The 230,686-nt window shown below is 43.9% G+C and carries 190 protein-coding genes, 2 tRNA genes, 1 pseudogene and 1 other annotated feature (2 of these 194 cut by a window edge); of the genes and pseudogenes, 58 read left to right on the top strand and 135 right to left on the bottom strand.

From position 1 onward, the window contains the following. The 9 genes from ACZ449_RS23600 to ACZ449_RS23560 form a co-directional block, all read right to left on the bottom strand. Positions 1–1,112, bottom strand: partial view of a type II and III secretion system protein family protein gene (locus ACZ449_RS23600; protein WP_464258486.1) — the 5' portion only. Its footprint begins 118 nt before the window's first position; the window shows 1,112 of its 1,230 coding nt (coding positions 1–1,112); the start codon lies at positions 1,110–1,112; the stop codon falls past the left edge of the window. Between the two features lie 53 nt (positions 1,113–1,165). Further along, complete coding sequence (gene cpaB, locus ACZ449_RS23595; RefSeq protein ID WP_464258485.1) at positions 1,166–2,023, bottom strand: Flp pilus assembly protein CpaB; 858 nt, start codon at positions 2,021–2,023, stop codon at positions 1,166–1,168. 163 nt (positions 2,024–2,186) lie between these two features. After that, on the bottom strand, positions 2,187–3,257 hold the full coding sequence (corA, locus tag ACZ449_RS23590) for a magnesium/cobalt transporter CorA (RefSeq protein WP_464258484.1): 1,071 nt from the start codon (positions 3,255–3,257) through the stop codon (positions 2,187–2,189). Between the two features lie 90 nt (positions 3,258–3,347). Beyond that, positions 3,348–3,578, bottom strand: coding sequence for a GNAT family N-acetyltransferase (locus ACZ449_RS23585; RefSeq protein ID WP_464258483.1), 231 nt, complete (start codon positions 3,576–3,578; stop codon positions 3,348–3,350). 485 nt (positions 3,579–4,063) lie between these two features. Beyond that, positions 4,064–5,785: a dihydroxy-acid dehydratase gene (gene ilvD, locus ACZ449_RS23580; RefSeq protein ID WP_464258482.1), complete on the bottom strand. Its 1,722-nt coding sequence runs from the start codon at positions 5,783–5,785 to the stop codon at positions 4,064–4,066. Between the two features lie 120 nt (positions 5,786–5,905). Next, positions 5,906–7,201, bottom strand: coding sequence for an MFS transporter (locus ACZ449_RS23575; protein WP_464258481.1), 1,296 nt, complete (start codon positions 7,199–7,201; stop codon positions 5,906–5,908). A gap of 58 nt (positions 7,202–7,259) precedes the next feature. Further along, on the bottom strand, positions 7,260–8,405 hold the full coding sequence (locus ACZ449_RS23570; RefSeq protein WP_464258480.1) for an iron-containing alcohol dehydrogenase: 1,146 nt from the start codon (positions 8,403–8,405) through the stop codon (positions 7,260–7,262). Positions 8,406–8,439: 34 nt separating this feature from the next. Next, positions 8,440–9,336 carry a dihydrodipicolinate synthase family protein gene (locus ACZ449_RS23565; RefSeq protein ID WP_464258479.1) on the bottom strand — a complete coding sequence of 299 codons (897 nt, stop codon included), beginning with the start codon at positions 9,334–9,336 and terminating at the stop codon, positions 8,440–8,442. A gap of 53 nt (positions 9,337–9,389) precedes the next feature. After that, the gene (locus ACZ449_RS23560; protein ID WP_464258478.1) at positions 9,390–9,515 is read right to left on the bottom strand and encodes a hypothetical protein; all 126 of its coding nucleotides are present in this window, start codon (positions 9,513–9,515) and stop codon (positions 9,390–9,392) included. Between the two features lie 300 nt (positions 9,516–9,815). Here ACZ449_RS23560 and ACZ449_RS23555 point away from each other — a divergent pair, with 300 nt between their 5' ends. Continuing rightward, a complete protein-coding gene (locus ACZ449_RS23555) occupies positions 9,816–10,598 on the top strand; it encodes an IclR family transcriptional regulator (RefSeq protein ID WP_464258477.1) in 783 nt (260 codons plus the stop codon). A 232-nt stretch (positions 10,599–10,830) separates the two neighbouring features. Here the strand turns inward: ACZ449_RS23555 and ACZ449_RS23550 are convergent, their stop codons facing one another. From ACZ449_RS23550 to ACZ449_RS23485, 14 genes and pseudogenes are all read right to left on the bottom strand, one after another. Further along, a complete protein-coding gene (locus ACZ449_RS23550; protein ID WP_464258476.1) occupies positions 10,831–11,292 on the bottom strand; it encodes an N-acetyltransferase family protein in 462 nt (153 codons plus the stop codon). 18 nt (positions 11,293–11,310) lie between these two features. Then, the gene (locus tag ACZ449_RS23545; RefSeq protein WP_464258475.1) at positions 11,311–12,249 is read right to left on the bottom strand and encodes a CobW family GTP-binding protein; all 939 of its coding nucleotides are present in this window, start codon (positions 12,247–12,249) and stop codon (positions 11,311–11,313) included. Positions 12,250–12,329: 80 nt separating this feature from the next. Continuing rightward, entirely contained in the window at positions 12,330–13,682 is a 1,353-nt protein-coding gene (locus ACZ449_RS23540) for a uroporphyrinogen decarboxylase family protein (protein WP_464258474.1), read from the bottom strand. A 51-nt stretch (positions 13,683–13,733) separates the two neighbouring features. Continuing rightward, on the bottom strand, positions 13,734–14,093 hold the full coding sequence (gene pylSn, locus ACZ449_RS23535) for a pyrrolysine--tRNA(Pyl) ligase small subunit (protein WP_464258473.1): 360 nt from the start codon (positions 14,091–14,093) through the stop codon (positions 13,734–13,736). Positions 14,094–14,114: 21 nt separating this feature from the next. Next, positions 14,115–14,933: a 3-methylornithyl-N6-L-lysine dehydrogenase PylD gene (gene pylD / locus ACZ449_RS23530; protein ID WP_464258472.1), complete on the bottom strand. Its 819-nt coding sequence runs from the start codon at positions 14,931–14,933 to the stop codon at positions 14,115–14,117. A gap of 24 nt (positions 14,934–14,957) precedes the next feature. Continuing rightward, positions 14,958–16,145, bottom strand: coding sequence for a 3-methylornithine--L-lysine ligase PylC (gene pylC / locus ACZ449_RS23525; protein WP_464258471.1), 1,188 nt, complete (start codon positions 16,143–16,145; stop codon positions 14,958–14,960). Next, entirely contained in the window at positions 16,136–17,224 is a 1,089-nt protein-coding gene (pylB, locus tag ACZ449_RS23520; protein WP_464258470.1) for a methylornithine synthase PylB, read from the bottom strand. Before pylB ends, pylC begins: the two co-directional genes overlap by 10 nt. A 42-nt stretch (positions 17,225–17,266) precedes the next feature. Then, entirely contained in the window at positions 17,267–18,100 is an 834-nt protein-coding gene (gene pylSc, locus ACZ449_RS23515; RefSeq protein ID WP_464258469.1) for a pyrrolysine--tRNA(Pyl) ligase large subunit, read from the bottom strand. A gap of 29 nt (positions 18,101–18,129) precedes the next feature. Continuing rightward, complete coding sequence (locus ACZ449_RS23510) at positions 18,130–19,005, bottom strand: uroporphyrinogen decarboxylase family protein (RefSeq protein WP_464258468.1); 876 nt, start codon at positions 19,003–19,005, stop codon at positions 18,130–18,132. A 41-nt stretch (positions 19,006–19,046) separates the two neighbouring features. Continuing rightward, positions 19,047–20,960, bottom strand: a complete 1,914-nt coding sequence (locus ACZ449_RS23505) for an ASKHA domain-containing protein (protein ID WP_464258467.1) — start codon at positions 20,958–20,960, stop codon at positions 19,047–19,049. Between the two features lie 166 nt (positions 20,961–21,126). After that, positions 21,127–22,518: pseudogene (locus ACZ449_RS23500) on the bottom strand (monomethylamine:corrinoid methyltransferase). Between the two features lie 5 nt (positions 22,519–22,523). Further along, complete coding sequence (locus ACZ449_RS23495) at positions 22,524–23,183, bottom strand: corrinoid protein (RefSeq protein WP_464258466.1); 660 nt, start codon at positions 23,181–23,183, stop codon at positions 22,524–22,526. 410 nt (positions 23,184–23,593) lie between these two features. Next, positions 23,594–24,088 (bottom strand): helix-turn-helix domain-containing protein, encoded by a 495-nt coding sequence (locus ACZ449_RS23490; RefSeq protein ID WP_464258465.1) that lies wholly within the window; start codon positions 24,086–24,088, stop codon positions 23,594–23,596. A gap of 4 nt (positions 24,089–24,092) precedes the next feature. After that, positions 24,093–24,887, bottom strand: a complete 795-nt coding sequence (locus tag ACZ449_RS23485; protein WP_464258464.1) for a corrinoid protein — start codon at positions 24,885–24,887, stop codon at positions 24,093–24,095. 605 nt (positions 24,888–25,492) lie between these two features. Between ACZ449_RS23485 and ACZ449_RS23480 the strand changes: the two genes are divergently transcribed. Together ACZ449_RS23480 and ACZ449_RS23475 are read left to right on the top strand one after the other, a co-directional pair. After that, complete coding sequence (locus ACZ449_RS23480; RefSeq protein WP_464258463.1) at positions 25,493–26,914, top strand: ammonium transporter; 1,422 nt, start codon at positions 25,493–25,495, stop codon at positions 26,912–26,914. 34 nt (positions 26,915–26,948) lie between these two features. After that, positions 26,949–27,314: a P-II family nitrogen regulator gene (locus ACZ449_RS23475; RefSeq protein WP_464258462.1), complete on the top strand. Its 366-nt coding sequence runs from the start codon at positions 26,949–26,951 to the stop codon at positions 27,312–27,314. 119 nt (positions 27,315–27,433) lie between these two features. Here ACZ449_RS23475 and ACZ449_RS23470 read toward each other — a convergent pair whose 3' ends face one another. Next, positions 27,434–28,597 (bottom strand): type III PLP-dependent enzyme, encoded by a 1,164-nt coding sequence (locus ACZ449_RS23470; RefSeq protein WP_464258461.1) that lies wholly within the window; start codon positions 28,595–28,597, stop codon positions 27,434–27,436. Between the two features lie 331 nt (positions 28,598–28,928). Here ACZ449_RS23470 and larA point away from each other — a divergent pair, with 331 nt between their 5' ends. Together larA and ACZ449_RS23460 are read left to right on the top strand one after the other, a co-directional pair. Further along, positions 28,929–30,188 carry a nickel-dependent lactate racemase gene (gene larA, locus ACZ449_RS23465; RefSeq protein ID WP_464258460.1) on the top strand — a complete coding sequence of 420 codons (1,260 nt, stop codon included), beginning with the start codon at positions 28,929–28,931 and terminating at the stop codon, positions 30,186–30,188. A gap of 46 nt (positions 30,189–30,234) precedes the next feature. After that, positions 30,235–30,738 (top strand): flavin reductase family protein, encoded by a 504-nt coding sequence (locus tag ACZ449_RS23460; RefSeq protein ID WP_464258459.1) that lies wholly within the window; start codon positions 30,235–30,237, stop codon positions 30,736–30,738. Between the two features lie 67 nt (positions 30,739–30,805). On the opposite strand, the gene ACZ449_RS23455 is transcribed toward ACZ449_RS23460, so the two are convergent. From ACZ449_RS23455 to ACZ449_RS23425, 7 genes are all read right to left on the bottom strand, one after another. Then, a complete protein-coding gene (locus ACZ449_RS23455; protein WP_464258458.1) occupies positions 30,806–31,501 on the bottom strand; it encodes a DUF2225 domain-containing protein in 696 nt (231 codons plus the stop codon). A 43-nt stretch (positions 31,502–31,544) separates the two neighbouring features. Beyond that, entirely contained in the window at positions 31,545–33,269 is a 1,725-nt protein-coding gene (cydC, locus tag ACZ449_RS23450) for a thiol reductant ABC exporter subunit CydC (protein ID WP_464258457.1), read from the bottom strand. Further along, complete coding sequence (gene cydD, locus ACZ449_RS23445) at positions 33,266–35,002, bottom strand: thiol reductant ABC exporter subunit CydD (protein ID WP_464258456.1); 1,737 nt, start codon at positions 35,000–35,002, stop codon at positions 33,266–33,268. Before cydD ends, cydC begins: the two co-directional genes overlap by 4 nt. 193 nt (positions 35,003–35,195) lie before the next feature. Then, complete coding sequence (locus tag ACZ449_RS23440) at positions 35,196–35,393, bottom strand: H-type small acid-soluble spore protein (protein WP_464258455.1); 198 nt, start codon at positions 35,391–35,393, stop codon at positions 35,196–35,198. 73 nt (positions 35,394–35,466) lie between these two features. Then, a complete protein-coding gene (locus ACZ449_RS23435) occupies positions 35,467–36,006 on the bottom strand; it encodes a GNAT family N-acetyltransferase (RefSeq protein WP_464258454.1) in 540 nt (179 codons plus the stop codon). Positions 36,007–36,096: 90 nt separating this feature from the next. Beyond that, positions 36,097–37,650: a DUF4127 family protein gene (locus ACZ449_RS23430; RefSeq protein WP_464258453.1), complete on the bottom strand. Its 1,554-nt coding sequence runs from the start codon at positions 37,648–37,650 to the stop codon at positions 36,097–36,099. Between the two features lie 101 nt (positions 37,651–37,751). Further along, a complete protein-coding gene (locus tag ACZ449_RS23425) occupies positions 37,752–38,930 on the bottom strand; it encodes a pyridoxal phosphate-dependent aminotransferase (RefSeq protein ID WP_464258452.1) in 1,179 nt (392 codons plus the stop codon). Between the two features lie 447 nt (positions 38,931–39,377). On the opposite strand from ACZ449_RS23425, the gene ACZ449_RS23420 reads away from it, so the two are divergent. From ACZ449_RS23420 to ACZ449_RS23405, 4 genes are all read left to right on the top strand, one after another. Further along, a complete protein-coding gene (locus ACZ449_RS23420; RefSeq protein ID WP_464258451.1) occupies positions 39,378–39,800 on the top strand; it encodes a bacteriohemerythrin in 423 nt (140 codons plus the stop codon). After that, positions 39,797–40,255 (top strand): chemotaxis protein CheX, encoded by a 459-nt coding sequence (locus tag ACZ449_RS23415; RefSeq protein WP_464258450.1) that lies wholly within the window; start codon positions 39,797–39,799, stop codon positions 40,253–40,255. The genes ACZ449_RS23420 and ACZ449_RS23415 overlap by 4 nt, the downstream gene beginning before the upstream one ends. Positions 40,256–40,455: 200 nt before the next feature. Further along, positions 40,456–41,262 (top strand): pyridoxamine kinase, encoded by an 807-nt coding sequence (locus ACZ449_RS23410; protein ID WP_464261930.1) that lies wholly within the window; start codon positions 40,456–40,458, stop codon positions 41,260–41,262. 22 nt (positions 41,263–41,284) lie between these two features. Then, on the top strand, positions 41,285–41,932 hold the full coding sequence (locus ACZ449_RS23405) for a TatD family nuclease-associated radical SAM protein (RefSeq protein WP_464258449.1): 648 nt from the start codon (positions 41,285–41,287) through the stop codon (positions 41,930–41,932). Between the two features lie 126 nt (positions 41,933–42,058). Here ACZ449_RS23405 and ACZ449_RS23400 read toward each other — a convergent pair whose 3' ends face one another. Next, a complete protein-coding gene (locus ACZ449_RS23400; protein ID WP_464258448.1) occupies positions 42,059–43,405 on the bottom strand; it encodes an MATE family efflux transporter in 1,347 nt (448 codons plus the stop codon). Between the two features lie 336 nt (positions 43,406–43,741). On the opposite strand from ACZ449_RS23400, the gene ACZ449_RS23395 reads away from it, so the two are divergent. From ACZ449_RS23395 to ACZ449_RS23385, 3 genes are all read left to right on the top strand, one after another. Next, positions 43,742–44,401 (top strand): helix-turn-helix transcriptional regulator, encoded by a 660-nt coding sequence (locus ACZ449_RS23395; RefSeq protein ID WP_464258447.1) that lies wholly within the window; start codon positions 43,742–43,744, stop codon positions 44,399–44,401. Positions 44,402–44,654: 253 nt separating this feature from the next. After that, on the top strand, positions 44,655–48,164 hold the full coding sequence (nifJ, locus tag ACZ449_RS23390) for a pyruvate:ferredoxin (flavodoxin) oxidoreductase (RefSeq protein ID WP_464258446.1): 3,510 nt from the start codon (positions 44,655–44,657) through the stop codon (positions 48,162–48,164). 16 nt (positions 48,165–48,180) lie between these two features. Continuing rightward, a complete protein-coding gene (locus ACZ449_RS23385; protein ID WP_464258445.1) occupies positions 48,181–48,558 on the top strand; it encodes a RidA family protein in 378 nt (125 codons plus the stop codon). 265 nt (positions 48,559–48,823) lie between these two features. On the opposite strand, the gene ACZ449_RS23380 is transcribed toward ACZ449_RS23385, so the two are convergent. From ACZ449_RS23380 to ACZ449_RS23320, 13 genes are all read right to left on the bottom strand, one after another. Then, a complete protein-coding gene (locus ACZ449_RS23380) occupies positions 48,824–49,219 on the bottom strand; it encodes a response regulator (protein WP_464258444.1) in 396 nt (131 codons plus the stop codon). A 2-nt stretch (positions 49,220–49,221) separates the two neighbouring features. Next, positions 49,222–52,380, bottom strand: a complete 3,159-nt coding sequence (locus tag ACZ449_RS23375; RefSeq protein WP_464258443.1) for a PAS domain-containing hybrid sensor histidine kinase/response regulator — start codon at positions 52,378–52,380, stop codon at positions 49,222–49,224. Then, positions 52,337–53,365 carry a protein-glutamate methylesterase/protein-glutamine glutaminase gene (locus ACZ449_RS23370; RefSeq protein ID WP_464258442.1) on the bottom strand — a complete coding sequence of 343 codons (1,029 nt, stop codon included), beginning with the start codon at positions 53,363–53,365 and terminating at the stop codon, positions 52,337–52,339. The genes ACZ449_RS23375 and ACZ449_RS23370 overlap by 44 nt, the downstream gene beginning before the upstream one ends. 1 nt (position 53,366) lies before the next feature. Then, positions 53,367–54,185: a CheR family methyltransferase gene (locus ACZ449_RS23365; RefSeq protein ID WP_464258441.1), complete on the bottom strand. Its 819-nt coding sequence runs from the start codon at positions 54,183–54,185 to the stop codon at positions 53,367–53,369. 57 nt (positions 54,186–54,242) lie between these two features. Continuing rightward, positions 54,243–55,958, bottom strand: a complete 1,716-nt coding sequence (locus tag ACZ449_RS23360) for a methyl-accepting chemotaxis protein (RefSeq protein WP_464258440.1) — start codon at positions 55,956–55,958, stop codon at positions 54,243–54,245. 20 nt (positions 55,959–55,978) lie between these two features. Then, positions 55,979–56,470 carry a chemotaxis protein CheW gene (locus tag ACZ449_RS23355; RefSeq protein ID WP_464258439.1) on the bottom strand — a complete coding sequence of 164 codons (492 nt, stop codon included), beginning with the start codon at positions 56,468–56,470 and terminating at the stop codon, positions 55,979–55,981. 16 nt (positions 56,471–56,486) lie between these two features. Next, on the bottom strand, positions 56,487–58,529 hold the full coding sequence (locus ACZ449_RS23350) for a chemotaxis protein CheW (RefSeq protein WP_464258438.1): 2,043 nt from the start codon (positions 58,527–58,529) through the stop codon (positions 56,487–56,489). Between the two features lie 15 nt (positions 58,530–58,544). Continuing rightward, positions 58,545–58,907, bottom strand: coding sequence for a response regulator (locus tag ACZ449_RS23345; protein WP_464258437.1), 363 nt, complete (start codon positions 58,905–58,907; stop codon positions 58,545–58,547). 24 nt (positions 58,908–58,931) lie between these two features. Next, positions 58,932–59,531, bottom strand: coding sequence for a TetR/AcrR family transcriptional regulator (locus ACZ449_RS23340; protein ID WP_464258436.1), 600 nt, complete (start codon positions 59,529–59,531; stop codon positions 58,932–58,934). Between the two features lie 291 nt (positions 59,532–59,822). Then, a complete protein-coding gene (locus ACZ449_RS23335) occupies positions 59,823–60,557 on the bottom strand; it encodes an amino acid ABC transporter ATP-binding protein (RefSeq protein ID WP_464261929.1) in 735 nt (244 codons plus the stop codon). A gap of 40 nt (positions 60,558–60,597) precedes the next feature. Continuing rightward, a complete protein-coding gene (locus ACZ449_RS23330) occupies positions 60,598–61,392 on the bottom strand; it encodes an amino acid ABC transporter permease (RefSeq protein ID WP_464258435.1) in 795 nt (264 codons plus the stop codon). Between the two features lie 64 nt (positions 61,393–61,456). After that, positions 61,457–62,308 (bottom strand): transporter substrate-binding domain-containing protein, encoded by an 852-nt coding sequence (locus ACZ449_RS23325; RefSeq protein WP_464258434.1) that lies wholly within the window; start codon positions 62,306–62,308, stop codon positions 61,457–61,459. A 198-nt stretch (positions 62,309–62,506) separates the two neighbouring features. Beyond that, complete coding sequence (locus ACZ449_RS23320) at positions 62,507–63,673, bottom strand: iron-containing alcohol dehydrogenase (protein ID WP_464258433.1); 1,167 nt, start codon at positions 63,671–63,673, stop codon at positions 62,507–62,509. Positions 63,674–63,916: 243 nt separating this feature from the next. Between ACZ449_RS23320 and ACZ449_RS23315 the strand changes: the two genes are divergently transcribed. Continuing rightward, the gene (locus ACZ449_RS23315; RefSeq protein WP_464258432.1) at positions 63,917–65,623 is read left to right on the top strand and encodes a sigma-54-dependent Fis family transcriptional regulator; all 1,707 of its coding nucleotides are present in this window, start codon (positions 63,917–63,919) and stop codon (positions 65,621–65,623) included. Positions 65,624–65,688: 65 nt separating this feature from the next. Here the strand turns inward: ACZ449_RS23315 and rocF are convergent, their stop codons facing one another. After that, positions 65,689–66,585: an arginase gene (gene rocF / locus ACZ449_RS23310; RefSeq protein WP_464258431.1), complete on the bottom strand. Its 897-nt coding sequence runs from the start codon at positions 66,583–66,585 to the stop codon at positions 65,689–65,691. Positions 66,586–67,010: 425 nt separating this feature from the next. On the opposite strand from rocF, the gene ACZ449_RS23305 reads away from it, so the two are divergent. Together ACZ449_RS23305 and ACZ449_RS23300 are read left to right on the top strand one after the other, a co-directional pair. Then, positions 67,011–69,362: an excinuclease ABC subunit UvrA gene (locus ACZ449_RS23305; protein ID WP_464258430.1), complete on the top strand. Its 2,352-nt coding sequence runs from the start codon at positions 67,011–67,013 to the stop codon at positions 69,360–69,362. Next, positions 69,359–70,270 carry a serine hydrolase domain-containing protein gene (locus tag ACZ449_RS23300; protein ID WP_464258429.1) on the top strand — a complete coding sequence of 304 codons (912 nt, stop codon included), beginning with the start codon at positions 69,359–69,361 and terminating at the stop codon, positions 70,268–70,270. Before ACZ449_RS23305 ends, ACZ449_RS23300 begins: the two co-directional genes overlap by 4 nt. 33 nt (positions 70,271–70,303) lie before the next feature. Here ACZ449_RS23300 and splB read toward each other — a convergent pair whose 3' ends face one another. Next, entirely contained in the window at positions 70,304–71,326 is a 1,023-nt protein-coding gene (gene splB, locus ACZ449_RS23295) for a spore photoproduct lyase (protein WP_464258428.1), read from the bottom strand. Positions 71,327–71,613: 287 nt separating this feature from the next. On the opposite strand from splB, the gene ACZ449_RS23290 reads away from it, so the two are divergent. Further along, positions 71,614–73,077, top strand: a complete 1,464-nt coding sequence (locus ACZ449_RS23290) for an IS1182 family transposase (protein ID WP_464258427.1) — start codon at positions 71,614–71,616, stop codon at positions 73,075–73,077. Between the two features lie 150 nt (positions 73,078–73,227). Here the strand turns inward: ACZ449_RS23290 and ACZ449_RS23285 are convergent, their stop codons facing one another. Further along, positions 73,228–74,493 (bottom strand): IS4 family transposase, encoded by a 1,266-nt coding sequence (locus ACZ449_RS23285; protein ID WP_464258426.1) that lies wholly within the window; start codon positions 74,491–74,493, stop codon positions 73,228–73,230. Between the two features lie 266 nt (positions 74,494–74,759). Next, on the bottom strand, positions 74,760–75,065 hold the full coding sequence (locus ACZ449_RS23280; protein ID WP_464258425.1) for a hypothetical protein: 306 nt from the start codon (positions 75,063–75,065) through the stop codon (positions 74,760–74,762). Positions 75,066–75,375: 310 nt separating this feature from the next. Between ACZ449_RS23280 and ACZ449_RS23275 the strand changes: the two genes are divergently transcribed. The 3 genes from ACZ449_RS23275 to ACZ449_RS23265 all read left to right on the top strand — a co-directional run bounded on the left by ACZ449_RS23275 (position 75,376) and on the right by ACZ449_RS23265 (position 78,291). Next, positions 75,376–76,038, top strand: a complete 663-nt coding sequence (locus ACZ449_RS23275; RefSeq protein ID WP_464258424.1) for a hypothetical protein — start codon at positions 75,376–75,378, stop codon at positions 76,036–76,038. Positions 76,039–76,426: 388 nt separating this feature from the next. Further along, positions 76,427–77,611 carry a sensor histidine kinase gene (locus ACZ449_RS23270; protein WP_464258423.1) on the top strand — a complete coding sequence of 395 codons (1,185 nt, stop codon included), beginning with the start codon at positions 76,427–76,429 and terminating at the stop codon, positions 77,609–77,611. Beyond that, a complete protein-coding gene (locus ACZ449_RS23265; protein ID WP_464258422.1) occupies positions 77,608–78,291 on the top strand; it encodes a response regulator transcription factor in 684 nt (227 codons plus the stop codon). Before ACZ449_RS23270 ends, ACZ449_RS23265 begins: the two co-directional genes overlap by 4 nt. 371 nt (positions 78,292–78,662) lie before the next feature. Here ACZ449_RS23265 and ACZ449_RS23260 read toward each other — a convergent pair whose 3' ends face one another. Beyond that, positions 78,663–78,986, bottom strand: a complete 324-nt coding sequence (locus ACZ449_RS23260) for a winged helix-turn-helix transcriptional regulator (RefSeq protein ID WP_464258421.1) — start codon at positions 78,984–78,986, stop codon at positions 78,663–78,665. A 161-nt stretch (positions 78,987–79,147) separates the two neighbouring features. Between ACZ449_RS23260 and ACZ449_RS23255 the strand changes: the two genes are divergently transcribed. Beyond that, positions 79,148–80,371: an MFS transporter gene (locus tag ACZ449_RS23255; protein ID WP_464258420.1), complete on the top strand. Its 1,224-nt coding sequence runs from the start codon at positions 79,148–79,150 to the stop codon at positions 80,369–80,371. Between the two features lie 307 nt (positions 80,372–80,678). Here the strand turns inward: ACZ449_RS23255 and ACZ449_RS23250 are convergent, their stop codons facing one another. The 27 genes from ACZ449_RS23250 to ACZ449_RS23120 form a co-directional block, all read right to left on the bottom strand. Beyond that, the gene (locus ACZ449_RS23250) at positions 80,679–81,791 is read right to left on the bottom strand and encodes a M48 family metallopeptidase (RefSeq protein ID WP_464258419.1); all 1,113 of its coding nucleotides are present in this window, start codon (positions 81,789–81,791) and stop codon (positions 80,679–80,681) included. Between the two features lie 956 nt (positions 81,792–82,747). Further along, positions 82,748–83,341, bottom strand: a complete 594-nt coding sequence (locus ACZ449_RS23245) for a 4Fe-4S single cluster domain-containing protein (protein ID WP_464258418.1) — start codon at positions 83,339–83,341, stop codon at positions 82,748–82,750. Next, positions 83,338–83,538 carry a DUF2997 domain-containing protein gene (locus tag ACZ449_RS23240; RefSeq protein WP_464258417.1) on the bottom strand — a complete coding sequence of 67 codons (201 nt, stop codon included), beginning with the start codon at positions 83,536–83,538 and terminating at the stop codon, positions 83,338–83,340. Before ACZ449_RS23240 ends, ACZ449_RS23245 begins: the two co-directional genes overlap by 4 nt. A 19-nt stretch (positions 83,539–83,557) precedes the next feature. Beyond that, entirely contained in the window at positions 83,558–85,105 is a 1,548-nt protein-coding gene (locus ACZ449_RS23235; protein WP_464258416.1) for an AAA family ATPase, read from the bottom strand. Between the two features lie 13 nt (positions 85,106–85,118). Then, positions 85,119–85,499: a DUF1257 domain-containing protein gene (locus ACZ449_RS23230; protein WP_464258415.1), complete on the bottom strand. Its 381-nt coding sequence runs from the start codon at positions 85,497–85,499 to the stop codon at positions 85,119–85,121. Positions 85,500–85,515: 16 nt separating this feature from the next. Next, positions 85,516–86,814, bottom strand: a complete 1,299-nt coding sequence (locus ACZ449_RS23225; protein ID WP_464258414.1) for an Hsp70 family protein — start codon at positions 86,812–86,814, stop codon at positions 85,516–85,518. Between the two features lie 17 nt (positions 86,815–86,831). Next, the gene (locus ACZ449_RS23220; protein WP_464258413.1) at positions 86,832–88,937 is read right to left on the bottom strand and encodes a WD40 repeat domain-containing protein; all 2,106 of its coding nucleotides are present in this window, start codon (positions 88,935–88,937) and stop codon (positions 86,832–86,834) included. Positions 88,938–89,009: 72 nt separating this feature from the next. Beyond that, a complete protein-coding gene (gene cydB, locus ACZ449_RS23215) occupies positions 89,010–90,014 on the bottom strand; it encodes a cytochrome d ubiquinol oxidase subunit II (RefSeq protein ID WP_464258412.1) in 1,005 nt (334 codons plus the stop codon). Continuing rightward, the gene (locus tag ACZ449_RS23210; protein ID WP_464258411.1) at positions 90,005–91,390 is read right to left on the bottom strand and encodes a cytochrome ubiquinol oxidase subunit I; all 1,386 of its coding nucleotides are present in this window, start codon (positions 91,388–91,390) and stop codon (positions 90,005–90,007) included. Before ACZ449_RS23210 ends, cydB begins: the two co-directional genes overlap by 10 nt. A 4-nt stretch (positions 91,391–91,394) precedes the next feature. Beyond that, positions 91,395–91,823, bottom strand: a complete 429-nt coding sequence (locus ACZ449_RS23205; RefSeq protein WP_464258410.1) for an RrF2 family transcriptional regulator — start codon at positions 91,821–91,823, stop codon at positions 91,395–91,397. A gap of 233 nt (positions 91,824–92,056) precedes the next feature. Further along, positions 92,057–93,481: an HD-GYP domain-containing protein gene (locus ACZ449_RS23200; protein WP_464258409.1), complete on the bottom strand. Its 1,425-nt coding sequence runs from the start codon at positions 93,479–93,481 to the stop codon at positions 92,057–92,059. A 286-nt stretch (positions 93,482–93,767) separates the two neighbouring features. Beyond that, positions 93,768–95,255, bottom strand: a complete 1,488-nt coding sequence (locus ACZ449_RS23195; protein ID WP_464258408.1) for a sigma-54-dependent transcriptional regulator — start codon at positions 95,253–95,255, stop codon at positions 93,768–93,770. A gap of 11 nt (positions 95,256–95,266) precedes the next feature. Beyond that, a complete protein-coding gene (locus ACZ449_RS23190) occupies positions 95,267–98,173 on the bottom strand; it encodes an ATP-binding protein (protein ID WP_464258407.1) in 2,907 nt (968 codons plus the stop codon). Positions 98,174–98,930: 757 nt separating this feature from the next. Beyond that, positions 98,931–100,910 (bottom strand): methyl-accepting chemotaxis protein, encoded by a 1,980-nt coding sequence (locus ACZ449_RS23185; protein ID WP_464258406.1) that lies wholly within the window; start codon positions 100,908–100,910, stop codon positions 98,931–98,933. Positions 100,911–100,999: 89 nt separating this feature from the next. Further along, positions 101,000–101,362, bottom strand: coding sequence for a response regulator (locus tag ACZ449_RS23180; protein WP_464258405.1), 363 nt, complete (start codon positions 101,360–101,362; stop codon positions 101,000–101,002). 180 nt (positions 101,363–101,542) lie between these two features. Continuing rightward, positions 101,543–105,046, bottom strand: coding sequence for a bifunctional glycogen debranching protein GlgX/4-alpha-glucanotransferase (locus ACZ449_RS23175; protein ID WP_464258404.1), 3,504 nt, complete (start codon positions 105,044–105,046; stop codon positions 101,543–101,545). Between the two features lie 19 nt (positions 105,047–105,065). After that, positions 105,066–107,507: a glycogen/starch/alpha-glucan phosphorylase gene (locus ACZ449_RS23170; RefSeq protein ID WP_464258403.1), complete on the bottom strand. Its 2,442-nt coding sequence runs from the start codon at positions 107,505–107,507 to the stop codon at positions 105,066–105,068. A gap of 68 nt (positions 107,508–107,575) precedes the next feature. Continuing rightward, positions 107,576–109,015: a glycogen synthase GlgA gene (gene glgA, locus ACZ449_RS23165; protein ID WP_464258402.1), complete on the bottom strand. Its 1,440-nt coding sequence runs from the start codon at positions 109,013–109,015 to the stop codon at positions 107,576–107,578. After that, positions 109,015–110,139 (bottom strand): glucose-1-phosphate adenylyltransferase subunit GlgD, encoded by a 1,125-nt coding sequence (gene glgD / locus ACZ449_RS23160; RefSeq protein ID WP_464258401.1) that lies wholly within the window; start codon positions 110,137–110,139, stop codon positions 109,015–109,017. Before glgD ends, glgA begins: the two co-directional genes overlap by 1 nt. 35 nt (positions 110,140–110,174) lie before the next feature. Next, the gene (locus ACZ449_RS23155) at positions 110,175–111,377 is read right to left on the bottom strand and encodes a glucose-1-phosphate adenylyltransferase (protein WP_464258400.1); all 1,203 of its coding nucleotides are present in this window, start codon (positions 111,375–111,377) and stop codon (positions 110,175–110,177) included. A gap of 52 nt (positions 111,378–111,429) precedes the next feature. Beyond that, positions 111,430–113,328, bottom strand: a complete 1,899-nt coding sequence (glgB, locus tag ACZ449_RS23150; protein WP_464258399.1) for a 1,4-alpha-glucan branching protein GlgB — start codon at positions 113,326–113,328, stop codon at positions 111,430–111,432. Positions 113,329–113,440: 112 nt separating this feature from the next. Next, positions 113,441–114,598 (bottom strand): glucose-1-phosphate adenylyltransferase, encoded by a 1,158-nt coding sequence (locus tag ACZ449_RS23145; protein WP_464258398.1) that lies wholly within the window; start codon positions 114,596–114,598, stop codon positions 113,441–113,443. A gap of 166 nt (positions 114,599–114,764) precedes the next feature. Then, on the bottom strand, positions 114,765–115,889 hold the full coding sequence (locus ACZ449_RS23140; protein ID WP_464258397.1) for a YibE/F family protein: 1,125 nt from the start codon (positions 115,887–115,889) through the stop codon (positions 114,765–114,767). Between the two features lie 78 nt (positions 115,890–115,967). Next, positions 115,968–117,452 carry an alkaline phosphatase gene (locus ACZ449_RS23135; RefSeq protein ID WP_464258396.1) on the bottom strand — a complete coding sequence of 495 codons (1,485 nt, stop codon included), beginning with the start codon at positions 117,450–117,452 and terminating at the stop codon, positions 115,968–115,970. A 162-nt stretch (positions 117,453–117,614) separates the two neighbouring features. Further along, complete coding sequence (locus ACZ449_RS23130; RefSeq protein WP_464258395.1) at positions 117,615–119,273, bottom strand: alkaline phosphatase; 1,659 nt, start codon at positions 119,271–119,273, stop codon at positions 117,615–117,617. An 85-nt stretch (positions 119,274–119,358) separates the two neighbouring features. Continuing rightward, complete coding sequence (locus tag ACZ449_RS23125; RefSeq protein WP_464258394.1) at positions 119,359–120,141, bottom strand: CXXX repeat peptide modification system protein; 783 nt, start codon at positions 120,139–120,141, stop codon at positions 119,359–119,361. Positions 120,142–120,161: 20 nt separating this feature from the next. Further along, complete coding sequence (locus tag ACZ449_RS23120; protein WP_464258393.1) at positions 120,162–122,384, bottom strand: ATP-binding protein; 2,223 nt, start codon at positions 122,382–122,384, stop codon at positions 120,162–120,164. 157 nt (positions 122,385–122,541) lie between these two features. On the opposite strand from ACZ449_RS23120, the gene ACZ449_RS23115 reads away from it, so the two are divergent. Continuing rightward, positions 122,542–122,931 carry a hypothetical protein gene (locus tag ACZ449_RS23115; RefSeq protein ID WP_464258392.1) on the top strand — a complete coding sequence of 130 codons (390 nt, stop codon included), beginning with the start codon at positions 122,542–122,544 and terminating at the stop codon, positions 122,929–122,931. 2 nt (positions 122,932–122,933) lie between these two features. Here ACZ449_RS23115 and ACZ449_RS23110 read toward each other — a convergent pair whose 3' ends face one another. Further along, the gene (locus ACZ449_RS23110; protein ID WP_464261928.1) at positions 122,934–123,578 is read right to left on the bottom strand and encodes a polysaccharide deacetylase family protein; all 645 of its coding nucleotides are present in this window, start codon (positions 123,576–123,578) and stop codon (positions 122,934–122,936) included. 170 nt (positions 123,579–123,748) lie between these two features. Here ACZ449_RS23110 and ACZ449_RS23105 point away from each other — a divergent pair, with 170 nt between their 5' ends. Then, positions 123,749–124,903, top strand: coding sequence for a D-alanyl-D-alanine carboxypeptidase family protein (locus ACZ449_RS23105; RefSeq protein ID WP_464258391.1), 1,155 nt, complete (start codon positions 123,749–123,751; stop codon positions 124,901–124,903). Here ACZ449_RS23105 and ACZ449_RS23100 read toward each other — a convergent pair. The 8 genes from ACZ449_RS23100 to ACZ449_RS23065 form a co-directional block, all read right to left on the bottom strand. Beyond that, a complete protein-coding gene (locus ACZ449_RS23100) occupies positions 124,898–125,677 on the bottom strand; it encodes a CheR family methyltransferase (protein ID WP_464258390.1) in 780 nt (259 codons plus the stop codon). The two genes, ACZ449_RS23105 and ACZ449_RS23100, sit on opposite strands and share 6 nt — an antisense overlap. A 161-nt stretch (positions 125,678–125,838) precedes the next feature. Beyond that, the gene (ald, locus tag ACZ449_RS23095) at positions 125,839–126,954 is read right to left on the bottom strand and encodes an alanine dehydrogenase (RefSeq protein WP_464258389.1); all 1,116 of its coding nucleotides are present in this window, start codon (positions 126,952–126,954) and stop codon (positions 125,839–125,841) included. 99 nt (positions 126,955–127,053) lie between these two features. After that, on the bottom strand, positions 127,054–128,445 hold the full coding sequence (locus ACZ449_RS23090) for an alanine/glycine:cation symporter family protein (protein WP_464258388.1): 1,392 nt from the start codon (positions 128,443–128,445) through the stop codon (positions 127,054–127,056). Positions 128,446–128,558: 113 nt separating this feature from the next. Further along, complete coding sequence (alr, locus tag ACZ449_RS23085) at positions 128,559–129,677, bottom strand: alanine racemase (RefSeq protein WP_464258387.1); 1,119 nt, start codon at positions 129,675–129,677, stop codon at positions 128,559–128,561. A gap of 31 nt (positions 129,678–129,708) precedes the next feature. After that, positions 129,709–131,070 carry an amino acid permease gene (locus tag ACZ449_RS23080; protein WP_464258386.1) on the bottom strand — a complete coding sequence of 454 codons (1,362 nt, stop codon included), beginning with the start codon at positions 131,068–131,070 and terminating at the stop codon, positions 129,709–129,711. A 95-nt stretch (positions 131,071–131,165) separates the two neighbouring features. Next, positions 131,166–131,360: an aspartyl-phosphate phosphatase Spo0E family protein gene (locus ACZ449_RS23075; RefSeq protein WP_464258385.1), complete on the bottom strand. Its 195-nt coding sequence runs from the start codon at positions 131,358–131,360 to the stop codon at positions 131,166–131,168. A gap of 23 nt (positions 131,361–131,383) precedes the next feature. After that, positions 131,384–132,040 (bottom strand): hydrogenase nickel incorporation protein HypB, encoded by a 657-nt coding sequence (gene hypB / locus ACZ449_RS23070; protein WP_464258384.1) that lies wholly within the window; start codon positions 132,038–132,040, stop codon positions 131,384–131,386. A 3-nt stretch (positions 132,041–132,043) separates the two neighbouring features. Then, on the bottom strand, positions 132,044–132,385 hold the full coding sequence (locus ACZ449_RS23065; RefSeq protein ID WP_464258383.1) for a hydrogenase maturation nickel metallochaperone HypA/HybF: 342 nt from the start codon (positions 132,383–132,385) through the stop codon (positions 132,044–132,046). A 284-nt stretch (positions 132,386–132,669) separates the two neighbouring features. Between ACZ449_RS23065 and ACZ449_RS23060 the strand changes: the two genes are divergently transcribed. Then, positions 132,670–132,951, top strand: coding sequence for a small, acid-soluble spore protein, alpha/beta type (locus ACZ449_RS23060; protein ID WP_464258382.1), 282 nt, complete (start codon positions 132,670–132,672; stop codon positions 132,949–132,951). A 140-nt stretch (positions 132,952–133,091) separates the two neighbouring features. On the opposite strand, the gene ACZ449_RS23055 is transcribed toward ACZ449_RS23060, so the two are convergent. The 6 genes from ACZ449_RS23055 to ACZ449_RS23030 all read right to left on the bottom strand — a co-directional run bounded on the left by ACZ449_RS23055 (position 133,092) and on the right by ACZ449_RS23030 (position 137,960). Beyond that, positions 133,092–135,062 (bottom strand): penicillin-binding protein, encoded by a 1,971-nt coding sequence (locus tag ACZ449_RS23055; protein WP_464258381.1) that lies wholly within the window; start codon positions 135,060–135,062, stop codon positions 133,092–133,094. Positions 135,063–135,200: 138 nt separating this feature from the next. Beyond that, entirely contained in the window at positions 135,201–135,893 is a 693-nt protein-coding gene (locus ACZ449_RS23050) for a TerC family protein (RefSeq protein WP_464258380.1), read from the bottom strand. Between the two features lie 436 nt (positions 135,894–136,329). Beyond that, positions 136,330–137,268 (bottom strand): dipeptidase, encoded by a 939-nt coding sequence (locus ACZ449_RS23045; protein WP_464258379.1) that lies wholly within the window; start codon positions 137,266–137,268, stop codon positions 136,330–136,332. A gap of 124 nt (positions 137,269–137,392) precedes the next feature. Continuing rightward, the gene (locus tag ACZ449_RS23040; RefSeq protein WP_464258378.1) at positions 137,393–137,590 is read right to left on the bottom strand and encodes a hypothetical protein; all 198 of its coding nucleotides are present in this window, start codon (positions 137,588–137,590) and stop codon (positions 137,393–137,395) included. 132 nt (positions 137,591–137,722) lie between these two features. Then, positions 137,723–137,813: transfer RNA gene (locus ACZ449_RS23035), tRNA-Ser, on the bottom strand. 58 nt (positions 137,814–137,871) lie between these two features. Next, positions 137,872–137,960, bottom strand: a tRNA-Ser gene (locus ACZ449_RS23030). 500 nt (positions 137,961–138,460) lie between these two features. Here ACZ449_RS23030 and ACZ449_RS23025 point away from each other — a divergent pair. Beyond that, positions 138,461–139,408, top strand: a complete 948-nt coding sequence (locus ACZ449_RS23025) for a magnesium transporter CorA family protein (RefSeq protein WP_464258377.1) — start codon at positions 138,461–138,463, stop codon at positions 139,406–139,408. 240 nt (positions 139,409–139,648) lie between these two features. After that, positions 139,649–140,539: an LPP20 family lipoprotein gene (locus tag ACZ449_RS23020; protein WP_464258376.1), complete on the top strand. Its 891-nt coding sequence runs from the start codon at positions 139,649–139,651 to the stop codon at positions 140,537–140,539. Positions 140,540–140,592: 53 nt separating this feature from the next. Here the strand turns inward: ACZ449_RS23020 and addA are convergent, their stop codons facing one another. From addA to ACZ449_RS22990, 6 genes are all read right to left on the bottom strand, one after another. After that, positions 140,593–144,348 (bottom strand): helicase-exonuclease AddAB subunit AddA, encoded by a 3,756-nt coding sequence (gene addA, locus ACZ449_RS23015; RefSeq protein WP_464258375.1) that lies wholly within the window; start codon positions 144,346–144,348, stop codon positions 140,593–140,595. Continuing rightward, entirely contained in the window at positions 144,348–147,827 is a 3,480-nt protein-coding gene (gene addB / locus ACZ449_RS23010) for a helicase-exonuclease AddAB subunit AddB (protein WP_464258374.1), read from the bottom strand. The genes addA and addB overlap by 1 nt, the downstream gene beginning before the upstream one ends. 156 nt (positions 147,828–147,983) lie before the next feature. Beyond that, on the bottom strand, positions 147,984–149,117 hold the full coding sequence (locus tag ACZ449_RS23005; protein WP_464258373.1) for an iron-containing alcohol dehydrogenase: 1,134 nt from the start codon (positions 149,115–149,117) through the stop codon (positions 147,984–147,986). Positions 149,118–149,317: 200 nt separating this feature from the next. Next, a complete protein-coding gene (locus tag ACZ449_RS23000) occupies positions 149,318–150,070 on the bottom strand; it encodes a basic amino acid ABC transporter substrate-binding protein (protein WP_464261927.1) in 753 nt (250 codons plus the stop codon). Positions 150,071–150,155: 85 nt separating this feature from the next. Further along, positions 150,156–150,659: a mismatch-specific DNA-glycosylase gene (locus ACZ449_RS22995; protein WP_464258372.1), complete on the bottom strand. Its 504-nt coding sequence runs from the start codon at positions 150,657–150,659 to the stop codon at positions 150,156–150,158. Then, positions 150,656–151,870 carry a metallophosphoesterase gene (locus tag ACZ449_RS22990; protein WP_464258371.1) on the bottom strand — a complete coding sequence of 405 codons (1,215 nt, stop codon included), beginning with the start codon at positions 151,868–151,870 and terminating at the stop codon, positions 150,656–150,658. The genes ACZ449_RS22995 and ACZ449_RS22990 overlap by 4 nt, the downstream gene beginning before the upstream one ends. Before the next feature lie 155 nt (positions 151,871–152,025). On the opposite strand from ACZ449_RS22990, the gene ACZ449_RS22985 reads away from it, so the two are divergent. After that, positions 152,026–152,628, top strand: a complete 603-nt coding sequence (locus tag ACZ449_RS22985; protein ID WP_464258370.1) for a hypothetical protein — start codon at positions 152,026–152,028, stop codon at positions 152,626–152,628. Positions 152,629–152,685: 57 nt separating this feature from the next. Here the strand turns inward: ACZ449_RS22985 and thiD are convergent, their stop codons facing one another. Together thiD and ACZ449_RS22975 are read right to left on the bottom strand one after the other, a co-directional pair. Further along, positions 152,686–153,492: a bifunctional hydroxymethylpyrimidine kinase/phosphomethylpyrimidine kinase gene (thiD, locus tag ACZ449_RS22980; protein ID WP_464258369.1), complete on the bottom strand. Its 807-nt coding sequence runs from the start codon at positions 153,490–153,492 to the stop codon at positions 152,686–152,688. A 5-nt stretch (positions 153,493–153,497) separates the two neighbouring features. Beyond that, positions 153,498–155,417 (bottom strand): putative bifunctional diguanylate cyclase/phosphodiesterase, encoded by a 1,920-nt coding sequence (locus ACZ449_RS22975; protein ID WP_464258368.1) that lies wholly within the window; start codon positions 155,415–155,417, stop codon positions 153,498–153,500. A gap of 360 nt (positions 155,418–155,777) precedes the next feature. On the opposite strand from ACZ449_RS22975, the gene clpB reads away from it, so the two are divergent. Next, positions 155,778–158,375 (top strand): ATP-dependent chaperone ClpB, encoded by a 2,598-nt coding sequence (gene clpB, locus ACZ449_RS22970; protein ID WP_464258367.1) that lies wholly within the window; start codon positions 155,778–155,780, stop codon positions 158,373–158,375. A gap of 72 nt (positions 158,376–158,447) precedes the next feature. On the opposite strand, the gene ACZ449_RS22965 is transcribed toward clpB, so the two are convergent. From ACZ449_RS22965 to ACZ449_RS22955, 3 genes are all read right to left on the bottom strand, one after another. Further along, positions 158,448–159,815, bottom strand: coding sequence for an S-layer homology domain-containing protein (locus ACZ449_RS22965; protein ID WP_464258366.1), 1,368 nt, complete (start codon positions 159,813–159,815; stop codon positions 158,448–158,450). Positions 159,816–159,878: 63 nt separating this feature from the next. Beyond that, on the bottom strand, positions 159,879–160,985 hold the full coding sequence (locus tag ACZ449_RS22960; protein ID WP_464258365.1) for a uroporphyrinogen decarboxylase family protein: 1,107 nt from the start codon (positions 160,983–160,985) through the stop codon (positions 159,879–159,881). Positions 160,986–161,022: 37 nt separating this feature from the next. Next, the gene (locus ACZ449_RS22955) at positions 161,023–162,198 is read right to left on the bottom strand and encodes an MFS transporter (protein WP_464258364.1); all 1,176 of its coding nucleotides are present in this window, start codon (positions 162,196–162,198) and stop codon (positions 161,023–161,025) included. 606 nt (positions 162,199–162,804) lie between these two features. On the opposite strand from ACZ449_RS22955, the gene ACZ449_RS22950 reads away from it, so the two are divergent. The 6 genes from ACZ449_RS22950 (at position 162,805) to ACZ449_RS22925 (ending at position 167,279) form a co-directional block, all read left to right on the top strand. Continuing rightward, complete coding sequence (locus tag ACZ449_RS22950; RefSeq protein WP_464258363.1) at positions 162,805–163,032, top strand: helix-turn-helix domain-containing protein; 228 nt, start codon at positions 162,805–162,807, stop codon at positions 163,030–163,032. 386 nt (positions 163,033–163,418) lie between these two features. Continuing rightward, positions 163,419–163,814, top strand: a complete 396-nt coding sequence (locus tag ACZ449_RS22945; RefSeq protein WP_464258362.1) for a helix-turn-helix domain-containing protein — start codon at positions 163,419–163,421, stop codon at positions 163,812–163,814. A 569-nt stretch (positions 163,815–164,383) separates the two neighbouring features. Beyond that, positions 164,384–165,160 (top strand): hypothetical protein, encoded by a 777-nt coding sequence (locus tag ACZ449_RS22940; protein ID WP_464258361.1) that lies wholly within the window; start codon positions 164,384–164,386, stop codon positions 165,158–165,160. A gap of 15 nt (positions 165,161–165,175) precedes the next feature. Next, entirely contained in the window at positions 165,176–165,625 is a 450-nt protein-coding gene (locus ACZ449_RS22935; RefSeq protein WP_464258360.1) for a hypothetical protein, read from the top strand. A gap of 42 nt (positions 165,626–165,667) precedes the next feature. After that, positions 165,668–166,231, top strand: coding sequence for a CBO0543 family protein (locus tag ACZ449_RS22930; protein ID WP_464258359.1), 564 nt, complete (start codon positions 165,668–165,670; stop codon positions 166,229–166,231). An 850-nt stretch (positions 166,232–167,081) separates the two neighbouring features. Next, on the top strand, positions 167,082–167,279 hold the full coding sequence (locus ACZ449_RS22925) for a hypothetical protein (protein ID WP_464258358.1): 198 nt from the start codon (positions 167,082–167,084) through the stop codon (positions 167,277–167,279). Between the two features lie 308 nt (positions 167,280–167,587). Here the strand turns inward: ACZ449_RS22925 and ACZ449_RS22920 are convergent, their stop codons facing one another. Beyond that, the gene (locus tag ACZ449_RS22920) at positions 167,588–168,496 is read right to left on the bottom strand and encodes a hypothetical protein (RefSeq protein WP_464258357.1); all 909 of its coding nucleotides are present in this window, start codon (positions 168,494–168,496) and stop codon (positions 167,588–167,590) included. A gap of 189 nt (positions 168,497–168,685) precedes the next feature. Between ACZ449_RS22920 and ACZ449_RS22915 the strand changes: the two genes are divergently transcribed. The 3 genes from ACZ449_RS22915 (at position 168,686) to ACZ449_RS22905 (ending at position 170,067) form a co-directional block, all read left to right on the top strand. Beyond that, a complete protein-coding gene (locus tag ACZ449_RS22915; RefSeq protein ID WP_464258356.1) occupies positions 168,686–168,940 on the top strand; it encodes a hypothetical protein in 255 nt (84 codons plus the stop codon). Between the two features lie 23 nt (positions 168,941–168,963). Continuing rightward, positions 168,964–169,143 (top strand): hypothetical protein, encoded by a 180-nt coding sequence (locus tag ACZ449_RS22910; protein ID WP_464258355.1) that lies wholly within the window; start codon positions 168,964–168,966, stop codon positions 169,141–169,143. 393 nt (positions 169,144–169,536) lie between these two features. Continuing rightward, entirely contained in the window at positions 169,537–170,067 is a 531-nt protein-coding gene (locus ACZ449_RS22905; RefSeq protein WP_464258354.1) for a GNAT family N-acetyltransferase, read from the top strand. Between the two features lie 166 nt (positions 170,068–170,233). On the opposite strand, the gene ACZ449_RS22900 is transcribed toward ACZ449_RS22905, so the two are convergent. Together ACZ449_RS22900 and ACZ449_RS22895 are read right to left on the bottom strand one after the other, a co-directional pair. Beyond that, positions 170,234–171,160, bottom strand: a complete 927-nt coding sequence (locus tag ACZ449_RS22900) for a PhzF family phenazine biosynthesis protein (RefSeq protein ID WP_464258353.1) — start codon at positions 171,158–171,160, stop codon at positions 170,234–170,236. 174 nt (positions 171,161–171,334) lie between these two features. Beyond that, complete coding sequence (locus ACZ449_RS22895; protein ID WP_464258352.1) at positions 171,335–172,738, bottom strand: pyridoxal phosphate-dependent decarboxylase family protein; 1,404 nt, start codon at positions 172,736–172,738, stop codon at positions 171,335–171,337. A gap of 113 nt (positions 172,739–172,851) precedes the next feature. Between ACZ449_RS22895 and ACZ449_RS22890 the strand changes: the two genes are divergently transcribed. The 8 genes from ACZ449_RS22890 to ACZ449_RS22855 all read left to right on the top strand — a co-directional run bounded on the left by ACZ449_RS22890 (position 172,852) and on the right by ACZ449_RS22855 (position 181,618). Next, the gene (locus tag ACZ449_RS22890) at positions 172,852–174,231 is read left to right on the top strand and encodes an aminotransferase-like domain-containing protein (protein WP_464258351.1); all 1,380 of its coding nucleotides are present in this window, start codon (positions 172,852–172,854) and stop codon (positions 174,229–174,231) included. Between the two features lie 253 nt (positions 174,232–174,484). Continuing rightward, positions 174,485–175,096 (top strand): GAF domain-containing protein, encoded by a 612-nt coding sequence (locus ACZ449_RS22885; RefSeq protein WP_464258350.1) that lies wholly within the window; start codon positions 174,485–174,487, stop codon positions 175,094–175,096. Positions 175,097–175,308: 212 nt separating this feature from the next. After that, positions 175,309–176,529 (top strand): diaminopropionate ammonia-lyase, encoded by a 1,221-nt coding sequence (gene dpaL, locus ACZ449_RS22880; protein ID WP_464258349.1) that lies wholly within the window; start codon positions 175,309–175,311, stop codon positions 176,527–176,529. Between the two features lie 16 nt (positions 176,530–176,545). Next, positions 176,546–177,736 carry a YgeY family selenium metabolism-linked hydrolase gene (locus ACZ449_RS22875; protein WP_464258348.1) on the top strand — a complete coding sequence of 397 codons (1,191 nt, stop codon included), beginning with the start codon at positions 176,546–176,548 and terminating at the stop codon, positions 177,734–177,736. Between the two features lie 5 nt (positions 177,737–177,741). Further along, entirely contained in the window at positions 177,742–179,334 is a 1,593-nt protein-coding gene (locus ACZ449_RS22870) for an N-acyl-D-amino-acid deacylase family protein (RefSeq protein WP_464258347.1), read from the top strand. Positions 179,335–179,393: 59 nt separating this feature from the next. Then, positions 179,394–180,209, top strand: coding sequence for a basic amino acid ABC transporter substrate-binding protein (locus ACZ449_RS22865; RefSeq protein ID WP_464258346.1), 816 nt, complete (start codon positions 179,394–179,396; stop codon positions 180,207–180,209). 27 nt (positions 180,210–180,236) lie between these two features. Beyond that, complete coding sequence (locus tag ACZ449_RS22860; protein WP_464258345.1) at positions 180,237–180,890, top strand: amino acid ABC transporter permease; 654 nt, start codon at positions 180,237–180,239, stop codon at positions 180,888–180,890. 5 nt (positions 180,891–180,895) lie between these two features. Next, positions 180,896–181,618 (top strand): amino acid ABC transporter ATP-binding protein, encoded by a 723-nt coding sequence (locus ACZ449_RS22855; protein WP_464261926.1) that lies wholly within the window; start codon positions 180,896–180,898, stop codon positions 181,616–181,618. Positions 181,619–181,953: 335 nt separating this feature from the next. On the opposite strand, the gene ACZ449_RS22850 is transcribed toward ACZ449_RS22855, so the two are convergent. Beyond that, the gene (locus ACZ449_RS22850; RefSeq protein WP_464258344.1) at positions 181,954–183,237 is read right to left on the bottom strand and encodes an MFS transporter; all 1,284 of its coding nucleotides are present in this window, start codon (positions 183,235–183,237) and stop codon (positions 181,954–181,956) included. A 43-nt stretch (positions 183,238–183,280) separates the two neighbouring features. Further along, complete coding sequence (locus ACZ449_RS22845; protein ID WP_464258343.1) at positions 183,281–185,761, bottom strand: glycoside hydrolase family 31 protein; 2,481 nt, start codon at positions 185,759–185,761, stop codon at positions 183,281–183,283. A 602-nt stretch (positions 185,762–186,363) separates the two neighbouring features. On the opposite strand from ACZ449_RS22845, the gene ACZ449_RS22840 reads away from it, so the two are divergent. Further along, positions 186,364–187,248: an AraC family transcriptional regulator gene (locus ACZ449_RS22840; RefSeq protein WP_464258342.1), complete on the top strand. Its 885-nt coding sequence runs from the start codon at positions 186,364–186,366 to the stop codon at positions 187,246–187,248. Between the two features lie 300 nt (positions 187,249–187,548). Beyond that, a complete protein-coding gene (cynS, locus tag ACZ449_RS22835; RefSeq protein ID WP_464258341.1) occupies positions 187,549–188,034 on the top strand; it encodes a cyanase in 486 nt (161 codons plus the stop codon). A 147-nt stretch (positions 188,035–188,181) separates the two neighbouring features. Here cynS and ACZ449_RS22830 read toward each other — a convergent pair whose 3' ends face one another. The 6 genes from ACZ449_RS22830 to ggt all read right to left on the bottom strand — a co-directional run bounded on the left by ACZ449_RS22830 (position 188,182) and on the right by ggt (position 193,515). Beyond that, positions 188,182–188,949, bottom strand: a complete 768-nt coding sequence (locus ACZ449_RS22830; RefSeq protein WP_464258340.1) for a hypothetical protein — start codon at positions 188,947–188,949, stop codon at positions 188,182–188,184. Between the two features lie 505 nt (positions 188,950–189,454). Then, positions 189,455–189,817, bottom strand: coding sequence for a hypothetical protein (locus ACZ449_RS22825; RefSeq protein WP_464258339.1), 363 nt, complete (start codon positions 189,815–189,817; stop codon positions 189,455–189,457). 214 nt (positions 189,818–190,031) lie between these two features. Beyond that, entirely contained in the window at positions 190,032–190,520 is a 489-nt protein-coding gene (locus tag ACZ449_RS22820) for a hypothetical protein (RefSeq protein WP_464258338.1), read from the bottom strand. 242 nt (positions 190,521–190,762) lie between these two features. After that, positions 190,763–191,086, bottom strand: a complete 324-nt coding sequence (locus ACZ449_RS22815; protein ID WP_464258337.1) for a hypothetical protein — start codon at positions 191,084–191,086, stop codon at positions 190,763–190,765. 135 nt (positions 191,087–191,221) lie between these two features. Then, a complete protein-coding gene (gene rpoZ / locus ACZ449_RS22810; RefSeq protein ID WP_464258336.1) occupies positions 191,222–191,428 on the bottom strand; it encodes a DNA-directed RNA polymerase subunit omega in 207 nt (68 codons plus the stop codon). Positions 191,429–191,844: 416 nt separating this feature from the next. Continuing rightward, a complete protein-coding gene (gene ggt / locus ACZ449_RS22805) occupies positions 191,845–193,515 on the bottom strand; it encodes a gamma-glutamyltransferase (RefSeq protein WP_464258335.1) in 1,671 nt (556 codons plus the stop codon). A 484-nt stretch (positions 193,516–193,999) separates the two neighbouring features. On the opposite strand from ggt, the gene ACZ449_RS22800 reads away from it, so the two are divergent. The 3 genes from ACZ449_RS22800 to ACZ449_RS22790 all read left to right on the top strand — a co-directional run bounded on the left by ACZ449_RS22800 (position 194,000) and on the right by ACZ449_RS22790 (position 195,456). Next, positions 194,000–194,188, top strand: coding sequence for a hypothetical protein (locus ACZ449_RS22800; protein WP_464258334.1), 189 nt, complete (start codon positions 194,000–194,002; stop codon positions 194,186–194,188). 66 nt (positions 194,189–194,254) lie between these two features. After that, a complete protein-coding gene (locus tag ACZ449_RS22795; protein WP_464258333.1) occupies positions 194,255–194,401 on the top strand; it encodes a hypothetical protein in 147 nt (48 codons plus the stop codon). Positions 194,402–194,775: 374 nt separating this feature from the next. Next, the gene (locus ACZ449_RS22790; protein WP_464258332.1) at positions 194,776–195,456 is read left to right on the top strand and encodes a CAP domain-containing protein; all 681 of its coding nucleotides are present in this window, start codon (positions 194,776–194,778) and stop codon (positions 195,454–195,456) included. 296 nt (positions 195,457–195,752) lie between these two features. Here ACZ449_RS22790 and ACZ449_RS22785 read toward each other — a convergent pair whose 3' ends face one another. Beyond that, on the bottom strand, positions 195,753–196,901 hold the full coding sequence (locus ACZ449_RS22785) for an amidohydrolase (RefSeq protein ID WP_464258331.1): 1,149 nt from the start codon (positions 196,899–196,901) through the stop codon (positions 195,753–195,755). 546 nt (positions 196,902–197,447) lie between these two features. Here ACZ449_RS22785 and ACZ449_RS22780 point away from each other — a divergent pair. From ACZ449_RS22780 to ACZ449_RS22760, 5 genes are all read left to right on the top strand, one after another. Further along, entirely contained in the window at positions 197,448–198,092 is a 645-nt protein-coding gene (locus ACZ449_RS22780) for a TetR/AcrR family transcriptional regulator (RefSeq protein WP_464258330.1), read from the top strand. Between the two features lie 22 nt (positions 198,093–198,114). Beyond that, positions 198,115–198,858 carry a type I methionyl aminopeptidase gene (gene map, locus ACZ449_RS22775; RefSeq protein ID WP_464258329.1) on the top strand — a complete coding sequence of 248 codons (744 nt, stop codon included), beginning with the start codon at positions 198,115–198,117 and terminating at the stop codon, positions 198,856–198,858. A gap of 671 nt (positions 198,859–199,529) precedes the next feature. Continuing rightward, entirely contained in the window at positions 199,530–201,077 is a 1,548-nt protein-coding gene (locus tag ACZ449_RS22770) for an AbgT family transporter (protein ID WP_464261925.1), read from the top strand. A 62-nt stretch (positions 201,078–201,139) separates the two neighbouring features. Then, a complete protein-coding gene (gene pepT, locus ACZ449_RS22765) occupies positions 201,140–202,402 on the top strand; it encodes a peptidase T (protein WP_464258328.1) in 1,263 nt (420 codons plus the stop codon). A gap of 199 nt (positions 202,403–202,601) precedes the next feature. Beyond that, on the top strand, positions 202,602–203,675 hold the full coding sequence (locus ACZ449_RS22760) for an HD-GYP domain-containing protein (protein ID WP_464258327.1): 1,074 nt from the start codon (positions 202,602–202,604) through the stop codon (positions 203,673–203,675). A gap of 62 nt (positions 203,676–203,737) precedes the next feature. On the opposite strand, the gene ACZ449_RS22755 is transcribed toward ACZ449_RS22760, so the two are convergent. Further along, positions 203,738–204,319, bottom strand: a complete 582-nt coding sequence (locus ACZ449_RS22755; protein ID WP_464258326.1) for a tryptophan transporter — start codon at positions 204,317–204,319, stop codon at positions 203,738–203,740. A 221-nt stretch (positions 204,320–204,540) separates the two neighbouring features. Further along, positions 204,541–204,804 (bottom strand) — a binding site (T-box leader). A 144-nt stretch (positions 204,805–204,948) separates the two neighbouring features. Here ACZ449_RS22755 and ACZ449_RS22750 point away from each other — a divergent pair. Next, positions 204,949–206,892 carry a DUF5050 domain-containing protein gene (locus ACZ449_RS22750; protein ID WP_464258325.1) on the top strand — a complete coding sequence of 648 codons (1,944 nt, stop codon included), beginning with the start codon at positions 204,949–204,951 and terminating at the stop codon, positions 206,890–206,892. 67 nt (positions 206,893–206,959) lie between these two features. Continuing rightward, positions 206,960–208,606: a serine hydrolase gene (locus ACZ449_RS22745; RefSeq protein WP_464258324.1), complete on the top strand. Its 1,647-nt coding sequence runs from the start codon at positions 206,960–206,962 to the stop codon at positions 208,604–208,606. Positions 208,607–208,788: 182 nt separating this feature from the next. On the opposite strand, the gene ACZ449_RS22740 is transcribed toward ACZ449_RS22745, so the two are convergent. The 17 genes from ACZ449_RS22740 to ACZ449_RS22660 form a co-directional block, all read right to left on the bottom strand. Then, positions 208,789–209,739, bottom strand: a complete 951-nt coding sequence (locus ACZ449_RS22740) for a hypothetical protein (protein WP_464258323.1) — start codon at positions 209,737–209,739, stop codon at positions 208,789–208,791. A 28-nt stretch (positions 209,740–209,767) separates the two neighbouring features. Continuing rightward, positions 209,768–210,397, bottom strand: coding sequence for an HD-GYP domain-containing protein (locus ACZ449_RS22735; RefSeq protein WP_464258322.1), 630 nt, complete (start codon positions 210,395–210,397; stop codon positions 209,768–209,770). A 126-nt stretch (positions 210,398–210,523) separates the two neighbouring features. Then, on the bottom strand, positions 210,524–210,955 hold the full coding sequence (locus ACZ449_RS22730) for a flavodoxin (RefSeq protein ID WP_464258321.1): 432 nt from the start codon (positions 210,953–210,955) through the stop codon (positions 210,524–210,526). Between the two features lie 46 nt (positions 210,956–211,001). After that, complete coding sequence (locus tag ACZ449_RS22725; RefSeq protein ID WP_464258320.1) at positions 211,002–211,265, bottom strand: hypothetical protein; 264 nt, start codon at positions 211,263–211,265, stop codon at positions 211,002–211,004. Positions 211,266–211,296: 31 nt separating this feature from the next. Then, a complete protein-coding gene (locus ACZ449_RS22720) occupies positions 211,297–211,584 on the bottom strand; it encodes a DUF2325 domain-containing protein (protein ID WP_464258319.1) in 288 nt (95 codons plus the stop codon). 23 nt (positions 211,585–211,607) lie between these two features. Beyond that, positions 211,608–212,678 (bottom strand): GGDEF domain-containing protein, encoded by a 1,071-nt coding sequence (locus ACZ449_RS22715; protein ID WP_464258318.1) that lies wholly within the window; start codon positions 212,676–212,678, stop codon positions 211,608–211,610. 67 nt (positions 212,679–212,745) lie between these two features. Next, positions 212,746–213,348, bottom strand: coding sequence for a DUF3793 family protein (locus tag ACZ449_RS22710; protein ID WP_464258317.1), 603 nt, complete (start codon positions 213,346–213,348; stop codon positions 212,746–212,748). A gap of 297 nt (positions 213,349–213,645) precedes the next feature. After that, positions 213,646–215,361 (bottom strand): methyl-accepting chemotaxis protein, encoded by a 1,716-nt coding sequence (locus ACZ449_RS22705; RefSeq protein WP_464258316.1) that lies wholly within the window; start codon positions 215,359–215,361, stop codon positions 213,646–213,648. 448 nt (positions 215,362–215,809) lie between these two features. After that, positions 215,810–217,042 (bottom strand): LL-diaminopimelate aminotransferase, encoded by a 1,233-nt coding sequence (locus tag ACZ449_RS22700; protein ID WP_464258315.1) that lies wholly within the window; start codon positions 217,040–217,042, stop codon positions 215,810–215,812. A gap of 187 nt (positions 217,043–217,229) precedes the next feature. Continuing rightward, complete coding sequence (locus ACZ449_RS22695) at positions 217,230–217,898, bottom strand: energy-coupling factor transporter transmembrane component T (RefSeq protein ID WP_464258314.1); 669 nt, start codon at positions 217,896–217,898, stop codon at positions 217,230–217,232. Further along, positions 217,891–218,724 (bottom strand): energy-coupling factor ABC transporter ATP-binding protein, encoded by an 834-nt coding sequence (locus tag ACZ449_RS22690; protein WP_464258313.1) that lies wholly within the window; start codon positions 218,722–218,724, stop codon positions 217,891–217,893. The genes ACZ449_RS22695 and ACZ449_RS22690 overlap by 8 nt, the downstream gene beginning before the upstream one ends. Further along, positions 218,717–219,586: an energy-coupling factor ABC transporter ATP-binding protein gene (locus tag ACZ449_RS22685; RefSeq protein WP_464258312.1), complete on the bottom strand. Its 870-nt coding sequence runs from the start codon at positions 219,584–219,586 to the stop codon at positions 218,717–218,719. The genes ACZ449_RS22690 and ACZ449_RS22685 overlap by 8 nt, the downstream gene beginning before the upstream one ends. Before the next feature lie 548 nt (positions 219,587–220,134). After that, complete coding sequence (locus ACZ449_RS22680) at positions 220,135–220,608, bottom strand: 8-oxo-dGTP diphosphatase (protein ID WP_464258311.1); 474 nt, start codon at positions 220,606–220,608, stop codon at positions 220,135–220,137. Between the two features lie 36 nt (positions 220,609–220,644). Then, positions 220,645–221,472: a polysaccharide deacetylase family protein gene (locus ACZ449_RS22675; protein ID WP_464258310.1), complete on the bottom strand. Its 828-nt coding sequence runs from the start codon at positions 221,470–221,472 to the stop codon at positions 220,645–220,647. Positions 221,473–221,533: 61 nt separating this feature from the next. Next, positions 221,534–222,418 (bottom strand): diacylglycerol/lipid kinase family protein, encoded by an 885-nt coding sequence (locus tag ACZ449_RS22670; RefSeq protein WP_464258309.1) that lies wholly within the window; start codon positions 222,416–222,418, stop codon positions 221,534–221,536. A 12-nt stretch (positions 222,419–222,430) separates the two neighbouring features. Next, positions 222,431–225,640: an AAA family ATPase gene (locus ACZ449_RS22665; protein ID WP_464258308.1), complete on the bottom strand. Its 3,210-nt coding sequence runs from the start codon at positions 225,638–225,640 to the stop codon at positions 222,431–222,433. Beyond that, a complete protein-coding gene (locus ACZ449_RS22660) occupies positions 225,637–226,908 on the bottom strand; it encodes an exonuclease SbcCD subunit D (RefSeq protein WP_464258307.1) in 1,272 nt (423 codons plus the stop codon). The genes ACZ449_RS22665 and ACZ449_RS22660 overlap by 4 nt, the downstream gene beginning before the upstream one ends. Positions 226,909–227,185: 277 nt before the next feature. On the opposite strand from ACZ449_RS22660, the gene ACZ449_RS22655 reads away from it, so the two are divergent. Both ACZ449_RS22655 and ACZ449_RS22650 read left to right on the top strand, forming a co-directional pair. Beyond that, the gene (locus ACZ449_RS22655; protein WP_464258306.1) at positions 227,186–227,617 is read left to right on the top strand and encodes a response regulator; all 432 of its coding nucleotides are present in this window, start codon (positions 227,186–227,188) and stop codon (positions 227,615–227,617) included. Between the two features lie 3 nt (positions 227,618–227,620). Further along, positions 227,621–229,066, top strand: coding sequence for an HD domain-containing protein (locus ACZ449_RS22650; RefSeq protein WP_464258305.1), 1,446 nt, complete (start codon positions 227,621–227,623; stop codon positions 229,064–229,066). A gap of 38 nt (positions 229,067–229,104) precedes the next feature. Here ACZ449_RS22650 and ACZ449_RS22645 read toward each other — a convergent pair whose 3' ends face one another. Next, on the bottom strand, positions 229,105–229,926 hold the full coding sequence (locus ACZ449_RS22645) for a MetQ/NlpA family ABC transporter substrate-binding protein (RefSeq protein ID WP_464258304.1): 822 nt from the start codon (positions 229,924–229,926) through the stop codon (positions 229,105–229,107). A 20-nt stretch (positions 229,927–229,946) separates the two neighbouring features. Then, positions 229,947–230,686 carry the 3' portion of a pyridoxal phosphate-dependent aminotransferase gene (locus ACZ449_RS22640; RefSeq protein ID WP_464258303.1) on the bottom strand. The gene runs 457 nt beyond the window's last position, so the window shows 740 of its 1,197 coding nt (coding positions 458–1,197); the start codon falls outside the window, past its right edge; the stop codon is at positions 229,947–229,949.

The raw sequence follows: 230,686 nt of genomic DNA, 5'->3' as shown, positions 1-230,686 counted from the left end.
CGACTAAATGAGGTACTTTTAAATAAGTTACCAAGGATGGGGATGTCACCCAAAAGCGGCAATTTATACACATCTTTGGTAACCTCACTGGAAATCAGACCGCCAATAGCCATAGTTTGTCCGGAGGACATGGTAATGGCAGTTTCCGCCTTACGCAGTTTTATTGGTGGAATCTTCATTCCTAAACCAAGTTCAATCTTATGTTCATCTGTCCAGTCAAGAGTACTGACTTCTGCCTTTATCTTACTTTGTATAAGTTTATTAGCATTTACTTCAGGCTCAATGTCCAGTTTAATACCATAATCCTTCCACTCTATTGAAATTCGTCCATCATTGAGACCAATAGGTATCGGGATTTGACCGCCAACCATAATATTGGCCTTATCACCACTCAAGGTGATCAGATTAGGCTGAGACAGTATTTTAGCCAAACCATTTTTGACGAGGGCGTCAAGCTGAGCATTGATAGGGTTGTATGTACCTAAGTTACCAAAAACCTTGGGCGCGAGCGAATTTACGGAAGACTGTCCAAAAGAAAAACCACCTGTTGTTGCCATATTATTTCCTGACCATTTTATGCCTACGCTTTTAGCCATTTCCCGGTTAATCTCCACCACCCTGGCCTCAATCCGAACCTGAATCGGATTGGTTATCTCCAAGAGGTTGACTACTTTTTCTGCATACGCTGATGCCACTTTTTCCGCCCGGTTTTTCTGGTACTGATCATTGACTGTACCCTCAAGAATAACCGTCTTATTCACTTTGCTCACAGTAATATCAGACAGCCCCAAAATACTCTTAATGTCATTGGCAATCGTAATATCTGCTGCCCCGACTTCGACCAGATAGCTATAACGGCCCCCCCTGGACCAGACATGAAGGGTTGTTAAGCCGGGAGCTTTGCCAACAAGTAATATTTCAAGCCCTGACACAACCACTACATCAGCAATTTCAGGGTTAGCAACAGCTACCTTTTCAACGGCATCAAAACTCAAGATCCGGGACTGATTAACCGCCACCGTCATGTTCTCCGCGGCGGCTGCCATCATGCCATTACTCAAGATACTAGCAATTATTATAAGAATAGCGACAAATAACTTCAACTTGTTCATCTAAAACTCCTGCCTTTCTGCTAGCTCTACATTATGGGCGCCCTGACGACTAATTAATAGCTGACAACCTCAGTTTTCGTGCCTCGAATCATTTGAATACCGCCGGATTGCTTAACCGCTGCCGGTGGCGGCGCTTGTTCTGCCTGTTCTTGATGGGAAACAGACGATTTATTCTGTATACCAACAATGTCTTGCGGCGTAATCGGACCGGCAATACTGACACCAGCATTCTGCATGAACGGCCTAAGCACCAAACGCACTTTGCCCTTATCTTCTGACAGAGTTAGTTTAGCTACTTCGTCAGGCGTTACCGCCAGCGTAACAGAAGCTGTTTTGATGGCCTCTTTTTTCTCCTTGGAACTAGTATTGCTTGTCTCAATGACTCCACCCTCAGTTTCTCGATTAGCAGCCAATACCAACACATTCTGCAGTACCAGGTGGCTGACATTGTCGCCAGCCGTACTTTTCTCAAAGGTGACAACCACATCCACATAATCGCCGGCTTTAACAAAGCCAGCCACACCAGTTACTTCATTAACGCCCATTGTTATGGCTCGTTTATTTTCGGGAATCAATCCGGCAAACCCAGCTGCCTGACCTTCGCCTAGTAGTCGCCGCATAGTGATCTGTTCACCAGCTATAATTGATTCTTTGGACAACATACCGATGACCTCTGTCGCCTCTTGTACACCACCTGGCTGCAGATAGGGCGCAGGAACCTTGGTCACTTGTACCATCTCCGGAGTAATCCTGGTCTTAGCACCAATATCCGCCTTAGCTACCACCACAGCTACGGTATTGACGGGAAGATTACCACTTGTTTTCTTCAGAAAGCTATACACAAGCCCGGTGGTTAACAAACTTAAAACTACGGCAATCATCAAAAGCCCTTTATTAGAAAACCTGAGCATATTGTTCCTCCTGCCATGTCTACCGTTTTAAAATTAAAGTACATAGGTTCACTCTATACTTAAATTTTAAACCCAAACCAGTGTAAAAACTAGCGAGGAGATTCTCCTATCTTTTTTTAGGACTTAGGTCAAAAAGCAGCTGCCCGCTAGGACCTTTCTCCCATTACAGCCACTGCTTTTTACGAAAATAGCGTACCATTAGCAGGCCTATAATCAGCATAATGGATATAATCAAGGGATAGCCATACTCCCACTCCAGTTCCGGCATATGCGCAAAGTTCATACCATAGACTCCAGCAATAAAGGTAAGCGGAATAAAAATCGTTGAGATAATTGTCAGCATTTTCATGACCTCACTCATACGGTTGCTGATACTGGATAGGTAAATATCAAGCATACCTGACAGCATATCCCGATAAATCTCAACCGTTTCAATGACCTGAATCACATGGTCGTATATATCGCGCAGATAAACAACCGTCGAATCCTTGATATGCGACGTTTCTCCCCGCTCTAGCACACTAACTAACTCTCTAACAGGCCATATCGATTTTCGCAAAAATAGCATATCATGCTTAAGCTCATGTAGATCCTGCAAAAGCTCAGGGCGCGGCTGGCTAGCAATCTGGTTTTCCAGCAGCTCAATTCTCTCCCCCAAATGTTCTAACACCAAGAAATAATGGTCCACAATACTGTCAAGTAAGGCGTAAAATAAATAATCGGCTCCCAACCGACAAATCTTACCCCGGCCGCCCTTGACTCGTTCATAAACACTATCTAACACATCTCTGTCATCTGGCAGACTTTCCACAAAAGAAATTACATAGTTTGTCCCCAAAATGAGACTGATCTGCTCAGCCTCATAGTCTGTTTCTTCTGTCGTTACTGTTAATGACTTTACGATTACACACAAATAGTCGGTATAGTCTACCAGTTTAGGCCGCTGATTGGTATGCAGTATATCTTCCAATGCAAGCGGATGTATGGCAAACTGTTGGCCAATTCTCTCGACGGCCTGTGCATTAAGTCCCTGCACCCGTATCCAGGTAACACCCGGCCTAGCTGCAATTTTTCCCAAATCATCCACCGGGACATCGTTTGTCTCGGTAAATACCTCTCCATCATAACTCACCACACTAATATAAGCCTTGTCGGCACGCATATTCCCTACATGCAGCAAAGTACCTGGCGGCAAACCAACTTTGGATGATAAATTTCTCGTAAATTTCGGCATAACGTCACCTCGCAAAAAAAATATGTAAAAAAAGACATTCTCTCTCCTTACATATTTTTCCTACGCAAATTATCCGCATCGTATGGTTATCTATAACTTTTTTTGCAAACAGACCAGTTCTGTTTTTTGCCATCCTAACTGTTGGTAAAAATCCAGCGCCAGCTTATTACGTCGATCGGCCAGCAAATCTAATCGTTTGGCCTTCTGGCGGGCGGCCCACTGCTTAATTGCCATTAGCAGTTGTGTTCCCACTCCCTGCCTCCGGCAGCTTTCAGCAAGTAAGTCTGAACAAAGCACATTCGACTCCTTCTTCTCAGCCATTCATCCAATGCTTTAGCTATGACCGCCCGCTTCAGATAGTTTGGGCCTTCGGTTTGTGTTGCAAACTCGCCCAGCGGACGTATGCCTTGTATGTAGTTCGTGTTCCTCAGATCGGAGTTTTGCCGCTGACTTCCTTCAGATTACACCTCGCGTTGGACACCCTTGTCTTAAGCTAAAGGTTGGCACTATCAACCCCGTATTGGACTTTCACCAACTAGTAAGTGCCCCTGCTGGGCGCACAACCAAAAGGCATAATTCATCAATACATGAATTATGCCTTAAATTCTTCTTATTTAGCAAATTTTCCTGCCAATTCAGCTGAAATGGCAGCAAGCTTATTTAGTGGATAAACCGCTTAGTCTCCGGTTTTTCTGTAAATACATCAGTTCTGTTTCGAACCAGCCTACCCGTTGATAAAAACCAGCGCCGGCTGGTTACTCCTAGCGGCCCTCCGGACGCAGAAACCAGAGGAGAGAGTGATAACTTTACTTGATGTAAGCACCAGCCATTAGAGACGCGGCCTTGTCTGTAAATTTTTTCAATACGCCATTACGGAATTTACGTTCAGGCGCTTTCCACGTTTCCTTACGGGCAGCCAAAATATTACTGATTTCCGCTGCCTCTTTTCTTTGACCGTCTACACCTATAATGTTCAACTTACGCCCGGGAATGTCAATTTCAATTAAATCATCATTCTCAACTAAGCCGATTGGACCGCCATCAATCGCTTCCGGCGAAACATGTCCAACGCAAGGACCGCGGCTAGCCCCAGAGAAACGCCCGTCAGTTACCAACGCAACAGTCCCATTTAAGCTTTCATCAAAAACAATTGCATCGGTAGTCATAAACATTTCCGGTGCCCCTGAACCGCGGGGCCCTTCATACCGAATAATGACAACATTCCCTTGCTTAATCTTGCCAGCAATAATAGCCTTTTGCGCATCTTCCTCGCTGTTAAATACCGCGGCGGGACCTACATGATGGTGCATTGCGGGAATTACCGCCGAATATTTGATGACCGCCCCTTCTGGAGCAATGTTGCCTTTAAGAATGGCAATTGAACCAAAATGTTTCGATTTTTTTACAGGCCGAATAATTTCCTCTACCGGAATATTATAAGTTTTCAAATGTTCATGGCAACGATCAAAGAATCCTTGCTCTTCCAAGTCAGTTAGGTTTTCACCCAATGTCTTACCGGTAACGGTCATTACATCTAAATTGAGGTGATCCTTAATTTTCCATTGTATCATGGGGATGCCACCTGCAAACCAGAATAATTCAGTAACATACTTGCCACTTGGTTGAATATTGGTTAGGTAAGGTATTTCACGGCTGGCTTTATCGAACAGTTCGGGTTTTAATGCAATTCCCAGCTCATGAGCAATTGCAGGAAGATGAATTAGCGCGTTGGTGCTACCACCTATAGCTGCATGAACTTTAATCGCGTTTTCGAATGCATCCTGTGTCAGTATTTTTCTTGCTGTAAGGCTCTGCTGCGACAAATTCATGATTTGCTGCCCCGCAGCCCGGGATATCCGACGAATTTCCGCAAAGGTAGACGGCATTAACGCGTTACCAGGCAAAGCAAGTCCTAGCGACTCCGACATACACTGCATAGTGCTTGCAGTACCCATAAACTGACAAGCGCCACAAGAAGGACACCCTGTTAATTTATAATTTCGCATTTCTTTCTGGACTTGCTGTCCCTTTTTATATTTAGCCGATAGAGGACCAGCTAAACCGGAAGTACTAATATTAGGCCCAATCCGCATTGAACCGCCAGGAATATGTATTGTGGGAATGTCTAGTCTGGCAGCGGCAATAAGATGTGCCGGAACAGATTTATCACAACTTGAAATTAAAATCATCCCATCCCAGGGTATTACCGACGCTTGCAACTCAACCATGTCTGCAATCGTTTCTCGAGATGCCAGTATATAATTCATACCATCATGGCCTTGTCCCCAGCCATCACAAATATCTGTCACGTGATTTTTAGCCGGTCTGCCACCAGTTTCGTAAATTCCTACTGAAGCTTCATCACTGAGTACATTTAGGTGAAAGCTGCCGGGATGACTTTCTCCAAAGACATCACTTATTAAAATATGCGGTTTTTCAATATCTTCCTCAGACCAATTCATTCCCATCCGCAAAGCATCAACCTGTGACCACAGGTTTCTTGCATTTCTACATTTCTGATTCATCATGCTTCCTCCATAAAATTATTTTTTATAGACAAATAGAACGACCAAAGACCTTGAACTAACTACTACCGCTATCTCGAAGTAAGAATTTTTGCTATAGCAAATCAATAACAGTTTAATTGGTTAGTTAGCCGTTGAGCAACCCTGAACTCTCGCTTCCCCCTCCGTGCTGCGGGGTAATGAAAACGTAACCACTGAAGCAAGAATCAAAAAACCTACCAGTGTGTATATTGCGGAGTTTTGGCCAACGTTGGTTGTAATAAAACCGACTAGGTACGGTCCTATAAATCCGCCCAAATTGCCGAGAGCATTAATAATTCCCCTTGCACCTCCGGCTACCTCAGCCGAAAACATTGCAGGTGGCAATGTCCAGAAGGGACCGGTGGCAGCCTGTAAAAAGATACCGCACCCAACCATAAAAGCATACGATACCCACATATCTTCTTTAAAAACGATAGCCAGCGACAGACAAATTGCAAATCCGAGTGGCGGCAATGCCGTATATAATTTACGGTTCATAGTGCGGTCACAATATTTAGCGAAGAAGTACTGACCGGCAATTGTCATCACGTAAGGCAATATGGTCAAAATTCCGACCATTCCCAATCCAGTTTTGGTAATTTGCTTAATTAGCGCCGGCATCCAAAGCGAGAATCCATAAAAACCGACTTGTAATGAAAAATAGATGATAATTAACTTCCACATATTTAAGCTGGAAAAAACTCCTCTGTAGCTATTTTTGACTCCAGTATCAGAACTGCTCAATTCTCTTTGTTCAGCAGCAAGACTAGATTCGATCCACTCTAGTTCTTCTTTTGTAATCCATTTCGCCTGACGAGGATAATCATTAATTAATGGCATCCACACAAAGAGTAAGACTAGCGATAAAACTCCCTCAATGATAAACATTTGCCGCCAGCCCCATATTTGAATGATGTAGCCAGATAAAGGACCCGCTATAATAGATGCAATAGCAATATTCATTTGAAAGTAGGCATTAGCCCGTGCCCGTTCATGACTTGGAAACCAGTGGCTAATTAGGACCAATATTGCCGGGTATACACCACCCTCTGCAACACCAAGGATAAACCGAATCGCAATTAACTCCCAAACTTCCTTTACAAATCCAGTGAGAATGGCAAAACCACCCCAAAATACAATTGTCCAAGCAATAAATTTTTTGGCACTACCATGCTCGGCAATATGACCTCCCGGTACTTGTAGAAAGAGGTACCCCACGAAAAAAATTCCAGCAACCAAGCCGGCAAGTGTGGCTGACATGCCTAAATCTTGATCCATTCCTCCTGCAATTCCGAAACTAATATTTGTGCGGTCAATAAATGCAACAATATAGACAATAATTGTCGCAGGAATGATATGATGCCATCGTCCATTGGGAATACCTTCGTTTTGAATCATAAATTTCCCTCCTCTTTAGTTGGTTGACTGACTCATGTTATCGACAATGTATTGGCAGTTAGGCAATTTTCTTAAACAACTCAATTAACTTTTCTTTGTTAAAATATACCGGGTTAGCACCTGCACAGGCATCCTTCATAGCGAACTCAGCTAGTTTATTAAAATCAGGATTAGTTACGCCAACCTCTTTTAACGATTTGGGAATTCCGACTTCTTCGGAAAGATTCCTTATTTTTTCGATTACAAAATCAACACATTCTTGATCTGATTTACCTACTGTATCCATGCCAATGGCAGCTGCAATCAGGCGGAATTTAGCTGGCGCCTGCCTTGCATTTTCTTCTTCTACATGGGGGAGCAGCATAGCATTACAGACGCCGTGGGGCAAATCATATAAACCGCCTAACTGATGGGCCATTGCATGTACATTTCCAAGTCCAGCATTACTAAACGCAATACCATTTAAGAAACAGGCATAACACATTTGCTCTCTGGCTTCAATGTCATTTCCATCTTTCACGGCTTTTGGCAAGTAGTCAAACACCTGCTTAATAGAATAAAGAGCAGTAGCATCGGTAATATCGTAAGCCCCTTTTGCCACCACCGCTTCAACAGCATGCGTCAGGGCGTCCATACCGGTGGCAGCGGTTAAACCGGCCGGCTTGCCAATCATTAATTCGGGATCATTTACAGTGATAGCCGCAAGGGAATTGGTATCCACCATAATCATTTTTACATAACGCTCTTCATCCGTAATAACATAATTAATTGTTACTTCCGCCGAAGTCCCGGCCGTAGTAGTGACGGCAACAATAGGCAGTGATTTCCTGGATGTTTTATTGACGCCCTCATAGTCCTTGGTAACACCGCCATTGGTTGCAAGAATGGCAATCGCTTTACCGCAGTCCTGTGGAGAGCCACCGCCTATGGTAATAACCAAATCGCAGCCTTCTCTTTTCAGAATTTCAAGGCCTGCATTTACATTTCCAACTGTCGGATTGGGTTTCACATCATTAAAAAGAACATAGGCAAGACCGACTTCATCCAGTAGGTCGGTTACCTTTTTCACGGTTCCACTGGAAGTTAGAAACTTATCACTTACAACAAATGCCTTTTGGGCTCCCAGGGATTGAATAGGTTGTATTGCTTCTGCCAGGCACCCTTTGCCTATAAGGTTAACCGATGGAACATAATAAACGCTCATAATCAGATTCCTCCTTATGTACTGTAGATATCTATTAAAGCAAATTTGCCTGCAGCATGAGTGCCTTGAGTTGCTCATACTGTCGACCATCTGCCTGAATAAATGGAATAGTGCAGTAGTCTTGCATTTCAATTCCTCGCAGCATCATGGCTCTTTTTATAATGGGAATAAAGGGCGTGCCAATGTCATACAGCCTCATTAAAAAGTCAACCTGATGCTGAATCTCCTCCACTCGGATAAAATCATGTGCATTGATTGCCTTAACCCAAGAAGCAAATAAATCTGGTGCGAGGTTGGACAAACCACCTATGCACCCACTGCCTCCACACAGAATATTGTGGGCAAAATTTTCATCGTAACCAGAAAGTACCACAAAGTCAGGAAATTCTGGATGCAGTGCATTAATAATCGCCCGTGTATGGCTCATTTCCGTTACCGTATCTTTGCATCCCACAATATTTTTATGTCTTCGCGCAAGGTTAAGCATGATTTCCGGTGTCAAATCATGAATTGTCCGGTCGGGGAAATTATATAAATAAATACTCGCTTGCGTTTTGGAAGCTACCTCATCGTAAAACAATTCGATGCTGGCTGGTGTCAAGTTAAAATAATAAGGGCTGACAATCATAACGGCATCCGCTCCAGCTGCATGAGCATAATTGGATAACTCAACTGTATCGGCAACCGACATACAACCTGTTCCAATATATAATTGAGTCCGTTTGTTTACATGGTTTACGGCGATATCAATCAGTTCTTTTTTTTGTTCCATTGACATGGAAAAAAACTCGCCGGTACTTCCCATCACTACGATGCCGTCGATTCCGCCGGCAATCAAAAAATCATAAATGTTTCTGTTAGCCTGATAATCTAGGTTGCCATGTTTATCAAATGCAGTAACCACCGGTGTAAGAAATTGTGCCTTTTTCATTCCTTCGTCCATCCTTATAGTCCATAAATTTATTCGTTGGTTTTCGTCAACCCTCAAGTGCAGCCAGAGTATGTACCACCCCATTGCCCTCCGGCTGGCAGACTGTGAAATTCCAGGCAACTAGTTCGGCAAACCACGACCGCATTGACCTTTTGGTTCACCAATATGGTGTTAACCATTTTCCCGCCTCCCATTCTGTTAAAATAAGTCTAATTCGCCTTAATAGTTTTAGGTTTATATATTTTTGTTTGTATATACGAATTGATTCATATATACAAACCTCTTGTTTTCAATAATAGCATCGACCAATTTTTGTGTCAATGCTTTCTATTGACGTTTTGTGGCAATTTCGCTAAAGTTTAAGCTTATAAATCTGTTTCGATACTTTCAATTCTTTAAAAAGGGCGCTTGCATTCTTGCTATCTTTCTGTTTCCGTGCTATTCTAAAATCAATTTTATTTTGGAAAGGATGTTACTTCTTGTCTTTTGATGAACATCGCCCCACATCCCGTGTGCTTGACATACTGGAACTGCTTGCCTCCTCCAACGAAGGCCATACATTGACTGAAATAGCGGTAGCCATAGATGCTCCCAAAAGTACGATCCTACCAATTATACGGACCCTTTGCCACAGAAAATTCATCTCTTTAAATAAAATGACGTCCCGCTATTCCATAAGTATTAATGCCTTTGTTATCGGTTCTTCCTACTTGGAAGATTTAAATGTACTCACTATCATAAAAGATGAAATGCAACTCATTGTGAACAAGTGTTTGGAAACCTGCCAAATGGGTATTCTCGTCAAGGGAGATGTTTTGTATATTGCCAAAATTGATTCTCCAGAACCTATTCGGCTGGTCTCCTTCGCCGGCAAAAAAATACCCGCTTACTGTACCGCTTTGGGCAAAGCCTTGCTAAGCCGGCATTCTCCCCAGCAATTGCACCAGCTCTACCCACAAGGATTGCAAGCTTTCACGCCCCAAACCATCACTGATTTTTCTATCCTATACACAAATCTTTGTCAGATTTGTGTATCAAATATTGCAACAGAATCAGAGGAAATTACTAATAACGTGCAGTGTCTGGCCGTGCCACTCTGCAAAGACAATCAGGTCATTGCCGCAATCAGCGTCAGCGTACCCAAATTTCGGGCAACCCCCGAAAAAATGTCTCTAATCCGGGATTTACTTTTAGCCTCTCAAAAAAAGATAGAACAAATTTTTATCAACGTTAATGTAGACTTATTAACTTTTCCGTCGTAAGTTCACCCTGTCCTTGGTATTAATGATAATGAAATCCAACACACCGGAATAATAAACAAAGGATTACAAAAGACTGCTACTATAGTAGCAGTCTTTTGTAATCCTTTGTTTTCAGCCGACAACGGCATTTTCAATAAAGCATCCTTCAGGAAATCTTCGAATAGTCTTCTTATTCGGCAGTTTTCCTGCCAACTCAGCTGAAATAACAACAAGCTAATACTGGCCAAAATGCTTAGATTCCGGTCTTCTTCTGTAAACACATCAGTTCTGTTTCAAACCAGCCTAGTTGTTGATAAAAGCTGAGTGCCGGCTGGTTACGCCGGTCAGCCAACAGGTCTAAACGTCTTGCCCCCTTATCAACCGCCCATTGTTTGATTGCCGTCAACAGTTTGGCGCCCATACCCTGTCGCCGGCAGCCTTCACTGACCACTACATCTTCAATCACTGCTTTTATCCCACCTTCAGCCGTAGACATAAGCAGCTGCGCCGTGCACATACCAACAACTTGCCCGGCGTATTCCGCCACCAGAACACAGCAGGCATCATCCGGTTTCAACAAGAAAGTTAATCCGGCCCGCTGCCTGTCATTATCAAACACAAAGTCAGTCTCAATCGCGAATAGTAGTCTGAGTAATTCAATCATGGCGTCCATGTCGGTAGATACCGCTTTTCTAATTACTACCTCTGAAGTCATTATCCTATTCCTCTTCCTTTAATTTAAAGACATCTCTACCGCAAAGCTCTTATCCCAATTCATGTAAATTTCTTGTAAGGCTGGCAACCCTTGGGCTGAAATAATAACTAACTCTGATACAGCCCGGGTTATGTCTGTTGGTTTAACATCTATTTGACTACCTACCATATCAACCTGCATCCAACCCTCTTTTAGCTGAAAAAAGCCTTTTATTCGCAGCGTCCAGGGCACTAAAGACTGTAAAAAAACCATAAATTTTTCTCTGTCAAAGCTGCCTGCAACACTGAGAATATGCGCAACAGGTCTGTTCGTGGGAGTATTGCAGCACGTCTCACTGGCAATGCCTGATACATTCTTTAATGTCCGCTGTAAAAAATCCAAGCCACCCTCACAATGTTTGGTTTTCAAGAGTTCGGCCTCAGAGTTAATACTACGTATTTTTTGTTCTACCTCTGATATAGCTTGGTTATCTATCAAGTCCACTTTGTTGAGCATAATAAAACTACTTGCGGCAATTTGTCTTTCAATCGGCAACAAGACATCAACCTGATCTAAAAAATTTAGAGCATCTACCACGCAGATGGCCCCCTGATAATCATACTTTTGCCCCTTTACTTTACCAATAATGGAATTGAGTATGTGCTCAATACTTGACGGATCAGCCATACCTGAGGCCTCCACAAATAAATACTCAATTGGCAATTCTGAATAGGTAATTAACGCGTCAATAAAGGCCCCTTTCAAACAACTGCAAAACACGGAACCGTTATTAAGCTCCACAATATCAACCCCATTTTGTTGGAGCAAAACACCATCAACACTGATTTTGCCAAATTCATTCATCAAAATGCCAATTTTATTGTTGGCAAGACTGTCAATAATTTGTTTTAAAAAAGTGGTCTTACCTGCCCCCAAAAAGCCAGTAAGCAAATAAAGTTTTATGGGTTTCCTGCTCATAACTGCACCTCCTAATATATTGCGGTTTTAACACAATGGCCTAGAGCAAGCTCTAGGCCATTGTAGAAACTATCCAATAACTAGCCAATCCGTTTTTCAATAGCTTCAATCAATTCATTATCTGATGGAATAATATTATCAAACACTACTTCATTATTAATCAGCATAGCAGGTAAATTCTTAACCCCCAATGTAGCCATGCGTTTGATACCGGCCCGGGTTTTCACAAGCGATTCGCGCCAAGTCAGTCGACCTTCATAACGAGGCAGTACCTTTTTCACCGATTCGCACATGTACTGACACGGCGGACAGCCTTCCGAATCCAGGGTTACAATCTCGATAAACACCTGGCCTGGCTTGATTTCAACATCTTCAAATACGGCTTCATCTTCTTCATGGAACTGTTGCTCTGATTCCAGCAATTCCAATGAAGAGGGCTTGCCATTTACAAAGTTGGAGATAGCCACCAGGTTGTTTATCGGCGTATCAAACGGGATGTCACAACCTGGGGAGAGAATATAGCCCACACCCTGGCCAAGCTCTATTTCCTTGCGCGCCTCGTCTACGTTTTCCAGTGGCGAGCCAAACATCATTACTGTCGTTAAGGGTAGATTACCGCCATACGATACTTTATACTTAGTGGCAATTTCTTTCGCGTAAGTCATACTGACGTTTTCGTCAAAAGCAATGCCATCTGTCTCGGTTTGGCACATAAGTTCAATATTCTTGGTAGCATTACCACAGCAGAAGCTTGTTACCTTAAGTCCCAGCGATTTTACATAGCGATTTAATTCGATAGTAGAAGGCTTGACGAAACGCTCGAATTGCTTGGGCGCAATCTGCGAAGTCATGGGATCAACAACGGCAATGATATCAACGCCAGTTGCAGCATACATCCGAGACAGGTCTTTACATACAGTAGTACAAAACTGCATTACCTCATCGACCTTTTCATGCCGCTTGATCATATCAGAAAAAAGGTCGGTTCCCTTTAAATGCAGTGCCAGCGTAAATGGTCCGCAAATAAGTGCATAGAGTGCAACCTTATCACCAAGTTCAGCTACCAAGCGGCGCGAGGCCTCTAGCGCGATCGGATAACGGCCGTCTTGCTCGGTAGGCAATGTAAGTTCAGACAATTCCTTATGTTCCAACACATGGACATCTACGGCTGGCGGATTATCTTTTGACCATTTCAGTTTACACCCTAAGGCTTCAGCCTCCATTTGCACATCAAATACAATCGGTAACCCATCTGGCTGGTACAATTCATAGGCCTTCATGATACCTTTCACAATATTATCGGCATCTTTTAAGTAAGTCTCGGCATCAACGCCAATCAAATTAGCGGTCTGGACACCCGCATAGGGAACCCACGGTGTTCTATCCACAGGCTCAAAACTCAGGGTTTTTAATACTCGCTCTTTACCATTCATTATCTCATCCTCCAAAAATTAATATTGATCCTATAACATCATGACCTTTGTTTATAGATTAGAGCCCCATTTTTGCGTCATCATAGTGCTTGTGTACTTTTCAATCTTCCAAGTCGGTATCTTGCATTTTTTACAGGCACAGGCACACCATTTATTGCGCAGCCACCTGGCCGCCCTGCTGGTACGCGAATTCCAAACAATAAATTTTTCGTCACAATGGGTAATAATTTCCGCAATCTCCCCAGTAACCTTAATGGATTTAATGCCATGGAGCATACCTGTTCGCGATGGCCATAGCTTGATCTTCTCAATAAGCTTGAAAAATTCGACATTCTTCCGATAGTATTTTTTCTTTTTATTGGCCGTTTCCGATGAATCATTTTTAACAAGCGCAACCCCACTCTTGGCCATGGCTACTCCCTCCTTTTGGCATTACTCTACTAACGCTGTAAACAGCATAGTCGCTACTCCGATTTCTAAAACATCGTGAACTAAATGTTCAGCCAGCAGCTCGCGGCACGTTGGGTTTAACCCCAGCGGTATCCCCGGCGCGGCAACACGGGTAGCACCAGTAATGTATTGTGGAATAATAGTATCTTCAGACGGTGTAGCCTCAAGCACTAAGTTACACTCAGCTAACGCGGCGTCCAGTTTAGAGGCTACATGAATACCTGGTATAAGCTGCTTTAGCTGGCTTATCTTTTCAGAATCCGGATCATGGACTATTACCTGAGCCCCCTGCTTTGCCAGATAGAGCGCCGCCCCGCTACCCACCGGTCCTGCACCGATAACAAGTACCTTGTTACCTTGCACACTACCGGCCATCAATGCCAGTGCCGCCGCATATCCCCGCCCGGTGGCCTCACCATTGTCACTAACCTTGCCACTGGCTATATTGAGCGCAACAAATTTATCATCATCTGCCAGAAAAATAACGTTAGCCCCACTGGTTACGGCTTCGGCTAAACCGCCAATATTCGGCAGCTTGGTGACAAAAGCAGAAAACCCTAGAAATTCAATAATATCTTGGACTGTTTCAGAAAATCCATTGATTATGCCTTGTCCATACGCAATCGGAACAATCCCTATCGAAATATCCTGCCGTGCCGCGGCAAAATCTTCAGGAATTTTGCCTAAGGAATGGGCGGCAATGCCTGCCAGACTCTGCCCTGTACGTTGCAATAACTGCAAATCATAATTCTCTAAACTCTCACCAACATAACAAATATCTTCTTCCTGCAGCCTTGTCAAAACCTCACCTCCTGTGGTTACTCCTTATACAGCCTTGTTGATACACAGCGCCTGCCTGCCAGGCACTGGCGGTTCGGCGTCATGATACCGATCTACCCGGCTATGGTTCATAATGGTAGTAATGACCTGACAACGCTGCGCCCAGGCCTGCTGCTGATCCTCAGCCGTAATAATCAAGGTAGCCACCCATTCCTGTTTATCAGGACTATAGTTAGATAATGCCTCTGTAGCGCCAAAAAAGTCCTGGTATAACGTTAGCTGACCAGCGGAAGCCATAATATGTTCACCACAGACTTCCAGCCACTCCGGGGTTACCTTGATATGTTCGTAGATCACACCCTGCGCCGCACTTTCCAAATTCGTTTGGTTACTCGGATTTAACCCACTCCACAACGCTTCCAATACATTTATCCCTGTCGAATTGTACACTGCTGTCAACGTCTGGCTAGGCAGTCTGGCGTCAATCTCCAGTACTTTAAACAGACCGTCATGGTAGATGGCTTCCACATCCATAATTCCATTTAGTTGCAGCTGCCTGGCAAGTGTCAATGCTATCTCACAAAACTCCTGCTCCTTAGCGGCAGACAGTACCGTTGGTGCCAGAACTCGTTTGCAATCATACACTTCGTCCATGGCTAACTCGGTGACTTGAAAGGTGCGATACTCTCCATTACAGCCGACAACCTCAATGGAGTAAGAAGGCCCCTCTAAAAATTCCTGCACTACCCAGCCTGCAAAACCACCTAACTGTTGCTGTAGCGTTGCCAATTCCTGGGGATTTCTGATCAAATACACATCTTCACTGCCACTGGCACCTGACGGTTTTACCGTAACCGGAAACTCACACAAAGGCCAGGGCTTGGGTGCAGGCACGTCTAATTCAGCAAATAATTTGTCTGATGCAAGCTTAGAAGCAGAAAGCGCATAAGCCTGTTGATCATAGACTACCTTTACACCCACCTGTCTGGCACATTGGTAGATATTATCAAGCACAGCCTTGTCTTCCAGAGCTGGTACTACAAACTGCACTTCTCTAAGTAAATCAAGCAACTTATCGTTATTCATAAGATCAAAACAATAAAACTCATGACCTAGTTTAGTTGCCGGCGCTGCCGGATTTTTATCGACAATCGCTACCTCCCAGCCAGCCTTGTGGGCAAGATAGCAGGCCTCGACTCCTTGCAGTTTTCCACCTAATACAGCTACTCGCACACAATTCCCTCCTTAAGGCCATATCCCAGCCGCCGGTTAAGCCACTGCGCATATTCTTGCTGTGTGGCTGGCTCTAAACCACATTCCCGCAAAATAGGCGTTACTCCCATGACAGTCCGGTAGCCTTCCGAAATATCCAGTGTACTCTGCGATACCCCAGCCAAACCAGAATCTGGCGGAATAATTGAAGTAATTACATTGGCGCCAGCCTCCAGACGCTGCTTCAATCCTTGAATACCTTCTACATCGAGTGATGCCGGTATTAACCGCTCAGGAAATAGCAAACGCATAACTGCAATAACATTGAGTTCATATATCGAATTTACGGCAGTTGTATTATACAAAGGCGTTCCCGGCTGCGGCACAAAGCTCATAGTCCGAACCTGATCGGCACCAAGCTTATTCATTTCCCGCAAAGAATGAGCTGCATCCTGGACGTTATCGCCCACACCAACAAGCAGTCCCTCTTCAACCAACATACCAAGTGTTTTGGCAAAGACCTTGATACCCCACCGTTCCTCGTATTCTTGATTGAGCCGCAATCTACCGTACAGCTCACGGTTATGGGTCTCCTGATAGCAGGCATACCACTCAGCTCCAGCCTGCTGCAGCTGCCGCAATACTTCGCGGGGAACGACACCAGGTGAAATCATAATCGGCAGCATGGTCGCTTGTTTGACCATTTTTACTACTTCAATCAACTGTTGGTAGCCAACCTGACTGTTTGACAAATACTGCGGGTCTTCACCCATTGTCAAATCAATCAAATGCACGCCCGATTCCCCCAGCGCATCGGCAATATCCACAATCTCGCGGGATGTTTTGCGGTAACGCTGACAGTGACTGTTCGATTTACGATAATAACAAAAAGTGCAGTCATTACGACAATAAGTGGAAAAATAAACAAAGCCGTAAAGAAATACTTTATTATCAAAAATACTCTGACGACGTTGTCTGGCGGCCAGGTACAGCTTTGCCCGGTCTGCAGGCTGGGTAAGCTGCAATAAATACACCATGTCTTGCGTTGTAATTGCGCCGTGCTGAACAGCTTTATCAAGAATAGTATCTAGTTGTTTCATAGCAATGCATCCTCCCTAGCCGGCAACACTAAAGCGCCGCCCTCAAATATTTAGCCGTACCCCATCTAGGTAGGACAGGCTTTTCCCCATACTGCGCACATTTTGGCCGCCTTCTTTAACCATCGCCAAACGCTCTAAGCCAAAACCAAGTCCTACCCAGGTACTGGCGATACCCCATTTACCGTCAAGGAAATGCGGCCCCATAGCACCGGAAGCCAATTCAATATCGTTATGCATAACATCCAACGTATCACCATATACCACCGAAGTCGTTGGCTCTAGCTGGTAATTAGCAATACCGGCTGCCTGCATCACAATAGTAGTCAGCTCGGCCAGACGTTGATGACGGGTTTCCTCCGGCAGGCCCCACTCAACTAAATTGAGCATAGTAAATTCATTCAAATGATTATTTCCCTGAGATTCCTTACGAAAACAAGAACCTATCTCAAAAATGCGCACAGGCTTTTCCCATAAGCGCATTAAGTCTTTAGAAATGTAGTACAGATTAGGGGCAAGCATTGGGCGCAGACATTTTTTATCGTCAAGCCAAAACACCTGAGAAAATAGTTCATGTTCCTCGTCAATAGTCATTTTAGCAAGCAGACTCTTGGCAAGAATAATAGGCGTCGTCACCTGCACAAACCCGTTATCAGTTAGCGCTGTAACTAGCTTGGTCTCCAACAGACTAAGCGTTGACCGCTTTTTTTCGGTGCGCAGTTGCTCCAAGCGGAGTTTAGCAACACTTATTAAGATAGACTCTAGTTTCTTAAAGCTTTCGTTCCTATCTTTTACGGTAACAAAAGACATTTGCCGTTGTACCTCAGTGGCATTCAATTCCGTTAAACGTTTTCTTTGAATATCTGTCCAAGTTACCATTACCTTCTGCACCTCCACTTACAGCCAGCCTACCTTAATTCAATCTGCCACACTACCGGATTTTTCTGAACAACAGGCGTACTTTTCATACAATTATGCCCTACCAACTTGACATCCTTATGCTCGGCTACTATATGGCATAAGCTGTTACCATAGGTACAGGCCTCCGGCACCGATACCGGCCTGGATGAGCAGAAACCAGCGCGTTCCAGACTAAGAGAGCTTATGCCACACAAGTGAATCAGCGCTCCGTCCAGCTTGCTATCTACTCGTTTGAGAATATTGTAGGAACTTTTACCGCTGAATTCCTGATATAGCTTGGGTCCTACCAATTCTAGTGCCCCGGTGGGATCTGCGTAAGATATAATTATTGCGCCTTGGGCTACGCAGGCTTCTATATATTTCACAATACTATTTTCCAGAACGCACAAGGTTCGTTCCAACAACTTGCGCTGCCGATAAATACCTTTAAATAACTCAGCCGAATCAATAAGCAGTCCTAGTATGGTGAATGGCCCTTCCACATTAACGGCAATTGCATTGCCTCTATCTCGCAAAATAGCAATACAGCTTAGCACCTCGTTGATTCTGCCGCAAGTCAAGTCAATCTCATCCAGTTCAGCTATTTGCTCCATTGAGGAAAAGCGGTACTCCCTTATGGTTGGCCCAGTATCATCTTCTGGTATCACTACCTTGGCACCAAAGGCCTCTGCCTCTACTGTCACACAAAAAGGAATCCTGCAAATTGAGTCACGCTCTACTATACGCTTTCCCTCTGCAACCAGCGCCATCGCCTGCCGCTCGGTATGGGCCTGATAATAACTAATACCAGCCGAACGCAGTATTGTGTCAGGCAGCACCTCGGCAGTATCCCATTTACATTGAAATTGAATCGGCTTTCCCATGGATCACTGCCTCCTCTAAGTCTTTCGTCAGTTACTTATGGCTACGAACGCGGAATCTTGTCAAGTATTTCAGCAATATGCAAAAATTGGTCTTTGCCATGCGGAAGATACATCGCCTGAAGAAATTCCTCCTGGAAACCGGGTTCTGCTGCTGTCTCCACAAACTGTACAGATTTGGCTATTTCCTGGGCCTCAGCCCGTTTATCTTGATCACATAAGGCTAATTTTGCACCTTCACCGGCAGCATTCCCCACTGCTACTATTTTGGCGGGATCACAATCGGGAATCATGCCGATAACTAACGCATTCACTTTGTCAATATAGCTGCCAAAGGCGCCTGCTAAGGTTATACATTCAACCTGGGCTACACCCTTTTTCTGCATGAGAATCTTTGCTCCCGCATAGAGGGCCGCCTTAGCAAGTTGAACCGCGCGTATATCCTTTTGGGTAATGGTAATATCCTGCTCAATGGCCGTTTCTGCCGCCCACGCCAGTACATATTCGAATTTTCCTGTATCCCCTTTGCGCAAGCGGGAACACTGAATATTTTTATTGAAACTGCCATCGTTTCTGATAATTCCTGCTTTAAATAATTCGGCCACAGCGTCAATTATTCCTGAACCACATATTCCTCTGGCACGAGGCAGGCAAGGTTTGCTATCTGTGGCTGACTCAATTACTTCAATCTCAGGTTCCTTGGTTTCAGGGTCGATGCTGATTTTAGCAATAGCTCCCGGTGCCGCCCGCATACCAAATTTGATTTGAGCACCCTCGAGCGCCGGACCGGTGGCACAGGAGGCAGATAACACACCCGCTTTATTACCGAAGTTAATCTCGCCATTTGTCCCAATGTCTACAATTAGACTCATCTTACTTTGACGATGTGGCTGCTCAGCGATAAGTACCGCCACATTGTCAGCACCAACAAAACCTGCTTCCAGCGGCAAACAATGAACATAACCGCTTGCAGCAATTTTTATTCCTAATTCGCGGGCCTTAACATTCATGGCCTCCTTAATAACAGCGGTAAAAGGGGCACTGCCAATATATTGAGGATTGATATGTAATGCAATGTGGTGCATAACCGTATTAAAAACAAGTACAATTTCCAAAACATCTTCAGCCTTAATCATTGCCTGTTCACTTAAATTCCTGACAAGGGTGTTAATATCAGCGATAATTAATTGCTGTAGTTTAGCAAGACCATCCTCATTAGTTACGCAATAGGAAATTCGCGACAGTACGTCATCACCATAGCCAACCTGACTATTCATGCTTGATGCCTGGGCTATCGTCATCCCGGTGGTAAGCTCACACAGATACGCGGCTATGGTTGTTGTACCAACATCAATAGCAATGCCATAAGCCTTAGTAACCCTTCCTGGCTCAACAGCAACAATCTCGCTGTCCTGCCATAACACAACCGTGACCTTCCAGTCACTTTGCCGTAAGATATCAGGTAATCTGCAGAGCAATGTGTAATCAATCGTTATTTGTTTGTCAATCTGAATAAACCGACTTTCTATGGCCGCTTTCAAACGAAAAAAATCATCCCGGCAATCAGCTAAAGTAGGCTTATTCAGTTCCACATAATACTTTTTCACTGCTGCATTAACCGAAAAGTACCGTGCTGTTCCATCTTCCAGCACCACTTGATCCAGCGCCATACTCTCAGGCGGTACAATCACCACAACGTCGTTACATATTTCAGCGCAACACGCTAGTCGATAGTTATTTGCTACTTCTTCCGCGCTGAGCGCTTTTTTCTCTTTCTCACTTATTGGCGACACGCTCGCCATAGTATCAATTATTACCTTGCATTTACCGCAGACCGCACCACCACCGCAAGGCGCTTCGATAGCTACACCTAATTCTCTAGCGGCTGTAAGCACGCTTTTTCCACGAGAAATCATTCCCCGGCAGCCTGCCGGTTGAAAAATAACTGTACATTTCATAATTTTACTCCATAAATGGCGGAGAGTCCGGGAGTCGCACCCGGCTGCATGAATTTAGAGTCCATGCGATCTCTACGATCCACCCTCCATAATATAAGGGGATTTCCCCCTGAAAGAATTTCTGTCAACAGACTGTGAAATTCCCTGCAGGGGGAACCTCCAGCTGTTACTTTTCTGTCCAGTAATCCAGGCCCAAACCTGTAAGGACCTTAACGGCTTCATCATATACATCCAGATATTCCTGGGTGGGAACAAGTTTAACTACATCGTAACACTCTTCAAACGATTTACCCTTGGGAGCAGTTTTATAGTCTTTCTCATAAGTAGCTACCAGCTTATCGAGAATCTCATTTACCTTGGCGGTTTCCATACCAGCTACCGCCCAGGCGGCTTCAGCCATCATTCTGGCTTCCATACCGGTAGTATAGTTGGTGGCTACGCCCTTACTTGCGGCTACCCCGGAGAGTACTTCCCGGCCGCTGGCCGTATCGGTAATGGCTTGGGCTGCTGTTTCCAACAGGCACATAACTGTGCACGGGCCTGCCAGTGTATAGTATTGATTGCCTAGCATTAAATTGGTGTTGGCCTCGATTGCCATGGCGCAGTGACCAGCAACAGCAAGAGCCTCTCTGGCTGTTGTAATGCCCCAACGCACATGAACCGGACCGTCCAAATGCCAGGTTGCCCCTGTCATTACAAAGGCATTGATGGTGGTGGCTACGTCGACGATAGTTGTCTCTTCCAGACCGCCTGCATAACCTCCATAGATAGGCATCTGTTCGCACATGATGAGATTGCCAGCTAGTTGATAATGAGCAGTGAATACCAATGCACCTACATCGATTTTCAACTCATTTAGCTGGGACACTTCATGGCTGTCAGAAGGCCTCATGCCGCCAGGAAAATCGGCTGCGATTACTCCTGCGGGTGAAAGTGAAGTTTCATTCCCCTAGAGCCCCATACCGGTGCGTCCGGCTCTGTCTTGCGCCGCCCGTACCATAATAGCTTCTGATTTTACTGCCGCAATCTCATACGGGCTGCCGGGGATTGGGTCGTAACCTTTGATGGTCTGCAGAACCCCGTCAACAATGGTATCGACTAACGGCTCCTGGGCGTAAGACTGATGAATTGCCAAAAACTGTTCTTCTGAACAAGGCGCTCCGGTCGGTCCACCCTGAATAATCGGCGCTTTTTTATCAGTATAGCTACGCGGCGACATAACTACCGCCTGTTTGCCTTCACCGTAAATCGCACGGGTTGGCGCGGCCTTAATGGCTGCCAGCACCTCGCCTTTGGTATATTTAATGATTCGGTTGGTATCGATGCAATAAATGCCACACTCTACCAACATTTCCAAACCAGCTTGGAACAATTTGTTTATTTGTTCCTTGTCAGTAGGGATAATTTGCTTCTTATCCATTTTAATGCCGTACTTATTCTTCAGCTTGGCCGCAGTCTGTGGAATAACTTTGAAATCCCATTCTTTCTCTTCGAATTTCGGGCCGGTTTTAGCTCTTTCATAAATATCAAAAACCGTCAACACTTTGGCTAATGCCATTCAGATCACCCCCGTATTTCTGCCATTAAGGCTTTTGCTTTTTCTACTGCTTCTGACGCCGTTTCAGCATAAGCATCGCCGCCAATTTTTTCGACCCACTCAGGCGACACCGGCGCACCGCCAAACATGCATTTGAACTGGTCGCGGATGCCTTCTTCTTTCAAAATGTTAACAACATCACGCTGACCTGGCATTGTTGTTGTCATAAGCGCGGCGCCAGCAATAATATCTACATTGTGCTCTTTGGCCTTACTTATAACTTCTAGTGTGGCAGCATCTCGTCCAAGGTCAAATACCTCAAAGCCACTAGCTGACAACATTGTCTTTACAATGTTTTTACCAATATCATGAATATCGCCCTGAACAGTGTATAACAGAATTTTACCTTTGGAAGATTTGTCTCTTTGGTCTTGTGGCATTGCGTCTTTTAATATAGCCACTGCCGCTTCAAAGGCTTCGGCCGCCACAACTAATTGAGGAACGAAGGCTTCCCCTTCATCAAAAAGATCACTCATAGTCTGCATGCCTGCTGCCAATCCATCGTTAATGGCAACAAGTGGATCAACGCCGGCTGCGATAGCTTCTTTTGCTGCGGCTTCTGCAAGCTCGCTGTCCATCTCTTCTACTGCGTTTTTCAACTTTGCTAAAATCTCACTTTGGCTCATTGAGTAAAATTCCCCTCCATTCATTTTATATTTATCTAATAAATAAATACCGTTTTGAGTTTGTTGGAATTTCCAACTACAGATAACTCTACCTACTGTCTCTTTATTATAACGGTATGTATTTACTTGATATTCTATGTTTTGTATTATATCACCATCATTTTTTAAATGCAATACTCTTTTATAGTCTTTCTATTTTAAAATTACTTTATTTTCTAAAGCATCTCGCTTTATATTATAACGCCATTAATTTATTTGAAATTAGAAGTGTGGTCCCCATCACTGCCAGCCTCGCAATGATTAGAAAAACAAAAAGCAATGGCGCTGATTCCAACAAGCGCCATTGCTTTTAAAAATTCTCTATATATTGTTGTCTGTAGGGTTACCGCTAATCTGCGACAACGCAACATTCATTCGTTTCCCGGCACGGGGGTCGTTTTAATATACATATTATGCTGGCTAGGTGGGACAACCACCGCTTTTCTATCTGTGGATTTCAAAATTTGCCGCACAGTCTCAATGGAAATGGAATGGCCAATTCTTTCTTTGGCCGTTTCTGTTAAATAAGCCAGCGTCCAGTTCTTGGGCACTTCCGGCTGGCTGCAGGCCAAACGGATAATTTCCAGACGTTCTTCTTCCGTAAACGTATCAGGCGCACCGCTTCTTTCTAAATCAACAATACCGTCAAGCCGCTTCTCAGCAAACCGATTTCGCCATTTGCGACAGGTTTTTTCCGAAACACCCAGTATTTCCGCAATCTCGATACATTCCTTGCCTGCTGCTGCCAAAAGAATAATTCTTGACCGAATATAAAGACGTTTCTCAACCTTATGCCCTTTTACGTTCTTATCTAATTCGGCCCTTTCCTCATTTGTTAATTCAATTTTGACCGCTACCCTAGGCATAAACTCAACCTTTCCTTGGGCTGTTCCCTATAAGCTGCACACTGCGAGCGCAAAACTTAACCGCACCTCTATGCAGGCGTATAATATCAGTTTCCTCTGAATTTGTCAAGTCTGTCGGGCAGCCTTTATCCAAACCGCTGACTACCCGAATGTCAGCCATTAACAACTTGGCTTTGACCACAGCATCAGAAGCTGTTTCGGCATAGGCATCACCACCAATTTTCTGCACCCAGTCAGCAGATACCGGCGAACCCCCAAACATGCATTTAAACCGCCCGCGTATGCCTGCTTCGTCCAGAGCTTGAACAAGCTCACGCTGAGCTGGCATAGTAGTCCGCATAAGCGCCGCTGCCACAATAATGTCTACCTCATACTCTTTAGCTTTGTCGATAGCCTCCTCAATAGCTACATCTCTGCCTAGATCAATAACCTTGAACCCACTAGCTTGCAACATAGTCTTAACAATATTCTTACCAATGTCATGAATATCGCCCTGCACAGTAAAAATCAATACCTTACCTTGCACTGACCGCACTTTGTTCTCTGCAGTCATCGAATCTGTTAAAATCGCAACTCCTGCTTCAAATGCTTCAGCAGCAACTAATAGGTGCGGAACAAAAGCCTCACCTTCATCAAATAGGTCACTTACTGTTCTCATCCCTCTGGCCAAACCTTCATTAATTGCAACAACAGGATCAGTTCCGGCGGCAACAGCTTCCCTTGCAGCCTTCTCCACCAATACTATCTCCATTTCCTCTACCGACTTTTTCAGTTTCTTTATAATTCTATCCGGACGCATGAGACAAAGCCCCCAATCATTAGTTCCTCCGGAACATAACCTAATAGTGATTAGATAATATAAAAAGACGCTCTGCGGGTTAATACCGTCAGAACGTCTTTGTTCTATAAGCCATAAAAATTATACTTGAATCTAAAATCTATAATAACAAATTATTGTCGCTACTGTCAATGGTCCAGAACAAGATCATTCGTTCATTTTCAATAAAATTAGTGTTGTTATTTATCGCTTGATTTTTTTATACATACCCTATTGCAATTATAAAATAAAGGTGATATACTTCTGATAAATAACGGAAACAATTTAACAGACGCGATTATATTAGTAAGCAAAGGCGCTTATCCAGATTTCTTGGTTCAAGAAATCTGGATAAGCGCCTTATATATTTACTACCCTATCACCTGGACACCGACGTCCTGGAGCTTGCTTTCTCCAGGATGTTTTATTTTCACTATTTTTTTACAGGGAGGTGCTGGCTATGAAAATAATCCCATATCAAAATAAACCAGATATCATTTGCCTTTTTCAGAGATATTTGATTTAGTCCCAGACATTCAAATTAATCGGTATTTATTTTTACATTAAATAAAAAGGGGATTATTACCATGAAAAAGCCATGCACCCTTCTGGGTATACTTCTAGTCTTAACACTACTTTTGGCTCCTGTAGTTTTAGCCGCTGAAGGCGACGCTGCTGCAGCGCTTGAACCACCCAAAATTGATACAGGTGATACGACCTTTGTATTAATTAGCGCAGCACTTGTAATGTTAATGACTCCAGCTTTAGCACTCTTCTACGGAGGAATGGTTCGGACTAAAAATGTATTGAGTATTATAATGCAAAGTTTTATTTGTCTTGGCGTAATTTCAATTCAATGGGTCCTCTGGGGCTATTCACTCGCCTTTGGCCCGGACATCAATCACCTATTAGGTAGTTTGGATTGGGTTGGATTAAGTAGTGTCGGCATCGATCCTAACCCCGACTACGCTGCTACTATTCCCCAACTGGCTTTCATGATTTTCCAAGGTGTATTTGCTATCATTACTCCGGCAATCATCTCCGGTTCTGTGGCCGGACGGGTTAAATTTCCCGCGTTTGTGGTCTTTGTATTACTTTGGGCTACTCTGGTCTATGATCCTGTCGCTCACTGGGTTTGGGGCGTCGGTGGCTGGTTGCGCGAATATGGCGTACTTGACTTCGCCGGCGGCACTGTAGTACACATCATTTCCGGTGTATCCGGTCTGGTCTTTGCTTTGATGATTGGCAAACGCAAGGGGTACGGCAGTGAAGTAATGGCTCCCCATCATCTACCTATGACCGTTTTAGGCGCCGCCCTACTGTGGTTTGGCTGGTTTGGATTTAATGCCGGTAGTGCTCTTGGCGCCAATGGACTGGCAACTGTTGCTTTCGTTACAACTCACGTTGCCGCCTCTGCCGCTACCGTTTCCTGGGTAGTCGCTGAATGGCTGTATCATGGCAAACCCACCCTGCTCGGTGCAGCTTCCGGCTGTATCGCCGGTCTTGTAGCCATTACTCCGGCAGCTGGCTTCGTTACTGTACCGTCTGCCATCATTATGGGCTTACTGGGCGGTGTTATCTGCTTCTTCGCTGTAGCAATAGCCAAACACAAATTTGGCTATGATGATTCTTTGGACGCCTTCGGAGTTCATGGTGTAGGCGGCACCTTTGGTGCTATTGCGACCGGCTTCTTTGCCTCCACCGCAGTCAATCCCGCAGGAGCTGATGGCTTATTTTACGGAAATGCTGCCCAAGTTTTCAAACAACTTGCAGGCGTAGGCACAAGCTGGATATTTGCTGCTGTCATGACCTTCCTGATTGTCAAAGCCATTGGTTTATTCATGCAAGTCAAAGCCGACGATGAACAGCAAGTGCAAGGCATGGATATTACCGAACACGGCGAACGCGGCTACGCCTATCAAGATCTTATGACAGGTTCCCCGCTCAACATTTCGCCAATCAGCATCTCTGGCAATGAAGTAACTGTTAAGGAAACCACACTAGCATAACCTTTATGCCAGTAGTGTAATAGGAGGGAAAAACATGAACCCCATAACCAAAGTCGATATTATTACCCGTCCAGAAAAATTAGAGGCACTTAAAGAAGCCATGAATAAAATTAATGTAACCGGCATGACAGTTACTCAAGTATATGGCTGTGGCCTTAGCAAAGGACACAAAGAAGTTTATCGTGGACAAGAATATAGTGTTAATTTGCTCCCAAAGGTTAAAGTTGAAATCGTGGTCTGCGAAGTTCCGGTAGAGCGAGTTATCGAAACAGCAAAAACAGTCTGCCGAACTGGAAAAATGGGCGATGGTAAGATCTTCGTCTATCCTGTTGCCAATGCAGTGCGAATTCGTACAGGTGAAGAAGGCGATATTGCAATCATGGACCCCAAAAACACGTAATCACACCGAGGAGTCACCCGTTTTTTCTGCAGGCGACTCCTTGCCTTTGTAGTAACTAACAAAAAGTAAAACCTTCCGCACACGCGGAAGGTTTTACTTTTTATAATAAAGCTATTTCATTATCCAGCAGTAGCTAACTCAAGTTTTGCTTGAATTGCTTCATATACTTCTTCCCACACAACAATTTGCGTTTTAGCAAACCCGTTAAATACAGTTGCCGAAGCTGAAGTGTAAGCCCCACAATTAGGCACCAGAATCAAATCACCAATCTCCATTGGCACAGTATGTTTATCCCGGAACATAATGTCCAGCGAATCGCAGCTTGGCCCCGCAAAGGTGGCCGGGATCTTTTTACCAGTCTTAAAGGTCTCCAGTTCAAAATCCCAGTGATCAAAAATAACGCCGGAAAAAGTACCATACAAACCGTCATCCAAGAAGTACCATTGTTGGTTGTTGCGTACCTTAGTGCCAATAACCTGGGTAATCAGGTTAACTGCCGTGCCGCAGATATACCGGCCAGGTTCGCACCAAAGCTCAGTATCAGGAAAATATTGCCGAATGACTTTATAAATATCTGTTGCCATCTCTGCCACATCAGGCTCTTCAGTCAATGTTGGAATAGGAAACCCACCGCCAATGTCGAGAATGCGAAGGTTCATGCCTAACCCATTAGCCACATCAAAAAGTTTACGGCAGCTTTTGAGTGCATCAAGATAGGCCGCATTGCTTGTTGACTGGCTGCCCACATGGAAACACAACCCAGCCACATCAAGTCCGGCTGCCTGCGCTTTGGTCAAAAGCTCCAATGCCTCATCAGGATGAGCGCCAAATTTTTTATTAAGATCAACTAACGCATGCGGGTTGTCCACCCGGATACGCAGTAAAACAGCCCCCCCAGGAATAGCTGCTGCCATTTTCGCAATTTCGCTTTCACTGTCAAAGGTAAATTTATGCACTCCAACGTCGTGCGCTACTTGTAAACCACTGCTTGTTTTCACCGGATTAGCATACACCATGCGGTCAGGGTCAATACCCAACTGCTTCAGCATACGCATTTCGCCGTCAGATGCGACGTCGAAATAGCTGCCAAGCGCGTCAAGCTTCCGGATAATTCGTTCGTCCGGATTGGCTTTGACAGCGTAATATATTTTAATATCTGGCATATTCTCAGCCAGCAGATTATAATTTAATTCAATTTGTTCCAAAGACAGCACCAACAAGGGTGTGCTGTAGGTATCAGCCAGTGCCTTGACAGCGTCCTGGGATAACCTAAAATATTTCACTTATCATCGCTCCTTTTTGTCTATTCGTTTTTCGAAAAGTACTATATGATTGTAACATAATTGCCCCAAAGTGCAAGCAAATTTTTTATTAAAATAAAACCCGCGTACCGCTATAGGATACGCGGGAAAATCGCATCTTAATCATGAGCCTGTAATGCAATTTTACCTTACTATATATAACGTGACGTGGTACGTGTTTCAGACAGGCAATACATTACTTTTTTATTTTCGTAGCTTGATTCTTTTAGGCCAATATTGGCAAAACTATTGAGGTTCCAATAAATTCAGGATAAAATGTATATATACCTACAAATGAAAGGCAGGTATCAGTATGAAACACGTATCTCTGGCTTACGGGAAAGGCACACTCTCTATCATGGTGCCTGATCGGGCAGTAATTATTGAACCCCAACATCTGGACGGCCTGAACGATGACAAAGCAGCTGTACAAAAAGCCTTGCGCCAACCACTTGGATCACCACCCCTCAAAGACATAGTTACTGCAGCTGATACTATTGCCATTGTCATCTCAGACATGACCCGCCCCACACCCAATCATAAGCTTGTCCCTTGGCTTTTGGAAGAACTAGTTCATGTTCCCAAAGAAAACTTTGTCATTATTAACGGCTTAGGCAGTCATCGTCCCAATACCAACCAGGAACTTATTGAAATGCTTGGCCAGGAAATCGTCGATACTGTCCGCATTATTAATCACAATGCCTTTGACCCTGAAGAACTCGTGCTGGTGGGAAAAAACAGCTATGGTTCTGATGTATATCTTAATAAAACCTATGTTAACTGTACTTTTAAAATCGTGACAGGCTTTATTGAACCCCATTTTTTTGCTGGTTTTTCTGGTGGCCCCAAAGGTATCTGCCCCGGCATTGCCGGTATATCTACCATTCAGGACTTTCACAACGCACAAATGATTGGGCACAGCAACAGCACCTGGGGAATCATTGATGGTAATATTGTCCAGGATGCAGCTACTCAAAACTGCTTAATGGCCAAACCAGACTTTATGCTTAATGTCACACTCAATGGTCAAAAGGAAATCACTGAGGTATTTGCAGGCGAACTGCTTAGCGCTCATCGTGCTGGCTGCGCTTTTGTTAAGGAGCATGCCATGTTTCCTGTTGACCAGCTCTTTGACATTGTGATTACCACCAACTCTGGCTATCCGCTTGACCAAAACCTTTATCAAACCGTTAAGGGTATGAGCGCTGCCGCTCAAATCGTTAAACAAGGTGGTGCTATCTTAACTTGTTCAGAATGCTCAGATGGTGTACCTGTTCATGGCAACTATGGTAAAATTCTCACAATGAAAGCAACACCACAGGAACTTTTAGCTATGATTAACACCCCTGAATTTAGAGTATTTGACCAGTGGCAGGTTCAGGCGCAGGCTATGATTCTGCAGAAAGCCGACTGTTATCTCTACTCCACGCTGGCTGAACAAATCGTTAAGGACGCCAAGCTTATTCCGGTTGCTAACCCTTGCGGTACCATAACCCAACTATTATCAAATAAACCTGGAGCCAGTGTGGCAGTACTGCCACATGGACCACTATCCATTCCTTATGTAAAGTAAAACTATTTATATATAACATTATGTGTATCAATAAGGAGGAGAAATTATGACAAACCAACTTACCTATGAACAATTTTCCGCAGAGGCCGCTAAACTTATGCCCCAAAATGCCTTTATGACAACAGCATATGGCGGTAAAACCAATACTATGACAATTGGCTGGGGCAGTGTCGGCATTATGTGGCGTAAACCAGTATTTACTGCTATGGTACGGCAATCCCGCTTTACCAAAGAGCTTGTCGAACAAAGCAATGAATTCACTATTACCTTACCACTTGCTGACATGAAGGCAGCGCTGGCACTGTGCGGCTCCAAATCAGGCCGTGACCTGGATAAAATTGTCGCGGCAAAGCTTACCCTTGCTGCCGGTCAGTCCATATCTACCCCGGTTATTGCCGCTCCCGGTCTGCAACTGGAATGCAAAGTCCTGTTTAAAGAGACCATGACACCAGAAAACCTGGATTCAGCCACCCAAAGCACCTGCTATGCCGATGGCGATTACCATACCCTGTATTTTGGTGAAATTGTCGCTGCTTATAAAACTGAGTAGAATTAAAAAAATGGGGCTGACGGAATTCCGTCAGCCCCATTTTTTATCTTGGGTTATGGCTATTGCGTTATTCTGCTGCCGCCTCTGCCTTTTCTCTGTCACGTACCACCTTGGCCTCACGCCAGGCCTCTCGTGCCAGGTTTAATACCCGAGGTTCCAGCTTGGCTGCCGGATTACCAACAACCTTGCCCAAATATAATAAGGCCTTTTCTGTTTGCTCAGTCCGCCGCGCCAGTTCACCAATTAAATAACTGACCGCTGTTTCACTCAATGTACCGATAGGCAACCGCTCACGAAACAATGCCTGCTCATACTGTTCACAGGCAATAGCAAGGGCGGCTTTTTCGTCATGCTCATTTTCCCCTTCCCGGTACAACCAACTGAGCCTAAGATATAAATCTGCCTGTTTGCTGGCCGATGCCTCAATCAGCTCGGCAAAGAAAATGGCTAGTTTATAAGTCGATATGGCCTGTTCGCGAGTACGAATGCCACTGTAGTTTACATTTACCGTCCTATTTCCCAAGAATTTAGCAATCTTATCTTTAGCGGCCACCGATAGTTCCGAAAAATTGCCGTCCGCTGCCGCATAACCACAGTGAGAACACACCCAAACGGTATAATAGTATGGATTTATATCTTGAAAATGCGAACAAAAATCACTGTCCTGTTTCACTAGGGTTTGCCTGCCGCGCGTGCGGGTAACGTTAAATTTCTTTTGACACACTGGACACTCTTTTTCTGCCGAGTAAGTCGGCTCTGCCATAGTATCGCCTCCATATATACCTTACCATAATAGAACTGTTGTCTCAAGCAATATTTAGAAGATCTAGCTGTAGTGTCCACATCTGATAAAATAATCCTCTTGCCGCCAGCAGTTGCGCCCAGCTTCCCTGTTCCGCGATTTTGCCATTATCAAGCACAATAATCTCATCCATGACCTCTAACCCGGTCAGCTTATGGGTTATCAAAAACACAGACTGCTGACCGGCTGCCTGCAGAATATGGTTCATTACCACCTGCTCAGCCTCTGCATCAAGACCTGCTGTTGGCTCATCTAAAAGCCATATGGGAGCGTCCTTGAGCAGCGCCCGAGCTAAGGCAATCCGCTGACGCTCCCCACCAGACAGAGCTAGTCCGTTTTGCCCGGTCCGAGTATCCAGACCATGCGGCAACCGAGTGATAAAGTCACTGAGCATAGCAGCCTTAATAGCCGCCGCAACTTCGTCCGGCGTAGCCTGTGGTTTAGCCAACAGAATATTGTCCCTAATGCTCGCATCAAACAGATACGTGTCCTGGCTGACTACACTCACCCCTTGACGAACCGCCTCAGGGTCATATTGCCTGATATCAGAACCATTTAGCAGCAACGCCCCCTGCTGACAATCCCAAAACCGCAACACAAGGCCAGCCAACGTACTTTTGCCTGCACCGCTTGCCCCGACCACGGCCAGGCGTTTGCCTGGGGGCAGACTGAAAGATATGTCTGACAACACCGGCGTCTGACCAAACTGATACGAAAACGACAGCTTATCGGCCGCCAGAGTTAACGGCCCAACAGGAGCAATACTGACACCTGTGATCCCGCCCTCTTGGGGACAGGTAATATCCTGCAGGCGCTCCACAGCTGCTGCACTTTCCTGCAAATAATATACTACCGCAGGCAGTGGCAAAACAGCCTCAAAGCTGGCCTGCACCGCCAACGCCACAACAGCCAGATAGACGCCAGGGAGCTGCCCGGTAGTAATCAGCGGCGCAGCCAGCATAATGATAATAAGAACCGTTAGATTCAATCCCAATACACCTATAGCCTCAGCCAATACTGTAATAGCATTGGCTTTTTTTTGGTGAACCCGCAGACTGGCAGCTGCCATAGCAACCTTTGCTGCCTGCACCTTATCCTGCCCCAAGGCTGCCAGTTCGGTAAGGCCATTAATACTGTCAGCCAATACTCCATTAAAGCTGGCCCTAGCGGCAACCACGGTTTGCCCAGCCCTGTACCCCAGCCAATGAATACATACAGGCACAACGCAGCCTGTCAGCAAAACCATCCCCAGCACCGGCCACACCAACCAAGGCGCCAGCCATGCTAGTAACGCCACTAATGCCACAACCACCACTATGGCAATGACCAACGGAAAAACGGCACGCAAATAAAAGAACTTCAAAGTCTCCACATCGGCTACCAGGCGACTAAAAATATCGCCTGTGGCAAACCTACCCAAACCGCCTGGTGCCTTGGGCTCAACCTTGCTATACAACCATACCCTTATTTCGGCCAATAAGCGGAAGGTAACCTCATGGCTGACATACCGTTCCCCATAGCGACATATTGCCCTCGCCAATCCAAAGAATCGCACCCCCACAATCGCCACCGACAATTCGGCTAACGGTGGATGCAATGCAGCTGCCGAAATTAGCCAGGCCGAAGCTGCTAACAATCCGACATTGGCATAAACAGTAAAACTTCCCAAAATACAGGCTGCAGCAGCCATGATAATAGTCGCGCGCTTGCCTAGCAGCACCTTAATCATAACGCCGCCTCCCCTGCCCGCGAAGCCACCACCAACCGGCTGTATATTCCATTTTTGGCCAACAGCTCGGCATGTGTACCCGTTTCGGCAATCTGACCAGCAGTCAATACCATAATTTTATCTGCCTGGCGTACGGTAGTTACGCGGTGAGCAATAATAAGCGCCGTCCGCCCGGCAAGCAGTCGCGAAAGGGCACTATCAAGGACAGCCTGGGATTTGACATCAAGTCCCCTTGCCGCTTCATCTAAGATGACCAATGGTGCATCCTGTAAAAATGCCCTGGCAATCGCCACGCGCTGGCGCTCACCGCCGCTGATTCCCTGACCGCCTTCTCCCACCAGCGTATCATAGCCGCTAGGCAGACCCATAATGAAGTCATTCGCCCCAGCCGCCTTGGCCGCTGCCACTACCGCCGCAAGTGAGGCGTTTGGGCGCGCTAACCGAATATTATCAGCCACCGAACCTTGAAACAAATGTGGTCGCTGTGGAACAAAAGCCACCTGTTGCAACCAATCACTAGCACACAGCGTGCGGAGCGCCTGGCCATTTACCAGAATTTCGCCTGCTGTCGGAACTAAGAAATTCAGCAGCAATGCGGCCAGCGTACTCTTACCCGCCCCACTCGGTCCCACGACAGCCATGTGTTGCCCGGTCTTTAGCGTGAATGACACCCCCGCTAAGGCAGGCCGCGCTCCTTGTTGGTAATCAGCATAAACCTCGCGAAACTCCAATGCAATCCGCTGTTTGAGTGCCATAGGTGTTGAACCCTCTGCCATTACCTGGCCTTTTATCGCCAATAGTCGGAAAATGTCAGCCGCTGCCGATTTTCCGTCCATGCCGGCGTGAAACTGACTGCCCAGCATACGCAGCGGCTGATAATATTCTGGCGCTAATAGTAGCACAAACAAGGCTTGCGTAAATGTGACTTCCCCATATAAGAGCCGGAGGCCAACAGTAACCGCTACCAGGGCTGTGCTGATGGTAGCTAATAATTCCAGCACCAAGGCTGACAGAAAAGCTACCTTAAGCACATCCATGGTAGCATCACGAAACTCGTTACTTACCCGAGTAATAATAGCTAGCTGTTCCCGGCTCCGACCAAACAGCTTTAAGGTTGTTAATCCTGCCAGTACGTCCAAAAAATGCGCACTCAAGCTATTAAGCGTCTCCCATTGCCTGAGATTGCGCTTCTCAGCCAACTTACCAATCAGGATCATAAACACCGGGATTAACGGCGCAGTCACCAGCATAATACCAGCCGAGGTAGTATCAAGCGGTCCCACCGCTGCCAGGATAAACACTGGAATAATAACAGCCTTCAGCAGTTGTGGCAGATATTTAGAAAAATACGCGTCAAGGTTTTCTACGCCCTCACTGATAATATTGATCAATTCGCCTGCAGACTGCTGCGCCATTGTCACTGGCCCCAGCGCCAATACATGATTGACCAACCGTTGCCGAAGAGCTGCTTTTATCTCTGATGCCAGCGCAAACGCTAGTACTCCTTCGCCATACATAATCACCGCCCGCAGCAGCGCCAAACCGGCAAGCAACCATAAAACAGGCGCAACAACAGCTAACTCTTGTTTACCTAAAAATACCTGATCAATAACCTGAGTAAGATAATAGGCCTGAATAACCACCAGCACCCCGCCACCAGCACCGAGGAACGTAACAACAGCCAATAACCCGCGCTGTTTTCCCGCCTCTTTAACCAACTGCTTATCAAGCAATGTCATTCACCTGCCTATAAAGAAAATACCGTGTACTCACTTTAACAAAAACGATAGCGACTGCTAAGCCTGCTTGCACCTGTCTGGACAAATAAAACCGCCAGCGTATGGCGGTTTAGCTTTTTATTTAGAAATACTACAAATAGTAACGCGATTCCTGCTTATCGGTAAAATTCTACTGGTACATTTACCTTTACTGCAATTGTTTTATCGGTCCTGTTTCCTCAAGCTGGTCAATCCCGACATGTACGGTATTACGCTCTTCCAGATAGGTTACATAAGCCGTATTCCGGCCTTTATCAACATCTTCAATCCAGACATAATTATTACGGTACATTACACCAATGATATCTGCCGATTTCATAATTTGTTCGGCGCGCCTTGCATCCATGAACACCACTCCTTTTTGCAAGTAGTATTTCACCTGATGGCCACCTATTATTCCAGCGTTGCCAACTCGCGCCCTATAACCGCAGCGGTGGACAATCGTCCGAAAGCAGCCCAAGTAGTTCAAGATCAACATACTTACCTGCAAGAAATGCAGCCTTACGCAATGTCCCTTCATAACGGTAGCCGCATTTTTCGGCCACCTTGCGACTGGACTCATTGCCAGCAACTACCGTAAGCTGTAGCCGGGGAATGGGCTTGGATTCAAATAAAAATGCCGAAAACAACGCCAACGCCTCAGACATGTAGCCTTTTCCTCGATCGGAGCGCCGATAAATCTGGTAACCGACCTCATAACCAGCCCGGTAATCGGCATTGCGATAATAAATAATTTCGCCGACAACTCGTCCCTCATCTTGCTGATCGGTAATAAGCAGCCGACCAAAGTGTTCATGCCAGAAGCCTCTATCGGCAAATCCCCGTCGAAATGCCGGTTCGGCAGGAATATCAATTAACCAAAACTCACCCTTTTGCGATACATCGGTCATTAAACTATAAATTAATTCAAGGTCAGACTCACGTACTGTCCTAAGACAAACCTTCTTACCCTGAAGCATACACCCACACTCCACACAACCAACGCCCTTCGTCTTCACTCCATATACTATACTGCCAAACATATATAGTATTCCTATTATCTAATATTATCATGAAAAAGTAAACTTTACTTCGAACATCCGGTTCCAGGGAAAGGACAGCTTAACAGTATTCAGCGGATAAGCGGAGAAATTTGCGGCGGCGAAGGCCCGCAGTCTTTGATCGGTCTCGGCCGTCAACCGAAGGGTCACCCCATCGAGACAAAACCAGTTGCCACCAAGTGGGTAAAGCATTTCTCTTCCTACCTCGTCCCGAACATTAGCTTGATAAGCCCAGTCGTCCAAAAATCGCACTGCAAGAAGCCTGTTCTTGTCCATTGGCGCCATATCACTGGCCAACATTCCCTGACCGATCGCATAGCCGATAGCATTGCTCGCTGTATTCCAACCCGAGTAGGACTCCAGCTTAAAGAGTAGGCCACGCCGCCGCAACTCGGACATGAAGGTGTTGTCCGCGCCGTTGGCAAAAGCAATATCTGCTACCGCCAACCGATGCCCGGCAGCTACCTCGCGCGCTACATCTGCCGCCAAAGCGACAGGTGCCGCCCTAAATTGGCCGCGATTAAAGGTACTATCGGCCTCACGGGTAACACCATCCTCAGGCGTATTTACCGTCAGTATCAGATCAGCCTGCTCTGAATTCAGCGGTATGCCCCCGGCAGCCAAAATATGTGCATTGATGGTCTGGCCGACGGCCACGTCCTCATAGGAAGGCACCGTGTCCGGACCGGCACCGGGAGCAAACAATACCCGCACAGTGGGGTTGCGGCCTGCCGCGTTGTTGACCGCCCTCGCCACCATTAGCATCCCAATTTCATCAGCTCCCGGGAATGAGGCGTATCTGTTCAGCGGTAGTTCTGTCGTCTCAACAGCCAGCTGCCGAGACTCCATATGCGACTGGGAGTAAGGTGCGCAATCATCCCGCCCCATCAAAAAATAAGTAAAAGTATCGTTTTTAGCGTAATCAACCAGACGCCGATTAGCAATAAAGTTCTTCTCCCGCCGGGCATACCAGTCACTCAATATCGATTGCGGCACCTTGTCCAGCAAGCTGCCGAGCTCGTTTTGCTCTTTACGGCTCAAGCCCCGCGTCTCAGCCTGATCACGTAAGGCGGTAATCCTAAAAATGCTCGGCCCATATACTTTGTAGTACGACGGTTCTTCATCGCCTTCACCAGATTTAGGTGTACGCATAATGGTAGAATGAACATATATACTCATTGTCGGCTTAAGAGCCTTTAACTTAGCAAAATTATTGAGCCTGTTCTCAATAACAGGTAAGGGAATGTTATGAGTACGAGAGTCCACGAGATTGCCGTACAAAAGAGAATCGGCTGATACCACCACCTCATCAGCCATAAGAGCATGTGCAAATAGCCACTCCCACAGGCCATCCGGGTCGCCCGGCTCACCGCGACTGCCTACCAGGGCTGCTGGGGGTGCCATGATATCCACGCCGGCTGCTTTAGCCGTGTCGACAACATAATCCAGATTAACCGGGCGATCATCCATTGGTATATAAGCTATGGTCTGGGCACTAACGGACGGCGCCGCCAGCCAAAGGACAGCTACCACCGTTAACATAAGATATTTATATTTGTTCATAACTTTACTCCCTATTGAATTCAAGCGAAAAAAATAGCATAGCTCAATTATATGAGTTATGGCTATTTTCTAGTTTAGAATAGATAAATCCTGCTATATATTTACATTGTTCTTTTTGCCTCAGTTAATACTTTCTTCATTGCTGCGCAGGCCTCTTCAATGGTTGCCTCATCACGGACATAGCACATACGAACATAACCCTCGCCCCCGTCACCAAAACAGGGCCCCGGTACCACCGCAACCCCAGCCTTTTCCAGTACAAGATTAGCAAACTCTCTACTAGTCAGACCCGTACCGGTAATATTAGGGAAAACATAAATTGCGCCTTTTGGTGTTGAGCAGGTAATGCCAGGAATGTCATTCAACCGTGCTACCATTAAGTCTCGCAGCTTCCTATAACGATCGATACGTGCTTTCATGAGTTCTGGCGGAGTACTGAGGGCACTAACACCGGCATGCTGAATAAAGGGCGGTAGACAGGTGTATACAGTCTCAAACATTTGACTCATTTTCGCGATCAAATCGGTAGGCCCAATCGCATAGCCCAGTCGGAAACCAGACATGGAATGACCTTTTGAAAAGCCACTCAGAATAATGGTCCGTTCCCGGCATTGATCGATGACTGAAGGTGAATAGTGACAGCAGCTATCATAAAGGTTTTCTGCGTAAATTTCGTCACTAAGCAAATATACATCCTTTTCTCTCGCAATTTCAGCTACCCTAAGTATCTCGGCTTCTGTCATGACTCCCCCCGTAGGGTTTTGCGGCGACGTTATTATAATCAGTCTGGTCTTGTCAGTGATAAGCGGCAATAAGTCATCCGGATTTAAACGGAAGTCATTCTTCTCCCACACAGGCACCTTTACCGCTTTTATACCTAAATAGCTGGCAACAGCTATATAAACAGCAAAACCCGGGTCGGAGAATATAACCTCCTCTCCAGGATTAACGACACAACGCATAACAAAATCAATGACACTGTTTGACGGCATTATGGCGACCTGGGAAGGATCCGGCCTAAACCCCAATTTTCTCTTAGTGTAATCACAAATTGACTCCCTTAACGGCAAAATCCCCTGCGAGTCAACATACTTAGTATCACCAGCATCAAGAGCTGCCTTTACAGCATCAATCACATGTGGATAAGGGTCAATATTTGCATCGCCTACTTCAAACCGATATACCTTTTTTCCTGCGGCTTCCATAGCACAAACAGACGTTAGTATCTCAAGCATCGGTTGCCCAAGCAAGCCATCGGTCAGTTTTGAAAATCCCTTCATATTACAAAACACATCCTTATCATAATCGTATTCATTTAAAGTACTTCATACTAAAGTGTATCGGTTTCCGCGTGTGTAATGCTCTGTCAATCAGTATGATCGTCCATCCCCCTTACCATAAAGTACCTATGTAAATTTTAATTGGCATTACCTCATAAACAATTCACTGTATATGACCGATGCTCTATCGGACTATTTTTTTAGTATCACATTTACTAAATGATAAGTCAATTACGATGTATACAACAAAAATCATGCCACATTTACAAAATAATTGCAAGAGGAGACATTGCTAATGTCATACAAACTCGCGAAATTTAAATGTTTTTTTCTAATCTTTTCCACGATGGGGACTTATTTATTGGGTACTTTTACTAGACTATTTCTAAATATTAGATTATAATAATCAATAAATAATAATTATCGATTTATAAGGGGAGATGTCCTATGCTATGGAAAGAAAAATATAAAATCGGAATTCCGACCATTGATCAGCAACATGAGGAACTGTTTAGCCGTGTCGCTGATTTTGTGCAAGCGATTCGCCAGGACGGCCGTTGGGAGGAAAAAATAAAGAAAGTAAAGGAGACGATGGTGTTTCTTCAGGAGTATGTAGTAACACATTTTAATTATGAAGAAAAGTATCAACAAACATTAGGTTATCCAGACTTTGAAGAACATCATGCCATTCATGAGGCATTTAAGGCCGATATCCAAAGTATGGCGCAAGAATTTGCAGCTGCCGGTTATCATGAAGAAGCTGTGCAAAAATTAGCGGGTAGATTGCTGGCTTGGTTAATTAATCATGTGGTTGCGTCAGATCAGAAGATGGCACAATATGTGACAGAACAGGGGTTGGAAAGAATATGAAGGCAGAATATGTCAATCCAGTCTTTAAGGCTGTTACGGAAGTTTTTAAAGCTATGTTAGATATTGAAGTAAGCCGGGGAACAATGGGAGCTGTAGCTGGTGGGAAGCAGGAAGTAGATATCCAGATTAATGTGATCGGTGATGTTGCGGGTTCCATTTTATTTCAATTTCCACAAGATACGACATTAAATATTGTGCAAATCATGTCAGGAATGGAAATAAAGGAATTAGATAGTTTTGTTACTTCCGCCATGGGGGAAATATCTAACATTATTAGTGGTAATGCAGCAAGCTATCTGGCGAAGACTAATTATCATTGTGATATTATGCCACCCAAAATTGCAGTCACTAATGCCGCTGTGGCTCCGCAGTTTGCGCAGGAGACCCTGAATATCCCCTTGCATACAAATATAGGAGATATGAATATATATATTTCTCTTAATGAAAAGAAATAGTTTTCGTTTTTTGATAAACATAAAACAATTCTATTACGAATTAAGCCAGGGGACGCTAGTAATGTGTCCCCTGGCTTAATTTTTAATCAGGTTAATAAAACGTCAGACCAATCTGTTCGCGAAAAAAATCAGCTATGTTATAATACATAAGTGGACAGTAGAAGGAGGATGAACTTTTGAATGTACCAAGACAAAAACGGATGGCTGTTGTTAATGATATAACTGGTTTCGGGCGTTGTTCTGTAGCAGTTGCCTTGCCAATTATATCAGCCATGAAGATACAATGTTGCCCATTGCCTACTGCCATCTTATCCGCTCATACAGGATTTCCTAAGTTTTTCTTGGATGATTATACAATGCGTATGCGAGAGTACATGCATAATTGGGAAGAACTAGGTATAGAGTTTGATGGTATTTGTACTGGCTTTTTAGGTTCAGCAGAGCAAATCGATATTGTCATTGAGTTTTTAGAAAGATTCACAAGTGACCATACGACAATTATTGTAGACCCGGTTATGGGCGATTATGGAAAGCTATATTCTTCCTATACCCAAGAAATGTGTCATGAAATGAAACGGTTGCTTAATTATGCGCATGTTTTAACGCCCAATCTTACTGAGGCTTGCAGGTTATTGGATATTCCATACCCGAATCGCGTCTTGACAGCCCAGGAACTCGAACATATTGCTCAAGCCCTGTGTGCATACGGGCCGCGCAGAATTGTCATCACAGGTCTGCCAAACGGAAATAATATGCAGAATTTTGTATATGAACAAGGAAAACCGTATCAGATAATTAGTGTAAGCAAGATAGGTGAGGATCGTTCCGGTACTGGTGATGTATTTGTGTCCATTGTCGCTGCCAATTTAGTTAAGGGTATTGATTTTGCTACAGCAGTAGCAAAGGCGGCAAATTTTATCAGTAAGACGATTACCTATACGGTTAAGCAAAACATTCCCGTGCAGTATGGGATCTGCTTTGAAGAGTACTTAACAGACCTCAAATAATTATAAAAAAGGAAGTTATTCTATGTTACTTTACACACCTAAAAACGACGGGTATGAAAACTTGGCAGATCGGCTGCAGCGCGAGCCTTTGCGTAAAACAAATGTTTATGTTAATCTTACTAACCAGTGTACCTGTGCCTGTACTTTTTGCCTGCGCCATACGAAGGAAATCCAGGAATCTAATTCGCTATGGCTGAAACGCGAGCCTTCTGCACAGGAAGTCATAGCAGAATTTGCAAAATATGATATGAAGCATTTTAATGAAATTGTTTTTTGCGGTTTCGGCGAGCCGACGATGCGTCTGGATGCTTTGCTGGAAATAGCTACCTACCTAAAGCAACGCAACGGAAATATCCCGCTGCGTATTAATACCAATGGTCTTTGTGATCTTCAGACAGGCAAAGAAATCGCCCCTTTATTTCAGGGACTCATTGATACAGTGTCGATTAGTTTGAATGCTTCTAATTCCACAGAATATTTGCGCCTGACGCGTAGTCAGTTTGGTATCCAGTCGTTTGACGCTATGTTAGCATTCGCTGTTACCTGTAAAAAATATGTTCCTCATGTTGTACTAACAGTTGTCGATTGCATTGGAGAAGCAGAAATCGCAGCCTGTCAAGCGCTTGTTGATAAACTTGGCCTACCCTTGCGCGTGCGGCCTTTTGAATAACAAGTCCTCCGCTAATTAAAATAACACGACAAAGCACAATGTCGTGTTATTTTAATTTAGTGGGAAGCATTTGAACTGTCCCAGCTCTTCTTAAAGCCCAGACCATTAAAATTTATAAAAAAATTCTCATGCCAAACTTTTTCTTTGAACTCTGGTGAGTCGCAGCAATAATGCAGTTGCACCAACCGCCAGTCCGACAATAAAACCAAGCCAGTAGCCAAACGGACCAAACGCCTGGTTATAGGACAGGATAGAACCAAGCGGCAAACCAATAACCCAGTAAGATAGCAGCGCAATAATAAAGGTAACTTTGACATCCTTGTAGCCCCTTAGCACTCCTTGAATAGGTGCTGCCACAGCATCAGACAATTGAAAAAAAGCCGCATACAATAGGAAATGCTGTATTAATATCAGCACATCATAATCATTTGTATATAGGCCTGCTACTTCCGAATTAAACAATACTAATCCCAATGCACAAAAGATAGCGGCAAATACGGCAAAACCCACACCCAAATACGTATACTGACGAGCATCCCGGAATCTTTTTGCCCCAATTTCAAAACCAACAACAATAGTCAACGCCATACTGATACTCAGCGGCAGCATGTAAACTAGTCCCGCAAAGTTGATCGCGGCTTGGTGCGCAGCAATAGTAACAGTACCAAATCGCGCCATTAATGTAGCCACTACACCGAAAATGCTTGTTTCGCAGAAAATAGCAAAACCAATAGGTATACCGATACGCAACTGTTCCTTCAACGCTGCCAGCGAAACTGGGTACGTTCTTTTTACTATAGCATAGCGGCTAAACTTCTGCATTCGTAAAAGCGTTAGGCCAGTCACACACAGAATAATCCAATAGGTAATGGCAGACGCGTAGCCAGTTCCGACACCCCCTAACCGTGGAAAACCGAAATTACCAAAGACAAGCAAATAATTTAGTACCACATTAATCGGCAAGGTTCCCAACATAATTAGCATAGTTATGCGCGTATAGCCAAGAGTATCCATAAAATTGCGCAGCACCGTACTGAGAAAAAACGGAACGACTCCAAAAGCAATTGCCGTTAAAAAACGACAAGCAATATCAAACACAGCTGGTTCAAGATTCATAGAAGAAAGAATCGGGCGAACTAAAAATACACCGGTCATGATGACAATGCCAGCAAGCACCACAGCAAGATAACTGCCTTGCACCACAACAAACGGCATCTCTTTGTGACGGCCTGCGCCGTTAAGCTGGGCAATGATTGGCGTAAGCGCCATCAGTATTCCGTTAATCCCTGTAAATACAGGCATCCAAAGATTCGACCCAATCGCCACACCCGCCAGATCATTCTGACTGGCATGACCTGACATCACAGTATCAAAAAAACTTAGAGAGCATAAGGATACCTGTGTTACAAATATCGGTAATAAAATAATTACTAACTGTCGAATTTTTCCTTGCAGCGTATATGTTTGCCTCACTACCGGCCACCTCAACATCCATAAAACCTTAGTATTCAATACCCAAATCGTAATTAATAATTATACGCGTAAGAGTATCAAATAACAAGCGCAGCTTGCAACAGCGATAGTTTAGTATGATCCTCCAGCTCCTTTTCGGTAAAAGGACTGACCTCCACCCTGTATTTATAAGGCTGGACGCCATTTTTCGCCATTAGAGGTGATACGGTTCTCCGCGTCACCTCTAATGGCAATTTTTTATTATGATAATATTTTTATTATTACAAGAGGATTTTTTTATTAATTAGAGAATATAACAAACATAATACGATTTGAGAGCCCAAAGAGGGAGAATATATGAACTTTAGTAAAAATTTGGAATCCTACATTCCATTAGTAGATTTTATTGCGGATATTATTGGTCCTCACTGTGAAGTCTTGCTCCACAATATTGAAGGTGTTGAGAATTCGGTCATTGCGATTCGCAATGGCTATATAAGTGGCAGGTATATTGGCTGCCCATTAACCGATTTGGGGCTAAAGCTGCTGGAAAATAAGTGTTATTTACGAAGCAACGCTATGATTAATTATCGCAGTCAAACCGAAAGTGGTGAGAAGTTAATCTCTTCTACCTATTATGTTAAAAATGAATGCGGTGAACTAATTGGAATGCTGTGTGTCAATATTCTTGCTTCAAGAGAAAACTACAATAACCACACGAATATTGTCGACGGGTATTTAAATAACATGTTCAATCATACCGAGTCGATTGGTGACAGTGATGATGTACAAGAATCTTTAAGTTCTTCTCTCGACCATGTGATCGAAAACGAAATTGCCAAAGTATTGTCGATGTATAACGTTACAAGTGAACGGTTGTCCAGTGAAGAGAAAAATCAAGCAGTACAAGCTTTGCGGCAAAATGGAATTTTAAAAATAAAAGGGGCCATTACCAAAGTAGCCAATGCGTTGAAAACATCAGAAAGTACAATTTATAGATATTTATCTACGAAGTAGGTCAGTAAGCAGTGATGTTGGTGCGTTCAGGATCTCACTGGCCAACTTCTGTCGAAGACATAAGTTGGCCAGCAAATCTTACAGCACTTGCAAAAGCTCTTGACGTTTTGATAAACGCTCTAAGACGCTGACTGCATAATATATATGTGGTACACCGAAAATCGGAAAGGAGTGTCAGTCAAAAATCAATGCGACTGGGGAAAATGTGATTATCTTATGGCAATTAAATACTTGGTGAAAAGGGGATTTTTACATGAAAAGAAACATGAAAACAATGGATGGAAATACAGCAGCAGCCTACATATCGTACGCATTTACCGATGTAGCAGCGATCTTTCCCATTACCCCGTCGTCTAATATGGCGGAAAGTGTGGATGAGTGGGCTGCTCAAGGCAAAAAGAATCTATTTGGGCAGACGGTAGAGGTTGTCGAAATGCAGTCAGAAGGCGGTGCAGCCGGAGCTGTTCACGGTTCGCTGCATGCGGGAGCATTGACTACTACCTATACAGCCTCGCAAGGGCTTCTCCTGATGATTCCCAATATGTATAAAATTGCCGGTGAACTACTACCAGGCGTGTTCCATGTCAGCGCCAGAATAATTGGCGCCAATGCCATCAGTATTTTTGGCGATCATTCTGACGTTATGGCTACCAGACAAACTGGTTTTGCCATGTTAGCTGAGAGCAGTGTCCAGCAAGTTATGGACTTAGCGGCTGTAGCGCATTTATCAGCCATTAAAGGGCGAGTGCCATTTCTCAACTTCTTTGATGGTTTTAGAACCTCACACGAAGTGCAAAAAATTGAAGTTCTCGAATATGAAGAATTGGACAAACTGCTAGACCGGGACGCTGTCGATACCTTTAGAAAACGGGCGCTTAATCCTGATCATCCATTGACTAAAGGCACAGTGCAAGGCATTGATGTCCACTTCCAACAAAGAGAGGTATCTAACCGTTTTCATCAAGATATTCCGGCCATCGTCGAAGACTATATGGCCGAAATTAGCAAACTGACCGGCAGAGAATACCATCTGTTCAACTATCATGGCGCTCCTGATGCCGAACGCATGATTATTGCCATGGGCTCAATGTGTGAAGCCATTGAAGAAGTGGTGGATTATCTCAATACCAAGGGTGAAAAAGTAGGCTTGCTGACTGTACATCTCTATCGGCCGTTTTCGCTGGAACACTTCTTTAAATACATACCGACTACTGTGAAAAAAATTGCTGTACTTGACAGAACCAAAGAAATGGGAGCACTAGCCGAACCGCTCTACCTCGATGTCAAAAACGCATTTTACGGCAAAGAGTGGCAGCCTGTCATCGTGGGCGGACGCTGTGGCGTTGGCGGCAAAGATGTAATCCCCAGCCATATTCACGGTGTTTTTGAAAACCTTAAAGCAGATAGCTCTAAAGACAACTTTACTGTCGGCATTATCGATGATGTAAATCATACGTCCCTGCCGTTTGGCGACGATATCGACACCACCGCCGCCGGTACAAAAGCCTGCAAGTTTTGGGGGATTGGTTCAGACGGAACCGTCGGAGCCAACAAGAATACCATTAAAATTATTGGCGATCACACCGACATGTATGCCCAGGCCTATTTTGCCTATGATGCCAAAAAGTCTGGTGGTGTTACCATTTCCCATTTGCGGTTTGGTAAAAAACCGATAAAATCGCCGTATCTCATTAATAAAGCGGATTTTATCGCTTGCCACAATCAGTCTTATGTATATAACTATAATGTTTTAGAAGGGTTGAAACAAGGTGGCAGCTTCCTGTTGAATTGCCGCTGGAGTGAAGCCGAACTAGACCAAAATCTGCCAGCTGCCATGAAACAGTATCTTGCCGCTAATAACATTCAAATGTACATCATTGATGCCGTGAAAATTGCTCAGGAAATTGGTCTTGGCGGCAGGATTAACATGATTATGCAGTCGGCCTTTTTCAAAATTGCCGGCATTATTCCAGAAGCAGATGCTATAAAGTACCTAAAAGATGCCATTCAAAAGTCCTATGGCAAAAAAGGTGGAAAAGTAGTTGCCATGAACAATGCGGCTGTAGATCAGGGGATAAACGCCATTGTAAAGGTCAACATTCCTGCCTCCTGGCAAACGGCTGAGGAACAATCCGAAACCAGCAGCAAAGAAGTTCCGGCCTTTATTAAAAATGTCTTACTCCCGATGAACAGGCAAGAAGGCGATAAACTCCCAGTCAGCGCCTTTATCGGTTTGGAAGACGGTTCGTATCCCATGGGAACGGCTGCTTATGAAAAACGCGGTGTTGCGATTGATGTGCCAGAGTGGCAGGCGGAAGCGTGTATTCAATGCAATCAATGTTCGTTTGTTTGCCCACATGCTGCGATCCGGCCGGTACTACTTACTGAGCAAGAAAAACAACAGGCACCGGCCGGATTGCTGGCAAAATCAGTCAAGGGTCAGGACGGTTTGTATTTTACGATGGCCGTTTCGCCGTATGATTGCACCGGCTGTGGCAACTGTGCCCAGGTTTGCCCGGCAAAAGAAAAGGCGCTGGTAATGAAACCACTGGCAACACAACTGGAGCAAGCGCCAGTTTGGGAGTATGCCATGACCGTTGCTCCGAAAACCAATCCACTCAATCCCTTCACCGTAAAAGGCAGCCAGTTTGAACAACCGCTCTTAGAATTCTCCGGTGCCTGTGGTGGTTGCGGTGAAACACCGTATGCCAAACTGGTGACCCAATTATTCGGAGACCGAATGATGGTGGCTAATGCCACCGGCTGCTCCTCCGTTTGGGCTGATAGTGTTCCCTCTATGCCATATACCACCAACCATCGTGGTCATGGTCCAGCGTGGGGAAACTCCTTGTTCGAAGATAATGCCGAATATGGCTTAGGCATGTTGATGGCTGGAAAGCAGCTCAGAAAACAAGTAGCGCAAGCGATTGAAAAGGCCGCTAACCTAGAGTTGGGAGATGAATATAAGGCTGCTTGTGAAACTTGGCTAGCCAATAAAGATACGGGTGAAGGCACCAGAGAACGTGCCGATAAACTGATTGCGCTGTTAGAACAAGTAAAGGGCAGTGACGCGCTGCTCAATGAAATCTATAACAACAAAGATTTCCTGGTTAAACGCTCCCAATGGATTTTTGGCGGTGACGGTTGGGCCTATGATATCGGTTTTGGCGGGTTAGATCATGTGCTGGCTTCTGGTGAAGATGTCAATGTGCTGGTATTTGATACCGAAGTATATTCCAACACAGGCGGCCAGTCCTCCAAAGCTACGCCAACCGCCGCCATTGCTAAATTCGCGGCTAGCGGCAAAAAGACTAAGAAGAAAGATCTTGGCATGATGGCCATGAGCTATGGCTATGTTTATGTGGCGCAAATTGCTATGGGGGCCGATAAAAACCAAACCCTTAAAGCCATTGCCGAAGCCGAGGCGTACCCAGGCCCGTCCTTGATTATTGCCTATGCTCCTTGCATCAATCACGGCATGAAAGTCGGTATGGGCTGCAGCCAACTAGAGGCAAAACGAGCTGTTGACAGCGGTTACTGGGCTATGTACCGGTACAATCCACAAAGCAAGGATGCTGGGAAAAATCCATTCACGCTGGATTCTAAAGAACCAACCATGAACTTTAAAGAGTTTTTGCTGGGTGAAGTGCGTTATTCGTCTTTGAAACAACAATTCCCGGATAAGGCGGAAGCTTTATTTGAAAAAACCGAGCAAGATGCCAAAGAAAGATTGGAAAAGTACAGGATATTGGCTAAACAATAAGGGAGGAATTTATTTTATGAAAAGCGTTGTTACTACCGATAAAGCTCCTGCGGCGATAGGACCATACTCTCAGGCCATAAAAGCAGGTAACTTTATGTTTATTTCTGGTCAAATACCCGTTGATCCGAAAGACGGCAATATCGTAGCCGGCGGCATTGCCGCTCAAACCAAACAGGTCCTGGATAATCTTACTGCCATTCTAAAAAGTGAAAATCTCACAATGAAAAATGTTGTTAAGACCACGGTTTTTCTGGCGGATATGAATGACTTTCAGACACTCAACAAAATCTACGGCGAATGCTTCTGCCAGGATGCACCAGCAAGAAGCTGTGTCCAAGTTACACGGCTACCGAAAGACGTTTTAGTTGAGATTGAAGCAATTGCTTGTTTATAAGAAAACCCCTATCGCAGCCTTTTGGTTTCGAGCACATCCGAAATTCGATACTCAAATCCATAGACTTCTTGTAATATCGTAGATACATTGCCTTGCCACATGATTCACAACTGAATTGCGGAGGGTAAAGAGCCCTTGTATTATCCTGCTTATCGAAGTCCCTTACCACTTGGCAAGGGACTTCTTCTTGTTAGCGGCAATAAAGCCTGTGTTTCCTATTTGTATCGTTAGCACTTCAGTCTATCGCTTACTAAGGTGCATTGTGTCACTGGATTAACCCTAATTTTTTCAAAACTTCCACAAGCTTATCGGTATCAACAGGTTTTGCAGCATAAGCCTCACAGCCTATGTCAAAGGAATGTTGTACATACTGGGTTTCGGCAAGTGCCGTGACCATGATAACCTTTACACGATTCTCAGGTTTGACGCCCTTTTGTCTTTCAAGATCGCGAATGGTCTTTAGCGCTTTTACGCCATCTACTTTAGGCATCATAATGTCTAAGCAGATAAGGTCATAGGGTTGACTTTCCTTTAATGCCAATAAGTACGCGTCAAGTGCTTCCAATCCGTCAACTGTTACATCACATTCACCATATTGAGATAAAAACTTTGCTAAAAATTTTCTACTCGTTACATCATCCTCGGCAATTAGTACCCGCATTTTCATTCCCCCTTAGCATAATAATAGGTTCGCAATAATGTCGAAAAGTTGTCTATCAACTGTGTTCCAACTTCAGTAATTTGTTGAATATCATCACGCCTAGCCGCAAGTTCTGCTTTGAAGGCTAAATTTTTCAGTTCATCAATCCCGCGCGTGTTGAACTCGTCTTTTAGTCTGTGAGCATATTCCTCAATTGTAGGAATATCGACACGATCTAAGGACATCTTGAATTGTTTTACCAGGTAGGATAGCTCTGCTAAAGAGTCCTCTTCTAGTGGGGAAGCTTGTTTTGTTGTTTTCACCGAGTAGAACTCTCCCTGTTCGTTAACTTTCAAATCCTTAATCTCCTGGAGTTTCCCATCTTTACTCCAAATATCATCAATTTCTTGTGCTAACGCAGAAATCGAAATAGGCTTTGATAAATACCCATCCATTCCCAAATTGATAAACCGCTCCTTATCACCATACAATGCATGTGCAGTCAGCGCGATTATTGGTATATGTCCCCCCATGACTGCTTCATGGGCTCGAATCAGTATTGTTACCTCTACACCATCCATATGAGGCATTTGAATATCCATCAAAATTAAATCAAACTGATTCGGATTACGCTGTATTAAATCCAATACATCTAAGCCATTATTGGCTACTTCAACAGAATGCCCGATTTCTCTTAATAACCGCATAACCACCCCTTGGATGACATGATTATCCTCAGCTAAGAGAATCTTTTTCGGAAACAATGTTTTATACGATGCTGTAATCGGCTTTTGTTTTTCCTGCAGCTTGTCGCCTATCTCACACTGAATGGTAAAGAAGAAGCTAGCTCCCTTTCCAACTTGACTTTCCACCCAAATGGAACCATGCATCATTTCTACCAATTGTTTAGAAATGGCAAGTCCAAGACCAGTGCCCCCAAATTTACGAGTAATCGACCCGTCGATCTGACTAAACGGTTTAAATAGCTTAGAAATATCCTCTTGAGAAATACCAATCCCGGTATCTGTGACAGAAAAAAGCAACTCAACCTTGCCGGTCTCAACAAGTAACTGTTTAATTGACACAGTGATTTCACCTGTCTTAGTAAACTTTATGGCATTGCTAATTAGATTGTTAAGCACTTGCCGCAATCGGTTAGGATCTCCCTTTAATACCGGTGGATTTGTTGCTGCTATCATGTACTTTAGATCAATGTTCTTTTCTACCACTTTTACCGAATGGGCCCTAATCGTTTCTTCAATAAGGTCTTTAAGACTAAAACTAATACTGTCAATATGAAGTTTTCCAGCCTCTATCTTTGAAAAGTCTAGAATATCGTTGATAATGCCCACTAACGAATTAGCACAAGACTTAGCAGTAATCAAGTTCTCTTTCTGTTCGCTATCGATGTTTGTCATAAGCGTTAAATCTATCATTCCTACTATACCACTGATTGGTGTACGAATTTCATGACTCATGTTGGCTAGAAATTCACCTTTAGCCCTACTCCCTGCCTCTGCGGCTTCCTTTGCTGTCTTTAGCTCTTGTTCCGCAATTTTCCGTTCAGTAATATCTCGTATGATACTTAGTAAAACTTCCTGCTTTCCAATTACAGTTCCTTTTGAACTAACTTCGACTGGGAAAACAGTTCCATCTTTTCTTCTGTGCACTGTCTCGAAGAACGCTCCTTCTTGATAAGCAGCCAGCATTTGTTTTGTGATAAAATCGTTCGCTTGTCGTATATTCCAAACTGTACAGGATAGTAACTCCTCACGCGTATATCCGTAAGCCTGTACTGCTGCATCATTAGCATCAATAATATGGCCGTCGAAACCGATAAAAAGAATAATATCGCGTGCTTTTTCTAGTAAAGCCTTATATCGGGTTAAGGCTTCTTCTGCTGTCTTCCTATCATTTATGTCTAAACCCATGCCAATAAAGCCCGTTATCTTGCCCTCTATATCGTAGAAGGGGCGGTTTATGCAATATAGCCAGCGGTATTCCCCGCTTTTATGCAACATGCGAATCTCTGATTGATAGGCTTTTGATTTTTGTAACGCCTGCAAAGATGCATCAAAGTATGCTTTTCGGTCATCAGGATGGACAAATTCAAGCCAGCGATAAAGAGCCCCCTCTTCAAGTGTCCGTCCGGTGAATTTTGCCCAATAGTCGTTCAAATACAGATATTCCTGTTGCATTCCGGTACGCCAAACAATGGCCGGTATTCCTTCAAACATCGAAAAATAAAAATCTCGGGCCCTAACAACAGTCAATTCCTGTTCCTTTTCATCTGTAATATCTACAATTGTTACAACAATATTCCGCTCACCATTAATACTCACAGGCGTAGCACCGATCTTCAGCCAAAGTACCTTTTTCTTATTGCCCTGCTTTAACGTTTTTTGGCACTCAATAGTAGCTGCCGGAACGTTGAATTCATAAGAGTGTCGAATGGAAGCATTGATATCACAACTTTGACAATCAAGACCACTGCCACATTGGTTTGTACTATTCTCACAACAAATTGCGTTACCAAAGAAATCACCTAACGCTTCACTCTTGGACTTATTGCTGATATTCAGAGCGGTTTTGTTTACATCCGTAATTTTGAAAGAGCTATTTAGGAGAACCATCCCCACTGGTGTGGAGTTAAAAATATTGCGCAGGTTCCTTTCTTCATTAAAATAATACAATTCCCATTTTTTAAACCTTGTAACATCACGCAAGATAGTAATAGTCCCGATTGTTTCCCCCTCTGTATTACCAAAAGGAGAACAGGTTGATGAAACAAAGACCAGCTCTCCGTTACGGAAAATAGACGCATGGTTTTCAAAGCCCAGAGTGGTATTGGTCCGAATTACCTCTAATACTGGGCTGCGCATAGGCAGCCTGGTTTCACAGTGTATAATATTACAAACCTCATCAAAGCCTTTGCCAATGACCTCATCCGATTTTTGCCCGATTATCGTTTCAGCTTGTTGATTAATATATACAACATTTGCTGATAAATCAGACACAATAACGCCATCACCAATACTTGATAATGCTAAAATAAGTTGGTTATTGTTTAGGAAACTGCGAAGCATCTTCACGGCACCTGCACTTTCATAGTAGCATTGCGTTTTAGGTAACGCTCTGTCATTTGCCATATCCCAGCATTGAACAGATGACTTGCGGTACATTTTGCAGCGCAGCCTGTTTTGCTACTGCGCCGATATTATAGGCGACTTTAGGCATACCATAGACTACAGAAGTATCTTCATCCTGACCAATTGTCTTTGCGCCTTGCTTACGCATGGCTAAAAGCCCCTTTGCCCCATCGCACCCCATCCCTGTGAGGATAACTCCGATACTGTTAGCGCCAGCTTCCTGGGCAACAGAGAAAAAGAGTTCGTCAATTGAAGGACAGTGTCCGTTTACCTTTTCGTCTTCATAGCATTTAACCCTAAATCCATCACTATATCTTTTGATCTTCATATGTTCATTCCCCGGGGCGATCAACACCTTGCCCGGAGAAACCATATCTCCTGTCCGAGCTTCTTTTACTTGAAATGCGGTCGAACCATTCAAGCGTTCCGCATACATCCGCGAGAACACCGGCGGGATATGCTGAACAATCACAATACCGGGTATGTTGGGCGGCAGTTGTTTCAATATATTATAAATGGCCTCGGTTCCGCCGGTAGAGGCGCCAATTGCAATAATTTTACTGCTGTCAGATAATCCAGGGTTATTCACTCTAGGAACAGAGATCCCGCTTGATGTAAGCTGTGTTGGTTTTGCATACACAGCCATTTTGACTTTGATAATCAGCTCGTTAATAAAATTCTCTACCCCTTTGGGGGACTGAATATCAGGTTTGGCCACGAAATCAACCGCCCCAACCGTAACAGCGTCAAAAACAGCATCGCTAATAGAGCTAATAACAATTACTGGCAAGGGATATTGGGGCATTAACCGTCGTAAAAACTCAATACCATTCATTTTTGGCATTTGTACATCAAGTGTCATAACATCTGGTCGAAACTGAATAATTTTATCACGAGCGTCAAAAGGATCGACTGCCTTAGCAACAACCTCAATATCCATATCTGCCGATAGACCTTTTGCTAATACTTCGCGATATAATATAGAGTCATCAACAACGATCACTTTAATTTTACCCATCTTATAATTCCTTTCGATATACTGCAGGCATAACATATTTGAACTTTGAGATATCGCGATTAACAGACTCCGAATGTCCAATAAAAAGATACCCACCGTTTGCCAATGAAGCATAGAAAGCATCAATAAGTGCATTCTTGGTTTGTGCATCAAAATAGATCATAACATTTCGACAAAATATCACATGAAATTTTTTCTTAAAGGGAAAAACGGGATTAATGAGATTAAACTTGCGAAAAATAATTTCCTGCCTGATACTGGAGACTACCCTACTATTTTCGCCATCAATTGTTTCAAAATAATTAGTTTGCCAATACTTAGGGAGAGACAGTAAAGTTTCCTTGCTATAAACGCCTGCTTGAGCAGTTTCTAGAACTTTGGGAGATATATCTGTGGCTAACACTTTGGTATCCCATAGTTTCTTATTAACTCCAAAATAATCAGTAAGAAACATGGCTATTGTATATGGCTCTTCTCCTGATGAACAGCCTGCACTCCATATCCGTAAATCCCTATCTTGAACAACGCGTGATAGATAGGGCAACACTTTCTCTTTAAAATAGGTAAAATGATCAGGCTCACGCATGAAAAAAGTATGATTTGTCGTAATTAGACTTATGAGCAAGTTGGCAGCCTTACCTGTTTTATCATTAACCATCTGGTCATAATACTCACTGAAAGAGCTAAGTTTATCTCTCAGGAGCAAGTTCTGTAGGCGCCCGACTACTAGCGTTTTTTTGTGTGGTGGCAGGTAAATCCCGTAGTTTAACTTAATATAACTGGTCAACTGCGCGAACTCTTTATCGGTTATCGCCAGCATAAATTATCACCCTATTTTAAATAGAGGAGAGCTTACAAAAGCTCTCCTCTATTTAGTTTAATATTTTCCGAACTCCTGGTCACTTAATGCAATTTTAATTTGTTTTGCCACAGCTTCTGAACCAGTATCCTCAATAGGCCTTTGCCTACGTTTCTTTTCAGCCATGTTTTCTAACACCTTAAGCACGTCTGGATTGAGTTCGCCATATCGTTTATGAGAATAGCTTTCCTTTTTAAGCTTAAACCGACTCACATTATCTTTCAGCATTTCGGCTTGACTAGAGAGTTCTTCGCTTGCGGCCGCACTTTCTTCAGAAGTTGCCGAATTACTTTGTACCACTTGTGACACCTGGGAAATCCCCTGATTAATTTGAGCAATACCAGCCGCTTGCTCGTTTGATGCTACAGCAATGTTATTGACTAAAGCAGCAACCTCTGTAACCCCACCAACAATTTTATTTAACGCCTGTGCCGTCTCATTAGCAATTTTAGTGCCATCCTCTACCTTTTTAATAGAGCTCTCGATCATTGCCGTTGTTTCCTTGGCCGCATTAGCAGATCGAGCCGCGAGATTACGTACTTCTTCCGCCACTACGGCAAAGCCCTTGCCATGCTGCCCTGCACGTGCCGCTTCAACAGCTGCATTGAGTGCAAGAATATTTGTTTGAAAAGCAATCTCATCAATCACTTTAATGATTTTAGAAATATTACTGGACGATTGATTAATCTCGATCATGGCTTTTTGCATCTCTTGCATTTGTGAGTTACCCTGCGCCGCATTTGTTTTTGCATTCTCCGCCAGTTCGTTGGCTTGGTTGGCACTTTGAGCATTCTGCTTGGTCTGAACAGAAATTTCCTCAATCGATGCCGTCAGTTGTTCGATCGAACTCGCTTGTTCGGTTGCTCCCTGCGATAAGCTCATGCTTGAGTCTGAAACCTGTTTTGACCCAGCAGCCACTTGGTCAGCTGCGGACGAAATGTTAACCATAACCTCATTGATTTGATCGACCATAGTGCCAAACGTTGAGGCTAAAGTACCGATTTCATCTTTTGTCGTTGCCTCAACAGTAACGTTTAAATCACCGTTAGCAATATGATTAGCCCCTTCGACCAATTGCCCGATTGGACGACTAATGCTACGAGCAATAAACATTCCCAAACCGACTGCAACAATCATGGCAACTAGAATTACGAGTATCATAACGATAATCGTTGTATTCGTCATTGCCGAATATTCGGCTGAGAGTTTTTCACCACCGCTTTCTTTTAATTGAAATAGTTGATCAATTGCCTTAGCAACTTCGCCCGCAGGAGCGGCTGCTTCTGCCCAAAACAATATATACGCCTGATCTTCTTGCTTAGCCAAAGCCATGGCAATAACTCGCTCTCTGGCAACATTGTACTTGGTCAGATTGTCTTGCATCCCGGCAAAAATTCTCCGCCCCTCTTCTGTTTGGAGGGTCTTATCCACCTTCTGCATTGACTTTGCAATCGTCTGATCATTCTCCTTAATTTTGTTTATATATTTACTTCGGTCTTTTCCTCTTTCGAGGAGGATGTCCCGTATTGCGCTGCGATTATCATGGTAAGCGATACCCAATTCCCCAATATTACCAGAGGCAACACCGTAATTAATAAATAAATCCGCAAAGTTGTCGTCGACCTTCTTTATATTAACAATCCCAACAACACCGACGACTCCAGCCAGAAAGGCAACTGCAATAAATGAGATGATGAGTTTTTTGCCGATCTTTAGATCATTGAACCACTTCATGCTGTCATTTCCCCCTCTTCTTATAGATTATTAAAATTAGTCGCTTCATCGTCAGTTAACATTTTTTCGCAGTCAAGCAACAATTTAATCTCACTCTCCACCTTACCGATTCCCTTAATATACTTATTTTGAGCAGCTTTCATATCAGGTGGAGGAACGATGTTGCTGTCAGGAATAGTCAATACTTCAGACACACTATCAACAATAAGTCCGATAGAAATATCTTTAATATCGATCACAATTATGCAGGTCCGGTCATTGTATTCTCGAAACGCCTTCTTGAAACGCAGCCGGACATCCATTACCGGCACAATTTTGCCGCGCAGATTCACAATCCCTTTAACATAGTCAGGTAGTTCAGGAATCTCCGTAATCGGTTGAATTCCGATAATTTCTGTGACATAGGAAATTTCTAATCCGTAATATTCATTACCTAGAGAGAATGTAAGAAATTTACCCTTTTGGGTATCTTCATCCATTTCACCATTTGCTTGGCCAGCTATATCCGTCATTGTCCTGCTCCTCTCATTAAACCGCAATTCCGCAGGCATCTAAAATGAGACTGATGCTGCCGTCACCTAGCAGCGTACAGCCAACAATACCTGGAATTGGCCGAATCCTCTTAATGTATAAAGGCAGCGTCTTTACAACTACCTGATGTTCACCAATTAGTCTATCAGCAAATATGCATAGTGTTTTCTGTTCGGTTTCAACAATAACAATAATTCCATCAGCTATGTTTTCAACATCTGCTTTGACTTTATAAATTTCGTGTAACCTCACTATTGGATAACACTGCCCTCGTACCATCATCATCTCATTTCCCTCAGGGTCACAAATAATTTCCTTCTCATGAGGCCGCAATGACTCTCGGATCGATGTAATTGGTATAGTGTAACGGGCTTGTCCTACCCCAATTGTCATACCATCAACAATCGCCAAGGTTAATGGGATTTTTAGAGTGATTGAAGTACCCTTGCCTAATTCACTATCGATCAGCACGTTTCCGCCAATTGAGTTGATGTTTTTTGTAACAACATCCATTCCCACTCCCCTGCCGGAAAACTCTGTAACACTATCCTTGGTTGAAAACCCAGGGTAAAAGATAAATGAATAAATCTCTTTGTCAGTCAACTCGCTTTCCGGCCTTACAAGCAGGTTCCTCTCTTTGGCCCGTTTAAGTATCTTTTCTTTATTGAGGCCGCGACCGTCATCGCGGATGATAATAAGAACTTCACTGCCTACACTAACCGCTTCCAACGTAACTGTTGCTTGTGCTGATTTTCCTGCTGCGACTCTTTCCTCTGCTTGCTCAATTCCATGATCAATCGCATTTCTTAACAGATGCATAACAGGATCAGAGATGTTTTCTATTATGTTTTTATCTACTTCCGTTGTTTCCCCGATGATCTCTAATTCGACGTCTTTAGCCAGTTTTTTGCGCATGTCTCTCACGATTCGATGCATCTTATGAAAGGTTGTTGATAATGGTACCATGCGAATCGACATGACAGTATCTTGAAGCTCGCTCGTAATTTTCCGTAGTTGGCGCGCTGCTTTTTTGAAGTTATCAATTTCCAAACCATTGAGATCTGGGTTTTGCGTCACCATTGACTCTGAAATCACCAGTTCTCCCACCAAATCCATCAGTCGATCCAATTTAGCAACATTAACATTAATAATGTTCTGATGATTTGTTTGTGCCTGTAGTTCTTCTACTTTATCCTCGCATTTTGTTGGAATAGTAGGTATCTTAGGACCACTGTCAGCTACTCCTAAGTCAATAAATTCTTCACTAATATCATTATCAAGCTTTGTTAATTCCAGTTCTTTTAGGAACATCGTGTTGTCTAACAAAACTTCCTGTACTTGCTCATATGTCTTTTCTGAGGAAAACGAGACCGTAAAGCCATTTTGACGAATGACTTCAGCCGTATCGTCGTTATCAAATATATCCTGAGGGCTGTAGCTAATGTCATATACAATCTCGCATAAATTATTCACCAATGTAAACGCTCGAATGTTCTCCATTTCGCAGCCTTCGTCAAAGTAGATGATCGCTTGGTAATATTGCTTTTCTGCCGTGCTCGCTCTACTTGGCCTAATAAAATATTGCTGTAGTTTCTTATCTGGTTTTTCCACAGTTTTTACTGAGGGATTTTCCCTCTCAAGCTTCGCCAAAAACTCTTTAATCTTATACTGAAGATCCTCAGCATGACCATCTGGCGATTGTCCGGCCTTCAATTTTTCCATTTCCGCTTTAATAAAATCTACGCTTTCCAGCATAATGTCTGTTAAATCAATATAATCTAAGGTAGTTATTCCATTTTCACGTATGAAAAAAAACACATCTTCGACTGCATGAGCTACATTGCACACTTGATCGACTAGCATCATTGCAGAAGAGCCTTTAATCGTATGCATAACTCGAAATATCTCACCAATAGCAGTTGAGTCAAAGCAGCCTGAAGTTTCACTTGCAAGGATGACCGTTTCTAGTTGTTCGATCAACTGACTTGTCTCAAAGATATACATTTCTAGCATAGGCTCATATGTATAACCATCTGTCATCTTTTCACCACTTCTCTACATGTTGGCTACTTTAGTTAGAGTGCTAATGACGTTGTCTTCAACTAGAGGCTTTATTAGAAAATGACTTGCCCCATTAATGATTGCCTCTTTAACAAACGACTCTTGCCCCATTGCTGACACCATAACTACCTTAGCTTTCGGATTCATTTGCTTTATGGCTTTAAGTGCCTCAATTCCAGTCATTTCAGGCATTGTAATATCCATTGTAATTAGGTCAGGCTGTAGTTGTTCGTACTTTTTCACACCAATAGCTCCGTTTTCAGCTTCTCCTACTACCTCAAAACCATGTTTCTCCAGCATAATTTTCAAGGCGAGACGAATAAAGCTTGCATCATCCACAATTAAAACTCGTTTCATATAAACCACACCCCACTAAATATATTATTTTATCCTAAATAATTCCATAATGACATCAAATGCCGACAGCAACTTGTTTTTTAAAGAGAAATTACGCCCCTCCATACGCCAAGTTAAACAAATTGTTCTAAAGCTACCGAAAATAATGTCAGCAAGAATATTACTGTCAATGGTTCCCTTAATTTCTCCAGCTTGTTGAATTTCCTCGATAATCTGTTTGAGGTAATCTAAACGTTTGCTATAAATATCCTTTACCTTGCCACTAAGGACTGTATCATAGTTAAATACATCATATAGTTGAGCTACCGCGGTGATCGCCGGATAATTCTCATAGTAAGTAGCATAGGCGTCTACCCAAAAGTGAATCATATCAATAGCTCTTTTATTCTCGGCTCTACGCGCCAAGGTAGACTCAAAAATAGCAAGATCAAATTTTGAAAAATGATCTAACACGGCAAGTATAATCTCATTTTTGCTTTTAAAATGTTTAAATAAGGTTCCTTCTGATATTCCCTGTCTTTTCGCTAACTCTTTGGTAGACAAACCATGAATTCCCAAATCATCGATAATTTCAATAGCCGTCAAGACGACACTTTCCTTACGATGAAGTAATGATATAGCCATATAAGCCTCCAGACGATTGCGAGTGAGCACTCGCCCTCCTAGATAAATTTTACACATAATGATAAATTCTGTCAATATATACTAAATATATTTATTATAAATTTTCACTTGCGACTAGGAGCAGAGTAGCCTTCTTCCAATGAAATCTTGCCTTGTGTAGCTATTCTACGATTTCTAACTTTAATTCACTTCTATGTTTACATAAACTACACCCCTAAACTTAGACACTATTTTCATAGTGTCTAAGTTTAGGGGTGTAGTTCAGTCTGTATATGGAGTTTCTTAATCTTATTAGGCAAGTCCAGTCGTAACACGTGAAAGAAATGCTTTCGTCCGCGCATCTTGGGGATGATTAAAAATGACATCTGGTGTATTATCTTCGACAATGATACCATCTTCGACATAAATAATTCGGGAAGCAACTTCGCGGGCAAAGGCAATTTCATGAGTGACGATCAGCATGGTTAAGCCTTCCTTAGCCAGTTCACGCATAACGGCTAAAACTTCACCAACCATTTGCGTATCCAGTGCCGAAGTTGGTTCATCCATTAGCAAGACTTGGGGCTGAATAGCAAGTGCACGAGCAATCGCTACTCTTTGCTTTTGTCCACCTGATAACTGATGCGGCTTAGCATTGATATATTGCGCCATGCCAACTTTCTCCAAAAAGTGGAGTGCCGTTTGCTTAGCTTTTACCTTGTCTTGTTTTAACACCTTTACTAATCCTACCATGCAGTTCTCAAGCACAGACATATTATTAAACAGATTAAACTGTTGAAACACCATACCAACCTTTGTCCGATATAGTGTTAGCTTATCCTGTTCTTCCACTACGTTTTGTTCATCGTGAATAATTTCGCCTGAGGTCGGTATTTCCAGCATGTTGATGCAGCGAAGCATCGTGGATTTGCCAGAGCCTGACGCACCAATAATACAAATGACATCTCCCTGAAAAACATCAAAGCTGATATCTTTGAGAATTTCACGCTTACCAAAATATTTAACCAAATTCTTAATTTTCAATATCTGCTGTGGTTCTATTGCGAACACTTTATTATCCATACTTCTACTTCTCGCCTTTCTTTGGAGTAAACGGCCCACATGGATCAGCTAACAGATCATGCGTAACTAATGAATAGTTGTCAGGTCCGTCCATTCTCTTTTCTATCCATAATAGAAAGCGTGAAACCGCAAAGGTCATAATAAAATAAATCGCACAAGTAATAAAGAAAACTTCAAAATATCGATAATAGGCACCGGCGGCTGATTTAGATAAGAAATATAACTCAGTTACAGAAATAACATTGAGTACCGAGGTATCTTTGATATTAATAATCAGATTATTACCAATTTGTGGCATAATATTACGTAAAGCTTGTGGTAAAATAACACAGGACATAATCTGAAAATGATTCATGCCAATCGCTTTGGCAGCCTCTTTTTGGCCGACATCAATAGAAATAATACCGCCGCGGACAGTCTCAGCCATATAGGCACCAGTGTTTACGGAAACGACAATAAAGCCTGCTAACAGCGGTGACATATCGATATTGTAAACTTGCATCGAGCCATAGTATACAACCATCGCCTGTACAATCATGGGTGTACCGCGAAACAACTCAACATATGCTGCTAAGATGGCTCTGATACATCGATAGAATCCTCGTTTAACAAGCCCATCTTTAGGATTAATCGGGATAGTTTGTAAAATACCTACGAATAAACCAATTACACAGCCAATTATGGTACCACCGACAGCCAATAGCAGTGTAACTAAGGCCCCTTTTACAAAAAGCACACCATATTGCTGCAGAAGAAAATAAACCCACCCAAAAAAAGTTACCGGCATAGCACTTGTCATATTTCTTTCCACCTTGATCGAAATAAATTTCAGGGATGGCTAAATGCCATCCCATTAATACTACTTATTGTTTTGCTAACGGTTGTTTCTTTATGGCTTCTTCCATCAATTTGTTGCGATCATCTTCAGTCATTGCAGTCAATGCTTTATTAATTTTCGTTAATAACTCATTACTTTTCCCTTTAGCAACCGCAATACCCATTTCAATTTCTTCTCTCTCGACCTTAAAGCCTTGTCCACCCTTGAAATCCAACATCACTAATTCAGGATTGGAGAAGACAGCCGCCATTGCCGTTGGCTTATCAGTAGCCAGAACTTCTACCTTACCAGAAGTTAGTGCAACAATCATACCAGGTACATTATCAATAGCAGGTTGAATCTTCGCATCAGGAATTTGTTTTAGCAAATCATACCAAACAGTATTAAGTTGTGATGTAGCAACAGCGCCTTTGAGATCATTTATATTCTTAGCAGCAGCAAAAGAACTGCCTTTCTTCGTAAGAGCAACAATATCCGCGTTATAATACACAGAAGAAAAATCGACTGTTTCTTTACGCTTACTGGTAATACTCATTCCGGCGATAGCTGCGTCAATCTTACCGGCATTTACTGCGGGAGCTAAACCATCCCACTCAATCTTATGGATTTCCAGTTCATAGCCCATAGATTCAGCAATTTTTTTAGCTATCATTACATCATAGCCCATAGCATATTCTTGACTGTCTTTAATTTTCACCGCTCCGTTATCAGCAGTAGTCTGGGTCCAGTTAAAAGGAGCATATCCACATTCCATTCCAACCCTAAACACCTTTTTGTCTGCTGCTTTTTGGTCGCCAGAGCACCCTGTCATCATCGCGCCAAATGCAAATATTGCTAAGCAGAGTACAATTCTTAGCATCGTTTTGTAACTTTTCATCCTCACTCAACCTTCCCTCACCCTATCAATATTAAGGTAATTGTAGCAATACATAGGAATAAATGTCAAGCTGTATATATACTTGTTGAAACGATATTCTTGTCCTTTGTTTCCAGAGAAATACCCTATAGGTTAGACTTATCTAGCAGTCTAACCTATAGGGTATATTTTAAGTTACATTATTCAACCAATTACAGCTTACATCGCGGCCTTATAGATACCAATTATATCATTAAGAGTAGCAGTACGTGGGTTAAATAGGCTGCAAATATCCTTTAATGCATTTCCAGCCATAACCTCGAAATCCTTTTCGTTAGCCTTTAACTGAGCGAGGCCGGAAGGAATACCAATATCAGTGGATAATTTCTGAATAGCTGTTATCGCTTTATCAGCAGCATCACGAACAGATAGACCTTGTATATTTTCGCCCATTGCTATGGCAACATCAACAAAACGTTCTGGGCAGGCAATAATATTAAATATTTCAACATGAGGGAGTAAAATAGCATTGCATACACCGTGCGGTAGGTTGTATAAGCCGCCTAATTGATGAGCCATAGCATGGACATATCCCAAACCGGCATTGTTAAATGCCATTCCAGCTAAGTATTCAGCATACGCCATTTTGTCACGTGCCTCCATATTTTGACCATTGGCAACTGCATTTCGCAAATTAGTGGCGACCAGTTTGATGGCCATCAGAGCCGCTGAATCAGTTACCGGTGTAGCGGCAATGGAAACATATGCTTCAACGGCATGAGTTAATGCATCCATACCGGTCGCAGCAGTGAGAGCCGGTGGCATACCAACCATCAATAAAGGATCATTAATTGCAACATTAGGAGTAGTGTGCCAGTCAGCAATAGCCATTTTTACATGGTTAGAAGTATTGGTAATAACAGCAAATCGAGTCATCTCAGAAGCAGTCCCGGCTGTGGTGTTTACGGCTATAAACGGCGGCATTGGTTTCTTAGACTTATCAAGACCTTCATAGTCACGAATGTCTCCGCCATTGGTAGCCAACAAGCCAATTCCCTTACCACAATCGTGAGCACTACCGCCACCCAAGGTTAAAATGGTATCAGAGCCGCTTTCCTGGTAACATTTTAAACCATCATGAACGTTTTTGTCGGTTGGGTTTGGTTCTGCTCCCGCAAAAAGGGTAACCTTGATACCCTCCGCTTCCAGCATTGCCTTAATATCGTCGGCCATCCCACCTGGGCGACCTAGGTAAGCATCAGTAACAAGGAATACACTCGTACCACCAAGAGTTTTCACTTGTGCAGGAACTTGTTTGTGTGCTCCCACTCCCATCAGGCTCACAGTAGGAATAAAATACCCATAGACTTGCTCACCAATAGCCATAAATAAATCCTCCTTAGGGCAAAGCCCATTTCTTAACTTATTACTTATTGTATTGCAAGCATCATGCCAAAATCAGATTAACAAATATTACAATGTAAAAGACCCAATTCATCAACTAAATCCGTATTTTAAAAAAGGTTAATCATGAAATATGTGGAAAATATGTATCAGTGTAATAACAGTGTCCGTGGACGTGTGTTTTATATATGAAACACTATAGTGTATAGCTGCTGGAGGTGGAATATGGCTAGCCTATTAAAAAGTTTTATTCACGGAAATGATACCAGGGTAATAAATAAAGTCCCGCCGCCCATCTTCCAATCATGGAAAAGATGCCGGGGACTAAATGTTAATCATGAACAGCTCTTTCAAGATGATATTTTGCAATCGAACAGCCTGAACGAATTATTAGATAGCTCTGAACAACTGATTCGTACCGCAAAACCAATCCTGCAACATATATTTAGTTTATTACGTACAGGTAAATATCAAATCATGCTCAGCAACAATGATGGATATATACTGGAAACCCTTGGCAATCCCTCATTTGTTAACAAAACTGAAAAAATTTTCTTAACTCCCGGTGTTAACTGGCGGGAAAATTTAAAGGGTACAAATGGGATAGGTACCGTACTTATCGAACAAACGCCTTTAGCTATTCCTGGTTGGACACACTATTCGCTGCCTGTTAGCTTTTTAGATTGTTGGGCTTCTCCTATTAATTCCAGTGACGGAAACTTAATTGGAGTACTTAATATTTCTGGCGAGGCCGGTGCTACGCATAACCATGTAATGGAGATAGCCACCCTGGGAGCAGCTATGATTGAACAAAGCCTCGCAATCGCTGAAATGAAAGCAAGATTTAATCTTTCCAAGAGAGATATAGATGCTTTAGGTAAAACCTTTACCAATAGCTTAGTATCTGTTTATAAAGGTGATTCAATACAGACAGAACAACAAAACTTCTTTATACCGATTTCGTTTAATCACACAGTAGAATGTGAAACTCAATGGCGTGGCCGCAGTCCAAAAACTCATTCTGTCCTTGATATCGCTATGCGCGCAACGCGGACAGACTCAACCGTTCTCATCCAAGGTGAAAGTGGTACTGGCAAGGAAATTATCGCTAGAATTATCCATAACTCCAGTGCACGAAAGGAAAAGCCGTTTGTAACATTAAATTGTGCAGCAATTCCCCCTAACCTCGTAGAAAGTGAACTCTTTGGTTACACTGGCGGCGCATTTACAGGAGCAAAGCGGAGTGGACAACCGGGGAAATTTGAGCTAGCAAGTTCAGGAACGATATTCTTAGATGAAATTGGTGATATGCCATTTCCTGTTCAGGCTTCGCTGCTACGAGTCCTGCAACAAAAAGAGGTTTATCGGATTGGTGATAATAAGCGTCGAGTAATGGATGCCCGTGTTATTGCTGCAACGAATCAAGACCTGCGTCAGATGGTAACCCAAGGCAAATTTCGCTTAGATTTATATTATCGTCTGAAAGTTATTTCTATAGAAATTCCTCCACTAAGAGAACGAATTGAGGATATTTGGGATCTGGCACCCTATTTTGCTGAAAAACTCTGCAAAAAATTTGGCTTCCCGCGTATGGATATCAGTCCAGAGTTATTTCACCATTTAGTTAATAATCAATGGCCAGGTAATGTACGTCAGTTAGAAAACTGTATCGAGAATATGATAGCTTTATCGACAGGCACATCCACATTAACCATTGCAGACCTACCTATTGAATACACAACTAATTTTCAATGCTCAAGCACCAGTCTTGAAGATCAAATATCGCAGCAATCTGCCCAGCTCGAAAGGAAACTGATTATTCAGGCATTAAAAGATGTTAACGGTAATATCGCTGCTGCAGCCCGAAAGCTAGGTATAGGCCGCACTACACTGTATCGCAAAATGGACAAATTAGATGTCGTATTTCCGTAAACCAAGGGCTCATTCCTCTGCCTGGATTCTTACTAATAGCAGCATTGGCACCTGTAGGCTTTTACTCAATTTGCAAGTAAAGCTCGTATTAACGCAATAGTAGCATCTACTGTCTTCCCATTTTTATCTAACAAGGGGTTTGCTTCTACAAATTCAGCTGAGGTAATTACATTATATTTCGCAAGTAATTTCATTGCTTCAATATTTTGTTCAAGATATATTCCACAATCTACAGGTGTCCCTACTCCACAACTATCCTTGGGATCAACCACATCCAAATCATAACTCAGATGAATACCATCGCATTTTGAAGCCAAATATGAAACAGTCTCATCAATAACATTGCCTATACCTATCCTATATACATCTTCTGAAGTAAATATTTTTATTTGTTTTCTATAGATAAATTCTTGTTCTCCCGGATCCATATCACGCACTCCAATTAGTACAATATGCTCTGCCTGAACCTTATTTTTATATCCACCAACCTCAATTAAATCTGAGTGTCCTACCCCGATGCTTGCGGCTAACGGCATCCCTTGGATATTCCCGCTAGGTGAAGTTTCCCCAGTATTACTATCCGCATGGGCATCATACCATATAACACCTAAATTATGATAATGCTTGGCAATACCGGCTAACGTTCCTATGGCAATACTGTGATCACCACCTAGAATAAGAGGAAATCTTCCACTAATAACAACTTCCGAAGCTTTTAAGGCCAAAAGTTCAACACTATCTCGAACGGCTTCTAAATTCCTGATAGTACAGTTGATATCAGCAGTGCAGTAACATGGTTCTGTAAATTCCATATCCAAATTCCCACTATCAACTATATCAATACTTTGTGACTGTAAATGCTTCATAAGACCAGCCTCACGAATTGCATCAGGTCCTAACTGTGTACCATTTTTGGATTGACCAAGCCACATCGGTGCTCCAATAACTGTGATTTTCTTCATATATGTACCTCTTTTACTTACCAATAATTTAGGTACTTCCTGTCCCTAAACCTTGAATAATGCAACTTTAACTATTGCCCTATCAATAATAAGTAGTTTTCACATTAGATACAAAACTCCTGCCAAATCCAAAATGATTTGACAGGAGTTCTATTGTTTTTTCGCAGTTACTAATGATACGGTTCCCCATATCATACCTAACGGCGAAAATACATTTAAACAAGTAAAACCTGACTCTCAAGCTTCGTTGCTTAACTCATTTAAGCAAAGCAAAATGAGCATATTCAATAACCGCCCCCTGACACTCTGTAGTTTTTGTAGCGTGACAATGGTAAAATATTAATGGAATACTTTTACTTTCTATGCCGCAACCGTGCCACAGAAAACAAGTAGTTATTTTTTCGAGGGATATGAGGGGAAAATCCATGAATGAGTATATTACGATAAAGAATGCGCGGGTTCATAACTTAAAAGGTATTGATGTTACAATTCCAAAAAATAAACTAACAGTTATTACCGGCGTATCAGGAAGCGGTAAGTCAAGCCTTGCCTTTGACACGCTTTATGAAGAAGGTAAAAGGCGCTATTTAATGTTTTCAGGCACACAATTTATGGTAGATAGCACCCCGACATTTGATAGTATATCGGGACTTTCTCCAACCGTTGCAGTAGAGCAACGTATTATCCGTCAATCAAACCCACGTAGCACAGTTGGAACAAGAACAAAAATAAGTAATATGCTCGCAATGCTCTTCGCAACGTATGGTGAACGCGACAACAAATATGATGATGGTCAGCCTCTTTCAATGGAGATGTTTCAGAAAAATTCTCCTAAAGGTATGTGCGTAAAATGTTTAGGCAGCGGGATTATTAAACGGCTTGATGAAGAAAAGTTGTTTGCTGATTCGTCACAAAAAATAGAAGATGTTTCTCTTGGTTTAGGTAAGCGAGGAAGCACTAGAAAAATGCTTGATAGCTTTTATAAATACCATAACCTTTTGCCAACACAAAAACTATCCACACTGACAGATGAACAATTATTTTTTTTGAAATATGGCGATAATGGTAAGTCATCCTTTATGGGATTTATACCGTGGATAACACATATTACAAATGGCGCTTTAGCTACATCAGGCCGTCTAGAATATCTCTTAACCAACGCCGGATATATGAATAAATGCTCTTGCCCTAAATGCGGAGGAACAGGGCTTGGCGAACAAGCTTCGCACACGGTTATTATGGGTAAAACCATTGCTCAACTTGAAAAAATGTATATTAAAGACCTATATATTTTTTTGGAAAAAGCCACTTTGAAGCAAACGCCATTACTTGGTGAGATACTATTAAAGCTACACTGCATGGTTGATGTTGGCTTACATCATCTTGTGCTTTCACGCCCTGTCCCTACACTTTCCGGCGGCGAGATTCAAAGATTATTCTTAGCTTCATACATTATCGCAGAAATGGACAGCATTATTTTCATATTTGATGAACCGACAATAGGGCTGCATGAAGTAGAAAAAGCAAAGCTAATTAAAATCCTTAAAAATCTTGTTGAACGCGGAAATACGGTAATAACTGTTGAGCATGATGAAAACTTCATGCGCTGTGCCGATTATATTATTGACTTAGGGCCAAACGCGGGAATATATGGCGGTGAAAAGATTTTTCAAGGTTCATTTAACGAATTTTTATATTGCGAACATTCAAATACCGCTCTCTATTTGAAAAATGAAAGCATTTTTCCGGTAAAAAAAACGTATAAAACAATTAATACAAAAAAAATTTTAAAGATAGAAAATGCCTGCTTACATAATTTACAGAATATAACTGTTACTATTCCATTGGGCTTAATGGTCGGCGTTGCAGGGGTGTCAGGCAGCGGCAAATCAAGCCTTGTTTCCGATACGCTCGTACCAAAATTAAAAGATATTTTGAATACAAAATGCGTGATTGATGATGAGGATGATGAAACCGCATATGAGACCGATAATGTGGCAATCAGCGGAACGGAACATATAAAAAAGTGCCTTGTTATAGACCAAAAGCCAATCGGTAGAAGCCGTACCTCTTGCCCTGCCACCTATACAGGTATGTTTGACCGCATTCGCGCTTTATTTGCTCAAAAAAGCGGCTTACCGGCAGGATTGTTTACCGTAAACTCCCAAGGTGGCTGTAAAGTATGCAAGGGTGACGGCGAGGTACACTATCATGTAGGTTTTGGTAATTTTATAGATTTGGAGTGTGAATCATGCGGAGGTACAGGATTTATTCCTGAAGCACTGGAAGTAATTCTTGATGGTAAAAACATCAGAGACATTTTGGCCTTAACTGTTGATGAGGCGGCGGAATTCTTCAAAGGTAAAGATAAGCCCATTGAAAACATGCTTGCTACACTTTTACGTGTCGGAATGGGCTATATTACTCTTGGACAGAAAACACCTACCATATCCGGCGGCGAAAGCCAACGGATTAAGCTTGCGAAAGAACTGTCAAAGGGGCAAAATGCCAAAGATATCGTTTATATATTGGACGAGCCTACCACAGGGCTTTCTTTTCACGACAGTTTACGGCTTATGAAACTAATGCAAGAGCTTGTGGATAAAGGCAATACTGTCATTGTTACAGAACACGACCCGTACGTGCTGTCAAACTGCGATTATATAATTGAAATGGGAGTTGGTGGAGGTAGTGACGGCGGAAATATAATTGCGACAGGAACTCCTGCTAAATTAAAAGCTGATAGAAATTCTATTATAGGACGGTATTTGAAGTGAATGAGGAACTAACAAAACTTACAGATAAATATATCAAACAAAAACGATACCGGCTGATAAACAGCGTTTTGCTTTATAAGGATTCCGAACTTATTTTAGCGAGATATTACAATGGATTTGATGAAAATAGCCGTAATAACATTAAATCTATTTGGAAAAGCATTTTGTCCATTTGTATAGGCATCTGTTTGGATAAGAGATATATTAAGCACCTTGATGAGCCAATTGCAAATTATCTTGATGAGTTTGCAGAAAATAATCACCCATATCATAAACTGATTACAATTCGGCATTTGCTTACCATGACGTCGGGAATGTATTGGACTGGTGGCATTCATTATCATTGCCCAATGCTTGAACAGCTCTGGAGAGCAGAAAACTGCATAGGACAGCTTGCTGACACAGCTATGGCTAATGTACCCGGAACAAAGTTTGTATATAAAGAATGGGATGTTATATTATTATCAGCGATTATTGGTAAAGTAGCAGAAAAAGGTGCATATGTGTTTTGTAAAGAAAATCTATATGAACCTCTTGGAATAACAAGTGGCGCATGGGCTAAATTTTCAAATGGTGTTGATTATACCATAAGTAAAAATCCGAATCATGAGGCGCAGTCTGATTTGTCAGCTTGCGACCTTGCCAAAATCGGTTTTTTATTTCTGGATAATGGAAAAGATATTGTCGATGAGAGATATGTCAAAGCAGCAGTTTTGCCATCACAAAATGCCAAAGAGTATGGATTTTTATGGTGGTTATTTGATGGAGGTTACGCTTGCCGGGGATATGGAGGGCAAGCGATAACTATTCTGCCGAGAAAAAATATAGTGTATGTTATTCAAGCAACTCCGACCGCACAAAGCAAAAGTTATAGTGATGTTTTTGATAATATTGTTCAGATGATATGAATAAATCAGTAGGGCAAACAGGGCAGTTTTCCATTACACAAAGTAATCCACTTTAGCCTCTGGAAAGTACTCCTTTGCCTGTGCAAACATATATTTCTTTAATGTTGCTATTGTCTTATCTTGATAAAGGTATTTGCCATAACCGAATTGCCCATATTTAAATCGTCGCGCTTCCTCATCCAGGGGGAGCGTTGTTTGCGGAAACAAATCTAGTATCTGACTTTTTGCCCGCTTAGTAAAACGATGACTGATAAATTCAAAGGTAATATCCCTACGGGCTGTCTGGGGCAACTGGTCATTTAGGGATTGGAACAACCAGTCATATTCTTCCTCCCACCCCTCGAATTGAAGAATAGGAGCAATGATAAACCCCAGCGGGTAACCGGCATCAGCCACTTTGACCGCTGCTGCCACCCGTTCCGCCGCCGTTGGTGTTAAATGCTCATATTTTCGTATCACAGTTGGGGCGTTGAGGCTAAAACGAAACCGTGTCCGGCCATTATGCCTAACAGCCAAAAGAGAGTCAACATCCGTAAACTTCGTGACAAACCGAAACCGTCCCAATGTTCGCTCGGCAAAAAATTCAATTGCTTGCCGCAATACTCCTGTCAGGTATTCTGTAGGAATAGGGTCAGAAGTGGCCGCTCCTTCAAAAATGGTGACATCCGGCTCGCGTTCAGCTATATATTCATCGGCCTGTTCTAATATTTGCTCATTGTTGACATATACACGCAAGTATGGCTTTTTGCCTAGCGTTGTGGCCAAATAACAGTACTCACACATACCGGGACAACTAGTATTTAATGGAAGCTGGTAATGGGCCGATGGCTTGCATGCTGAAAATTTAGTACTTCGGCGCACGCCTACAACAAGAGTACGTTTGGCTTCACTAAAAGTCTGCTGTTGGTTTTTCCCCGGGATGCCGGTAACACGGTTATGAGACCCTGTTAACTCAATAGGCACTGATAAATCCAGCAATTTATCATAGATCTTTTTGCCAAGCGGAAATTCTAACGCCTGAGGCTCAAAAAAAGCTCGTTTAGGTACAAAGCGCATATACTTCACTCCTATAATATTTGAGCCTAGTATGCGTCATCCTAACATTTTCTAGTAGCGCGAAGGTACGTTTTCGCCCCAGGAGTCCCGGGCGACTCAGAGAGACAGTTCCGCCGAGTCTGTCCTGGAAGCGGTACGGACTGGAAGTCCGTGGTTTTTACTATGCGCATTGAAATAAAAGGAGCAATGGAACCGTCAGACTGTGTGAAAAGTAGATATTATTGATTACATAAATGACCAAATATGATAAAATATAGATATAGAATAAAGTGCAAGAAGGTGGATGTATGGGCTATATAAAGGGTGAAGAACGGAATCAAACCTATCTGTTTCCTGAAAGCTTCGACGAGTACATTCATGAAGAGAATCCTGTTCGTATCATCGATGAATATGTTGAACAGTTGGATATGAAGGAGCTAAAATTTCAGAAAGCAGTCTGCTCGAACAATGGACGTCCACCCTATAACCCCAAAGATCTGCTTAAACTTTATCTGTATGGATATCTTAATCGAATCCGCTCGTCCCGTAGACTTGAACACGAGGCGCGTCGCAATATAGAAGTAATTTGGCTTTTAAAGAAACTTAAACCTGATTTTAAAACAATTGCTGATTTCCGTAGAGATAATAAAAAAGCACTAAAGGCTGTATTTAGGCAATTTGTCCGTTTGTGCGATGAATGGGATTTGTTCGGCAAGGAAATGGTAGCCATAGACGGTACAAAGATTCGTGCTTGCAATAGCAAGCGAAATAATTATAGCGCAAAAAAACTAGAGCGACACATCCAATATATCGACGAAAAAATCGATACATATCTTAAGGATCTAGAAGTTGGCGATCAAGCCGAAGCCGCTGATAGAAAACTTAGTGCCGATGAAGTCCAAAAGCGAATACAAGAACTCCGTAATCGTAAGCAAAAATATGAGCACTACCAAGAACAACTACATAAAACCGGGGATAACGAAATCTCCACTAACGATCCTGATGCCAGATTGATGTGCAATAACAATAATAACGTGGATGTAAGCTATAATATACAAACGACGGTAGATGCTAAGAATAAGTTGATTGCTGATTTTAAAGTAACTACTAATCCAAACGATCTTGGTGAATTGGACAACATGGCGCTTCGCGCTAAAACCGTATTTGGAGCTAAGACCCTAGAAGTTCTAGCCGATAAGGGCTATTATAAAGCAGAAGATCTGAAAAAATGTGTAGCAAAACATATCACGCCCTATGTAACCAAGCAAGTCTATTCAAATGGAACTGGAAATAGAGACTTTTATACTGATAGATTTCGCTATGATTCCGAAAAGAAAGTATACATATGCCCAGCAGGCAAAGAGCTATATTTCGCTAAGAACCGAAGTAGCAAAGCTAGAGGGATTTATGGATACGAGTATAGAAATTATGATGCCTGTAGTTCCTGCCAATATAAAGAGCGCTGCACTAAGAGCCAAAAAGGACGTAGTATCTGCCGTCATGTCGATCAGGATTTTTTAGACACTATCGATCTGCAGACTGAAATTAACAAGGAAAAATATCAGCTTAGGCAAATGATTATAGAGCACGTCTTTGGCACAATAAAACGAGGATGGGGAGCGTACTACTTTCTGACCAAGCGAAAGCTGTCGGTCAGCGGGGAGATTGCTTTGTCCTTTTTGGCCTATAACTTTAGGCGAGCCATAAATCTATTAGGACCGAAAGAAATTTTAAAAAGACTGCGGGAAAAACGAGAACTAGCCCTGGGATAAACAAGGCTGATTCTCATTTTTTTTATATTCCAGTATCAATTAGTGACGGTGCGGGTTTTTGTCTAGTAAAAAATCATTTTTACAGTGAAATATTAAGGGCGTTTTCACACGGTCTGACGTCCAATGTCATAAAGCTTAACTTACATAATTTTACACGGAACGTTTTTTGTTAATCGGATATTTATTTTTTCTTGAAGGTTCTCTTCGAGGAAAGCTCCTGTTCGGTCGTACGGGGACAAGATTCTTGGTTATATTACTCATTGCTTTATCAAATAAAATTATTCGTTTTTTAGGGTCGTCCTCATGGAAACACTCTATTAGTGTTCTCGTCATCTTTGATATTAATATATTCATGTTCACTTTATATTCGTATTTCAAACCTTCTTTATTTAATTTTGCGGTTTCATTTGCTTCCGCTTTTGCCATGGTCATAATGTTTGATAAATATATTGTTGCATAAAAATCCTGCATGATAGCAATCGGATTAACTCCTGAAAAGTTTTCAAGTTCATATCTGCTTTTTAGCTGACTGTATTTAACTTCAATTCCCCAGCGTTTAAAATAGAGAACTTTGAAATCATCAGTAGTTAGATCCACATTCATAATATTGGTAACTAGCTTTTCTACTTCGCCAGTTGGCAAAATGACGTTAATTATTCTCACTGTTAAAGTCTTATTTTTATGAGTAAGCGTAATAAGTTGATCCGGATTATTTGCTCTGTCAAATTCCGGATGAAATTTATTAACCTTTACTCTCATCAAGTATTTCAATTGTTTGCTTTCTAAAAAATCAAACATATCTTTTGATGGATAACCCCGATCAAATAAAAACAGGTCATTTTGAAAGCCTTTAAGTTCAAGTCTTTCAATAAGATATTTTGCTACATCTCTTTCGGCAGCTTTCCATGTGCGGATATCAGATTCAAGTATGATATCATTTTCTATATCATATATTACACATACCATCGCCCTTGCTTGCTGCCTATCGCTTTGGTTATGATAATATCCGAAATGTTCTCTGTTATTAACTGTATTTGGAATTTCAGTAATGCTGCCGTCAATCGAAAGCAATCGATAACCCTTATACTTATTAAAGTCACCATCGCTGTAAAACCAATTTATATATTTTTCATTCAGCTGTATAAACGCATCTGGTTTAATTTTTTGTCTCAGTTGCGAAAAGGCTTGTTTTGTCATAGTATTTTCCCCGCCTAAAAATTCAAACCAATCATCTATTTCAATTTGTAGCGTTTTTCTTAATCCTTTTAAAATGAAATATATTGCATCCTTAAAATTCATTTTAGCAGTATTTTTTGTAAAATATGTGCTTTTGGTACGGTTGGTGAGCATAAAAAGAGAATCATTAATTTGCTCTTTGGCTATTTCAAGAGAAGTCATAAATTTTTTTAACATCATTATATCACCCAACAATGAGAGGATATACCCTAAAAGGGGTATTCACCTCGATTATTGGGATACTTCTAAAAAGTCAAGTGTTTTTACGATTTCTCAAAATTTTTCTGGTTTTCAATCAATTACCTATTTGTTACAGTTAAGCTTTATGACATTGGTCTGACGTCCCCGTGCTCCTTTTTTCATTGTCTTAAGTTAGGTTACAGTTCAAAACGCGAAATTCCGGCTTTTTCTAAATCAGAAACAATCTTATTTTGTTGTTATAATAGCTATTGTTGTTTTCCTTCTAAAGCAGCAATCTTTGCCTTCATGGTTTCTAAATCCTGATGTAACACATTAATGCTTTTTTGCAGGTTTTGAACTTGTGTATTTGAGGAACTGTCCGATTTTGTTGATGGAGGATTAGACGATACTACCGCTTGTATTAGCAGGATGTTTTGCCCCAATGATTCTACAAAGTTCCCCAAAATATTTAATTGGTCTTCGTTAAGCTTATCAGCTACTATTATCGCTAGTAAAGCTGCGAGCAATACCTGCTGCTCAGAGTCAAGAGAAAAGAGAATTGATTCTTCCATAAGCTACCCACCTGATACATTTTATAAACTATATGATGACACTAAGCAATGGATAACTTAATTTTTCTGTTTGTGCAAGAGTCACGGGACGGCAGAAGACATAGACAAGCTAATTAAAGTCAGCCCCAACTATCAATAAAGAGGAAAAATACATACTTTTACCATTACGTCCCAAAGTCCCGCATACCAACTCTCAATATTTTAATAAACCTTTTATGTCTTTTTATAAAAATTTTATAAATGCTTTAAAGCCAGTTTAAATTCCTTTTTTATAATAATCTCATAACAAATCAAGGAGGTTATTAGTACAATGAATAAAATTAAATTTTTGTATGATGTGGTCAAAACAATGAAAGGGAAAGATATTTTTAATGGTGTAGCAACAGCTGAAGTGCAAAAAGATCAAGTAAAGATTTTTTATGTGAAAAATGAATTTGAAAAAAATCTGCTAACATATGAAACTAAGGCAACTATCACTACCGACTTAGACTATGAAGGAAAGCAAATCAAACACCAAAGTACTACCAAATTCACTAACCATTGCCCCGGTCAGGGCATACACCATAGACTAAGACATATGCATCATACTGGTCGCAAGTGCGGGGGTATAAAAGAAAAATTAACAAAGCTGGCCTTTGTATTAAATCTCTTAAATAACATCCAATTTAATGAACAGGAAGATAAAACTACTCTTATTACATTAGATATGTCCGAAATACCCGAAGATATCAAAGCTCTAATCCAAGAGAAACTGAGTCATGCTGATTCCTGTCACAATCACGATCAACATTGCTTTATAAAAGAATTCTGCTCCATCGAAAAAGGTAATTTGTCATTGGCTATGTCCGTTAATAAGGACTACGAGTTGGAGAAAATCGTGATTGCCTTTGACGGAACACAAAATAATGCAGAGCATGTACTAAATATAGTGACTGAATTACAACTTCTCTCATGTAAAATTCAAAAGAATTAATATCCAATCCACATTCGTTCTATCGTGAGCTATATCAGAACTACGAACAGTTTAATACTAACTCGCGAAATAATAATCCCGGTCCAGAAGCTGTATCCATGGCTATCCAAAAGGCACTTGAAGCTTCAAAACCAAAAGCACGAATCTCGCAGCCGTTCCTACTGTAAACTATCTGATAACTAAGTTGGGTGACAGTATGAAGGACAATATAGTAAAATCCTTATTTAAAATTAATTCACTCTGAAAGACTCATGCGGAATGGCTTAATACTAAAGTGTTAACCTTCCGCAAAAACCATAAAAGATTATTATTACTACGGGGTGCAAACTGAAATAATGTTTTGCCCCCCTTTAGTTATTTGCAATATAATATAGTTATAAGAGAAAAAGTGCAGGTGATTTATATCTTCAAGTGTAAACGACCTTATAGCAATTCTAACTCAGACAAACAATGTGAAGATCAATTTATTGAAAAATTCCGAATGATCCATAGACATCATCACCGAGAATTCCGGCGATATCATCGTTATTTTCGCTATTTTCGTCCAGCCATTGTATTATTTAATATCTTGATTTTATACCTATTATTTAGTTGGGTAGGATTCAAAGGAATTGGTATTTTTTTCGCAATTCTCATTAGTGTTAAAGAAGTTTTCCAGTTTATTTTTATCCTGCGCTTAGAGAAGAGGATATTCACGCCCATTGATAAACTTAAGTCAGGCGTAGATGAAATTGCCAAGGGTAACTATAATGTAAAAGTAGAATGCGATATCCCCAATGATCTCGGTTTGCTGATTTTTTCTTTTAACGAGATGGCGCAAAAATTAGCAGAAAGCGAAAAACTGCAAATCGAGTATGAGGAAAATAGAAAAACGCTTATTGCTAATATTTCACATGATTTAAAAACACCAATAACAGCCATTCAAGGCTATATTGAGGCCTTACTGGATGGCAGTATCAAAAGTGAGAGGGACAAAGACAAGTACCTAAGTATTATTCATCACAATACTGTTTATATCAATAAACTCATAGATGATCTTTTTCTTTTTTCCAAACTTGATATGCAAAAATTAGATTTCTCTTATGAGCCTGTACAAATTTGCGCTTTTATGAATGATTTCATGGAAGAATATAGGTTTGACCTTGAAGAAAAAAATATCAAGTTCCGCTATATCTCAGAACTTGAAACTGACTATTGCGTATATCTAGATGGCAAAAGATTTCATCAGGCTTTTAACAATATTATAAGTAATGCCATCAAACATGGACCGGAAAATGATTTATCCATCACAATCAACTTAACTCTACAGCAAAATTTTATCTGTCTTGACATTAAAGACAATGGGCCCGGAATCCCTGCGGATAAACTTCCCTATATCTTTGATCGCTTTTATCGTATCGATATGGAACGAAAGAAAGACTATGTATGCACAGGATTGGGACTGGCGATAGCACGAGAACTAATAGAGGCTCACAACGGAAAGATTTCTGTTTCAAGTATAGAAAATGAAGGCACTTGTTTTACAATAATGCTCCCAATTTCAAAAGAGCATGGGGATGAGGTTACGCTATGAAACGAATTTTAATTATTGAAGACGACATCGATATCGCTGAGTTAGAACGTGACTATCTCCAATTAAATGGCTATCACGCCGAAATCGTTCAAGATGGATTCACCGGACTAAAAAAAGCAATCACTGGGATGTATGATGTTATTGTTGTAGATTTGATGTTACCACATAAAGATGGCTTTGAAATTATTAGAGAGGTTCGAAAAAACCTAGAAATCCCCATTATCGTTGTATCAGCTCGAAATGAGGATATTGATAAAATCAGAGGATTGGATTTTGGCGCAGATGATTATTTAACCAAACCCTTTAGTCCTGCTGAATTGATCGCTAGGATTAAGTCGCACATCAGACGCTATGAACGTCTCAAAGGCCATACTATCTCTGAGACAATAGAGCACAAAGGGTTGGAAATCAGCACAGCTTCCCATAAAGTCACAGTAAATGGCATAAGCGTACAAATGACAACGAAGGAATACGATCTTTTATTATTCTTGGCTACCAATCCAAACATTGTTTTTAGCAAATCACACATTTTTGATACCATATGGGGCGACGAGTTTTGTGGCGACACCGCAACAGTTGCTGTGCATATCCAAAAAATACGAAAAAAAATTGAGAAAGATCCATCCAACCCAGAATTTATTGAAACCCTCTGGGGAACCGGCTATCGCTTTAATTCCTAACTATTCTGTTATTTCGTAAAGATTTTTACCATCTTATAAAAATAAGGCTATTCGGAATAAGCCGTTGCTGCCACCGCGAAAGTAGTTGTTTTCTTGACCACATGAAACTTGTCAATAACAGGTATTGTGACTTTAAGCATAAGTTTGCCAGAATGGCAAGCTTATGCTTAATTTATTGTGTTTGAAAATTAACGGTATATAATTTTGATACATGACACCGAAGTTGAAATTAAGACTATTTAAATTTATCTTAATCGCTGAGTCAAGACTCCCGCCTCTACAGGCGGCGTCAGTTCAGGTGGAGTAGACTCTCCACCTGAACCCCCGATGTTTCAGCTCTGCTGAAACGAGTTCACTCGATTACTTAGATGTTATTTTACGCAATTGTTGCTCCATTTAATTAATTCGACAAATATGGCTCTTAGGTTATTACCTTTATCGGTCATAGAGTACTCAACACGGGGCGGAACTTCAGGATAAACAGTTTTGGTTATTACTCCATTATTTTCTAATTCATGCAATCTAAGAGACAATGTTTTAGGACTTATTCCTTGTAATGACCTTTGTAATTGACTAAATCGTTTAGTGCCGTCATAAAGATTCCATAAAATTAAAAACGTCCATTTGCTTCCAATAATAGAAAGGGTATTTTTTATCGCAGCACTGCATTTTCCGCAAGTACAACATTTATCCATAATTTCCTCCGGTATAGTAGCTTTAAAAAATGTAACTACTTCCATTTTTTAAATAATATGTATACTATTAATATAACATAAATTCCTAGTAAATAGATGATAATGCTATGAATTAATTCTATAACGTTTTTGCGGGAAGCGCCACAAGGAGGACGATTGTTTTGAAAGAGCTACATATTGGAAACAAGGAAGCCGCTATTCGGGAAAACTTATGGTCAACATCGTTTGTTTTTACCATAATGGTGAATTTCCTTGCCTATCTGGGGAATTTTATGCTACTACCAACTTTACCTTTACTTGTCTTAAACATTGGGGAAAACAAAATAATGGCGGGTCTAGTATCCGGAATTTATTATTTAACCGGTTTCATTTCTCGTCCAAAGGTTGGAGGACTGCTGGATCAAAAAGGAAGAATGTCAATTATGCTTACGAGTCTTACTTTGTTGCTGCTGACAACGATCTCTTACAATGCGGTGGAATATTCAGCCATTCTGCTGTTAATACTGAGAGCGATACACGGAATAAGTTGGAGTGCAACCACCACATCAGTCAGCACCATAGCCTCTGACCTGATTCCAGCCGCCCGCAGGAATCAAGGAATGGGCTTCTTTGGAGTTTCGATGTCAAGTGCTATGGCTCTCGGTCCTGCATTAGGATTATACGTATTGGAGCATTATAATTATACATTACTGTTCCTGCTTTCGGCTTTATGCATTGCATTAGCATTACTTACCGGCTTTTGGGAAAGCAGTTACCTTAATCAAATAAGTACAGAGCTTCCAATTATTGAAAAACAACTTGAATATCGAGCAAGGCAAAATACAGAAGCAACGCTTTTTGAGAAAACGGCGATGTGGCCATCCTTTTTGTATTTTATTGTTATGATGACCTACGCCACCGTAGGAATTTTCCTGCCTGCCTATGCGAGTGAGAAAGGCGTAGAAAATATAGGAATATTTTATGTAGTTACTGCACTGTCTACGATACTTGTCAGGTTAATCTCAGGTCGAATTGCTGACCGGTATGGAACCTGCAAAGTATTGTTGCCTGGCATGCTTTTATTGGCAATTGGCTTGCAACTATTGCCTGTAGCTGCGTCGCTGCCAATGTTTCTTGTGGCCGCTATAATTTATGGCGTTGGTCACGGTGCAGTTCAGCCAATTATAAACGCATTGGTTATATCCTCTGCACCAGTGGAAAGAAGAGGAGCAGCAAATGCAACACTTCTATGTGCAATGGACTTGGGAATAATGGTTGGCTCTGTTATTTGGGGCAGTGTGGCACAAGCGTTTGGATTTATTTACATATACAACGTTTCAGCTATTCTAATTATTTTATCTATTGTAATATACTTGGTAGCTTTCAGAGGCAATCTAAATGAATGATTGAAATGCTTTAAATTAGGAATACCTCGCGAAACGAAATACAACGCGACTCAGCGACTCAGAGGCACGGTTCGTTAAGGGTTCAATCGGAAGTTTTGCGCGCAAAAAGGCTCACCTAACAGCAGAAGGTTGCAAGGTGAGCCAAATTCAGGGAGGTACCTTTTCTAAAACATAAATATTTTGAAGTAAAAGAGGAGCAACTGTACCGTCCCTGGGCAGCTTCTTAAAGAAGCTGCCCCCAGTAAAGTAATCGCGAGCAGCTGCATATAATATAACGTTTTTTTAGACTTTAGGGTTTTTAGTCTGATTATTTTATGGCATTTAAAACTTGTACAAGTTCATCGGCAGCCGCATCCGCCCCACACGGTTGTACGATTGAAAATCCGCCAAGCCGTATGATGCCATTGTCATTCCAGGCTTGCTCAAGAGATTGATTACTATGGTAGGCGGCAGCCAGATTGCCTGCTACCAAATAACTGCGTTCCAGGCCGCTCATATTAGCGACCGCGGCCGGTTTCATAAATGGTTTGCCGTTAACGCTAATTTCACCGGTGGCAGCGTTAACAGAAACTTTGCTTTTGCTGTACTCTGTCAGCTTTTTAGCGTAATTGTCGCGTCTTTCTTTTTCACCCGGATGTGTGGAAGGGTTTAAAAGATCGTCAAAAAGGCCTTTGGAGCCACCCTGGCTCATGTTGTCGATGACGCGTTGCCATACTGCCGCCGGAGCCCCCGGATTGTAACCGGCTTCCGTTAAATAGCCATAGGCAACATTGTCCGCCTCCCATTCATTCGGTTTGGTCACACCAACAGCCTTGACATTGGTCGCAACCACATCAACCGCTAGCTTGCCGCCGCCATTCATTTGCGCCCCGGCAACCTTTTGCACAAATTCTACCGTTAACCTTTTTTGGGCCCCCTTTATCGGGTGCTTTTTCTGTCCGTGTACCAACTCGTGGGCCACAACGGCCGCGATCTTGTCTTCGTCATTATCCAAAAAGGAAAATACACCCGTATTGACAGAAACATTATGTCCCAGGCTGCAATAGGCATTAAATTCAGTTTTAGGGTTAATAAAATAGTTGTAGGGCTTATCAGTTATGGATGAGTCCGTTTTGGCAATTGCGCTTGCCAGTTTTGCCATAATACGGTCAAGTTCTTCATTTAAAAAAGAATCGCTGTTTACTCCGTCTGATCTTTTAAGTTCCTCAAAAAGTTGATTTCGCCCATCATTTTCATAATAGTCAAGTGATTCCCTTACTTTCTGTTGTTGTGCGGCAGTACTCAGGATTGAACCGCCAAGTTGGCCAAGACTAAGGGCCTCGGTTTTGGTTGGCTGGAATAGACCTATAGCCAACGAAAGGCACAGAGCCAGCGTCCCTGCTCCCAGTACCGACTTACGGAAAAAAGTTTTTAGATTCAAATCAATCAACACCTCATTTTATTTTTGCCTTGCATCAGCCAAAGATAACATTCAAGCATTCTTGCCAAACTCAGCGGTAGACAACTTACCCTTTCACCGGACGCCGTCTGTTGAGCTACTTTCACGCTAGAAATCAGTCTCACGGTTCCCGGAGTATGCCCAATATTTGGCTGATTTACACCCATTTTTATACATCGTATTATCTTCTCAATGTCTTCATAGGACAAAAGTCCCGGTTTTAAATTTTGTCCGGCTAGCAAAAAACTTTGAAGCCTAATCATTAGAACTTCGAGGTTTTTTGCTTTCTGGTACTTGGTTGCCCATTATTGAGCAGTTTCTTTTTGGAGCTCCACAGTGCTAGGGCAAAGCTCCCGCAACACATTACGGCAAATAACAGAACAACCGGCAGAACCTTATCCCAAACGACCGTTCCTCCTACATTTAAGCCGCGTAACGCATTAATCATGTATGTAAACTGAGCATTACGGCTATCTTCACCCCCCGGATAAACTTTCAAGAGGGAAAATAGCCGGCTAAAATAATATCGGCAATACCATTGCGTTCATATTCGCTTTCCTGATGTAGTTGATCTTTTGGCGGCTTCCTCATAAGAAATATCCCCTGCCAGTATCTTCTCTTTTGCTGTCCAGTTTTGTAAAAGCATAAGTAAAATGGCGTTTACTTCTTCGCCGTCGCATTTCTTTAGGGCGACCCAAAGGGGCGGTTCCGCCGAATCTGTCCTGGAAGTCCATGGCTTTTACCATGCGCTGAAATAGGGGGGAGCATTGGAACCGTCCCCGTGCTCCCCGTCCCTGTGCTCCCCTTTAAAATCATACTAGTTATACAATACCATAGCAAACAAAGAACTCCTGCCAAATTTCTACAAAAATTTGGCAGGAGTTCTTTCGCCGTTACCAATAACACAGTTCTCCCCGGCTAATCCTAAACTTCCCATACTACAGTATTCCTTTAAGCCCTGTTACTGTTACCTTGCCTGCAACATCCACGATAACCTCCATGGTTTGCCCCTGCCGATTGACAACATCCGGATGCTGTTTCAACGTATCAGTAAGAAATACCAATTGCTGATTGGCAGAACCTAAAAGATAATCTTGGGCAGGCAAATCCTGGTCATAGGGTCCGGCAATCAGCAAATCGGCCGTTGCCAGCAGTCGCTGCCAGGCGGGGTTAGCTTCGGTCGCAAATTCTACGAAGGTATAGCCGGTAAAAATCACGATATTTAAGCCCTGCTCCTTTACTTGCTCGGCCACCTCTGCTAAAGCCTGCGCCTGCCCAAACGGCTCACCGCCCGAGAAGGTAACACCCTCGATACCTTCGCTAGCTAGAATGCGCCCCACGATTTTTTCAACCGAGACTATTTGATTCTCCTGAAAACTCTGCATGTCCTGATTAAAGCAGCCGGGGCAATTGCGCGAGCAGCCCTGCACCCAGAGAACAGCGCGCCTACCCGGGCCATTACTGTACGAGGCAGGCAAAAAGGCGGCCATATTAATCAGGCCGCCTTTTTGTTTATTTTCTTGCGCTTTCATCGCTGATTATCCCGTACCTTGGTGGCATCGGCCGGCTGCTCATAGTATTCAGATGACATCTGCCGCACCTTGACTTCCCCCAGTGCCTCTTCAATGGGTTTGGTAATATCCAGGCATTTGCCGCCTTTGGCCCCAGCCACCTTGATACTAACCTGCCCATTGGCGTCAATAGTGATTTCCAGTTCTTCTTTGTCCATAGCTTACCGTCCTTTCTGCTTAATCTTGGTCCTCAATTTCTAGCAGCACTTGACCAGAGCCTGTTTCGCCGGCAACTTCACCCGGATAGGAGGCAGACTGAGCCCGGCCTTCTTGCAGCCACTGTCTGAGGTACTGAATATTTTCCCGCTGAGAAACTGACAACGGTACCTGCCGTTTTAGCGATATCACAATATCCTCGGTAGTAATCTCGCGCATATGATCACTGAAAGCCAAGTACATGGCATCAATAATGGCTTGCTCAATTTCCGCGCCGACATAACCGTCCGATTCCTTCACCAGCCGCTTGAGATCAAAATCACGCGGGTTACGGTTACGGCGTTTGAGATGGGTAGCAAAAATCTCGCGTCGTTCAGACATATGTGGCAAATCTAAGAAGAAGATTTCATCAAAGCGGCCTTTACGCATCAATTCTGGCGGCAAAGCCGCGATATTGTTGGCAGTAGCAACAACAAAGCACGGGGCTTTTTTATCCTGCATCCAGGTCAACAAAGTAGCAAAAACCCGCTGGCTGGTCCCGCCATCACCGGCACCAAAGGCGAAAGCCTTTTCAATTTCGTCCACCCACAAGATACATGGAGCAATCGTCTCAGCAATATGCAGCGCCCGGCGACAGCGGTCTTCGGACTCACCAACATACGAGCCAAACAGAGCGCCGACATCGAGCCGTAACAGCGGCAGCTGCCATAAGCCGCTAATCATTTTTGCCGTCAGGCTCTTGCCTGTACCGGGAATACCGACCATCGCTATACCTTTAGGCGCAGGCAAGCCATAGTCGCGAGCATCTTTGGTAAAAGCTTGTTCCCTGAGGCGCAGCCAGTCTTTCAAAACTCCCAGACCACCGACACTTTCCGAGGTTTCAGTAGTGCTCAAAAATTCAAGGGCTTCACTCTGACGCACTAATTGGGCCTTTTCTTCAGTAATCATGGTAATGCTACGGTCATCTAAACAGCCGCAAGTAACAATCGCCTTAGAAAATACCCGGCGCGCCTGTCCGGCCGTCATCCCCATGGCGGCCTGAACCACCTTTTCGCGACCAGTTTCGGTAAGATTCATCTTGACATTAGCGCCTTTGAGCAGTCCCTCCAGCACTCCGTCCAGTTCCTCTCCATTAGGACGCCTAAGGTGAATAACCACAGCTTCATCCTGCAATTCATCCGGAATCTGCCCGGTAGGGGTAGTGATGACAAGCGAGGTTCTCGTCTGCGTCAGGCGTTGTACAACACTTCGCAGCTTGCGCCTAACTGGCGGATTGCCCCAAAAATCATGAAAATCCTTGCAGACAAAAATATCTCCGTTATTATCCATACCGGTCTTTTCCATAAGATCCAACGCCACCAGCGGGTCCCGGCATTTTAAATCAAGCGCAGTCTTGCCTGTCAGCACAACAAAGCCATCAGCCACATCCCAGGACAGGCAGGTACGGTTTTTTTGCTCACAAACAGTTTTAACATGCTCAAGAGCTCGTTCTTCTTCTGGAGTTACGATAACAATGAGCGTAACCCGTGCTCTAATGTAGGTATCAAATTGCTCCGCAAAATCATCCATAATCTAACCTCCCCTATACCCATCTGCGTACTACTAATCTAATTTCGCCATTGGCCTCTCGCTGTTGTTCGACTACATTAAAGCCCTGATTGCTAATCTTATCCATAACAGTGGTTAAGGCGTACTGCTGTTGCACCTTGGTGGTGAACTGCTGTTCATTAACACCCTGCACTCCAAACCAATCGGCGACAAAACTATAGGTGCCGTCAGTTCCCAGTACGAAGCCAATGTCATACCCCTGCTTCATCCGCACAGCAATATCAACTGGTGTTTCTTGGCCGCGATAGCCTTTTATAGCCGTTTTTTCCTCCACATCATAGCCTAACTCCTTCAAGCAAGCCACTAACATCTCTTTGCTTGTAATTTTGGTTGTTACCTGAGTAAAATGCGACATCCTATTCATCCCTCCACTACACAAGTTTAGCTGCTACTTTATTATCTGCGATAACATCACCACTCGCTAGCTCCTGGGCTATTACAACCAGTTGCCCAGCCCCATCCAGTCTGGCCTTGACAGCAATGACCGCCTGCCCTTTGGTCGCCGCTGTGCTAGTTTTGAGCAGTAGTGGGCTGTCCTCGTTTATACACTGTTCGTCCATGCGATAAAATAATAATCCAAATTCCTGCTGACCGTCATAACTGGCTTTGATAGTAAATTCGGCCACTAGTCCATCACTCGGATAAAACTGGCCCTGCGGCACTATTTCGGAGTACTGATAGCCATTTTTGGCTAAATAGCGCAAGCCATAACTATCTCGCAAATAACCACTGCCATCCACATCGGCGGCTAACACCGCAGCACCGCAAGCAGCAACCGCCAAAGGCTGCTTATCATAAATAGCAATGCTGGGGAAAAATTCCTGCACCGTAGCCACCATCTGATTTTTGGCCGCACTGCCGCTCACTACTACCCCAGCAAGACTAGCTGCCGTATACCCCAACAGCCCGGCCTGTCGCAATACCTGCCTAAGCAGAACAGCCAATTGTTGCTCAGGCTGAATGTCTAACTCTGCTTCATCAGCCAGCCAGGCTGAACTATAACTTAGCACCCGGACATGGCGTCCGTTACTACCATCTCCAGCATGACTCGCGGCCTGCACCATGGCTGCTTCCATAAAGTCAGCGTTTAACCTGACAAAAATATATACGTCTCCCGGCTTAACCTTCATCCCGGCACCCCAGGCAGCAGCCCACGGCTCTTCGATAAGCTCCAGCCGGTTAAAACCCGCCTGCCTGACTGCCCCTTCCAGCCAAAGCTGGTATCGCCGCCACATCATTTCCGAATTACAGATTACTAGCGGCACCGTAAAGGCCAGCACGGCCTCATTGTTTAAACCTAGCGCTTGGGTGGACTGGTTAATTAGCGCAGCCACATAGTCCTTGGCCATATCCTGACTGCTCAGATAACGACTACCTACCAAGTTGTATACCCGCTTACCAGTAACAACAGCAAACTGAAGATCCCGAAACACAGCTTCCACCTGGCCACTTTCGACAGCCTCTTGCCCAATCAAACAATTTCCATTACCTGTATCATAAGCAATAAGTGACGGCGCCGCATACACACTTTTACCTTTGCCAACAGCATAACTGCTCATAGGCCGCGTTACCCCAGGCACATACAGCGTCTCTGCCTGACGGGATGCCTGCCGCCAATAAGCTGCTACCGTATAGGCATTTCCAAAATCAATAGCCAATTGTCCGGCCATTACCGTCACCTCCTAACTTATAACATAATATCATAGCGAAATTTAGCCGTAAGCAAGCTGTGTAAAAAAGAACTAGCCTGCCTAGCTGCCGGTTCAAGCTCCGGTGATGACAACACAGATTTCATAAAATGCCAGTCGTCATGGGTGGCTATTGCCACAGGTTTACTTAGGCGCAATTGCCTTATCGTCACTATACCCTGCGCCGATTTGATGACTGCCAGTTCTCCGCTGTGGCTCACCGCTAATAACTTCCCTGATTCCCTGGCACTCCATAATAGCTTGCCATTGTCAGTCTGCCACACCTTTATTGTTCCATCAAGCCCCTTACTGACCAGCAGCTGACCGTCACCGCTATACCGCAATCCCTCAATCGGGCCGGTATGCGCTGCCCATAACTTATTGCCGCCAGAACCACCGGCTAACGCATAAATGCGAATCCGGCCGTCACGTCCCCCGCCAGCCACAGCGCGTTTTTCAATAGCGACCGCAGCCGCACAAAATAAGCTGCCTGGATACTGCGCCTTGTTTGTCATATAAGCGCCATCCCACCACCAAGCCCTTGCTGGCAATACGCCTCCAGAACAAGCTAATGCCAGCATTTCACCACATCGACCTGCAGCCAACGCCGTTACCAGTCCGGGTTGGCCTTTGATGCTGTCAACCCATTTAACTTCAGGCAGCTGCCAAACATGAACCTTAGCATCCCGGCCGGCTGTCACCAGATACCGGCCATCAGGGGTAAAGGCTACCTCCACAATGCCCTCGTCATGAAGATTAACTGTCCGCCAAAGTGTGCCGTGGGCTATCTGCCATAGCCGCAACCGACCGTCAGCACAGCCACCGGCGACAATCTGTCCGTTGGGATGAAAAGCTGCGCATTCAATGTCGACCTCCACTTGCCCCGTTTCCAGGCCAACCCGCTGCCGCCCGTCTGGCACAAACATATTTCTGCCTGCTTGCGGACAGTTGTCCGCAATGCTATCCCAATCGGCTCGTTCCCAATCCTTAGATTGCCAGGATGTGTTCACGAGCGCCAAAACAAACTCAGCTGCCCAGTTAGCTGGCGCACGCAAGGCTAGACGGTATAACTCAGGCCATCGTTCCTGGCTTGTAAGCATATCCAGCATGGCCGCCCAATCTTCCTCTGTAATCTCTTCATATTCATCCCTTTGGCCTCCTTCCAACAGCAGCCCTACTAACAACAAACTCTGACCACTTTGACGGGCCGCTGTCAAAAATTGTTGCCTTTCTGTCGGGGCTGCCTGACTGTAGCCTTTGGTTAATAATGGTCTTGTTTCCTGCCAATCTAATGCATAATACTTCTCCCACTGGTTAGTGATGCAATAATATAATGCCGCCTTACTGTCACTGGTCGGTGCATAGCGAGCTATAACCGCCCAATTAGTAAGCCGTTCCTGGTTTTGGGCAAGCACGGTTTCACATAGTGCATCAATCGCCTGCCGGTTAGTTAAGGTCAGGAGCAACCGCCGGGCACGCCCGGCAATACTCCTATCAGTGTCATCCACCGCCAGTAAGAGCTCCGGAATAAGCACCGCGCCTTCACTCAGCATAACCCGGTCTGCCCTAGTCTTTAGCACCGTCAGCAGGCGTAGTCCCAGTGGCCCTGAAGCCAAATAACCGGACTCAAGCAAAATTTGTTCCAATTCCGGCCGGCGGGTATCGGCCCATAGCTGACACAGCGCATCAATGGCTCCACCATCGGTTAAGCCGCTAAGCGCCTTTCGCGCATAACCAGCAACCCCGGCTTCCTCACTACCAAGCGCGTCTACAAGCAGCGCTATAACCTCTGGTCCCATCCCGGCCGGAATAGCAGGCTGGGCAGCACGTAATGCTGCCATCACCTTTTCCCGCACCGCTTGCTCTGCTGCCAATTGCGCTGCCACAGCGTCAGCATCAGCCTCAGTATTAATAGCCCCTTCCGCTTCCCGCTGGAGCCTGGCCATTATGGTCCCCACGATTTCACGGATATTCTGACGATCGCCAATAGCCAGCTGTTCTTCCACTAAAGCTGCAGCCAACTGCCGTAATTTCTTCATATAATCAGCTGGATAGATCCATTCCATTTGCTGCAGGAAATCTTTGTCCTCAGCACCAAGCCCCATATGTTCACCACCAATATCAATGTGTTACATATGCAGGATATACCAACCGCCTGCAAACATCTTTATCGCAAATTAATATTCCAAATTCTTGGCATTAACCCGTTTACGAAAGATCCAATAAACCCATCCTTGATACACCAGCACCAGCGGCACCAAAGCCAGCGCTGCCACTGTCATAATTGACAACGTGTAGGACGAAGAAGCTGCGTTCGTAATCGTCAAACTCCAGGCCGGATTAAGACTTGACACCATCAGACGGGGGAACAGCCCCCAGAAAAAAGCAATTGTCGTAAACACCACTGTCAAGCTGCTTAGAATAAAGCCAAGCCCATATCGCTTGCAATATACGGCGCCATAGGCACCGACAAACAAGGCAACTGCCCCCCATAGCGCAATCCCAGCACCAGTACTAGCAAACAAGTCGGTATGAGTATAAGTCAGACCAACAAGCACCAAGCAAGCTACGGCTGTCAAAACTCCCACTTTTACCGCAGCACTACGGGCGCGTTCCATTAGTTTTCCTTCCAGTTTAAGCGTCAGATACAGCGCCCCATGGAAAGTAAATACCAGGAAGAAAGCAATCCCGCCCACCAGCGTATAGGGGCTAAGTAAATCGAAAAAGCTGCCAACATACTGCATTTTAGCATTGATAGGCACCCCTTGAATTAAGTTGGTCACCGCCACACCCCAGAGCACCGCCGGGATCGCACTGCCAATAAAAATCAGCCAATCCCACGTGCTGCGCCAAGCTGGATTATCATCTTTGCTCCTGAATTCAAAGGCTACCCCCCGAACAATAAGCGCCATCAACATCAAAAACAACGCCAGATAAAAACCGCTGAACAGTGTCGCATATAAATGCGGGAAAGCAGCAAACATCGCGCCCCCGGCTGTAATCATCCAAACTTCATTACCGTCCCATACCGGACCAATACTATTGATAATCACCCGTCGTTCGATGTCATTCTTCCCCAGGAAGGGAAGTAAAATCCCCACCCCATAGTCGAACCCTTCTAGAAAGAAAAACCCAATAAAAAGAACTGTCAGCAAAACAAACCACAATACACTTAGCTCCATAATGTCGCCCCCTTTACTGCTGGTTTATTGGTTTGAGCTGGAGTAGCCACAGGACCTTGCCGGACAAACTTCTGTACCAGATATACTGCTGCTATTGCCAGCAGGGCATATACCAAAGTAAAACCAATCAGTGAAATCCAGATGCTGCCGGCCCCCACAGTGGGTGATACCGCTTGCTCAGCCTTTTGCAGACCAAATACAATCCAGGGCTGGCGGCCACCCTCAGTCACAAACCAGCCAGTCGAGTTGGCGATATACGGCAACGGTAAACTCCACAATACAGCTTTGAGTACAAACGGTTTTGCTTCCAGTTGGCCGCGCCACCAGAAAAATCCTGCTGTTAACACAACAAGCATCATAGCGCTGCCAGCAGCCACCATAATCCGGAAACTCCAGAATAACGGCGTTACCGCAGGCACATAATTACCTGGCCCATATTGAGCAATATACTCTTTTTCAATATCTTTAATCCCCTTAACAGGTGTATTGGGATTATTGTTCGCCAATATCGATAACATAGCCGGAATTTTTATTTCAGTCGTATTGGTCTTATTTTGCTCGTCAATACTGGCCGCTATCGCAAACGGCGCGGGACTAGCCGTCTCCCACAGCGCTTCGGCTGCCGCCAGCTTCATAGGCTGCACTTTAGCAATGAACTGTGTCTGGGCATGACCACTGCCCATCAGGAGAAGTAAGCTTACTGTCGTCCAGATCAGTCCCAGCTTAAACGAGGCCCGGAAAAAATCAACATGGGTTTTCCGGATAAGATGAAAGGCACTGATGGCTAGTACAAAGAAACCAGCAGTTACCAGACCTGATAATACGGTATGTGGAAACTGATTGAACACATACGGATTGGTAATAAGTGCAACAAAATCTGTCATTTCTGCCCTGCCGTTATTAATCACATAGCCGACCGGTGACTGCATAAACGAGTTAGCTGTCAAAATCCAGAAAGCCGACAAATTCGTAGCCAACGCTACAATCCACATACTGGCGGCATGCCACCCCTTGGATAGACGATCCCAGCCAAAAATCCAAAGCCCCAAAAAGACTGATTCCAGGTAAAACGCAGTAAGCGCTTCCAAGGCCAGTGGTGCACCAAAAATATCTCCCATGAACCGGGCATATTCAGACCAGTTCATCCCAAAATGGAATTCCTGAACAATACCTGTGACCACACCCATAGCAAAGTTGATAAGGAATAGTTTTCCCCAAAATTTTGTCTGTTGTTTATACATCTCATTACCAGTGCGGACATAGTTAGTTTCCAGAATAGCGACAATAAGCGATAACCCCAAGGTCAATGGTACAAAAAGAAAGTGATAGATTGTCGTTATCCCGAACTGCCATCGGGACAAAATTAGTTCTTCCATGTTCCTACCCCCTATTAAAATTATTTGTTTTAGCAGCCAATGCTGCAAAGGTAACCTCGGCTAAGTCGGCTGCCAGCCGGTCTTGTGTCGCGGCCAGCGCCTGATGTACCGGACATTCCTCACCACAATGGCGATTGCATACGCTGCGGTCAGTCAGGCAGCGGTGAATACCAAGCGGGCCCTCCATCGCCACAATGGCATCATAGAGTGTAATGGCCTCCGCTCGCCTAGCCAGGGCAAACCCGCCCACCGCACCGCGGTATGATTTTACCAGTCCGGCCGCGGCCAGCAGCCGCATAATCTTTTGCAAAAACCGCCGCGGAATGTTTTGACTTTCAGCAATAACTAACCCGCTTGCCACCTCCCCAAAGGGCAGCCTGGCTAAATATAGTACTACGCGAAAGGCATAATCTGTGGCCTGGTTAAGCTGCACAATGTCACCACCTTCTAGTTGTCATAACTAATGTATACTGAACCGGTATAATATTAATTCCATTTTACTGCGCCTGCCTAAATTTTGTCAATACTTATTTGTTAGAAAAACGTATTAGCGGAAAATAATTAGTCACTCTGTTTTTTACTCTTCGCTGCTGGTGATGTGGAAATAAAAATAACCGTTCACGTTTTACGTTTACGGTTACGGTTATTCGAGTTAGGTAGTTCTAACTACATTTTATATTTTTTAGTCTTACATATTTCCAAAAATACATCCACTATCTCCGGGTCGAACTGTGTTCCCTTATTCCGCTTTAATTCCTCCATAGCTGCCGCTTGTGTCATACCCTGTCGGTAAGGTCTATCAGAAATCATGGCCTGAAAACTATCTGCCACCGCGATAATTCTTGATCCGAAAGAAATATCTTGACCAACTACTCCATCAGGGTACCCTCCCCCATCATAGCGTTCATGATGATGTTTTACAATTTTTCGAATCTGATTTAGTGATGGGATACCCTCCAAAATTTTCGCACCAATAACCGGATGCTGCCTAATAATATCAAATTCATCATCAGTAAGCTTGCCTGTTTTATTGAGAATGGTATCGCCAATGCCAATTTTACCAATATCATGCAAGAGCGCCGCAAAATTTATCGTAAATTTCTCCTCAGTATCTAGCCTCAGTTCATCCATGATATCTGTTGCCATAACCGCAACTTCCGCTGAATGCCCATGGGTGTATCGATCTCTAACCTCTAACGTATTGACCAATGTCATTATTATTGAAACAAGTACTTGCTCTCTCTCTACTGCAAACTTCTGTATCAGTTTGTTAACCCGAGAGGCAAGTAGGTTTACCTCATCTTTTCCTTGATACATTTGATGAGCATGGCGCTCATCCTCCAAAATAATATCGACAGCCCGCTTGACTGTGTTTAGCCGACCAACTATGCTTTTTGCCAATACCAGGCTAACGAGCAGCATAATAGCCATGCTAACAAGCGAATACACCAGTATCTGTGTTTTTCTCTGATTAATCCCATCCTGAATACTGCGGGCATCATAATCGATACCGATAATAGCAACTGTTTCCCCTCGATAATTTTTAACAGGCGCGTATCCAGAAAGCGTCATTCCCCATTTATCGGTAGTGAACTCATCATCTACTGCCGGCCGGTAAAAACCACTCAGCATCTCTGGTGCGACTTCAGCATCATATAACTCACCAAATTCAGCTGGATCTGGGTCAGCATCTACTAAAAAAACCAATTCCTTATTTGTTGCCCCTTGACGCATAATATAGATATCTTTAATATGTTTATTAGCTTCCATCAGCTGCGCAAAGAATTCTTTGATAGCGAGATATTGCTCGCTTTTCTGCTGCTCAGGCTCACGCAAATCATCCACAAAATCTCCGTTGATAGAAACTGCAGTAATAGCGGCAATTGACCGTAGTTCATCTTTGACCAGTTCAATGTGACTTGATTCTATATTTTCTTCTAATTGATAGGTCAAAGCTAAAACCATTACTGTAAATACAAGAAATAAAATAATAACCAGTTTGGAATAAAGTGACGTATGTGCCAAGGGGTTCCAGTTGCTACTACCAATTCGCTTAAAGTGATTTAATTTCCGTTTGACGATACGTCTCATGTGCTTTACCCCTTTACTAATAAAGCGAGCAACTCGCTTTATGCATATAATGTATTAAACAACCCCGTCTGTCCATTATTTATGCAAGAAACGCACCAAGCTCGTAGATACTCCTATTGAATTATCTGAACAGCCTCCTAAATCAACCAGTTCGCCCTAAAAAAATCAAACCAGTTCGCAAACATCGCCAACTTATCCCTAACTTCACTCTGCTTAATACCAATAATTGCATACCTACCAATAGTTGCTATGCAATTATTGGTAGGTATGCAAAAAACAATTTGCTTCACTCTTCTGTTTTCCCGCTATTTCTTTGACGCATTTGATCCAGGCGATAACACAACGCTCTGAGTGACATATCCAGATATTTGGCAGTTGCCGTCTGGTTGCCCTTATGCGCATCAAGGACCGCCTGAATAATGAGATCATTATATTCTTTTATTGATAGACCTCCGTCCGGCAAAGGCAGTACCACCTGTTTTTGTTTCGTACTGTCTGCAGACTTCCCAACTACAGAAGCTGCTGCACATTCTTGCACAATTTTTTCCAAGTGGCATGGTTGAAGTTCGGCATCATCATACATAAAAACTGCCCATTCCATCGCATTGCGCAATTCCCGCACATTTCCAGGCCAATTATACTGTTTTAGCAGCTGCCCGGCCTGATAACTAATGCTAACAAAGCGTTTTCTTTTGGTTTGGGTAAACTCCTGTAAAAACATCTCCGCAAGCGGCACAATTTCCTCCCGCCGCTCTCTAAGGGACGGAATCACAATATGTCCAATTTTCAAGCGATAATAGAGATCACGCCGGAATGAGCCCTCTTCCATTTTTTTTTCAAGATCAACATTCGTGGCGCAGATAATCCGAACATCTGTCTTTATTTTTTTTAAACCGCCGACCCGATAATATTCCTTGGACTCAAGGACTCTCAGCAGTTTGGCTTGCATCTCTGGCGGCATCTCGGCCACTTCATCCAAAAACAGCGTGCCTCCGGCCGCAGCATCTAGTTTGCCTTTTTGCCCACGGCTTGAGCTGCCACTAAACGACCCGCCCTCGTAGCCGAATAGCTCGGTCTCAAACAGGTTCTGCGGAATGGCTGCACAGTTAATTTCAACAAGTGGTCCTGACGTCGCTTTCAGGTTAGAGCCATAATGGACGATACGCGCGACTACTTCTTTGCCTGTACCTGTTTCCCCTTGAATCAGCACAGGCAGTGCCCTATCTGTGTGGAAACGTTGGGCAAGGCCAGCCACGTGCTGCATGCTTGCAGAAAAGACCCCCACATTGCCGATAACCGTTGCAGCAACCAGCTTCCGCATGCGGGTTAGCTCCTGTTCGGTATTCTTGGTCGCAGACTGGAGCTGAGCGTCAAAATTTTCAGTCAGTTCTTTATTCTCCCGTAATAATGACTGATGTTCTGACACTCGTTGCGCAATAACCGCCAGTTCCTGGGCATCAACAGGCTTCAGTAAATAATCATAGGCTCCGGCCCGCAAAGCCGCTACCGCTGTTTTCATATCGCCATAACCAGTAAATAGCACAACATCTGTCCGCCAGCTGTCAGGCTGCTCGGTAATGGCCTGAGCCAGTTCAATCCCGGACATACCTGGCATCTGAATGTCAGATAGCACGAGAGGATAATCGGCCAACTTCCACTTAGCCAACGCCTGCTCCGCATTATCGCACTCAGTTACCGCATGCTCCTGTTCGCGCAAGAACCAGGCCACTGCTTCCCGGCTATGTCTGTCGTCATCTACCAGCAATATTTCCATAGCTTAACCCCCTAAACTCCTTCTTCACTTACACCCGGAAAGGTAATCAAAAATGCGGCTCCTTCATTTTCACCCGAAACAATGCTAATGGTTCCCTTGCAGGAGGTAACAATAGACTGCACTATCGATAATCCCAAACCAAGATTATCACTGCCAGGTTTGGTAGAAAAAAACGGTTCAAACACCTTGGTTCTGTGCGTAGTCTGTATGCCTGGCCCATTATCGGAGATTTGAATATACACGTTATTCTTATCTGACCAAGTTCGGATCGTGAGCCGCTTGTCCTGGCATTCTCCCGCCTCCATCGCTTGCATAGCATTAGCTGCCAAATTAACCACAAGTTCTTCCAGCGCTGTAGGCATAGCATAAATACGTGGCAATTGTTCAGCCAACTCTTTATGCACTCTAATTCCATGCGCTATTAATTGACTGCCAATAATTTTAAGCGATTGTTCTATAGCCTCATTAACCTGGCAGTAGGTCACTCGGCTTTCATCTCGCCGGATAAAGCTCCGCATGTGCGTAATTATGTTATTAATGCGATCAGCTTGGTTGGAGATCTCAGCCACATTGCGCATGATATCTTCTGCCGGCCGCTCTTTGCCATTATGGTACGCATAGACCATCCCGCTAGCGATCATTTTGATCGAGTTGAGCGGCTGATTAATCTCATGGGACAAACCGGCTGCCATGGTCCCCAGTGAAGACAGCTTTTCGGCTTGCGCTCTTACCGCATCGGCCTTGGCCATAGCTGCTGCCGCCATTTTTTGTTCAGTTATATCTTCTTTTATCGTAATGAAGTTTACAATTTCCCCGTAGTTATTCCGAACAGGCGTAATGGTCATAACCTCTTCATACAGACTGCCATCCTTCCGATAGTGGGCGAATTCACCCCGCCACGCCTCAGCCGTAGAATTGAGCTGCTGCCAAAAGCGCTGACAGAAGCCTTCATCCCGATAGCCTGACAACACCATCAGGTTTTGTCCGAGAGCCTCAGTCTCGGTATATCCTGTCAAATCCGCAAAAGCCGGATTAATCCATTCCACATTGCCATCCCTATTAGTAAAAACAATGGCATTGGCAGCTGCTTCTAATCCGACTGTCAGCAGTCTGCGGCGCTGACGATCTCTGGCGGCGCTGATAGCAATAGACAACTGATGAGAAAAACTCTGCAACCGGGTCACAATCCGTTCATCCCAATAATTTGGCTTCGTACTTATGAGATAAAATGCCCCTACCGTACTCCCCTTCAGGTTCAGTGGCAATGCAATCTCCGACTGAATCTCGGCCTTATCAAGCTGTAACTCAGCTATAAGTTGTTCTTGCCAGCATGACAAATCATCTTTGCATTGAACCACTTGGATTGTGCCAGTCTTAATGGCTAAGCTACTCAGCCGACCTGTAGCAGAGCAGTTTAGACTACTGCTCCCTGTTGCTATAGCTAGTTTCCCCTCGGCCGCACTTATCCTGATACTGTCATCAGCATCCTGCAAAATGACCCTCACAAGCGATACTTCAAAAATAGCCTCCAATTGCTCACAGACATAATTGAGTATTTCCTCTATGCTGGCCTCTTCCAACACCTTGACCGCTGTTTGCATTAATATTCGGTCACAGGCTTCATCCTGCTTTTTCTCGGTAATATTACGAATGATAATTACTATTTCATCCTTGGTGCTCACTGCCAGACGGGCTTCAAATTCTTGTTTTATACCATTTATTACTAATTGATATTCTTCTGTTACCAATTCGCCAGCAACCATGTTTTTGCTTAATTCCACGAATTTGCCATATACACCGGCAGGCAAAATCTCAGCCGCTAACGCTTCCGCTAGATTTTTATTCAATATCTGCTCGCGCGGCAAATACAATTCTGCTGGCTTCTTAGCTTCAACATCGAGAATGATTCCGTCCCTGCTAACCCTGAGCAGTATATCTGGCACAGCAGAAATCAATGCAGCCAGCCTGTGCTCACTCGTAAGTAAGGCCTGCACGGTATCTTCATGTTCCATAATTTCCAATTCCAACTGTTGGTTTTTCAACTGAAGTTTTTTTGTTTGTTCAGCAACCGCCTGTGCAAGCCACTCTTGCCTACGGAACATGCTATTAAGGAAAACCAACAATAGGATTAACGCACTACCACCCAATCCCCAGATAAGCCCGCGCATATAAAGACTAGGCTGAGGCAAATTACTCCAACCAACCCTTACTTGCCAGTATGTATCTGCAATCGGCAGGATAATTTCCTGGACAGATGACTGGACTGCCAATTGATTAAGCCGATATAATGGATCGCCGTCCTCTGCCAATATCTCAACATAATAACTTCCCGCATTATTCGCACGCATTGGTCCAACCTTGCCTACGGCCTCCTGAAAAACTTTGTCTGCCACAAAGTTAACTAAAACCAGGCCACGAAACTGTTCCCCCTCAAACACTGGGGCTCTCAGTGCAAAAATAGCAAACCCGTTTGGCGTTTGCACTGGCACTTTATTGACTGTTGTCCGCTTCTCGCGTTCAGCTTTATGTGTAACGTCAGCAAAGCTTGTATCAGATAAATTTGTGCCACCCAAGGATACACCCAAATTCGCCGGATACCAATAACGCATGGTATCTGTTTCGTCAAAATATGCTATAGCCGTTATCGCCGGATAGTGTTTGATTGAGGCAGCAACATACCGCTCAAAAACCGCCTTATCTGGTAGAGTTTCCCTCAGCTGTATAAACACCTTTACGTCTTCTACCACATGTAAACTCTGCCCTACTTCATCTTGCAGTGATTTCTCCAACTGTTCAGTAAATCTATTCAAAACCCAGGTATATCGTTCACTTTCCTGCTGGCAGTAACTCGTATCAAAGCTAACTATACAGAACAGCCCCACACAAAAAACAATTACAAAAGTCCAGCGTTTTAGCACTATTTCGCACCAGCCTTATACTTACAGCGTTGTCACATAGTATTTTATAGTTAATTCGGTATATTAGCTCAAAATCCCTGTATCCTTGACAAAAACTACGCAAAAATCAATAGCACCGCAAGCGAGAGCCTTAACCTTGGCCTATATCTTCTGGTTAAGGCTCTCGCAGCTGCTAAGGAAAACCGCTAACGCGGTCCTTTGGCTTCGAGTACATCCGAAATTCGGTACTCAAATCCATGAACCCTATTGTAGTAGCGGGGATACATCTCCCACATGATTGACAAGTAAAATCGGCGGTTAAGTTGAATCAATGGAATACAAAGAGAGGGGTTTTACTTTTGTCATTGCCACAAAAGTAACAAAAAGTCTAGGCCCAAAGCCTCCAAAAGCTGAAAAGCCAGGCGATATTCCTAAAATCCGTAAACTCGCTACGCTCAAACAGTACGGATTTCTTAACGGAATACCGCCCGGCTTTTCTCCTGCGGAACGCTTTTTCCGGCAAAGGCCGGGAGGTTACGGGAGTTACGAAGGGTATCAGGAGTAAATAGTACGGAGGTACAGGCGGCCGTTATGCATAAGCGGAGGTTAAGCGCCAGCGGCGAAGCGTTGTAGGACGGCTGATTGCTATGCCATCCATGGCGCAATCGGCACTAGCACCATCCGGGTGCGTCGCCGGCACAAGCCTTAGTCGTTCAATCCAGGGAAAGTTATACTTTCCAGCTGGAAAATAAAATAAGCGGGATTGCTCCCGCTTATTTTACACTTTGAATTGTTGAATAGCCATCTGCAATTCTTCTGCCATTTTTGCCAGCGTTTGGCTTGACGCCGCAATTTCCTGCATAGACGCCGACTGTTCTTCCGTTGCGGCCGATACAGTCTGCGCTTCACCTGCTTCCATTTTGCTCAGCTCATCAATCACCTTCACTGATGAGACTATCTGCTGACTGCCAGTATCCATCTGTTGCATGGCTGTAGAAATTTCGGTTATCTGCTTCGACACTTGCACGACCAGTTCCTCAATCTCCCGGAATGCACTGCCGGCAACGTTTATGACCTCAGTCCCCCGGTTAACTTCGCGTGTTCCGTTATCCATGGCTGAAACAGCTTTATCCGTATCTCCCTGAATTTCGCTGATAAGAGCCGCGATTTTTTTTGCTGCCTCTTGTGACTGCTCAGCCAATCTCCGAACTTCATCGGCCACCACAGCAAACCCGCGGCCTTGTTCCCCGGCCCGCGCAGCCTCAATGGCCGCATTAAGCGCCAATAGGTTTGTCTGCCCGGCTATTCCTGATATCGTGTCCACAATCTGCCCAATTTCTTTGGACCGCTCGCCTAAATTGGCAACTACCTCGGCCGAGGTATTAACCGTCTTTTCAATTAGTCCCATCTGGGTAATAGCCTTGTCAATAGAAGTGCCGCTTTCTTTGGCCTTCGCAGCTGCTTGTAAGGATTTCGCTGCAGCTTGTTTAGCCCCGGCACCCACCTGTTGAATACTTGCTGTCATCTTTTCCACTACACGGGAAGTCTGTCCTACCGCCGCCAGTTGTTTCTCCGCGCCTGCGGCTATTTCGGTCACCGAACCTGCCACTTGATTAGATGCCTGCGCCGATTCCTGGGCACTGGCGGTAAGTTCTTCCGACGAAGCCGCCACCAGCTCGGCATTAGTATTCACATGTACGATCAAATTCCGCAAATTATGAACCATTTTATTAAAGCCAGTTGCAAGTTTGGCAATCTCATCTTGACCGTCAACTTGCGCTTGTACCGTAAGATCTCCATCAGCTACCCTATCTACTTGCGTTGCCAGAACTTCTATCGGTCTGGTTATGCGCTTCGCCATTACAAAAGTAACCGCAACCACGATAATAACCGCGATAATAGCTACCAGCGCCAACAGCCACTGCAAATTAGCCAATGGTTTAAAAACAACCTTTTCAGGCACAGTTATTGCCATAATCCAGCCAGTTGATGGCACTTTCTGGTAAACCACCAGCATGGCCTCGTCATTCTTACTGTACTTAGTAAAGCCTTGCTCTTTGCTTATCATTTCCTTAATAGAAGCTGACATATCTTTCAAATTCGCTTCTTCAAAGACATTCTTCGACACTATCTCCTTGTCCGGGTGAGCCAGCATAAAGCCTTTGGCGTCAAATAAATAAGCATAGCCCTGACCCTTGAGGTTGATACTCTGTACATTGTCAACAAGTGTTTGCAGCTGGATATCCTGAGCCATAATTCCGCGTAATTGGCCTGTCAAGCCTTTGTAGGGCATTACCACTGGTACCACCATTTGTTTAGTTGCTCCATCCAAATAAGGCTCACCAAAAGCAAGTTTTCCCTGCTCCATGCCTGACTTGTACCAACTCCGGGTACGCGGGTCATAACCCGCAGGGGCAGTCCAGCCACTTCCATCCACAAGCTGCCCTGCTACAGAAGCAAAATATGCATCAGATATCTCTTTATCTGCAGTCTTATAGCCAGCTAACATGGGCACAGTTATTTCATTGTCACCAAATGAACTTTGCAGCGTACCAGCTGTTATTTCTAACATTTTTGCTTTACTAATAAGCCAACCGTCCAATTTATTTACATGAGCATTTACACTAGCCGTCATTTCAGCCTGAATTCCTGTAAGTACTTGTTCTTTAGTAAACATATATCCCGCCATTGATGACACCAAAAGCATTAATGCCGACAACACCGAAAAGATTAGCGTAAGCTTATTTTTTAAATTCATTGATTCGTCCCTTTCTATAGAAATATGCAATATTATGTATTGTTCTGTCAAATCACGGTATTTCCTGCTTGACATACCAATAGGCATAATTAGCTATTGGTTGCTGCATGGCTTATCGCTATCTCTTTTAACACCCGGAAGAAGTCGTCTCCCAATGGCTTTTTTAAGAAGATATATGGCTGCCCTTTTGTCTCAGCCTTGATATCGATGCACCCAGATATAATAATGGCCGTAAGGTCAGGGTTCTTAACCCGCATTTTTTCCAGAACCTCAAAGCCATTTATGTCTGGCATCTGGTAGTCGATTACCGCAACATCATGATGTTCAGGCAAGTAATTTTCAATAGCTTCCAGCGGTGATAAATAATCATCACAGTTGTAGCCCATCATCTCAATCGCAAATTTCATGCCTAACAAAGAGCCAGCATCATCATCAACCAGCAATATATTCATGAATTATTCACGCTCTCATTCTTAACGATACTGCCCAATTATCATGCAAGAATCACGCCAAGAAAAAAGCCCTTACAAAGTGCGTATTATCCACAAACAAGCTGTTTTTAAGCAATATATCCTTACCAAAAATTGCATACCTATGCAATTTTTGTTGATTTTTTTTGCATAGTTGCTGTATTATGCACGACCGCCAAGTCTTGTCCAATTAAGTAACCGGGCTGCGATTTTATCAGTAAGCATCCCTGGCTGAAGGCGCCAGCACCAGTTGCCTCCTACCGTACCAGGGATATTCATCCGCGCAGTGGTATCCAAACCAAGTACATCCTGGAGCGGCAAGATAACCGTGTCAGCCTGGCTCTGATAGGTCAGGCGAATAAGCTGTTCACACACACCGGCATCACTTTTGTCGCTGTCTACTTGCAGTCTGGCAAGATGGTCCAGGATAATTCGCTGCAGCCGCGGCTCAGTACTAATCAGTTTTTGGTACCAGCCTAAGAGAGTATCATTATCATGCGTACCTGTATAGGCAATCGTATTGCAACCAGTATTATGGGGGAAATCCGGTGCCGACTGACCATCGCCAAAACTAAACTGCAGCACTTTCATGCCCGGATAGCCAAATCTATGCTTTAGTTTGTTGACTGAGGGCGTAATAACACCTAAATCTTCTGCCACCAATGGTAGCTTGCCCAGATATTTTTCCAATACGGCAAAGAATGTTGAACCTGGACCAGGTACCCAACGTCCCTTCACAGCCGTTGATTCGCCGGCGGGAATTTCCCAGTAGGCCTCAAAACCCCGGAAATGGTCAATTCGAATGCTGTCAAAAAGTGTATGCAGCCACGCTAAGCGCCGACGCCACCAGCGGTAGTCATCTTGGGCTTGCTGTTCCCAGTCATAGAGCGGATTGCCCCACAATTGTCCACTATCGCTGAAATAGTCAGGCGGTACACCCGCCACCTTCGCCGGGTTGCCAACCGCGTCCAGTTGAAATAGCTCCGGATTGGCCCAGACATCGGCACTATCATGCGCCATAAATAGCGGCACATCGCCCAGCAACCGGATACACCGGTGACTGGCATAGATTTTCACCTCTTGCCATTGCTGCCAAAAAACAAACTGTAAAAACTTCTGATAGGCTACCTCTGCCGCCAGTTCCTGCCGATAATAGTCCATCGCAGCAGCTTCCCGCAGTCTGATACCGCGATCCCATTGATTCCAGGGCAAACCCCGAAACTTCTTTTTGAGAGCAGCAAACAGTGCATAATCTGGCAGCCAGTCCTCTGTGGTCTGGATAAAGTTTTGATAATCTGTTGTCTCTTCCTGCTGTGTAAACCGTGCAAAAGCCAAACGGAATAGCGTTTCTTTCCAGAGCTTGATCTGAGGGAAGTCAATGCAGGCAGGGTCTTGCCGACTAACAGCTGATAACGGCAATTCCGCCTCGGTCAACCAGCCAGCTTCTACAAGCTTTTCCGGCGAAATTAACCACTCATTACCGGCAAACGCCGACAAACACTGATAAGGAGATTCACCAAATCCCACCGGATTGAGTGGTAACATCTGCCACACTTGCTGCTTGGCTTTTGCTAAAAAATCAACAAATTCATAGGCTGACGACCCTAAATCACCAATGCCAAACGGCGAAGGCAGCGATGTCGGGTGCAACAGAATACCACTTGCTCGCTGGTTTCCCGGTTGGTTAGGCTCGGCAATTAGCAGTCTGCCGCTCAGGGGCGGCAATAACATTGTCAAATCGCCATGATCTGGCAATGTTATTTTTTCACCAGTCAAACCATCTTCAACATAGTCCTGATCGGCAAACCAAATCTGAGGATCAAACTCCACCCTAGCCGATTGCTGGCTGCTGCGATTTAGAAAAACAATAGCCGTGTTATCTGCTGCCAACTCGCCAAAAATATCCTGACCGCCCTTGATACGCCGCACATAGCCGTACACATGATTCTCAGCCAACAGCGGCAGCCATTCGCCAGTCTGCAAGACCGGGTATTGCTGGCGAAGCCCTACTACTTGTTTGTACCAGGATACCAAGTCTGCCTGCTCCTGTCCCCAGGGGTAGGTGCGACGGTTTAACGGATCACTATAGCCTTCCAGTCCGGCTTCATCGCCGTAATAGATGCAGGGTGCACCCGGGAAGGTCATTTGCCACAATACGACCAGCTTGAGGCGGGCAATCCCTAGCTCTCGTTGGGTCGGCAAAAGCTTATGTTTAAAAGCTCCAAGCTTGCTCTGACTTTCCTCAGCCGGTGCCTGAGCCAACAGTGTCAAAATGCGCGGCACATCATGGCTGCCGATAATATTCATATTGGCATAAAAATTCTCTTTCGGATAATTTTCATAGAGGCTAAACAGCGCGCGGTGCATATCCTGCGCCGCTTTCCTCCCCAACATGAAATCCAGCACAAGCTTACGAAATGGATAATTCATTACACCATCCAGTTCAGTGCCATTAAAGTATTGCCGCAGCTGCCCATAAGACACCTTGCGGGAAGCATCCTCCCAAACCTCGCCGATTAATACGGCTTCTGGATCGGTTTGTTTGAGCGTTTTATAGAAATTCTTCAAAAAACTTTCTGGCAGCTCATCAGCTACATCCAGCCGCCAGCCCTTAACCCCGGCTTTAAGCCAGTGTTTAAGTACACTATCAGCAGCCTCAATGATAAATTTTTGGTAGGACTCATCTTCCTCATTGACATTGGGTAAATTGTCAACACCCCACCAGGACTCATATTTTTCGGGATACTCAGTGAATTTGTACCAGGAATAGTACGGCGACTTAGGGGACTGGTACGCCCCAATGCTCGTATAAGTACCTTCCTTGTTAAAGTAGATACTATCACTGCCGGTATGACTGAATACGCCGTCTAGGATAATCGCAATACCCCGCTCTCTGGCTTCTGCACACAACTGGGTAAATAGGTCATTGTCACCAAACATCGGATCAATGCTGTAGTAGTCAGCTGTATCATATTTATGGTTCGAGGGTGCGGCAAAAATCGGATTAAAATACAGGGCCGTAATACCCAATTCGACCAGATAAGGCAGCTTAGCAATAACCCCGGATAAATTGCCGCCAAAAAAATCGTAGGCCAGGATAGCGCCTGTATCCATGTCGCGAGTATAAACCGGCGTATCCTGCCAGTTAGCGTGAAGGAGACTGCCTGGACGGGGATTGAGAAATTTCCCGTCTGGCAAGCCATTGTAGAATCTGTCAACAAAAACCTGATAGATGACCGCATGTTTAAACCAGCCTGGCGTAACAGCTCCCGCAAGGTAGGTACTGATCTGATAGGATGGCGGTGGGCAAGCAGTAATTTGCCCCACACCGCCTGTTTCTTCGGCATTATTACCATAATAAAAAAGCTGTCCGCCCTGCCTGACAATAAAGTAGTACCAGAGAACGCCCGGTACAGACGAGGCAGCAAAAACAACCTCATACCAGCACTCCTCCTGCGACTGCTCACTAAGACACATGTCGAGGATGGTTTCACCACAACCGTCCTGCCACAACCGTAGTTGCACAGCGTCTGGCAATACAACAGCCGACTGCTGCCGCGCAGCAATAAGCAATCTAAGTGTTATCTCACTATGACAAGAAGCAGCCCCAAAGGGGCTGCGGAAATCCTTGTTGTGGGAGTTATGTAATATCCAATGCTCATTCATCCCCGGTTTACCTCCAGGTTTAATCTTCTCTAATAACTACCGGCTTAATCTTCCAAATACCAATAGCATATTCTGATACCGTACGGTCACTGGCAAATCGGCCAGAAAAAGCAATATTATTAATAGCCATCGCCTGCCAGCAGCGTTGTTTGCTATACAGGCTATTAAGCCGATCCTGCGCTGCAGCGTAATCAGCAAAATCCTTCAATACGAAATATTCATCATTAGTACGCATGAGCGAATGATGAATACAGTCAAATTCATCCGGACTGACTGGCAGAAATCCATTTACCAGTTGATCGACCACTAATTTAATCCGGGGATTACCATTATATATATCCAGCACATTGTAACCGCCGAATTTATAATAATTTAGGACTTGCTCTGCTGTCAAACCAAAAATAACAATATTATTGTCGCCAACCTCGTCTTTAATCTCAATAGTTGCACCATCAAGTGTACCAATAGTAATAGCTCCGTTCATCATCAGCTTCATATTGCCTGTACCTGAAGCCTCCTTGCTGGCTGTCGATATCTGCTCGCTGACATCGGCTGCCGGAATAATGAGCTCAGCCAGCGAAACACTGTAGTTTTCCAAAAAGACAACCTTAATTTTGCCGCCGATAGCTGGGTCATTATTAATAATCTGAGCCAGGGTATTGATAAACTTAATAATTCGTTTAGCCAGATAATAGCCGGTAGCCGACTTACCTGCAAAGATAAAGGTACGCGGCTCGATGTCAAGATCAGGGTCGGCTTTTAATCGGTTGTACAAATCAAGAATATGGAGAGCATTCAAAGTCTGTCGCTTATAGGCATGAATCCGTTTTATCTGAACATCAAAAATGGAGTTCACATCAACAGCGATGCCCATTTTTCCCTGGATATAGTTAGCCAGCCGCTCTTTGTTAGCCTGCTTGACAGACTTTATACGGCTCTGAAACCCTGAATCATGCGCAAATCGATGCAGGTTTGCCAGTTCGTCCGGATGCGCCAACCAGCCCGGACCGATTGCCTCAGTAATCAATGCTGCGAGATCAGGGTTGGCTTTGGCCAGCCAGCGGCGGTGAGTAACACCATTGGTTTTATTATTAAAGCGGTGTGGAAAAAACTGATGGAAAGGTGCCATAACCTCGTTTTTCAGGATATTGCTGTGCACTTCAGCTACACCATTAACACTGTGACTACCAACAACGGCCAAATGTGCCATATGGACATAACCGTCGCCAATCAGGGCCATGTCTCGAATTCGCTCCCAGTCACCAGGATATTTCTTCCAAAGCAATGCACAAAAGCGTTCATTCAGCTCATTTATAATCATATACATGCGCGGCAATAGCGCCTGAACCAGATCAACCGGCCATTTTTCCAGTGCCTCCGGAAGAATGGTATGATTGGTATACGATATTGTATTCCTGGTGACATACCAAGCTTGATCCCAGCCCAAACCCTCTTCATCCATAAGGATACGCATAAGCTCCGGCACCGCCAGTGCCGGGTGGGTATCATTAATATGAACCGCAATTTTTTTATGAAAATTAGCCAAATCAGCCGGAGTTCCCCCATGGGTCCGTTTGTAGCGCCGGACAATACTCTGCAATCCGGCGGAAACAAAAAAGTACTGCTGCTTCAGCCTAAGCGTTTTGCCCTCAGGGTAATTATCATCCGGATAGAGTATCTGCGAGGTAGCCTCTAGGGAATATTTTGCCTCTACTGCTTTTAAAAAATCACCTTTACTAAATGAGGATAAATCAAATTGATTGGTTTCTGCACTCCATAAGCGCAAGGTGTTCACAGTATTACAATTGGCGCCAACAATCGGCACATCATACGGTACAGCCAGCACCGGCTCATAATTTTCATGAATGGCAGCAAGCCGTCCGCCTTGCTGTTCTAACCGGACATTGCCGCCAAACTTGACAGTAACGGCCCGGTCAGCCTTACGTGTTTCCCATACATAGCCGTCTCTGAGCCAATTGTCAGGCAGCTCAACCTGATAACCGTCAACAATTTTTTGCTCAAACATCCCATGACGGAAACGAATGCCGGTACCATGCCCTGGCAGATGCAAGGACGCCATAGAATCTAAAAAACAAGCCGCTAACCGCCCTAAACCGCCATTACCCAGCCCGGCATCATGCTCTACTACTTCGAGCTCCGTTAATTCAATACCTAATTCTTTAAGCCCCTGGCAGCATACCTCGGTCATCCCTAGATTAAATAAATTACTGCTCAGCAGTCGTCCGAGTAAAAATTCCATAGAAAAGTAATACACTTGCTTTTCTTTACTAGTGCTGTACTGTTGATTGGACTGATACCAGCGTTTGTTGATGATCTCACGAATCAGTGTGCTCAAGGCTACATACTTATCAGCAGTTGACGATTCCTCCAGACTCTGTCCGAACAGATTTTGGATTTTCTCAATAAACGCTTGTTTAAACTGCTCTTTTGATTCAAACATTGATCCATCCCCCTTACGCTTTTAGGTAAAAAAATAAAATATCAGTCCCATATATCTATATAACTACTTTAATCAATCCCACATAGCTTCTTATAAAGCTGGCAATACTCGCTGGCTGATTGCTGCCAGCTATGTTCATCCTGCATGGCATTTTTAATCAATTTATTCCACTTTGTTTTGTCCTGGTACAGTGCTACCGCCTGCTCCACTGTCCGGAGCATCTCATGTGCATTGTAGTTGGTAAAGGTAAAACCATTCCCGGCCCCTGTTTCCGGATTAAAAGGGATAACAGTATCCTTGAGACCGCCCACCTGACGCACAAGCGGAATACTGCCATACCTAAGCGCAATCAGCTGACTAATGCCACAAGGTTCAAATCGCGAAGGCATCAAAAACAAATCTGAGCCAGCGTAAATCCGGTGGGCTAATTTATCAGAGAAGCTAATATTTGCCGAAACCTTATTCGGATGACGCCAGGCTGCATCACGAAACAGTTGCTCATAACGTGCCTCCCCGGTTCCCAGCACCAGCACCTGCACATCAAGGGCTAACAATTCTTCCATGACATGGGCAATCAAATCCAAACCCTTTGAAGCTACCAGGCGGGAAACAATGCCAATAATCGGAATCTGCTTGTCTACAGGCAGTCCTACTTCACTTTGCAACGCAAGCTTGTTATCAAGCCGTTTGTTGGTACCCCGCCAGGTATAGTTCGTATAAATATCTGGATCATTAGCTGGATTATATACCTCATAATCAATACCGTTAATAATACCATAGGTGTCAGCTTGCCGCTTAACCAGGAAACCATCCAGATTTTCGCCAAAATACGGCTGCTGAATCTCCTCAGCATAGGACTTACTGACGGTAGTAATACTATCGCTGAAAGCCAGCCCGCCTTTTAAATAGTTTACCTTTCCATGAAACTCCAACCCGTCGGCCGTAAAAGCACTGATTGGTAAACCAAGCAAGTCACTCAGTATTTCGCCTGGAAAAATCCCCTGATACATTAAGTTATGGACAGTAAACACCGTTTTAATTGCTGCATATTTATTTCTCACCAAATATTGCAATTTGAGCATGGCAGCCAGCGGCCCGGTCTGCCAATCGTGGCAGTGAATAATGTCCGGTATAAAATCCAGCTGAGGTAATGCTGCTAGTACTGCCCGGCAAAAATAGGCGAAACGCTCAGCTTCGTCGTAATGGCCGTAAAGACTGTCACGCTTAAAATAGTACTCATTATCGACAAAATACCAGGTAATCCCCTGATAAGCTAGTTCAAACAGCCCGGCATATTGTTGACGCCAGCCCACAGGCACGGTAAGCGCTGCCTTTTGCACCATCTGCCTGGTAAACTCGCTCGGAATTGCACTGTATTTAGGCATAATGACCCGAACATCAAGTTCTTGCTTTCTCAGTTCCTTGGGTAAAGAGCCAATCACCTCGCCCAAGCCGCCCGTTTTGGCAAAAGGCGCTGCCTCAGAGGCCACAAATAGTACTTTTAGCATTAAATCACCGTCCCCTTTTCGATCACAATCGGGTGATTTAATTCTCCCTTGAGTTTTTTACCTGCTGTAATTTTCACATCTTTATCAAAGATTACATTTTCGATAACGGCACCTGGACCAATTTCCCCTTTTTGCATAACAATACTATTGCTCACCCGGGCATCTTTATGTACCTTGACACCACGAAACAAAATACTATTTTCGACATTACCTGCTATAACTGAACCATTAGCTACCAGCGACGATGTAACGACAGCATCCCGCTGGTACTTTGCTGGTGCTTCATCTTTTACCTTGGTATAAATGGAGCCGTTGGCAAAAAAGATCTCCTGCCATATTTCCGGAGTCAAAAGCTTCATACTATGGTTAAAATAGTTTTGCAGAGAGTCAATGCGAGCCAAATATCCATTAAATGGAAATCCGTAAATTTTAAGATTTTCTATGTTTTTCATAATACAATCACGAGCGAAATTAGTCCCACCCCGTGACACACTGGCATCAATCAAATCCACCAGCAAGTGCCGATCCATCAGATACATCTCCAGTGATAATTTGCTGCTATGGGTATTCACCGGACATATCTCCATGTCGACAACTCGACCATCACCCGCTGTTTTGAACATAGTAACCCCAGACAGACTCTTGGCCTCTGCACTAGTATACTCTTTATATAATACAGTTATATCTGCCTTTTTCTCCAAATGATAGTAATACGCAGCCTCATAGTTAATATTACAAACCGCCCGGCTGCCAGAAAGCAGGGCAAACCGCTGACGACTGCTTTTAATATAGTCAAGATTACTGAAAAAATCCGTTAAATCGCTGGGAAATGACCCTTGCACCGCGCCCGTCTGCCATGATGGCAATAAAAATAAGCCATCCCGTTTACGAACCAAGTCCCACTCCTTACCAGAGCGGATATGGTCGGAAAGTGCGCGGGAATTGCCTGCTGATAAAATACCGACATTGGTTATCCCGGAATTAATAAAATTTGATAGCACAAAGTCTATCAACCGATACCGGCCAGCAAAAGGAATAGCCGCCAGCGGCCGGTGCTTGGTTATCTCCCGGAATGACTCATGGCTTTCATGCAAATTAATTAGACCCATCACATTCTTTAACAAGCTCATTCCCCCTAACACAATCTGCTTTCTAGAACCTACAGCCGAGTAAGCAGTGCATTGCGCTTAATCTTGGTCTCGCTGGTAACTGTCAGGTTTTCGCCAATCAGCGTTATCCCGGAAAACCAGCGACTGGCTTCTTGTTCCAACTGGTCATTAACCCCCAGCTGCGCACCAAATTCAACACTTGATTTACGACCAATAATAGCTTTGTTAACTATGGCGTTGGCGCCAATTGAGGCATATGGCATAACAATAGAGTCTTTAACCTTAGCGCCTTCTCCTATATAAACCCCTGGAAATAATACCGAGTTCTCCACCTGCCCAAAAACCTGGCAGCCCTCACTAACCATCGAACAAACCACCCTGGCTGTATTGGCAATCACGTGGGGGGGCTGGGTTGGACTCACCGAATAAATTCGCCAATCCGGATCGTATAAGTCCAAGGCCGGCTCGTCACTAAGCAGATCCATGTTGGCCTCCCAAAAACTTTCCACAGTCCCAACATCCTTCCAGTAGCCAGCAAAGCGATACGCGCATAACCGCTCATTTCCAGCAAGCATTTGTGGGATAATATCTTTACCAAAGTCATGGCTGGATATATCACTAATGGCATCGCCTGTCAAATACGACCGCAATACCGGCCAGCTAAATACGTATACGCCCATCGAGGCTAGGTTATTCTTAGGGTTTTTCGGCTTTTCTTCAAATTCAATAATCCGGTCATCCTCCGACGTATTCATAATACCAAATCGACTAGCTTCCTCCCAAGGCACCTCAATAACGGCAATGGTAGCATCGGCCTGGGAGGCTTTGTGCTTATCAAGCATGAAGGAATAATCCATTTTATAGATGTGATCACCTGACAATATCAGCACATACTCAGGATTAAACATCTCAATAAAGTTAATGTTTTGGAAAATGGCATCAGCGGTTCCTTTATACCATTCCCCACCTTTTTCCCGTACATAAGGCGGCAATACATAGACACCGCCATCCCGCCGGTCAAGATCCCAGGCGCTGCCAATTCCGATATAGGAATGAAGAGCAAGTGGCTGGTATTGAGTCAGCACACCAACCGTATTAATCCCCGAGTTATAGCAATTACTTAAAGGAAAATCAATAATTCGGTACTTACCGCCAAATGGTACCGCCGGTTTAGCCAGTTTTTTGGTCAACGCCCCCAAGCGACTTCCCTGACCGCCAGCCAAAATCATGGCAACACATTCTCTACTGCGCAAAGTACTTCACTCCCCCATAGTATATCTTCTACAATCAAAATTACAGGGCTTGCTACTTTTTCCGGTGTCCTGCTGGCTTAAAATATACCATCGCCAGCGGCGGTAGTGTAATAACCAGTGAATTCGGTTGATTATGGCAAGGAATCGCCTCTGGCTGCCTATTACCAGGGTTACCTTGCCCAGAGCCGCCGTAAATCAAGCTGTCGCTACTAAATACTTCAAGATAATACTCGGCTGCAGGCACGCCAATCCGGTATTCTGTCCGGACAACAGGCGTAAAATTTACTACAGCAATAATAAAATCGTCTGCCTGTTTGCCTTGCCGTTTAAAAACCAGTACACTCTGCTGCCAGTCCTGGCAGTCAATCCAGGAAAATCCCTGCCAATCCCGGTCATTTTGCCACATCGCCGGGTTTTCCAAATAAAAATGATTAAGTTCCCGGACATAATTATGCAGCTTACCATGCATTTCATAGTCTAATAAGTGCCAATCAAGGCTATCCTGGTAATTCCATTCAATAAACTGACCAAATTCCCCCCCCATAAACAACAATTTTTTACCCGGATGAGCCATCATGTAACCATAAAATGCCCGCAAATTAGCAAACTTCTGCCAATAATCTCCGGGCATTTTATCAAGCAGCGACCGTTTGCCATGAACCACCTCATCATGCGATAAAGGCAAAACAAAGTTTTCCGAAAATGCGTACATAAAAGAAAAGGTTACTAACTTATGATGGTGCTGGCGGTGTAGCGGATCAAGCTCCATGTAACGCAGCATATCGTTCATCCAGCCCATATTCCATTTGAAATTGAAGCCCAGCCCTCCCACATCAGTCGGCTGGGTAACTAGCGGCCACGCCGTTGAATCCTCGGCAATAACCAAGGCCGCCGGGTAATTGGCAAAAACAGCTTCATTGAGTCGCCGTAAAAAGTTGATAGCCTCCAAGTTTTCGGTGCCACCATGACAATTTGGTGCCCATTCTCCATCCTCTTTCCCATAATTCAGATACAACATATTAGCCACTGCATCCATTCTAATGCCATCAATGTGGTATAGTTCCATCCAAAACAGCACATTGGAGATGAGAAAACTCATAACCTCAGGCCGACCAAGATCAAAATTGAGCGTACCCCAACCGCGATTTTCCTTGCGATACAAATCAGCATATTCGTAAAGGGTTGTACCATCAAATTCAGCAAGGCCGTGGGCATCTTTACAGAAATGCCCCGGGACCCAGTCCAGAATAACACCAATTCCTCGCTGGTGGCAGCAATCCACCAAGAACATAAAATCTTCAGGCGAACCGTAGCGGCTGGTAACCGCATAATAACCTGTAGCCTGGTAGCCCCATGACCCGTCAAAAGGATGCTCAGCCACTGGCAACAGTTCAATATGAGTATAGCCCATATCGGCAGCATAGTCGGCAAGTTCTGGCGCTAACTCTCGGTAGGAGAGCGGCTGCCGCTCATCGCCCCGCTTCCATGATCCCAAATCCACTTCATAAATATTCATAGGTTGCTCATAAATAGACGGCGTAGTCTTATTTTTCAGCCACGCCGTATCCTGCCAGGTGTAGCCTGCCAGGCAGGCCACCTTTGATGCTGTCTTTGGTCTAATCTCTGCGGCAAAAGCATATGGATCTGCCTTATGTAATATCTCACCAGCTGCAGTGATAATCTCATATTTATAAAGATCCCCAGTATTAACCTCAGGAACAAATAGAGACCAGACACCACAGGTACTAACCTTTTCGAGGGCATGTCTACTGCCATCCCAATTATTGAAATCACCAATAACCCGGACGGCCTGGGCGTTCGGCGCCCATACGGCAAAGCGCACCCCACGACCGTCCGCTACCACATGTGCCCCCAGCAAGCGGTAACTGCGTTGCAGACTACCTTCATGGAACAAGTATAACTCTTGATCACTAACGCAAGCAGCAGTCATTGTTTATCATCCTTTATTGTCCATAGTGAACTATTATTTTTTGTATTGCTTCTCTATCAGCATAGAAAATCCCTGTAAAATATTTGCATCATTCTAATACTTTTACTATGTTTTACACTGCCCAGCAGACCGGCACCGATGACTCTTGGATTGTTGACTGATCGACAACCTGAATAATGCCGCAGTCCTTCTCGCCAGCCATCCTGGCAGTAATTACTGTATGGGGAGTAACAATAACGCCGTCAACGCTCACCCCCTGCTCCAGCCTGGCATAAGGCATAATAACACTATTTTTCACCTTGACCCCATCTCCAATATAAGTTCCTGGAAAAATAACCGAATTGTCTACCTCACCTAGGATAGTAACCCCTCCCGCAATCAGTGAATCGCTTACCTTGGCCATAGCGCCATGATAATGCGGCGGCAGGCTTGGGCGCAGCGAGTACACCGGCCATGCTGCATCGTCAAGCACTACTTTCGGCGAATCCCCCAGTAAATCCATATTGGCTTCCCAATAACTAATTACTGTTCCTACATCTTTCCAATAACCGTTAAAACGGTATGCATACACGCGCTGACCACCCGCTAATAAAGCTGGAATAATATTTTTCCCAAAATCATGGCTGGAACCCGCCTGGGCCGCGTCTTTCATCAAGTATTGTTTTAACACTTTCCATGTGAAAATATACACACCCATAGAAGCCTGATTTCCTTTGGGTTGACAAGGCTTTTCAACAAAATCAATAATGCGCCCACTTGCTGTTGTCTCCATAATCCCGAATCGGCCAGCCTCACTCCAAGGCACTTCCAGTACACCAATAGTAGCATCAGCTTGCCGCAGCTTATGCTGCTCAAGCATGACGCTGTAATCCATCTTATATATATGGTCGCCTGATAACACAACAACATATTGTGGCTCATACTGCTCAATGAACTCTCGATTTTTATACACCGCATCAGCTGTACCTGCATACCACTCGCCTCCCTTGGCGCTGGCATAGGGAGGCAGAATATGCACTCCCCCGCCTTTTCGATCAAGATCCCAGGCAGCACCATTACCAATGTAATCATGCAAAGTAAGCGGCTGATACTGGGTTAAGACCCCTACGGTATCTACGCCGGAATTTTTACAGTTGCTTAAAGTAAAATCAATAATGCGATATTGACCACCAAATGCTACAGCTGGTTTGGCTACTGCCTTTGTTAACGCACCCAACCGGGTACCCCGCCCCCCAGCTAAAACCATCGCAATCCATTCTTTATGATTCAATATGTCCCCTCCTTAAAAATCGGCCCTATGGCAGATACAACTAATTTACGCAGGAAGGGAGAAATATAGAACCTCTTACTTTTTTTAAATTGAAAAGCACAAAGCCTGCTTCACAAAAAATGAGAAGCAGGCAGTCCGTGCTTTTATTTAAGGGGAGAGGGATAGCTTACTCAGAAACTCTTTGACCAGTTAGCAGCCAACCTGCCAGCCAAGCCGTAAAGGGTGCAACAAGTACAACACCAAAACTACCGACAAGGGTGTGGAGGATCTCTGCTGCAATATAGGTCAAGTTCAATATATTAATTACTGGCGTACCCTGGGCCATAAATACCATCATGAGGGCGGTAAAGGAACCGGAATACGCCAGTAGTAGAGTTGTCGTCATTGTACCGACAACTGCCCGGCCAACATTCATGCCAGAGGCAACTGCCTCACTGCGGGTAATGGAGGGATTTTTATCAACAAGCTCTGTTACGGCTACTGCAATATCAACCGCTACATCCATCATGGCTCCTGATGAAGCCACAAAGATCCCTGCAAGGAAAATTTTAGTAAGATCAACATTACTAAACCCAACATGCAGTAATGTTTCGGCAAACGGAATCACCGCACCATGCACCTTAAATAGTTGTCCAAATAAAACTGCCAACAAACAAGCGGCAATCGCACCACACATGGTTCCCAGAAAAGATACCAAGCCAGTGCGGCCAAACCCTGTTACCAAAAAAGTAACACAGCCGACAATGGTGCAAACAACCAATAGTGAAAGGATAATCGGGTCCCAGCCCTTCAGAAACAGCGGCCAGAGCACTTTCCACAAAACTAAAATGGTAAAAACAAAGGAAAGCACGGCTTTTACGCCTGTCCAACGGGCAAACCAGAACAATGCGAGTATAAATAGTCCAAATAAGAGTGCTTCTTGATCAAGCCGATAGTGATCAATTAAATTAGCCGCGATAATCCGGCCATGTTCTCCCTTGATAACGACCAAGGCGGTATCACCAGTCTGAAATACCTTGTCCATCTCCAGCTTTCCCAGCAGTGTGTTGGTAGCCTCAAATTCCTGACCGGCAAACTCGCCGCCAACAACCTGTACGCTCACTGCCTGTACACCAGTCTGAACAACGCCACGCTGATGTATGGCTTGGTTATCAACCGCAGTTACTTTGGCTTTACTGCGAACATAGTCATCGTCTTGGGTTGGAAATCCCGTCGGCAGGAAATATAATATGATGCAAAGTATTGCGATAACAAGTACAAAGATTTTATCTGTATTCCGGGAATAAGGCATAACCGGCATCCTTTCTTGCCTAGTTTAGATCAACCGGACGGGTATCCCGCCCGGTTTTCTCTAAAGTTTACTCAGCAACTATTGCTGTTTGACACCCATAATGTTCATAATCTTTTTGGCAATATCGGTATTATCGTAATAGCCTTGGAAAAGCTCACCGCCAATACCCTGCGCAAATACTGGTATTGCTACACCGGTATGTGCATAAGTAGTCCAGCCGATACCGGCTTTTTGGTTGAGTATATGGGTAACGGTAACACTAAATGGTTCGTAAGTACCATAGAGCAAAGAACTATTGGGATCTTTGACCCGTTTCTTCGGCTCAACCATGCTGGCAGCCAACGCATTGCTCAGCCGGGTTTTATCATATTCTGTCAAATCTGTTAACCCGAACTCGTCTGCAAGAATAGGCAGCCAGTCATTTAGGTTGGCATACTGTGAGTCGACGGTTTCGCGATACGTTTTTATCTTTTTGTCGAAGGCTTCAAAGGATGTGTCTTGCTTGTTAATTTTGCTGAAAAAGGTTTGATATTCTGTACCGGCAAAGCCAATTGTCATACCACCGGTTTCATGGTCACCAGTGACAACAATCAACGTTTCATTAGGATGCTTAGCATAGAATTTGAGAGCCTCATTAATAGCGTCATCAAAGGCCAGTACATCGCGAACAGTTGTTGCCGCGTCGTTAGCGTGGCAGGACCAGTCAATCTTGCCGCCTTCTACCATCATAAAGAAGCCTTGCGAGTTGTCTAATAGTTCAATACCTTTTTTGGTAAAATCAGCCAAGGTAACCTGGCCGGAACTGCGGTCAATATCATACGGCATCGCGGCTTCTGCTGCAAGTTCCGGGGCAATGGCAAATACCTTGCCGTCCTGCTTGCTCAGATTGTTAAACTCATCTTGCGCAGTAACCAGTTTATAGCCATTGTTTTTCGCAAGTTCAAACACACTTGTTTTATCTTTTTTCGATCCGGTAGGAGATAGCAAGCCACCTCCGGCAAAATAATCAAATCCGCTGTTAACCAGCGCCAGACCGATTTCATAATAGTTTTTGCGGGTAGGCTCATGGGCATAAAAGGCGCCCGGAGTAGCGTGGTCAATCGATACATTGGATACAATGCCGACCTTCATACCCTTCTCTTTAGCCATTTCAGCCATGGTTTTAAGCTTCACGGTTTTTGTCGCATCCATCCCCAGAATGTCATTGTTGGTTTTTTGTCCGGTAGCCAGAGCCGTTCCGGCTGCTGCCGATTCGGTGATGAAGGTATTGTTCGAATGAGTGGTTTGCATACCTTGATTTGGAAATACTGTAAAACCAAGTTTGCCTTTATGCATCTTGTTTTCACTTTCCAGCGTACCCTTGAAAATTTCAGCAGCATTTACCTGCGGCATACCCATGCCATCACCAATAAAAAAGAATACATACTTTGCCTTCTTGCCGGCATAGCCGTTATCAACACCAGCGGTAGCAATCTGTTGGTGCGGAAAAGCAGATACAAGCATAACAGCAATTAGAGCAATAATCACGGCCGACAAACTAAACCATTTGGTTCTCCTATTCACCCTGTCTCCTCCTTTGAATTTGTTATGTACATGTCCATTATAAATAGTTGGTGGATAGTTTTGGTTAATTTAGTGTTAAGTCTTTGTTAATAAAAAAAAGCGCCTGCCCCGCATAATCGCAGGCAGACGCTTGTAAACTTCGTAACTAGTTATCTTTATTCACTAGAATCCAGCGGCTTTAGCTAACTCTACCGCTTGCTGCGGGATATATACCTTACCGGTTCGAGGCGCAATGACGACAATGCCATTCATTTCATAACTTTTACCATTAATTTTTATGATATTTTTACTGATTGGGATTTCAGCTTTTTTGAAACCTTTTTTCACAATCAGCACCTTGTTTTCCTGATCTGTGTCGTCCAGACTAACACTGGCACCAATAGCTTTAAAAGCTTGACCGGCTTCCACAAACAGCTTTTCGTCCGTTTGTTTCAAATCAAAACCTAATGCCTTGGCACTAATCTGGGCAATATCAGTATTCTGGATCAGGCCCACCGGGTGGTTGGGTCCATAAGCATAGAAAAACAAATCTTCCCCCGAATGTCCTGTGGTTGTCCAGCCAATGATAGAGCGCTTGCTTATCATTGGGCCGATAACTGCATTCAAACTGCCTTTTTTAGCATTCTGAATAGCCGTTATTTCATCGACAGTTAAATCATCAATACCGTAGTACTCACTCATGAGCTGGCGGATAGTAATCGCTTCTTGATTGCCATTTAAGACTTTTTCAACGCCTTCGCCAGTTAATACTGCTTTTTTAAGTGGTTGCAAGAGTGCTTCCACCGGAGTTTTGGAGTATGTTGCATCAGTTGCCTTGCTGCCAATGCTCATACCGCCATTACCATGATCAGCAAAAGCCAATACCAGTGTGTGACCGTCTTTTTTAGCAAAATCCAATGCGGTTTGTACAGCAGCATCATAGGCTAACACATCGCTAACAACCCCTGTGGGATCGTTGGCATGAGAGGCCCAGTCTACTTTACTAGCTTCAACAAATAGGAAAAAGCCGTTTTTGTTTTGTGACAAAATTTCAATGGCCTTGTTGGTCATCTCAGCCAGCGAGGGCTCTTTGGGTGCTAACTGCTGGCGATCAATATCATAGGCCATAGCATCAGGAGCAAACAGCCCCCAGAGTTTTTTACCTGTGAACTTATTCATTGTATCTCGCTCGTTCACTATTCCAAACCCTTTTGCCTTTAAAACAGCTAGCAGGTTTTCACCGTCAACACGCTGACCACCCTGTTCCTTCGGTAATAAGTATTTTTCTCCACCACTTAATACAACATCAATACCAAGATAAACCTGTTGCTCGGCAATCTCGTTGTAGTTGTTTCTGTCAGGCCAATGTGCCGAATAGCTGGCCGGGCTGGCATGTTGAATGTTAGAAGTAGCAACAAGGCCGATGGCCTTGCCAGCCAATTTAGCACCTTCGAGCACGCTCGGTACTGGTTTGGTTTTCAAAGCTTCTTCGATTGGCGCTACGCCAGGGGTAGTAATTTTATCAGGCAAGATGCCAATAAATTTATCGCTTGTTTTATAACCGGTAGCAAAGGCCGTGGCCGCCGGTGCCGAGTCGGTAATTATGGATTCAGCACCATAGGTTCTAACGCCGCCTACCAGTATTTCATCCAAAGAAAGTGGTGCCCCTTTAAACCAGCGGGCGATAGTAGTATGGGTAGAGCCGGTACCATCTGTCATCAGAATAATTACATTCTTTACTGGTGCCTGTTCAGCCGAAACTGCGAATGGTAAAATGGCCGCAATAAGCACGGCTACCATCAACCAACCTGCCACTTGCCGGGGATAGAAAAGTTTTCTCAATCCAGAAACCCCCTCTTTTGTTATATTTTTCTAGATTGATTATATCATAGTAGACAATCTCACGCCATTTAAATATTTTTAATTTTCACTCTTGTTTCTTTGGGTCGTCAGATTGGTGCTCCGCGCTCTCTGTTGTATTTTTCATCAGGACTTGACCACTGTCATAATCAATCTCAATCTCGTCACCAACAATATTGTCCCACTGATATTTATCATATTTTTCATCCCACCATTGTTCGCAAGCTGCCGATACTTCGCCCATCTCTTGAATAAGCCTATCATACAAGGTGCAGTACAATTCTTCCTTATCCATATCAAAAAGCCGTTTTAGTTGTAGTTTGAGCTCGGTTTTATGGTTAGTCAACGCTTTGATGGCTGCCGCCTCTTCTGTGGTAACCGCCCCAACGACAAGCTGCTCCCCCACCCTAGCACCAGGCACACAAGACCGGCTTACCACGATTTGCTTGTCATCTTTTTTTTCAACAGATTGCAAGGCATCTCTGACCTTTTCTGGCAAAACACTTTGCAATTCCTGCGGTTTTAGCGGCTTGATAAGATAATCATAGGCTCCCATTTCCAGTGCCTGTCTGATACTTGCCGTATCTGAAACAGCCGAGTAAACAATGACGGGAATATGCTGATAAAGCACACTTTCCTTAATTTCCCGCAATACATCAAAGCCCGATTCGTCCCCCGGCATAATAAGATCGAGGATAATCAGGTCGATCCTTTGACTATGAATCAACGCCAACGCATTAACACCATCAGTAGCCTCCAGAAAAGTAACTTCCGGCAAGCAGCTGAGTGCTACCTTGACCACCTTGCGGTTTAAGAGCACATCATCAACCAATAATATCTGGTACGCCATATTCTCACCATACCTTTACATTATAATAAGCTGGCGGCATTTTTGAGGGCTACTCCCACCTGCTTGCACTCTATATCAATTTTACTCATTAGCATTCTTGCTTCACCATGACTATCACTCTGCTCATTATTAGCAAGTTGCTCCAAACTGCTGAATAATTCACCCAGCCGTTTAGCCCCAATAGTTGCACTCATTGACTTTAAGCTGTGCGCCGCTGCGCTTACTTGGGCAGCGTCACAAGTAAACATGGCGTGTCGCAGCTTGTCAGTAAGCAGCGGCAGTTCCTCCAGATAAGCATCAATAAATATATCCAGCTCAGACTGTCCACTATCAGCCAACTGTTTTAATTCCCTAAGTACACCGATATCAATGCCATCAACCGCCACCTGCGGCAGCCAGCGCTCCACCGTTTGCCTGATATCCCGGATGGAAACTGGTTTTACCAAACACTCATCCATCCCGGCAGCCAAACACTGCTGCTGTTCGTCAGGCATCGATCTTCCAGATAAAGCGATAATCGGAGTGTGCCGCCCGATTGTCGCTTCTCGTTCCCGAATAAGACGAGTAGCAGCCATTCCATCTAATAACGGCAAACCACAATCCATGAAAATCAATTTATATTCTCTCTGCAGTGCCTTTTGCACAGCTTCCTGACCATTACCAGCAACATCAGCTGTTATTCCAAGATGCCCTAGCTGAGAACTAACTACCTGCTGAATTACCGGATTATCTTCAACAATAAGTACATCAGCAATCTTCTCTGGAGCAGCAGCAGACTGAATTAACCAAGTCGGTATCTCTTCGATTAGTTTGGTATTGACAACAGGTTCGTTAACCACTACTTCACTATCCAGATTAGTTACTCCCAAGGGAAGGGTACACCAAAAAGATGAACCCTCGCCTTTGTTACTGGTAACCCCAATCTCACCGCCCATTAGTTCTACTAGACTGGCTGAAATGGACAGGCCCAGTCCTGAACCCAGATATTTGCGGGCGTTAGCCCCGTCGGCCTGAGCAAAGGGCTGAAACAGCATATTGATTTCAGCTGGGTTTAAGCCAATCCCGGTATCAGTAACAGTAATTTTTACCTGTACGGTATTGGTATCTTGCTGAAGACATACGGCTTTAATCTCCACCTTCCCGTCTTCAGTAAACTTTATCGCATTACCGACAAGATTTAACAGAACTTGCTGCAGTCTGGCCGAATCACCGACCACTAGCTGCGGAATGCTTGGCTCAATCCTTACGCTCAGGTCAAGCCCTTTGTTAAGAGCAGTTGCCTGTAACATGGTAGCTACGCCCTCTACCACAGGACGAAATGCAAAGTTACTATGATCTACCTTCATTTTATTGGCCTCAATTTTAGAAAAATCCAATACCTCGTTAAGCACAGATAATAAGGAATGGGCTGAGTAAGCAATAGTGCTAACATAGTCACGCTGGCGTTTATCCAACAGGGTGGTTTCCAACAGCTCGCTGACGCCCAAAATACCACTAACCGGCGTACGGATTTCATGGCTTAAATAGGCCAGAAACTGACTTTTCCCCTGACTAACGGCTTCCAACGCCTCTTTCGCCTGCTTCTCTGCCAGATATACCCTTCTCGCCGCATTTTCTGAAGTATTGAGCGCATAAACTAAAGCATATATCATACTCAATACAGCCAGTGTAACACCAAGGACGATAAGCCGTGTGGTAACAATAGCAGCCTGCCAGTCGCTGGCTGCTATATCTATCCCCAAAACGGCAATCACCCGCCCGTCTTCCGGATCACACACAGCAGCAAGCCCCGATACCCATAGCCCCCATTCATCGCGCAGCGGTCCTTCGACAAAAGCTTGGCCATCTACAAATATTTGGTAAAGTTCATCAGACGCCTGTTTATATTCATAACCAGGTGGAGTATAGTCATCAGAGGTTATCGGCTCTGTACTTATGGGAAATACCATTCGATTATCCACCATCTTCAACAAATACACATATCGGCAATCGGCGTTAAGTGCCTGCGTAGCTATCAACTGTTCTCGCAAATATTCATAATCAGGCGTCCCACTGTCGGCCTCCGTAGCAGTCAGTCGTTCCACCCGGTCATAGCTAATCATGGTTGCCGCTGTCGCAGCCCTAAGCAGCAGCTTGCTCCGCAGCTCCTCTTCGGTTAGCTTTACTGCCAAACTCATTCCCAGCCAACCAGCAGCAAGCACTATTACGGTTATTATTATCAGCCAGCGCCGGTAGTTGTCCAATCCTGCTTCCTCCTTGTGCCAGTGAATGCTATATCCATAAGTTATATCATATTTAAAAAATTCGCCATGACTTGGGCTTTTCCTGTTGAAGTTCATTTTTTCCCAACAATTATAGTCCACCGTTTTTCCGGATACACTAGGCTCGGAGGGATGTTGCATGAATGAAATTGTTTGTATGGGTTGCCATAATCATTTTCCAGCAGATTTAACAGCTTGTCCAGGCTGTGGCAGCGAACTTATCCTCGACGGTGACAGGAAAAATGTTATTGATCATTTGCAACCCAATTGCCTGATTCATCGCTATGAAGGCTCTGACCTGCTAGAGCCAGCTGTCCTTATCAAAGAAACCAAAGCCAATTGCAAGGTAGCTACCAAGCTTAAGGAGTATTCTAAACCGCTTACCTTACCTAAAAACAAAGTTTACACCTTTGACCAGAAAATTTTAGGGGCCATTCAGGCCCTGAGAAATGAACGATCGGCCACGATGTACCGCTATGACCAGTTGATCCAAAATCACTGGCAAAGTTTAAAGCCCTATAAGCTGTAACATTATTGGCTTTCTTCGTAGTACTGCATCAGTTCACTCATTGTTACCAATTGGTAGCCTTGGCTGTGCAGCTTATCAATAATAATAGCGGCGGCCTGTGCGGTAGGCAGCGGGTACTGCCCGTCATGCATCAGGATAATACCACCCGGTTTCACGTTATCTAGCACCGCCTGCACTACCTGCTCAACTGGCGGTCGCCGCCAGTCGCCTGCGTCAATCGACCACAATACGGTTGTATAGCCGCATTCACGAGCCAATGCTACTATTTCATCATTATAAGCGCCGTCTGGCGGCCTAAAGAAGCTTGGTTTCGGTGCGAGCCGCTCAATAATGGTTTCAAAACGTTTGAATTCCGCTACTACTTCTGCTGGCATTAGCTTATTTATCCGTTTATGACTATAGGCGTGAGAAGCGATTTCATGCCCATCGGCTACAGTTTGCGTAACGATTTCCGGATGGGCTTCGGCATTAGCTCCTAATACAAAAAAAGTTGCTTTTACCTGTTTTTCTCGTAACACCGCTAATAACTCAGGCGTTGTTTTGTAATGCGGCCCATCATCAATAGTAAGCGCTACTACCTTGTGCGTGGTAGGAATGCTTTTGATCACCCGGCTTTTATCGTCAAACACCATAGTGGCCTCATACATCAGGCTGCACACTAACCCAACAGCAAGCACAGTAAGGCTAAAAAAGCTACGGCGCAATAGACTATGCAAAACCCATCCCCCCTACATAATATCCTTGCTTGATACTACGCTGACTAGGGGGTAGATATGACTGCAAATTATGAACTGAAACAGTATAAAGGAGGTATTCCATGGCCCGCAGATTGCTACGCTTTACCACCATACTGATAATTCTGTGGCTGACAACCAGTATGGCTTGTGCCGCACCACCGATACTGTCCGCGCAAGGAGCTATTTTAATGGATGCCAAAACTGGTCAAGTGCTTTATGATCGCAATATGAATAAAAAACTAGCCCCAGCCAGCACGACGAAAATAATGACTGCCATCCTTGCTATCGAAAGTGGTCGTTTAGACGAAACCACGCGTGTAAGTGCACATGCTGCTGCCACCGCTGGCTCCTCCCTGAATTTGTATCCAGGACAAATTATTACCTTGCGCGAACTGGTTACCGGCCTGCTGCTTCGCTCCGGCAATGATGCTGCTGTTGCTATCGCCGAACACTTATCAGGCTCGGTAGACGCTTTTGTCGAGATTATGAACAAGAAGGCCATTAGTATTGGAGCCGTACATACCCACTTTAGGAACCCCCACGGTCTAAGCGCCCCCAATCATCTTTCAACCGCGTTTGATTTAGCCTCAATAGCCCGGTATGCCTTACTAAACCCCACCTTTTCCCAAATAGTCAGTACCAAGGAGACCAACATTGAATGGCTTGACCGTAAAGGCAAAAACCAGGACCGTAATCTCCGCAATACCAATAAGCTACTCTGGATGTTATCAGATGCTGATGGTGTGAAAACCGGTACAACCAATATAGCAGGCCCCTGTCTGGTTTCGAGTGCTACCCGCGATAATCAAAGACTAATTGCCGTTGTTCTGCATGATCATTCCCGCTGGTATGACTCGATGCAGCTATTAAAATACGGGTTTGATCATTATGACCTGTACGAATACGCCGAAGACGGCACTGTTATTACTGCATTGCCAGTAGAAAATGGTATGACAAACATGGTCGATACCCTGGTAGCTGGAGTCGGCTCGCTGGTAGTTACTACAACCGACTACCCGGCAGTATCTGTAGAAGTGGATTTACCAGAAAAAATTAAGGCCCCAGTATACCAGGGCCAAAAAATCGGTGAAATCGTATTTTACGTTCAGGATAAAGCCGTAAAAACGGTCGATCTTGTTGCCGGGAGCGCCATAGAGGAAAACACCATAAGTAAAAGCCTCCTCAGGCAATGGCTCAGCACCCTTAAGCGCTTATCTGGCTGGGGACTGTTATAGAGGTTTCCGGTAAAAAAAAGGTAAATAATGGTTAAATCCGATATCGCGGAAGTTCAATATAGCCTCTGTACCACCAACAAACAATACGCCGCCTGGCTTAAGCGCAGTAAAAAAGCGGCGGTAAAGTCCATCCTTAGCTTCCTCAGTAAAGTAAATTACCACATTACGACACAAAATGAGATCAAACCCGGTTTCAAACTTATCCACTAACAGGTTGTGCCGCTGAAAATCAATCCGGGCTTTGATATCATCATTAATAGTGGCAAGACCATCGGCCTGCGAAAAATATTTTTTCAGCCTGGCAGCAGGTATATTTTTTAACTCATTTGCGGTATATGTTCCTTGTTTAGCCTTGGCTAACATCTCAACATCCAGATCTGACGCCAAAATCCGATGCTTGGCATATGGTGTAAGCTCGTTAAGCATAATGGCCAGCGAATATGGCTCGGCCCCAATTGAACAGCCTGCACTCCAAATAGAAAGTTTAGCACTCTGTTTTAATAAATCAGGAATAACCTTTTTTTCCAATTCATCAAATTTTTCCGGTGTTCGGAAAAACTCGGTAACATTTATTGTCAAAAAATCAATAAAATCTTTATATAACTTGGGGTCAGTCTCTAGCTTACTGAAAAAATCCAGATACCCGCTCGCCCCATGGCGACTCATCATATTGCCAATACGCCGCTGCATTTGCGCCGGTTTATAGTCATTAAGATTAATGCCTGACTTAGTGTGGAGTTTTTGCTTAAACAGCACCCAATCTTTATCGCTCATGACAACCCCCTGTTGTTATTATTCACATATACTATCGTATAATGGAGAAAATTCGACATAAGCCTACTGTTTTCCTACTTATGTCACAGGCTTTTTTCCTGTCATAAAGCTACAGGGCAGTCGCTGACGCGACTGCCCTGTAGCTTTATGACAAACATAGGCTAAGCCAAGATTTCCTCCACCGGCGTAAACGCCATATTATATGCTTCAGCAACACCTTTAAAGATAATTTTGCCGTCATAAACATTAAGACCTTTAGCAAAACCAGCATCAGCCTTAAGAGCGTCTTTCCAGCCTTGATTGGCAATTTTTAGCGCATATTCAATTGTGGCATTTGTCAGAGCAAATGTGGATGTACGTGCAACAGCGCCCGGCATGTTGGCCACTGAATAATGAACAACACCATGTTTTACATAGGTAGGGTCGCTGTGAGTAGTAACACGGTCAATGGTTTCGACTGAGCCGCCTTGGTCGATAGCCACATCAACAATAACCGAACCAGGCTCCATGGATTTAACCATTTGCTCGCTAACCAGCTTGGGCGCTTTTTCCCCAGCCAGCAATACAGCCCCAATGAGCAGATCGGCTTTTTGCACCCAACTGGCAATATTATAGCTATTGGACATAACCGTTGTTATCCTACCGCCAAAGATATCGTCAAGATACACCAACCGTTCTGTCGATCTATCAATAATAGTAACCCGCGCACCCATGCCTACAGCCATCTTGGCCGCGTTGGTACCAACAATACCACCGCCGACAATAACCACTTGCGCCGACTCAACACCAGGTACGCCGCCTAACAAAACACCCTTGCCGCCGAACGGCTTTTCCAAACAGTGTGCTCCTACCTGCACAGCCATTCTCCCTGCGACCTCGCTCATGGGAGATAATAATGGCAGCGTGTGATTATGTTCAATAGTTTCATAAGCAATGCCGATTACCTTTTTTTCAAGTAAGGCCTTGGTTAATTCGGGTTCAGGTGCCAAATGCAAGTAGGTAAAGAGAATTTGTCCTTCATGAAACAATTCGTATTCAGGTGCCAAGGGTTCTTTCACCTTGATAATCATTTCGGCCTGGTCAAATAGTGACGTTTTATCAGCCACAATCTGTCCCCCGGCTGCTACATAGCTCTCATCGGAAAAACCACTGCCAACACCAGCGCTTTGTTCAACAAGCACAGTATGTCCAGCCTTTTTCAAGGTTTCTGTACCTGCCGGCGTAAGACCCACCCTGTTCTCATTGTTTTTGATTTCCTTTGCCACACCAATAATCATCCTTTTACCCTCCTTATATTAACTCTGAACTAAAAACCAACACACTTTTGCCTTACTAGGCATTATATAGGGGAAGTTCCGCAGAACCTCCCCATAAACCTACCCTTTTTTGGTTAGATTCCTAGCATATTGCTCAGGAGCCTCACGTTCAATCCCGCCCTCTTCCCAGAGGTATTTCCTAGTATCTGAGACAATTACACCGCTTAGCGCAATAAGTGAAACCAGGTTAGGAATAGCCATTAAGGCATTCATGGCATCTGCAAGATCCCATACCAGCGTAAGAGAAGTAATTGAACCTAAAAATACGGCAATGACCCAGGCAATGCGATAAGGAGTAATTGATTTTTTGCCAAACAGGTACTCTGTTGCCCGCTCGCCATAGTAAGACCAGCCCAAAATGGTGGAAAATACGAAGGTCAACAGACCAATACTAAGCACGATAGGTCCGACAACCGGAATCTGAGCAAAGGCACCTTTTGTTAAGGCTGCGCCTGACAGTTGGTTGAGAGCTGCCGGGTTTTCAATAACGCTGCTGACAAGTACCAAGCCAGTCATGGCGCATACCACTACTGTATCCCAAAAGGTACCAGTCATCGATACCAGTGCCTGACGCACCGGATTCTTGGTCTGAGCCGCAGCAGCCACAATTGGCGCCGAGCCTAAGCCCGACTCATTGGAAAATAAACCGCGGGCAATACCATAGCGCATAGCCATCATAACACTGGCACCGACAAAGCCGCCACCGGCTGCCTGAGGCGTAAACGCCGACTCAACGATGAGCGAAATCGTTGCCGGCAGGAAAGAAATATTCATCCCAAGAATGATTGCACAGCCAAATACATAAAAAATCGCCATAAACGGAACCAGTTTCTCGCATACACTAGCAATGGATTTAACGCCCCCCAAGATTACCACCGCTGTCAACACAGCCATAACGCCACCTGATAAATAAGGACTTAACCCCATGGTCTCATTCAGCATAACAGCTATTGAATTGGCTTGCACCATGTTGCCAATACCAAAGGCGGCAATGGAAGTAAATATACAAAACAACACAGCAAGCCATTTCATATTTAAGCCATTTTCCAACGCATACATCGGCCCGCCGAGCATAGTGCCATCCGAAGTTTTAACGCGATAACGAACAGAGAGCAAGGCTTCTGCATATTTAGTTGCCATGCCAAAAACTCCTGTCAGCCAACACCACAGTACGGCTCCAGGACCACCAAGGCCAACGGCAGTTGCAACACCGACAATATTACCGGTACCAATGGTAGCGGCAAGCGCTGTTGTTAACGCCCCAAATTGACTGACATCCCCTTCACCTGACCGGTCCTTACTAACTGACAACTTAATGGCTTTCCATACATATTTTTGAATAAATCTAAGTCGATAAGTCAAGAATAGATGAGTTCCAAATAACAAAATAAGCATAGGAGGTCCCCAAAGGTAACCATTAGCCCAGTTAATCAGATCATGAAATCCCTGCATATCTATCCGCCCCCTTTCCTATTCATGAGTATTCTGGCCTACAGAAAGTTATTGGCAATCACCCCCCTTACATAATATTATGGCAATCTTTAAAATAGTACAATTGTTTTTTGTTAGTCAACCTGCGGCACATATACACGCGGAACCCGCTTGCCCACCATACATACAAGTTCATAATTAATTGTCCCTAAAACATCGGCTACTTCATCTGTCGTTAATGCCGGCGTACCAAACAAAATAGCAGTATCGCCACTCTTGACACCAGCAATACCGGTAACATCCGCCATACATTGATCCATACAGATTCTCCCCACCAAGGGAGCGCGGCTGCCATTAATGAGAACATCTGTCCGGCCAGATAGCAGCCTTGTCCAACCATCGGCATAGCCAATCGGCAAGGTGGCAATTTTGCGCTCACTATCGGCGATATAAGCTCGGCCATAACTAATGCCGGTTCCGGCTGCCACAGTCTTTACATGAGCTACCTGGGCTTTCAAACACATCGCAGGTTTCAAAGTCACATTCCGTTTTACTTCAGGCGAAGGCCACAGACCATACATGATAATGCCTGGGCGAACCATATCCAGATGCGTCTCCGGCATTTCCAACGCGGCCGCACTGTTGGCAATATGCCTAATGGGAATGTCAATTCCCTTGTCCTTTATGCGGTCAAGTGCTTGTTGAAATCTACCATACTGCTCATAAGCATAGGACTTGTCATCCGCATCAGCAGTGGCAAAATGCGAAAATACGCCTTCAATCTCAACCCCGCTCATTGCCGCAACCGCCGCCGCAAAATCACCAGCCTCCTCAGGCAATATGCCAATCCGCCCCATGCCTGTATCAATCTTGATATGAACTTTTACCTTTTTGCCTGTTTCCATTCCAGCCGCCGCTAATGCCCGCACGGCTTCCATGGAATACACCGTCTGCTCAATGCCATACGCAGCCACCGTTTTAGCCTGCTGCTGCGGCGTATAACCAAGCACCTGAATGGGCACCAAGAAACCCGCTTCCCTAAGTTCAATAGCCTCGCCCAAAATGGCTACTGCCAGCCGGTCAGCACCTGCAGACAACACGGCACGTGTTACAGCTACTGCCCCGTGACCGTAAGCATCGGCCTTGACCACCGCACAGAATTTCACACCAGGCTTTAGACCTTTTTTTATTTCCCTAACATTGTGTTTAATCGCAGACAAATCAATTTCTGCCCACACCGGACGTTCAAGCATAACTCATCAACCTCCCAATTTACCATTACCCTCACGACTTGCGCCACCGTACAGGGTAAACAATCATCAAGCCCAGCAGCCAAACCGGACCAAGCCACAGCGCCAGCGCCGTATCAGCATCCTGGCTCATAATAAAAACTACAAGAGCCAGGATTAACAAACATAAGATACCTGATAGGGGATATAAGGGCATCGGATAGACCAGTTTGGCTGCGGCTGCCGGCTGCAGACTTCGCCGAAACTTGATTTGAACCAAAAGAATGATCGCCCATACCCACAAACAGGCAAACGTACTCATACTAATTACATACGTAAATACTTTTTCCGGAATAAGGTAATTAAGTGCCACGCCGATCATTAAACAAGCAGCAGAAACCAGGACTCCCCAGACGGGAACCTGGCTATTGTTCAATTTACCCAGAAATGCAGGCGCCTCACCTTGCCGTGCCAGAGTATAGAGCATCCGGCCAGTGCTAAAAACGCCACTGTTACAGGAAGACAGCGCTGCTGATAGCACAACAAAATTCATTATGTCGGCAGCACCGCCTATTCCTAATTTTTCAAATACCGCTACAAACGGACTGCCAACTTGACCAAGCTCAGTCCAGGGATAAATCGACATAATAACATATAGTGAACCAATGTAAAATAATAGGATTCGCCAAAATACTTTATTGATAGCTGCTGGCAAGGTCTTCTCCGGTTCTTTCGCTTCTCCGGCAGTAACGCCAATTACTTCAATGCCCACATAAGAAAACAGCACTATCGCCAGAGCCATAATCACCCCACTAGTACCATGCGGAAAAAAACCACCATGCTGCCAGAGATGTCCAATCCCTACAGGCACACCACCATTGCCAACACCAAACAAAATCATCGCCAACCCACCCAGAATTAATACAATTATGGCAATAATTTTGATTAACGCCAACCAGAATTCAAATTCGCCATAGGCTTCTACTGCTGCAAGATTAACTCCTGTCATGATGATTACCGCCAACAACGCCGGAATCCATTGCGGCAATTCAGGCCACCAGTAATTTATATACACTCCCACGGCAGTAATCTCAGCCATGCCTGTCAAAACCCACATAAACCAATATGTCCAGCCTGTCAAGTACCCAGTCAACGGTCCAAAAAAACGGTGGGCATATGCGCTAAATGAGCCAGCCAGCGGGATAGCAACAGCAACCTCCCCCAGCGCCCTCAACAAACAAAAAACCACAATCCCACCAATAAAATACGTAACTAACAATGACGGCCCAGCGGCTTGGATTGCAGTGGCAGAGCCTAAAAACAGTCCTACACCAATCGAACCACCAATCGCGATGAGCTGAATATGACGCTCTTTGAGCCCACGCCTGAGCTCCTGTGGGTTCTCCTGTCTATGCAATATCAATTCCCTCCGCCGCAATTACTACCCAAAGAAGGCAAGCCTTCCCCTACTACTATATACTTGCGGTCGCAGGCTTAGAACTTTGTTTTTTCTTATACCGACGCCAGCTTATCGACTTTCTTCCGGCGGATATTGGCTAGCTCATACTTGACAATAAGTTGATCCAGGTAGACGCTAAGTTCAGCGACTTCGTCGTCAGTAAGATCACCTAACTTCTGTTCCACTAACAGATGCAGTCGCTCACGCACAGCCTCAATTTCCCGCTCCATTTCCGCCAGACTAGCCACAATACCCCCCCTAATTATTCTGCTTATTTTCGGAGCAACCGCACCTGCTGTTTAAGCCATTCTAGCCATTCGGTTACGCCTGCCCCGGTTCTGCACGACACCTGTAACAGTGCAGCCTGGGGATTTAAGCCGCTAATATCTCGCACAGCGCAATCTATAGCAAAATCAGTATAGGGGAGCAAATCAATTTTATTCAAAATAACCGCTGCCGACTGCCTAAATACAAGGGGATATTTTAGTGGCTTGTCTTCCCCTTCGGCAACACTAAGAACTACCACCTTAGCATGCTCCCCTACGGCAAACTCAGCCGGACAAACCAGATTTCCGACATTTTCGATGATCAGAATATCCAGCTCATTCAAATCCAATTGGTTCAGGGCCGACTTGACCATTGTCGCATCCAGATGACAACCGCCCTCAGTGTTGATTTGAACTACTGGTGCTCCATAGGCAGCAATGCGGTCAGCATCTTTGGATGTATATAAGTCGCCTTCGATAATGGCTATATGAAACTCATTCTTAAGCAGGCTTATCGTCTGCTCCACAAGGGAGGTTTTGCCACAACCAGGAGACCCCAACAAATTGACTGTAAAAATCCCCCGCCTTGTCAACATAGCGTTTATCTCAGCAGCCACTTCTTCATTCTTTTCCAGGATATTGCTCATTACGGTAATTTCCAAGTATTACTCTACCTCCACACTTTCTACTTTTAGTTCACGCCCGGTTATAATTTCCATAGCATGAGAACCACAGCTTGCACAAGCAAAACTATATTTATCAATACTGCTTTCGCTGCCACATTCTCGGCAGTGTCCTGTTAGCGGAATTATCCGGATAGATAAGCAAGCAGACTCGGCCATTGTTCCTTTAGCTAACGCGGCAAAGCCAAATTCAAGCGCCTCTGGCACAGTGCCGGTAAGTTCACCCACGATTACTTTAACGCCCAAAATACGAGTGGCGTTATAACCAACCGCTGTACTTAACACAATATCTAGTATCCCTTGCGCAATTGCGAGCTCATGCATCGTCAATACCCCTACTCCAAAATAATTGTTCTACTATAACTACCCATTTATTGGATTTAATCTAACTAATTCTTCATCGTTCTGTAAATTCCTTCCATGAAAAATGTATCATTTTTAACGTTAGCTATATACAACGTGTTAAAAACTTTTGGAGGTAGGTGATGTGTTGGCAAGATTGTATAATAGCTGGGTTTTTTTTGATTAATTAACATAATCTTTATAGAATAACGTGTATTTGTACCGCAAATACTAGGATTAGAAAAATTTCAGGAGGTGTTTATTCTATGGCTAGAAGCAACAAACCTGTTAATCCTGGTGCCGAAAATGCGCTTGATCGCATGAAAATGGAAGTAGCGACTGAACTAGGTATTAGTGACCGCGTACGCAGCCAAGGCTGGTCAACCATGACTTCAGCCGATTGTGGTCGGGTAGGTGGTCATATGGTTCGCCGGATGATTGAACAATATGAATCGTCCATGGGTGGACAAACCGGCACTACTGGTGCCTCCACTACCACTACTACTTCGGGTACACTAACTTCCCAATTCGATGTTAACAACAAATAACGACAGACTAACAACAAAAGGCGGCCTAGCCGCCTTTTGTTGTTAGTTGTATCCGCTTTGGTTGGCTAATCCCTTAATTCAGCAATCTACGCTACTCCTATATAGTAGATTATCCATCTGGCAATATTGTATTCTATATTCTATGATTCAAAATATACGATAATCTCGGTGCCAGGCTTGGCTGGTGTATAGGGAGCAACGCTTTGCTTTACAACTGTGCCAGTACCCACAGGTACAAAGGTGAGTCCCAGCTCATGCAAGGTATCCCCAGCTTCCCGGATGGACTTGCCTGCAAGCGAGGGAACAACCACATACCCATTTGGGATTTCCGGGGGCGGCCCAGGGTTAACCGTCACATCTGGCCCAGGTCCCGGTTCCACTGTTTTTACTGGTGGAAATACATAGTTGCCTTCACTGGGGTGAATATTTAACACTCGCATAACCTGCGTCATAATATCCTTAAATACCGGCGCAGCAATTGTTCCACCATAGTAAATACCACTAGGGTCATCAAGTACAATCAGCGCCGCTACCTGCGGATCATCAACAGGTCCAAACCCAGCAAAGGAGGCAATATAATGTCCGGCTAAATAGCCGCCGCCGTTAGGATTCAACTTTTCGGCTGTACCTGTTTTTCCAGCGAAACGGTAGCCCGTAACGGCACCCAATTTACCACCGCCTTCACTAACTACCTTCTCTAGCAAAGCGGTCAGGGTACGCGTTGTTTCTGGACTAATAGCTTGTCTGACAATAACCGGCTCAAAGGTTTCCGCCAGCGTGCCGTCCTCATTACGGTATTCTTTAATAATCCGGGGTTTTAGCAGTACACCATCATTAGCAATAGCCGCTATAGCTGCCGTAAGCTGCAGTGGTGTCACCGCAATACTTTGTCCAATCGACATGGTTGCCGTGTCGCTATCCCGCATCTCCTTAGGATCAAACAACAGACCCTCGGATTCCCCTGGCAATTCTATGCCTGTGAGCTTACCAAACCCAAAAGCCCGCGCATAGCTTGTCAGTTTAGCCGCACCAACCCGCAGCCCAACTTCAACAAAACCAGTATTAATAGAACTCTTGATAATCTCAGTAAATGATATATTGCCATAGCTTTCGTCACTCCAGTTTTTGATCTTCCGACCGGATACCTCCACATACCCCTTATCAACAAATCGCTCGTCAGGCCGAACCTTGCCTTCCTCCAGTGCTGCCGCCGCAATAACGGCTTTAAAAGTTGAACCTGGTTCATACACATCAGACACAGCCCGATTTTTCCAGGTATCCGAACTATAGCTGCCAAATTGATTAGGGTTATAAGTAGGACGGCTGGCCATGGCAAGAATTTCCCCGGTCTTTGGCTGCATAATAATAACAGTGCCGGCCTTAGCACCAGTCTTAGCCATAGCCTCATCAAGTGCCCGCTCGACAATGTATTGAATGTTACTGTCAATCGTCAGGTAAATTGAGCGTCCCTTTTTTTCTGGGATAAAAGAAAATATGGATTGGAATATCGGTGTTCCATAACTGTCTGTATCAATAACCTGTTTGCGCGTCTGGCCCTTAATCACCTTATCAAGTGACATTTCAATGCCTTCCAGACCGACATCATCTATGCCCACAAATCCCAATATCTGGGCTGCGAGCTTGTCATTAGGATAATAACGTTTACTTTCCTCAATAAAACCCAGTCCAGTCAGCTGATGTTCTGTTATAATCGCAGAAACTGCCTTGGATACGTCCGGCTCTAGCGTACGTTTGAGCCAAACAAAACGCGCTCCCTCTGTTAATCGCTCCTTAATATCTGCGGGAGTTACACCTAGAACCGGCGCTAATAGCACCGATAATTCTTCTGCATCTTTTACTTCCTGCGGATCAGCGTACAGCGATTTATTTAGACTGCTTACCGCTAATTGCTGTCCGTTCCGGTCATATATCGCACCTCGTGGCGACTGCATTACCCGACTTTCACTAAGTTGATCCTGCACCCTAGCACTTAGCCGCTGCCCTTCGCCGAATTGAATCCAGGCGATTCTTCCCGCTAACGCAAATAGTCCCAACATGGTTATGGTTAAAAACCAAGCCAGGCGTTTTTGCATACTTACTGGCGTTGCCATCTATAGTCAGCCCTTCCTTGGATAGAAAATTCTTTTATAAACTATTCGGCATAGAGCCTCAATACCCTGCAAAAAAAGAAAGGACACCGCATCCAAACGCGGTGTCCCCAGCAGTACCCTTGCATCTGCAACTTTCTATTATTGCGCCGAATTCTCCTCTTTGGTACAGGCTTCGGTACCCTTTTCTTTATGTGCACTCTTCCACCAGAGACCTACCGCTACTACCCCTACCGTAACCGCTGCTGGCAACAGCCATTCAGGCATAACAGCATGAATAACCGGACCAATTTTTTCATCAGACATCATCATTTCACCGGCCGTCCAGGCAATAAGTGCAGCTCCAATATACACAACGATCGGGAATTTGTCCATAATTTTAATAATAATTTGACTGCCAAAAACAATCAACGGAATACTGATAGCAAGTCCTAAAACAAGCAGCACATAATCGCCTTTGGCTACTGCAGCAATGGCCAGGGTATTGTCAAGACTCATAACCAAATCCGCAATAATAATGGTCTTAACAGCCCCCATGAATGAAGTATTGGCTTCAATATCTTCGCCGCCATCATCCTCCATAAGTAATTTAGCCGCAATCCAAATAAGAAGTAAACCACCGCCAAATTGAACATAGGGAATTTGCAAAAGTACAACTGCTACCACTGTTAGCATAACCCGCAGGACTATCGCCCCGCCACTACCCCACAGGATGGCCTGCTTTTGTTGCTTCGGGGGTAAAGAACGGCTAGCCAATGCAATGACCACTGCATTGTCACCGCTAAGCACAATGTTTACCATCATAATACTAGCTAGTGCTACCAAAAACTCCATTTTCCGCACTCCTTTTATTGTTTCTATGTAGCACTGGCTGGCAAAGACACTCTATCTTATTATCTGATTTTAGTATCATCTATCAAGATGTGCTACGATAAATTTATTTTACTCCCCTGTATTCGAATGTGCAAGTCCCTAAATGACAAAATATTGTATAAATTTTACTTAGTTTCTGTCGGTATTTGTATGTTCCTGTTTTAGTATTATATTTCCTACTTTTGTAGTGTTTATTCTGTATAAAAAATAAAAAAACAGGCAGCAAGAACAATGCCATTTGCCTGTATATATGTATAATTATTCATATGCTTTTGGGGAAATAATGTTTTATCTGGTTCTATTATCAACTACTAGTATCTTGGGGTTACTTAAGTACCCTTGCGATGCGTTTTTCTGGTAATGATTGTCGTTTAGTTCACATAATGTTCTAGATTCATTACAAGGTATCCTTGATCACTCTGAAAGCATTTTTCCAGCATATTTTATCAATTTCCGCCTGACTAAACCCCGTTTTCCTCAAGGCGTCTACCAATTTATTCATTTCACCGGCATGAGCCAACTCCAGTTCTGAGCTAATGCCATCAAAGTCTGACCCGATAGCAATGACCTCGCTTCCACCTACTTTATAGATATGTTGGATATGAAGAACCATGTCCTCAACCCGGCTGATCGGCGCACTGCCCAAAAAAGATTTCTCAAAATTAATCCCCATAACACCACCCTTTGTAGCTAACACCTTAATCATCTCATCAGTCAGATTACGAGGATGGGCGGTTACAGCCCACGCATTAGAGTGGGAAGCTACAAACGGTTTTTTGGTTAGGGAGGCTACATCAAAAAAACCTTGATTCGATAAATGAGATACATCAATCAGCATCCCCAACTGGTTCATCTCTGCTATAACTTCCCGACCAAATGGTGTAAGCCCCCGCTCACAGCAATCTGGCAAGACGTTAGGGTAACCAATCTCATTAGGATAGTTCCAGGTGAGCGTAATTAGCCTGACGCCAAGACGATAGAAATTGCGCAAATTAACCAAATCACCCTTAAGCGCCCCGCCTTCCTCAATCGTCAAGAAAGCCGATATCTTCCCATTTTCTTGATTTTGCTGGAGTTCAGCATGATTCCTGGCTAGCGCAATATACTGATTATTTTCCCTCAGTTCTTGGTAAAAGCGGTCAATCATCCTCAATGCCCGCACCAACGGATCACCATCTGTCTGCAAATCAATAAACATGGCAAAAAACTGAGCCTGAGCCTGGCCTGCCTGTAGCTTCTCAATATCTACGCTAAGCGAGTTACGATAAAGACCCTCTGTCTTAGGTTCCTCCATTAAACGCATAATAGTATCACAATGTAAATCAATGCTTTTCAACTGACCGCCCCCCTCCACTATCCTTTGACATCTTCCAGAACTCGCTTCCATAGTTTCCTGCCTATCGCGGCTTACCGCCTGGCGTAATATAATACTATGAAACTCATCTATCGGTCATGAATCCTTATTCGCCTTGTTCTTCCTGCAACACAGTACCTGCGGCAAGCTGCTGGCTAAATTCATCAAACTCGGTCCTATTCATGATCCCGGCCGTATTCAATTCCTCCCTGAGCTCGTCCTGGCTAAGCCCTCGCCATGCTTCATACTGGTACCTGTCAATCAACATATTGTTAATAAGATAGCCTAATAAGATATCTGCCATATAGTTGCTCCTCCTATCAATTATTTTTAGATACAGTTATACTATAATTAGTATAACCAAAATAACATCATTACTTTTAACATAAGAAAACGACTACCAACCTTTCGGTCGATAGCCGTCTTCTCTTACGCTTGGCGGAGTGGCAGGGATTTGAACCCTGGCAGGCCTCACGACCTCTAACGATTTAGCAAACCGTCCTCTTCAGCCACTTGAGTACCACTCCATGTGATTAAGCTGTTTAGATTATAGCAAATGCTCTGATATAAGTCAATTGACTTATATGGCGGAGGGGGTGGGATTCGAACCCACGGTCCCTTGCGGGATCACTGGTTTTCAAGACCAGCTCCATAAACCGCTCGGACACCCCTCCGAATTGAGCACAGTTAGTATTATAGCAAACGCTAAGACCGCTTGTCAACAAAACAACCATAGGTAATTTCTATCTGTTTTATCTTCCTATTTGACTTGGCGCACGCTTCTCAATTCTAGGTAATACACTAATACATAGAATTGAGAATTTAGAATCATTCTATAACTAGCTTTCATATCTTATATGAATAAAGTGCCTTATGCCATGGCGAGGTTAAAACTAGGTTATTTTTTTATAAAAGGGTTGACTATTAAGGTAAACAGAATTATATTCATTATAGAGCTATTTAAAGATAATCATTAATATTTAAAAGGCAGGTGAGATAGATGGACGTAGGCCGACCTAGTTGGCGTCTTTTGTTCAATTTAATAGAAATTAGGGGAATATTACATTTTTCTCGCCGAATTTATCTGCGTATACCCCTTAGCAGCCTTAGCTAAGGGTATCTGATTGACTAGGCAACTTTCGCATTCCCCTAAAAAGAAAAAAGGGGGAGCATTATGCTTAAAATTTATCGCAGCAATTGTACACAGCTTCAGGAACTTACGCTTCAAACGGTGGAACGAGGTGCTTGGTTTAATTTGATCAACCCAACGCCGGAGGAATTAGAGCAAGTGGCAGCCACTACTGGTAGTCCGCTTGACATCCTTAAGGCAGCCTTGGATGAAGAAGAACGTTCCCGTATTGAGCTTGAAGAAAGTCATATGCTGGTTATTACCAATATTCCCGTTACGCGGGGTCATGATAGTTATGATGCTTTGCCATTAGGCATTGTGCTTACTAGCGACTACATTATCACTGTCTGCCTGGAAACTAACGAAGTCTTAGCTGATTTTAAGCCTGAAAACCACCGGGTATTTAGCACCTTTAAAAAGACTCGCTTTCTTTTTCAGATATTGTATAAATCAGCCACTTTATACTTGAAATACTTAAAGCAGATTAACCGCCGCACAGATGAAATAGAACGTTATCTGCGCCGTTCTATGCAAAACGAGGAAATTTTTCAGCTGCTAGAGCTGCAAAAAGGCTTAACCTATTTTGCCGCGTCCCTGCGTTCTAACGGCATTGTTTTAGAAAAGCTTTTGCGACTCCGTTCTACCAGCCAAGCACAACATCTGATTAAAATGTATGAAGAAGATGAAGACCTATTAGAAGATGTTATTATTGAAAACAAACAGGCTATTGAAATGGTTGAAATGTATAGCCGTATTATGAACGGTATGATGGATACATTTACTTCCATTATCTCAAACAACCTTAACCGCGTTATGAAATTCTTAGCCTCAATGACCATTATTTTAGCAATACCGACAATGGTTTCAAGTTTTATGGGAATGAATGTCGATGTACCTTTTGGGAGCAACGGTGGCTTTATCATTACTATTTTCTTTGCTATGGCCATTACCGCACTTAGTGCTTTTGGTTTATGGCGCAAAGGTATGTTTTAGTAATAATAGTAAATTATAAGCAAAAACTGGCGTGTTTCAGTTTTTGCTTTTTCTTATTGTCTTGGCAATCTCTTATCGTATTATCAGGGGTACATGTTCCCCTAGCAGGAAAACAATCCTGTTTGGCGAATTATTATACAAATTTCAGAATACGTAAGTGCCACTAACCTGAGTATTACCGATGTTACCAACAGTGGTATTCAGGCTATGCTCAAATAGTAAAACAAAGGAGCGTTTCCCATGATTAAGAAGACGTTAGTCTATATCACTCTCTGCACAATACTGCTCGCCGGATTACCGCTGCTTGGCAGTGCCAACACCGTCACTACCAAGGTAAATGCAGCAGTAACCGCAGTTGATCAATTGGGCACCAAGGGTTCCGTAAATTGGGATCAAGCCACTGTGGAAGCGGTCGGCTTTGGCGTACCATCAAGAATAGCCAAGTCCCCAGCCCAAGCCCAGCTTATGGCTAGACGCGCAGCTATTGTTGATGCCCAGCGCAATCTGCTGGAAACCATTGAAGGTGTTAAAGTAGATGCTGAAACTACTGTACAAAACTTTGAACTCGCCAATGACGTTGTAAAAACTCAAGTATCTGGTATGGTTCGCAATTCCAGAATTATTAACGAGCAACAGCTTGCTGACGGTACATATCAAGTAACTATGGGTATTAATCTATACGGTCAAGGCAGCCTCTCGCAAATAATTACCGATGCGACCAAACCAACTACGCCGGTTCCACTGCCTGCCCCGTCGTCTTCTTATACACCAGTAGTTCTTCCCGAATATACAGGCCTGGTGGTTGATGTAACCGGCCTGCCACTAGTCAGGGCCATGTCTCCGGTAATCTATGACAATACTGGCCGCCCCATTTATGGTCATACTAATCTTATCCCCGATTATGTTGTATCACACGGTATGATTGACTATATGTGTACTCCTGAAGATATTAGAGCCATTGATCTTGGTCAATCCCGTGCCGGCGTCAGCCCAATTATAGTAAAAGCCCTCGACCTCCGCGATCATGATGTAAATATCATTATCAGCCAAGCTGATGCCGACAGGATTCTTGCCGCCAATGCACAAGGCAACTTTCTCCCCAAAGCCATGGTTTGTGTAAAACAGTATTAATAAGAAATACAACGGACCGTGTTGAAACTATAGTTTCAACACGGTCCGTTTCTTTACCCTAAAGCATCCACCCTAATCGCTCGTCCCAACCGGAACGCATAGATGTACTGTTCCTTGACCGATCGTCCGAGAATGCGCTCAATCGCCAGCGCATACATGCTAAGCTGCGCCGCATACGTAGCGACCAATTCATCGGCTGAAGAGGCACTATCGGTCTTGTAATCAATCAGCACTAAGCCATCGGCTTCGGCAAATAAACAGTCAATAATTCCCTGCACGAAGATTTGTTCCCCGCACCCTTGCAGATCAGGATAAAATTTTTCGGCTGGCATTAGCAGGCTAAACGGCATTTCCCGCCACACCTCGTTGGCTTTCGTCAACCGTTGACCAAGCTCAGACGCAAAAAAGGTAGTAATCAAACCCGCATCAACCTCTGCTGCTTGACCCGCCGGCAAAATCTGCCGAACTTCCAAGGCGCTGGCCTGTTCAGTAATAGCTTGATTAGCAAAATTGCCAGTCAAATCAATATGCTGCATAACAGTATGCAGCATCACCCCATATTCCACCGGTGTCATCCGTGATGCGGCTTGCAGGAAACGGGGCCGCGCATGCACTGTCGATGGTTTTGGTGCAAATACGACCTCAGCTTCTTCCCGTTCCACAAGCTCAAGGCGCCGTTTGATCTCCGATACTGACAGTTTGGCTGGTTTACTAACAGCAGCCGCGCAGGGATATTGCCAGTTTAACAGAGCCTCCACCCACTGGGTGTCAGTACCACATTCAACCGCTTCCAACTGCCGGACAGCCGAGAGTAACGTGTCGTCAGCCTGACCAGCCTCTGCTATCGGTTTAATATCTGCCGACTTAACTATTTTGATGTTCCAGGACGAAAGCTGGCCTGCTAAGTCTGCCACTGGCTTGTCGGCGCATTCACCATACTGGCGAATAGCCTCACCGTCACTATGCCGAGCCACTGCCATACCAACCCACTCCAGATAACTCTTGGCTTTTATAACTTGGCTTGCTGGTAATTTTTCTGTTTGTTCACCCACTGCCCGGCACCAAGCACCACATTTTTGTGAAAGCTTCTTGGCCGAACCAACTAAAATGAGTTTTTCTCTGGCCCGTGTCAGTGCCACATACAAAATTCGCTGTTCTTCAGCCTTGGTCTCCAGTTCAAGCTTATGAGCAATACCCCAGCGAGCTGGTGTCGGATAGCGGAACCGTAGCTCAGGCAACGTAACATATGGTCCCACACCCAGCTCTTTGTGACACAATACCAAGCCAGTCGAATCCATAAGGTTAAAATTTTTCCCCATATCAGCAACAATAACTACCGGAAACTCAAGCCCTTTACTTTTATGAATACTCATGACCCTGACAACATCTTCACTTTCACCTAACGCCCGGGCAACTGACAAATCAGAATCCTTATTCTTCAGCCGCTCAATAAACCGCAAAAAGCGAAATAGTCCCCGGAAATTGGTGGTCTCATACTGACGGGCCCGGTCATACAACGCCCGCAGGTTAGCCTGCCGCAAAACGCCCCCCGGCATCCCACCCACGTAGTCATAGTAACCAGTATCCTGGTAAATTCGCCAAATAAGCTCAGCCACGCCCTTACGTCGTGCCAAATTACGCCAAGTTGTCAGTTTAGCCAGAAAGCCCTGCACCTTAGTGGAAACAGCCTCGCTCTGGCTGTACGCCTGCACTGCCGCCCACAGACTGCCTTGTTCCTGGCATAACCGCAGTTCAGCCAGTTCATTGCCTGTCAAGCCAAACAGTGGCGAGCGAAGTACTGCTGCCAGTGGAATATCCTGGTGTGGATTATCAATAACCTGTAACAACGCTAGCATAATAGAAATTTCAGTTTCGGAAAAATAGCCGGAATCCAGCTCTGCATAACAGGGAATCCCATTTTGCCGCAGCCTGTCCTGAAGTGCCTGAGCCTTGCCCTTTACCGAACGCAGCAGAATTACAATATCACGATATACTAAGGGCCGATAGCCGCCCACCTGTTTATCAAACGCCAAATAACCACTGTTCATCAATTCCTGAATGCGTCCGGCAATAAGGACAGCTTCCTCTTCAAAGGCACTTAGTTCTTCTTCCGGTATGTCGCCAGTCAATTGGCTGCTTTCCTTCTCGGTTTCAGACTCTGGAGTACTGACCGCTTCGCCGTCGTCAGCGAGGCCCTCTTCTTCCGCTTTCTCCCGATCAACCATAATAATCTCAACCGGCCCTTGCAGGCTGTTTCCTTCAACCACCGGATAATCAGGGCCAGGATTAAGCTGCTCTGCCAGCCCATAATCAAGCTCAGCCGTGCGCGCTGTCATCAGCTGGCCAAACAGGAAATTAACCGCATGAAGCACCCCAGAACGGCTGCGAAAGTTTTTACTTAAGTCAATGCGTTTGCAACCCGCCCGTTTACCACTCTGATAGCCATGGTACTTATCCATAAACAAGGCCGGCTCTGCCAAGCGAAAACGGTAAATGCTTTGCTTAACATCGCCTACCAGGAAAAGATTAGGCTGCTCGCCGCTCGCGACAAGCATAATAATTTCCTCCTGTACTCGGTTAGTATCCTGGTATTCATCGACCATTATTTCGCTAAACTTAGCCTTGAGCTGGGTGGCAACCGGCGAAGGCTTGGTCCCCTCCTGCTCTGAATCGGCTGCGCGTAATACCGCCAGGCATAAATGCTCCAAGTCATTAAAATCAACAATACCTTTTTCCTGTTTCGCTTTGGAAAACTTCAATGCAAAATTCTTGACCAGTTGCACTAAGGCGACCATGAGCGGCGCAACCTGACGCAAATCATCCACAAGCTCTGAGCCGCTGCGTTCAAAGTAAGCCGACTTGGCATCAGTTATTCGCTTTTTGGCTTTGTTGCGCTGGCCTTGAAAATAGTCCTTAACCTCTTTAGGCACATCTTTGCCAACTGAGGTAATCCGGGGAAAACTCACCTCTGTCACAGCCTTGGCTAGCTCTGCCCACGATACCCCCGCAGCTACCAGCAGGTTATCAATAATTTGGATATCTTCGGCAAAGGTCTGCGCGTACGCTGTTGGCTTACCTGGTCTGCCAACCTCCGCCATTAGCGCCAATAGCTGCTGGCGGGCATCTTCCCAGTCCAGTTGTATTTTATCGCGCACCAAACCCGACCAGGGAGTATCATCAAAGGTTGCGTCAGTCGGCAAAGCAAAGGCACTGGGTAAGCCTGTTAACCAACCATCTGGCCAGGGATGGCTGCGGGAAAACTCATATAACTTCAGCACCAGCCCAGCCAGTGAATTATCGCTATCCTCATCCCCATAGTGCTCAATGAGCATCATAAAATCAGTATCTGCCTGCGTGTAGCCTTCCTCAAATACAGCCTCAAGCACATCACTCTTAATTAACGTTACCTCGGTGTCATTGGCCACCCGAAAATTAGGCTCAATATCTAACAGATAAAAATACTGGCGAACAATACTTTGACAGAAGGCATGTAAGGTTGAGATATTGGCAGCATTGAGCAGCACCAGCTGACGCTCGACATGGCGTCTAAGCTCAGCATCAGTGAGCTCCGGCTGTCTGAGCACAGTATTTAAGGCTTCTCCAATGCGACTGCGCATCTCATTAGCCGCCGCATTGGTAAAGGTAACCACCAGCAAACTATCCACACTCAGTCGTTCCGCTGGATCAATAATCCGGCTGATAATACGTTCCACCAACACCCAGGTCTTACCTGATCCGGCAGCTGCCGCCACCAACAGATTGTAGTTACGGGTTTCAATCGCGGCTTGTTGCTCAGGAGAACCTTGCATTACTCCCCGCCTCCTTTCTGTTGACGCAATTTGTCCATAATAGTCTCATCTGCCAGCTTAGGCAGCGCCAAATAGTCATTTTCCGGCAAATTGCCGTCAAACTGGCATACTGGCCGGAAGGCGCAATAGCCGCAGGGCGTGCTTTTCTCCAAACGGTATGGTCTGATGACTGTTTCGCCGCCCAGAATAGCAGCCGCTATTGCCAGCAGTTCCTGCTCCACATGGGTTAATAATAGTTTGAACTCTTCCCCTGTTTTGAGCTTATCCATACAGCTTTCGTAAAACCCATTTTTACCTACTGCAATCTTAAAAAAGTCAGACCAGCCGTTAAGCGTTTCATCCAGTAAGCCGGCAATATCCGTATCAGCCAGCAACCAGCCTGGCATCTTGAGGCGACTGTTAATATCTTTTTCTATTTGCTCCGCGGTTTTTAGAGTTGACCCTGAAATAACAGGATTTTTTAAAAAATAATATAATACCCCTGCTGGCAAACAAGCCTTGGAACCGTGCTGAGCACTCACCGCCACCAACAGGTATGTTAACAATTGCAGCTTGAGTCCATAGTAAACTTCAGTCAGACTGAGCCACGCCCCACCCGATTTATAGTCAATAACCAGTACATAATTTTGGTTGTCATACTCTCCCATGTCCAGGCGGTCAATCTGTCCAGCCACTTCCACAGCAGCTTCCGGTAAAGCAAGCGTAAGCGGCGGCAACGCCGCCAGCCCCCGGCCAAAGGCCTGTTCAAACGCTACTGGTCGAAACTGGCTAACCTCTGCCCAGGCCGCCAGACGACTGACAGCCCTGACAGCCCGACGCGTCAGCCTTGTGACTAAATGCTCATGCTGTTTGCTGCTAAGCAGTATTTCATTCTGCAGCTTGGGTGCCAATTGGGTGACAATGTCACCACACAATTCACTAATCTGATTGCCGGTGAGCCCACCCCAGCTTTGACTACGCGCAGCCAGCCTGTCACCAAACGCCTTCAAAACAGCATGCAAAAACTGGCCCAAGTCTGGTGCCGCCAGTTGATAGACAGCCCGCTCCTTAAGCTTCAGTCCATACTGGGAAAAATGCTTAAAAGGACAGGCGCGAAAAGCCTCAAATCTAGTCACACTGCCGCGCAGCACTCCATTTCTCATATATAGGCGGCCAGGCAAGTCCGGCTGCAGCGGTTCCAATTGGTTATGATGAAATAACCCGGCTAAGCTCACCCTGAGCGGTTCACGCCATTGAGTCTGCGTAAGTGCCCAGTTATAAACATCCCACCAGGCCGGACTAATAGTCCCGCTCTCTCGATAGAGCCTGAGCGCTCCGGTTAGAGCCGCCAACGCTCGCTGCGGCCTGGCAAGGTACTCAGCTTCCCGTCCTGCCGGCGGCTCGACTGGCAGCGCCACAGGCAGTACGCCAGTAATTTCTTTTAAGCGTCTGATAATGGCCGAAGGTGCTAGCGCTTTGCCTTCGGCATCAGCCAGCGGATAGCTGACCCACAGGTGCTGACTGGCTCGCGTCAGAGCCGTGTATACCAAAAACTGTTCAGCAAAGACATCAGACACTGCTCCGCTGCCAAGTTCCAGTCCCAACTCCCTTAATAGTGCCCGTTCGCCATCATTCAACAGCCCCTCGTCCCGGCGGCGGCGCGGCAGTACGCCATCACTCACCCCGGGAACAAACGCCGCTTTTATTTGCAACCGCCGTGTCCGTTCTAAAGCGGCAATAGTAACATAATCAAGCCCTGGTGGAATCAAACTAAGCGTAGTGCCCTCCAAACCTTCACTGACAATAGCGGCAAACTCCTCCAGTGTTAGCGGCTGGTCAGCAAACGTATCCACAATCTGATCTAACAATTCAATTAATTTGGGCCACATCTGCTGGTGTTCCCGGGCCTGTTCAATATCTCCAGCTGTTTCGGCGGCCACAGCCCAAGCAGCTAGCGTATCAGCCACTTGTAAGCTTTGCAAAAATTCGTAGAGAGCTTGCACTAGCGCCACCGGTACCAATCCCAGCTTTATAGCTGGGGTTACTTTTTCCGCCAACAGTACCAGCGCAGCTGTGCTATCCTTGCGAATGGCATTAATTTGGGCCAGATATTCCTGCTCGGCATCATCAGGCTCAGCACCAATCCATTCATCTTCAGCCAACGAGTAGCGGCGACGGAACGCCCAGTCTTCCGGGTTTGTCCACCGCGAACCGCGAATACCAAACTCTAGGCAGTAGTTCTCCAAAAGGTCCACCTGGTCGCGCGACACCGGAAATAGATCTGTTTTTAAACAACGAAAAACAGGCTCATAGCTCCATCTTTCAAGCACAACATCAAGCGACGAGCGCACCAATTCGGCCAGCGGATGATGGACTGCCGGCCGATTGTTGTCGCTGAAATAAGGGATATCATAATCGGTCAGCACGGTGGCCATTAACTCAGCATAACTATCCATGTCACGAATAAGAATAGCCATATCTCGCCATCGTAAGCCTTCCTCTCGGCTCAATCTGATCATTTCACGGGCCATGGCCTCGGCCTCTGTCCGGCGGTTGGCCGCTTCTGCCAGTAGAAAGCTATTATCCGGAGCCGCCGGCTTGAACCGCTTCCTACCGCCAAAAAACTGTTGTTCAATAACTGCCAGCGCAGGTCTTACAAAACGCTGCGGCCTCAGAAGTTCCTGCTGCTCAACCTCTGCCTGCAGTTCAGCAGCCAGCTTTTTCAACTTATGATATGTTTCCCATTGACGGTGAAACAGCGCCTCTTCGCGGGAATGGAGCTCATTATCCGGCTGATCCAGACAAAGAGTTACCGTCACAGCCTGCGCCGTTGTAAGCATCGCTGTTAGTACCGCATACTCCTGCGGCGTAAAGAAAGTAAAGCCATCCACCCACACTTCAGCTTGTTGCAATAGTGATGCCTCAGGGATTTTCTCCGCCAACAGATTAAGATAATCCTCCGGATCAATATACCGTCCAACTAAAAAATCCTCAAATCCCTGATACAATAACGCCAAATCCTGCATTTTTGCAGTCAATGCCTGGTTTTTCTGGCATTCTTGCTCACTGGTTATCGTAGCAAGCAGTTCCGGTCCGACCCCATACGTTTTGAACTCTTTCACCAAACCCGCCACCGTGGCGGCAAAACTTTTTTCCGCAGCAGCCCGGGAAAGCAGTTTAAAATTGCTCTTATTCTCCATTAATAACCGGCTAAAAACCATGCGTTTACCTAGCTCTGAGATATGCGGCCTGGCGGCGCCACCAGTTTCATTAAGTACCCGGTGAGCCAGCCGGCGAAAGCCAAGCACATGAGCCCGCATAAAGCCCCGTCCCGGACAGGCAGCGGCCAGGGCCTGCTCGACTTCATAGGTAGCCTGTTCAGGCACAATAAAAAGGAGTGGCCGGCCATCAGGCGATTCGACCAGCCGCTCCACTATCTCCTGAAAACACTGCCAGGTCTTACCATAACCAGCCTGACCTAAAATAAAATTAAGTTTCATCCGCGGTCCCCCTATAACGTGCTACAGCTTTTGCAGGCGGGTGGTGTGTTGGCGAAAGCGGATTAAACGCTCCGTTGTGGAGCGTTATCAATACACCGCTCGCCTGCGCCTGTAATCTTCTTTACTGCGGAATATATAATTAGAACTGATTCGATATTAGTAAATATTTTTGATAATTACTTTCATTTGTTCCAGCGTTACTGGCACCGGATTAACCCGCGTAGAGCCCTTGAGACAGTTAGCTGCCAATTCCTCAAAACCTTCTTCAAAAGCGGCGTGACTGACGCCAGCCTGAGCCAGTCCAGCTGGAATACCGAGCTGCTGATTTAGTTCCTTTACGGCAGCAATAAACTCCTGCCGCCCGTTACGCCCAATACTACGGGCCAATTCATCCAGACGCGCACCCACAAATTCATCTTGAGCATTATAGGCAAGTACCGATGGCAATACAATCGCATTTATCAGTCCATGCCCCAGATCAAACTTGCCGCCAAAGGCGTGCGCAATACCATGCGCCATCCCTAAACCTGTATTCTCAAAGGCTAAGCCGGCTATGCACTGATAATGATGTACCTTTTCCCGGCTTTCCTTGGTCTTTTCGTGATAAGATACCGGCAGCCAGGTAAGCAAACCAGCTACCGCCCCTTTAGCTAACACTTCGGTAAAATCGTCCAGACTCCGATTGATATAAGCCTCCACAGCATGCGTAAGGGCATCCATGCCGGTCTCAGCCACCACGTTGGGCGGCATGGTCATAGTAATGTCCGGATCAAGTATCGCCAGATCAGGAATAAAGGCCGGCGTTTTTAAACCAATTTTGAGTTCAAGTTCACGAAAAGTAATAACTGCCGATTTGGTTACTTCTGTCCCCGTACCAGAGGTAGAAGGAATAGCCACAAAAGTTAGGTTTTTTCGAGAAACAGGCAGTTCTCCGGTTTGGGCTGTGGCAAAATCAAGCTCCGGATACTCATAAAAAAGCGCCATAACCTTGGCTGCATCAATCGGTGAACCACCACCAACAGCCACTAGCAAATCAGGCTTACATTCCCGCATCTTGGCAAGCCCGTCAAGTACAGCCTGCGTATCAGGATTTTTGCTGATCCCTCCGTAACTATATGTCTTGCAGCCATTCTCTTGAAGAATTCCCTCTATCTTAGAAATTACACCGCTTGTCTGCATCGCACTGCCGCCAGTGACAATGAAGGCCCGGCTAGCCTTAATCTTACTAAGTTCAGCAATAGAACCACTGCCGGTAATAATGGCCTGACCGCCTAACAGTAACTTTTTCATGCCAACAACTCCTTTTTTAGTGCGCAGCACTTATAAACGAACAAATAGATTATCTGTATTTAATCATATAAAAGAATAGCGTAAACTGCAATAACTATTCCGCAAAGTATAAATTAACTCTGTAACTATAGTGAAAACTATCTTGATTCTCCGAAAAAAAAGACCCATCTGAAAGATGAGTCTTTTCCTATATCGTTCGCTTATTGCGGCTTTTTACCAAACCAATGTTCATATATTTTCGCATATTCGCCGTTTTTGTTGATTTCCTCTAATGCTTTATTGATTTTACCTGCCATTTCGGTGTTTTTCTTAGCTACGGCAATACCATACTCCTCAGCATCAAGAACCTCACCAACTAGTTTGGCATCTTTGCTGCCGCCTTGGGCCAGATAGTATTGGCTTACCGGCAAGTCATTGAGGACTGCGTCAGCCCCGCCGGCCTTAAGTTCAAGGTAGGCTTCAGACGCACTGTTGTACTCGCGAACTTTGGCATCTTTGATCTTCTTAGCAGCTTCCGCGCCTGTAGTACCAATTTGTACAGCAATCCGCTTGCCTTCCAGGTCCTTAAAATTATTAATCGTGGTATTGTCTGCTTTCACTACGATTGACAAACCAGATTTATAATACGGTTTAGAGAAATTGACCTTTTTAGCGCGTTCATCAGTAATTGTCATGGCTGATGCAATGACATCAATCTGACTGCTTTCCAGCGCCGGGATCAAGCCATCAAAGCCGGTATTGACAATTTGTACTTCCATCCCCATTTGTTTGCCAATAGCCTTCATAATATCCACATCAAAACCAACATACTCTTTGCTTTTTTCGTCTTGGAACTCAAATGGCGGGAAGGTAGCTTCAGCACCCACCTTAAGAACTTTAGCTTCTGACTGTTTACCACCACAACCGGTGAGACCAAGGGTCAGTACCACTAGAATCAGGCCAACATAAACCATCCATCTTTTCAACACAATATGCACCTCTTTCTGTATGTATAATCGTTTATAATTATACACCGTTTTATATTGACCGCAACCTAATTTATGTTACATACCCTTTCAGTTCCTGATAATAGGCCAATTGCTCGGCAAACACGACCCGCGTCAGCCCGCTGGGCGACGGCACAACAAAATCAGCCACCCCTGTTACCACACTGATAGCTTGCCAGCCACAGGTAACCCGTGCCTGACGCGTAAACTCCCGGTATACCCCTACACCGGCAAAGCAGGCAACCCTGGGTGTATATCGCTGCAATTTCTCCTGCAAAACGATTCGTCCCTCCTGATACTCCGCTTTGGTTATCTCGGCAGCCGTTCGGCTGGGGCGATCCACGATATTGGTAATACCTAACCCCAAGGGCAGTAACTGCCCATCTTCCTCTGGTTTAAACTGATGCGGTGTAAGCGCAGCTACTGCCAGCAATTTCCAAAACCGATTGGAGTAACCGGCAAAATGATGGCCTGTTTCTGCCGATCTGCCGCCTGGATTAAAACCGATAAACAAGATTTTTAGATTAGGACCAATGATGTCTGGTACTTGGTTCATACTATCCCCCGCTTTAACGTAAAAAAAGTAACTTCTGCCGGGCAGCCAATACGCAGCGGCAGCCAATGCCCTGTACCGGCACTGACATACCCATATGAGCTATTTTGACGGAACATACCTCTCATATATTTATATTGCACAGGCAGTAGTGAGGCCCCGCCAACAGCTACCTGACCGCCATGCGTATGTCCAGCTAATGTCAATGGCACCCCCGCCCTAAACGCATTATCTAAAAAATCAGGATGATGCGCCAAAAGTACTGCAAACCCATCATCAGGTATTCCGCGAACTGCTTGCGCAAAAAACTCCTGGCATTTAGCCTCTTGTTCGACCTTATTTTTGCTCCATGGATAATCGACTCCAGCCAAATACAGACCATTTCTTACTTCCTGATGGCGGTTTTCCAACACGGCAATCGGACTCCCATAAAGCGCCTTACGAATACGGCTGATATCCCGAAAATATTCATGATTGCCCCAACAATAAAAAATACCATATGGCAGCTCAGCCTGAAAGGCCGTCAGCCGCTTGATTGTTGGTGACAATAAATCTAAATCATCCACCAAATCACCGGTAATGGCAAGCAGGTGCGGTTGTTCCTGTCTAACCATAGCAAGCACCCGCTCTAGCTTATCCATCCCGAAAAAAGGCCCAATATGAGTATCGCTTATTTGGGCAATGGTAAATCCCTCCAGCGCGGGCGGTAATTGCGCAAACGCCAATGTATGCCGGTTAACAACAATCGTTGTGTCTCCGCCAATTACACCATAAGCACTAACAGCAAACGGCATTGCCGGAACAACCGCTAAGGCCCCCTGCAAAAATTGACGGCGTGTTAAGCTCCCCGGCGTTGAATATTCGTCTTGCATCAGTTCGGGGTGTGACTGTTCTCTAAACTTCCTCACCACCAGCCTGGCAACATAACCAACCACCAATACCACCAGCATGAATACCAAACCAGTCATCCAGACATAGGCAGCATAAATAAAATATCTGAACCATTCCCCGGGAAAACCGCTCACTGGCCGCAGCCACCGGCTAAAAATAAGAATCGCCACCGCCAAAGCCGTCACCAGCCAGTAGCCAGCGCGAACTCTTTTCCCGGCATAAGCCGGATGCCATTTGGCTAAAACCCGACCACCCAGCCACATTATTCCCCACAAAATAAAAAAAACAATCAGCATTGCAACCATCGACGGACCGTGCTGCATATGTGCCTCCCATTATCCAGCCTTTACTATATAGTCATTATACCCCAAAGTACTTTTAGTATAGAAGATAGAAAATGAATATTTAGCTGCAGTTATATTTAGCCGCCAGAATACATACGCCATATAGTATAAGTATCTCTAATGGGGGGTTATGTATGGCCAACAGTACGCAAACTATTATTGATACGATACTAAGTGATATCACTGCCGTTATTCCTAATTTCGCTTCATTAGTTAGCTCTTACCGGCTACTGGTCGGCTCAGCAGAAGAAATACGTCGCACGCCTGGTGTACCTTTTGAGATATTTGAACGAGCTGTTATCCGCTATGATCGAGCGGGAACACTTATTGATATTTTGCTTGAGCTGTTATGTTGTAAGATCGCCTTTAGCAGTCAATTTTTGGCTGTGACCTGTGCACCTGTCGATATCATCCGTCTCTTAGCCAACTGCGGCCCCTTAGAGGATGATTCCTGTCAAACAGCAGAACAAATCATTATCCTCGAATTACTGCGCCAGGTACTAGACCGCCATTGTCATGACCATTCCTGTTTTGGTCCGCCACCGGAAGGAATAACGCCGCCGCCACCAGAACCAGCGCCAGCACCAGCGCCACCACCAGAACGAGCACAAGCTAAGTACTCCCCTGATGTAGTTCAAAGTAATCTTGAACCAACAAAAGAGTTAGAAACAGAAGCTACTCCTGTTTCTAACTCTCCTAACTGCTATACCCGCCCGTTAAGCCGCAAACATATATAATGATACAATATATCACCCGCCTGCGCTTGCAATTTTCTTTAATGCCAAAGACTGCACCTATTCAGCAAGTAATCCCGCATTTTTATATAAAGTATAAAAATGGTGAGTTGGCCCTACCCCTTTACCAATAGTCAACGAGTGTTCAATAGCAATGGTTATATACTCCTTGGCCCGCGCGACAGCCTCTGCCACCGATAATCCCCGGCTCAGATTGGCTGCAATAGCCGAAGACAATGTACAGCCTGTACCATGCGTATTTTTAGTCGCAATCCGGCGGGATTCAAAATAAACAAACTCTTGTCCATCAAACAGAATATCTGTTGAATCACCAGCCAAGTGGCCGCCCTTAATTAACACATTCTTCGGGCCCATAGCCGAAATTGCGCGGGCTGCGGCCTCCATATCTGTTAGCGTAGCAATAGTTCGTCCAGTAATGACCTCAGCCTCAGGGATGTTCGGAGTCACAATCGTTGCCTGTGGCAGCAGCTCTTGCACCAGTGTGACCTCAGCCGCTGGATTTAACAGATGATACCCACTTTTGGACACCATAACCGGGTCGACCACAATATTTATCGCACCATACTCCTTTAATTTAGCCGCAATTATTTTAATTGTTTCGATTTGCGATACCATGCCAATTTTAACCGCAGCAACCGCAATATCGTCAAAAATAGCCTCAATCTGCTTAGCAATTACCTCAGGTGTAATATCCTGGACAGCAAATACACCTTGCGTATTTTGCGCAGTAACGGCAGTGATAACACTCATCCCAAACACGCCATGGGCCGCAAATGTTTTCAGGTCTGCCTGAATGCCAGCACCGCCGCTTGAATCAGAGCCAGCAATTGTTAACACGTTTTTCACAATTCTCACCCCTGCAATTTTTTTATAAATTCTTCCGGTGGCAGCGGTCGGCTAATAAGATATCCTTGAATATAATCACAGCTTTTTTGCTTAAGATAGGCAAATTGCTCCTCAGTCTCAACGCCTTCCGCAACCACGACCAATCCCATCTCATGCGCTAATTCAATAATACTGCCTGTAATTGCAATCTTATTATCACCAATTGCAATATCATCAATAAACCCTTTATCAATTTTCAGAGCTGTAATAGGTAACTTTTTCAGGTAGGTCAGTGATGAATAACCGCTGCCAAAATCATCAAGCGCAATCCGCACTCCCTTGCTCCTAAGCTCTTCTAGCTTGCGAACATTGTCCTCAAACCGCTCCATTAATACACTCTCAGTAATCTCTAACTCCAGATACTCTGGCGGTAAACCGGTTTCAGCTAATACCTCAGCAACCACTTGAACAAAGTCCTTTTGAATAAGCTGCACTACTGAGATATTTACCGCTGTACACAACCGTCCCTGCCCGCGTGCATATAGCGCTTGGTTAAAGGTGCAAGCTTCTCTCAACACCCAATTACCAATACCAACAATAAGCCCAGTTTCTTCTGCTAAGGGAATAAACTTTAACGGTGAAACCATGCCATAATCAGGACTTTCCCATCTAAGCAACGCCTCAAACCCTTCAATCTGAGCAGCCTTCATGTTGTACTGCGGTTGATAATACAGCCTAAGCTCACCATTGTCAACAGTCTGGCGCAACCGGGCTTCCAGCAGCATTTTTTCAACAACCGCATCATGCATAGACTTATCAAAAAACCGATAGATATGCTTACCTGACGTTTTGGCTGCATACATAGCCATATCGGCGTTGCGTAAAAGTTCTTCCACATTATCGCCATGTTCAGGATAAACAGCCATACCAGCACTGGCCGTAATGTGGAAATCATGTCCGTTTACGTTGGTCGGCTCTTCAAGCTCTTGCATCATCTTGTCAGCATAAGCCGTTACTTCCTCAATACTATCCATAGCTGGTAAAAATAGAACAATTTCATCACCACCCCAGCGAGCAACCATACCTACATCAACTACCAGCGCTGACAGCCGCTTGCTAATACTGACAAGTAACTTATCCCCCCAGGAATGTCCATACGTATCGTTAATTAGTTTAAAATTATCAATATCGATAAAAATCAAAGCACTTCGCTTGTTACTGTTGGTAGTCACGCTTAGCGCTTCCTTGGCAACTTCGATCAACAGTTCCCGGTTAGCAAGGCCAGTAAGCGCATCATAATAAGCCATATGCTTAATTCTTTCTTCTTTATATTTACGGTCAGAAATATCGGTATACGAGCCCGCCATCCGCACTGGCTGCCCATAACTATCAAATGATGCCTTGCCTCGCGATAAAATCCAACGGTAGCCGCCCTGTGCGGATTTGACCCGGTACTCAACTTGGTAAAAAGGATCCTGACCACTAAAATGGCGTTCCAGTTCAGCCACCATGCGTGGTAAATCCTCAGGATGTACAATCTCCTGTTTCCATTTTTCTTTCGTATTTACCGCCTGCTCTGGTAGTCCCAGCATATTCCAACCACGTTCAGATACTGTCTTAACATCAGTAACAATATCCCATATCCACAAACCATCATTGGAGCCTTCGGTAAGTAACTGATGTATTTCATCGTTTTGCCTAATAGTTTCATCACTTAGATATAGCTCATTAAAATTTTGTCTGAGTTCTTCCTCCTGGGCCGCTAATTCCTCATGAACTGTCATATATTCTTCATTCTGTTGCTGTAATAGCCGAACGGTCCGCTTATACTGATAATTATTTTTCAACAAATAAATAACAATACTAATAAGCATACCAATTGCAACATAAACATAGCTGCTTGGCCATAGCCCACTGACAGCAATATCTGAGAAAGACAACGCCAATATTCTACACCTGCTTCATATAAAAGTCATACAGGCAAATTATATGTATAATTCACCTTAATCAGTATATTATACACTAAAAATGGTAAGTTTTTTAGCAAAAAAAATTTCTACTCCCTACAAATTTATTTGCTAATATGTATTTTTAAGGTCAATAAAAGTCAAAAAGTCAGTAAAGGTTAGATCCTCTGCGTCTGCTACGCTTTTTTTGCATAAAATCAGCCTAATTCGCTTAAAACCGTTCACTATGAATTATTATCGAACTCCAATTAATACCGCTTTTCTGTTAATATTGAATTGTAAATATTACCTGTGAAGATCTCGCTTGAAGTATGACATATTTTTTAGGAGGTAACAATCATGAACAGCGAAAAATATACCCAAAAAGCAGCCGCCGCTTTGCAGGAAGCACAACAGCTTGCCGCTCTGAACTATCATCAAGAACTAACGGCCAAACATCTTGCTCTCGCCCTTGTTAAAGATGCCGAGGGCATTATGGCCTATCTGTTAAGCCAACTAACTATCGATGTACGCTTACTAACTACTAAACTAGAACAACTTTTGAACACTCTGCCCTCAGTGCGTGGCCAGGAAAGCGGTTTACGTATGAATACGGCCATGATGCGGGTCTTGGCCGTAGCTGAGAAACACGCCAAAACCATGAAAGATGAGTATGTTAGTGTCGAACATTTGTTGATAGCTATTGCCGAAGACGGTGACAATGATTTAGTAGCCGTGTGCCGTGATTTCGGACTGACCCGAAGCCGGATTCAAGAAGTGGTGAATCAGTTTAGACGCGGTCAACCTATTACAAATGATAATCCTGACGAAAACCTTCAGGCACTCAACAAGTATGGTCGTGATTTGACAGAACTGGCCACACAAGGCAAGCTTGATCCGGTAATCGGCCGGGATGAAGAAATCCGCCGGACTATTGAGATTCTATCTCGCCGCACGAAAAACAACCCTGTGCTTATTGGTGAACCTGGTGTTGGTAAAACCGCCATTGTTGAGGGATTAGCCCGGCGTATTGTTGCCGGTGATGTGCCTGAGACCCTGAAAAATAAGATTGTATATTCCCTGGACCTCGGAGCCCTGGTAGCCGGTGCCAAATTCCGCGGTGAATTTGAGGAGCGCCTCAAAACAGTATTAGCCGAAATTACCAAAGCGGAAGGCCGGATTATTCTATTTATTGATGAGTTGCATACCGTTGTCGGCGCCGGTGCGGCCGAGGGCGCCATGGATGCCGGCAATATTCTAAAGCCGATGCTGGCCAGAGGAGAACTCAAATGCATTGGCGCCACAACATTAAACGAATACCGCAAACATATTGAAAAAGACACCGCTTTAGAACGCCGTTTCCAACCCGTACTGGTGGACCAACCCAGCACGGAAGACACCATTTCCATTCTCAGGGGCTTACGGGAACGTTACGAAGTACACCATGGCGTAAAGATTAAAGATGCTGCCTTAGTGGCCGCAGCCGTGCTGTCTGACCGCTACATTGCCGACCGGTTTTTACCGGACAAAGCCATTGATCTGATGGATGAAGCCGCAGCCAAACTGCGCACTGAAATTGACTCCATGCCCAGCGAGCTAGACGAACTTCTGCGTCGGGTCATGCAGCTAGAAATCGAAGAACAGGCCCTCAAAAAAGAGAGTGATCCTTCTTCTAAAGACAAACTAGAACGCATTCACCACGAATTAGCGGGACTTAAAGAACAGGCAGACGCCCTAAAAGCGCAATGGCAACTGGAAAAGCAGGCCATTGTTGAGCAACGAAAAGTCAAGGAAGAAATTGAAACCGTCCGTACCCAAATGGAAGCCGCCGAACGAGCCTATGACTTAAACCGTCTGGCTGAGCTTAAATATGGACGTCTGCCAGAATTGGAGAAAAAGCTTAAAACGCAAGAAGAACAACTCAGCTACAATCGTTCTCACAAAACCATGCTCAAGGAAGAAGTGGACGAAGACGACATTGCCAAAGTAGTCAGTCGCTGGACAGGCGTGCCGGTCACCAAGCTCCTGACAGGTGAGCGGGAAAAGTTAGTCAACCTGGAATCCTACCTGCATCAACGGGTAATCGGCCAAGATACAGCCGTGACAGCCATCAGCGAAGCTATCATTCGGGCCCGGGCTGGCATAAAGGACCCCAACCGGCCGATCGGTTCCTTTATCTTTCTAGGACCGACCGGTGTAGGTAAAACTGAGCTTGCCAAAACTCTGGCCGAGATACTTTTTGATGACGAGCGCAGCATGATCCGCCTGGATATGAGCGAATATATGGAAAAACACGCCGTGGCCCGCCTCATTGGCGCACCTCCCGGTTATGTTGGTTATGATGAAGGTGGTCAATTAACCGAAGCCGTACGCCGCCGCCCGTACAGCGTTATTCTGCTGGACGAAGTGGAAAAAGCCCATAATGATGTGTTTAATATATTGCTGCAAATTCTTGATGATGGGCGACTGACTGACAGCAAAGGACGTACCGTTGACTTCAAGAACGCCATCATTATTATGACCTCCAACCTGGGCTCACACGAAATTTTGAACAGCGACTTTACGACTGCGGAAAAACGGGTGCTAGAGCTTTTAAAACAACATTTCCGGCCTGAATTTTTGAACCGGATTGATGATATTGTCGTATTTAATGCACTCACTACCAAACAAGTGGCTGATATTGCAGCAATTATGCTGGAAAATTTGAATACACGGCTGCAAAAGCAGCTAACTATTACCCTGAAATGGGATGACGCGGCCCTTGCCCTACTCGCCCAAACCGGTTATGATCCCCAATTTGGCGCCCGTCCTCTAAAAAGGCTCATCAGCCGTCTGGTAGAAACCGAGCTAAGCAAAATGATCATCCGCGGTGAGGTACCTGAAGGCAGCCTGGTACATCTGAGCACTGCTGCAGATAAAATAGTATTAACTGCAGAGCCCAGCACATCTAACAAATAACGTGAACGGGCGTGTCGCAAAAGCGACACGCCCACTCTTTTATAGCCTTGTATCCCCATAACTGCCAAGAATTTAGAAGTAGAAGTCAACCCCCAGTTTGACAGTGTTTAGCTTGCCGGTATGAATACCGTCAGTAGGCTTCAGGGAGGCAGCCCACAAAAAGATATCCATATTTTTATCAATGATGAACTGCCCTGTTAACTCAGGCCCTTTCAGACCCCAATCATATTTTGACACCCAGTAGTTATCCGGGGCAATGGAAGCCTTGGCCTCGGCGTTCAGATAGCGGGCCGTTACGAAATAAGAGCCGGGGGTATTGAGATCAGCTTTTCCATAGGTAATCCCGGCCATATAGGCCGTGTTCTGACTTGAGGCATCGGATTTGCCATATGTGGCAAACAGGTTCAGTTTTTTGCCGATCATCGTATCGACACCGACTTCCCACAGGCTAATATTGTCTGACACAATGCTTGTATCGGAGCCGTCAGTGGCTAGGTTATGATAGGCTGCTTTTACATTGAGGTCTTTGGCAAGCGGGGCGTCAAATTCAATCGCTGCATACCGGTTGTCTGCTTTGTTAGAAATAAGATAGGGATTGGTCGCGTTACCAGTCCAGCCTTGCCGGAAATAGCCATAGGTCAACGTGGTCCGGTTCCGGTCGCCAACCGCCAACTGAACCCCATTGATCCCTTTGCGACCAGGAGTAACCATTAATCCGTAGGCGGCTCCGTAATCAAACCGGCCGGCTTTTACTGTAGCAGCGCCGACAAGCCCCTCCGCATACATTTGATCATAGCGCTGCGAACCGCTAACCGTGCCGTCAATCGTCGTATATGTGCCGTCGCCGTTAGGAATGCGGGACCAGAAGCCGCCTGTTCTGAAATCTCTCACAGCTTCATTCTCGATTTTCACTTGCCATTTGTCGTTAATCTTGTAATTGACATAGAGATCCATACCAACGGCCGGATAGTGACCGTCGTTCGGGTGCGGGGTATCGCCGGTAGCCAAAGTATGACCGGCAAAAGAGCCGCTGTTATTCCATACCTGGTCAGACAGGTGCAGAAAGCCGGAGATCGTTATCTTGTCACTTTTCTTTTCCAGGGGGGCGACACGCACCCCTAAACTGATAAGTTCACTGGTAAACTCTGCCGCGAGTGTATCGATTACTACCTTATCCTCTGCATTGGCTTTTTCCGTATTCCAGATAGCCCGGGCGATCCTTTGCGCCATTTCATAGCGGGTAACCGTTCTGTCACCCCCGAAAGTACCTTGGCCGTTGCCGTCAATGATCCCGTCTTGTTTTAGTTTGTTGACCGCAGCATAGGACCAGTGGTTAGCCGGGACGTCGCCAAAGGGATTCGTTGGTCCGGCCGCTGCTACGGTCCCGGCGATATTCACCAGTACCGCCAGCACGGCAGCGATGACTACGCTTTTTTTCATCCTTCTCCCACCTTACAACTTATTTCCTCTATCTCTCTAAGTGTTGGTCTGGGACGACTACGCTTATTTACCAGTAGCAGCAGCAATCATGGCTTTGACATTCTCGACTGATGCATTGGGTGGGATGGTGCAGCCGGAGGCCAGGATGAAGCCTGGTCCCATGTCGTTAATCAGTTTCGTGCAGTAGTTATAGACCTCATCCGGTGTACCAAGGGTTAACAGGGCTGCCGGCACATCGCCTTTAATACACATGTGATCGCCTAGGACTTCTTTAATTTTGTAAATATTTGTGGCGCCATCGGATTCAAAGATGCATTTATGCTTGGGTAATTGCTTGAAGTAGGCTAAATCCCGTTCCCAGTTGCCGTCGATATGCAGGTCAACCACCGCCCCTTCTTCAATGATCACTTCAGCGGCTGCTTTGAGATATTTCCAGACAAACCGTTCCCAGATTTTCGGGGAGTAGAACTCACTGGCCCCCCGGGCCGGGGAAATAAATACCACTAATGGCTTAAAAGCACGGATTTGTTCCCGGAACCCGACAAGGGTCTCTGCCAGGATAATATCTAACACGGCTTCTACCTTGTCCGGCATTTTGTAGATATCCCGCAAGAATTTGGGCATGGACCGTGCACCGCTCAGGTGTTCATTTACTGTTATGGAGGCACTGGGCGTATACACTAGATACCCGGCCTCCTCAAAGTTTTTCATGAATAACGGAACATCGGCCAGTTGGGCATAAAGGGAATCCAGATCCACGCCCAGACGGTTCTTTAAAAAGTCATCGCTAAAGGCTTGCCAGCCTTTGTTCAAGATCGTGTCATAATCTTCGACTGTCATGATTTCCTGCTCATCCAGCTGCCAGGGGGTATCATCCGGGAGATCGCGGCCCGGTAGTTTAATTTTTGTATAAAACATCAGCGGGAACATCGCTGCGGCGGCAAAGGTACCGCCTGTTCCATCTACGTCTCCCAAGGCTTTAAAGGAAGACAAAATGGCTTCATGGGATGCTTTCATGTTTAAACAAAACTCCGATAGTTTCATCCCGACATGCCTGGCGCAGAATGCGTCAGCGGTAAGAATGACCGGGGTCCGGTCTGTTTTCTCCAAAAGGATGGCTTTCTTTAGCCGCTCGGTACGCTCCGTAAGTAACTCCTGATTTGTTTTCATCCAGGTATACCCTCCCATTTATTTTTTTGTTTACAGATCAGCTATTCAGCTTAACTGGCCTGGGTGTTTGTATGTAATTTTGCAGCAGCAACAACAAACCCACCGCTACAAAGGATACCGCACTGACCAGGAGCGGAAACCGTCCCGGTCCCTGGCCGAATTGTCCTGATACGGCTTCCAACACAAAGGGGGCGACAAACTGACCGATACCACTGAGCGCCGAGGCTAAGGCGATACTGAAAGCCACCCGGGCTGGCGGTGACAATATGGAAAGAGTAACAAAGAAAGCCGGACAGGTGGTGGAAAAGCCGATGCCGCCGATAAAGCAGCCGACTAGCAGCAGCGTAAAGTCATGGGTTCCGGCTATCAGTGCCATCCCCGCCCCGGTCAGTAACCAGCCAACGGCAATGGTATAGCCTTTTAACCGCTGCATGGCTTTGCCAAACAGCAAACCACCTACCAGACCACCGCCGGTAAACAGGGTTAACGCAAAACCGGCACTCGCCGCATTGCCCATATTCTCACCGACAACCTGAATGGCTACGTTGGTGAAAAAAACGAAGATCAGCAGATTATATAGGAACACGATACTTTCGATAAAATACACCTTACCTGGCAACGGAGTTTTGGCTGCTGCCTCCTCCCGGTTGGCCGTCAACTGTGCTTTAGGCGGTTCCGGGAGATAGAAATATACAAAGATGAGTACCAGGAACCCAATAGCGTAGGCCAGGAAGGTATTGTGCCAGTCGGCTACACACAGCAGGCCGCCCAGCAGGGAAAATAGAATCCCGCCAACGTTTACGCAAACACTCTGCAGGCCCATGATCGTAGCCCGCTCGCCGCCTTCAAAAAAGTCCGAAATAAGTACAAGGGAAAGCGGAAATATCAGGCCTAAACTTAAGCCTAGAATAGCTCTCATCACCAGGATCATGGTCATGTCATTCATAAAGTACGGCGTAATGCCGCCAACCAAAAAAAGCAGCATGGCCACATGAACGAGCGTTCGTCTGCTTATAGACTCGCTTAGTTTGCTAAATACCAGGGAAGCTAGTACCATTGTCATCGACGGCAAGGCAACCAGCAGCATTATGGTCTGGGTGCTTACCTCTTTAAAGGCCGCACTGATATTGGCGATCGCCGGGGATACCGCTGTGGCTGCCAAGAGTAATACGGAGATGGACAATACCGCCGCTTTTAACAGAACCCGATTCATCGATCTACACCTCTTTCCTGTTTCGTAATGGTTGAACTTTCTCTCGCTCCTTTCTCCATTTTCTTCATCACCCGCATTGAAGCCAGGCGTCTGCTGCGCTATAATGGAGACAATCGCATGTGGAACACACCCCTGTTTTCCGTTCGATTTGTCTCCAGCAGTAGCAATCTTACCGTGTCGATGGGCGACAAGTGTCTTTGGGACACATTCTTAGGCAGACTTCGCCCTTGTTTGGCGGCTTATGTTGTGTAAGCCTGCTGTGGTTTAGGTTGCTCTTTATCCTCCTCCTTTCTTTATGCCAGATTTTGAAAGTTTTCCATACCTGAACTCTTTCAATCCCAATCGATTTTTCCTATTCGTTTTTGATCTTATTCATAAATGGCACAAGAAAGCTTCGAAACGGATTGCTTAATAACGGCCTAATTCAATATTGTTGAACTCGCTTGGTTTCCAGGTTGAAAGTGACTTTCTCTTGTGTAAATCCTCGTTTCGTGTTCTAAAAACAACCGCCACTGCTTTTCTAACCACCTTCTTCGGTCCACGTTTTGAAGACTTACCTGATATTTATTCTAGTCCACATTTTGAAGACAGTCAAGGGGGTTATTTATGTTTAGGCAAGAAATTTTTTGTGAACGCTTACGAGCATTAAGACTGTCTCAAAACCTTACCCTTGAACAATTAGCCAATGAATTAGGTTTAGTCAAACAAACTATAGGTAATTGGGAAAAAGGATTTCGTGCTCCTAGCCTTGATGCCAGCGTTGCCTTAGCTGAATATTTTAACGTGTCACTAGATTATTTAGTTGGCTTATCCGATAACCCAATAAGAAGATAGACAGTACTTAATACAATTATAGGCATGTTCCCCCTTTGTCTTTACAAATCTGCCATGCCCTTTATTTACTTTTACAAAAAATGCGATATACTAGAATTGCTATTTAAGAATGTCATGCGCCTTAATGCCTCAATGTGGACGCACGAAATTAGCAGCATCATTGCCTTGCCAGTTTGCAGTGCTGCTTATCTGTGTTTCATCTCCATTATGGTGAATTGGGAAACAAATAATTGACGACCCAACTCCTTCTTCTTAAAATTTAAAGATAGATTTTCTCAGAACAATTCTTGTATTTATTATATTACACTTATAAGTGTAAGGTCAATATTAATTTATATTCATAGGTGTAACATTTTAATGTAACCCGATAGATTAGAGGTGGCATCTTGAGCATAAATTACAAGGAAATTGGTATACGGTTAAAACAAGCCAGAGGTAAGACCAGTCAGAAAGGCTTAGCCGAAGAATTCAATTTATCAAACTCATATATTAGTAATATCGAAAACGGGGCAAAACCAAGCCTTGAATATCTTACTAATATTGCCTCGCAATTTAACATTTCTCTAGACTGGCTAGTTTTTGGCATTGGATCTATGCACGATAAGCTAGAAGAGGAAAACCCCCACCGCAAAGAGCTCTTGCAAATATTTGATTCGCTATCGCCTGATAAGCAGGCTATCTTATTGGGTACGATTAAGACTATTTTAGACAACTCGTCGGTAACTATGTTAAGTAACAGCATAAACAGAGATAGTACTAGCGAAAAAGCCATGAATGATTGATCTATTATTTTGAACACAAAATAAAAACGAGCAAAAATCGTAATGATTTTTTGCTCGTTTTTTATCTAAAAAATTAACAGAGTCTATTGCTTAGGTGTCACGTGGACAGGGTGGTGACATCCGCATTTCATTGTCACCACCCTCATCCTCATGACATCTTTCATTTTTTCTGCCGGAACAGCAAAATTCTTTCAAAACTTTTTCGAGTCTTTGGGTATCTTTCCCGCTTTATCCAGTCGATCAATGAGAAGTAAAATGTACATCCCTTTGCTTCTTCTTCAAACGATATTGTCGAGTGACTCCTCGGGTATTCAACTCTAATCCTCCTTTTTAGGGGAGTTTTTCAAGTTGGTCGATTTAGAGCCATTATCTCACATGGCATGCTGTGATTCTATCCACCTTCTTATTGGACGCTTACGCCGTTTCACCTAGTAGCGGTATATATCCCCCCTTTAATGGGAATGATAGGGAAATAAATAAAATGCTCGTGGTGATATTTTATAAGACTGTCCGAGCTTAGCTCGACGACTCTTAACTTGGATAAAAATACACAGATAGGAGTTTCTAACATGCCGAATGGTATCCCCCAGTCTCCAAAACAGCGTCGGCCTAAAGCTGTTGCATCATCAATAGCTACTAACTTTTTGCATCTGCGAAACCCCTTTACGATTGCCTGGTGGTCTGCCGCGTTTCCAGGGTTTGGACATCTCAGCCTAGGGAACTATGTGATCGGCTTTTTATTGTTTTCATGGGAAATGTTAGTCAACACCCAGGCAAGCCTCAATACTGCTATTATCTATAGTTTTACAGGTCGCTTCGAAATGGCAAAAGAAATCGTGAATATACGATGGCTACTCTTATATGCTCCAGTTTGGTGCTTTTGTATCTGGTCAAGTTATCGCTTGACGGTGGATCTAAATAAAAATTCTCTCTTGGCTGATCGGCTACATTCTCCCATCGATGCTACGAGCATGTCTTTTTTTGAAACGAACTCATTAGAAAAACGCATCCCTTGGGTTAGCGTAGCGTGGACTATTTGTACCCCAGGTCTTGGCCATCTCTACTGCCACCGGATACCCACAGCTTTCTTTATATTAATCTGGTGGATAGGGATATCATATATGTCCCATTTGCTTGAAGCGATTCAATATACGGCTTTAGGTGATTTTGAGCAGACAAAAACAGTCTTAAACCTGGAATGGTTTCTTTATTTACCTTCAATATTGGGATTTTCGGTGTATGATGCTTACGCTAACACTGTTGAATATAATCGACTATTTGAGATGGAACAGGCTGCTTATTTAACCGGGGAATTTCAAGACCCAAACTTTATAATGCCTGTATAGGAGGTGACTATAACTATGCACGTCGTTGCGTCCTTTGAACATTCAAATTTCCTTGAGCTTGCCATCACTGACCTGATGCAAAAAGGCATAGAAACAAATCGAATATGCGCAATACCTTTGAATAAGATGGCGAAGGAAAGAAGACTCTTTGATACCCTCCACCGAGCCGATGGCCAGAGTATGTTTGACTTGCCCACCATCTTAGCAACGATTTTTATGACTCTTGGTGTTATGTGGGGCTTTATGTGGGAATGGGGTCCGATTATATGGGGACTGTTGAGCTTCATTGGTGGAATAGGGTTGGGACTTATTATGAAATACCTACTTTATAAAAAAGAATTGCAAAAGAATTTTCACTATAATACGGAGGTAGTGCTTATCGTCAATTGTAAATCAAATGAAGTAGAGATTGTGGAAACCGTTCTATTTAACCATTTAGCTATCGGTATTGGCAAGAAGCACTGACCAGTAAACAAAAGACCCAGAAGTGAGGAGTGGGTACAACCTATGTTACACTTTTCCGATTCAGCCATCAAAATAGTTCAAGCACAGTCTGTCTTCACTGATATGAGAATGGAGCAGTGGCTTCAGGATACCGTTTTTACCTGGCAATGGTGGCTTCTTATTGCATTGCTCATTGTGCCCTGGATAGTGTGGGGAATTCTTGTCGATAAGAAACGCTTTACAGCAATTATCTTGCTAGGTATGTTTGTTCTTGCGACCGCCTCTTGGATGGATGACCTCGGTAGTGACTTGATTCTGTGGTATTATCCATATAAGTTACTGCCCGTTTACCCACAATTAGTTCCAATAAACTATGCAGTATTGCCAGTAATCTATATGCTAGTCTACCAATACTTTCCTCTGTGGCCTTCCTATATAAAGGCAATCGTTATCATGACAGTAATCTTTTCTTTTGTTGCTGAACCGGCTCTTGATTATTTAGGTATGTATAAAATGCTAAAGTGGCAGTATTACTACTCGGTTCCGATTTACCTGTTAATGGGTTTCAGTTTTAAGTGGCTGGTTGAAACTATTTTGGCAATAAATGAGAAAAACAGCCAGCAATAATTGCTTATTCATACTCTTGTTCCGGGACTTCGATCAAAAAAAGGAGGGAGTGTAAAATTAAGTGTGTAAGTTCGGAAGAACTTATGCATTGAAGCGGACAAGCAGGGGACACTAGGGGACGCTCCCTTTTTGTCACCTTTTAGGGGAATCACTGAAAATGCTAGCATAAAAACCAGGCGGCAAAACTTCTGCTCGCTTCAGACCGACGTGTCAAGGGGACGGGGTTAATGACAAGCAATACAATGCCAGATGTCATTAATCAAGTAGCCGGAGCATCACTGCCCCAAGCCCTCACAGAACCGGACGTGCCCAATTAAGGCATCCGGCTCTTCACTTTATCATTCACAGAGGGTGTCAAGGGGACGGGGTTAATGACAATCAATACAATGCCAGATGTCATTAACCCCGTCCCCCTGACATGTTTTAACCCCGTCCCCCTGACATGTTTTAACCCCGTCCCCCTGACATGTTTAACTTCTACAGGTATCTCTCCAATTCCTACCATAAATATTTTTTACACTATGTCCCATATAAAATTAAAGGTACTTAAAGACTATAGAAAAAACACCCGTACCCCATGATTATTTTTAGGTAAAATTGTGTAGCCATACTAACGGCATGTAATACTCAGGTACGGTCAAATATTAAAAGGCACATTGGATATAGGAATTTCACCCAATACCCCATAAGCGTACATTAAAGCAATATATCCACCACACAAAGAAAGGCAGGAGTTGTCATGCTCCTGCCCATTGCTTATCTTATGGCGTTTAAACTTAACTCTATATTGACACATCTTACCAACGGGAGCATAGTAGTAATAAATAATATTTCTAAGAGGTAATTTTATATGTCTACTATTGATATTATCAGTTCTAATAATGCCTTATCCCATCTTAATCAAGTTAAAAGAAAAAAACAGTTGTTTGACTATATCATTGAAGATGACATCGACGAACCTGACATTAGCCCCGCCTACATTGTAGAACTTTCAAATAAAGGTAAACAATTACTACAAGATCATCCGTCAACTATTGTTCACTTGTAGTCTCATTCTAGTTTGATGCTGATCTAGTAGCTTCAGGGATACAAGGGGACGGTTCTGCTGCTTCCTAGGTTTTAACCACAATGTTAAATGTAAGTCCACTTATTCGCGCTATTTGTCCTGTATTGCATCAACTAAATATTGGCGAAGCTTTACCATAAAAGTTGGAATTGATAACCGATTTTCCTGTACCGCGGTTGATCCTTTTAAGACAACATACTTCGAGGCTTCGATGTCATCTTGCTAGTCTACCTTTTTTTCAATCATGCGAGGGGCAAATGTACCGTTGTTTTTACTTTTTTGCTGTTTGGTCAAGCCTCATCTTTTCTTTTAAAGAGTGGCTCCCTCATTTCTTGCGGACTATTTCTATATTCAAAGCATGTTTCATCAGTGCAGATGCCATAATATAGATTTTTAATTGTATTTCTTCCACTATCTCTTATATATGATGGGGAGTATGCTATAAAGCCTAATCTTAAACATGTAACATAACCTTTCAATTCATGATAAAATTCCACGAATTTTATATATATCAGCGTCTCACCGTGGCTTTGTTCATACGCATCTATTATATCGGTTTCGATAGTTTTCAAAAAGTTATCAGCCCTATCTAACAAATTATCATCAAGAGAAACCGTTGGGTCATATCGTATAAAATCTTCCATGCAATAGTCTTGAATAGCTTGCTTAAATATTCCACGTATTTGCTCAGAGGTTGTTTCAGTTTGAGATATAATCTCACCTTTATCATTATTAAGCGGGGACAAGGCAGCTGTTGATAAAACAGGAACTTCGTTAACCATTGGTATGTTTTTGGCTGGTTCTTTCGACGATGGTAAGCCAAGTGACTCCACGAACTCATCAAGAAGGCTCTGATAAAACACCTCTGGATCCTCGTTGGAACAATTAAAACGTCCATTATCATTTCTCAAGGAAAGATTTCTTTGCACTATCTGCCAATTATTATCTATATTCTTCTTGAAGTATTCAACGGCTTTGGTTTTATTGATCCTACCATTAGGGAAGTAAGAACTGATATTATCAGGAACTTTTCTATCAATCCATTTACCAACTGAATCAACGTCAATTTTTTTATCTTCAAGGATTCCCGAATCATCTAACAGTCGATAACCAATCTCATTGCGTGGAAACGAAAATACTTTCTTGCCATTTCTATCTCTTGACTTATTCAAATCTTTGATTAAATCACCAAACGTCATATATCTCCCATCCTCATAAAGAGTTCAACTTGTCCTTAAAATATCTTTAGTATGTCTTTGAATATCCGCTAGCTTTAAGGTAATATAAAAATATCCAAAGTACGGATCGAACACCATTTTTTTATAATAAATCATGACCAAGTTCAAGAAAGGCCGTGTGTGATCTGTCTTTTCAAGGAGGCGAAAGGAATGCCAAAAGGTGATAAAACCCCAGCGTCATACGACAAAACCGCAATGTATTACATAAAAAAAGGTGACAAGGAATGGGCAAAAGCAAGTAGTGACCCAAACAATGCGTACCGCTACAAGTATGCGCAGGACTATTATACGCAAGCCAAAAAAGTTTTAAAAGCTAAAGTTGCGCGATATGGATTACCTGAAGATGATAATACGATCAAGGAAATAAAGAAACGCATCAAACAAGCCGAAAAGCATGTAAATTAAAATAAATCATGAGGTGAATAAAAATGATAATTGAGTCAGCAGACAACACAACCCATCTATTGGAATTAGATGATAGCCAACCGGTATTTAACGAACGCGGTGGTCTCCTAACTAAATGCGGTTTATGGGTGGAAAAGAAAAAACTTTATAATACCGGCGATATTGGAATAACCTGCAGCAAGTGTTCTCTCGACAAAATATAATCTTTTATTATGGTTACTGCTGTTCATTTTCTCAATTTCTTTACACAATTCGGTAAAAGTGAATTAACTCCTGCAACAATAAACCGCCAAAGGGGGATACAAGGGGACGGTTCTCGAAGGGCTCAATCGGAAGTTTTGCGCGCAAAAAGGCTCAACTAACAGCTCCCGACTGTCAGTTGAGCCACAAACTATCTAGAGCGGGACAAGGGGACAGGTCGAAACCACTGAAAAAGTAGTGTTTTCAGGGGTTGTCACCTGTCCCCTCAGTCCCTTTTTGTCCCTCAGTCCCTTTTTGTCCCCCAGTCCCTTTTATGTGGTACAATAAAACTTATCAATTAGAGAGCTTATCCTAAAATATGGATTTTAATTTGACAAGAAGGCGGTATTCATTGGATGAGAATTGAAACAGAAAGATTGGTTATAAGAAATTTTAAAGAAAATGACGCAGCGGGATTATGGGATTATCTCTCCCACCCACGTGTAAATTGCTTTCTTAATGAAAAGCTCAACACATTTGAAGATGCAATTGCCGATGTTAAGCTAAGAAGTAAAGATGAATCACAGTTCGCCGTTTGTTTGAAAGAAACTGATACAGTTATCGGGAATTTATTCGCAGCAAAAGATGAACCAGATACCTACAGCGTTGGTTGGCAGTTTAATGAAAAATACGAAGGAAAAGGATACGCAAGCGAATCAGCAAGGGCCTTCCTCAATTTTCTATTTAATGATAAAAATGCAAGACGGATATATGCTTACGTGGAAGATTATAATGTTCGTTCACAAAAACTCTGCGAGCGGCTCGGTATGCGTAGAGAAGCATACTTTATAGAGTTTATATCTTTCATTCAAAACCCAGATGGAACACCGAAGTACGAAAATACGTTTGAATACGCCATTTTGAAAAGGGAATGGCAAGAGAAGTGAATGTTTCCTTCGGTCTAAAGGATACGAGGGGACGGTTTACAGCTGTTTCAAGGTGGCAAGAATCATCAAACTGCGCCGGATGACTATTTGATCAGTTTTATCAATATAATCCCACTTGCCGTTTATTTGCACTGGAGCCAGGCACCCGCGGAAATCAATTTGTTCTTCATTTTATGAAAATATTTCCTTCAATTTTAACCGTTGCTTTACCTCCGAACAGGACTTTCCCTGCAATCGTTTTCAGACGAACGATGTTGTATGCTGAAGGTTCCGCATTTTGTTCGATCGATACCGGGCGCCCATCCCACATATCGTTCCGCAGCATATAATATCCTAGTGCCGAATTTCCAGAACCGGTAGCCATGTCCTCGAGATAGCCAAATTTTGGCGCGAACACTCTTGTTCTTACAAGGTTTTGCTGACTTGTTACATCGGTCGTAAACACAAGGATGATATCGACCGCATGGCCTAAGCAGAATGTTTTCAAAGATTGTTCATTTGGCCAGACAGACAGCTCGACCGCAAGCGTCGAAATCGGGATAATCAGTGTGTTCAGGCCTGCATTGACCAATCTAATCGGATATTCTTCCGATATCGAGCTAGCCGTTATGCCGAGCACTTCAGCAGCCATTGCAGTGTCCACATCCGTTGTAAGAAATTCTGGATCGGGCGCGGAAATGAAAACTGCGTCGAGTGTTTGTAGCTCATTGTAAACGGTAAGCTTTCCTTTGTTTGTTTCAATAGAAACCTCAAGCAAGTTGTTCAGAGCGCTGTTGTTCTTTATCAGGTCGTACATGCAGGCAATAGTACCGTGACCGCAGAAATCAACCTCGCATTCGGATGAGTAATACTTTAAGGCATATGAGATTTCGCTTTTGGGCATACAGTATACGACTTCTGATACAAAACCTTTATGTTCTCTGGCAATATTCTGCATTTCGCTATCCTTCAGCACCTGGTTCGCATCAAGATAAATACATGCAGCCGGATTCCCTGATGAAAATTCAGAGGTAAAGGCATTGATTTTTTTGTACATTAAAGGTGTCATTAAATTTTTCCCGTCCTTTCTCAGCATTTTATATTCAACCGCCAAAATTCTTAAATCTTCAGCATACAGTCCACAACTGTCTTGTTTCCACCGCGTCTAACAGCATCTCGACCAGGCACTTCCACCGCTCTTCTGCTGCATAATCTATCATTTCTGCCATATTTAAGCCTTCGACAACAAACGTGGGATAGAAGATGTTGCTGTCCAATATATATTAGACTACCGAATAAAATCTGTTTTCTCACGGCATTGTTTGAATGTTTCCACACAATCATCAATATCATTTTTTGTGGTCTGCCAAGAGCAAACACTGATCCTGATAACAGGCTCGTTGTGCCAAACTGTTCCGCCACACCAGCACCTTCCACTGGACTGGATGTTTTTCAAGGTAGCATTCGTAATGTCTGCGGTCTCACATTTGATGAGGATCTGATTGAATACGACTTCGTTCAAAACAAAAAATCCGTTTTCTGACAGTTTTTCCGCGAAATATTTCGCATGATCACACAATTGGTCGACGATCTCCTGCACCCCGTTTTTTCCAAGATACTTAAGCGTTGCCCAAAGCTCGATACTTCTGGCGCGCCGCGACATCTCCGGAGTATACAGCATACCGTCACGATTTTCACTGTACTGTATGTACGACCCGGTCGCCTGCATCGTGCGTATCAGCGCTAAACGGTCTTTGCAGAGAACGATACCGCAGTCATAAGGGGCGTTGAGCGTTTTATGGGCATCGACAGACCATGAGTCTGCTTTTTCAATGCCCTTTGTTAAACCGCTACAATTTTTGGAAGCCGCGGCCCAGAGCCCGAATGCTCCGTCGACATGAACCCAAGCTCCAGCTTTGTTCGCGATTTCGCACAGCTGGTCGATCTGGTCAAAAGCTCCGCTGTTAACATTGCCGGCCTGCACAATCAGCAACGTATTCTGATCGATTGCCGGAAGTTTTTCCAATGATATTCGGCCCTGTTCGTCAGCAGGAACCAGTTGGATGCGTTCTTTACCAAGGCCCAGTATGGACAAGGCTTTGAAAACCGATGAGTGAGCCTGCTCACTGAGTACGATTTTTATAGGGGGAGCACCAAACAGCCCCTGTTCATTCACATTCCAGTCTTGTTTAAATAGTAGTTCATTGCGGGCGGTAGCGAGCGCGCAGATTATGGCTGTGGATGAACCGCTGACAAAACCGGCGGCTGTCCCCTGGGGTAGACCCAACAGTTCCGCGATCCACTTTTCACATACCTCTTCCAATTTAGCTGCTATCGGTGACATAACGAACAGCGCGCTGTTTTGGTCCCATATGTCGGAAAGCCATTTTGTCGCCAGCGAGACGGGAAGGCTTCCACCGCAGACAAAGCCGAAGTACTTTCCGCCGCTTTGAGCAATAGTGTTTTTTGAACCATATGTATTAAGCATGTCAAGAAGCGCATAGGGAGAGCATGAATCCTCCGGCATAGGCTCGTCAAAAACCTTCATACCTGATACCGACGAGCCAGAAGGAGATACATCCATTTGCTGCAAATTATCGATGTAATCATACGCGAAGCGTTTTACATGCTCAAAAAGCTCTTTTTTTTCAAGCTGCTCCTTCATTTCCGAATATAAGTTTATTTTACTCATGGTTTTCCTACCTCCATCAATAAATTGTATGGCTTTTTACATAGTATGCATTGACAATGTACCACTGTCAATGCATAATTGTACGTAATACAATTATGGTGGGGGCTTCGTACATGTGGGAACTAAGAGTAATTGATACAGATAAATCTCTCTATATCGCTGTTGCCGACGCGATAGAGCGGGACATCCAGTCAGGAATTTTGAAAGCGGGAGAAAGGCTGCCTGCGCAAAGAGAACTTGCAAAGATAGTCGGTGTAAACGTAACAACAATAACGCGAGCTTATACAGAGGCAGAAAAACGCGGTCTGGTTACTTCTATCGTTGGCAGCGGCACTTATATTTCATCCGATCTTGGTTTCAATTCGGCTCTTTTAAATACGGAAAAAAATGAAAAGAGGCTTATTGAGATGGGGCTTGTTTTACCTCTTTACTCAATGGAACCCGACATAAGCCTGATCCTTGAAAAGGTGCTTCATAAAAATGACCTGAGTGATTTCATGGGGTACACGCCTCCTCAGGGACTATATCGACATAGGCTGACAGGCAGTCGATGGATTAAACGCTATGGGGTAAATGCCGAGGCTGAGAATATTATTATAACAGCAGGGGCACAACATGCTTTGAACTGTATTTTCTCTTCAGTGTTTCAGCCGGGTGACCGAATTGCTGTTGACTGCTTGACATACCCCGGTGTAAAAACAGCCGCGAAACTCTGTGGCATCCAACTTGAAGCGGTGGCAATGGATGACGAGGGTATGACACCGCAGGGACTCGCGGCGGTCTGCAACCGGCATGACGTAAAAGGCGTTTACACGGTATCAACTATGCAGAATCCGACCAATGCCGCTATGTCGGCTCAGAGACGCGCTTCAATAGCGGAAATCATAGAGAAGAATAATCTGATTCTGATCGAAGATGACTTATATAGATTTTTATCATCTGAAGACTCTTGCCCACTGGCACTCCTCATACCTGAGCAAAGCATATATATTTCCGGTATTTCAAAAGCGTTTTATGCGGGACTCAGGATATGCTTTGTTGCCACACCAAAGAGGTTTTGCAACAGGATCTCTCAGGCTGTGGTCGATACCCTATGGATGGCTCCTACATTAAATGCGGAGATAGCATGTGAGTGCATAGTCAGCGGGGCTGCGGATGAGATCATTGCGCTTAAACGGGAAGAAATCCGACGAAGAGCTTACCTGATTAAATCGAAATTGTCCGGATATTCTTTTCGGTATGTGCCGGATAGTATGTTTGTATGGCTGGAGCTTCCTGCTTTTCGCAGCAGTAGTGATTTTGAAAAAACTGCAACTGACAATGGTATCAATGTAATATCTTCAGAAAAGTTTTCAATAGGAGGTATTATCCCGCCAAGTTATGTACGTGTTTCTCTAAGCGGAGCAGATAGCATGACAGAATTTGAAAACGGGCTTGATATTCTTCTAAAAATACTTAACCGGGAAATCGGCTCGGCTGGCGGCGTTATTTGACGGCTCCACTATAAAACAACTGCTAGAAGAAACACAGACCAGCTAGTTAAAAAGCGGACAAGGGGACGGGGTATTGTCTTAATATCAAGACAGTTCCTCCGTCCCCTTGTCTCTTGTCTTGTGAACAGTTTAGCAGGAAATTCAATTCAATACCAAGAAGTATAGAGCCATAATTGTAAATTATGTGTAAGGTGAATGACCTTACTTTACTATCTCAGATTAGAGTGGTCATGACACATTTTGAGGTGAAAAAATGAGATCCTTGCAAGAAATACAGCATACAGTACAAAGAACAGCGGAAGCTATTGCCGATGTCTTGAAAATTGAAGTAGAAATTGCCGATAGTAATCTTGTTAGAGTTGCTGGCACAGGTCAGTATAAAAAGCAGTGCGGCCATGTCATGCTAGATGGATTTGTTTACCAGAACGTACTGGCCACCGGTAATACTGTGGTTATTGAAAATCCTGGATATCACGAACTTTGTCAACCGTGTCCCCGAAGGGGCAATTGTTTTGAGAATGCCGAGATGGCAGCTCCCATTCTAGCGCAAGGGAAGTCAGTTGGTGTAATTGGCTTAGTTAGTTTTGATCCTTCGCAGGCTAAGAGACTCTTAGACAATAGAGAATGGATGCTGCAGTTTATTGTAAAGATGGCAGAACTGATTGCAAATAATTTACCTGAGACGATTGTTAATGAAGATAAACCTATTCCACCTCTTAATTTAGAAAGCTTAGAAAAAGAGGCTATTGTTAAAGCTTTGGAAGAGGTATCAGGCAACTCTAGGAGTAAAGAAAGAGCTGCAAAACTACTGGGGATTAGTCGAGCAACGTTATATCGTAAAATTCGGGAATATGAGATTATGTAGAAAAATTTTGTACGAACAACAAAAAATACTGGACAACTGTCTCAAAATGAGATACTCTTATTGCAAACGATCTATCAATTTTGCAGAATATCATAATGATGAGCAGTGGCGCTCTAGAAAGAGAAAGTAATTTCTTTTCTAGAGCGCTTTTTTATTAGAAAAATGGTTTTACTGGTTGATGAAAATTTCTCGTATATGGAGCTGTTATCAGAATGAAACAAATCGCTTGGACTAAAAACAAGATGAAAAAAATCATCGGAGTATCGACAGAATTTCTTAGTGATAATGAAATTGACAAGGCAAAAGCTTTTCATGCAAGTTTCCCCGAATATAGTGAGACACCACTACATAGTCTTGATAACTTGGCCAAACGATTTGGTGTTGGTGGAATTTATGTTAAAGACGAGTCGCATCGCTTTGGATTAAATGCTTTCAAGGTATTAGGAGCTTCTTTTGCTATTGCTAAATACTTGGCTAAATGTCTGCAAGTTGATGTACGGGATCTTGATTTTTCAACCTTACGTTCACCAGAAATACGTAAAAGATTAGGTGAGATCACCTTTGTGACTGCTACTGATGGGAACCATGGTCGTGGAGTAGCTTGGGCAGCTCGCCAGTTAAATCAAAAGGCTGTAGTGTATATGCCAAAAGGATCGTCCCGCACTCGTCTGGAGAATATTCGCGCAGAAGGTGCGACGGCATCAATTACCAATTTGAATTATGATCAAGCTGTTCGATTAGTGGCAGATAAGGCTAAAGAATTTGGTTGGGTAGTCATACAGGATACTGCTTGGGAGGGGTATGAGGAAATTCCAGCCTGGATTATGCAGGGATACGGGACCATTGCGGCTGAGTCCTTAGAACAATTACGCCAGCGAGGTATTAGCAAACCAACACATATTTTTCTTCAGGCAGGTGTGGGGTCATTTGCGGGTGCTATAGAGGGATACTTCGCCTCGGTTTTTGGTAAAGAAAAACCTAAAACTATAATTGTGGAATCAGATTTAGCAGATTGTCTTTATCAATCGGTCATTGCGAATGATGAACACTCAAGGGTTGTAACTGGCGACATGGCTACTATTATGGCTGGCCTAGCGTGTGGTGAACCGAATGATATTGGATGGAAAGTCTTACGGGACTATAGTGATCTGTTTTTTTCCTGTCCGGATGAGGTTGCGGCAAAAGGGATGCGTTTACTTGGTAATCCTCTCGGAACTGATAGCTCTGTAATTTCAGGGGAGTCGGGAGCTGTGACTGCAGGCTTATTGATATTTTTGTTGGGAACAAAAAACTTGCTAGATGCGAAAGAAGATCTGTCGCTTGGCGAAGATTCGCATATTTTGTTAATAAGTACAGAAGGAGATACAGATCCTGTGCAATATCGCAGGATTGTCTGGGATGGAGAATACCCCACTTATAATAGTGAATGTTGACAGAGGAGGTTTGCCAATGCTTTCAAGACTACGAGGAGAAAGGGTAATTGCTTTATGTCAGGAGTTAATACAAACAAAGAGCTATTCAGGGGAAGAAGATTTGGTGGCAGCGCAATTACGACAAGTATTTGAGAAGATTGGATATGATGAAGTGTTTGCTGACGAGTATGGCAACATAATTGGCCATATCAAAGGTAATCGCCCAGGGAAGGCTATTTTATTTGATGGACATATTGATACAGTGCCTGTTCCCGATCAATCCAAGTGGCTACATGCTCCTTTTGGTGGAGAGTTAGAGGATGGTAAAATATACGGGCGTGGTGCTTCAGACATGAAGGGTGCCGTGAGTGCGATGATTCTTGGCGCACATTATTTTGCTGAGGATTGTCAAAAAGATTTTGCTGGAGATATATATGTAGCTGGAGTTGTACATGAAGAGTGTTTCGAAGGGATAGCTGCTCGCCAAATCAGTGAGTGTATTCGACCTGATTATGTTGTTATTGGTGAAGCTTCTGAATTGAATCTAAAACGTGGACAACGTGGGCGGGCGGAAATTATTGTGGAGACGCAAGGGAAGTCAGCTCATTCAGCAAATCCTCAGGCGGGGATTAATGCGGTTTATAAAATGGCTGAGCTCATTAGTGAAATCCGCAAGATCCAAACACCAAATCACGAAGTCTTAGGACAAGGAATATTGGAATTGACTGATATTAAATCCTCGCCATACCCTGGTGCATCGGTAGTTCCGGATTACTGCCGAGTAACTTATGATAGACGCTTGCTGGTTGGCGAAACGAAGGAATTGGTTATTAAACCGATTACTGATCTAATTAAGGAGTTACAGAATCATGACCCGGAATTGGTTGCCAATGCTTATTTTTCGACTGGTACGGAAAAATGCTACACTGGCGCAACTATTGTCGGAGAAAGATTTTTTCCGGGCTGGTTATACGAAGAAGATGATGATTTTGTTCAAATTGCTTTTCGCGGATTGTGTGATGTTGGGTTGAAGCCACTGATTACTCAGTATTCTTTTTGTACAAATGGCAGCCATTATGCAGGAGAGGCAGCCATCAAAACCATTGGTTTTGGACCTTCTAGGGAAAACCTAGCTCATACCATTGATGAATATATCGAAGTGGATCAATTATTAAAAGCAACCGCAGGTTATTATGGAATATTGCAGTCAGTTTTTCGAAGTGGGTGAACTAGGTGAAACTCTTAATTAAGAATGGCACGATTATTGATGGTACAGGAAAAGAACGATACGCAGGCGGAATTCTTATTGAGAATCAAGTAATAACGGCTATGGGCGACATCCCTTCACAAGCAGTGAATCAAATTATTGATGCGCAGGGAATGGTTATTGCCCCAGGATTTATTGATACGCATAGTCATTCAGATTTGCAGGTATTAATCACCCCGCATCTGGAACCCAAAATTCGCCAAGGAATTACGACTGAATTATTAGGGCAAGATGGAATTTCCATGGCACCGCTGCCGAAAGAGTACATAACTCCATGGCGCAAGAATCTTGCTGGTCTCGATGGCAACAGTGATGATATCAATTGGAATTATGAAAATACGGCAGGCTATTTATCATTAATGGAAGCAAGTGGTACCAGTCTCAATGAAAGCTATTTAGTGCCCCATGGTAATATTCGGATGGAAGCAATGGGCTTAGATAACCGCAAACCTACGGCTAAAGAGTTATCAACAATGTGTGAGATTACTAGACGTGAGATGGAAGCGGGTGCCTTTGGTTTATCTACAGGGCTAATTTATATGCCTTGTGCTTATGCTGATACTGACGAGATCATTGCTTTATGTAAAATTGTGGCAGAATATGATGGGGTTTTTGTAGTACATCAACGCAGCGAAGCAGCTACAATACTTTCTTCTATGGAAGAGATTATTAATATTGGCCGTGAATCTGGTGTGAAGGTTCATTTCTCTCATTTTAAGATTTGCGGACGTAAGAACTGGCGTTTTATTAATCAAATGCTTGCTCTATTAGATCAAGCAAAAAAAGAAGGCATTTCTATTTCTTTTGATCAATACCCCTATGTGGCTGGTAGTACTATGCTAGGGGTGATTTTGCCACCATGGGCACATGACGGAGGAACAGATAAATTATTGAGGCGTTTAGAAGATTCAGATCTTCGCAAAAAGATGATTTATGACATGGAACATGGGTTGCCAGGCTGGGATAATTTTATTGATTTTGCCGGTTTAGAGCAAATTTTTGTTACTAGTGTAAAAACGAAAAAAAACGCTGATCTCATCGGCAAAAATCTGCTTGAAATCGGCCAACTTCGCGGAAAAAGTTCTTATGAAGCTACTTTCGATTTGTTATATCAGGAAGAAAATGCAGTTGGTATGGTAGATTTTTATGGTACTGAAGAGAATGTTATTCGCTTTTTGACAAGGGATGAACAAAATGTTTGTACTGATGGGCTTTTATCAGGCAGGCCTCACCCTCGAGTGTTTGGCTCATTTCCTAGAGTTTTAGGCAAGTATGTGCGAGAGGGAAATGTACTGACCTTGGAAGAAGCAATACAAAAGATGACATCCAAACCTGCACAGGTATTTGGTTTTAAGGGGAGAGGGGTACTTAAGGAAGACAATTTCGCGGATATTGTGGTGTTTAATCCAGATACGATAATGGACCAGGGAACGTTTATTGATCCTGCTCAACATCCAATTGGTATTGAGTATGTTTTGATTAATGGGAGTGTAGTATTTCATTCAGGGATTTATGAAAGAAAACTTACTGGAAAAGTACTCCGGAAAATAAATATGTAAACGATATTGGGTAATACGGCTAATGCCTTGTTATAGATTAAAGTGAAGAAAGAGGGATTATGGTGAAAAAATATCAGAAAATCATAGGCGTTCTCACTATTTTAGTATTGACAATCTTGCTCATGGCTGGTTGTGGGCAGTCTTCATCAACAACGAAATCATCTAATCAAAGTCGCATTGATGAAATCAAAAAGAATGGTAAGCTTGTTATGGCCACTGGGAATTATCGTCCATTTGAATATCATGATGAAAAAAACAATAAATTGACAGGCTATGATATTGATTTGACAGAAGCGATTGCTAAAAAAATTGGTGTACCAGTAGAATTTAAGGAAATGCAGTTTACTAGTTTGATACCAACGTTGCAAAATGGACAGGCAGACTTGGTGATTGCTGCAATGTATATTACAGACGAACGCAAATCGGTAGTTGATTTCGCTGATCCATATTTGGATACAGGCATGGTATTGGTTGTAAGAGCAGATGATACAACGATTAAAAGTATCAAGGATCTTGATGGCAAAGTGGTAGGCGTTAAAACTGGAGCTGTCAGCGAGAAGGTAGCTCAAGATCTTAAGGATAAAGGCGCAAATATTACTATTAAGAGCTATAAAGAGACGGTCGACTATTTGCTTGATATGGAGAATGGACGTCTAGACGCTTCTATCAATGATCTACTAAATCAACTTGAATATAATAAATCCCATCCTAATATAAAGATTGTCGGGGATCCTTTTACCAAAGCATCATTAGGTATCGCAGTTAAAAAAGGCGATAAGGAAATGGTAGAACTTATTAACACAGTATTGAAAGAAATGAAGCAAAATGGCGAAGCTGACAAATTGTATCAGAAATGGTTACTAGGTAGCAACTAGTCTTAATCGGCGAAAGGAAGTGAAGGCATGAATTTAGATTACTCCATTATATTAAACAAGCTTCCTTTGTTAATTGAAGGTTGTTGGGTTACGTTGGAGATATCATTGTATGCCTTGCTATTAGGCATGTTATTTGGCATCGGCGGGGCGCTATGCCGGATTTCCAGCAATCGCTTTTTATCTGGCATAGCTTTTCTATATGTGTGGATTGTTCGCGGCACACCTGTGATGGTTCAATTATTTATTTTGTATTTTGGTTTGCCGCAGTTGGGGATCAAAATGTCCAGTATGACGGCTGGTGTATTGGGGCTTGCAGTTAATACCGGTGCATATATTACTGAGATTATTCGCGCCGGTATTCAAGCGATTGACAAAGGACAGTTGGAAGCAGCTTTATCACTTGGCATGAATCACAGGCACGCTATGATCAGAATTGTTGGCCCCCAAGCGATCAAAATCTGTATTCCGCCTTTGGTAAACCAGTTTATTATGACACTTAAAAATTCATCAATTGCATCTTTGGTAACGATTACAGAACTATTTCGTACAGGGGAACAGCTGATTTACACTACATTTCGTAGTTTTGAAGTATATACCGTTATTGCCGTGCTATATTTAATAATGAATTCGATATTTATGGTGATTGCCGATAAACTTGAAAAAAGGATGGAACGACAATGAGCAATATTGTTGAAATGAGCAATATTTGTAAATTTTTTGGCCCTATTCAAGTATTAAAAGATTTTAACCTTAAACTACGTGAAGGGGAAAAAGTCGTTATTATTGGACCAAGTGGTTCTGGCAAAAGCACGGTACTTCGCTGCATAAATCGTTTGGAGCCTATCCAATCAGGTAATATCTTATTTGAAGATCAGGAGATTACAGATAGAACCGACTTAAGTGTGTTGCGGACAAAAATTGGTATGGTATTCCAGCGGTTTAATCTTTTTCCTCATAAAACGGTATTGGAGAATATTATTGAAGCTCCGGTAATTGTGAAGGGTAGCACGAAGAAGGCCGCAAGGGAATTAGCGCTGGGGCTGTTAGATCGCGTTGGACTTGTTGATAAATGTGACAGTTACCCTAAAGAGTTGTCTGGTGGGCAGCAGCAACGGGTTGCAATCGCCAGAGCATTGGCGATGAATCCCAAAATGATGCTGTTTGATGAACCTACTTCCGCCTTGGATCCTGAATTAGTTGGAGAAGTGCTATTAGTTATGAAGCTATTGGCTAAAGAGGGTATGACAATGGTAGTGGTAACCCATGAGATGGGGTTTGCTCGCGAGGTAGCTGATCGAGTCATTTTTATGGATCAAGGCACTATTGTTGAAGAGGGAACACCCAAAGGTATTTTTGAAAATCCAGTGCAAGAACGTACGAAATTGTTTCTTAAGCGAATTCGTTACTAAATGATATCGTCATGGTGAAGAACTATAAAGGGAACGATTCCTGACTTGAATGTGTTAAAGTCAAGAGTCGTTCCCTTTAGGTTTCCTTATATACTTAGTAAACGTCAACCAGTCCCCAGAGGAAACACGGGAACAGGGATAATGTTTTAATTATTCAACTATCATAAGCCGACGCAGAAAGTCGAATGTTCCTCCCGGTTTCCGGTTGACTATAACTTTCAGTAAGTAGGTTATCCGCCATACTCTTCCCGAATCAGGGACGCCCTCCGGTTTTGATGTCGTTAATGTCTTTCGATGCGTCTTCAGTGGTTTACTTTCGTTCGTCTCTCTACGCCCTACATGCCGTGATGTATCCCGGCTTTTACCCCTTTTTCATAAATAAACCACAACATAAAAGCCGCACCAATTATATCAAAAAAACCCATGCTAATAAATATAGAATTATAGCCAAACTTCGGTACAATGGCACCAATCAATAGTGAGAATAAAAATCCGTTTGTCCATGCTGAAAAACCACGTATACCGTTGACCGAAGCAACCTGATTCGATTCAAAATTCTCCATAATCAAAACACCAAGCATCGCAGAAATCGCTGCGTGCCCAAAACCGCCGATCGATATTAGTCCAATAGCTGCATACGGGCTATGCACGAAAGGAACAAAAGCCAGAGAAATCATCAGACACGCTCCTGATATGGAACTCCAAATCGCGGCATTGTTGTTTGATAATTTTAATTTTCCCTGGTAAAATTTTGCTAAATAGCCACTAATAGCACTTCCAATGTCCGCTGCTAAAAATGGCAGCCAGGCAAACAGGGCAATCTCTTTTAGATTCATACCTCTTTCTGTCGCCAAATACAAAGGAACAAAGAAGCTCATTGTCTGCCATGCCGGTTCAGCCAGAAAAGCAGGTATAGCAACGCCATAGAATTTTTTTACTTTTAAAATATCTTTAAAACTGGTCCAAAGATTAGTTTTCAATGATTCATTTGATCTTGTAGTCTCTTCATCTAAAATGAAAGCCTTTTCTTCTTGCGAAATCAACTTGTGATCCTTAGGATTATCATAATAAATTTTCCAAATACCAGCCCAGATTAACCCCATAAAACCAGTTACAAAAAACGCCGCCTGCCAGCCAAATTGTAGGCTAATAGAAACAACTAACGGCGGTGCCAGCATGGCACCCAAGGAAAACCCAACACCTGCCCATCCGGCAGCAACTCCTCTTTCTTTAGCTGGAAACCAATCCGTTAAAATCTTCAAGTTGGCGGGTACTGCGACAGACTCAGTTATTCCCATGAGAAATCTTAAACCAGCAAGTGCTTCCCAGCTGGTAACCAACGAATGAGACATGCAGACTAGCGCCCAAGCTGTAGCAAAAACCAGGAAACCGACTTTCAAGCCAATAAAATCCAGAGCCCATCCACAGATTGGCTGGAAAATTGCATAGGCAGCTTGGAACGCAGCAACAACCCAAGAGTATTCCTGCGTAGACATATGCAAGACACGTTGCAGTTCAGGCGCCAATATTCCTAATGAATTCCTTGTAATATAATTTATAGTTACACCTGCAATAAATAAGCCAAGCATTGACCAACGCAATTGTTTAAATTTGCCCATTTTTTTCTCCCCTGCTACTTATTTTGAATCCTTTTAAATACTATTAGATCGAAATCAAATCTTTGCTGGCAAACAACACTTCTACACTTATCTTCTCGTGCTGCTCAGATAAAGAAATTGAGGCAATACCTGCTTGCGCATCATAGTACCAACTCTCTTTGCCCTGTTTTCCGTCTACAACATTCATAATTCTTGGTATTAATTGTTTATTAATTCGTATTTCAAGCGGCGCCTTTTCGGGACAAATTATTTGAATTTTCTCCTCTTCTACAGTACTTTGGTACTCACCACTGCGGATAAATTCGATACTGCAAGCTTCCTTTTTCGCAGTACAAATAATCTGTGTTGTACGATATTCTTGATCTTTATATTTATCCGTATAACCATCGTCTTCATACATAGTAAACTCGCCATCAGCCGTTGGCTCAATCAGATACTTAATTCGAGTGATTTCCTGTGTTCTTAAATTTGTAATACCTTCGGTCGTCGGAATAATGCTGCCGCCTCTAATAAATAGCGGTATTCTAGCAAGCGGCGCTTCCACGGTAATTTTCTGTCCACCTTCGAACTTCCGCCAAGTACCCCATTCGCGCCAGATTGTACCTTCCGGCAAATAAACTTCCCGTGTAGTCGCCCCCTTTTCCAGTACATTGGCCACCAACATGCTCGGTCCAAACATATAATTAAAGCTTTCCTCATAAACCTTAGAGTCATTTTGAAATTCGTACAACATAGGACGCATTATTGGCGCACCATCAATGGAAGCTTGATACATTAAGGAATATAAGTATGGAACTAAGGTATAACGAAATTTAAGAGCTTCTCTAACATATGGAGTATAGTCAGGATACATCCATGGCTCAGTGACTGTATTGTCGTCATTGCAAGAATGAATACAAAAACGCGGCTGAAAAATACCTTGCTGAATCCAGCGAACCATAAGCTCTGGCTCAGGCCGTGGTCCGGCAAATCCACAAATATCACTGCCTTGATTTGCTACGCCAGATAAACCCATCCCTAAAATCGTGGGCACATTAAATTTCAGACTATCCCAACTTGTCCAATTATCGCCGCACCAAGTCGAAGCATACCTCTGAATTCCTGCGAAGCCTGCACGATTCAAAACATAAGGACGAACGCCCGGCTTAGCTTCCGCCATAGCTTCATGTGCCATCCGCGCCATCAATGTCGACATGATTGGGCGCAATCCACCTAATGGTTCCTGCTTACCGTCACCATAACATGATGCCATTACATCCTGCGTTTCATATTCGCAGTTATCGTTCCATATCGCCACTATACCGTTAGAAATGAGCGCCTGCTTGAGGCCGTCCTTCCATAATTGACGGCCATTGGGACTTGTAAAGTCAATAAAAGATGCAGGCCCGCCCCAAAAACGGTCGATTCTCGGCTGGTCTTTTTGGGAATCCTTTATGTATGCTGACGCATCAGCAAACTTTTTGTATTGCGGATGTGTCAGTAGCATTCCTGGCTTTACATTCGGACATAATTCCGCGCCATTTTGCTGCAGCTTCGTGACAAACCCTGCTGGGTCAGGAAAGCGATCCTGATTCCATTCAAATACATACCGTTTGCCATCCTTATCGCTGGTATAGCCGGAAGACAAGAAGAATCCTTCGCAGGGAATATCTTCTGCTTTGGCTTGCGCGATAAAGCCAAGTACTGCTTCATCAGATTTCTCCGGCAGTTCGGTATAATACATAGTTGATCCCATATACCCTAGACTGTAGCGCGGAGGAAGCACTGTTTTTCCAGTAATATCTGTATAATTGGCAATAACATCTTTAACCGTAGGTCCGTTAAAGAAAAACCAATCCATTTCTCCCCCGTCAGCAACAAAATAAGTATAAGAGGCCCAATAGCCGCTGCGTTCTGCGCCAATATCAAAAGTTGAGTCGTACGCATTATGATAGAAAATGCCATGAGCGGTTTTACTTTCTTTATTTAGCACCATATAAAACGGAATATGTTTGTAAAGCGGATCAGCTTGCCGTGGATCATAGCCAATCGTATCTTTGCTGCTCATACGCAAACGCCGTTTATCTTTATTAAGAAATCCCGTTTTTTCCCCATAGCCGTAATAACAATTATCAGGATGTTTCACACTATAGTGATAGACACGCCCCAAATGATCTTTGCCATAAGCAATCTTCGGAACATCTGCATGTAGGCATACGCCTTGTTTGTTATATACAGAAATAGCAAATGGGGTTTTCTTTATTCTGACTTCTAACGAGTCAGTGTAAAAAATTACATTTTCTGCTGTTTCTTCCTGTCGGGCTACATATGGCCTTACCTTTATCCTTTCACTGCTCATAAAGTCGTCCAATTCGTCTTCCCATGCTGTTTTTACCAGAATATACGAACGATCCGGCAGAAACTTTTCATTCCAGGAAACCCGTACCCGAAAGATGTCTGCACTAAGAACTATCATGCGTACCCAAGCTTCATCAGTATGCATTTCAATAAAATCATCATTAACATCAATCTGTAATAAATTCATATTTCCCCTCCTTTTAACACATTTTAAGCGGCTGTTTATTATCTATCTTTCAGCAAGTGTTCTTTATCACCCCCGTTTTCAACAAAATTCCGCTACCTACCAGCGCTAATGACCACAACAGAAAAAAAGAAATTATCGCTTAGATTTAGCACTTTTCATTGTTTATTCGTTTGAAATTTCGTTACATTTTGAATATTTAAGTTGCAAAAAATTAAAATAAAAAACAGTTACTGTTTTATACCTGCTAAGATGCTTACTGATGAATGCACATTAAAAACATATCATCCCAATGATAACCTGCACTAAGAATAGCTCTTTTAATTTTTCCATTGCATTAAACTGGCAAGTTGTGGTAAGTATATGGTTTTCAATCGTTTTGGTTTATACACTACGATTAAATTATAGCTGTGCAAAGCTATAAAAAATATGTTTTAATTGCTCAAAAACTTGCAAAAATTGCTGCACAAAATATAATATAGATAGGCTTTGCTAACATTCACTACTAGTTACAGCTATCTTTTTACCATGCAAACCTGTTTGATAGTAGAATAATTCAGAAAGCTTGACAGCAATTTATACAATTTGTTTAAAAGGTGATAATAATGAAAAAAAAAGGCATACATAAATTTTTGACTCGCAAACATATGCTGCCCCGTGATTATGAAGTCTTTCACTTTTTAAATACTGATCTTCCCTTTCTATATTTACACCATCATGATTTTTATGAGTTTTATCTCTATATCTCTGGAAATGTGACGTACTTAATTGAAGGCAAATCCTATAACCTACAATTAGGAGACATTGTATTAATTAATACAAGGGAACTTCACCAAGCAATTGTTAATAGTATGAAGATTCCCTATGAGCGTATCGTGCTTTGGATAAACAAATCCTTTCTGCAGGGATTATCAACACCAGAAATTGATCTTACCCTATGCTTTGAAAGCGTAGCAAAAAAAAATGTAATACGAGCTGATATTGAAGATCAACAAAACATAAAGACACAGCTCGATAAACTGCTGAGTCTAGAAAACTACAAAGGTCCCGGCAAAACCTTGCTATATAAGGCTTATATCATAGAGCTTGCTATATACTTAAACAATCTTGTTTTTAACGATAAATCCCACTTAGATATTACTGTACAGAAGAACCACCTAATTGAAGGAATAATTGAGTATATTAATAATCATATTGATGAAGACATTACCATTGCTGAACTTTCTAAAGAGTTTTATCTTAGTAAATTCCATCTATCCAGAAAATTTTCCAAGCATACAGGTACTACCATTCACAAGTATATTGTGCAAAAAAAATTAATTCTCGCCAAAGAGCTAATTCTTAAAGACTATCCAATAAATAGCGTTTACAAACAAGCTGGATTTGGTGATTATTCAAATTTTTTCAGATCTTTTAAAAATGAATATGGTGTTACTCCTAAGCAATTTTATAATATAATGGCAGCCTCCAATTTGAATAAATCACCATAATAATGATGCCAATGGAACCCAGAGGGAAACGGGGACAGTGACACTGGTCTCGTTTCCTATCTCAATTTTACCTTTTATTTCGAGACATTGATCGAGTAGCCGAGGCTTCGCAGCCCCGTGTTTTGAAAACGGATACTTAATCCCGTTGACGCTATTGTAAAAATATGGTATATAGTATTTATAAAGACAAAGGTGCCAATAAGAAGGTTTACACTAATCCTCTGACTCCCTTTATATTGCAGGTGATAATCAATCATAAGATCATGCACCATAGCAAAATGAGATTGAGGAGGTTTTACTATGTCAGCAACCCCAATAAACAATCGTGATTATCTATGGGACTATCGTGAAAAAGCCCTTGAGGTATTAGAAAAAGCAAGATTAGAAAACAACCTTGGCTATGAGGAAATAGCTGCGAAGTTGGAAGTAAGTAAAGTATGGCTTGCCAGTGCTTTTAAAGGACAACAATATGTTCCTGCACAATATACTGAAAAGCTTGCTAATATACTGGGATTATCCGTAAATGAAGTAAGAGTGTTAGAAGAACATCCCTACAAGGGTAATGTAGATCCTATTCTCTATCGTCTACATGAAGTCTTTGATACATACGGTCCAGCAATTAAGGCCATAATACATGAGAAATTTGGCGATGGCAACGGCATTATGAGTGCTATCGACTTCTCTGTTGATGTAGACCGAGTCGAAGATCCTAAAGGCGACCGTGTTGTTATAACGTTTAATGGTAAGTTTTTACCTTATAGCTGCAAAGGCAAGTATCCTTGGTAATGAAGTGAATAAACCTGCTCCTTTTTTATCACTACCACAATAGCTTCGCCTTATTCGCCCCCCGTACAACAAGGGAGATATTCGCTTACATAAGAAGAAGAGTAGCCCCGACTGAGGGCTACTCTTTTACTTACAGCAAAACGTCAATCAGTCATCGGAAGGCCATTCCCAACAAATTCGATAAATTTTATTGAGTTTGGGGTTGCATGTATCCCATCGAACTTCATGAGTGAATTCATCTAAAGGTAACATAGCACGCTCCTCTATGCATGGTTTTGGCGCTATGTTATCTACCACTTCTTTTTTCGGACTGTTTGGTTTTGGCAAACGGTTTCCAGAAAAAACAACGCGCAGTGATAAATTATCAATCTGTTCAGAGATGTTCCGGTAGAGTAACGGCAAAAATGTATCTGCAGCATCATAAAATTCAAATGCAATTTGTATGTCAATCATTTCGTCTTTTTCCAATTCCTTAAAATGTACTTCATATGTAGACCAAGGAGATCCGATTTGGACATTTTCAATTATTTGTCCAGGCGATACTAATTTGGGGGTAAATTGAGTCCCTTTTCCTGTCCAAGAATATCTCGCATAATACTTTGAAACGCCATCTTTAAGCGCCTTAATTTTTACGCTGATCTTTTGGTACTGTTTCCTGTAATCCTTATCGTCAAATGTATAAACATATTCGGCCTTAAGTATTTTGTAATCCATTCGACTATACGTGTTTTGTCCCCTGTTTTTTTTCAGGATAACAACTAATAAGATGGTAATACTACAGCCTATAAACCCACCCACGATATACGGAATAAAAGCTGCTATTAGTTGTAAAAACGAAAGTATCTCATTTTTAAAGAACGTATAAACCCCAATAATTGCAGACGATCCAGTGAGTATTCTAAAAAGTGTAAACAATTCATCATCTCCCTGGAACATACTTCCATAATTTTGTTATTACAGTATACAAAAAAGAAAAAGCAATTAGACTATATCTAACTGCCTTTTCTTTAATTAATTTAGTCATTGCCCATATACCACACCTCTTTTTGAACCATGGAAAAATGCTGGTTGACTAAATCCCGCCCCACATTTATTTATTTCATGATATCATATGACGCAAGCCTTTGCCGGGTGAGTAGTCCCAATTTCCTATTTATATCCATAACTCTTAGTTTTGTGGACAAGGTCGGGTAATGTTAAGTATGCGCATAAAATATAATATTTATACACAGTTTTGATTGCCCCTTTAAAATACGATTTCCCCGGGCAAAACAGAAGCATTCACGCTATTACGCGCATACCTCCGTTTCGCCCGGGGAGAAGATTCATCAAGGGGCAATGAGTAAAATTGTTTTTGTAAAAAGCCACTATTGCTTGCTGTAAGGAATTTCTATTTACACAAAATTATCCGCAGACCCGATCAAAATTGAATGTTAGCTTTATGCGTTTGGAAACTGACAGCAACAGTATCTTTTCGGATCAAATTTTTCTCTTCCAACTGTTTTTTTTCTTCTTGTTCCTGCTCTTTTTTATTGTCTTTTAAGCTATCAATCGCATTGTCCACTTTTTTCATTAGATTAAGCCATTGCTTTTCTGACATCTGAATACTACCATTGCTGTCGTTTTCCCGCTCTTTTTCAATAGTTTCCTTCACTCGTTTTTCCCAATTTACAATCATTTTTTGGAATGAATCAATCGTGCTTTCACTACTACTGCTCTTTGTGCCTGAGGTGCCAGGCACTGCATAATTTTGATATTGTGTTTCTATTCTATTTATGTTCATAATGTATTCCCTTTCAAATAAATATTTTCCTTTTGCTTTGCATGAGAGGAACTCAATATAGATTACACACCGCCTGCGGCGTGCGCTTACAAGCTCATAATATCCACATTTATGAATTAGCAACTTTTCAAAGATGACTAATTTTCTTCAGCAGTTAGACTGAAGCATAAAAATTTTCGAAGCAGGCACGACCTGGATTTCGCTGTACTTCCTACTATTTTTTCAACTGCTGTTTGCAATCTATTTGATTAGGAATACCAACGCAAGATTTTAATATTTCCATCATATCTTGTACATTACCCCGATGAGTACCTTTTAAATTTGTTTCTTGTTTATTTGTTGCTTGACCCAAAGAATTATTTTCACTAGTTGTCGCTACTGTATCTGATTGGCTTAGCTGTTCAACAGGAACTTGGTTAATTAGTATTTTATTTCCTTCTGAATCAACGATATACGTACAGTAAAAATTCCCCTCCACTTGGGAACAAACTGTTCTTTTCTGCTTTGTACCAACTTTTTTATCGTCAAAGTCAACAGCTTTCTCCGTTTGATTGGAGTACACATCCGGAATGGCAGACTGCTCTGCTTCCAATTGGATATAACTATCAAATTCAGTCTTCTGACTGGCTGTTTGTCTAGCTGCCTGTGTAAAAACCCCGCTCAAATTGTTCAGCACTGTATTGCCGTTAAGACTTTGTATCAACGTATCACCTCATTAGAAAAAATTCGTCTAATAATTCATCGTAATAATTCCGACATTTCTTAAATTAGGATAATATTCCCATGGTAGGCAGGGAAAACTTTTTCGAGTCTTTGGGCAATATCCATTGTATCTTTCCCACTTTATCCAGTCGATCAATGAGAAGCAAATTGTACGTCCGCTTGTTTCTTCTAAATTGCACACCAAAGCCCTCGGCCAGCGCCGAGGGCTTTGTATTATGTATATTATCTATGTCTCATTTCCATTATCTCATGAATAGCTCTTTCATGGCGCTGATTTTCATGTTTCTGCCTTTCATGCCACTGCTTCTTCGACTCAAACGGATGTCGCTTCATTTCTTGCTCGTGGCGTTTATTTTCTTCGTGTAATCTCTGCTGTTTTTCTTTTTCTAAATCCCGTTGCTGGTGGTCATCACGATGCTCATAACGCTGTTCGAAACGAGGAGGTTCCTCCTGCCTTGGTGATGCGGCAGCTACCGATGATAACATGCCCACTTGCATTAGGCCAAGCATGGAGTATATGATTATTTTTTTCGCTACAATTTTCATAAGAACACTTCCCTTTTTTTGCTTTTGATATCGAATCCATAATTTAATAATAGCCACCATAATTTAGAATTTGTTGGATAAAAAGAAACTACCGCCCACTCGAAGGTAGGTGGTAGTTTCTTAAATAAAGACTATTTACTTGATTCCTTCCTTAATTCGTTGAAAGGTTATTTTCCCCTGAGCAATTTCCTCCAAAGCAATGCTAACCGGCTTCTCTGACTTACAATCTATTAATGCTTTACTACCATTAATGATTTCCCGCGCTCGTTTAGCTGCTAAAACAACAAGAGTATATCTACAATCAGCCTTTGGTAACAAATCTTCCAATTTTGGATGATCCATTTTTATTCTCCTTTTCATTACGCTTATATTGCCAGTTTCGCCACCATCAATATGTCATATAGTATTATGTTAACATATCATTATACCATATTTTTAGTTTTTAGTTTATCATATTGGAAATTACTTTCAGTTCCGTGGTAGACAAAACCAAAAGCCGCACCCCGAAAGATACGGCTTTAAGAAGCAATGGGACGTTCAATTTGCTTCCGATTATTAACAGAGTTCTATTGCTTAGATGTCACGTGGACAGGGTGCTGACATACTCATTTCATTGTCACCACCCTCATCCCCATGACATGTTCCATTTCTTCTGCCGGAATAGCATAAATTCTTTCAAAACTCTTTCGAGTCTTTGTGCTATATCCGTTGTATCTTCCCGCTTTATACAGACGCGGGGACAGGGAGTTTGTTTCTGTTTAATATCCAACTGCCGCTCCATCGCCGCGCGGGTCTGCACCGCCATATTTGACGTTGTTGTCTGGGTTGATAAGTATAGCGCCGGCGTGACCCATTGTGTCAGTATAGTCGGCTAATACTGTGACAGGATGGCCGCGTTTTAAGAGTTCATCTATTACATTTTGAGGGACTCTGCCTTCGATTTTTAGATCATTAGAATAAGCGCCCCAAGTACGGCCATACAGCCAGCGAGGTGCTTCGACGGCTTTTTGAACGCTAAATTTAAAATCAACAATCCGGGTTACAATTGCAGCCTGAGTTTGGGGCTGGCCTTCGCCGCCCATAGTGCCATAAACGAGGTAGGGGTGGTTATTTTTAAATAACATTGCCGGGTTTAACGTATGGAAGGTACGTTTTTGGGGTTCGAAGTGATTAACATGATTAGGATCAAGCGAGAAGAAACTACCTCTATTTTGCAATAATACGCCTGTATCTTTAGCTACAATCCCAGAACCATAATCATAATAGACACTTTGGATTAAAGAGACGGCGTTGCCAGCTTTATCAACGATTCCTATCCAGATTGTATCACCTTTAGGATCAAGAGGCTGTACCTCTGTTATCGCTTTTTGCATATCTATCCCGGCAGCTAGTTTGACCCCGTGTTCTTTTGAAAGAAGAGAATCAATCGGTATTTTGACAAAGGTTGGATCAGTTAACCATTTATCGCGGTCGGCAAAGGCTTGTTTTGTGGCTTCGATTAAAACATGATAATAGTCGGCACTGCCTTCACCCATTGATGTTAGATCAAAATTGTTAAGGATGTTCAAAATGGATAAAGATGCCATTCCTTGGGTGTTGGGGGGAAAGTTATAGGCCTTATAGCCGCGGTAATCTGTTGAAATGGCCTCAACCCAGTCGGCTCTATGACGGGCAAAATCTTCTAAAGTCAACACTCCTCCATTGGCCTTAAGGTCATCAACAATTTTTTCAGCTATTTCACCTTTATAAAAGCCGTCTGCTCCCTTCTGGGCAATAATTCTTAAGGTTTTGGCAAGGTCTTTTTGTTTGAAAAGTTCTCCGAATGTATAAATATTGCCGTCAGGTTTTAAGAAAGTTTTCTTAAAACCGTCAAAACGCCCAAGATTGCGAAATTCATTGTCCTTTTGATCAATGTTTAGCTTTGTATAATACTCTTGGCTTGGGGTTACAGAAAAACCATTTTCAGCATAATTAATAGATCTTTCTAAAAGAATTGCCCAAGACATCTTTGAGTTCATATTTTTTTGAGAATAGTTATAAATTTCCCACCAGCCGGAAATTACGCCAGGAACTGTATTCGCTGCAAGATAGCCTCTATCGGGAATTTTACTAAATCCCAGGGCTTTATAAAATTCTATATTAACTTTTTCTCCGGACCGGCCACTTGCATTTAAGGCTTTTAGTTGTTTGTTTTTGGCATCATAAACAAGCCAGAAATTATCTCCGCCTATTGCATTCATGTGAGGATATATAACACTAATTACCGAAGCGGCAGCAATTGCTGCTTCAACTGCATTTCCTCCATTTTCAAGGATTTGTATGGCAGCTTGTGAGGCAAGATAGTGCGGAGTCACTACCATTGCGTTAGGAGCCATTGTTGTTGGCCGACCAGCAGCATGTAAAGGCAAGGTGGATAAAGAAATGTTCATAGTTACACCATTCCTTTCACTTCCTCAAGGCAGAACATTTAATTATACTTTTCTTTTTATGAATTTATTATAGGCTATTTAATAAGGTAAAGAATATATAAAATAAATAATAAAAATAAAGTTAAATATTTAAATAAGTAAGCCCTGGCAGTAATCCCCGCTTTGCTATAAGAAAACTCATTTTTGTGATCTGATACATTCAAAAATACACTGAAAAGGCGTTCCCGTCTTTACAAAGAGTAAGCGTCAAACAAGAAAGTGGATAGAAAAAAAGCAAAACCTGATGTATACTCATACACAAGTTTTGCCAGAAAAACATTGGATATATTTGCCAAGTTCTTTTAAAGAAGTGAATTTTTGTTCATTCATTATCATATTTCTCATATTGTGTATCGCTTCCAATAATTTTTCTATAAACAACAACATAATACCCCATTAAATGGTTTAAACTATGATAGGAAATGGTTAACAACGGAGGTGCGACATGACAGATAATTTACGCGATAAGCCAGTGCATGAACTCTGCGTTGATAAGACTTCCTGCCAATCGGATCAACGAAGCGACAGGTCGATACCAACAAGTGACCTTACCAAAGATTCAATTCGTAAGAAAATGGAACCGCCTAAACCAGCCTCCAATAACGATACTACTAATTCTACGTTGAAGCACTAACTCGCGGCATGAAGACTACTGCGGACTCAAACCAGTCTCAAAACTAAAATATTCGAGGTGATTCCTTTGACTGACAAAGAGACAGTTTTAACTGAATCTGACGATGATTCTATACCTACGCATGAGAAAGACAAGGATATAGCCGAAAATGTTGCAGGAAACCTAAAAAACAGTTTACCAGATGAGATGCTTAACCTCGGTTTCCCTTCCTAATCCCGCCTTGCGGGATTTTTATTTTACGTAAGACCCCGGATCTAAGTCCTACCCCAAAAGGAAGCAAAGGGACGTTTATTTTGCTTCTCCCTTAAAGCGATAGGGGAAAAACAGAAGATGTTTTTTGATATGTTCAGCGAAAAGTACTAACTAGCTAGTGAAAATTAATGAGCCTTTAAACGGACAACTCACTTGAATTTTTTAAATTCTGGATATCGAGAAACATAATAAGATAACCAGATAAATCAAAGGAATTGAAAGTGTAATATGTCCCAAGTGTCACACTAACAAAATTTGTAGGATGCCAACTCCAAAAAACTAATGTATAATAAGCGCGAAAGACTATCCATCAATAATAAGTAAGGAGTGACACAGTGAAGAAATCTCGTAGCCTTATGGCAGCCATTCTGACAGCCATGTTTATTGGGACGGCCACTGTGCCGGCGGCAGCCGCCCAGACTCTGTACTACTCTTCGGCGCAGCAATTACAATCTTACCAGCAGATTAACCAGCGGCTGATAAGCAGGGGATATGCGCCCTATAACCTTGTACAAGCTTCGACTAAGCCCAAACCTACGCCTAGCCCTAGCCCTACCCCATCTCCAGCACCGCAACCTACTCCTACTCCTACTCCTACTCCGTCTACCAGCACGGATGCGTTGTTAACAGCACCTATTACTGCACAGGAGCAGCAAATGGTTAACCTTGTCAACCAGGAACGTACCAATCAAGGTTTGAAAGCTCTGGCAGTTGACACGCGTTTGGTTAAGGTAGCCCGTATGAAAAGCATGGACATGATCAAAAACAACTATTTCGGACACCAGTCACCCGTATATGGTTCGCCGTTTGACCTTTTGAAATCTCAGGGAATCACTTACCGTACGGCCGGTGAAAACCTGGCAGGTAACTCTTCTGTTACCAGTGCTCATACAGGCCTCATGAAGTCATCTGGCCACCGGGCCAACATTCTCAACGCCAATTTCACGAAAATTGGGATTGGTATAATTAAAGGTGGACCATATGGTTTGATGATTAGTCAGGAATTTACCGGGTAACCAGCTAAAAACATGTAAACGAGTGCAAGAAGCACTTGTTTACAGACGCGATTTAGGGTGTCAAAGACCAGCTAGTTAAAGTCAAGCCCAAATCTAAAGGGAAGCAAAAAGACATTCTTTTTGCTTCCCTTTACTTACACCTTAAAAATAATACTTTGATAAAGCCCGGTTACTTTAGCAATTTGCCATTGTGTTACTCTTACAATTCCTTTGCATAACCCAGCCTTCGGTCAATCTTACTAAAACGCTTTTGTGTCGCCAACCCATCCCCATGACACCTGTTAGCCGTCCAGACACTAACGCCTGAAAAAATCGATTTGTCCATCGACAATGACAATCTCCGGGTGAGCAGAAACACTCAATGGGTTTTCACTCCACACGACCAAATCGGCATCCATTCCCGGTGCCAGACTACCAATGCGGTTATCAAGGCCTAAAATCTTAGCGGCATCGCAGGTGATCATTTTCAACGCCTGTTGAGCCGATAGACCGTACCGGGTGGCTAAACCGGCATATACTGGCAGAAAGCAGCTGGGCGTTACTGGATGATCGCTCATCATGGCAAATAATACACCATGCCGGTATAACAGTACTGGCGATTCCATTGTCTTATCTTTTAGCTCCACTTTTGACCTAGTGGATAATGTGGGTCCTAAGACTACTGGAATTTCTGCGACTGACAGCATTTCTGCGATAAGATAAGCTTCCGTACCATGCTCGATAATGATTTCAATATCGAATTCCTGGGCGATGCGTACTGCAGTAACAATGTCATCGGCCCGATGAGCATGTGCCCGGAGCGGCATCTCTTTACGCAACACTTTGACGATTGCTTCCATTCCCATATCATATTTCCAACCTTTTTCGTTTTGACTTGCCAGATACTGGCGGGCCTTCCAAAGAGCTTCCCTGATTAAAGCGGCAGTTGCCATGCGTGAAACCGGCATTTTTTTCTGATTTGCCCCGTAAACACGCTTGGGATTCTCCCCAAAGGCAATTTTCAACCCTGCATACCGCTTCAGTAGCATCTGCTCTACGGTTAGTTTAGGCAACGTTTTAAGAAGAACGCATTGTCCACCAATAGGATTGGCACTACCAGGAGCCACCATAACAGTCGTTATGCCCCCTTGATATGCTTCCAGAAGGCCGAGATCTACAGGGTTAATAGCGTCAAGAACATGCATGCTGGGAGTAACCGGTTCGCTGCGTTCATTGTCATCAGAGCCGGCCCAACCCATACCTTCATTTTCGATACCCAAATGGGTATGAGCGTCAATGAGTCCCGGGGTTATGATCTTGCCGGTTACATCAATAATCCGGCATTCGGACGGGATATCAATAGTTTTGCCAACTGCCCATATTTTACTGTTGCGAACCAGCACTGTGCCGTGATCCAGACTTTTAGTGCACATTGTTAGAATTTTACCACCGGTTAACGCGATCATGCTAATCCCTCCCAATAGATAGAAAATAATTCATTGGCAAGGCGCCTCAACTCCAAGGGACAGAGGACGGCAGGCTGTTTGAAAAGTCTTTTACTGTTTTTATTCTCCCCACTTAAGTGCGAAAACCGAACTATTTTAAAGCGGACAAGGGGACGTTGGTATCGTCTTACTCTCAAGACAGTTCCTCCGTCCACTCATCTTGGGCTAAATTTTGCATTCAAACTATCACATCTTAAAATTATTCAAAACTCCTTGAAATAATTACCCACCAAGAATCAGGGGGACGTCACGTGGACAGGGTGCTGACATCCGTATTTCATTGTCACCACCTTCATCCCCATGACATCTTTCATTTCTTCTGCCGGAACAGCAAAAAATTCTTTCAAAACTTTTTCGAGTCTTTGGGCAATATCCGTTGTATCTTTCCCGCCTTATCCAGTCGATCAGTGAAAAGCAAACTGTACGTCCCTTTGCTTCTTTAATTTTATATTGCTTTTTTTTATAGAAAACTGTAAAATTAAAACAGTTTTTAATTGACATTCTGGAATGTCTAAAGCGGGTGATGAAATGACTCCTCGAACAAATGAACAAAACAATGCCATTCGACGACAACGTATTTACCAAATAAAAAATATCGCTGCAAAAGTTTTTCTAGAAAAAGGGATCAACATGGAAATTGGTGATATTGCGAAAAAAGCTAATTTAGGCCGTGGAACTATTTATCATTATTACAACAATAAAATAACTCTTCTTGAGGATTTATTAAGTGAAGCACTTGAAGAAGCTAAACAAAATACAATTGAGATCATTAACACAAATGAATTACCATTAGTTAAATTAGAGCAATACGCGAGACGTCAGCTTAAACTTTGGGTTGAACAACCTTTTGTATTTATCTTATTTAAAAATTATCTTCTTCAGTCCGAATTCATTCCCGCGAAAAATAACGATGAAATACTAAAGGATTTCCAAACCTATCTCTATATTCCTATTGTTAAGACAATCGAAGAAGGAATTCATTCTGGTCAGTTAGTTTCTGTAGACTCTGATACTGCTGTTAAACTATTTTTTGGAGCTTTAGTCGGAACAGTACATTCTTATATCAAGCAAAATGATAGCTTATATCTAACAGTTGATACCCAATGGATAGATGATATTATCACTATTTTATTTAAAGGCTTAAAAGCTTAAACTAATTTAGGAGATCACTAATATGATTATTTTTAAAAGCAAGCGAGAAATTGAAATGATGCATGAAGCAGGTAAAATACTAGCTTCTTGCCACAAAGAAATTGAAAAGATTATCACCCCGGGTATTAGTACATTAGAAATTGATAAATTTGTTGAAGATTATTTAGCTAAATGGGGTGCTACGCCTGAACAAAAAGGATATCAAGGTTATCAGTATGCTACCTGTGCCTCTGTTAATGATGAGATTTGTCATGGATTCCCTAATAGTAAACCACTTAAAAATGGCGATATTGTAACAATTGACTTCGTTGTTAACTTAAATGGTGGTCTTGCTGATTCAGCTTGGACTCATCCAGTAGGCAATATTTCGGATAAGGCAAAACGACTACTGAAAATCGCTAAAGAATCTATGTATAAAGGTATTGAACAAGCACAGATTGGAAACCGCTTAGGAGATATTGGTCATGCAATACAAACATATGTTGAAACTGAAAGCTTCTCGGTTGTGAGAGATTTTACGGGGCATGGCATTGGAAGAAATATGCATGAAGACCCTGCTGTTCCTAATTACGGCGAACCCGGCAAAGGACTTAGATTAAAAGAAGGTATGGTCATAACCATTGAACCAATGGTTAATGTCGGCTCATTCCAGTGCAAAATAGATAAGAATGGATGGACAGCACGAACTGTTGATGGTAAACTCTCTGCTCAATATGAACATACACTGGCTATTACGCATAACGGACCGTTAATTTTAACGGATTAGAGGATGCAAAGATGACATCTTTCATTTCTTCTGCCGGAACAGCAAAAATTCTTTCAAAACTTTTTCGAGTCTTTGGGCAATATCCGTTGTATTTTTCCCGCTTTATCCAGTCGATCAGCGAGAAGCAAAATGTACGTCCCTTTACTTCTTAAATATCTTCCGGTACTGCCGGCTCAATTTGTTTTACCAGTTCAGCCGGTACTAGTAGTTTGCATTACCCTAGAAGTTATGGTCAATCTGTACTATAATGATACCGTTAGATAATAATCCCATTAAAATTACAAATACCTAAAACGAAATTGATAAGGTACAAAAGTTTCGCAAATTAAATTAAGCAAAAAAGAACAAATTGCAGTCCACTAGAAGAATGAAGTTAAAGCATTTAGAAATTACCGACTTTAAGTCCGCTTTTTAGCTGGCTTACTTTTATGTTCTTTCGGATTGCGAAAAACTCTTGATGGTGCCGCGAGATTTATTGGAGAATAAGCTCTTCGTTTTAGTTAATATAGATCATGCGGACATTGGAACATATCAGTTACTATCATTTTTATGCCCGCTTCATCTTGCAGTTGCGAGATTTTATTTTTTTTAATACGTAAAACTAGTAACTGCCAAAATTTATACACAAAGGAGACTTCGCTGTGTCAGAAAAAAAACAAATCGAAGCATGCATGCATGATTCATCCCAACAGATTGGCGGTTTTTTAGGTTGGATTGAAAGAGTCGGTAATAAAATCCCCGATATTACAATGCTATTTATTGCAGCCTTTTTTATTACCTGTATCTTATCGGCTGTTTTGTCCAATTTGCACTTTAATTATGTTCATCCCACTACAGGCAAACCCATTGCTGTTACCAACATGTTGAGTGCCAAAGAGTTTGTCACATTGATGAGCAAAATGGTCACTAATTATTCCGGTTTCCCACCGTTAGGTATGGTCATCGTAGCGACATTAGGTATTGGTATTGCCGATGGCTCAGGCTACATCAATACGGGCTTAAAGAAAATTTTATCGGTTACACCAAAGTTTTTGATTACGCCTATTGTCATCATTGTCGGCATGTTGAGCCATTTAGCTCCTGATAGCGGTTATATGATCATTATCCCAATAGCTGCCTATTTGTTCTACGCCTCAGGCAAGCACCCACTATCTGGTGTAGCCGCTTCGTTCGCCGGTATTGCTGGTGCCTTTGCTGCAAACTATACGCCATCAGCTATCGACCCGGTTATTCAAGGATTTACACAAATGGCAGCACAGATTATCGATCCAACCTATGAAGTTAACGTACTTTGCAATTATTTTTATGCCGTTGGATCAACCTTTGCTGTTATTGGCAGCTGCTGGTGGGTTACAGAAAAAATTACCGAACCGTGGTGCCGCAAAGCTTGCCCTCTTGACGACAATCTCGATATTCCCTATGAAGATATTACCTGTATCACGCCACGGGAAAACCGTTCTTTTTACATCGCTACAATTGTCCTGATTGCAATGCTTGTTGGCTTAATTTTAGCTTTGATGCCTGCCGATTCTATCCTGCGTGACCCCAATGGCAACATTGCCAGTTTTAAAGCTCCGGTTATGCAGTCCATTGTGGCAATTATCTTCCTACTAGCAGCTGTTACAGGTATTGTCTATGGTATTCTAAGTGGTAAATTCAAAAGTTCTAAAGATTTCACGAATTCCATGGAAGAAATTACAAAAACACTGATTCAGCTCATCGTATTTTATTTTTTCGCTGCTCAGTTTATGTACGCTTTCGGCGCTTCTAACCTAGGAGCTTTGATTGCTATTTCCGGAGCCGAATTTTTAAAATCGTTGGCCTTACCGCCACAAGTCACCATTTTTGGAATCATCGTTTTCGTTGGCTTGTTAAACTTACTGATTACCTCTGCATCTGCAAAATGGTCTATTTTAGCTCCTATCTTCGTGCCAATGCTCATGTCTGTTGGCATTGCGCCTGAATTGACTCAGGCTGCTTTCCGCGTTAGCGACTCGGCTGTAAACGTTTGCACGCCTATGTTTGCCTTTTACCCTCTGATTATTATTTACTGTCAAAAATATTACAAACGCACTGGGGTCGGTACCTTAAGCAGCTTGATGCTTCCTTATACTATTACGCTGTTGATTGTCCTGACGGCCATGCTGTACCTATTCTGGTGGTTTAATATCCCTTTGGGCTTCCAGGCTGATTACGTATACCCGCGTCAAATGTTCTAATTGATACGACGTTTATGATGCTGCTTCACAATTGCATTATCGATAAATAGGAGGTTTTATGCATGCAAGATAAGCAATCTGAATTGGTCGAACGATTTTATCGTTATGTGTCCGTTTCTTCACAAAGTACTCCGAACGGCGAAACGAAGATTCCCAGTAGTGATGGACAGTGGGACATGGCGAAAATGCTGGAGCGGGAATGTGCCGCCATGGGGCTTGTCAATCTGAGTATTAGTGATAAATGTGTTCTGACCGGTAAATTGCCGGCTAACTTACCAGCTGGATGTGATCGCAAGGTGCCGTCGGTTGGTTTCGTGACGCATCTCGATACGGTAGATGTTTGCCTGTCACCGGAAATTCATCCACAAATAGTCCAAAATTACGATGGCAAAGACATCGTTCTGAATAAAGGACAGCATATCGTCATGACGACAAAAGAACATCCTGAACTACTGAAATATATGGGACAGGACATCATTGTTACGGATGGAACCAGCGTTCTGGGCGCCGATAATAAGGCCGCCATTGCCAACGTTATGACAGCTCTTTCAACACTTTCTTCAAATCCATTCATATATCATGGCGATATTTACGTAGCCTTTGTCCCAGATGAAGAATGCGGCTTGTATGGTTCGAAAAGTATGGATTTTAGTAAATTTCCCGTAGATTTCGCCTATACGATCGATTGTTGCGAACTGGGAGAAGTCGTGTATGAAACATTCAATGCCGGAAACGCCGTGGTCACAATCCACGGTGTGAGCACTCATCCTATGAGTGCAAAAGGGGTACTCGTCAATCCTACACTTCTTGCTGTTGATTTCATCAATATGTTTGATCGCAAGGAAACACCAGAATGCACAGAAGGAAAAGAAGGATATATTTGGTGTCAGGCCGTTCATTCCAACCAATCAACGGCTAACGTAGAATTGAATATCCGTGACCACTGCAAAGAAAAGTATGAAACGCGCAAGAAATTTATTTTGGAAAATGTAAAAAAACTACAGGCAGCTAATCCTCGGGCCAAGATCGAATGCGACATAAGCGATACCTATGGTAATATTGCTGACGCAGTGACTGATAAAAACCATATAGCCATAGATTATATTTATACGGCGATGGAGAAGTTAGGCATTATGCCTCGTACGATCGCCATGCGAGGCGGCACAGACGGCTCTTTTATATCTACAAAAGGAATCCTAACACCAAATTATTTCACCGGCGCTCATAACTTCCATTCTAAATTTGAATTTTTACCTGTACCATCTCTGGAAAAATCATATCAAATGACTATGACCCTCATCGACCTTATCTACAAAGGTCAATAATAAAAGAGCCCATTGCACCTAACAAATACAGCGAAAAAGCCCAGCCATATGCTGGGTTTTTTCACTGTATATTCTGCGTTGACCCATTTTTGATAGGACTTTAGTACTACGAGCTATGACTTTTGACTGATTGTTTTCCATTATGCTCTAATTTATACTTATGTTACCAATGTATTTAGAATTAAAAGGAGCTGGTATTGTGTCCACCAGGATGATCGCCGTCAAAGAATTGGTTCCCGGCATGGCTATCGGCGAACCAGTCCTGTCGGCCAGCGGCAAGGTACTACTTGGAAAAGATGTCGTCATTGCGCCTCGTACTATTTCGCTATTAACCATGTGGAATGTAAGTCATGTGTTTGTGTCCAGCGAAGCTACTAGTCCGTCAGCAAATAGCGACCCAGAACAAACAACGGTACGAGAAGATGGTCTGACAGAAGAATTTACTGACTTTTTCAAGGAGTATGATAGCCTGGTGACAACAGCTGTCCACTCTTTTGATTTTATCCGTAATACCAAGCAGATACCCATACAGGAACTAAAAGAAACCTCTTTTGGTATCTACTCTACCGTTTTGTCAACAGGACCAGCTATTATGGATTATCTATTAGTCAGCGACTATAATATAGCAGACAAGATTACTCGCCACTCAGTCATGGTCGCTTATATCAGTACAATTATTGGTCGTAAACTCAAGCTTTCAGATGCGCAAATACATGTGCTCTGTTTAGCAGGACTCTTGCATGATATCGGCAAATTGGTAGTTCCTAAAGACGCTGATTCAGATCCCAGAGCACATGTAATCCATGGTGCTAAACTACTACAGTATGTACCGTCTTTGCCACAGGAAGTATTACTCTCCGTTCTGCAACATCATGAATATATGGATGGCAGCGGGTTTCCACTAGGTTCAGCCAATGAAAAAATCCACCTCTTTGCCCGCATCATTGCAGTTGCTGATCTGTTTCATCAACATGCGTACTCAGGCGAAGAAGCCAATCCCTTGCCAGTTTTAGAATATATGACTAAAGAACTGTTTGATAAACTGGATCAAGGCGTATGTCAGCCCTTTATCCGCTATATCCGTGATTGTCTCATCAATTCTCCTGTTCTGCTAAGTGATGGCCGTACAGGCCTGATTATCTTCTTTAACACCAACCATTTAGATAAGCCAGTAATCAAAACCCAGAGCGGCACAATCATTGATCTTGCCACTACCAAAACTATATTTATCAAACGCCTAATTAACCAGGAATATTTAGCAAGCGCTAATTAAAATGGATCGGGCAAAGAAAAAGCCTGTTTTGAGTCTTTTCGCTCAAAACAGGCTTTCTTTATTTACCTCTCGTCTTCTCTATGTTTGGCAGCAAAACCACCTAACAGCGCCGTTACCGGATAGAACAGCGCCTGTGCAACAACTGTATTGGCAATTGCCATTGTCACTACTACCGGCAGCATACCATACAGATACACTTTAATCGGCAGAGCTAAAATGACTTTTGCTAAGGTTGTAAATGTCAGGCCACTGGCTAAGGTCCCTAATAAAGTGCCAACCGCAGGCCTAAGATCAATCCGCCCTACTTTCATAGTAAATGGTAACCCCACTACTAGCGCGCATACCAGCGCCCCCATAGGTTCACTAATCAGATTACCATACGGGAAAACTGATTTGGAAGTTGCCAGGCACAGCGCACCTGCCACCAAGCCAATACCCATAGCCCGGCCAGCCGGCAGACGAAACAGTACAATCGCCAGACAATACATAGCAATAATCCAGTTAGGTGAAATCCCGGCAATACTTGGAGTGACCAACCTAAGAATAGCGCCAATCGCCAGTAGCATAGCTGAAACCGCCGCCCAGCGATACCGTCCCTCTTGCCCGGTAGTAACTGTTACTAACTCTCGCTCTTTGTTTTCCATTGTTCAACAACCTCCCCAAAATTATTTAATAATGAATTGCCTGAATTGTGGAGAAGTCGTCAGCTGCTAGGCGCGACTGAGGACGGTTCGCGCCGCGTACATGGGTACGTACGCAAGTGAACCGCCCGGAAGGAGCAACAACGCAGATGGCGGCTTATCCACAATTCTAAAGTATTAGGAAGAAAATACAAAAACCCCGTCTCTTGAATATATAGATATATCCAAGGGACGGGGAATAACCCGCGGTGCCACCCTTATTGACCACAACAAAACTGCTCTGGTCCGGCTCATCAAAGTACGGGACCATTGTCCGATACCTGCTTCCTGATAACGGCGGAAGAATCCCGTCAGCGCCTACCCCGCTCACACGGCTCAGACTGCATCTCCCAGGCCCATTCAACATACCGGTCGGCGCCAAACTCTCACTACCGTTGGCTCGCTGCAGCTTCCACTGTATGTTTACTCTTCCTGGTCATTGATATTCATGCTATGAACTATTGTGTATATAGAATACCAAGGGACACGTACAGTTGTCAATACTCAAATTACTTGGCAGGTATTTTTATTTTAGCAACGAAACTCTTTCTATTATCAGTTACTGAGTACTTAACAATTAGTGAGGTGTAATTATGCCTGCCTTTGCGTCCTATGTAACCCTAGTTCTCGCCATTATATTTTTATTTTCTCCGTTGCCTGCTGCGGCTAACCTACCGGAAACACAATCTCCCACCGTTGCCGCAATAAAAGTCTTTCAACTTGAACACAAAGATGTTGTAGCCGTGGCAGTTGAAACCCGCTTGCCCGCTGCCAGTGTGCCTGACCCCTTAACCTACACTTTTGAACCGCAATATCGCATAACAGAAAAAAACAGCATAATCACCTTGGCTGTAGCCGCCCAATCTGCACTGCCTGCCAATACAGATTCCATTGCTGTGTTACATGCGTCCCCGCGTTTAACACAGCTAACAACAACTCCTGTCAGCACGAATGAACTTACATTAACTGCTGTCTATACTCCGAAAAATGCCAAGGTAACGGTAACAACAGTAAAACGCAAACGGGTAATTCAACCTGACAACACTATTATCTTTCGCACCTACCTTGTATTGACCTTTTCCAATCCGCGCACCACGCCTCCGCCTAAAACCCTTGTGCTTGACCCCGGACATGGCGGCACGGCCTTAGGCGCAACCAGTAATTATTTACTGGAGAAAGAGCTCAACCTTGATATTGCCTTGTTAAGCCGCGATCTTTTTCGCCAGCATGGTTATGATGTGTATATGACCAGAACAGATGACAGCAACCCCAGTCTGCTAGACCGGGCCGATGCTGCCAACATTCTGCAGGCTGACGTATTCCTCTCTATTCATAATAATTCTATGGCCACAGATATGCCTGATGCCGCCAAGAAACTGTATCGTGGGACTACCGCCCTCTACAACTCATCCGCCCCCAAACCGGCTAAAGAATTAGCCACCCTTTTGGCTAACGAACTAACAGACATACTCCACATTCATCAATATCCACTGCAAGACCGTCCTGGCTTGGTCGTCCTCAACTCTAGCTGGGTTCCGGCAGTTATTGCCGAAGTCGCCATGATGCCTCATCCCCAAGATGCCAAACTTCTATCCCAACGGGTTTATCGCCACCAAGCTGCCCTGGCAATTTTCCAGGCCACAGATAAGTATCTTTCGTTTACGACACTGCCTGCTAAAAATATTTTTGCAAGTCCCATTACTAACGGCCTTGCCAACAGTGCCAATAATGGCCTGGCGGTTGTTGATAACGATGGTACTTTATATTACCTTGACCTTACCGGTGATACCTACGCTGGTGGCCAGGAGAACATCTACCGGCTTAAACCTGGCGAAACAAAACCTACCGCCATTAGTTCTGATGAAGCCTGGAATCTTACTATTTCCGGGAAATATTTATATTATAGCAATTGGTCAGATCAGCACCATATATACCGGATGCAGCTTGACGGCAGCGAAAAAACAAAAATCAACAATCAGCCTGCCTGTCAGCTAACCGCGACTAGCAATTGGTTGGTATATACTACCTGGACCAATGACAACTCGGTTCCTGGTCCTGCCCTCTATAAATTAGCCTTAGACGGGCAGTCTGAACCGCAAAAACTATGTGATGACCAGGCTGAAACAATCACCATTGCTGGTGATTGGGTTTATTTCCTCAATGCGTCTGATGGCTACCGAATGTACAAAATTAAGCTTGACGGCACATCTCGCAGCAAGATTGCTGACGATCAGGTTCTTTTCATGGCAGTAGCTGACAATACTATTTACTATAGCAATTATAGCGACAGCCAAAAGCTCTACAGTATCAGTACTGACGGTCAGCGACGCACCAAGCTGACAGATGACCAGGTCAGTTTTATTAATATTGCTAATGGCTTTATCTATTTTACCAATGCGTCGGCCAATCACGCCTTATACCGCCTCAATATCAAGACCCACAACAAGCAGCTGATTTGCGATTTAGGTATGGGCCCGCAGCCAATCAGCCTTATCAACAACTCAGTGTATTACAATCGCCTATTTTTCACACCCTAGACCTATTTCTTCCAGGGGGCAAGCCGGTCCTTACAAAGCACACTGCATTAACCACAAGGAGGGTTTTATGTTCTTTAACCGTTTTGGAAAGTATCTACCACTCACACTAGCAAGCGTGTTCCTCGTCTTTAGCCTGCTAGCCCCTCCAGTGCAGGCAAGTCAGCCTGAACCGCTGCCTGGCTATTATAGCTTACCGCCTTATAAATTGCCCAACAAGCCAACGTCCCTTGATAACCAGTTGCTGACCACTATGGAAAAACACAAAGTGGTTGGCCTATCAGCGGCTGTCTTTAAAGATAGCAAGCTTGTCTGGAAGGGCGGCTACGGCTGGGCTGACCTCGACACTAGACGCGTTGTAAACTCTGACACCCTGTTTCGCGTGGCCTCCCTGTCCAAGATGGTCACGGCTACCGCCTTAATGCAGCTTTATGATCAGGGAAAGTTCGACCTTGATGACGATATCAGTCAATACCTGGGGTACCAGATAAGAAACCCCCGCTATCCGGATGTCAAAATTACATTTCGCCATTTGCTGACTCACACCTCCAGCATTGTTGACTGCGGCGCCTATAGTACCATCTTGGAGGAAACACCCGCCTTGTTGCAAAAAATTGATATTCAAGATATGCTGGTTCCTGCTGGCCAGTATTATGACCCGGACACCTTTGGCGATTATGCTCCCGGCTCGCAGTTTAGCTATTCCAACTTTGGCACAGGCATTGTCGGAACACTTGTTGAAAAAATATCCGGTTTGTCTTTTGACAAATATTGTACCAGATATATCTTTAAACCACTCAATATGGATGCCAGCTTCGAACCAGCCGACCTTAAAAACTGGCAAAACATTGCCGTATTGTACCGCCCGGATGCGAACCTAACCAGTTTCAAACCAACAAAGGATAATTATATTGGCACCAAACCTACATCAGCAGCAATCGGCGCCCCCAGCGCGCTTGCTCATTCCCCGGCAGGCGGGTTACGTTCCAGTTCAACTGATTTAGCCAAATTTCTGCAGGCCCATATGAACGGCGGTACATATAACCACACCCGTATCCTCAAACCAGACACAGCCGACCTGATGCATAGCATGCAATGGTTTGGTGATAGTATGGGTGGTTTTTACAAACAAAAAGGGCTCAACTTCCATATTACCGACGATCTAGTGCCAGGCAAACGCCTTGTTGGTCACTCTGGCGAAGCCTATGGACTATCTGGTGATGCTTACTATGATCCTGACAGTAAATTGGGTATCGTCGTCCTCATGAATGGGGCTAACCTCACAGAAGCCAATCCCTATTACAGTGTGGAAACTGACATTGTCAAAACACTACTTACTTCCTTTGCTCCTCAAGTTAATAATAAGCCAAAGCAGCTAAAAGCCAAAGCAGGCTCCCGCTTTATTACCGTCAATAACCGCAAGATTTTTGTACAAACCCCTATCACCATAACTAAAATCGGAAAAACCCAGCTCCTTTTCCTACCGGTCATGACAACAGCTGATGCCTTGGCCGCCAGCATTGAACAAATTGGTGATACCGTTACCTTTACTGTTGGTCAAAATACAGCTATCCTGACCGCCAATCAAGCAACTATGACTATTAACAACAATTTTTTGGTCTTGCCGCAGGCGCCTTATCAACAAAATGGGCAGTTGCTGGTTCCTATTCGCGAACTGGCTGCTGCGCTCAAAATCAATATGAAGTTCAGCTTATAATTATCTGCCGCTAGCGTCTGCAACTTCTTTATCACGATATACTATCAATATTACGTATTGTTCCTAGGTCACGTTAGGCATACAGAAGAAACTATTTACAAGACGTAAAAACTTTGCAGGCGGTTGGAGTGTCGTAAACACTCCAGCCGCCTGCAAAATTCGAATATGTAGCTGGATTATGTTTAGAATGCATAATTGAGAGTAGCTTCGAACGACCTGTTATTCTCCCCCCCACTGATAGTTTTTTGACTTTTATAAACAACATCTACGCCGGCATCATCACTGAGTTTATAACCGATACCATAATGAAACCCGCGGTTATCAACATCAAAGTCGCTTTGCTGACCCATTGACCCAAATTCTTCAACCCGAAAACCAGTTACCGAAGCAGAAATTTTGTCATTAAAATCATAGCCGCAAACTACTGCGTATGCTTGGTTTTTTTTGCTGCTGCTCGCTTTGGTATACTCAGCTGTAAAATGACTCTTACCCAGCTTATATGTGCCGTCCACAGCCCAATGATTGGTACTTTCGTCACTATCATAGCGGCCTATAGTAATACCGTAATCAAAGTCTTCAGCTGGACTATAGCCAGCCCGCATCGCATAAATTTTGTTTTCGGATTCCCCAGACGGATTATCTTCCCGGGCCGCGATAGCCGACACGTCTATAGCGCCGACAGTGCCGGAAAAAGTAAGACCGTCCACAAAATATTTTTTACCAATATTCGAATCCGCTCGACTATACAATAAGGCTGTCGTTCCCACAGCTACATCCTGACGCCCAAACTTGTAGACCATTTTATCTGTCTTGTAATTCACTCCGAACTGATCCAAAGCAACCACCGATTTTTTACTTTCTCCGTAACCCCCAGGAGAAAAATTGAAATCGGCCAGCAATGGGTCTGTTACAGTTTGAGCTGCAAGGCGAGTATATAGTGACCAACCATCACCCAAATCAGCCTCGCCCATAAGTTTTATTGTATACACCGAGCCAGAGATTGCGTTCTCGCCGTCGGCAGTATCTCTTTGATATTTAATTGATGCATCGCCAGTTATCGTAATCGGTTCAGCGCTAACCGGGCTACTCATCAAAATAATACCCGCAGTCAAACTTACCATTATCTTTTTCATTTCACGCTCTCCTTTAAAATCACTTTCCTTACGCCGTAGCTACCAGGCCACTACTTTCTCCGCCGCCATTGCAGAGAAGTTTATCTTGCGCGGCCAAATCAACCAATATTGCTACTATATTTGGATCAAATTGAGTGCCCTGACAGCGCTTTGTTTCCTCTATCGCCTGACTAAGCGTGAATGCAGTCCGATAAGCCCTAGTACTGGTCATTGCATCAAATGCATCAGCTACAGCTACAATTCTCGCTCCTAATGATATCTCCTGACCTTGTAAACCATCAGGATAACCCTTACCGTCAAATCGTTCATGATGATGACGAACAATATCGGCAACTGAATGAAACAGCTTGAGTTTACCCACAATGTTATCACCAATTGCCGGATGCTGACAGATGATGCCAAACTCATCAGCTGTCAGCTTGCCCTTTTTATTAAGAATTACGTCAGGAATACCTATTTTCCCAATATCATGCAGATGTGCACCAATATGAATCCTTGTCTGCTCTGAGGCCGATAACCCCATGCTACTTGCCAACAACAGCGATAGCATCGCCACTCGCTCAGAATGTCCGCACATATATGAGTTTTTAGCATCAAGCGCGGTGGTCAGCGCATCCACCATTTCGTGCAAATCATCAACTGTAATTTGCTGGAACAATTTATCATTTCCTTTCTCAATTCAGCAGCTTGCCTCCTTGGTTAATTAATATTGGGAATCATTATCATTGTAGTGGCAAAATAAAAATCACCCTTTAGAGACATTGGACCTACGTCCATTTATACACTAGCATTCGCTGAGTTTTACACCTAGTTCCCTGCACTTACTAAGCTGCGCTTCATCTGGCATATTTTGCACAATCAGCCCATCTGCCACCAGCTTAGCTCCCTGCGTATTCATTCTCGCCATCCAATCCCGCATCCACTGTCCATCGCCCCAATCATAAGAACCAAACAATACTAGCGGGATACTTGATAAATCTTCCCCCTCTAATGCTTTAACAAACGGTTCCATTTCCGTTTCTTCCAAAATCTCATCTCCCATTGCTGGGCAACCCAAAGCTACCGCATCAGCTTTCAGCACATCTTCCTTAGATGCTTTGTCGACTGCAATCACATTTACAACAGATCCCGCCGCGACAGCACCTTCAGCCACAGTTTCTGCCATCTTTTGTGTATTGCCTGTTCCACTCCAGTAAATAACCGTTATCTTCTTCATATGCTAACCCTCCCAATATATACATCCACTGTAAATACCATATATTTTAACGCGGGAATACACTACTTAACTTAGGTTTAAAATCAACCTGCATACCTTGTCTTCCTAGTGCTTCCCGCATAACACGCAGGCATTGCTGCCCCTTCGAGCTGATATAGTAGGTAGACCCAAACTGAATATCCAAATTTTTTATCCCACGACGAGCATAAGAAAAACTCATGTCCCGTAAAAATTCCGCATGTTCATCGTAAATATCTCCATCAATAAGCAAATCCACTTTTTCCTCATCAGAATTTATTTGCAAAGTCAAATTTATTCCCCCTTGTCTATTCGCAGCCTTACTAAATAAGCTTACTGTCACGAAGTTTCCCTTCAACAGCCCGCCATGATCTCTTGGCAAAAACCAGCGGTATTGCTTGTGCTTTAGCAACAAGCTTAACATTCTTTGCTGTACCATGATTGACATAGTCAGTCAACACTAAAACAAAAGCAGTATCTTTGGGTACCTTCATTTTATTTCTATCAAGAGCCTTTCTTCCGGAAATATGTACCAATTCAGTAACACCCATAGAATACAAATTCTTTTCAATGCTGCCTAGATAATCACCCCCAACAACTACAACCGACATATAAGTACCACTCCTTTTCTATGTTAGCCAACTTTTACTACTGATTGAATCGCAGGATCAAAAATAGAGATGCTATTTCGTCCATTGTTTTTAGAATGATAAAGCGCCTGATCAGCATAATTATATAAATTATCTCTGTCACAACACGGCGTTTGCGCTAATGTACATACACCGATAGAAACGGTGATAGAAATTTGCTGTTCATCACCCAACTCAAATTTATGCCTTGAAATCGCTGTTTTTATTCTACGAGCGACAACCACCGCATCCCTGGAGCCTGTTCCAGGTAACAACACAGTAAATTCTTCTCCCCCGATCCGAGCGGCTAAATCGGTTTCTCGGCTATATTTTTCGATAATCCCGGCAAGTTCCCTCAAAACTCTATCGCCGGCCTCATGTCCAAATGTATCGTTTATTGTTTTAAACCGATCAACATCAATCATAACCAATGAAATCGGCCGATAAGTATATACCAGTGCAGCAACCTGTTTCTCCAGCATATCGAAAAAACACCGCCGATTGGCTATCGCTGTAAGTGGGTCTGTCAATGCCATCACTTGCATTTTTTTGAGAGTCTCTTCCAATTCAGTTGTTCTTTGATTTAATCGGCCCTGGACTACCATTAATTCTGCATTTGTTTCAGCCAAAAATTGATTTTGTTGCTCGACCTGTTGACGAGATTCCCATACATTTTCTACTGCCAGCTTTAATTCCTGTTCTCGTATTTCAATCTGTCGTGCCATCCAGTTCATATCACGCATAAGCATCGTTATCGAATCCTCATCATCTCTATCCCTAGATTCGTTCGGCAAAAATAATCTCGCCTGGTAATTACCCTGCTTTACAATAGAACAAAAAAACCGCATTTTTTCCAAAGGCTTACCAAACAACCACTCAATTGTCAGACCTGGAGCAGCAAGGGCCAAAAGCAAGGCACTTCCCAATGATATCGCTTCTATTTGACTAAACCATCTATCAGCTGCTAATACAGTACTGTTAGCTAACCCGAACATAATCCCTTGTGGGATAAGCAGCATCACCAGAAGCAGTAGTCGAAGTTTACAAAGCAGGCATACCCCCCCTAACCTTGGCACAGCTCCAATAGAACTCCCTACATTTATCCAGTTTAGTAATTATCATGGCTTTTAAAATGTTTTGGGATTACGCGGATACCCTTACTAAGGCGTTTTGATGGCAGATATTTTGCATAACATTATACCTAGCCGTATCATAGCTGCAAAACAAGCTATGCGCCTCATGAGGCCTATGGTAGACTTTCCAATACCTGCAAAACAAGCATTCCGCTCCTCCATTTTGCATAAAGCCCTTAACATCGTCCTTGGCTATACCAAGAAATAATCCTATTTCATGTGGAAATCCATGGTTGAACCTTCCCCTAAGCAGTTGCATCATTTGCTGCAGTGATAGTCCCTCCTGATAGCCCATACTGCTTAAGAAATCTTTATTTTCAGCGTTATCTACGACTTCGGATAGCAAAATGGGATTATAGAATAAAACTAATACATGCCTTTCAGTTTTTCTCATTTCAAAGTACTGTAACTTCAGTTCCTCACAACACTTGTCCTTAATCATTTCCCAAATTTGATAGAGATTACGTGAATCTTTGCTGAAGGTCATAAGTGAAGAAGGTTTTAATCCTGCAAGTATGGGAGCCAACTCTAATTCAATCTTAGCCTTAAGGTACTCACTATCACTAAATGTGTTTACTGTAGCTATAAAATCGCGCAATAAATTTTTTTCCACAATATCACTCCAAAACCCACTCAACCTTTACGTTTGAGCTTAATTGATATCGGTTATCATTATCATTTATGATATTACGATACTCACTTTTTGTCAATCCTTTTTTGCTATCCCGGCAGGGCGCTTACTTTTTTTATAACACAATACCTGGCTCAGCAGTAACAACTTTGCATATAAAACCAGCTATGCCTCAATTAAAGATGTTAAACCGCCTCGTTTAACAACAAGAAAACAGGCTGAGTGATAGCATTTAAAGCTACTCTCTTGCCTGTTTACCTTATACCCCACTACTGACTACTACACCCTAAAATGGCTGACAGCTAGCTGAAGCTCCTGCGCAAGTTTGGCAAGACTCTGACTGGCAGAGGAAATTTCCTCCATAGCAGCTGCTTGTTCCTCAGTAGCTGCCGACACCGTCTGGGCTTGTCCCACCGCTATTTTACTGTGATCGTCAATATCTTTCACTGAGATCACAATTTGCTGGCTGCCGCCAGCCATCTGCTGCATGGCAGAAGAAATTTCTCTTACTTGCTCTGATACGTGGGTTACCAATCCCTTAATTTCTTTAAATGCTTGTCCTGCTGCAGTAACAACTTCAGTTCCGACCACAACCGCCTGTGTCCCCTCATTCATAGCCACAACAGCCTTATCTGTCTCTCCCTGAATTTCTCCAATCATGCCAGCAATTTGTTTAGCGGCATCTTGAGACTGTTCTGCCAATCTACGAACCTCTTCGGCAACAACCGCAAAGCCTCGTCCCTGTTCGCCCGCCCTGGCGGCCTCAATAGCGGCATTAAGCGCCAGCAGGTTTGTCTGGCTGGCAATCCCTGATATCGCATCAACAATCTGACCAATCTCTTTCGAACGTTCACCCAACTTGGCCACTACCTGCGCGGAATTATTGACAGTCTGTTCAATATGCGTCATTTGTCCAACTGCCTTCTCCACCGATTCATTACCAGCTATAGCTCGAGCGACAACCTGGTTAGAATTTCCGGCTACCTGATTGGCACTGGCGGCGGCCTGCTGAATACCTGCTGACATCTGTTCTATCACGGCAGAGGTTTCTGTTACAGCTTTTAATTGCCTTTCCGCGCCCTGCGCCACATCGGTAATCGATTCTGCAACCTGGTTGACAGCCTGCGCGGATTGTTCGGCACTAGCAGTCAATTCTTCCGACGAAGCAGCTACCTGCTCGGAAGACTCATTAACATGTTTAAAAACAATACAAAGTCTTGTGCGCATATTGACTAATGCATCGGCTAATTGACCAATTTCATCCTTTCGCAGCACTTTCCGCGGTTTATCTCGAAAATCACCGTCCGCAAATTCTTTACAACGATCTACCATAAGTTGTAGCGCTATTGTGATTGTCTTGGTAATATAAAGCCCAATCCCAATCAGCATTATGCCCATGATTAGTGTAAACCCTATCATAATTTGGATGGCCTTTGTCGTTGCTGCTTGGTTCTCCTTATTTATTTCTGCTGATAGTTTAGAATAATGTTCATCAAGATCGCGCAAATTGTCCGTATACTGCGTTGTTAGTGGATCTACATTACTATAATATAGAGCATAGGCTTCTGCATTTTTATTTTGCAGAGCTAGATTTATAACCTCATTTCTAGCTGTACGGTATTTTTCTTGCGATTGTTTTATTTTTACCAGGATATCAGCCGCCCGGGAATCTAAAGGTAACTTTTCAATTGCAGCTAGATTGTCACTCACTTTTTTCGTTCTATCATCAATAATTTTTTTCAATTCTTGGTTCCTTTTTTCATCAGTCGTAAGCATCAACTCCAATACTGCTCCGTTGGCCGTTCTTGCATATGTACGACTTTCAATTATAAGACTAATTGGAATTAAACGTTCTATATACATGGTATTCATGTCCCGGCTTGCGTTGTGGAGATAATAGTACCCAATCACTCCCACCACACTTAACGAGAGAAAAGCGATAAGAATCAAGACCGCTAATTTCATACCGACTCTTAAGTTATTAAAAAAGCCCATTTGCGTTCTCTCCTTCTAACCTATTTTTTTATTTATACTTTAAATTCCATAACTATTTTCTTTCTACTTCATGTTTCAATTACTTTCTCGTCACCGCCATTCATCACCTCACTTTTCAATCAGCTGTATCTAGCTTCTATGGTAAAATAATCGCAAGGAATATTGCGATTATTTCCAGCCTTATACATAACTACCCGCCTAATCCCAGAATACCACTGTACACAAATAACCCGCAAGATCTCCTACTCTTACGGGTTATTTTCCGGCACCTTCCTATTACGCTAAATATAGCATAGGTTGTATTAGTTTTCAATGTTTTTTCTAAAGATTCTGTTAATTGTTCTGTTTGGTTCGCGGCCTTTTATCGTCTTTTCATTAAAGAAAGGCAGGGGGATACTTCTTGCGCTTCACCAAGCAAAGCGCAAGAAGTATCCCCCTGCCTTAGTTCTTATAACCTTAACTTAGTTTTGATACGTTCAATGGCTTCTTTGGTGCTTTCCTGGCTACCGAAGGCAGTAAGTCGGAAGTAGCCTTCGCCAGCCGGACCAAAGCCAGCTCCCGGAGTTCCTACAATGTTAACTTCGTTCAGAAGTTTATCAAAGAATGACCAGGAATTGTAGCCTTGCGGCGTTTTGAGCCAGATATATGGCGCATTGACACCACCAAAAACATCTAACCCAATACTTTTTAACCCTTCCCGGATGGTTTTAGCATTAGCCATATAGTAGTTAATGAGCGTTTTAATCTGCTGCTGACCTTCTGGGGTATATACAGCCTCAGCCCCCCGTTGAATAATGTATGGTACGCCGTTAAACTTGGTGGTCTGACGACGATTCCACAGCTTATTCAAGGGATATTGACTGCCATCTTGGGTGGTAGCCAATACCGTCTTGGGTACTACCGTAAACGCACACCGCGTGCCGGTAAAGCCGGCGTTTTTGGAGAAGGTTCTAAACTCAATAGCTACCTCTTTCGCGCCTTCAATTTCATAAATACTATGGGGAATGCCGGGTTCCTGGATATAGGCTTCATAAGCGGCATCATAGAGAATGATAGCCCCGTTCGCTTTAGCATAATCCACCCATTTTTTTAATTCTTCCTTAGGCAGCGTCGTGCCTGTAGGATTATTAGGGAAGCACAGATAAATAATATCTACCTTTTCTTCCGGCAATGCGGGGGTAAAATTGTTTTCGGCATTACAAGTCAAGTAAGTCACACCGGTAAATTTACCATTGACCAAGTCGCCAGTGCGTCCGGCCATAACATTAGTATCCAGGTAAACTGGATATACCGGATCAGTAATAGCTACTCGGTTGTTCACACCGAAAATTTCCTGAATATTACCGACATCGCTCTTGGAACCATCGCTAACAAATAACTCATCCACATCTAAGCTGACGCCTAGCGATTGATAGTCAGTAGCTATGATTTTCTCAATAAGGAACTGATAGCCTTGTTCCGGGCCATAGCCGCGGAAGGTCTTAGCATCTGCCATTTCATCAACGGCCGTATGCAGCCCTTTAATTACGGCCTCAGGCAGTGGCCGGGTAACATCACCAATGCCCAGTCTAATAATATCTGAACTGGGGTTATCTTCCTTGAATTTGGTTACACGTCGTGCTATTTCAGCAAATAAATAACTTCCTGGTAATCTAAGATAATTTTCGTTAATCAGGGCCATTGTTGAAAACTCCTCTCTGGATTTGAATATTTTGGCATTTAAATTGTTCCCCAAAATAGCGGGGTCAATGCAACAGACACACTGCTTGATATTTGGTATTATATTCTGCTATATGTACATTTTTCCTTCAGGTCTTGGCAAAAAAATGGTTGCTGCCCCTAAATGACGGCAACAACCCTCGCCTTTATCATACAATCGCTAACCCAATTGTCAGTACCAGCATAAAAATCATGGCTACATAATCAGGGCTGCTCAGCGCTACATCGGCCGTAAACTGCCGCCGTCCCTTACGGCCAAACCCCCGCAGTTCCAAGCTCATTGCCATCGTTTCTGACCGAGAAACTGCCCGCAAAACCAGCGGTTCAACAATGGCTACATAATCCATAAGGCGCTTTAGTGGATTACCGCGAAAAACATAACCGCGACAAGCCTGCGCTTCGCGCACTGCCTGGCTCTCTTCGAGAAAATCAGGAACAAACCGCAATGCTGAAGTAAACATAAAAGCATATTCATAAGGTATCCGGCACTGACTAACCAGCGCAGCTGTCAAATCCTGCAATCGAGTGGTCGCCAACATAAATACAAAGACTAGCGACATAACAAACATCTTCAGACCGGACATCAATGAAAACTCCAGACCACTGCCAAACACATACTGAATAGCAGCCAACAGTGCGGCAAATAACGCCAAACCGCTAACCGCCTGCCAATGTTTACCTGTCGGGCGGTAAAACGCCAGCAGCAGCAATTGGCCAGCAGCCAACGCCATTTGTCCAGTTAGAGTAGGAATGAGTAGTGCCCATACCGACACGGCAGCTGTCAGAATGAGTTTGGTGAGCGGCGCAAGTTTAGGCATAGTCTCCTGTCCTCCCTTTAATTATTGACATGATCTGTTGGACTAACTCAGTCTCATTTTGTGCATTTACACCGGCCAGCTGCTTTCCCAGCGCAACAGCCGTTGGCGGCAGCAATCCCCAAGCAGCAATATCGTGACTACCGGCAAACAATTCGGACGGCGTACCATCAAATACCTTATGCCCCCGGTCAAGCACAGCCACTCTGGTCGCATAATTTGCGATAATTTCCATGTCATGGGTAACCAGAATAATGGTAATGCCTTGCTGATTTAGGTTTGTTAATAGTTCCATCAAGTTTTGTGCATCCCAAGGGTCCTGTCCACTGGTAGGCTCATCCAGAATGAGCATTTTAGGCTGCATGGCAATAGCAGATGCAATGGCTACTTTTTGCTTTTGCCCGCGGCTGAGCAAACGCGGAAAACTACCGGCCAGTTCAGTCAGACCAGTCATGCTGAGCGCCCAAGCTACCGTTTCATTCACCGCTTCAGGAGCAAAACCAAGCTGCTGCGGCCCGTAAGCTACTTCCTTGGCAACAGTATCACGGAAAATCTGTCTATCAGGATTTTGAAATACATAACCAATACCGCGAGCCATATCAGCCGGTGTCATGGTTGCCGTATTTTTTCCCTGGAAATAAATTGTACCACTGGCTGGCTTTATCAATGCCATGGCCAAACGGGTCAGTGTTGTCTTACCACTGCCATTACGTCCGACTAACGCTACAAACTCACCGGTATTGACGGCGAAGTCCACCTCAGCCAGCGTTTGCCCAGCGTTTTTATATGAAAAAACTAACTTCTGTATATTTAAAAGTGTTTCAGGCACTTTTGGCCACTCCTTCCGCACATGTTCGCGTAAGTTTGTTCAGTTCTGTTGCTGCTTGCTCTTCGGTTTTCCAATCACCCAAGCTTAGTCCAGTCTGTTCTTCCAGCGTCAGTTTAATAGCCCACATTGGCGGTACGCCCAGTCTAAGTTCAGGCTGCTGCCACATAAACGCCAGTGTCTGTCTCAGATCACCTGCAAATTGCAGGCTGCCTGCCTGCAAAACAACAACCTGACTGGCGTAAGGTAACACGCGCGCCAGTTGATGTTCCACAACAACCACTGTTTTTCCCTGGCAATTAAGAGTATGCAATAACTCATAAATCCCGGCTGCTCCCTCCGGGTCTAGCGCCGAAGCGGGTTCGTCCAGAACCAGAATATCGGGAGCAGTAACAAGCACGGCGGCAATCGCCAGTCGCTGCTTCTGACCGCCTGACAAACCGGCTACCTCGCGTTCTTCTAAACCGGCCAGCCCAACTAGCATTAGCGCCTGACTAACCCGCTCGGCAATTTGACTGCGATTAAAGCCGGAAGTCTCCAACCCAAAGGCTACTTCCTCCGCTACCGTTAACGCCACCAGCTGACTTTCATAATCTGCCAATACAGTGCCTACTTGTTCTGCCAGCTCGCCCATACTGCTTTGTGCAGAGGTTATGCCACCAATCTGTACGGCGCCGCCCTGCCGTCCCCCAAAATAATGGGGCACCACACCGGCAATCGCCAGTGCCAAACTGGTTTTACCAGCCCCGCTAGGCCCAGTAATAACAGTAAAGGAACCCCTGGGAATATCCAGAGTAATATCATCAAGAACCACATCACTGTTCGGATAAGCGTAAGAAAAATGTTCAAAGTTCACAGCCATCATAACGTACTCCTCCTTCTAAATAACAATGAATCGCCGGAATTGCAGAGAAGGCGTCAGCTGCTAGGCGCCCCGAGGACTGGAACGCAAGCGTACTGGTCGTACGCTGGAGTGAAGCCCGCAGGAGCAACAACGCAGATGGCGGCTTATCTGCATTTCCAAAGTATATGCCACAAAACAACAAAAACCCCGTCTCTCAAACCATGTAACACATACATGACTTAAGGGACGGAGTATTATAAACCCGCGGTGCCACCCTAATTGGCCTGATAAATCGGCCCGGCTTACTGGGTACAGGACCTAAAGTCCGATACCTGCTTCCTGGTAACGGCGGAAGAACCCCGACAGCGCCTACCCCGGCTAGGCCGGCTCAGACTGTATCTCCCAGGCCCATTCGACATGCTGAGCAGCGCCAAACTCCCACTACCGTTGGCTCTCTGTGGCTCTCTGACATATGTACTCTTCCTGGTCATCGACACTATCAATATATATTTAATGCAAAGTATAGCAAACCCTTGGGCTGTCTGTCAATTGGTTTTTTTATAGTAGAGCTATTCGGTACGAATGGTAATACCATCCACATCTTCATTATTCTCAGAGAAAACAACCTGACCATTGACTTTTTTACCTTTGAGCACAGCCGGCAGCCAATACCAGTCATCAGCCCACATTTCATTATAAGGTATATCATCCACTTCAAACCACATCGGCTTCATCTCCGGTGTTTCCTGCGGCTCGCCCTGCCAATCATAAATTGTATACAAATGTACATCATGGTCAAGCTCCGGATTGGCGGGAAAAACAAATAGCAACTCACCCGCGGCCCTGAGATCAGCCGCCTTAGCAACAATACCACACTCTTCTGTCAACTCACGCACAGCGGCAGCTACCGGCGTTTCGCCGACTTCAATCTTTCCGCCAAAACCATTGTATTTACCACGACCAAACCCCGTCTTTTTCATTCCCAGCAAGACTTTCTGCACTGGATACCCTTGAACAGGCAGGCACAATGTTGTCGAATGCATCCTTTATCGCTCTCCCTCTTTACTTTTAAGAAATTTTTAATACAAGGGACCAAACCTTTCGGCAAAAGCTTCTTTAGGGATGTTTTTATAGTTAAGTACCGATCTTTTAAATAATTTCATATTATTTTTCCCCATAATACTCCCCATATAGATCCGGGGTATGGAAAACTTCGCCTCATGGTCATATAGACCTAGGTCGCTAACAGCAAAAGACGCTTTATAATCAGCTTTTTCGACTGCATTTAAGACACTCTTATTATAAAAACCATAGGGAAACGCAATCGTCTCACATTGTGTTCCTGTCAGTTCTGTAAAATACTTCTTTGATCCGGCTACTTCATCTTGCAATTGTTCGGCGGAAATTTTAGTAAGATCGGCATGCGTCAATGTATGTGCTTGAATAGAGAACAATGGATCTTTGCTTAATTCTTTGATTTGTTGCTCGGTCAAGTAAGAATACTCTGTCAGCTTGGTACCAATGCGATCCTTGATAATAAAGAAAGTAGCATTCATACCACGCTTGCGAAGTTCCGGCACAGCATATGTATTTATTCCATCGTAACCGTCATCAAAGGTAATTAGAACGCTTTTTTTCGGAAAAGGGGTATTTTGTGTAAGGCATTCAACAAATTCATGCATAGACAATGTTTTATAGTTATTGGCTACCAACCAATCCATTTGTTGGCTAAAATCCTTCACTGAAACATCGAATCCATTTATTTCTGCTTCTTTGATATCATGGTACATCAACAGCACTGGGAAATCTCTTCGTTTTAATTGATCTGTTCCACTACAAAATCCGTAACTAGATAAACAAACCAGCATTACTGTAATCACTAATGTTATCCATACTCTTATTTTCATGTTTATAACAACTCCCAACCTTTTTTTCAATCCATGGATATATTTCGTAAATACCTCTACGTCAAGGCATTTGAAATATCTTCAGCTTTTTCGTAACTGTAGAAATAGTCAGCGGTAACGGTGGCCCTAGTTCACCATCCATGTCGCTCTCGACCGGTTCAGTACATTCAATATACATCTCTTTTGCCTGTAAATGCCGAATATGTTTGCTTGCTATATGTCGTCCGGAAAATATGCTGATAAACAACCCCATTAGCTCTGGTATATTACATTTATTAATAATCAATAAATCCAGTTTGCCATCATCAATTCTGGCCGTCGGTGCCAAAGCAGGGAAGCTGCCCACGATACCACTATTCATCACCAAAAACAGCAGAATATCGCCATTGATTACCTGGCCATCTGCCGTTATTTTCACAGGCATTGACCGAAAGTTAGGCAATTGTCCTAAACCCTTAAAATAATACGCCAGCCGGCCTACGGTATTCTTAAGCGAAACATCCACACTATGGGCTACCGAAGTGAGCAGCCCGGCGCTAGCAACATTAAGAAAATACTCTGCATTTACTTTGCCCACATCAACCATTCGCCATTTCCCACTGGTGACAGCACTAAGACACCGAGATAGGCTTTTATCAAAACTTATATGGCTGGAAAAATCATTACATGTCCCGCTGGGAATAATGCCAACAGGGACATCAACCTCTTCTTTCAGCATAGCGTTAATTACCTGATGCACTGTGCCATCGCCACCAGACACAATCAAGCCATCAGCAGCAAACTCTTTAATCTGTCTGACAAATGGCCGGATATCCTCCTTGTATCTAGTGCGAAAAGGCAACACTATCCCGTCAGTCAATTGTAAGTACTCTACAACTTCATCCAGTCGAGACTTAAATTTAGCATCGCCTGCTACCGGATTATATATTAACACATACTTTTTCATATCCTACCTCTGTTATGCCTCCTCTAGGTATACCCGGCTGCCGCGACCAGCCGCTTCTGCCGACTCAACTATCAGACGACGAGGCATACGCTGCTTTAATTCAGCCACATGGCTGATAATACCAATTGTTAAGCTCTCAATATGTAGCTTTTCCAGGGTTGCCATCGCGACATCCAGCGCCTGCTGATCAAGCGAACCAAACCCTTCATCCAAAAAGAAAAATTCCAATGGATACTTACCTTTGAGCTGAATCTGGGCCGATAGGGCCAATGCCAGTGCCAGGGAAGCCTGGAATGTTTCCCCTCCTGACAGCGTGCTAACCGGACGCCTTACCCCGCCATTGGCGTCGTCACGAATAAGAAAACCGCCATCAGAACTCATCTCTAGCGCATAGCGCTGCTGTGTAATTTCTTTTAAGCGTTCAGATGCCTGCCAAGCTACCAGCGCCATCTGTTCCTGGGCCAAAAATTCAACAAATACATTACCTCTTAACAGGGTTTTTAGTGCCTGTAGGCAATCTTTCCGCTCCTTAAGCGCCAGTCGCCTAGTCTCAAGCTGGGACCACCGTTGGTATTTCTCTGTCAGATCACGATACTCCTTATCAGCCTCCACCCGGCGCTCAATAGCCATGCTTTTAGCCATCCCAGCCTGAGTTAGCTCTTGTTTGTTCTGCTCCCACTGAGCCGTAGTTATCCTCCGCCCCTTGAGAGTATCAGTCAGTTGTTCACATTGGGCTGTCAGCCGTTGCTCATTTTCAGCGTAGACTGTCAGCAAACGGCGATATTCCTCCTGACGTGCTACCGGCAAAAGAGCAGCCTTAACACCTTCGCTATCAGCAAACCCTTCTTCGCTAAGCTTGGATGTAAGACGCACTTGCAGCCTATCTCGCTGCCGAACAGCTTCCTGCCAACTAGTTTCTGTACTAACACGCGTCTGTTCAGCCTCAGCCAGTGCTTCAGCCGCTTGCTCATAGGCAGCTTGCGCCTCCTGCGCCTCGCGGCGGATAGTTTCGAGCGCTTGAGCTGCCCGGACTACCAGCTGGCTTGCTGGTAGTCCCTCGGTAACCGTAAAAAGCTCCTGTCGCTTGACTACTGCCAGATCATTAAGACTTTGTAGCCGAGCAGTCAGTGCCGCTAACTCAGCTTCGCCTGTTTGAACAGTCCGCTGCAGAGAGGTAATTTTCTCCTGACAAGCTACCTGCTCCTGACGAAAATTGGTCAGTTGCTTGGCCAAATTTTCAGCCAGCCGATCTTGCTTATTAATATATTCCTGCAGCTCCGCTACCTGCGTAAGCGCAGCCTCGTCAGATAAAACAGCAGTACTACTTTGAACCTGAAGTGCAGCCATAAGCTGGTCACAAGCGGCAGCCACAGCCACCTGTGTCTCACCATATTCCTCTCTGGCCTTATTCAATTCAGCCTGAGCGCTAACCGCCTGCTGGGTAAGTGTAGCTGCTGCCATGCGGGATTCATTAATATTTTGCCGCTCAACAGCAGTTTTTTTACCTGCCTCCGCCAAATTCAAGGTTAGTCTGGCAATATGCTCTTTAGCAGCTGTAATCTCCTGCTCGAAGCTAACTTGTCCATGCATTCCCCCGCTATGTTTATCATCTGCCGGTTGAGGGTGACTTACTGAACCACATACCGGGCAGGGGCTGCCTGCGATTAGTTCGCCTGCCAGCCGGACAGCAGCCGCCTGCTTTTCGCTAGCCATTAATTGATCTAGCTGTGCCACAGCCACGGTTAACTGTTCTTCTGCCGCTTTAGCTTCAACCGCTTCCCGCTCACTCAAAATTCGCTCAGCTAGACGCAGTTGCTCTTCTGCCTGGCAGGCAGCAATTTGGGCAGCTTCATATTGCCGTTTGCGCGTAACCCCAGCCCTTTTTATTTTATCAGCTGTTAACCTGGTTTGCTTTACTGTCTGTGCCAACGCCAGACAGACTTGCGCCTGGCTCCGCTGCTTGGCACTAATCGTAGCTGACAGTAGCTTTTGCTCTAAATTTTCGATATTTTTTGTCAGGTTGTGACTGTGCAATGCCTTTTCAGCAGCAGCTTTGTTGGCCTCATGACAGGCTTGCTGGCTTGTCTGCTGCCCTCGGGCTAATCCAGCTATCTCTTTATCTAATTCATTTACCTCGGCTTCAAGCTTAACCGCTGCCGCTAATTTTGTCCGCCGTTCAATCAGTTCCGGTTCTTTTTTTAGCCTAGCTTGCTGCGCCTCTGTATAGGCGGCACTTAGCCGCTTACTATCTTCAGCCAGTTGAGCAACCCGTCTCAGAATTTGCTTTTTAGCATTGTCAGCTATCTGCTCAGCCAGTTGACTTGCCAAAAACTCCTCCAGTACTATGGCAGCCCGCCCTGCCCTTTCGGCAGCTCCCAGCGCTGTTGCCTTCTCTTTTATCGAGTTCTCCTGCTGGCGGTGCGCGGCCTGCTCGGTCTCTTTTTTCGCCAGTTCACATTGCAGCTTATAGACTTCATTGGCTTCTTTATGGCGTTGCTCCGCCTCTTGGTACTGTTTTAAGGCAACTGTTTCCTCTTGTTTGGCAGCTATCAACGCCGCAGAGGCATTAGCAACAGCTGGCTTTGAGGCATCTCCCAATCCTCTTTGTTCACTTTCTATTTCAATATGGCTTATTTCCACAATTCTATACTGCTCATTAATTTTATTTAGTAACACATTGCCATACTGTTCCAGCGAAAATAACCGTTGCAGCATCTCCCGCCGTTCTTTGCCGCCTAAATTAAGAAATTCGGCGAACTTGCCTTGAGGCAGCACTACCGCCTTAGTAAAATCTTCCTCGCGTAATCCCAATAGTCCGGTAACCTGGTCTGTAACATCACGATCCTTATCAGCAAGAACCTCTTCCTGCTCATTTGTTATTACCACCAGACGACTGTAGGTATTGGCTACCGCTACCTGATCTTTTCGGACATACCGGCGTTCCACCCGATAAAATTGCCGCTCCTCGCCCTGCCCCAAGGCAAAGGTAAAGGTAACCTTTACCTGTTTTTCCGCATGATTTAATATACCCTGTGTCCGCCGTCCGGCTCTGACCACTGTACCATATAATGCCAGAGTCATAGCATCAAGTATTGACGATTTACCACTGCCTGTCGGACCAAAAATCCCAAATATGCCCAGCTCACTCAGCTGCGCAAAAGGAATCTCCTGCTCCTCACGGAAGCTGTGGAGGCCAGCGATTTTAAGATTTATCGGTTTCATGTCTGCTCCTCCCCAGCCAACTCCGGCTCAGCCGCGGTTTCCTCACTCATCAGACTCTGGCTTATGTCCAAAAACATCGCTACAAGCTTATCATCAGGTGGAAGACCACCATTTTGCTGCTTATAAAACCGGATAAACAATTCATTAAGCGGTAAGCTGTTAAGGCGGACCGGCGACTTGTCCACTTCGCCGTCTGGAGAATTAAACACTGGCCTGATGATAACAAAACCAGAATGCAAGGCCCTGAGCTCATGAATTTCATCCAATGTCAAAGCCTTGTTGATCTCCAGTTCAACTTCAATCCAGGCCTCCTTATCCCGCCCGTTTGCAACCCATTCCCGCACCTGAGCCAACCCGCCGGTTGCCCGCCATCTAGCTAGTGGCTTACCTGAAGTCACATGCACCTCGCGAATATCTGCCGGTTTACCAGGCTTGATATCAATAAGGGTTACCGACTTAGCATACCCACTCTCGGAAAAGCTGTAAGCCAGCGGCGAACCGGCATAGCGGCAAGGAGCCGGCGCAGCTCCTATATATTGCGGTCGATGGAGATGACCAAGCGCAATATACTGGGCATTAGCTGGAAAGGCCATTGGATCGACCGCATAGGCCCCGCCGATCTGAATCTGCTGTTCCGAATCAGACTCAAGCCCGCCGCGTACATATAAATGGCTCACAGCTAAATTAACAGTATCTGAGCGGTACTTGGTATTGAGCTGATCAAACAAGCCAGCCAACCGCTCATTATATCCCTGACGTAACTCTTTGTCCTCGATTGACTGCGATAAAACTTCTTTGAGCCGCCCCTCAGACGGATACGGCAAGGCTGCAATCATCGCTGTATGCTCAACTCCTGGCACAGCCAATTCTAACCAGGACTGACCACCATTCACCCGGTACACCCTTCCAGCTACAGGACTAGTAGGTCCAAGCTCTTCTTTAGGAAGACCAGCTAACGTAATGCCTAATCGTCCAGCCAGCGACGATGCGGCACACAATCTATCAGGATTATCATGGTTACCGGCCACAACGACTACACCACGTCTACCATGATTAGCCAATTCATCCATTGCGTAGTAAAAAAGCTCCTCCGCAGCGGCGCTGGGGTTAGGACTTTGAAATACGTCTCCAGCCACCAGCACCAAATCAACTTGTTCCTCTGTACAAATTGTGCACAGTTCTTCTACAAAAGCCACCTGCTCAGGAAGCCTGTCCCGCCCCTCAATGGTCTTGCCAAAATGCCAGTCGGCTGTATGTAAAATTCGCATGGTTTCTCCTTTAACAAGCGCAAAAATATCCTAAACAGACAATCCTATTGAGAAGATTTTCGCTTCCTGCAAGGCAAACTCCTGCTCACTTCAACATGTTTCATCAAAGCGGAAATACAATAGTAATTTTTGCCTCAAACAGGTCAAAATCCTGCACCTTAAACAGAGAAACTGATTTAATGGACAATTTACAAAATAATTAAAAAATTGCAGGATTTCCACAGTATTTGTTGAATTATTGCCATAATATACAAATAACCTCCGAAAGGAGCATGTTATGAGCGGTAAAATAATCCTCTTGGTTGAAGACAATCCTGACGACGAAGCCTTAACGCTTCGTGCTTTAAAAAAGAATAATATTATGAATCAGGTCGTGATTGCCCATGACGGTGTTGAAGCAGTCAATTATCTGCTCGGTCCGGACTCTGCTAATAACCCTGTTCCACAAATTATCCTGCTTGACCTCAAATTGCCTAAAATGAATGGTTTAGAGGTACTTAAATGCCTGCGCTCTGATGAACGCACCAAATTACTGCCGGTAATTATCTTGACTTCCTCACGTGAAGAACAGGATTTATTAAATAGTTATGATTTAGGCGCTAACAGCTATATTCGCAAACCTGTGGACTTTAATCAATTTATTGCTGCAGTACAACAATTAGGCCTGTACTGGCTGGTACTGAATGAAATTCCGCCGATAAGGAGGTAGCTAATGGCAGAATTTCTGCGTGTTCTGGTTATTGAGGATTCGGAAGATGATGTCCTGCTGCTAAAACGGGCTCTCTGTAAGGGCGGTCATCTGCCCTATCTCAGACAGGTAGACGACCCTTCCTCGATGACAGACGCTTTGGCTGAAGAAAATTGGGATATTATTATTGCAGATTACTCTCTGCCCAATTTCAGCGGGTTAGCAGCACTAGAACTACTAAAAGAAAGTAGTCAAGACATTCCCTTTATTATCGTATCAGGTGCCATTGGGGAAGACGTAGCAGTAGCCGCCATGAAGGCTGGCGCCCATGATTATATTCTTAAAGACAATTTAACCCGTCTAGTGCCTGCAATCAACCGCGAATTACAGGAAGCCAGTGTTCGCCGAGAACGGCGTAAACTGGAAAAGCGCCTTACCTATTTGAGCATCCATGACCCCTTAACCGGTCTTTACAATCGAACCCAATTTTCATTAGAACTAGAACGCCTGCAACAACCACAATTTGCGCCAGTGGGTATCATTGTCGGTGACTTAGATGGTCTTAAACTGATCAATGACACCTGGGGACATCAAAGCGGGGACAGCTTGTTAAAAGCAGTTGCTGCCATTTTAAAAGAATGTTGTCCTGCTGACGCGACCGTCAACCGCATCGGCGGTGATGAATTTGTCCTGCTGTTACCACACACCACCCTTGCCATCCTAGAGAAATTGTGCCACACAATTACTCGTGCGATCGATACCTATAACCAAACCAGTCCACTGGCCGAGGGTATTGTTCTCAGCATCTCGTTAGGCTTCGCTTTAGCAGAGGCCTATCCCCCTAATCTACAAGAAGTCTTCAAAATTGCAGATAATAATATGTATCGGGAAAAATTAAACCAAAGCCAAAGTAACCGGAGCGCCATTGTACAAACGGCCATGAAACTTCTGGAAGCCAGAGACTTTATTACCGAAGGGCATGGCGACCGTATCCAACTCTTAGTTGCCCGCCTGGGCATAGCCCTAAAACTGCCAGAGAACAGAGTGACAGACCTCAAGCTGCTGGCCCAATTTCATGACATTGGCAAAGTTGGTATTCCTGACAATATATTATTTAAGCCAGGTCCACTTACGCCTGAAGAGTTTAATGAAATGAAGCGTCATTCGGAGATCGGCTACCGTATTGCCCAATCATCACCTGACTTAAATCTAATTGCTGATTATATCCTCAAGCATCACGAGTGGTGGGATGGCAGTGGCTATCCTATGGGTTTGGTCGGCAAAAGCATTCCGTTAGAATGCCGGATCTTATCTCTTGCTGATGCTTATGATGCTATGACTAGTGACCGTCCTTACCGCAAGGCACTTGTTCATAAACACGCAATTGAAGAACTTCGCCGCTTTGCCGGTATTCAGTTTGATCCCGAATTAGTAGACAACTTCACCACGTTGGTAGAGGAAAATAGATAAAAACCACGGTTAATCCGTGGTTTTTATCTATTTTTTTATTACCAAGCAACAATTACTGAGCCCTTAAAATGTTCATTAACAAACTTCTTGACTTCTTCCGACTGGTAGGCTTTTATAAACTTAGCTATCATCGGGTTATCTTTGTCTTTAGCCTTAACAGCAATAATATTCGCATACGGCGAATTGCCATCCTCAATCGCCAGAGAGTCCTTATTCGGCACCAAACCAGCAGTAATGGCATAGTTGGTATTAATAGCTGCCAAATCTACATCTTCCAATGAACGCGGGACTTGCGCAGCATCCAATTCTTTAACCTTAAAGTTCTTAGGATTTTCAGCGATATCAGCCGCCGTTGCTTTAAGTCCTACACCAGCCTTAAGCTTGAGCAGACCTTGTCTCTCCAGAAGCAACAAAGCGCGACCGCCATTGGTAGGATCATTAGGAATGGCAATCGTAGCCCCAGGATTAAGCTCATTAAGTGATTTCACTTTTTTGGAGTATATCGCCATAGGGAAAATTACCGTCTTGGTAACAAATACAATGTCATATTGGCGGTCTTTAACCATATTGTCAAGATAGGGCTGATGCTGAAAACTGTTAGCGTCAATATCACCCTGGCTTAATGCTACATTAGGTTGGACATAGTCATTAAATTCAACTATCTCAATTTTAAGACCATCTTTCTCGGCCACTTTTTTTACCACATCCATAATTTCAGCATGTGGCCCGGCGGTAACACCGACCTTAAGCGGCTTATCTGAGACTGCCGGAGCAGATGCCTGTTTACCGCAGCCTGAAAGTACCACAACCGTAAATGCTAGAATTAAGAATAATGTCAATTGCTTTGTGTATCTTCTCATTCTTTTTCTCTCCCTATCTTTTATATTGTCCTTACTTTGAGCTTTTCTAGCCGATCGGCTGCCGCCTGTAATGTCTCAAATTTCTTGCAGAAGCAAAAACGTATCAGTTGTTTACCAGCTGTACTTTCTGACCGGAAAAAGCTGGAGCCAGGCACAACAGCTACCCCAATTTCACTAGCCATATATTTAGCAAAGGCAACATCATCGTCCCAACCAAACGGAGTAATATCTGCCATAATATAATACGCGCCTTGTGGTCTCATGCAAGTAAAACCAGCCTTTTCCAGCGCAGTAAGCAGATAGTCGCGGCGCTCGCTATAAAAGCCAGCTAATTCCTCATAATATTCAGACCCGAAGTTAAACGCTTCAGCAGCGGCTACTTGCAGCGGTGCTGCTGCCCCAACAGTAAGAAAATCATGTACCTTGCGAATAGAAGCAGTAATCTCAGGCGCGGCCTGCACATACCCAATCCGCCAGCCAGTAACACTAAAGGTTTTAGAGACGCTATTTACCGCGATTGTCCGCTCAGCCATCCCGGGCAGCGTCCATAAGGGAATATGCTTAGTATTGTCATAAAGAATATGCTCATAAATTTCATCATTAATTGCCAGTACATCATGTTTAATGCACAACTCGGCGATTAATTCCAGTTCCTCACGATTAAAGACCTTGCCTGTTGGATTATTGGGTGTATTAATAATGATCGCCCTGGTTTTATCCGAAAATGCAGCGATTAATTCCTCACGACTAAAATTGAACG

Source organism: Desulfosporomusa polytropa (assembly GCF_055380075.1).
This window is presented reverse-complemented; position numbering and strand designations above follow the sequence as displayed.

Bases quoted from the DNA above. Each gene is read 5' to 3' on its own strand.
- cpaB (WP_464258485.1), bottom strand. From the start codon at position 2,023: ATGCTCAGGTTTTCTAATAAAGGGCTTTTGATGATTGCCGTAGTTTTA.
- corA (WP_464258484.1), bottom strand. From the start codon at position 3,257: ATGCCGAAATTTACGAGAAATTTATCATCCAAAGTTGGTTTGCCGCCA.
- ACZ449_RS23585 (WP_464258483.1), bottom strand. From the start codon at position 3,578: ATGGCTGAGAAGAAGGAGTCGAATGTGCTTTGTTCAGACTTACTTGCT.
- ilvD (WP_464258482.1), bottom strand. From the start codon at position 5,785: ATGATGAATCAGAAATGTAGAAATGCAAGAAACCTGTGGTCACAGGTT.
- ACZ449_RS23575 (WP_464258481.1), bottom strand. From the start codon at position 7,201: ATGATTCAAAACGAAGGTATTCCCAATGGACGATGGCATCATATCATT.
- ACZ449_RS23570 (WP_464258480.1), bottom strand. From the start codon at position 8,405: ATGAGCGTTTATTATGTTCCATCGGTTAACCTTATAGGCAAAGGGTGC.
- ACZ449_RS23565 (WP_464258479.1), bottom strand. From the start codon at position 9,336: ATGAAAAAGGCACAATTTCTTACACCGGTGGTTACTGCATTTGATAAA.
- ACZ449_RS23560 (WP_464258478.1), bottom strand. From the start codon at position 9,515: ATGGTTAACACCATATTGGTGAACCAAAAGGTCAATGCGGTCGTGGTT.
- ACZ449_RS23550 (WP_464258476.1), bottom strand. From the start codon at position 11,292: ATGACTTCAGAGGTAGTAATTAGAAAAGCGGTATCTACCGACATGGAC.
- ACZ449_RS23545 (WP_464258475.1), bottom strand. From the start codon at position 12,249: ATGAGCAGGAAACCCATAAAACTTTATTTGCTTACTGGCTTTTTGGGG.
- ACZ449_RS23540 (WP_464258474.1), bottom strand. From the start codon at position 13,682: ATGAATGGTAAAGAGCGAGTATTAAAAACCCTGAGTTTTGAGCCTGTG.
- pylSn (WP_464258473.1), bottom strand. From the start codon at position 14,093: ATGGCCAAGAGTGGGGTTGCGCTTGTTAAAAATGATTCATCGGAAACG.
- pylB (WP_464258470.1), bottom strand. From the start codon at position 17,224: ATGAAACAACTAGATACTATTCTTGATAAAGCTGTTCAGCACGGCGCA.
- pylSc (WP_464258469.1), bottom strand. From the start codon at position 18,100: ATGGTAACTTGGACAGATATTCAAAGAAAACGTTTAACGGAATTGAAT.
- ACZ449_RS23510 (WP_464258468.1), bottom strand. From the start codon at position 19,005: ATGGGAAAGCCGATTCAATTTCAATGTAAATGGGATACTGCCGAGGTG.
- ACZ449_RS23505 (WP_464258467.1), bottom strand. From the start codon at position 20,960: ATGAAATGTACAGTTATTTTTCAACCGGCAGGCTGCCGGGGAATGATT.
- ACZ449_RS23495 (WP_464258466.1), bottom strand. From the start codon at position 23,183: ATGAGCCAAAGTGAGATTTTAGCAAAGTTGAAAAACGCAGTAGAAGAG.
- ACZ449_RS23490 (WP_464258465.1), bottom strand. From the start codon at position 24,088: ATGCCTAGGGTAGCGGTCAAAATTGAATTAACAAATGAGGAAAGGGCC.
- ACZ449_RS23485 (WP_464258464.1), bottom strand. From the start codon at position 24,887: ATGCGTCCGGATAGAATTATAAAGAAACTGAAAAAGTCGGTAGAGGAA.
- ACZ449_RS23480 (WP_464258463.1), top strand. From the start codon at position 25,493: ATGAAAAAGCCATGCACCCTTCTGGGTATACTTCTAGTCTTAACACTA.
- ACZ449_RS23475 (WP_464258462.1), top strand. From the start codon at position 26,949: ATGAACCCCATAACCAAAGTCGATATTATTACCCGTCCAGAAAAATTA.
- larA (WP_464258460.1), top strand. From the start codon at position 28,929: ATGAAACACGTATCTCTGGCTTACGGGAAAGGCACACTCTCTATCATG.
- ACZ449_RS23460 (WP_464258459.1), top strand. From the start codon at position 30,235: ATGACAAACCAACTTACCTATGAACAATTTTCCGCAGAGGCCGCTAAA.
- ACZ449_RS23455 (WP_464258458.1), bottom strand. From the start codon at position 31,501: ATGGCAGAGCCGACTTACTCGGCAGAAAAAGAGTGTCCAGTGTGTCAA.
- cydC (WP_464258457.1), bottom strand. From the start codon at position 33,269: ATGATTAAGGTGCTGCTAGGCAAGCGCGCGACTATTATCATGGCTGCT.
- ACZ449_RS23440 (WP_464258455.1), bottom strand. From the start codon at position 35,393: ATGGATGCAAGGCGCGCCGAACAAATTATGAAATCGGCAGATATCATT.
- ACZ449_RS23435 (WP_464258454.1), bottom strand. From the start codon at position 36,006: ATGCTTCAGGGTAAGAAGGTTTGTCTTAGGACAGTACGTGAGTCTGAC.
- ACZ449_RS23430 (WP_464258453.1), bottom strand. From the start codon at position 37,650: ATGAACAAATATAAATATCTTATGTTAACGGTGGTAGCTGTCCTTTGG.
- ACZ449_RS23425 (WP_464258452.1), bottom strand. From the start codon at position 38,930: ATGAAGGGATTTTCAAAACTGACCGATGGCTTGCTTGGGCAACCGATG.
- ACZ449_RS23420 (WP_464258451.1), top strand. From the start codon at position 39,378: ATGCTATGGAAAGAAAAATATAAAATCGGAATTCCGACCATTGATCAG.
- ACZ449_RS23415 (WP_464258450.1), top strand. From the start codon at position 39,797: ATGAAGGCAGAATATGTCAATCCAGTCTTTAAGGCTGTTACGGAAGTT.
- ACZ449_RS23410 (WP_464261930.1), top strand. From the start codon at position 40,456: ATGGCTGTTGTTAATGATATAACTGGTTTCGGGCGTTGTTCTGTAGCA.
- ACZ449_RS23405 (WP_464258449.1), top strand. From the start codon at position 41,285: ATGTTACTTTACACACCTAAAAACGACGGGTATGAAAACTTGGCAGAT.
- ACZ449_RS23395 (WP_464258447.1), top strand. From the start codon at position 43,742: ATGAACTTTAGTAAAAATTTGGAATCCTACATTCCATTAGTAGATTTT.
- nifJ (WP_464258446.1), top strand. From the start codon at position 44,655: ATGAAAAGAAACATGAAAACAATGGATGGAAATACAGCAGCAGCCTAC.
- ACZ449_RS23385 (WP_464258445.1), top strand. From the start codon at position 48,181: ATGAAAAGCGTTGTTACTACCGATAAAGCTCCTGCGGCGATAGGACCA.
- ACZ449_RS23380 (WP_464258444.1), bottom strand. From the start codon at position 49,219: ATGCGGGTACTAATTGCCGAGGATGATGTAACGAGTAGAAAATTTTTA.
- ACZ449_RS23375 (WP_464258443.1), bottom strand. From the start codon at position 52,380: ATGTACCGCAAGTCATCTGTTCAATGCTGGGATATGGCAAATGACAGA.
- ACZ449_RS23370 (WP_464258442.1), bottom strand. From the start codon at position 53,365: ATGGGTAAAATTAAAGTGATCGTTGTTGATGACTCTATATTATATCGC.
- ACZ449_RS23365 (WP_464258441.1), bottom strand. From the start codon at position 54,185: ATGCTGGCGATAACCGATAAAGAGTTCGCGCAGTTGACCAGTTATATT.
- ACZ449_RS23360 (WP_464258440.1), bottom strand. From the start codon at position 55,958: ATGAAGTGGTTCAATGATCTAAAGATCGGCAAAAAACTCATCATCTCA.
- ACZ449_RS23355 (WP_464258439.1), bottom strand. From the start codon at position 56,470: ATGACGGATATAGCTGGCCAAGCAAATGGTGAAATGGATGAAGATACC.
- ACZ449_RS23350 (WP_464258438.1), bottom strand. From the start codon at position 58,529: ATGACAGATGGTTATACATATGAGCCTATGCTAGAAATGTATATCTTT.
- ACZ449_RS23345 (WP_464258437.1), bottom strand. From the start codon at position 58,907: ATGAAACGAGTTTTAATTGTGGATGATGCAAGCTTTATTCGTCTCGCC.
- ACZ449_RS23340 (WP_464258436.1), bottom strand. From the start codon at position 59,531: ATGGCTATATCATTACTTCATCGTAAGGAAAGTGTCGTCTTGACGGCT.
- ACZ449_RS23330 (WP_464258435.1), bottom strand. From the start codon at position 61,392: ATGACAAGTGCTATGCCGGTAACTTTTTTTGGGTGGGTTTATTTTCTT.
- ACZ449_RS23325 (WP_464258434.1), bottom strand. From the start codon at position 62,308: ATGAAAAGTTACAAAACGATGCTAAGAATTGTACTCTGCTTAGCAATA.
- ACZ449_RS23320 (WP_464258433.1), bottom strand. From the start codon at position 63,673: ATGGCTATTGGTGAGCAAGTCTATGGGTATTTTATTCCTACTGTGAGC.
- ACZ449_RS23315 (WP_464258432.1), top strand. From the start codon at position 63,917: ATGGCTAGCCTATTAAAAAGTTTTATTCACGGAAATGATACCAGGGTA.
- rocF (WP_464258431.1), bottom strand. From the start codon at position 66,585: ATGAAGAAAATCACAGTTATTGGAGCACCGATGTGGCTTGGTCAATCC.
- ACZ449_RS23305 (WP_464258430.1), top strand. From the start codon at position 67,011: ATGAATGAGTATATTACGATAAAGAATGCGCGGGTTCATAACTTAAAA.
- splB (WP_464258428.1), bottom strand. From the start codon at position 71,326: ATGCGCTTTGTACCTAAACGAGCTTTTTTTGAGCCTCAGGCGTTAGAA.
- ACZ449_RS23290 (WP_464258427.1), top strand. From the start codon at position 71,614: ATGGGCTATATAAAGGGTGAAGAACGGAATCAAACCTATCTGTTTCCT.
- ACZ449_RS23285 (WP_464258426.1), bottom strand. From the start codon at position 74,493: ATGATGTTAAAAAAATTTATGACTTCTCTTGAAATAGCCAAAGAGCAA.
- ACZ449_RS23280 (WP_464258425.1), bottom strand. From the start codon at position 75,065: ATGGAAGAATCAATTCTCTTTTCTCTTGACTCTGAGCAGCAGGTATTG.
- ACZ449_RS23275 (WP_464258424.1), top strand. From the start codon at position 75,376: ATGAATAAAATTAAATTTTTGTATGATGTGGTCAAAACAATGAAAGGG.
- ACZ449_RS23265 (WP_464258422.1), top strand. From the start codon at position 77,608: ATGAAACGAATTTTAATTATTGAAGACGACATCGATATCGCTGAGTTA.
- ACZ449_RS23260 (WP_464258421.1), bottom strand. From the start codon at position 78,986: ATGGATAAATGTTGTACTTGCGGAAAATGCAGTGCTGCGATAAAAAAT.
- ACZ449_RS23245 (WP_464258418.1), bottom strand. From the start codon at position 83,341: ATGAAAGCGCAAGAAAATAAACAAAAAGGCGGCCTGATTAATATGGCC.
- ACZ449_RS23240 (WP_464258417.1), bottom strand. From the start codon at position 83,538: ATGGACAAAGAAGAACTGGAAATCACTATTGACGCCAATGGGCAGGTT.
- ACZ449_RS23235 (WP_464258416.1), bottom strand. From the start codon at position 85,105: ATGGATGATTTTGCGGAGCAATTTGATACCTACATTAGAGCACGGGTT.
- ACZ449_RS23230 (WP_464258415.1), bottom strand. From the start codon at position 85,499: ATGTCGCATTTTACTCAGGTAACAACCAAAATTACAAGCAAAGAGATG.
- ACZ449_RS23225 (WP_464258414.1), bottom strand. From the start codon at position 86,814: ATGGCCGGACAATTGGCTATTGATTTTGGAAATGCCTATACGGTAGCA.
- ACZ449_RS23220 (WP_464258413.1), bottom strand. From the start codon at position 88,937: ATGGGGCTTGGTGCTGAGGACAAAGATTTCCTGCAGCAAATGGAATGG.
- cydB (WP_464258412.1), bottom strand. From the start codon at position 90,014: ATGGAGCTAAGTGTATTGTGGTTTGTTTTGCTGACAGTTCTTTTTATT.
- ACZ449_RS23210 (WP_464258411.1), bottom strand. From the start codon at position 91,390: ATGGAAGAACTAATTTTGTCCCGATGGCAGTTCGGGATAACGACAATC.
- ACZ449_RS23200 (WP_464258409.1), bottom strand. From the start codon at position 93,481: ATGAGACGTATCGTCAAACGGAAATTAAATCACTTTAAGCGAATTGGT.
- ACZ449_RS23195 (WP_464258408.1), bottom strand. From the start codon at position 95,255: ATGGAAATATTGCTGGTAGATGACGACAGACATAGCCGGGAAGCAGTG.
- ACZ449_RS23185 (WP_464258406.1), bottom strand. From the start codon at position 100,910: ATGAATTTAAAAAATAAGCTTACGCTAATCTTTTCGGTGTTGTCGGCA.
- ACZ449_RS23180 (WP_464258405.1), bottom strand. From the start codon at position 101,362: ATGAATATATTGCTGGTTGATGATGATGCTGGCTCTTTGTTAGGCATG.
- ACZ449_RS23175 (WP_464258404.1), bottom strand. From the start codon at position 105,046: ATGAATGAGCATTGGATATTACATAACTCCCACAACAAGGATTTCCGC.
- ACZ449_RS23170 (WP_464258403.1), bottom strand. From the start codon at position 107,507: ATGTTTGAATCAAAAGAGCAGTTTAAACAAGCGTTTATTGAGAAAATC.
- glgA (WP_464258402.1), bottom strand. From the start codon at position 109,015: ATGCTAAAAGTACTATTTGTGGCCTCTGAGGCAGCGCCTTTTGCCAAA.
- glgB (WP_464258399.1), bottom strand. From the start codon at position 113,328: ATGACTGCTGCTTGCGTTAGTGATCAAGAGTTATACTTGTTCCATGAA.
- ACZ449_RS23140 (WP_464258397.1), bottom strand. From the start codon at position 115,889: ATGCCTTATTCCCGGAATACAGATAAAATCTTTGTACTTGTTATCGCA.
- ACZ449_RS23125 (WP_464258394.1), bottom strand. From the start codon at position 120,141: ATGGCGTACCAGATATTATTGGTTGATGATGTGCTCTTAAACCGCAAG.
- ACZ449_RS23115 (WP_464258392.1), top strand. From the start codon at position 122,542: ATGAATGAAATTGTTTGTATGGGTTGCCATAATCATTTTCCAGCAGAT.
- ACZ449_RS23110 (WP_464261928.1), bottom strand. From the start codon at position 123,578: ATGTATGAGGCCACTATGGTGTTTGACGATAAAAGCCGGGTGATCAAA.
- ACZ449_RS23105 (WP_464258391.1), top strand. From the start codon at position 123,749: ATGGCCCGCAGATTGCTACGCTTTACCACCATACTGATAATTCTGTGG.
- ACZ449_RS23100 (WP_464258390.1), bottom strand. From the start codon at position 125,677: ATGAGCGATAAAGATTGGGTGCTGTTTAAGCAAAAACTCCACACTAAG.
- ald (WP_464258389.1), bottom strand. From the start codon at position 126,954: ATGATTATTGGTGTGGCAAAGGAAATCAAAAACAATGAGAACAGGGTG.
- ACZ449_RS23090 (WP_464258388.1), bottom strand. From the start codon at position 128,445: ATGCAGGGATTTCATGATCTGATTAACTGGGCTAATGGTTACCTTTGG.
- alr (WP_464258387.1), bottom strand. From the start codon at position 129,677: ATGCTTGAACGTCCGGTGTGGGCAGAAATTGATTTGTCTGCGATTAAA.
- ACZ449_RS23065 (WP_464258383.1), bottom strand. From the start codon at position 132,385: ATGCATGAGCTCGCAATTGCGCAAGGGATACTAGATATTGTGTTAAGT.
- ACZ449_RS23060 (WP_464258382.1), top strand. From the start codon at position 132,670: ATGGCTAGAAGCAACAAACCTGTTAATCCTGGTGCCGAAAATGCGCTT.
- ACZ449_RS23055 (WP_464258381.1), bottom strand. From the start codon at position 135,062: ATGGCAACGCCAGTAAGTATGCAAAAACGCCTGGCTTGGTTTTTAACC.
- ACZ449_RS23050 (WP_464258380.1), bottom strand. From the start codon at position 135,893: ATGGAGTTTTTGGTAGCACTAGCTAGTATTATGATGGTAAACATTGTG.
- ACZ449_RS23040 (WP_464258378.1), bottom strand. From the start codon at position 137,590: ATGGCAGATATCTTATTAGGCTATCTTATTAACAATATGTTGATTGAC.
- ACZ449_RS23025 (WP_464258377.1), top strand. From the start codon at position 138,461: ATGCTTAAAATTTATCGCAGCAATTGTACACAGCTTCAGGAACTTACG.
- ACZ449_RS23020 (WP_464258376.1), top strand. From the start codon at position 139,649: ATGATTAAGAAGACGTTAGTCTATATCACTCTCTGCACAATACTGCTC.
- addA (WP_464258375.1), bottom strand. From the start codon at position 144,348: ATGCAAGGTTCTCCTGAGCAACAAGCCGCGATTGAAACCCGTAACTAC.
- addB (WP_464258374.1), bottom strand. From the start codon at position 147,827: ATGAAACTTAATTTTATTTTAGGTCAGGCTGGTTATGGTAAGACCTGG.
- ACZ449_RS23005 (WP_464258373.1), bottom strand. From the start codon at position 149,117: ATGAAAAAGTTACTGTTAGGCGGTCAGGCCATTATTACCGGCAGTGGT.
- ACZ449_RS23000 (WP_464261927.1), bottom strand. From the start codon at position 150,070: ATGGTTTATGTTGGCCTGATTCTAGTGGTACTGACCCTTGGTCTCACC.
- ACZ449_RS22995 (WP_464258372.1), bottom strand. From the start codon at position 150,659: ATGAACCAAGTACCAGACATCATTGGTCCTAATCTAAAAATCTTGTTT.
- ACZ449_RS22990 (WP_464258371.1), bottom strand. From the start codon at position 151,870: ATGCAGCACGGTCCGTCGATGGTTGCAATGCTGATTGTTTTTTTTATT.
- ACZ449_RS22985 (WP_464258370.1), top strand. From the start codon at position 152,026: ATGGCCAACAGTACGCAAACTATTATTGATACGATACTAAGTGATATC.
- clpB (WP_464258367.1), top strand. From the start codon at position 155,778: ATGAACAGCGAAAAATATACCCAAAAAGCAGCCGCCGCTTTGCAGGAA.
- ACZ449_RS22965 (WP_464258366.1), bottom strand. From the start codon at position 159,815: ATGAAAAAAAGCGTAGTCATCGCTGCCGTGCTGGCGGTACTGGTGAAT.
- ACZ449_RS22960 (WP_464258365.1), bottom strand. From the start codon at position 160,985: ATGAAAACAAATCAGGAGTTACTTACGGAGCGTACCGAGCGGCTAAAG.
- ACZ449_RS22955 (WP_464258364.1), bottom strand. From the start codon at position 162,198: ATGAATCGGGTTCTGTTAAAAGCGGCGGTATTGTCCATCTCCGTATTA.
- ACZ449_RS22950 (WP_464258363.1), top strand. From the start codon at position 162,805: ATGTTTAGGCAAGAAATTTTTTGTGAACGCTTACGAGCATTAAGACTG.
- ACZ449_RS22940 (WP_464258361.1), top strand. From the start codon at position 164,384: ATGCCGAATGGTATCCCCCAGTCTCCAAAACAGCGTCGGCCTAAAGCT.
- ACZ449_RS22935 (WP_464258360.1), top strand. From the start codon at position 165,176: ATGCACGTCGTTGCGTCCTTTGAACATTCAAATTTCCTTGAGCTTGCC.
- ACZ449_RS22930 (WP_464258359.1), top strand. From the start codon at position 165,668: ATGTTACACTTTTCCGATTCAGCCATCAAAATAGTTCAAGCACAGTCT.
- ACZ449_RS22925 (WP_464258358.1), top strand. From the start codon at position 167,082: ATGTCTACTATTGATATTATCAGTTCTAATAATGCCTTATCCCATCTT.
- ACZ449_RS22920 (WP_464258357.1), bottom strand. From the start codon at position 168,496: ATGACGTTTGGTGATTTAATCAAAGATTTGAATAAGTCAAGAGATAGA.
- ACZ449_RS22915 (WP_464258356.1), top strand. From the start codon at position 168,686: ATGCCAAAAGGTGATAAAACCCCAGCGTCATACGACAAAACCGCAATG.
- ACZ449_RS22910 (WP_464258355.1), top strand. From the start codon at position 168,964: ATGATAATTGAGTCAGCAGACAACACAACCCATCTATTGGAATTAGAT.
- ACZ449_RS22905 (WP_464258354.1), top strand. From the start codon at position 169,537: ATGAGAATTGAAACAGAAAGATTGGTTATAAGAAATTTTAAAGAAAAT.
- ACZ449_RS22895 (WP_464258352.1), bottom strand. From the start codon at position 172,738: ATGAGTAAAATAAACTTATATTCGGAAATGAAGGAGCAGCTTGAAAAA.
- ACZ449_RS22890 (WP_464258351.1), top strand. From the start codon at position 172,852: ATGTGGGAACTAAGAGTAATTGATACAGATAAATCTCTCTATATCGCT.
- ACZ449_RS22885 (WP_464258350.1), top strand. From the start codon at position 174,485: ATGAGATCCTTGCAAGAAATACAGCATACAGTACAAAGAACAGCGGAA.
- dpaL (WP_464258349.1), top strand. From the start codon at position 175,309: ATGAAACAAATCGCTTGGACTAAAAACAAGATGAAAAAAATCATCGGA.
- ACZ449_RS22875 (WP_464258348.1), top strand. From the start codon at position 176,546: ATGCTTTCAAGACTACGAGGAGAAAGGGTAATTGCTTTATGTCAGGAG.
- ACZ449_RS22865 (WP_464258346.1), top strand. From the start codon at position 179,394: ATGGTGAAAAAATATCAGAAAATCATAGGCGTTCTCACTATTTTAGTA.
- ACZ449_RS22860 (WP_464258345.1), top strand. From the start codon at position 180,237: ATGAATTTAGATTACTCCATTATATTAAACAAGCTTCCTTTGTTAATT.
- ACZ449_RS22850 (WP_464258344.1), bottom strand. From the start codon at position 183,237: ATGGGCAAATTTAAACAATTGCGTTGGTCAATGCTTGGCTTATTTATT.
- ACZ449_RS22845 (WP_464258343.1), bottom strand. From the start codon at position 185,761: ATGAATTTATTACAGATTGATGTTAATGATGATTTTATTGAAATGCAT.
- ACZ449_RS22840 (WP_464258342.1), top strand. From the start codon at position 186,364: ATGAAAAAAAAAGGCATACATAAATTTTTGACTCGCAAACATATGCTG.
- cynS (WP_464258341.1), top strand. From the start codon at position 187,549: ATGTCAGCAACCCCAATAAACAATCGTGATTATCTATGGGACTATCGT.
- ACZ449_RS22825 (WP_464258339.1), bottom strand. From the start codon at position 189,817: ATGAACATAAATAGAATAGAAACACAATATCAAAATTATGCAGTGCCT.
- ACZ449_RS22815 (WP_464258337.1), bottom strand. From the start codon at position 191,086: ATGAAAATTGTAGCGAAAAAAATAATCATATACTCCATGCTTGGCCTA.
- rpoZ (WP_464258336.1), bottom strand. From the start codon at position 191,428: ATGGATCATCCAAAATTGGAAGATTTGTTACCAAAGGCTGATTGTAGA.
- ggt (WP_464258335.1), bottom strand. From the start codon at position 193,515: ATGAACATTTCTTTATCCACCTTGCCTTTACATGCTGCTGGTCGGCCA.
- ACZ449_RS22800 (WP_464258334.1), top strand. From the start codon at position 194,000: ATGACAGATAATTTACGCGATAAGCCAGTGCATGAACTCTGCGTTGAT.
- ACZ449_RS22785 (WP_464258331.1), bottom strand. From the start codon at position 196,901: ATGATCGCGTTAACCGGTGGTAAAATTCTAACAATGTGCACTAAAAGT.
- ACZ449_RS22780 (WP_464258330.1), top strand. From the start codon at position 197,448: ATGTCTAAAGCGGGTGATGAAATGACTCCTCGAACAAATGAACAAAAC.
- map (WP_464258329.1), top strand. From the start codon at position 198,115: ATGATTATTTTTAAAAGCAAGCGAGAAATTGAAATGATGCATGAAGCA.
- ACZ449_RS22770 (WP_464261925.1), top strand. From the start codon at position 199,530: ATGCATGATTCATCCCAACAGATTGGCGGTTTTTTAGGTTGGATTGAA.
- pepT (WP_464258328.1), top strand. From the start codon at position 201,140: ATGCAAGATAAGCAATCTGAATTGGTCGAACGATTTTATCGTTATGTG.
- ACZ449_RS22755 (WP_464258326.1), bottom strand. From the start codon at position 204,319: ATGGAAAACAAAGAGCGAGAGTTAGTAACAGTTACTACCGGGCAAGAG.
- ACZ449_RS22750 (WP_464258325.1), top strand. From the start codon at position 204,949: ATGCCTGCCTTTGCGTCCTATGTAACCCTAGTTCTCGCCATTATATTT.
- ACZ449_RS22745 (WP_464258324.1), top strand. From the start codon at position 206,960: ATGTTCTTTAACCGTTTTGGAAAGTATCTACCACTCACACTAGCAAGC.
- ACZ449_RS22740 (WP_464258323.1), bottom strand. From the start codon at position 209,739: ATGAAAAAGATAATGGTAAGTTTGACTGCGGGTATTATTTTGATGAGT.
- ACZ449_RS22730 (WP_464258321.1), bottom strand. From the start codon at position 210,955: ATGAAGAAGATAACGGTTATTTACTGGAGTGGAACAGGCAATACACAA.
- ACZ449_RS22720 (WP_464258319.1), bottom strand. From the start codon at position 211,584: ATGTCGGTTGTAGTTGTTGGGGGTGATTATCTAGGCAGCATTGAAAAG.
- ACZ449_RS22705 (WP_464258316.1), bottom strand. From the start codon at position 215,361: ATGGGCTTTTTTAATAACTTAAGAGTCGGTATGAAATTAGCGGTCTTG.
- ACZ449_RS22700 (WP_464258315.1), bottom strand. From the start codon at position 217,042: ATGGCCCTGATTAACGAAAATTATCTTAGATTACCAGGAAGTTATTTA.
- ACZ449_RS22695 (WP_464258314.1), bottom strand. From the start codon at position 217,898: ATGCCTAAACTTGCGCCGCTCACCAAACTCATTCTGACAGCTGCCGTG.
- ACZ449_RS22685 (WP_464258312.1), bottom strand. From the start codon at position 219,586: ATGATGGCTGTGAACTTTGAACATTTTTCTTACGCTTATCCGAACAGT.
- ACZ449_RS22680 (WP_464258311.1), bottom strand. From the start codon at position 220,608: ATGCATTCGACAACATTGTGCCTGCCTGTTCAAGGGTATCCAGTGCAG.
- ACZ449_RS22675 (WP_464258310.1), bottom strand. From the start codon at position 221,472: ATGAAAATAAGAGTATGGATAACATTAGTGATTACAGTAATGCTGGTT.
- ACZ449_RS22670 (WP_464258309.1), bottom strand. From the start codon at position 222,418: ATGAAAAAGTATGTGTTAATATATAATCCGGTAGCAGGCGATGCTAAA.
- ACZ449_RS22665 (WP_464258308.1), bottom strand. From the start codon at position 225,640: ATGAAACCGATAAATCTTAAAATCGCTGGCCTCCACAGCTTCCGTGAG.
- ACZ449_RS22660 (WP_464258307.1), bottom strand. From the start codon at position 226,908: ATGCGAATTTTACATACAGCCGACTGGCATTTTGGCAAGACCATTGAG.
- ACZ449_RS22655 (WP_464258306.1), top strand. From the start codon at position 227,186: ATGAGCGGTAAAATAATCCTCTTGGTTGAAGACAATCCTGACGACGAA.
- ACZ449_RS22650 (WP_464258305.1), top strand. From the start codon at position 227,621: ATGGCAGAATTTCTGCGTGTTCTGGTTATTGAGGATTCGGAAGATGAT.
- ACZ449_RS22645 (WP_464258304.1), bottom strand. From the start codon at position 229,926: ATGAGAAGATACACAAAGCAATTGACATTATTCTTAATTCTAGCATTT.